Source organism: Afipia sp. Root123D2 (genome assembly GCF_001425835.1).
GTDB lineage: Bacteria > Pseudomonadota > Alphaproteobacteria > Rhizobiales > Xanthobacteraceae > Afipia.
In genome coordinates this window covers 624,132-854,817 of the sequence record NZ_LMDP01000002.1, presented here as the reverse complement: position 1 = coordinate 854,817, position 230,686 = coordinate 624,132, and the positions used below count along the sequence as shown (strand labels likewise).

The following is a 230,686-nucleotide window of genomic DNA, read 5'->3' as shown; positions in this document are numbered from 1 at the left end:
ATCTGGTGTTCGCCGGCGGCATCCTGCTGTGGCTGATCTACGGCATTGCGATCGGCAACTGGCCGCTGATTGCCGCCAACGCCGTCTCGATGGTCCTGACATTGATCATTATCGCGATGAAGCTGCGTTACGGCTGATCGGCTTCGCGTCGTGCGGCCTCAGCGCGCAGGCATGACGGACACAGGCAGTCTTCGCCCTCGACCGGCATCGGCAGCCGTGCGGCTTCATCCATGCACCAGCAACGCCCCGCCAGATCACAAGTGAACGCCGCGCCGCAGCGCGGGCAGGTTATAGCGCGGGGTTGCGCGGGACGATCGGGTGACGGATGTGTCATCGTTCGGTCTGTCGTCGAGGTCATCCTGAGAGTCTGGTTGGAAGCAAGTGACGGCTCCAGTCGAGGTTGTCATGGCCGGACTTGGTCCGGCCATCTCGCTTAGGTGAGCACCGTGCCCGCCTCATCGGGATCGCCGGGACAAGCCCGGCGATGACAATAAATCAGTACTCGGGATGTTTATGCACCCACTATCGCTTCGTAATCTCGTCGATCGCCGCCATGTCCTCGGCCGTCAGCTTCCACGCGATCGCCTTGACGTTCTGCTCGATCTGTTCGGGGCTGGACGCGCCGGCGATGACGCTCGACACCTGCGGCCGGGCCGCGAGCCATGAGAACGCCAGTTCGAGCAGCGTCTTGCCGTGCTGTTGGGCGAATTCGCCGAGCTTCTGCACGATGTCCAGGTTTCTATCGTTCATGTAGCGCTCGCGCAGGTAATCGACCTTGCCGAGGCGCGAATCCGCAGGCGGCTTTTCCCCGCGCTTGTATTTGCCGACGAGAAGGCCGTTCGCCAGCGGGAAGAAGGGCAGCAGGCCGAGATTGTAGGCCTTCGCCGCCGGCAGCAGATCCTTCTCGATGCCGCGCACCAGAAGGCTGTATTCGTCCTGGCACGATACGAAAGCGGAGGAGTTAATGCTGCGCGCGATGAGCTGGGCCTCGGCGACGCGCCATGCCGGAAAATTCGAGCAGCCGATGTAACGCACCTTGCCCTGACGGATCAGGTCGTCCAGCGCGCGCAGGGTTTCGTCGATCGGCGTCAGGTCATCGTAGTCGTGCTGCTGATAGAGGTCGATGTAGTCGGTTTTCAACCGGCGCAGGCTGTCTTCGACCGCCTGCATGATGTAGCGCCGCGATGCGCCCTGCTTGGTGCCGTCGTCGGCCATCGATTTCGAGAATTTCGTCGCGAGCACGATGTCCTTGCGGCGGTCGCCGAGCACCTGCCCGAGCACGTTCTCCGAGCCGCCCCGCCCGGCATAGATATCGGCGGTGTCGAACAGCGTGATGCCGAGATCGATCGCCTTGTGGATGATCTTGCGCGAGGTCTCCAGATCGCTTCGCTGGCCGAAATTGTTGCAGCCGAGGCCGACAGCGGAGACGCGTAGGCCGGAGCCGCCGAGGTTTCTTGTTTCCATTTTTAATTCCTGTCAGGGGCGGGCGGGAAGGGAGAGCGGGTTTGTTTCCTCGGGCGTCATGTTGCCGGAGATCGGCGCGCCACGCAAAGCCCTCGCCGTCATCCGCCGCACCGCGGCTTCGGCATCGCGTGCGATCTGTTTGCGATCGGCATTGATGTCGTAGGCAACCGGCTCGCCCCAGCTCACGGTGACGTCGATAGCGCCGACGGCGATAACCCCGAAGAAATGCGGCAGCAGATCAGCGTCGCCGTACCACGCCACCTTGTCGCGCAGCGCGCGGCCGACCGGCACGCCGCCGATCCCGACATAGGCCAGCGACACCGGCTGCACGGTAACGCGCTCATGATGCGAAGAATCGCCGATGGCGTGATGGACCGCCCCGATCAGCGCGGAGCGAAACGGCAGGATACGGATGCCGTCGCTTGATGTGCCTTCGGGAAACAGGAGCACGGCATCGCCGCCGCTGAGCCGCTCGGCCATTTCGCGCGCCGCCGCGCCGGTCTTGTGGCGGCGTTCGCGCTCGATGAAGATCGTGCGCTGCAGTTTCGCCAGCAGCCCGAACACCGGCCATGCCGCCACTTCGGATTTCGCCACGAACACCACCGGCGCGATCGCGCCGATCACCACGATGTCCAGCCATGAGGCGTGGTTGGACAGGATCAGCGCCGGGGTCTCACGGGTGCGCTCGCCGACCTCGCGGATGCGGACGCCGACCACCTTGCACAGCACGCGATGGAATAGCCGCGGCACCGTGCGTTGCAGGCTAGTGTTGAAGACGATGCCTGCGATCTGGAACGGCAGCAGCACCAGAAACAGCAGCACGAGACATGTCAGGACGAAGGCAACGCGGATCATGAAGCGGTCCGGGCGAGGAGACGGGCGTTTATAGCGTCTGGAGACATCCGGCGGACAAAAAAATGCGGCCCCGGTCTGACGCTGCGCATGAGGGGAGTGCGCGACCGGGGACCGCTTTGGCGTGTGATCTGCGACGGGGGGCCGGATCAGACGCTCGCAAAAACTAGGCATGCTCTGTTACAGGATGGTGACGCTCGGATTTATCCACAGGGAACCAATACCGCCGCCGGGCACTTTTGGAATGCCCCGCGCGGCGAGAGCCGCCAAAGACCGGAAGGATGTTCATGCCCACGTTCATTTCGCCGTATGTGCTGCCGATCCTGATGCTGTTCGCATCCAACGTCTTCATGACCTTCGCCTGGTACGGCCATCTGAAGTTCAAGAGCAGCGCGCTGCCGTTGGTCATCATGGTGAGCTGGGGCATTGCGTTTTTCGAGTACTGGCTGGCGGTTCCGGCCAACCGCTGGGGCAGCGCGATCTATAGCGCCGCGCAACTGAAAACGATCCAGGAGGTCATCACCCTGATCGTGTTCGCCGGATTCTCGATTTTGTATCTGAAGGAGCCGCTGGGCTGGAATCACGCGCTCGGCTTTGCCTTCATTGCACTCGGCGCGTTCTTCATCTTCCACAAATGGTCGTGAACGCTCACCTCGCCGGAGAAGCGTGCGGAATGTGTGCCGGTTCGTAGGTCGCGCTGGCGCCGCGCGTTCCGGTCGCGATCAGCAACGATGCGGTCAGGATGATCGCAACTGTCAGCGACGCGGCGACAATGACCAAAGGTGCTTTCATAATACGTCTCCGTCGGGCACACGCCCGCCAATCAACCCGTGCCCCCGGACGCCCTGAAATGAGTGTGATGCTGCTGCCGGCCAAACGCCGGCCCGGCTCGTTCAGCCGATCGGCATGGCCGACGCGACCCTGATCGACATGGCCGCGATGACGACGACCAGGCAAAGCGACAGCGAGCCGAGCGCAAGTGATGCCGCGACGGCGCCGGTCAAACGTGAAGAAGCAGTGCGTGCGGTCCGGCTTCCAAAGCCGTGTGCCGCAGCGAGCGACCGTATCATGGCCGTAAATCCTTCATGGCGCGGGCGAATCACCCGCGTCCGGTAGATTTGGCAGGAATCGCTGTCAGGATTGCGGCGCAACATGCATAGAAAATGGCCAAACCATGGCCGCGGGGCGGGGTCAATGCAGGTTATGCCCGCTGTTTGCGGGTTATCCGCAGGATCACGCTTCTGCGACCAGATCCTCGTCATTGGCCGGGGCGTCGGGCGTCCAGGCCATCGAGACGAAACGCGGCTGCCGTTCGACCCGCTTGAGCCACGCCCGCACCGAGGGATAGCCGGACAAGTCGAAGTCGCACTGGTTGGCGACATGGGTGTAGCCGTAGAGCGCGATGTCGGCGACGGTGAGATGACCGGCCGCGAAGTAGTCGTGGGTCTTGAGGTGATTTTCCATCACCCGCAGCGCTGCGTAGCCGCGCTCCATCCAGTCTTCCAGCGCGTGGGTCTGCAGGTCGCGGCCGCCGCGCACCAGCGCCAGCCAGAAATACGCGGCTCCGACGCTGGGCTCCAGCGCGTGCTGCTCGAAGAACATCCATTGCAGCGCTTCTGCGCGATCAATGCGATCTTCCGGCGCCAGCGATGTGCCGATCGCGACGTACCACAAGATCGCGTTCGATTCGGCGAGGTAGCGGCCGTCAGCGACTTCGAGCAACGGCACCTGGCCGCTCGGATTCTTGGCAAGGAAGTCCGGCGTGCGGCTTTCGCCGCGCAGAATGTCGACCTCGATGGCCTGATAGGGCGCGCTCAACAGCGCCAGCGCAAGGCGGACCTTGTAGCTGTTGCCGGAGCGCTGCATCGAATAGAGCTTGTACATTCTGTCCTTCGGATTCGGGCGTCGTCATTGTCAGGACAATGATGGCGCGAGGCGCATGCCGCAAGAGCCCGAGGCTGGAAATAGTCGAAACCTGCGCTGCAGTGCGGTTGTAGAGAACAAATTTAACGATCCGACACGATCCGCAGATCACACCTGCGCGAACGTGCCGCAGCTTTCGCTCAAGTTGCAGTGAGTGAATTCGCGAGCGGCGCCCGCTTTTGCTGCGTGTCCTGCAGATCGCGAACCGCGCGGCGGATCGTGATCGCGTACAGCGCCAGCATGGCGATCAGGCCGAGCGGTAAGGTGGTCGCGCCGGCGACGCCGCGTGAGATCAGCGGCACGATCCATGCGGCCGCAAGCAGGGTGATTTCCCAATCGCGAAAACCATGGGCCAGTCCGTATCGGACGAAGAAGGCGATCGCGACCGCCAGCACCACGAGGTCGTAGTCGAGGACGTAAGGCGTCGCCAGCAGACTCGCCGTTGCCAGCGCCGACGCCTTTAATTCAAACGCCGCGCTGCTGCGCCACAGCCACACGATGCTTGCGGCGAGGACGAGCGCCAGAGCGACCTGGATCGTATAGGCGATCGGGACATTCGCGCCCCACGCACTCACGGCGGAGAAGATCGACTGGATTTTCTCCCAACCGGTGCCGCCCTGTTCGAGCACGACGTTCTGCGTGAATGCCGTGGATGCGAGAAACGCCTGCCAGATGCCGGTGCCGAGAACCGCGGTGGTCGCGGCAGCCAGCGCCACCACCGTCGCTGCCGCCGATGCGATGGTGGTCCAGCGCGCCGAGGCCAGCAGCGCCAGCGGAATCAGCACGCCGAATTGCGGCTTGTAGGCGAGCAGCCCGATCAGCACGCCGGCGAGCCACGGCCGGCGATCCATGATCTGCAGCGCGCCGCCGAGCAGCGCGGTAGTGAGGAAGCCGTTCTGGCCGTGGCCGATGTTGACGAATACGGCGGGGAAGGCGAGTGCGGCGAGCCAGGTTTCCCGGCGCGGCAGAATGGCGTGGATGGCCGCCAGGTAGGCGGCGAGTCCGGCCACCATCCACATCAACAGGCCCCACACATAGGGCAAAGCCGCGACCGCGAACGCCACGACGAAGAAGAACGGCGGATAATGCCAGCCGAAAAACGGCGTGTTGTTGCCGAACACTGCCTTTTCGGCGGCGTGCTGGAGTGCGGGCACATACGCATCGGCGGCCTTCCCGACCCAGCCGAGCGTTCCGGCCGCGTAAACGTTGGAGAAGTCGGTGCCGAGCGGCTTGCCGTTGCGGTCGATCAGGCCGTCCGCCAGAGCGATCCAGCCGACGATGGCGACGACGGTGATGCCGAGCATGATCAGGCTGTAGCCGCGGATGCGCGCGGGCGTCAGCCATTCACCGGTCCTGAGGCGCTGCAGAAGGAGGGACATTGCCGCGCAAACTTTATGAATGTTGCGCCGAACCTAGCCGTCCGTTTTTAATGTTTCCTGAAGCACTGCGGCTTTTCGCGTTTGAGGCTGTTTATCATTCGCGACCATCTCTTTTCCCCTCTCCCACGAGGGGAGAGGGAAGAAAGCCATTTCACATGACAGTTTCGCCCATCCGACGGTTGCGATGCAGCGTTGGGCGCTTTAGGGTGCGTACGCCCGCGCAACACTGCGATTCCGGGCTTTTACACACCTCAAGGAGATCATGATGTCGTTCCTGTCCGCCGCGCTCGACCGTGTGAAGCCGTCCGCGACAATTGCGGTCACGGATAAAGCACGTCAGCTCAAAGCGGCCGGCCGTAACGTCATCGGGCTGGGCGCAGGCGAACCCGATTTCGACACCCCGGCCAACATCAAGCTGGCGGCGATCCACGCCATCGAGGCCGGCAAGACCAAGTACACCGCGGTCGACGGCATCCCCGAACTCAAGGACGCGATCATCGCCAAGTTCAAGCGCGAGAACGGCCTGACCTACAAGCCGAGCCAGATCACCGTCGGCACCGGCGGCAAGCAAGTGCTCTACAATGCGCTGATGGCGACCATCAATCCGGGCGACGAGGTCATCATCCCGGCGCCATACTGGGTTAGCTATCCGGAAATGGTGGCGCTGGCCGGTGGTGAATCCGTGCCTGTGATCTGCACCGCGGCGCATGGTTTCAAGCTGCAGGCCGCCGATCTGGAAAAGGCGATCACGCCGAAGACCAAGTGGATCATCCTGAACTCGCCGTCGAACCCCACCGGCGCGGCTTACAGCCAGGCCGAGATGAAGGCGCTGACCGACGTGCTGGTGAAGCATCCGCACGTCTGGGTGATGACCGACGACATGTACGAACATCTTGTCTACGATGACTTCACTTTTGTGACGCCGGCGCAGGTCGAGCCGAAACTGTTCGACCGCACCCTCACCGTGAACGGCGTGTCGAAAGCCTATTGCATGACCGGCTGGCGCATCGGTTACGCCGGGGGCCCCGAGAAGCTCATCAAGGCGATGGCGACGATCCAGTCGCAATCGACCTCGAACCCGTCGTCGATCGCGCAATGGGCCGCGGTCGAGGCGCTGAACGGTCCGCAGGAGTTCATTCCCGCGAACAACAAGGTGTTCAAGGAGCGCCGCGATCTGGTGGTGTCGATGCTCAATCAGGCCAAGGGCATCGACTGTCCGCGGCCGGAGGGAGCGTTCTACGTCTATCCGTCCTGCGCGGGCACCATCGGCAAGACCGCGCCGTCGGGCAAGAAACTGGAAACCGACGAGGATTTCGTCACCGAGTTGCTCGAGACCGAGGGCGTCGCGGTGGTGCAGGGATCGGCGTTCGGCCTCGGCCCCGCCTTCCGCATCTCCTATGCGACGAAGACCAGCGATCTTGAGGACGCGTGCAAGCGAATCCAGCGATTTTGCGGCAACCTGCGATAATTCCACAGAGTGCTTCGCATGGAACTAATCTCGATTTCGTGACTTACAATTGATCGGCGACGTGCTACCTGCACGTCGCTTCCTTCATTTGCCCTACCTTCTGTAAAAAACCCAAGCTGGAGATCGCCTCATGCGACTGTCACACCTGTTCGGCGCAACTGCCGCCATTATCATTGCATCGTTCGCGACCGCGAATGCGCAAGAAGGTCGGACGCAGGTCGGCCTTCTCGAGTGTCATGGCGGCCAGAACGTCGGCATGGTTGTAGCGTCGACGACCCAGCTTGAGTGCGTGTTCACCAGCCAGGGCCGCCGTCCGGAGCCTTACGTGGCGACCGTCACCCGCTTCGGCCTCGATATCGGTGTCACCGAGCGCATGGATCTCGCATGGGCGGTGAACGCGCCGACCCGGCGTCTCGGCCGTGGTGATCTGTCCGGCAACTATGGCGGTGTTGGCGGCAACGCCTCGATCGGCATCGGCGGCGGCGGCAACCTGCTGGTCGGCGGTTCGGACAACTCGATTGCGCTGCAGCCGCTGAGCCTGCAGGGCCAGACCGGCCTCAACGCAGCTGGCGGCCTCGTCGGCCTTGAACTCCGTCCGGCCGGCATCGTGCATCACGGCAAGGCCCGCCATCATCGCCACCACAAGAAGCATCATCGTCATCATCATCACCGCTAAGCGGCTGGCGATCGGTTATCGGGAGGCCCGCGCAAGCGGGCCTCTTTTGTTTTGAGCCCGTTTTTCCGCGCCGCCTTTATTTTTGGGAAAGGCTGACGAGCACCGGTCGTTGAACAATCGCCGGTGCTGTGAATAAATGACGGACTGTATTTTTGGGCGCAGGATCGCGCCGTGTCCGTATGTTCATCACCTGGAGATTTCCATGCGTCGCTTTTCCGCCGTCCTGTGTGTCGCCGCCGCCGCGTTTGCCTCTTCTCTCGTGACCGCCAGTGCGCAGCAAGGGCGCGTGCAGGCCGGCACGCTCGAATGCCGTGGTGGTCCGAATGTCGGCATGATCGTCGGCTCGGTCACCAATCTGGGTTGCGTCTTCCGGGCCCAGGGGCGGCCGGACGATCTGTACGTCGCGACCATCACCAAGCTCGGGCTGGATATCGGCATCACCAATGAGACGGTGCTGTCGTGGGCGGTGTTGGCGCCGACCAACGAGATCGGCCGTGGCGATCTCTCCGGCAACTATGCCGGCGTCAATGCCAGCGCGTCGATCGGCGTCGGCCTCGGCGCCAATGCGATGGTTGGCGGTTCGGCCAATTCGTTCGCACTGCAGCCGCTCAGCGTGCAGGGCCAGACCGGCCTCAGCGCCGCCGGCGGAGTGCAGAGCCTTGAATTGCGTCCCGGCCGCTAAGCGACTGCGATGATCCTGATCACGGCCGCAACGGGACAAGTCGGCCGTGAGGCGATCAACGGGCTGATCGCTGCCGGTGCGCCGGTGCGCGCGCTGGTGCGCGATCCGGTACGCGCCGATATGCCTGTGGGTGTCGAGGTGGCGCAGGGCAGTTTCGAGGATGACGCCTCGCTTGCGCGTGCGTTCGATGGCGTGGAGACGATGCTGCTGGCAGGCCGGGATAGTCCGAACGCCGTGGAGCAGCACCGGCGCGTTCTCGCTCATGCGCGCCGCGTGGGTGTGCGCCACATCGTCAAGCTGTCGGCGATCGGCGCGTCCGCGACATCCCAGGTGGCGCTGATGCGCGAGCATCACGAGGTCGATGAAGACGTTCTTCAAGGACCGGCGGAATGGACGCTGCTCAAACCGCATCTCTATCTGCAAAATTTGCTGCGCGCGGCCGATGCCGTCCGGCACAACGGATTGCTGTCGGCGCCGATGGGACACGGCGGATTTCCTCTCGTCGACACCCGTGATGTCGGTGCGGCGGCCGCGTCAGTCCTGCGCGATCCGGCGGTGCACGCCGGCAAGAGCTACAGGCTCACCGGACCCGCTGCCTATGGCTACGATGATGTCGCGGCTGCGATGGCATCCGTCGCCGGCCGCGACGTGACCTACGAGGCGGTCGTGCCGCGCGACTATGAAGCCCGGCTGCTTGCTGCGGGCGCTCCGGCCTGGCGCGCGTTTGACCTCGCTCACATCGCGTCCGCCTATGCGGCGTCCGACAATACGGTTTCGCCCGATCTTCCGATGCTGCTCGGCCGCAAGGCCAGATCGCTGCCGGAATTTATGGAAGATCACCGCGCGCTTTTCGGACGTTGAGGCGCTGCGAAAAAAAACGCGAGTGCCTCTCGCATTTTAATGCGTCGTCCGCGCAAATATTCTTGATCGGCACTAGGGTGGAACTCGCGGCGCTCTGTTGCACAGCCGCAAGTTTCCCGCTTGCCAATCTCGGCATCCCCTGAGACGATCAGGGCTGCCGACCCGATCACGGGCCGAGCTCCAGACAAGGAGACGGCAATGGGACAGAGCGTCAGAAGTCCCCGCGGTCCCCGGTGCATTGCACTGGTGGGCCCTTTCCAAAGTGGCAAAACCACACTCCTCGAAGCCATCCTGTCCCGCACCGGGGCAATTCCAAAACCAGGTACAGTCGAAGCAGGCACAACCGTGGGCGATACGTCCGCAGAAGCGCGCAGCCATCGCATGAGCGTGGCGCTGACTGCGGCCTCGACGACTTTCATGGGCGACACCTACACGTTTATCGACTGTCCAGGCTCGGTCGAGTTCGTGCATGACATGCGCGCGGTGCTGCCCGCGGTCGATGCCGCGGTCGTCGTGTGTGAGGCGGACGAGCGCAAGCTGCCGCTGTTGCAACTCATCATGCGCGAACTGGAAGACCTGAAAATTCCCCGCTTCCTGTTTCTCAACAAGATCGACAAGGCGAGCCAGCGTGTGCGCGAGACGCTGCAGGTGCTGCAGCAGGCGTCGCGCACGCCGCTGGTGCTGCGCCAGATTCCGATCTGGAAGGACGGCATCGTCGCCGGCTTCGTCGATCTCGCGCTGGAGCGTGCCTTTGTCTATCGCGAGCACATGCCGTCCGAGGTGATCGACCTCAATGGCGGTGATCTCGACCGCGAAAAAGAAGCGCGGTTCTCAATGCTGGAAAAACTCGCTGATCACGACGACCGGCTGATGGAGCAATTGCTTGAGGACATTCCACCGCCGCGCGATGCGGTGTTCGACGATCTCTCTGCCGAATTGCGCGATGGCCAGATTTGTCCCGTGCTGATGGGATCGGCGGCGCGCGAGAACGGCGTGCTGCGGCTGATGAAGGCGCTGCGGCACGAAGCGCCGGATGTCGTGGCGACGGCGGCGCGGCTCGGTGTGCCGGGCGACAACGCGCCGCTCGCTTACGTGATGAAGTCGACTCATCTCCAGCACGGCGGCAAGCTGTCGCTGGCGCGGGTTCTGTCCGGCCAGTTTAACGATGGCGACACAGTGCAGGCGTCGGGCGGCGATAGCGGCCGCATTTCCGGCATCCTGTCGGTCAACGGCGGTCACGACACCAAGCGCCCGTCGGCCGAGGCCGGCGACACTGTGAGTTTCGGCAAGCTCGATGCGGTGAAGACCGGCGAGACGCTGGGCGGCGGCAAGACCGCGCCGGCCGCGCTTGTCAGCGTCGCGGCTGCGCGGCCGGTGCTGGCCACCGCGCTGTCCGCCCCTGATCGCAAGGACGATGTGAAACTCGGTCAGGCGCTGGCGCGGCTGAGCGAGGAAGATCCGTCCTATGTCATCGTCCACAATCCGCGCACCCACGACATCGTGTTGTGGGGGCAGGGCGAGATGCATCTGCGCGTCGCGCTGGAGCGGTTGAAAGATCGCTTCGGCGTTACGGTGAAACAGCATCCGCCGGCGATCGGCTATCAGGAGACGATCCGCAAATCCGCCACCGAACGCGGCCGCCACAAGAAGCAATCCGGCGGTCACGGCCAGTTCGGCGATGTGGTGCTGGAAGTGAAGCCGTTGCCGCGCGGCAGCGGCATCGTGTTCCGCGAAAAGATCGTCGGTGGCGCGGTGCCCAAGAATTACATCGGCGCAGTGGAGGAAGGCGTTCGCGACGGGCTGACGCGCGGGCCGCTCGGCTTCCCCACGATCGACGTCGAAGTAACGATGACCGACGGCTCCTATCACAGTGTCGATTCCTCCGATCAGGCGTTCCGCACCGCGGCGCGGATCGGCGTCAGCGAGGCGCTGCCGAAATGCCAGCCGGTGCTGCTCGAGCCGATCAATCTGGTCGAGATTGTCTGTCCGTCGGAGGCGACGGCGAAGATCAACGCCATCCTGTCGGGACGCCGCGCGCAGATTCTCGGGTTCGACAGCCGCGAGGATTGGTCCGGCTGGGACAGGGTGCGCGCGATGATGCCCGAGGCGGAGATCGGCGACCTGATAGTCGAACTGCGCTCGGCGACCGCGGGCGCCGGCGGCTTCACCCGGCAGTTCGACCGCATGGCCGAGGTGACCGGCCGCGCCGCCGACCAGATCGTCGCCGCGCATCGCGTCGCGGCCTGATCGTACCTGCGACCGGACCCGCCCCGAAGGCGGGTTCGGGTGCATAAATTGATGTTTTATACATCATTGAAGATATGCTACACTTGAGATATAACGTCTCATAGTGGATAGCAGCCATTGATCACCTCAGTACAAATGCGCGCTGCGCGCGCACTTCTCGGAATCGATCAGAAGGCGCTCGCCGAACTCGCCGGTGTTTCGCTGCCGACCATCCAGCGGATGGAAGCTAGCGGCGGCGTGGTGCGTGGCGTCGTCGAATCCCTCACGCGTGTCGTCGAGGCGCTGGACCGGGCCGGCGTCGAATTGATCGGCGACAATGCACGCAGCGAAACAGGCGGTCGCGGCGTACGTCTGAAGAATCCGCCAGCCTAGCTTCACGGTCTATCGGACATCGGCGATGGATATGACGAACCACTCAGCACCTTCTTCCACTGCGCCGACATTCGCCGAACTGTTCACGCCCAAACTTCTCACCGTCCTTCGCGAGGGATACGGCCTCGACGATTTCCGCGCCGATGTTGTGGCGGGGCTCACGGTTGCAATCGTCGCGTTGCCCCTGTCGATGGCGATCGCCATCGCCTCGGGCGTCACGCCCGATCGAGGGCTCTACACCGCCATTGTCGGCGGTTTTTTTGTGTCGCTGCTCGGCGGCAGCCGCTTTCAGGTCGGCGGCCCGGCCGGCGCGTTCATCGTGCTGGTCGCGCAGACCGTGCAAAATCACGGCGTCGACGGCGTCGTTCTCGCCACGCTGATGGCCGGCGTGTTTCTGATCGTGGCCGGCTTCCTGCGGCTCGGCACCTACGTCAAGTTCATTCCTTATCCGGTGACGGTGGGATTCACCGCCGGCATCGCCGTCATCATCTTTGCCAGCCAGCTCAAGGATCTGTTCGGCCTGACACTGCCGGGTCACGAGCCGGCGGCGTTCTTGCCGAAGCTCGCAGCACTTGGCACTGCGATCGGCACCGTCAACGTGTGGGCGATAGTGCTGGCGGTGGGGACCATCGCGATTATCGCGGTGCTGCGTCGCCTGCGGCCGGGCTGGCCGGGCATTTTGATCGGCGTCCTCATCGCGACTGTACTCGCATCGATGCTGAATCTGCCGGTTGAAACAATCGGCTCGCGTTTCGGCGGAATTCCTGAATCGATTCCGCTGCCGACGCTGCCGACGCTGTCATGGCAGAAGGCGCAGGCGGTGTTGCCCGACGCCATTGCCTTCGCGTTGCTGGGCTCGATCGAGTCGCTTTTGTCGGCCGTCGTTGCCGACGGCATGACCGGACGCCGCCATCGCTCGAACTGCGAACTGGTGGCGCAGGGGGTCGGCAACATGGCGTCGGCGCTGTTCGGCGGCATCAGTGTGACCGGTCTGATCGCGCGTACCGCGACCAACATTCGGGCCGGTGCGCGCAGCCCGGTTTCAGGGATCATGCATTCGGTATTCGTGCTGCTGTTCATCCTGATCGCCGCGCCGCTGGCGAGTTACGTTCCGTTGTGCGCGCTGGCATCGGTGCTGGTGGTGGTCGCGTGGACCATGGCGGAAAAGCATGAGTTCGCAACCCTGATCCGCTCATCGTGGGGCGACGCCGCGGTGCTGCTGGCGACATTCCTGCTCACCGTGTTTCGCGATCTCACCGAAGGCATCGTCGTCGGCTTCGCGCTGGGCGCGATGCTGTTCATTCACCGCATGGCGGAAGCGACCGCGATTGAAAGCCGCGTGCCGCTGGCGGAGGACGACAAGGCCGATACCTCCAACGGCGAACGCGTTCCTTACGATGCGGCGCTGTCCACCGATCCCGATGTCATCGTCTATCGCATCTCGGGCGCGTTCTTCTTCGGCGCGGCTTCCACGATCGGCGCGGTGCTCGACCGGATTCCGAGCGGCCACAAGGGACTGGTGATCGACTTCACGGCGGTGCCGCTGCTCGATTCCTCCGCCGCCAACGTCATCGCGCGTGTCGCCGAAAAAGCGCGGCGTCAGGGCGTTCGCGTTTTTCTTACCGGCGCCTCGCCGCAGGTGCGGCGCGAACTGCTGGTTCACGGTGCGCGGCCGCCGCGTGTGCGCTATCGCAGCGATATTTCGAGCGCCGTTGCCGAGATCAAGCGCAAGGCCGCATTGACAGCCTCCGCCGCCGCGTGATTTGACCGCTTGTCCGGTGCGATCGTGCGGGCCGGTCGAATCCAGTGGAGCTGTCGTCAATGAGTGCAAGTCCCGCCGCGTGCCTGATTGGATGGCCGGCCGCGCATTCGCGCTCGCCGATCATCCATAAATACTGGCTCCGGACACTCGGCCTCGACGGCGATTACCGCATCGAGGCGGTGGAGCCGTCTGCATTCGCGGACTTCATCACGCATCTGACGGCGAAAGGCTATCGTGGCGCCAACGTCACCATTCCGCACAAGGAGCAGGCGCTGGCGCTGTCGTCACCCGATGCGCGCGCCCGCGCCGTTGGTGCCGCCAACACCCTCTATTTCGCCGACGGCCGGCTGTGTTCGACCAACACCGATGTCGAAGGCTTTATCGGCAATCTCGATGCTTCGGCGCCGGGCTGGGATCGCGCGCAGGATGCGCTGGTGCTCGGTGCTGGCGGCTCTGCGCGCGCTGTGATTTTCGGACTACTGGAGCGCGGCATCGCGCGCGTTTACCTTGCCAACCGCACCACGGAACGTGCGCAAGCGCTGGCAAAGCAGTTCGGTGACAAGGTGTCGGTGCTCGACTGGAACGAGGTCGGGACGATGTTGCCGCGCGCGGGCCTGCTGGTGAATACCACGTCACTCGGCATGAAAGGCCAGCCGCCGCTCACCATCGACCTCGCGCGTTTGCCCCGCGATGCCGTGGTTGCTGATCTGGTCTATGTGCCGCTCGAGACCGCGTTGCTTCAGGCGGCGAAAGCGCGGGGACTGAAAACCGCGGACGGTCTCGGCATGTTGCTGCATCAGGCGGTGCGCGGCTTCGAACTGTGGTTCGGCAAGCGGCCGCAGGTGACGCCGGACCTGCGCGCGCTGGTCGAGGCCGATCTCGCGAAGTAATTCACACAGGCTGCGCCATTCGCGCGATTGAGATACAACCCTATCCAGGCAACCGGTCTGCGTGTCCGGCTTCGTACGGATAGAGTTCTTACATGGGACAAAATTGATGAATCGAAACGGAAAGCTGGTCGTGATCGCGATTCTCGCGGCGACGGTTTACGCGGGCTACACGACCTGGCAGGGCGCGCGCGGGTTCAACCCGACCATGATCGACAAGATCAAGCAGGAGATCCGCGACGACTTCACCCGCAAGGGCAATACGGTGGTCGATGTCGATATGCGCCGCGGCGGCGAGCCGCGTCGTCTTGCCGGCTCCGTGACCCTCAAGGCGGCAGGCGCCGATCAGCCGCAGCAAAAGGCCTGCACCGCAACGCTGGCGCGGGACGATACCTATCGCTGGAACTGCGAGTAAGGGCGGCGCCGGATCATCCGAGGCATCATAGGGGCGCTGTGCATGTGATTGTCATCACCGGCCTTGTGCCGGTGATCCCGGTTAGGGGCGCACGGTGCCTTCCTCCTGAGACGGCGCCTCAGCTCCGCGGACTGCTGATCGCGTTGGTCTGCAGATAATCGGTCAGCACCCGTCGGTCGATGTCTGCGATGCGGTTGACGCCGCACAGGCCCATGGTGACGCTCAATTCCTTGCCGATGACATCGAGCGCGGTGGCGACGCCTTCCTGGCCGCCGGCGCCGAGGCCGTAGATGTAGGCGCGGCCGATCATGCAGGACTTGGCGCCGAGCGCGAGCGCGCGCATCAGGTCCTGTCCCGAGCGGATGCCGCCGTCGAACAGCACTTCGATCTGCGAACCGACATCCTGGACGATATCCGGCAGCACTGAGATCGACGAAGGCGCGCCGTCGAGCTGGCGGCCGCCATGGTTCGACACCACCAGCGCCTCGGCGCCGGTCTTCACCGCCTCACGCGCATCGGCGACGTCGAGGATGCCCTTGATGACCAGCTTGCCCGGCCAGATGCTGCGGATCCATTCGATATCCTTCCAGTTCAGCGACGGATCGAATTGTGAAGCGACCCAGCCCGACACCGAGGCGAGATCCTGCGCGCCCGGCAGATGGCCTGCGATGTTGCCGAAGTTGCGCCGCTTGGTGCGCGCCATCCCGCTGACCCAGCCGGGCTTGGTGGCGAAGTCGATGATGTTTTTCAGCTTGAGCAGTTGCGGCGGCACCGTCAGGCCGTTCTTGATGTCGGCATGGCGCTGGCCGATCACCTGCAGATCGACCGTCAACACCAGCGCACTGCATTTCGCCGCGATGGCGCGCTCGATCAGCGCCTTCACGAAGCCGCGGTCTTTCATCACGTAAAGCTGGAACCAGAACGGCTTCTCGACATGGGCGGCGACGTCCTCGATCGAGCAGATCGACATGGTCGACAGCGTGTAGGGAATGCCGGCGGCCTGCGCGGCGCGGCAGGCATGGATTTCGCCGTCGGCATACTGCATTCCCGTCGAGCCGACCGGCGCGAGGATCAGCGGCATGCTGGCCTGCTCGCCAAGGATGGTGGTGTCGAGTTCGCGTTTGGCGATATCGACCAGGATGCGCTGGCGGAATTTGAGGCGCTCCATGTCGCTGCGGTTGGCGCGCAGCGTTTCCTCGGCATAGGACCCGCGATCGACATAATCGAAGAACGCCTTCGGCACGCGGCGCTTGTGGATCAGCCGCAGGTCTTCGATGCAGGTGATGTCTTTCATCGTGGTTTCCTCGAGGCGCTTATTGTTTTCCGGATTCCAGCGATCATCTAACATGGTTGGCGCAAGTGCAAACAGCGCCGCATGATGGAGGACGTCGTGAGCCACAACGGGTCTGAAGCGGACGCTGCCAGAAAGCGCGAGAGCGACAAGCGCGCGCTCGATCAGGAGCTTGAGGAAGGCCTCAAGGGCACCTTTCCGGCTTCCGATCCGGTCAGCGTGACCCAGCCCGGCCCGGCGGACCCCGGAGAGGGCGACAAGACTGGCAAGTGAGGGCGCGGCATCGGTCTCTTGAGGCGGAACAGCCGCGGCAGTGGCGCGTTGGTTTCTGCCATAACCGGAGCGCGACATGACAGCCCCCGATACCAATGCCAAAAGCGACAAGACCACGCAGGACCCCGCCAAGGACAAGGGCGACAAAACCCGGAAGGAAAAGCTCGACGACGCTCTGGAGCAAGGTCTGGAGGAGTCGTTTCCTGGTTCGGACCCGGTGAGCGTGACCCAGCCTTCGCCCTCGAAGTACGATCAGGACATCAAGCGAAAGAGGTAGTCTTGGTCTCCTGTGGACAAGGATCTCAATCGAGAGGCTTAAAATACAAGATATTTCAAATAGATAACCCGCGCGCAGGCGCTCGGCCCGCAGTAATGATTCATCATATTTTTTGAAGCCGCGACGGCGGCAGGGGCTTTATAAGTCTGGCCAGAATATAGTGAGGGATGCCCCGCCGAGCTGATGTCCAGCGCTCGGGCGGCGCAGGGGATATTTATTCATGGCGCGCAAATATTTTGGGACCGATGGCATTCGCGGCCGGGCCAACGGCCTGATTACGCCGGAGCTTGCCTTGAAGGTTGGCCAGGCGGCCGGTCTGGTGTTTCAACGCGGCGAACATCGCCATCGCGTCGTCATCGGCAAGGACACGCGACTGTCCGGCTACATGATCGAGACCGCTATGATCGCCGGCTTCACTTCGGTGGGCATGGATGTGCTGCAGCTCGGCCCGATACCGACGCCGGCGGTGGCGATGCTCACCAAGTCGATGCGCGCCGATCTCGGCGTGATGATTTCCGCCTCGCATAACCTGTTCGACGACAACGGCATCAAGCTGTTCGGCCCGCGCGGCTTCAAGCTGTCCGACGAGGTCGAGAAGCAGATCGAACAGCTGATGGACGAGAACCTCGACAAGCGTCTGGCCGAGAGTGCGAGTCTGGGCCGCGCCCGCCGCATCGACGGCGTCCATGACCGCTACATCGAATTCGCAAAACGTACGCTGCCGCGCGACCTCAGCCTGGAGGGCCTGCGCGTGGTGGTCGATTGCGCCAACGGCGCGGCCTACAAGGTGGTGCCCGAAGCGCTTTGGGAGCTGGGCGCCGACGTCATCGCCATCGGCGTTGATCCGGACGGTTTCAACATCAACAAGGATTGCGGATCGACGTCGCCAGAGGCCTTGAGCCGCAAGGTGCGTGAAATGCGCGCCGATGTCGGCATCGCGCTCGACGGTGATGCCGACCGCGTGCTGGTGATCGACGAACGCGGCCATCTGGTCGATGGCGACCAGTTGCTGGCGGTGATCGCGCAGAGCTGGAAGGAAGACGGCCGGCTGGCCAAGCCCGGCATCGTGGCGACCGTGATGTCCAATCTCGGCCTTGAGCGCTTCCTCGCCGGCGAAGGCATCGAGCTGGTGCGTACGCCGGTCGGCGATCGCTACGTGCTCGAGCAGATGCTGAAGCTTGGCTACAATCTGGGCGGCGAGCCGTCCGGCCATATCATCATGTCCGATTTCACCACCACCGGTGACGGCTTCGTGTCCGCGCTGCAGGTGCTCTCGATGGTGCAGAAGCTCGGCCGCCCGGTGTCGGAAGTCTGCCATCGCTTCGAGCCGCTGCCGCAGATCCTGAAGAACGTGCGCTATCGCACGGGCAAGCCGCTCGACAATCCCGAGGTCAAATCGGCGATCACCGCCGCCGAGAAACGGCTCAATGGCAGCGGCCGGCTGCTGGTCCGTTCCAGCGGCACCGAGCCGGTGATCCGGGTGATGGGCGAGGGCGACGACCGCAACGTGGTCGAAGAGGCCGTGGACCTGATCGTCTCGGCCCTGAGTTTCACCGCAGCCGCTTGATATTTTCGCGCCGGCGAAAATCTCTTATGCATTGCAGCCATGGTGAAAACCGGCTGGCACCGCGCGTCGCAAGGCCTTAGGTGAGGGCAGCGGCAGCGTGGTTCCGTCGCCGCGGCCGATTGCCCTGACCCAATTCATTTGCCGGATCGATCCGTGAACAAGCCCGTCGTCGTTACCGAAGAAACCCTCGTTGCGCCCGTGATCGTCGAGGCTGCGCAGGCGTCATCGCCAGCCGGACCGGCCATGACGGTGCTCGCCGGCATCAGCTTCTCGCATCTCCTCAACGACCTGATGCAGTCGCTGATTCCGTCGGTCTATCCGATCCTCAAGGATAACTACGCGCTCGACTTCACCCAGATCGGCTTGATCACGCTGGCGTTCATGTTCACGTCGTCGCTGCTGCAGCCGATCGTGGGTATCTATACCGACCGCTATCCGAAGCCGTTCTCGCTCGCCATCGGCATGAGCTTCACCTTCTGCGGACTGATCCTGCTCAGCGTCGCGCATCATTACTGGGTGATCCTGGTGGCTGCGGCGCTGGTTGGCACCGGCTCGGCGATCTTCCATCCCGAGTCGTCGCGCATCGCGCGCCTTGCCTCCGGCGGCCGGTTCGGATTCGCGCAATCGCTGTTTCAGGTCGGCGGCAATTTCGGCACCGCTATCGGCCCGGTGCTGGCGGCGCTGATCGTGGTGCCGTTCGGACAGGGCAGCATCGCCGCGTTCTCGCTTGTTGCGGCACTCGCGATCTTCATCCTGTTTCAGGTCGGGCGCTGGTACAAGCCGCGCATCGTCCCGCGCAAGTCGGCGAAGCCGGTCGCGCATGGGGATGCATTGTCGAGCCGCGTGACCCAGGTCGCGCTGGTGGTCCTTGTGGTTCTGGTGTTCTCCAAGGCGATCTACATGGCGAGCATCGGTAGCTACTACACGCTCTATCTCATTCACAAGTTCAGCCTGTCGACCCAGGCCGCGCAGCTCTATCTGTTCATCTTCCTCGGTGCCAACGCCGCGGGCGTATTCTTCGGCGGGCCGCTGGGCGATCGCTTCGGCCGCAAATACGTCATCTGGTTCTCGATCCTCGGCGCGCTGCCGTTCACGCTGATGCTGCCGCATGCGGACCTGTTCTGGAGCGCGGTGCTTAGCATCTTCATCGGCTTCATCATCTCGTCGGCATTCCCGGCGATCGTGGTCTACGCGCAGGAACTGATGCCGCATCGCATCGGCATGATCTCGGGCGTGTTCTTCGGCTTCACCTTCGGTATCGGCGGCATCGGCGCCGCAGTGCTCGGTGCGCTCGCCGATTTCAAGGGTATCGACTTCGTCTATCAGGTCTGCGCCTTGCTGCCGGCGATCGGCCTGCTCGCGGTGTTCCTGCCGAACATCAAGAAGAAGCGCTCGTAAGTTCGCGGTGTCATGGCCGGGCCTGTCCCGGCCATTTCGCCTGGGCAGGCACGGTGCTCACCTGATCGCGATCACCGGGACATAGGCGAGCAAAGCGACGCCGTTCTTCGAACGGCTATGCCCCGTGATGCACCTGCACAATGCTGCGCTTTCACGCGCTCTCTTTCATCAACACATCATTAACCGTTGTGGCGTGTGCGTTAGCGAAAACTTAACTGCGTCGCTTAGGGCAGATTAAAAATCGCGGTTAAGAATTAGGGTTAAGTGGCGCTTAAACTTTTGGTGCGATGGTCCGGCCAAGAGTTTTTGAGTGTGAGGCGTTTGTGTGCTTCACCGGCGAAAGGACCGGACTTATGCGTAACTCCCGATTTCTGATGACCGCTGGCGCCGTGGCGCTGATGTCAAGCGCGGCAATGGCCGCTGATCTTCCGATCGCACCGCCGCCGATGTACGTGCCGCCTCCGGTTCAGGATTTCGGTGGCTGGTATCTGCGCGGTGATATCGGCTTCAGCAATCAGAAGGTGAAGGGTCTCGACAACGCGCTGTACTACACACCCGGCACGACAGTTCAGCATCAGGGACTCGGCTTCGACACCGCCGGCATTTACGGCATCGGTGCCGGCTATCAGTTCAACAGCTGGTTCCGCGCCGACGTCACCGGTGAATATCGCGGCAACGCCAATTTCCACGGATCGGACCTCGTCTTCACGAATGGCGTGCAGACCGGCATCGACAACTACGGCGGCAGCAAATCGGAATGGTTGTTCCTCGCCAACGCCTATGCCGATCTCGGCACATGGTGGTGCATCACGCCGTTCGTCGGCGTCGGTGTTGGTGGATCGCGGAATACGATCTCGAGCTTCACGGACAACGGCCTGTCGCTCGGCGTGCCAAGCTCTGCCTATGCCGCCGGCGCATCGAAATGGAATTTCGCCTGGGCGGTGCATGCCGGCCTGGCCTACAGGGTTTCCCCGAACCTGACGATGGAACTGGCGTATCGCTATGTCGATCTCGGCGATGCGGTGAGCGGCGATCTCGTCGATTACCGTGGCGGCAACCTCCTCAACAATCCGATGAAGTTCGATCACATCACCTCGCACGATCTGAAACTCGGCGTGCGCTGGGCGATCGATCCGGAACCGGCTTATCTTCCACCTCCGCCGCCGCTGGTCACCAAGGGCTGAACGGCGCATCGCGAGCACAGCTATTCTCCGGGAACTTTCACGGTGCGGATCATCTCCGCGCCGTTTTCTTTTGCGCCGGGCGCGCTGTGAGAACGATTGGTTAAGGTTAACAGCGCATCATCAAACACAGTTAAGCGTTGATGACGGAGTGGTGTGATGCGTCGGTTGATACTTGCGGTGGCGATGACCGGTCTGGTGCAAGGGGCGCAGGCTGCCGACTTGCCCGATCTCACCGACCTTCCGATCCTGCGCGGAGGCTTGAGCGACGGCCTGAGCCGGAGCACGGCCTACTGGCAGGGCTATTACGTCGGCGGCCAGGCGGGCTACGGCTCAGCCGACATGAATTTCACCGGATCGAACAGTGCGATGACGGCGACGCTGCTGTCGAACACCGTCATCGAAAATCAGATGGGCGTGTCGCAGTGGCCGCTGTTTCTCGGCAAGACGTCGCAGCGTAACTCGGCGTTCGGCGCGTTCGCCGGTTACAATGCGCAATGGGAAGACGTCGTTCTCGGCGTCGAGGTGAGCTACCTGCACGGCAGTTTCTCGGGAGCGTCGACCGCGAGCGCATCGCGCATCTCCGGCACCGCGCTGAGTGACGGCAATTTTCACGCGGTGACGGCATCCTCGACGGGGTCGATGGACATTACTGACATGGGGACCTTCCGCGCCCGCGCCGGCTACGCGTACGGGAATTTCCTGCCCTACATGTTTGGCGGCTTCGCGCTCGCCAATGCGAACATCGTTCGCAGTGTCACGGTCAGCGATCAATGGGGGGGAACGCCAGCGCTGGCGAACGCCGCAACCCCTGTCACGTTGTCCGCAAGTCAAACCGAAGGCAACCATTTGCTCTATGGCTACTCGGCCGGCGTCGGCGTCGACATGATGCTGGTCGGCGGACTGTTCGCCCGTGCGGAGTACGAATACGTCCGTTTCACCGGCGCGATCGACACCAGCGTCAACACCGTGCGCGGCGGTCTCGGCTACAAGTTCTGACATACCCTCCGGCAACTCATTATTGCGGCCGCTGTCGTTGACAGCGGCCGTTTTGCCTGTTGGGCTGGTACCTCGTCAGGAGGCGCAGGTCATGAAGATCTATGGCGACAGGAACTCCGGCAATTGCCAGAAGGTAAAGTGGGTGTGCGATGCGCTGGCGCTGCCCAGCACATGGATCGATGTGGACACGATGGCGGGCGGAAGCCGCACGCCTGAATTTCTGAAACTCAACAGTGCCGGGCAGGTGCCGGTGGTCGTGCTCGACGACGGCCGCACGCTGGCGCAGTCCAACGCGATCATCCGTTATCTCGCGCGCGGCAGCGCATTGATCCCGGACGACGACTATCTCGCCGCGAAAATGGATGAGTGGCTATTCTGGGAGCAGTACAGCCACGAGCCCTATATCGCGGTGTGCCGGATGCAGATGGTCTATCTCGGAAAATCGCAGGGCGATCTCGATCCGGAGAAGGTCAAGCGCGGCTATTTCGCGCTGGCGCGGATGGAGCACCAGCTTCACCAGACGCGGTTTCTGGTCGGCGATGAACTGACCCTCGCGGACGTTTCCCTGCTGGCCTACACCCGCGTCGCGCATGAAGGCAGTTTCCATATCGACGGTTACGCGTCAGTCCGGCGCTGGGTCGGCGACGCGGAGCGGGCGCTGGGGGTGCCGCCGGCGGTGTGAATTTTTTCGCTCCTCCCGTCTATGGGGATTTTTCGAGCAGCGCGTGACGTCTCAAAGTCATCGATGTCATGGCCGGACTTGTTCCGGCCATCCCGCTTGGGACGCGCTATGCCACCTTATCGAGTTCACCGGGACATGGGTGAGCGGAAGCGACGTCGTTCTTCGAACGGCTATGCCCGGTGACGACATCGAGAGGAGATGCTCGCGGCATCCGGGGCACAGCGACCGCGCAGGGTGCATCCCAGCTTTGTGATGGCGGGTGTGGGAAGTTCCTTGACGAAATCCGGAAGCTCCCATATTGACGGCGGCGGGACACCTCCCCCCAACGGGAGGCTAGCTATCTGGAAGGATAGATAATGACTGCAGCGAAGCCCGCTTCGCGGCCCAACGTGCCGCATTTCTCTTCCGGCCCATGCGCCAAGCGCCCCGGCTGGAACCCCCAAAATCTCAAGGACGCAGCCCTCGGCCGCTCGCATCGCGCGAAGGTCGGCAAGGCCAAGCTCAAGCTCGCGATCGATCTGACCCGCGAAGTGCTCGAGGTGCCGGCCGATTACCGCATCGGCATTGTGCCTGCTTCCGATACCGGCGCCGTCGAAATGGCGCTGTGGTCGCTGCTCGGGCCGCGCCCGGTCACCACCATCGCGTGGGAATCGTTCGGCGATGGCTGGGTCACCGACATTGTGAAGCAGCTCAAGCTGAAGGACGTGGTCAAGCTGAATGCCGGTTACGGTGAGCTGCCGGACCTGTCGAAGGTCGACAAGAATTCCGACATCGTCTTCACTTGGAACGGCACCACTTCCGGCGTCCGCGTGCCGAACGCCGACTGGATCGCCGCCGATCGCGAAGGCCTGACCATCTGCGACGCCACCTCGGCGGCGTTCGCTCAGAAGCTCGACTGGGCCAAGCTCGATGTCGTCACCTTCTCCTGGCAGAAGGCGCTGGGCGGCGAGGCTGCGCACGGCATGCTGATCCTGTCGCCGCGCGCCGTGGCCCGTCTTGAGGGCTACACTCCGCCGTGGCCGATGCCGAAGATCTTCCGCATGACCAAGGGCGGCAAGCTGATCGAGGGTATTTTCGTCGGCGAAACCATCAACACGCCGTCGATGCTCTGCGTCGAGGATTATCTCGATGCGCTGAACTGGGCGAAATCCGCCGGCGGCCTCAAGGGGCTGATCGCGCGGGCCGATGCCAACACCAAGGTGCTGGCCGACTGGCAGGCGAAAACGCCGTGGGTCGATTTCCTCGCCAGGGATACGGCGATCCGCTCGAACACGTCGGTGTGCATGAAGGTCGTCGATCCGGCGATCACCGCGCTTCCGGCCGAGGCGCAGGCGGACTTCGCCAAGAAGCTGGTCGCGGCGGTCGAGAAGGAAAGCGCGGGTTACGACCTCGGCGCTTACCGCGATGCGCCTCCGGGCCTTCGTATCTGGTGCGGCGCGACCGTCGAGGCGAAGGACGTCGAGGCGCTCACGCACTGGCTCGACTGGGCCTTCGCCGAGACCAAGGCCTCGCTCGCCAAGGCGGCGTGATGCTTGACCCTCTCCCTTGTGGGGGAGGGCTCACGGCGACTGGCTTCGGAGGCTCTCATGATCTCCCGTATCTGGCACGGCTGGACCACGCCCGCGAACGCGGATGCTTACGAGCGTCTGCTGCGGACGGAAATCTTTCCGGGCATCCTCGCGCGCAAGATCGCGGGCTTTTGCACCATCGACCTTCTGCGGCGTAACGCCGGCGACGAAGTCGAATTCATCACCGTGATGCTGTTCGATTCACTCGACGCCGTGATCGCGTTCGCAGGACCGAACTACGAAGAAGGTGTCGTGCCGCCGAAGGCGCGCGCCGTGCTTTCGCGTTTCGACGCGGCCTCGCAGCACTACGAGGTCATCGACACGCGCCACAACTGATCTCATTCATCGTTCCTGACTGGAGTTATCCATGGCCAAGCCTAAAGTTCTCATTTCCGACGCGCTGTCCCCCGCCGCGGTGCAGATTTTCAAGGATCGCGGCATCGAGGTCGATTTCCAGCCGGATCTCGGCAAGGACAAGGACAAGCTCGCGGAAATCATCGGTAACTACGATGGTCTCGCTATTCGCTCGGCGACCAAGGCGACCGCGAAGATCCTTGCCAAGGCCAAGAAGCTGAAGGTGATCGGCCGCGCCGGTATCGGCGTCGACAACGTCGAGATTCCGGCGGCGACGGCCAAGGGCATCATTGTGATGAACACGCCGTTCGGCAATTCGATCACCACTGCCGAACACGCGATCACGCTCATGTTGGCGCTGGCCCGCGAAATCCCGCAGGCCGACGCCTCGACCCAGGCCGGCAAGTGGGAAAAGAACCGCTTCATGGGCGTCGAGATCACCGGCAAGGTGCTCGGCGTGATCGGCTGCGGCAACATCGGCTCGATCGTCGCCGACCGCGCCCTCGGCCTGAAGATGAAGGTGATCGCGTTCGATCCGTTCCTGTCGCCGGAGCGCGCCAAGGACATCGGCGTCGAGAAGGTCGACCTCGACGATCTGTTCAAGCGCGCCGACTTCATCACGTTGCACACGCCGCTGACCGAGAAGACCAAGAACATCATCGACGCCAACTCGCTCAAGAAGATGAAGAAGGGCGTGCGCATCATCAATTGCGCCCGTGGCGGTCTCGTCGACGAGCAGGCGCTGGTCGATGCGCTCAATTCCAAGCAGGTCGCGGGTGCGGCGTTCGACGTGTTCGTCGAGGAACCGGCCAAGACCAACGTGCTGTTCGGCCATCCCAACGTGATCTGCACCCCGCATCTCGGCGCCTCGACCACTGAGGCGCAGGAGAATGTCGCGCTGCAGGTCGCCGAGCAGATGTCGGACTATCTCCTGACCGGCGCAATCTCCAACGCAGTCAACTTCCCATCGATCACCGCGGAGGAAGCGCCGAAGCTGAAGCCGTTCATCGAACTGGCCGAAAAGCTCGGCTCGTTCGCCGGCCAGCTCACCGAGACCGGCATTTCCAAAGTCGAGATTACCTACGAAGGTCATGTCGCCGAAATGAAGATCAAGGCGCTGACCTCGGCAGCACTGTCCGGCCTGCTGCGGCCGATGCTGGGCGACGTTAACGTCGTCTCCGCGCCGGTCGTCGCCAAGGAGCGTGGCATGGTGGTGGACGAAGTGGTCCGCGCCGCCCAGAGCGACTACGAGAGCCTGATCACGATCACCGTCACCACTGAGCGGCAGTCGCGTTCGGTGTCGGGCACGGTCTATGCCGACGGCAAGCCGCGCCTCGTCGCGGTCAAGGGCATCCGGGTCGATGCCGAGTTCGGCAAGTCGATGATCTACATCACCAACGAGGACAAGCCGGGCTTCATCGGCAAGTTCGCGAGCCTGCTGGGCGATGCCAAGGTCAACATCGCGACCTTCAACCTCGGCCGCCACCAGCAGGGCGGCGACGCCATCGCGCTAGTCGAGGTCGACGGACCGGTACCGGCCGACGTGCTGGCGCAGGTCGCAGCGCTGCCGCAGGTCAAGCAGGCCAAAGCGCTGCAGTTCTGAGGACCTGAATCGAAATGAGCTGCTGATTGAGGTCAGGAGCTCTCGTCTGTCAAAGGCGCGGTCGCTTCAAAGCGGCCGCGCCTTTTGCGTCGCAGGCCGGGCAGCCAAGGTGCTGCGCCGCAGTAAGAAAGACTCAATAGTCCGCCGGTAAACTGATCCGCTAATGTCCCTGGGCGCGTCCGCGCCGATTCCTTCGGAGAAGCCGTCGTGAAGTTTCTGAATAACTGGCCCATCGCCCTGAAGCTGGGTGTTTTGGTGGGTGTGACTCTCGTTGGCCTTGTTGCGGCAGGTCTTTTTGCCGGTCGCATGATGCAGAACGAAATGCTGCAGGCCCGGACCGAGCAAACCCATGCCATCGTCGAGACCGCGCGGACCATGGCGCTGGCCCTGCAGAAGCAGGTCGAAGCCGGCAAGATGACCAAGGAGGCCGCGATCGAGGAATGGGCCCAGCGGGTCCGGACCATGACCTACGACAACGGCGACGGCTACCTGTTCTCCTACACGATGGACGGCATCACGATTTCCGCGCCGAATCCGAAGCAGATCGGCACCAATCGCCTCGACGTTGAAACCGCTGGCCGCAAGCTGGTCCGCGAGTTGAGCGGCGGCGTGGCCGCCAAGGGCGACGTTACGCTCTATTATCAGTACATGAAGCCGGGCGAGGAAAAGGTGATCCGCAAGATGTCCTATGCGGTCGCTGTCCCGGGCTGGAACCTGTTCGTCGGCACCGGCGCCTATCTGGATGACCTCGATGCCAAGCTGATGCCGATCGCACTCGCGCTCGGCATCGCCATCCTCGCGATCGCCGCGATCGCAGGCTTCATCGCCTGGCTGATGGGCCGCAGCATCACCCGTCCGCTCGGCCAGCTCGGCACCCGGATGCAGGCGCTCGCTGAAGGCAAGCTCGACGAGGATATTCCGGGCATCGGCCGTCGTGACGAGATCGGCGTGATGGCCGCGACGGTTCAGGTGTTCAAGGACAATGCGATCCGCATTCGCGACCTCGAACACGCCGAGGGTCAGGTCAAGGAACGCGCCGCCGCCGAACGCGCCGCGATGATGGCGAGCCTCGCCAACGACTTCGAGCGCAACGTCAACGGCATCGTCCGTTCGGTCGCGAGTTCGGCTGCCGGAATGCAGGCCACCGCCGAAACCATGACCTCGACCGCGAGCGATGCCAGCAGCCGCGCGGCCACTGTCGGCGCCGCGTCGGAAAAAGCCTCGGAGAACGTCGAAACCGTCGCCGCCGCGGCGGAGGAACTGTCGTCGTCGGTCGCCGAGATTTCGCGGCAGGTTTCGCAGTCCAACGAGATCGCCACCAAGGCGGTGGCCGATGCCGAGCGCACCAATGCCACTGTGCAGGTGCTGTCGGGCGGCGCCGAGAAGATTGGCGAAGTCGTGCAACTGATCCACACCATCGCGGCGCAGACCAACCTGCTCGCGCTCAATGCCACCATCGAGGCGGCGCGCGCGGGCGAGGCGGGACGTGGCTTTGCGGTGGTCGCCTCTGAAGTGAAGGCGCTGGCCAACCAGACCGCCAAGGCGACCGAGGAAATCTCCGCGCAGGTCGCAGCGATGCAGTCGACCACCAGCGATGCCGTCGTGGCGATCAAGGGCATCACCGAGACAATCGCGCAGATGAGCGAGATCACCATGAACATCTCGAGCGCGGTCGAGGAGCAGGGGGCGGCGACACGCGAGATCGCGCGCAACATCCAGTCGGTCGCGGTGGGATCGGGCGAGATCAACCAGCACATCGGCGGCGTCAGCACGGCGGCCGCGGCCACCGGTTCGGCGGCTTCGGATGTGCTGTCGAATGCCCGTGAACTGGATACTCAAGCCGGCAAGCTGGATACGGCGGTCAACGAGTTCCTGTCCAAGGTTCGTGCCGCATAACGCGCATCACCATTCCAGCAGCAAACGCCGCGGACGATTTTCGTTCGCGGCGTTTTTGTTTTTGGGTGATGCTGGACATTGATTTCGATGTCATGACCGGCATAGCCATTCGAAGAACGGCGTTGCTTCCGCTCGCCTATGTCCCGGTGACCCCGATAAGGTGGGCACCGTGCGTCCCTAAGCGAGATGCCCGGAACAAGTCCGGGCATGACATCGCATGGGGAGAGGCCTCACAACCTCATGCTTGACGCGATGCTCTCTTCTGCTTCCGTGACGCGATCACCACGCCCGCCAGCACCAGCGCGTAGCCGATGAGGTGGAACAGGCGGAGCTGTTCGCCGAGAAACCCGATCGCCATCGCCGAGCCGAACACTGGCACCAGATGGAAAAACGGCGCGGCGCGGTTCGGGCCGATCAGTTCGATGCTGCGGTTGAAGAAGATGTAGGCCAGCGTCGAGGGGAAGATGACCACGAACACCAGCGTCGCGATGGTCAGGGTATCGAACGTCAGTGTGTGGCCCGTCGAGATTTCCCACCCCACCAACGGCAGCAGCATCAGCGCGCCCCAGCCGGTGGTGAAGGCGATCAGCGACAGCGGATGGGTTTTCGGCCGTCGCGGCATCACCGCCGAATAGACACCGAACACCGCCAGCGCCGCCGCGAACATGATGTCGCCTATATTGAACTCGATCGCCGCCAGCGCCGCGAAATCGCCGCGCAGGATGATGACGAGCACGCCGGACAGCGAGATCACGATGCCGATGGTCTGCGCGAAGGTCAGCCGGACCCGGAACAGGATCAGCGACCACAGCGCGACGAACAGCGGCCCCGACGACTGGATTAGAAGCGCGTTGAGCGCCTGGGTATGCTGCAGGCCCCAGTAGGACAGCGCGTTGTTGAGAGCGAATCCGGTGAACGCGAGGAACAGCAGCAGCGGTACGTGCTTGCGCATCAGCGGCCAGTCGCGCTGCAGATGCGGCCATGCGAACGGCAGGATGATCAGAAACGATCCGGCCCAGCGTCCGAAAGTCAGCGCGAACGGCGGCACGTGGTCGGCGACGTAGCGTCCGAGCACAATGTTGGCGGCCCAGAACAGCGCCATCAGGCTCAACAGCAGATAAGGCTGGTTGTAGAAGCGCGCGACGAGGGAGGGTTGGGGCAGATGCTGCTCAGCGGCGGTCATGGGGTCTGCGTTGGGTGCAAACGCGAGTTGTGCCTGATTTGCCGCGCTGGACAAGCGACAATCCCGAATTGAGCCAATGCACTTTCGCTGCCACTGGCGCGCAGCCGGTTATTTGCATGCCGGTCAGGGCGGGGCTGCGCGCAGAATTCGATGTTCGAGATGTCTGCTAAATCCCCACCCGACGCATGGTCGCTTTGCTCCAATGCGCCATCCTCGCCACAGGGGGAGGGAGAAGAGCGCTCCCCTCCGCCGGTGGTGTGGGTGCCATCCGCCTGCGTGGCGATGAGGCGTCTGATCGCCACATTGCAGGCCTAGAAACGGGAATGCCGGCGGTAGCAACCGCGGCCAATTCATCAGCCGTGAGCGAGGAGAGCCGGGCGGCTGCACAGTCTAAGCGGCGCATTGCCCGGGCGAGGGCGGGTTGAAGGGATTTATCTGGGGATATCAATAGTTTGCATGACCTTTCGGTAATGCGTCGACAGCCGCTTTCGCTTGCGTCCCTTGCCGTCATCCTTTATCCGGTGACATGCCTCGCATTGGGACGGCCCGGGCAGCAAGGTGCAGTCCCTGTGGGCTGGTTTGCGGGCGGCATAAGGATCCTTTCGGACATGGCTTACGCGAATCTCGCTCGAATGGCTGATCGAAATGACTAACGTCGTCGTCGTAGGCGCTCAGTGGGGCGACGAAGGTAAAGGCAAGATCGTCGACTGGTTATCGGAGCAGGCCGACATCGTCGTCCGTTTTCAGGGCGGTCATAACGCTGGTCATACGCTCGTCATCAACGGCAACACCTACAAGCTGGCGCTGCTGCCCTCGGGTGTAGTGCGGTCTTCCAAACTGTCGGTGATCGGCAATGGCGTGGTGTTCGATCCGCAGGCTTTCATCGCCGAGGTCGACAAGCTGCGCAGTCAGGGCGTCGCGGTGTCGCCGGACAATCTGCGTGTCGCCGAGAACGTCACACTGATCCTGCCGCTGCATCGCGAACTCGATGCCGTGCGCGAGAACGCCAACAAGGCTACCGCGATCGGCACCACCCAGCGCGGCATCGGCCCCGCTTACGAGGACAAGGTTGGCCGCCGCGCCATTCGCCTGATGGACCTCGCCGATCCGCAAACCTTGCCGCACAAGATCGATCGCCTGCTGACGCATCACAACGCGCTGCGTCGCGGCCTGTCGCTGCCGGAGATTGACGCCAACGCAGTGTTCAAGGAACTGATGGCGCTCGGCCCGCACGTGCTGCCGTTCGCCGATTCGGTGTGGAATCTGCTCGATCACAAACGCCGCGAGGGCAAGCGCATCCTGTTCGAGGGCGCCCAGGGCGCATTGCTCGACATCGATCATGGCACCTATCCTTATGTGACCTCCTCGAACACGGTGGCGGCGCAGGCCGCGACCGGTACCGGCATGGGCCCGAGTTCGCTCGGCTACGTGCTCGGCATCTGCAAGGCCTACACCACGCGCGTCGGGCAGGGACCGTTCCCGACCGAACTCGACAACGAGATCGGCGAAGAGATCGGCCGCCGCGGCAAGGAGTTCGGCGTCAACACCGGGCGCAAGCGCCGCTGCGGCTGGTTCGATGCGGTGCTGGTGCGCCAGACCGTGCGCACCTGCGGTATTCACGGATTGGCGCTGACCAAGCTCGACATTCTCGACGGCTTCGACACCATCGACGTCTGCGTCGGCTACGAGCTCGACGGCAAGGAGATCGATCATTTGCCGGCGGGCGAGGGCGCGCAGGCCCGGGTCAAGCCGATCTACGAGACTATCGAGGGCTGGAAAGAGCCGACCGCCAATGCGCGTTCATGGGCCGATCTGCCGGCGCAGGCGATCAAATATGTTCGCAGGGTGGAGGAATTGGTCGGCTGTCCGATTGCTCTGCTCTCCACAAGTCCGGAACGCGAGGATACTATTCTCGTGCAAAACCCCTTCGAGGCGTGATTGATTAGCGATCGGGCCGGTTACACTACAGGACTCTCTCTGAAAGGCTCCTGACGGGACAATAATGGCAGATTACTACCCGCTCATTGCCCGCGCGATCGCTGGTCTGGACCCCAACGCCTCCGGCGAGAGCCGCCGCGCGCTGTATGAACGCGCCCGCTCGGCGCTGATCGCGCAATTGCGCAGCGTTGAACCAGCTCTGAGCGAAGCCGAAATCACCCGCGAGCGTCTTGCGCTCGAGGAATCCGTTCGCCGGGTCGAGGCCGAGGCCGTGCAGCGTCAGCGCTCAGTGCAGCGTCCGGATTCGCCGCCGCGGGGCGACGCCCGGCCCGATGCGCCGCGTCCGCGCCCGCCCGAAGGTCCGCCGCGTGAAGGGCCGCGTCCGGGCGATGCGCTGCGCGACAGTGCGCGCGCCGCCGCCGCGCGCATGGCTGCTTCCGGCGCTTCAGCCGCTCGCCCGCCGTCCGCGCCGGGCGAGCGGCCGTCGCGCAATCTGCGGCCCGATGGGGCGCATGGTCCCAACGATCAACCGCCGCATCCGCGACAGGATTCGCGGCAAGATTCCTGGGACGACATCGCCCGCGCCCGCGATACCCGCACCACCGCCGGGTCCGTGCGCCGGGCGTTCGACAGCGAACGCCCATCGCTCGGGGGGCCGACACCGTCAGGGCAGGGCACGCGCGGCTTCCGCGATGTCGTCGCCGATGCCAACGATCTCGGTAACGCCGCGGCGCAGGCCAACCGTGCCGCGCGCAAGACCTATTCCAAGGTGCCGTCACCATCGCCGGAGTTCGACCGTCTCGAGCCGGGCATGGAGCAGCGCGGCGCCGAACCGCACGATTACAGTCCGCCGCTCGACACTGACGACGTTCCGGTCCGGACGCGCCGGTTTCCGCTCAGGGCTGCGATCATCGTCGGCATTCTCCTGATGCTGATCGGCGGCGGCTTCTGGGCCGCGCCGAAGATCATGGCGATGCTGAAGTCGAAGCCGCCCGTGCAGGTTACCCAGCCCGCGGCGAACGGTGACGCTGGCGTGCGCCCGAAGATCACCGATCGCGTCGGCCAGCCGGGCTCGTCGCAGCAGATCGCGCCGGTGGCGCAGCGCGCCATCCTCTATGAAGAGGACCCGTCGGACCCGCAGGGCAAGCAGTCGGTCGGCACCGTGGTGTGGCGCACCGATCAGATCGCCGCGTCGCCGAAGCAGAAGCCGGACACCGCGATCCGCGCCGATATCGAGATTCCCGACCGCAAGATGAAGGTCACCGTCACCATCCTGCGCAACACCGATCCGGCGATGCCGGCGACCAGCCACACCATCGAGGTGGTCTATACCGTGCCGCCCGATTTCGGCACCACGATCGCCAACGTGCCGGGTATCTACGCCAAGTCGCCGGACCAGCCGCGCGGCACACCGCTCGCCGCGACCTCGGTCAAGGTGCAGGACGGTTATTTCCTGATCGGACTGTCGAACGTCGAGACCGACCGTGCGCGCAACATTCAGGTGCTGAAGGAGCGCTCATCGCTCGATATTCCGATGGTCTATGGCGACCAGAAGCGGGCAATCCTGTCGATCGAGAAGGGGCCGCCCGGAGAGCGCGTGTTCAACGAAGCCTTCGCAGCCTGGGGGCAATAGCCATATGCGGATTACACTTGCCGGCTCGCGTCATTTCGGCGTGACCACGTTCAACATGCTGCGCGATCACGGCGTCGAGATCGCCCGCGTCGTCGTGGCCGATGCCGGCGATCGCCTCGCCAGCACGGCCAAGACTGCTGGCATCGAGGTTGTGGTGCAGGATCATCCGAAGCGGATCGAGGCCTCCGAGATCGCGCCCGGTACCGACCTGATCATCACCGCGCACAGCCATGCCCGCGTCAGTCACGAGGCGCTCGCGGCGTCGCGGCTCGGCGGCATTGGCTATCATCCGTCGCTGCTGCCGCGCCATCGCGGCATCGCCGCGGTGGAGTGGACCATCAAGGAAGGCGACCCGATCGCCGGCGGCACCATCTATCATCTCGCCGAGCGCATGGATGCCGGCGCGATCGCCGCGCAGGAATGGTGCTTCGTCAAGAAGGGCGAGACTGCGCGCGAATTGTGGGAGCGGGCGCTGGCGCCGCTCGGCCTCAAGCTGTTGGCGCAGGTGATCGATCACGCCAAGGCGTTTGGATCGCTGCCGTCGAAACCGCAGGACGAACAGTTCGCGACACTGGCGCCGAAGCTCAGCTGACGCACCGCCGATCGCGTTTTCGAGCGGACGGATACCGGCTCGCGTGACGAAGACGCGTCAAAAGCCTGGAGCTTCGCTTCTGATTCATCAGAACGAAAAGCCCTAAAGCTCTAGTGAACGCGGTTGGCGCTGCCGCTGTGTGAAAAGCCGCTGGCTTCGGCGGCGTAGAGCGACGACAACTCCGCTTCGAGAAATTCGTTGGCTGCGATCAGCGCCTTCAGCGCGCCGCGCAGATCGCCGCCGCACATCGCGATGGCCTCGTCGACCGCGCTCTCGTAGCTGTCGACCGCGTTCTTGATGGATGCCTGGAACATTTTATCTGACCTTTGTGGTTCTGGTGCAGTTTGATGTCCTGCGACACTGGGGCCCAATCGTGAATCCGTGCTTACCGTTCCGGTCACGACGTGGAATGTCCCCGCAATCCACAGACCCGACATCGCTTTTCTTTCATGAAAAAGCCGGCTCGCGGTAGAGCCGGCCTGGAACAGTCCGGGTGGCTGCGTCACGCCGCCGGGGTTTCGCCCTCGTGCACGGCGATCGACACCAGCATATGCGCATCGGTCACGCCATCGGCAGCGCGGCGCACGATCGACTCGGCCATCTTCGCCTTGGTCGCGGGCGTGCGATTTTCCTCGGCGATCTGTTCGACGGCGATGTCGAGAATTTTTCTCAGCGTGTCGACGACCTCTGCATCGAATCGTTGCGGTGGACGATTGGCCATATGTCTCTCCCTCTCGTGGTGTGCATGCAAGGTAGAGATCAATTTGGGCCGATGTGAGTCAGCGGCTGCGCCGCGCGCGTGTATACGCTGTTGTGATGCTGGAAAGGTTCAAGTCACATTTGTTTCACGGTGAATCCGCGTGCGCGAATCTTGATGAGTCGCGTGTTGAGCGCCCCACATGTTGTGGGCATGTTTGACAATCGCCGCATTGCGGCGCAGCGTTTCACATCGTTGTCAAAAACCGCGGTGCCGCGCGCTTTTCTCATCACGCCGATGTGCGCGCATGACGGAAATTAAGGAGCTCACGATGGCCGATATACCCGCGACGGAATCCGATCCCAGCTTTCTGCCGATCGAAGGCACGATGGATGCGCCAATCATTTTCTTCGAGGTCTGCCCGACCTTCGGCAACAATGGCGGGCTGGTGAATCTCATGCTCGCCACCGGGCTGATCGAAGCTGCGCCGCACGGCAAGGTCGCGAGCCGCGTCAAGGCGGTGGCGCATCTGCGCATGACCGCCGCCGCAGCAGCGAACCTGCGCGACACGCTCGATCGCGCGCTGGCGATGGGCGCGAAGCCGGAAGGGATGGTGAATTGAGAGTGGTGCTGCGGCACAGCCCACGGGACGGCAGTCCGCCGTTTACAGACCTCCGACGGCCGGGCTAGCGTGCTGCGTCACATGACAACGCGGATGTCCGCGTCCAAAGCATGGGTGTCTAATGCGTGCGATGTCCACGATCTCGTCGTTCGGAACGGCGGCACTGTTCCTGATGTTCGCCGATCCGGTGGCCGCGCAGGAGACTTCGCCCGGCAAGCCGTTCCTGGAGAAGAACGCGTTCTATCTCTCCTCGGCCGGTTTTCGCCCGAAGTTCGCCAACGATGCCGCGGGGCAAAAGGCGCTGCGCGCGATGCCGGCACATCGCTTCGTGATCCACACCGTCGACGGCAAGACGCGCTATCTGTATGCCGATCCGAAGGGCTGTGTGTGCATTTTCGTCGGCAGCAAGGACAACTACGAATCCTATCGCTCGATCGTGGCGCAACCGCTGGGGCCGGCACCGGACGATGTTGCCGCCGACTACAAGACCAACGCGCAGACGATGCTCAACGACCCGCTCGGCAGCGGCTCGATCTACGAGCCCGATACGCTCGCGGACTATCTGCAGGACTATTACTGAGCGCACAAAAAAGCCGGCGCGAACGCCGGCTTTCGTTGTCTGTAATGCGCGAGAGGTTACGCCGCGACGCGGGCCGCTTCCTGCCGTGCGACGGTGGACTTCACCGCCGCCTGCACTTTCTCGAACGCGCGGACCTCGATCTGCCGCACGCGCTCGCGCGACACGCCGAATTCGGCGGCGAGGTCTTCCAGCGTCATTGGATCTTCCGCCAGACGCCGCGCCTCGAAGATACGGCGTTCGCGCGGGTTGAGCACGCCCATCGCGCCGTTCAGCGCGGTGCGGCGATGATCGAACTCCTCGCTTTCGGCCATGATGGCTTCCTGGTTGGGCGAGGTATCGACCAGCCAGTCCTGCCATTCGCCGGGCTCGCCGTCGTCGCGGATCGGCGCGTTGAGCGAGGCGTCGCCGCCGAGGCGGCGGTTCATGTCGACCACGTCGCGCTCGGTCACGCCGAGGCGCTTGGCGATCAGCTTGACCTGATCGTCGGTCATGTCGCCTTCTTCCAGCGCCGAGATCTTGCTCTTGGCCTTGCGCAGGTTGAAGAACAGCTTCTTCTGGTTCGCGGTGGTGCCCATTTTCACAAGCGACCACGAACGCAGGATATATTCCTGGATCGAGGCCTTGATCCACCACATCGCGTAGGTCGCAAGGCGGAAGCCCTTCTCCGGTTCGAAGCGTTTGACGGCCTGCATCAGGCCGACATTGCCCTCGGAGACGACTTCGGAAATCGGCAGGCCATAGCCGCGATAGCCCATGGCGATCTTGGCCACGAGACGCAGATGGCTAGTCACGAGCCGGTGGGCCGCATCGCGGTCGTCATGCTCACGCCAACGCTTGGCGAGCATGTACTCCTCCTGCGGCTCCAGCATCGGGAATTTGCGGATTTCGGAAAGGTAATGGGAAAGGCCGGATTCGCCATTCAGAACCGGCAAGGTAGCTGCACGGGCCATGGTTGCGCCCTCCAGTTGTTCAGGCCCCCGATAGCGGCGGGCCAGGCAGGCTGCTGCTTTGTCAAAGCCAGCGGAGCTGCGAAGTTCCACGCGGGGACATCTCCAGCGCAGATGCAGCATACACCCAACGAGAGCGAAAATGGAAGAACAAACCGGGGTCACGAACCCGTGACGCGGGTTAAATGTCTGTAACCATGCGGCTTTTTAGCACACCTCCATTAGTCTGTACTACGGAGGGCACCCTCGAGGAGAAGCAAATCCTCCGGAAGTCCGGTCTGCCACTCCATTATTTCTCCCGTGGTCGGGTGCTCCAGTACCAGCAAATAAGCATGGAGGGCTTGCCTACCAAGAGCGGCCAGCGCGGCCTTCGCTTCGGGTGCGAGATGATTCGCTTTGGTCTTAAAGCCCGAGCCGTAGACCTCGTCACCCATCAGGGGATGACCAGCATGAGCGAGGTGGACGCGGATCTGGTGGGTGCGTCCGGTCTCGAGCTGGCAGGCGAGCAGGGCGGCGACCGGCTTGCCGTCATCGCCGTTGAACGCCTCGATCGTGTCCCAGTGGGTGATGGCCTCGCGGCCTCCCTGGCGCACCGCCATTTTCTCGCGGGCGTGGGGATGGCGGTCGATCGGCTGATCGATGGTGCCGCGCGGGCGATTGGGCACGCCCCAGACGAATGCCATGTAGCCACGCCGCATCTCGCCGGTGCGGCCGTGATCAGCGAACTGCGCCGTCAGCGATTGATGGGCGCGGTCGTTCTTCGCCACCACCATCAGGCCGGTGGTGTCCTTGTCGAGGCGGTGGACGATGCCCGGACGCCTGACCCCGCCGATGCCGGAAAGGCTTGCGCCGCAATGGGCAATCAGCGCGTTGACCAGCGTGCCGGTCTCGTGGCCGGCGGCGGGATGCACCACGAGGCCTTTCGGCTTGTTGAGGACGACGATGTCGTCATCCTCATAAACGATGTCGAGCGGGATGTTCTCGCCTTCGGGTTCGGCGGGCGCGGCCGGCGGAACGTCGATGGTGATCCCATCGCCGGCGGCGACGTGATGGGCGGGATCACGGACGACAGCGGCCTTGGCCGTGACGCGGCCGTCGAGGATCAAGGCCTTGATGCGGGTGCGCGACAGGTCCGGACAATGGGCCGCGAGCACGCGATCGAGCCGCGGCGAACCTTCGTCGCCGGTGGCGGTGACCTTGTGACGCTCGCTTCCCTCTTCGGGCGTCTCTGTGTAAGAGCCTTGCATGACCGAATCCGTGACGCCCGAACCAACCCCCGAGCAGGCCGCGATGATCGCGCGCGTGCGCCGGCTGATGCTGATTGCCGGCCTGACCACGGTGCTGGGGGTGGCCGCGGTGCTGATCGCCGTGGGCTACCGTCTTTTCCACGCCAAGGAAAGCGCCCCGACCGGGGATCTGGCCGCCAGCCTGCCCAAGGGCGCGCGGATCGTGGCCACCGGCGTCGCCTCGGACCGGATCGTGGTGACGGTGGATGTCGGCGGGGTCACCGAAATCCACACCTACGACGCCCGCTCGTTCAAGCCTTTGGGAACCCTGAGATTCACCACGGCGCCCTGAAGGTTTTGCGCGGTTACCAGGTTCCTGCTGCGCGGATGCGGTTTTCGCTGTGTGAGACGCAGGTGCGGGGCGGCTCACCTGACCGGCCCCCCGCGATGACGCCACCGGACCTTCGATACTTGCCCTCGCCGCCGTTCGAGGCTATTGCCTGCGGTGTGCAGCTCCCTTCGTCTAGCGGTTAGGACGCGGCCCTCTCAAGGCTGAAACAGGGGTTCGATTCCCCTAGGGAGCGCCAAAGATTTCTAAGCCATTGAAAAGCTGAAAACTCTAAGTAATCATGAGCTTAGAGGGCCGCCTGCTACACAATCGTAGCCCACAAAGGTGGTCCACAATGGCGGCTTTGAGTTACATGCAGCGGCGTGCGTCCGGCACCTACGAGTTTCGAAAGCGGCTACCCGAAGCGCTGGCCGGGAAGCCCGTGCCTGCTCACATGCGCGAGGCTTTCCCTGATCTCATCAACCCGAAAACGCATTGCTTCAAGCGTGAACTTGTCCGCTCGCTCTCTACGAAGGATGTGAAGGAAGCAAAGCGACGCGACCATCAGGAGGCCTTGAAGGCGTCCGAGTTGTTCGATGCTGCCATGACTGCTCTTGCGCCTCCTTACGTCGCGGCGGAGCCGGTGGTTCTCGACTTCAAGCAACTGGGCGATGAAGTTTTTGCGGAGCTCCTCGCGGACGATGAAGCCGAGCGGACGGAAGGTGATGACCGACGGCATCTTCAAACGCCTGAGGAGCGGGCTCAATGGCCAGACCTCGTGGACGTGCCGCCAAGCTCTCAGATGGGAATGTCTCCCGATCATGCTCACGCCTACGGTGAATTGCTGCCGGTGTTTGAGAATGAATTTCGAGCGGCCTACGCGCGGCGCGATCCGCGAATTGTCTACCCTGAAACCAACATCGCCCTGAAAGCGCGGGGCTTCTTCCTAAGCAAATCCTCACCGGAGTTTCAGAAGGCCGCATTGGTGGTCCTTGAGGCTCATGTGCGGGCCTATGATGCGATGAGGAAGCGCCAGCGTGGCGAGATCATTCCGACACCGGTTGTGGTGGCTGCCCAGTCTAGTGACGAACTGGGGCCTAAGCTCTCCGAGGCACTGGCCTCATGGGCTGCGGGTGGTTCGGCTCACAATGCCAAGAAGCCGAATACCAATACGGTAACTGAAGCCGAGCAAGCCGTCCGTTATTTCAAGGAGCTTCACGGCGATCTCCGGCTCGGAGCGATAACCCGTGAGAAGGCTCGCGAGTTTCGTGATGCCGTTGCCAAGGTGCCTGCTTCATTACCGCGTGATCTGCGCAGGCTCGCCTTGCCGGAGTTGCTGAAACGAGACCTCTCCAAGTTCAAGCCACGGATGGCCACCACCGTGAATAAAATCGTTCAGGTGCTTGGCGGAATTATTTCGCGGGCTGAACGTGAAGGCTTCCTCGATAAGGTGCCGGGCTTTGTGAATCCCTTTGGCAAAGCCATCAGGTTTTCCGTTGATGCACATCAGGCGCGGCGCAAGCACTTCGAGAAGGCGGACCTCAAGGCCATCTTTACGTCGCCAGTGTATGCGGAGAACGAGCGACCAGCCGGTGGCGGTGGTGAGGCGGCCTTCTGGTTTCCGCTCATCGGACTGTTGTCCGGGATGCGCCTCGATGAAATAGCGCAGTTGCGGATATGTGATCTTCGGCAGGACGAGGACACCAAGCGATGGTTCTTCGACATTGACCGGACTGGCGGGCGCTCCACCAAGACCGCCTCATCTATCCGCCATGTGCCGCTCCACCGAGAATTGAAGCGAGTTGGCTTGCTGAAGTACAGGGAGGCGTTGCTTAAGGGCGGTGCTGGCTTGGAGAGCCCGTTGTGGCCGGAGGTAGAGGCCGAGGGCGAGCGGACAAGGTCATCGGCTTGGTCAAAATGGTTTGGCCGCTATCTGCGCTCGACGTGCAGCGTGACGGATAGCACCAAGGTCTTTCACTCCTTTAGACACACCTTCAAGCGGATGACCCGGGATGCGAACATCTCCGAAGAAATGCATGATGCTCTAACAGGTCATAGCGGCGGGGGCGTAGGACGTTCATATGGCAAGGGCTTTTCGCTGAAGCCACTCGCGAAGGCGATGGATGATGTAAAGTCCCCGATAGAGTTGTCGAGAATAACATGGCGGGCAATTTGAGTGGTTACATCTCACTCAATGCCGAGGTGCATTTTCCTTTTTGAATGCCTCCCTTTCGCGCCGAATAGCCAGCATGTCGGATGAAACTCGGTCCGACCAAGGTAGGTATTTGCCAAGGGCTTCTGACATTTTCTCGATAGGCATATCTTTAACGTTCTCAATGGGGGGTGTAATTGGAGTCGATCCTACGCCCTCCTGAAAGAAGGAAAGGGATGACCAGAGAGACTCAACGGCGTCACGATGGTCTTCCGTCTCAGCGTTAACCCACATGGATTTGAATATTTCGATCATCTGTTCCTTGCTCACTGGCAGCCAGGATGAATCGATAATTTCACCAGAATGTTTGATTATGAGGTTTGTATAAGTATCCAATATTTGAGGAATATTTTCGCGGAGCCGATCTACCTCGGATTGCGGAATAATTCTGGCCTCCTGAGCGGGTTGCGACTTGGCGTTCTGGCCGGTACTCAAGCGGTATTGGGCCGCGTTTGCTTCATCAATCTGATACTGCCATCCGTTGATCTTCCTGACCCGCTCGTAAAAGTCGGGATCAATCATCGCTGCATCCAGCACGTTTCCAGCGTTTCCCTTTTGGTTCGCCTTGCTGATGATGAGGGCTCCTATGATGCCAACGATGAACCACCACCAATGTGACGTAAAGGACAGGTAGATACCATAAGCCGCGACACCAAGGGCTGCGAGACGCCAGAACTTATGGGCTTCTGACGCTGTGGTTGTCTTGGAGCCAAGCCGTTCGGCTGAGATTTGTGCCGCTAAGCTGTTATCAATTCCGAGATTGAGGTGACCGGACTTTCGGAGGTTCACCATCTGATCGTGAGAAAGGCTGATAGCTCGACAATCGAGAATAAGTTTAGGCATGGACTGTTCTCGCACCTGCTGAAAATGTCTGCATAGCAGATCGTAAATGAGACTCAAAGTCCGTAGACCGAAAGTCATCATCGCGGCCCTCTCGTCCGCATGGAAGATGAGACAGGCATCATCGGCGTCGTGGCGCAGACCGTGCGGAAGGCCCGCAAAGCGGCTGGTCTGTCTCAAGAAAAATTGGCGTTTGAGGCTGGGTTGGACCGTACCTACGTCAGCCAAGTCGAACGGGGTAAACGGAATGTCACCATCGTCGTGCTTGCCCGCTTGGCGTCCGCTCTGAAGACAACACCTGATCGGCTGCTGGTGCCTCCAAGGCGATCCCGTAGCTGATCCCGCCCGGTGTCGCCGGATAACTTACGCGGATGAGTCGGTTGCTATTAAGGCTCACCCTCTGACCTTTGGGTGAAGATCATCCCGCTCATTCTTTCTAAGCCGGTGCTTCTCCTTAAAGGACTCCTTGGAGAAGCCTTTGAGGGTTACCACTGATCCCTTCTCATCGCGATGCTCTTTAAGGTGTCCGTGATGCTCTCGCTCCTGGGGATTCCTTGAAGGGAGCGATGATGTGATCGCCCCGACCACCATCCTCTCTTGAGGGCGGGGGCTTTAAGCTAGCCCTCCGAGATGTCCCCGCTAAGCCTATATGAGGGTCGTTATTTGTAGAGTGTTTTCAATTTGATAGGCAGCGACTGACCCAATATTTCAGCCGAAGCGGACGCCATTTCCCGAGCCGCAATATCTGCTTTTGATCTCTGAACCATCAGCCCGTCGTGCATGCACATAGCGGGCACATGCAGGTCCATCAGCCGGGATAAGGACCGCACCATGACTTGTGATTCCCGGAACATCAAACGCAGGCCTATCCCGCTTTCGAAGACATGACGAATGGCGGGAAAAGCAGAGAGGATGGCCTCCCGTATTTCCTTGCCGGTGATCCCACGGGGAAGCAGCGGTTTTGCATCGGACGGAATCCGGATAAGCGGCGTATCCCTGAAAAACATAGAGTTGATGATTTTCTTCAGTCCTGCTCGGTATTGCTGTCCGTCGATACCGGGAACGTTCGCATACAAATCACCATCAGAGGCTATCACTCCCGCTTCAATATGAGCGAGACGCAAGAAGGCCGCCGAGAAGTCCAGGTCTGCGACGGGCTCATTTCTGATCCTAATGTGGGAGCGGCGATCACTCGAAAGGCCTTGCCACCATCCGTTGAACAACCGGCCACCAAGATCAAAGTTAGGCTTATCGTCGGCGTGGTTAAGCTTAAAATATCTCACAAGGTCACGATGACTCGTCAGCACGGGAGGCCCATCGTCATCCAAGAAGTTGAATTTAGCGGTGCCAAGAAATTTATTGAGCCGCGTCATCTCCTCCCGAAACCGTCTTGTCTCATCGGTATCTTCATAGTCGATTGGCTCGACCGACCGCGTTTGGGTTGAATAATCCCGCGTGGTGACGCTCAGGTTTATTGTCTCAATTCCGTGCTCCCATGCGAAATGCTCAGATGCGAGGCGGAATCTCTTGAGGTCTGCCAACAGATGGTCGGACGGAACGTAGGAGCTTGTCACGCCCCGTCTATCGGATTTACGCAGTTCGATGAGGCCGCCTTCGGATAAAACTTCGAGGAGCTTTGGCAGAATTGCAAAGCCGGAGCGATCATAGCGGGTCAGCTTTCTTTTCGAGGCCCGCAGACTGACCGCGATAATCGGCAAGTCATCTCCCATCGCAACAGCATAAGCGACATTGGCAAGGATGGCTCTCGTGACAATCTCGACGTTTTTCTTGTCATAAGTTCTCAGCTTTCGCTGCCGCGGCCTGATACTCGAATAGGCGCCTGCGACGTTCTGAGCGATAGTGCGAACATACTTGCGGTCAGTCACCAGCCAAGGATCAAACTTCCGGAAGCTCCCTGATTCCAGCATGTCGGCACGTTCAAAGTCTGACACCCTTGTTTCTCCAACCAGATATGGCGCGAAAGTGCGCCCTCGCGTCGAACTCAAAGGGGCTCCTAGCTGATTTGAGGAGCCCCAAGCGAGTTTACAAAAGATGCTGAGGAATAGGCGCGGCTCCAAAGGCCGCCTGCTTGGCCTCCAGAATTGTGTCTAGATGTATCAGGGCGGAATCGCAGGCATCCTCTACCAACTTCCCTAAACACCGCACGAATAGGCCCGCCGAGCGCGGATAACGGTCATACCGTCCGTGAGGGCCATAGACAGCGTGGTAACCCGAACAGCCTCGCAGACGTAGGCATCGTTTGCCTAACTGCATGAGTCTAAACTCGCCCGGTGTTCCCATCGGTCGGATCGGATCGTCCTTTACGATAGCCGACACGGCCAAAGCCAAGACCAGCAACCGCCGAACGGAAACGCCACCTCGCTTCATCCTGGCGAGCACTGATTTGGCTTTCTGCTCCGGCCGCAGCATAGGATAGTCCGCAACACGATGGACGGGGCCAGCCTCTTCCAACAATACTTCCAGGCCTAGTTCAGCATGAGCAATATAGCGGTCATCAGGGATCGTCTTGAGGTATCGCTCAACGGATAGACGATAGGGACGAAACTGAGTCGCCGTATAGGTTGCTTTGACGAAATCTCCATGTCTATTTTTGTGACGAACACAACGATCACAGTGAATGACTGACGCGCCTTTACCCGCTCTTGCCTGCGATGGACGGCCACAACCGAGAATGGGGCAGATTGCGAAGGCGTAAGGATTCGGCGTTGAGATGCGTTGCAGAAACGCCCGAGTGTTTTTGTTCGGAGACATTGCTGCTTATTCCTTGTCCTTGCGAGCAAGATACTCTTCGAGTGTCTCTTCGTCCTTGCTCCATGGATTTTCATCAGGCTCGCCCGGTGGCGGAACATAGGGCGCCTGTTTTTTCCTGCCTGTGCGTTTCTCTTGAATCTCATTCTTCAGTGCAGTAAGGCCGTCCTTGTCGTTGCGCGTAAAGGCTGGCCGCTCAATCCCCTTTTCATCGAAGAGTTTTTTCAGCGCCTTCCATTCGCTGCTGTACTTCTTTTTGCCTGCGAAGTCCGTGGCGACCCAGTTGTCATACCATCTCTCTTCAAACGGCCTTGTAAGCGTGTTCCTCGGGGACCTGACCTCAACGGATTCGTATTGCTGGCATTTCTGGAGCAGAGTTTGCAGAAGACACACGAGTGTTGGTTCTTCGTTTTCTTTGCTGCTGAAGACCTGAATGGGGCCGCCGTCGAGACGAAACGCAACCACCGTATTCCTGAAGAGCTTCGGTTGAGTGCTGGTAGCCAATTCCAAAAGCATCAAATAATCCCTTTCTTATAACCCCCTATTTTTCACCATATAAAAGAAATAAGGCGCAATATTGGAGGGTCATAAGATACTATTATATAATATTTACAATGACTTAGCTAATTTTATTAAAGAAATAACCTGCGAAGATGACCAGGTTTTGTGCCGGGGCGTCGGTATGCGCCGCTCATTCAGGGCTAAGGCGACCTGCCGGGCGGAAACGATGCCGTTTGCGGCGAGCTCGTTCAACAGTGGGACCAAGTCTTTGGCGCGGATCAATGCTCGGCTTGATTGTGTTGCGCGGCCTTGTGCCTGGGCTTCACGAGTCGCCCTGCCGCCACGGTCCCCACCAAGTTTCTTTCCTCGTGCTTTCGCGGCAGCCAATGCAGCTTTTGTCCGCGCGGAAATCATTCCGGCCTCAAGCTCAGCCACCGCAGCCATTTGCTGAAGCATGAAACGACCAGTCGGGCCGTCCAGCGTGGGCAGGTCTGCGAACCTCACCGTCACGCCTGCATCGAGAAGAGTAGAGAGAAAGCTCACCGATCTTGTAAGCCTATCGACCTTTGCGACAACCAGCGGCATGTGGCGCAAGCGGGCTGTGGCGAGAGCCCGTTGCAGTTGTAGCCTGTCGCATCGTCGTCCGCTTTCGATCTCCGTGTATTCCGCGAAGATGATGCCTTCAGAACCCAGAAATCGTTTGACCGCCTCTCGCTGTGCTGCGAGGCCTAGTCCTGATTTCCCCTGACGATTTGTGGAGACCCTGTAATAGGCAATGTATTCTAGTCTATTCATTGCATTATCCTCCGTGAAGCAACGGTACCATCGAGCGTTGCTACGGATTCTACGGAGCGCGGACTCGCGTGCCAATGCGCCGTCAACGAGTCAAATTGACTCACATCGATAGAATGAAAGCTCAGCGACAGTTTCGCATGGTGTCCTTAATTTGATACGGCCGGGGGGGGAATCTCGCAGCCGCTGCCCCGAGATCACGTCTCGCATGTGTGACCCCTCGTAAAATTTCTCCGGTATCGGCCTAGCGATTTGGCATAGCCCATGGCGCGTGGAAATCAATGATTACGGAAAATCGCCTTGTTCACGCCAAGCGCCCGAAAACATTTTGTTCAGTTCTATGAACTTCGAGAGGGATTTCAGAACACCAACCGGGCTGAACTCATCTCGCCGATGCGGTGACGCAGGATGCTATCACCGCTGAGTTGAACTCCTGATAGGCAAGTGACAGCGCGGGGCGGCGGCCGGTGGCATGCGTGATCGGCGGCGAGTTTGATGCGGCTGAGGGGTATGGGTGCCTAGGTGCTTGCCGACGGGCATCTGCGAGGCGGGGAAGGGGGAAAGGCGCTGCGCAGCCACACGAGCCCATGTCTCGCGGGTATGACCCTGAATTAATCGCTGGTCGATTGTGCCTAGCGAGGAGCGCTGCCTTCGGACCGGAAAGTTCGCCGATTACTCCTCATCGTGGGACCCATCTGCTTCCTAGCTGGCTTCTGCCTCAAGCTGTGGAATGACCGCTGAAGCGCCTGCCAGTTCTCCCTCGGCTTAGCCGAAAGCGGCCCTAGCGTGTCCTGACAGCTACGAACTCCCCTTCACACGGGCCTTTTGGTGTATAAAGCCACCGTTTCAACCGACAGCAATTCGCCTTATCCTTTTTTCCTTCAGTGATTCTCGCGAGTCTTTTTATGTTGTGGACCAACCTCAGAAATCAGGTCCGGCAGACACCGCTCCCGAAGTGGAAGCCGCTCATTCCGCTCTTCGAAGCGGTCATGAACTCGTTTCAGGCCATCCGGGACGCCAAGCGGCCGACCAAGGACAGCTTTATCAGGATCACCATCGAGCGTGATGCCGTCCTCTTGGAGGAAGAGTTCGGCCCTATCCGGTCGTTTACCATTACGGACAACGGCATCGGTTTGAACGACGAGAACTTCGACTCATTCAATACGGCCTTTTCGGACCACAAGCTCACCCGCGGCGGCAAGGGCCTCGGCCGATTCACGTGGCTTAAGGCGTTCGACAGGGTCGAGATCGACAGCACCTTCAAGGAGAATGGTGAAGCCGCCCAGCGCCGGATGTTTACGTTTGACGAGGACTATGAACTTGAAAAGGAAGGCCTGCCCCAACCGGCTCCTGGTCGCGGCACCGGGACAACGATAGGGCTCGTAAACTTGCGCGAGCCGTACAAAAGCACGTGTCCGCGCACGACCGACCAGATAATACAGAAGCTCATCGAGCACTTCCTGCTCATTTTCCTTGAGGACGATTGCCCGCGAGTGACCGTCACCGATCAAGGGCTCGTACATTCGGTCAACGAGGTATTCGACAAGGAGTTTCGCGCGACCGCTGCAGCCCATGAATTCCAAATCAAGGGCATGCCCTTCACGCTGCACGGCTTCCGGCTCACGACCCCGAAGCTGTCCAGGCACAAGCTCGTTTACTCCGCTAATCAGCGTGGCGTGGTCAGCGATAAGCTCGAAGCATTCGTTCCTAATCTCAATACGCGACTCATCGACCGAGACGGCAATTCGTTCGTCTATCTCGGCATCGTGCAGAGTCCATACCTGACCCAGCACGTGAACCCAGCTCGTACCGACTTCGATTTTGCCTCGGGCGAAGATGCCGAAGTGGACCAGACATCTCTCTTCGATGACGAGATCAAGCGTGCAGAGATTCGAAACGAGTCGCTCAAGTATATCGAGGCTGACCTGCGTGAATCAATCGCGAGCATCAACGAGGTGAAAGAAGAGAAGCTGCGTGCCTACGTAAAATCAGACGCACCCCAATACAAGATACTCATGAAGTACACGCCGGAGTTCATCGACAAGATATCTCCCAACGCCACTAAGCCTGACTTGGAAACAGCGCTTCACCGCGAGCTGTATCAGCGGGAAGTGAAGATGAAGGCTGAGGGGTCGCGCATAATTAAAGAGGCTGAGAAGGTCGATGACTACGACGCCTATCATAAGCGCCTCTCCGCATTCATGGAGGACTACAACGAGTTGGGTACATCTGCGCTCGCTCAATATATTATGCACCGTCGCATAATTCTGGAGTTCCTTGAGCGCGCTATTTCACTTGGCGAGGGCGACAAGAAATACCCTCTTGAGAAGGTCGTGCATCAGCTTGTGTTTCCGATGCGCTCAACGTCTGAAGACATCCCCTACCACGAGCAGAATCTGTGGATGGTGGACGAGCGCCTCACCTACCACACGTTCCTCGCTTCCGATAAGCAGCTCCGCTCGCTTGAAAACCCCGAGAACGACTCGCAGAAGCGCCCCGACCTCTTCATTTATGACCAGAAGCTTGTCTATGGCGAAGGCGATCACCCCATCAACTCCATCACGATATTGGAATTCAAGCGCCCCGAACGTGACGACTATTCCCAGGACGACAACCCCGTTATTCAATCTCTTGAACTTGTCGACTCTATCCGCTCAGGGGAGTTCAAAGACGCGAAGGGCCGCCGCATATCTGTGGCAAATGAGAAGATTCCTGCATTCTGCTACGTAATCTCAGACATCACGCCGACACTAAAGCGCGTGCTTAAAACAATCGACGCGACGCCGACGCCCGACAATCAGGGATACTACGGCTTCCATAAGACCTACTCTGCTTACTACGAAGTGATTGACTATAATAAGTTGCTCGGTGACGCAAAGAAGCGGAACCGTATCTTCTTCGACAAGCTGAATGTCCTCAATACGAACACCTGAGACGCATCATCAATGCGATAACTTGAGAAGGTGCCGTAGCCTGTTCCTCTGACAAAAGGGATATCTATGCGGCGTTCTCAATTGGTTATCCTTACATTGCATCATGCTCATATGGTGCCACAGAAAGTGCGACGGGGGGCGCGGACATGGGGAAAACTCGCAACAGGCCCGTAAAACAGCACTATGTGCCGCAATGCTACTTGCGCCAGTTCGCCAACAAAAAGGGCAACGCACATCAGATTTCAGTATTCGACCGGAAGCTTGAGAAGTCTTTTAAGAATAACGTTAAAGACGTTGGCTGCCAGAACTACTTCAATCGCATCTATCTGGACGGTATGGACCCCGACGCGCTTGAAAGCGCAATGGGAGACTTTGAGACCGGTCTTGCTGAAGCGCTCGTTCGTATCAATGAGGCCCGCAATTTGGAGAACGAGGACGACCGCTCATACCTCCTCACTCTTATCGGGCTTACGGCGCTGCGAAACCCTGACATGCGCAAGAATATTCGCGGCATCGCCGACGGGCTCGGTCGAATGCACATTGCCGCTCGGCTTCAAAGTCAGGCGACATACGACGCTAGCGTTGCGGAAGCGAAAGTAGAGGGTGCTCTGCCCGAAAATTACGATGTCACTTTTGAGGAAATGCGAACGGCCTTCGAAGGCGGCAGCTTCAAGATCGCACTCGATAGCAATGCAGTCATCAGCGTTGAATTACAATTGCTCGACCACACCATACCGCTCTTGCACAAACGCGGCTGGCATCTATTGCGTGCACCCGAGGGCTCTGGCGGCTTTATTACATCTGACCGACCATTCTATCTCTACTGGCAAGACCCTGCCATACGGAACGGCCCAATGGCACCTGGCCTCGCCATGATGGGGACCGATATCTACTTTCCGATCTCTCCCACACTCGCCGTCGTCGGCGCATTCAACGTTGGAAATACCGTGGAGGATGCAACCGAGGAGACTGTAGCCGTCTGTAACAGCACAATGCCCGATGGAGCCGACCGGCAAGTCTACTCGGCTGACCATAAATTCAAGTATGTGCGAACACGCGAGGAGACGCCACGCACTGGCGGTCAGCTTATTTCCGACAAGCGGTTCTTGCGAAAGATCTGACTTCGAAAAAATAAACGGCTGCTAACGGCGCGGTCGAATGCTGGTGACTTGCTACGGCATACGAAGGCAATCGTCTGAACGCAGGCTAGTGTCGGACGCAAATGCCTCCGGTAAGCCGGGGCCAACGATTGGCTGACCTTTCTCTTCGAGTGCCGCCAGAGACTGGTTCAAGTCAAACAAGAATTTCAAAGGATCAGCTTTTGCCGCCATGCCATAGGCTTTGCGCGTTGCCGCATCAAGCGCTTCCTGTGCATCGTCGAGCGGATGATCACCGGGTAGTTCTGCGGAGCGATAAAGATCGCGTAACGATAAATTATGCTTTTCACAAAGTTTGCGCCGCGCCTGCCTCAGCTTTCGCGCAGCAGAGGCCACAGCCTTGACTGCTTCTATCTTCGGTGATTGCGGCCAGGGAAAACTATCGAACACGGAATTTGACGTGTAACGATATCTTTCCGTCAGCGTCGAACATCGCTCGGTAAACCAGATCCAGTGAATCGACGATTGAAGAATACCAAAGGTGTAATCGTCGTCACGCGGAAATACGACAAGGGCTGCGTTAGGATGGATGTCGCTGGAAATAAATTCAAAGATAGGTCTTTTAGTAACTTGCCCACAAGCGATGTAGCGATCCACCTTATTGATGGACGCCATCAGATCGGCGCGGCGATATGACATACGCCACCATTGCTTCAGAAAATTTTCATGATGCCGGTTGACCCTTGCTGAGGGATTCGTCTTCAAGGCTTCAGAGTTGCGATGGTTTTCCTCAGCCGCCTTGGCTTTTCTTTGCGGAAGAACCGTTTTCTCAATGCGTTCGTACACCTTCGCATATTTCTGTGCGGACAAGAGGTCCAAGTCGCCAAAATCAATTACATATCGATCAGGCAATCCATCCTTCGACGAGAATAGTGTATTAGCAATCAAGAATGGAAAAACAACATCTCGGTACTTGGGCTCAGATTGAAACAGAGCAGACGCCTCTTCTGGTTTGAGAAGAAACGCAGCGTGCCCATGGGTCTGGCCTTGCGCACAGGCGTCGCTACTTGAATTGGCCTTTATCGACTTCGCTTTAGTGACATCAAAGCCATATGAGAGTGCGGAGGAAATTACATCACGATCTTCGTGATGCCAGCCCGCCGTGGGGTCGGCGCCTTCTTGGAGATAAAGTCGCTTCTTTCCGGCCTGTTCGCCTTTGATCCAGTTCACAATCGAAACATGCACACTAGCCTCACCAGACCACGGCATGCTTGATACTGCTTCAGTGATCGTGCCTTCCTCGGAAATGATGTAGTCGAGGCCGCCCTCTCTGGAATAGTTCTGGCGGATTGTGTTCGTTCCGACGAGGCCCGCGCGTTGTCCACTCTTCAAATGATCGTGCGCAAGTCGGAGCCAATAGACACAATAATCAGCATGTCCGGGTACATCGGGGTGGCGTTCGCGAAGCTTGTGAAGGTAAGAAACGCCAAGCTCCTCTTGCATCTTGTTCTTACTCTGGAATGGTGGATTGCCGATGACCGTTTCAACTTGCGGCCATTCGGTGAAGAGCGCGTCGGCCTGCCTGATATTTGCATCTAAGTTGTCAAGCGGTAGACCATCGTAGAATCCAAATTCCATCTCATCGCGCCCGAGAGTGACCATCGCCTCGTCAAGCGCGAGCTTTTTGGCCAGCATGAGTGTTACTTTAGTCAGCTCGACGCCAAACGAATCCACGTCGAACCCAAAAAATTTCATCGGGCTGATGATGCTGGCAGTTAGTGCCTGTTTAGCGACGTTCTTCGCCGAAAAGTTTTCTTCCATGCGGGCTAGAATGCGAAGATCGAGACGCGCAAGCTCTCGGTACGCAACATAAAGGAAGTTTCCGCTTCCGCAGGCGGGATCAAGAACGCGGAAGTTCATTAGTTCTTTTCGGATTTCGACCAACTCTTGCAGTCGGGTAGCCGCGTCGATTCTTTCTGTCCACGGCTTGATGATTGTCGGTCCGATAATGCGTTGGATGTCTGCCTCAGACGTAAAATGGGCACCGAACGCATGGCGCTCCTCCTTGTCCATACTGTGCTGGAAGAGCGTTCCGAAGATGACTGGATTAACTTTGGACCAATTCTCAGTTACAGCGCCGTTTTCGCCGCCAATAATTTCCAATTCTTCTCGGTTAAGTTCCACCGGCCCGATAGATGAAAACAGGCCTCCATTGAAATAGCGAACGTCCTTGAACCTCCCCGCAGTTGCCCGCGTCGGTGAGTTCATCTGCGAAAAGAGTCCGTTGAACAGGTCATACGACGATTGATTTTTGTTGAGGCAATCGTCGATAAGGGAGCCTACTGTGTCTTTCGGCAATAGGTCGATATCCTCCGCGAACATCGCCACCATCATTTGAAGGATGAAGCGTTGTGCCTGCGGGCGTGGAATAGGTTTTGTTTTTCTTCGCGTAAGCGCCTTGAAGAGTGACGCCATGTCGTCAGCGGTTTTACGAGAGACGTCTTCGCGATCATTATTGAAGACGGGCTTCCGCTCGTTGGGGAACAGGAAGTTGAGCGCGGTATACCGTGTTGGCAGGTCCTTCAAGGCCACCATATCGACGGGATCATTAAGTTGCCGGTCGAAATCATAAATCCAGAACTCGTTGAAATTACACAGTACGACGTAACGGGGCCTGTTCGGCACGGCGTTAAGCCAATATTCAAAGGCCTGCTGGTAATGAAGATGGAGCTTCTCGCCCCCCTTTTTCATTTCAATTAGGAGACGAGGCTTCCAAACCAAATCAGCAAATGACGTGCCTTTGCCGGAGCCCTTCTTGATACGCTCCTCAAGCGTGGCGCCCGCTTCCTTGTATCCCGCGTGGCCGAACGCCTTGAAAAGCCGGTCGCAAAAAACTTGCGCCTCGCCTTTTTCGTCGCCTTTGAGCAAAGCGGAGTATGCAACGAATTCATTCAGGCTTTCGACGATCTGCGACACTCAGCTTCCCCTTTGATCCAGCGTCCTCGCCGCGCGGCAGGGGCACATCTCGCGGGTGCGTACCGAACACAAGCAAGAATCCCCGGTTGTCGTGCATTCTGATGGGCTAAGATTGAAGGAGCAAGAATATCGAAGAAGTTCGATGAAGCCCTCGACCACCATCAGTTAATCTGCTACACAGCAATAAGTTTGGTGGCCTAAAAGACTATGTCTTTCAATGACTTGATGTTCCAATTGGCGATTCCCCTAGGGAGCGCCAAGCGAAACTACCATATTGAACCGCGAGGGTCGCAGCGGCGCCAGATCGGAGCTGACGTTTGCGGTTCAAGCAATGACCGGCGCCGTGGCACAACGTGCGATCGGGTCTCGCGCCTACACGCAGTTCTGCGCGCCCCCCTTCAGCTTCACGGGGATCGTGAGGTAGCGCACCCCGTTGGCTTCGGCCGGCGGAAATTTGCCGGCGCGGATGTTCACCTGGATGGAGGGCAGCAGCAGCCTCGGCGCTGATAGTTTGGTGTCGCGCGCCTGCCGCATGGCCACGAATTCGTCTTCAGAGATACCTTCCTTGACGTGGACGTTGTTCTCGCGTTGCTCGCGCACCGTGGTCTCCCAGGCGAAAGTATCACGGCCGGGGGCCTTGTAGTCGTGACACATGAACAGCCGTGTTTCCTGCGGCAATGCAAGCAGGCGCTTGATCGACCGGTAGAGCTTGTGGGCATCGCCGCCCGGGAAGTCGGCGCGCGCCGTGCCGTAGTCGGGCATGAACAGAGTGTCGCCGACGAATACGGCATCCTCGATCTTGTAAGAAATGTCCGCCGGCGTGTGCCCCGGCGTGTAGAGAACCTCGACGTCGAGCTCCCCGATCTTGAAGCGCTCGCCGTCCCGGAACAGATGATCGAAGTCGCTGCCGTCGGTCTTCAGGTCGGTCGCGTTGAAGATCGGGCGGAAGATGCGTTGCACGTCCTTGATGTGCTCGCCGATGCCGATTTTCGCGCCGGTCTTCGCCTTGATGAAAGGCGCGCCCGACAGATGGTCGGCATGCGCATGAGTCTCCAGCACCCATTCGACAGTGTTGCCCGCCTCTTCGGCGGCTCCCAGCATCGCTTCCACGGAGCGCGTATCCACCTCGCCCGAATTGTGGTCGTAGTCGAACACCGGGTCGATGATCGCGGCCTTTTTCGTCGCCGGATCGGCCACCAGGTAGCTCACCGTGTTGGTTGGCTCGTCGAAGAATGATCGGATGATTGGTCGTGACATCTCTGGAACCTCCTGGCGCCATCGTTAAGTTTGGTCTTGACGAATATATTAGATTATCCTAATTAAGCAATATCTAAAATAAGAGGAATAGGCCGATGGCTTCCCCAACGTTCGATCCGGAAACTTTCGAGAAGCAGGCCGTCGAGGTCGCCGCGATCCTGCGGGCGCTCGCCAATGAACGCCGGTTGATGATCCTGTGCAGGCTCGTCGAATGCGGTGAAGACAACGTGGGTTCCCTCGCCGAAGCCGCGGGGCTGTCGCAATCGGCCCTGTCGCAACATCTCGCCAAAATGCGCGACGAGGGGCTCGTCACGTTCCGGAGGGAAAGCCAGATGCTCTGGTATCGCATCGCCGATTCCCGCATCGAGCAACTCTTCGCCACGCTGCACAAGCTGTTCTGCGCGCCCGCCAAAACGAAGACAAAGATAAGCCAAAGAAGGAGCTAGGAATGTCGCTACTCACTATCAATCCTACGGACGCTCGCCGTCTTCTCGACAAGGGCGCTACCCTCATCGACGTCCGCGAAGCCGACGAGCACGCGCGCGAGAAGATACCGGGTGCGCGAAACCTGCCCTTGTCGAAGCTCGACGAGGCCGATCTCACCGCACATCCGGACAGGCCGATCATCTTCCACTGCAAGAGCGGCGCCCGCACTCAAGCCAACGCGCCGCGGCTGGCGGCGAAACTCGATGGAACCTTCGAGGTTTTCATCGTCGAAGGCGGGCTCGACGCTTGGCGCAAGGCGGGTCTGCCTGTCGCGACCGACCCGCGTCAGCCGCTTGAGCTTCAACGTCAGGTGCAGATCGGTGCCGGAATCCTTGCCTCCTTTGGCACTTTGCTCGGCCTAGTGGTGTCGCCCTGGTTCTTCGCCGTGCCAGCTTTCGTCGGTGCCGGGCTGATTACCGCCGGCGTAACCGGCTTTTGCGGCATGGCACGTGTTCTGATGCGGGCGCCCTGGAACCGCGGCGTCTACGGTGCGCCGACGCGAGCTGCGTGAATTGAGGAGTTTTCGCTATGCTGTCGCTGACCCAAGGTGTGCTCGGTGTCGCCTCCGGCTCGTTGGTCGGCTTCTCACTGGGGCTGGTCGGGGGCGGCGGCTCGATTCTGGCCGTCCCGCTCCTGATCTATCTGGTCGGGGTATCGGACCCGCATGTCGCGATTGGGACTAGCGCCATCGCCGTAGCGGCGAACGCTGCCGTCAATCTGGCGAACCATGTCCGCGCCGGTAACGTGAAGTGGCGCTGTGCTTCGGTGTTCGCGCTCGCTGGCATAGCCGGCGCTTTTCTCGGTTCTACACTCGGCAAGATCATTGATGGTCAGAAGCTACTCGCCCTGTTCGCCATAGTGATGTTGGTGGTAGGCGTCCTGATGTTGAAGGGACGCTCCGGCGAGGGCGAGCCGTCGGTCAGGCTCAACCGAGAGAATCTGCCAAAGCTTCTGGCCTTTGGGGTTGTTACAGGAACCTTGTCCGGTTTCTTCGGGATCGGCGGCGGCTTTTTGATCGTCCCGGCCCTGATCGCCGCCACCGGCATGCCGATCTTGTACGCGGTGGGTTCGTCTCTCCTGGCGGTCACCGCCTTCGGACTGGCCACGGCGACAAATTACGCACTGTCCGGCTTTGTGGATTGGTCTCTCGCCATGTTGTTCATCGTTGGCGGCGTCCTCGGTGGTCTACTCGGCGCCCGCTTCGCAACCTCGCTTGCAGGCCGCAAGGGCGCGTTGAACACCGTGTTTGCGGTGCTGATATTCGCAGTGGCGATCTACGTTCTGATCCGCAGCCTCAATCTGTTGTGACGTTTCGAACCTGGCTTGCGTCATCGGCATCTTCGGCGGCGGGGCCGCAGCGGCCATCGCATTGCTGCACACCACCGGCAACAGCATCCTCACCGTCGCGCGCTGGACCCTTCCGCTCGATCTTCGAGCGGGAGAACTATGCTTGCCGGCTAAGGCTCATCGGGGCACCGCCCCGCATCGCTCAGGTGCCGGTGGTCTTCGGGCTGTCAATCGAGCTTTTCGGCGCGGCATCGTCGTTGTTTCGGCGGGCCTCAGACTCTCGGCGCTGTTTGCGCGCCGCGTGGGTGGAAATGAGATTTCCTGAGCGCGGTGGCGGGGGGAGCCTCTCGCGAGCCTTTGGCTGGCGTGGGGTGGTAGGCGGAGGCCGGTAACGATTTGGAAAGCAATCATGGTTACCAAATCGTGAAACCTCCACGAGGATCACGCCGATGACCGATGCCAGCGCCGACCGTCCGAATGACTCGGACAAACACATCGAGCCGAATTTTTCCGGGGTGAAGGATGGCGCTCAGGGCGCGACCGCGTCCGAGGCATCCGAATCCGCTGCCGCGGCACCGTCCAGGGAGCCGTCGAAAGAAATCGTGCTGCAGCGGCTGACGCCCCATTCGTCGTGGGACGATGCAGCGCTCGGCGGGGCAAAGTCCTCCAGCGGATCGTCCGAGACCTCGTCAAGCTCGCGTCGTTATCTGTCGATGGCCGCTGTCGTTGCGCTGGCGGCAATCGTCGGCGCAGTCGGCGGATCGGCGGCGACTTTCGGTATTGCAAACTATCTGTCGGACGATGACGGCGCATCGCTCGCGCTTGCCAACCAGTATCGCGCGACCCAAAGCGCGATCGTAAAGCTCAATGGCGAGGTCGCCGCGCTGAAGAGCGGAACTGCAACACATGCCGCCAAGGTCGATGACCGTATCGGCAAGATGGACAAACTCGAAGATCGCATCGCCAAGGTCGAGAAAGCCCAGGCCGAACCGGCTGCGAAACTCGCCAGGCTGAGCGAAGCGGTCGAGAAGCTGCGCGCGTCCGAGGCGACGGGGTCCGTTGCGAAGCCCACGACGGCAGCGGCGCCGACAGTCAGCCGGCTGCCGACTGTCAGCGGTTGGACTTTGCTTGGTGTCGGCAATGGCAGCGCCACCGTCGAGGGGCGTCAGGGTGTGTTCGAGGTTTTCTCCGGCGATCCGTTGCCGGGCGTCGGCCGCGTCGATGCCATCCGCCGGCAGGACGGCCAATGGGTTGTCGTCACCAGCCGCGGCCTGATCGTCGCGCGCTGAGTATCTGGATTGGCGAAAAGCGCTTCTGCGGCGCGATCCGTGCCGCAGGGCGGTTCCAGGAAGTGAAACCAAACCACATTTTCAATGCTAAAATTCTAGCATTCGCTTGAACGTAACAGCATGATCTTCCTGCCATGGTGCCGCCTCTGATCAAGAGGAACGAGCATGTCCGGCAAACGAACGATCTCGCGAAGCAATGTGGTTAATTTTTTCGCGGCGGAGGTGAACGACGCTGCGTTCGACTATCCGGTCGCATACGACAACGACAATTGTTGTCCTCATTGCGGTGGATTGCTCGAGCCGGGTGACGATGCAGCCGACTGTTCGGGGTCTGGCGGCGCGTGGCCGTTCATTCCGTTCCCGAAGGGTTGGGGGGCTTCGTGCTAGCGCCCCCATTCCCAGGAATTTCGCCGGTTATCCCGGCTGTTGGATTAATTCCGGAAGTCACACTTGCCGGTATCGGCTTTAAGGCGAGAAGGTTCTTCTCGCCTTTCGTGTATTCGAAGCCTTAAACCTTCAGGTTCTCGGCAGAGGTCTTGCCGCGATTGGCGACCTCTTCGAACTCAACCGTCTGTCCCTCGTTGAGTGTCGAAAGTCCGGCTCTTTCAACCGCCGAAATATGCACGAACACATCCTTGCCGCCCGTTGCGGGCTGGATGAAACCATAGCCCTTGGTCGGGTTGAACCACTTCACAGTCCCTTTAGCCATCAGGTTAGTCTCCACAGAATTAAGAACGATAACAAACGGTCGGCAATCCGCGAACGGCGTTTCCAACGGCGCGCACGATACGCGGTAAGCGGATATGTGGATAGACTTAAACGACAGATAAAAGCGGCGGCGACGGCGCTGCTGCAACTGCGAAATGATCTGCCAGATCGGACAACGACGCGGCTCTGGCGACGGTGCGTATGACCAGTGGCTCCGCGCGTCCCCGGATCACGACCTCCTGGCGCGGCAGGGCATCCGGCGGCAGACCGGCGGCGGTATGGACCTCCTCGGACAGCACCACTTCGCACGCCAGGCTCTTGGTCATGTCCTGCAGGCGCGCGGTGACGTTGACCGCATCGCCGAGCGCGGTGAATACGGTGTGGTCCTCCGAGCCGATGTCGCCGACGATCACCTCGCCGCCGTGGATGCCGATGCCGAAGCGCAGCGGCTCCGGGACATCCTTACCGAGAAACGCATTGAGCTCGTCGATGAGTACCGAGATCCGGGCGGCCGCCTTGATCGCCTGACGGGCAGCGGTCTGCCGCGATGTTGCAAGGCCGAACAGCGCAAGCTGGCCATCACCGACGAACTGGTTGGGCTGGCCGCCGCATTCGACGACGGCGCGCGAGACGGCGGTCAGAAACCGGTTGATGATGAAGACCGTGTCGAACGGCAGAAGCTGCTCGGCGAGTTTGGTCGAGCCGCGCATGTCGACGAACATGCTGACGAGATAGCGTTCCTTGCCGGCATGCGCCGCGCCGATCCGGCCGGGCAGCGCCGCCTCCGCGTTGGCGGGGAAAATCTGGAAAAACGCCAGGTCGCGGAGCGGCCGCAGCTGGCAGGCGAGGCGAATGGTCGGATCGTCGCCGGCGCCGATGCGCGCGAGAACGAAAGCCTCGCGGTTCGATGGCTGCGGCAGCGGGCCGTGATCGCCGACCACACGGATGCGGCAGGTCGAGCAGCGCGCGCGGCCGCCGCAGGCACTCGAGTGCGGAATATTGTGGCGGATGCTTGCTTCGAGCACGCTAAGGCCGACCGGAACGCGCACGGTCTTGCCTTCGCCATAAGACAGCTTGATCAGGCCGCGCCGTCGCTCGCCAATGGCGCGAACCCCGCGTGCTGCAAAGGCAAGGCCGATTAACCCGAGATAACCGTACAGGCTCCAGGTGTAGATCGCATCGAGCGTCGTCTGTTGCGCGCGGGTGCCGAGCGTGGCGGCGGTGAGATTGTCGGCCCGCCACTCCGGTGCCGCGCTGGCGCGTTCCACGGCGCGGCCGCCCTGATAAAGACCGAGCAGGGCCAGGGTCGGGATCAACACCGCGGTTGCCAACAGCCATGGTGCGGCGCGCCGGAAGAACGGTTTGATCCGCAGCCAGAAATAAATCCCGATGCAGCCGTGAACCCACGACACGATCAACGTCGAGTAGAGCAGCCACATGAAGTTGCGTTGCGCGACCCATGCGCCGAAAAAGGCCTGCTCGTAGCCTTTTTTATCGATGTCGAACAGTGCAGCGGACACCCGTATGCCGATGATGTGTCCGATGATGAGGAGAGGAATGCTCAAGCCGAACACGAGCTGGGTGAGTTCGATCGTCTTCCAGCGGAATTGCCGCCGAGCATAAAGCGCCCAGAGGCCGAGGCTCATATGCAGCAACGCAGCCGTATAGAACACGGCCGTGACCGGCCAGCTTTGCCAGAAGGCCATGTGGTACTGCAGCCCGTCAGCCATGGCGCCGAGCGAAATGTTTCCCAGTGCGTGGTTGGTGAAATGGCTGAGCAGGTAGGAGAACAGGATCAGCCCGCAGATGAGGCGGATCTGACGCACGCCGATGCCGCGCGCCGATTTCGGCAGCAACGGAAAGGTGGCTTTCATCATGTCGTCATCTCGTCGAAGACCATTCAGAATCCATCGCGCGGACGATCTCCGGCAAATCAAGATGGTAGAGGACGCGCCCCGCCAGCGCCATGGTTAGCCGCCGTGATACGGACAGCAAAACCCCGGCCGCCTGAGGCGACCGGGGATTTGGTTCTCACCCAAGGGGCGAGCGGATCAGTAGCAGACGTTGAAGGTCCGCAGGCGATAGCCGTACTTGGTCAGCACGCGGCGGGTCACGTAGCAGCCGTTGTTGTAGCCGCCGGCAATGAACACCGGACCGAAACCGCGATGGCCATAGTGATGGCCCCAGCCGTGATGATGATGGCCATGCCAGCCATGGGCGGATGCGCCGCTGGGGGCGAGAGCAGCGGCGGTCAGGGACGCTGCGGCGACAAGTCCAAGAGCAAGTTTGCGATACATGGTCGTTCTCCGGGTTGTTAGCGCGAGGGTCCTGTCGACCCATCGCACATTGGTGGCGCCCGGACGCCGATAGGTTCATCGCCGGTTCGACCGGCCGCAAAATAAACGCAGAAGCGGATGCCGGCGGCCGCACAGACCGCCTGCCGCACGGATAACCGGTTGGGATTGCTTCAGTCCTCGTCGCTGGCGCGGCGCAGCAGGTCTCTGGCAAGGTCCGACAGGACCGGGCGGGGGAGTGCGGCAAAAGGAAGCGGCCGCGTCACGTCGACTGCGGCGAGGCCAAGGCGGGCCGTGAGAAGACCGTTCAGAATGCCTTCGCCGAGGCGCGCGGACAGTTTGGCGGCGACGCCGTGGCCCAGCACCTGCTGGATCAGGCTGTCGCTGGCGGCCATGCCGCCGGTGACGGCGAGGTGAGCGATGACGTGGCGCATCAGGCGAACCATGCCGAGGGTGCCCGGCCGCCCGCCATAGAGCCGCGCCAGCTGCCGCACCAGCCGCAGCGCCGCGGCAAACACGAACAGCATGTCGATGATCGCGCCGGGACTGACGGCGGTGACGATGGACACACGCTGCGCGGCGCTGGAGATCAGACGGCGTGCTTCCTGATCGAGCGGGGCCATCAGTTCGCGTTCGGCGAGACGCAGCATATCGGCGCCGTCGATGATGTCGCCCGCGTGGCTTGCCAGCGTCGCGCGTGCCCGCGCGAGGCGCGGGTTGTCGTGAGCGATTTTCAAAAGGTCGCGGACGATGGTGTCGCTTTCCTTGCGGTTGTCGCTGAGCAGCACCGCATTGGCGCGCTCGTGGAGCTTCTCGATGGTTTCGAGCCGCGCCAGGCCGAGCGCTTCACGCGCGATGACGACGACGAGCGCCAGCACGGCCAGCACCGCGAACACCAGCCCGACGATGCCGAGGCTTTGGCTGCGGGCGAACAGATCCTCGATCAGGTTCGCGGTGCCGAGACCAAGCCCGAGCAGCACCAGCCCGCCGAGAGCGGTCCAGAACAAGGTGCCCCAGCGAAAGCGTTTGCGCGCCGGCGCAAGCGGCTCCTCGATCGGAACCGGCAGCAGTGCGGGATCAGGCTCCGGCGTGATCTGGATCTTGCCGCGCCCCGGATGGGAGTCCTCGTCCGAACCCGTGACCACTACGCGTGGATCGTCGAGCTTGAACGCCGCGGGCTTGCGGTGATGGGGACGATCGCTCATTGCAGTCTGTCTCCGATCAGGAACTGAAGCGCGCGGTCGAGACGAATGTGAGGCAAGGCCGGCTCTTCGGCGCCGCGTTCGAGCAGCGGCGGGCGGAATCGCAGGAACCGGTAGTCCGCCTGATCATGCGGCGCTTCGGTCAGGCCGCGAAACGCACCGCCGTCGGTCAGCAGTGTTGCGAGATCGGTCGGCAGGTCGCCGGGAAAGGTCGCGACCTCGGTGTTGCCGTCGAAGATTTCGCCGCCTGCGCTTTCGCCTGCGATCGGCGTGCCAAAAATCGACGGTAGTTTCTCGCGGCCCTGCTGCACCAGCGCTTCCCGCGTCGCTCGCACCGCGGCGAGAGCGACGACATCGGTAGCCGCGCCTGCGAACTCCGCACGCAATGCTGCGCGCTCCACCATGTGCCGGAGGATGGCTTCGAGCCGGTCGTGGCTGGAGCGATGCAGATGATCGGCCTTGGTTGCCGCGAACAGGATGCGGTCGATGCGCGGCCGGAACAGCGAACTGAAAAACGTGCTGCGGCCGACATTAAAGCAATCGAGAATGCCCGACAGTGCGCCTTCGAGATCGCGCAGCGCATCCGGACCGGCATTGAACGCGGCGAGCGCATCGACCAGCACGATCTGACGGTCGAGCCGGGTGAAATGATCGCGGAAGAACGGCCGCACCACGATATCCTTGTAGGCCTCAAAGCGCCGCCGCATCATCGCCCGCAGCGAACCGTCCGGCGCCGTGCCGTCGTGCGGCACGTCGAGCGGCGCGAATGTCAAAGCGGGCGAACCGGCGAGACTGCCCGGCATCAGGAAGCGGCCCGGCGGGAGCAGGCTCATGGCGAAGCGCTCGTCGCGGCAGGCACGCAAATAACCCGTGAACAGCCGCGCGGCGGTCAGCGTCTGCTGTTCGTTCTCCGGCTGATCCGGTTTCAGCGTCGCAAGATGGGCGTGCCATTCGGCCGCGAGTTCGGCTCGCGGACCCTGCCGCGACAAAGCGAGACTTTCCGCCGACCACTGCTCGTAGCTTTTATTGAGCAGCGGCAGGTCGAGCAGCCACTCGCCGGGATAATCGACGATGTCGAGCGTCAACGTGCGTTCCGCGCCGTTCTCGCGCTGATAGTCGATCGCAAGACGCAGTTCGCTGATGTCGGTGGTCGAGTTCGGCCAGCGCCGTTCGTCGATCAGGGTGCGGACGTGATCCTCATAAGCGAAGCGCGGCACCGCGTCGTCGGGCTGCGGTTCGAGCCGCGCGCGGGCGATGCGCCCGGTCGCCAGCGACTCGAAAACCGGAAAACGCCCGCCGCGCAGCAGGCCATGCACCAGCGCGGTGATGAACACGGTCTTGCCGGCGCGCGACAATCCGGTGACGCCGAGACGGACGGTTGGGCTGAACAGACCTTCGCCGTAATCGATCAAGGATCGCGCCGAAAGACGTAGGTCCTCGATGAGGTCGGAAAAGGTCGATGCCATATTTTGATCGGAATCCGGGGCGGGCTGGTAATGTTGCTAATGTGACGCTTTTGTGAAGCTGTGGCTTTGGCTCTCGAAAATCAAGTTTCAATCCCGATATGATTATTGATCCCGGAGTTTTGAAGGTTCGTTGACGCTTTCTCGCCTATGCTCCAACATTCCCAACACAGCTGTTTCACCGTCTCCTTTGGGTTGAGTTCGATTTTGCCATGACGATTTTCAGGTTGAAGCAATTGGCGGGCGCGCCTCGCAATGTCGGTGGCATCATTCGCTGGGAGTTCGACCGTGCCGAACTGATCGCCGATGGTGTGGTTCATGGGCTCGGCATCGCGTTCGGACTGATCGCCGCCACCACCCTGATCGTGCTGACCGGCATTTACGCCTCGACGGCGCAGATCGTCTCGGTTTCGATCTATGCCGCCGGTCTGGTTGCGATGTTCGGGATTTCCGCGACCTACAATCTGTGGCCGGTGTCGCCGGTCAAATGGCTGCTGCGGCGGTTCGATCATTCCGCGATCTATGTGCTGATCGCCGCGACCTACACTCCGTTTCTGGTCGAGATGAACGACCGCGTCGTCGGGATCGCACTTCTCGTCGGCGTCTGGTCGGTGGCGATCGCCGGCATCGCGCTGAAAGTTTTCTACCCCGGCCGTTTCGACAAACTGTCGGTGGGACTTTATCTCGCGCTCGGCTGGAGCGGCGTGATGGCCTACGACTCCATCGTTGCATCGCTGCCGAGAACAGTGCTGTGGCTGATCGCCGCCGGCGGCGTGCTCTATTCGCTCGGCGTGATCTTCCACGCCTGGGAGCGGTTGCGGTTTCAGAATGCGATCTGGCATTCCTTCGTGCTGCTCGCGGCCGCCTGTCATTACACGGCGGTGCTCGATTTGGTCGTGATCTCGGCTTGAGCAGCGGATTGATCCGCGCGAAATTTCGACCTATGACTTTGACATGAAAGTCAGCGGAAAAGTCGTGGTCGTGACCGGCGGTGCCAATGGCATCGGGCGGGCGTTGTGTGAAATTTTCCATCGCGAGGGCGCGGCGAAAGTGATCGTCGCCGATCTCGATGGCGCCGCCGCCAGGGCGGTGGCGGACAGGATCGGCGGCGAGGCCTTTGCCTGCGACGTCGCCAAGGAAAGCGACATCAAGCATGTGATCGACGAGACCGAACGCCGGTTCGGCCCGATCGAGCTGTTCTGCTCCAATGCCGGGATCGGCGGCGGCTTCGATCCGATGTCGGAAAACGCCGGCGGCACCTCGGATGACCCGTGGATGCGAAGCTGGGGTATCCACGTCATGGCGCACGTCTACGCCGCGCGGCATCTCATTCCGCGCATGAAGGCGCGGGGCGGCGGCTATTTCCTCAATACGATTTCGGCGGCGGGGTTGCTGTCGCAGGTCGGCAGCGCGGCGTACTCAACCACCAAGCACGCGGCGGTGGGCTTCGCGGAAAATCTCGCGATCTCGCACAAGGCGCACAACATCCGCGTCTCGATCCTGTGTCCGCAAGGCGTCGAGACCAACATGTTGCGCGGGCTTCCCAAGGGGCCGCAGTCGGGGGACGGCAATCTCACGCCGGAGGCGGTGGCGCAGTCGGCGCTCGAGGGCATCGACCGCGAGACGTTCGTGATCCTGCCGCATCCGCAGGTGATCGATTACATGCGCAAGAAGACCGAGAACTACGATCGCTGGATCGCCGGCATGGCGAAGATTCAGGCGAAGCTGCGCGAGAGCAACGCGAAGGAATAAAACTTTCCCGACGTATCTCTCGCTTGTCACGCCCGGCCTTGTGCCGGGCATCTCGCTTAGGGACGCACTGTGCCACGTGAATCGGGATGGCCGGGACATAGGCGAGCGGAAGCGACGCCGTTCTTTGAACGGCTAAGCCCGGCCATGACAATTCAGAGGCTCAATGCTTCTGCCCATAGAGCAGTGGCACGGCGAAATCGACCGTCACCTCGATCAGCGACACGCCGGGATGCATCAGTCCGCGCGCCAGCGCGGCTGTGAGATCGGCGGACTTGTCGACGCGCACCGCATCGCAGCCGAGCCCCTGCGCCAGCTTGACGAAATCGATGCCGGGCAGATCCAGGCCCGGCACGCCGCGCACCTGCATCACCTGGCTGAACGAGCGCATTGCGCCGTAGCCTGAATTGTTGATGACGATGACCGTCAACGGCAACTGGCGCTGCGCGGCGCTCCACAGTGCCTGAATCGAATACATCGCCGAGCCATCGCCAATCAGGCAGATGGTGCGGCGGTCCGGGCGGCCAAGCGCCATGCCGACGGAGGCAGGCAGGACCCAGCCGAGTCCGCCGCTCGCCATGGTGTAGAAACTCTCCTGTCCACGCATCGGCAGGAATTTCTGCATCGCCGGGCGATGCGACGGCGCTTCCTCGACGATCGCGGCATCCTTCGGCATCGTTTCCGACAATACGTGCATCAGGAATTCGACCGGGATCGGATCGGCGGCCTGCGGTGCTGGCGGCACAACGCGCGCGGGCGGCCAAGCGCGCTTGGTGTCCGGCAGCAGGTCGAGCAGCATGCGCAGCGCAGGCGCGATGCTGGTCACGATACTGGTGCCGACCGGCGTTACCGCAACGGCGTCGCTGTCGTCGGTGATCTGGAACAGCGTGGTGCCGTTCTCGAAAATCTCGGCGCGGCCTTCGACATGGAAGGTGAACACCGGCGCGCCGATCACCACCACCAGATCGTGGCTGCGCAGCGCGTCCGACAATTGCGCGGGCGAGGCGTGAAGGAATCCGCTGAACTGCGGATGGCGTTCGGGAAAGCTGGCGCGCGGCGAAAACGGGCTGACCCACACGGCCGCCTTGGCGCGCTCGGCCACCTGCACCATCAAATCGACGGCCTGCGCGCGGTCGACGCCGGGGCCGACCACGAGCGCCGGCCGTTCGCTCTTTGCAATGGCGTCTGCCAGATCGCGCATTGCAGATTCATCAGGACGCACGTCGCGGCTGATCTTGCGCGCAGCAATCGGCTGCGCCGGTTGGGTCCAGTCGTCGATCGGCACCGAGACGAAGGTCGGCCCGCAGGGCGGCTGCATCGCGACGTAATAGGCGCGGGCGATGGCGGCGGGCACGTCCTCGGCGCGCGCCGGCTCGACGCTGTACTTCACATAAGGCCGCGGAAACTCCGATGCGCGCTCGGCATACAGAAACGCCTGTAGGGGCAGGATGCTGCGCGCCTGCTGCCCGGCGGTGATGACCATTGGCGTCTGGTTGCGGTGCGCAGTGTAGATGTTGCCGAGCGCATGGCCGACGCCGGCGGCGGAATGAAGATTGACGAAGGACGCATTGCGCGTTGCCTGCGCATAGCCGTCGGCCATGCCGATCACCGAGGCTTCCTGCAGGCCGAGCACGTATTCGATGTCGTCGGGCCAGTCGCTGAGAAACGGCAGTTCGGTCGAGCCGGGATTGCCGAAGACTTTCCTGATGCCGAAGGCGCGTAACAGGTCGAGGGTCGCCTGCTTCACGGTCACGGCAGCAGGTGCGTTTTTTGTTTTGGAAGCCAAATGAAAATCCCCGGACGGCAGGATGCTGGCGGCATCATATCCTCCGGGGCGGATCGGTGAAGCGTTTTCAGCTTCGAGGCGTTACCAGGTCGCGGTGCCCTTCATGGTCGGCGTGCCGTCGGCATTGGCGGTCCACACCGCGAGTCCGGCGCCTTCCTCATTCGCGTTGACGCTAAAGTTGGCGCCGTCGAACAGCGGTTGCACGCCGCGATAGACGAATTTTGCCGGCGGCTCGCCGTTGTGCAGCTTGGCGGCGAATTCGACCTGCAGCGCGGCCTGCAGCGGGCCGTGCACGATCAATCCCGGATAGCCTTCGACCTTGGTGACGTAGTCGCGGTCGTAGTGGATGCGGTGGCCGTTGAAGGTCAGCGCCGAGTAACGAAACAGCAGCACCGGATCGGCGAGGTGGCTTTCGCTGTGCTGCGCTTTAGGCGAGGCCGCTGGTGCGGGCGCTGAAGCCGGCTTGGCGTCGGCCGGAGGGTTGTCGCGATAGACGATGTCCTGCCGCTCGCGGATCGCGACGCCGCGCGGCGTCGTGATGATGTGTTCGACCGAGGCGAAGCAGAGCGTGCCGGTGCTGCCGGTCTTCTGGGTCACGTCGACGATCTTCGACGAACGGGTCACGGTGTCGCCGACGCGCAGCGCGTCGAGGAATTCGAGCTGGCCGCCGGCCCACATCCGGCGCGGCAAAGGCACCGGCGGCAGGAAGCCGCCGCGCGCCGGATGACCGTCCGGCCCCAGTTCGCTCGCGGGCGCGACCGGCTGCGCGAGGCACCAGTGGGTGGTGAACGGCGCGGCGTCGCCGGTTTTCGACTCGCCGATGTCGATGAACAGCGTCGCGCGCAGGCCTTTCACCAGTTGCGGGGTGATGATGTCGGACGCTTCCTGGGTGCGGCCGATCCACTGGCGCAGATGATCGATGTCGAGTGTGGCTGTCATGATGTTTTCCGCGTGTTGGCTGCGGGCTTTTCGCCGACCGCCGGGACAGGCCGGTAAGGCCGATCCTCGCCGATCACAATGGCGGCCGGTGCGGGGTATTGAACAGCGCCGTTCGGAGTCTCGACTTCGATACGGCGCAGGTGCGGATGATGCGACAGGTCATCCATGGTGTTGACCTCGGCGAAGGCGATGTCGGCATCGTCGAGCTTCTTGATCAGATCGTCGCGCGTCATGGTGCCGAACACGTCGCCGACCGTCTTGTCGGTCAGCGCGCGGTTGCGCACGCGCTCGACGCCGTTGGCGAAGCGTGGATCGTTGGGCAGGTCCGGCATCCCCATCACCTCGGCGCAGAGTTTCTTCCACTCGCGTTCGCTCTGGATCGAGATCAGGATATCGCGGCCGTCACTGGAGCGGAACACGCCGTAGGGCGCGATCGATGTGTGGGCGAGGCCCATGCGCTTCGGCGAGTTGCCGGCCTCGGCGTTGAGCAGCGGCACGGTCAGCCAGTCGGCCATCACGTCGAACATCGAAATCCGGATGTCGGCGCCTTCGCCGGTCCGCGAACGCTTGATCAACGCCTCGAGGATTGCCGCGTGCGCGGTGGCGCCGGTGGCGATGTCGACGATGGAGAGGCCGACGCGCGCCGGGGTTTCCGGCCCGCCGGTAATCGAGGCGAGGCCGCTTTCGGCCTGGATCAGGAGATCGTAGGCCTTGCGCTCGGCATAGGGGCCGTCGTCGCCGTAACCCGAGATGGTGCAGATGACGAGTCCCGGGTAGTCCTTGCGCAGGCGTTCGCGGGCGAAGCCGAGCTTGTCCATCGCGCCGGGCTTGAGGTTCTGCACCAGCACGTCGGCGCTCGCGATCAGCGCCTCGAGCGTATTCTTTCCGTCAGCGGTGGTGAGGTCGATCACCTCGGACGACTTGCCGCGATTGAGCCAGACGAAATAGCTGCTCTGGCCTTTCGCTGCGGCATCGTAGCCGCGGGCGAAATCACCCTCCGGCCGTTCGATCTTGATGACGGTGGCGCCGGCATCGGCGAGCCGCGACGAGCAGAACGGCGCGGCGACGGCCTGCTCCACGGCGATGACGGTCATTCCCTCAAGCGGCAGCATGACGCACCTCAGTACGAACGCGGCATACCGAGCACATGCTCGGCGAGGAACGACAGCACGAGGTTGGTCGAGATTGGCGCCACCGAATAGAGCCGCGTTTCGCGGAACTTGCGTTCCACGTCATACTCTTCGGCGAAGCCGAAGCCGCCATGGGTCTGGATGCAGGCGTTGGCGGCCTCGAACGAGGCGTCGGCGGCGAGCATCTTGGCCATGTTGGCCTCGGCGCCGCAATCCATGCCTGCTTCGTACTTGCGCTCGGCCTCGCGCACCATCAGTTCGGCGGCGCGCATGTTGGCGTAGGCCTTGGCGATCGGGAACTGGATGCCTTGATTTTTACCGATAGGGCGGCCGAACACCGAGCGTTCCTTGGCGTAATCGCTGGCCTTCTTGATGAACCACTTGGCGTCGCCGATGCATTCCGACGCGATCAGGATGCGCTCGGCGTTCATGCCCGACAGGATGTAACGGAAGCCCTTGCCTTCCTCGCCGATCAGGTTGGCGGCCGGCACCACGAGGTCGGTGAAGAACACTTCCGTGGTCGAGTGGTTCATCATGGTGCGGATCGGGCGAATGGTCAGGCCCTTGTCGCGCGCCGCTTTCATGTCGACGATGAACACCGACAGGCCGTCGGTGCGCTTGGCCGCTTCTTCCTTCGGCGTGGTGCGCGCCAGCAGGATCATCAGGTCGGAATGTTCAGCACGGCTGGTCCAGATCTTCTGGCCGTTGACGATGTAGTTATCGCCGTCGCGGCGGGCGAAGGTCTTGATCGACGAGGTGTCGGTGCCGCTGGTCGGTTCGGTGACGCCGAAGGCCTGGAGACGAACCTCGCCGCTGGCGATGCGCGGCAGCCACTGCTTCTTCTGGGCGTCGTTGCCATGTCGCAGCAGCGTTCCCATCGTGTACATCTGGGCGTGGCAGGCGCCGGCGTTGCAACCGGCGCGATGGACCTCCTCAAGGATCGCCGCACCGGCCGACAGTTTCAGGCCAGCGCCGCCATATTCCTCGGGGATCAGGACCGACAGATACCCCGACTCGGTCAGCGCGTTCACGAACGCCGTCGGATAGGCCATGTCGCGATCGAGCTTGCGCCAGTATTCGCCGGGAAACTGGGCGCAAAGCTTGGCGACGGCGTCGCGGATGTCGGAATATTCGTCGTGGTCGTGCTGATGGGTCATTTGATCCGTACCGTTGGGGCTGCGGCGCGCATGGTGACGCTGACGGGCGCCGTCAGGCGCCCGGAAAGATCGTTTTTGGGGAAAATTGCGGTCTTGGCAACACCTATGGCACCGCCAGCCGGAATGGCTGTCGCGGGAGCCATGAATTTGCACCATCCCGCCGCGACCGTTGTCGCAGGCGCCGGGGGTTCAAGGCCGGAGGTGCGAGAAAACCGGCCTATCCGGGAATCCGCACCGGCAGGGCCTCGTAGCCTTTGACGAAGCTCGAATAGATTCGCCGGGGTTCCCCGACGACCTCGATATTGTCGAACCGTTTCAGGATTTCTTCCCAGATGATCTTGAGCTGCAATTCGGCGAGCCGCATGCCGACGCAGCGATGGATGCCGAAGCCGAACGACATGTGGGTGCGCGGCCGGGCGCGGTCGACGATGAAGCTGTCGGGATTCTCGATCACCTCGCCGTCGCGGTTGCCGGAAACGTACCACATCACGACGCGGTCGCCCTTCTTGATCAGCTTGCCGCCGAGTTCGGTGTCCTGCAGCGCGGTGCGGCGCATGTGGGCGAGGGGCGTCTGCCAGCGGATCACCTCCGGCACGAAGCTGTCGATCAGCGCATGGTTGGCGCGCAGCTTGTCGTATTCGCGCGGGTTCTCGTTGAGGGCGAGCACCGAGCCGGTCATCGAGTTGCGCGTGGTGTCGTTGCCGCCGACGATCAGCAGGATCAGGTTGCCGAGCAGCTCATCGCGGTTCATGTGGCGCGTCGCGTCGCTGTGCGCCATCATCGAGATCAGGTCGCTGCGCGGATCGGCGTTGACCCGTTCGTTCCACAGCCGGGTGAAGTAATCGGCGCATTCGCCGAGTTCGGCAAGGCGCTGTTCCTCGCTGTCGTAGATGCCGCTCTTGGGCAGCGCGGTGGCAAGATCCGACCATCGGGTGAGTTTGCGGCGATCCTCCCACGGGAAGTCGAACAAGGTCGCCAGCATCTGGGTCGTGAGTTCGATCGACACGCGCTCGACCCAGTTGAAGGTCTCGTTGCGCGGCAGGTTGTCGAGGATTTCGGCCGAGCGCTCGCGGATCAGGACCGCGAGCCGGTCGAGATGCGACGGCGTGAACATCGGTTGCACCGTCTTGCGCTGCGGGCCGTGCTTCGGCTCGTCCATCGCAATGAAGCTCGGCCAGTTATAATTCTCGGTGACGTCGCGCAGGCTGATGCCGCCGAGCCGGACGTCGGACGAAAAGATCGCGGGGTTGGTATCGACATGCATGATGTCGTTGTACTTGGTGACGGACCAGTAGTCGCCGACCGGGCATGTCGTGCAGTAGTGCACCGGCTCTTCGTTGCGCAGCCGCTCGAAATACGGCCACAGCGTATCGGAGCGGAACAGTTCGGGGGCGCCGGGATGAAAGTCGGCCAGCGGCATCGCATAGGCTTTTTCGCGCGCGGCTCGCAGCCGCTCGTTGTGCGCGATGTCGATGGTCCCGTGCATCTGGCTCTCCGTTGGGCCTGAAAGCCCGATTATAGACCATACCCGCTCACGACGCGATGCGAACGGGGAGCGTCTCGTAGCCCTTGACGAAGCTCGAAAAGACCCGGCTGGGCGCGCCGGTCACTTCGATTGTGGCGAACCGCTTGAGAATTTCTTCCCAGACGATCTTGAGTTGCAGTTCCGCCAGCCGCAGGCCGACGCAGCGATGGATGCCGAAGCCGAACGACAGATGCTGGCGCGGCCGGGCGCGGTCGATGATGAACTCGTCGGGCCGCTCGATGACCTCGTCGTCGCGGTTGCCGGAGACGTACCACATCACCACCTTGTCGCCCTTGCGGATCTGCTTGCCGCCGATCTCGATATCGGCGATCGCGGTGCGGCGCATGTGGGCCAGCGGCGTCTGCCAGCGGATGATTTCCGGCACCATGCTGTCGAGCAATGCTGGATTGTCGCGCAGCTTGCGGTACTGGTCCGGGTTCTCGTTCAGCGCGTAGACCCCGCCGGACAGCGAATTGCGGGTGGTGTCGTTGCCGCCGACGATCAGCAGGATGATGTTGCCGAGGAAGGTTTTGGGGTCCATGTCGCGGGTGGCGTCGGCGTGGGCCATCATCGACAGCAGGTCGCTTTTCGGCGGAGCGTTGATGCGCTCGTTCCACAGCCGCGCGAAGTATGCGCCGCATTCTTCCAGCTCGGCCTGGCGTTTGGTCTCGGCGGCCTCATCGGCGGGCAGGGAGGTTGCGACATCGGACCAGCTTGCGGCGTTCTTCCCACGGAAAATCGAACAGCGTCGCCAGCATCTGCGTGGTCAGTTCGATCGAAACGCGGTCCACCCAGTCGAAGGTCTCGTCGCGCGGCAGGGAGTCGAGACATTCGCCGGCGCGCTGGCGGATGATTCCGGCGAGCTGGTCGAGGTGGCTCGGCGTAAACATCGGCGCCACGGTCTTGCGCTGCGCGCCGTGTTTCGGCTGATCCATCGAAATGAAACTTGGCCGCCGGAAATAGGTCCCGGCGTCGCGGATGGTGATGCCGCCGAAGCTCGCGTCGGACGAGAAGACCTGATGGTTGGTCTCCACATTCATGATGTCGCTGTATTTGGTGATCGACCAATAGGGCCCGAACTGGCTGTCCTTGCAGTAGTGAATCGGGTCTTCCCGCCGCAGCCGTTCGAAATAAGGCCAGAAGGTATCTGTGCGAAACAGCTCCGGATCACCGGGGTTGAATTGGTCGAGCGGAATCGAATAGGCCCGGTCCCGTGCCGCCTGGGCGGCGGACTCGCGTGCAGAATCGCGTGTGCCGTGCATGGACGTCTCCCGGAGTGGCGTCGTCTTCGATACGCAGCTTTGTTTGTCCGATTACATCTCGATACCGGCGCGTCGGCAAGCGCGGGATTGTCGCGAGCGCGGAAAAATGCCGAAACGCTTTCGCGGTTGTTCCTCTGCGGAACATGCAGGCGGCGGCCGGCCTTCACCGGCGCGACACGCTGTTGGTAGTCTTACCAATGCGTCCGCAAAACTTTGCTTAATGATTGGCTGCGATCCTGTTGCCGGGCACAGGGGATTCGTTATGCGGCTGTTTCATACAACAAAAGAACTGAGTTCGAAGATCGACGCGATCGACCGGTCGCAGGCAGTGATCGAGTTCGAGATGGACGGAACGATCGTCACAGCCAATGCGAACTTTCTGAATGCACTCGGTTATCGGCTTGAGGAAATCCAGGGCAGGCATCACAGCCTGTTCGTCGATCCGGCCGAGCGCGAGGGTCAGGACTACCGGCAGTTCTGGGAATCGCTGCGCCGTGGCGAATTCCAGGCCGGTGAATTCATGCGGGTTGCCAAGGCAGGGGCGACGGTCTGGATTCAGGCCTCCTATACGCCGCTGCTCAACCGCAACGGCAAGCCGTTCAAGGTGGTCAAATTCGCGACCGATATCACTGCCCAGAAACAGAGAACGTCCGACTACGAAGGTCAGATCAGGGCCATTCACAAGTCGCAGGCGGTGATCGAGTTCAACCTCGACGGCACGATCATCACCGCCAACGACAATTTCCTCGCAACGCTCGGCTATCGGCTCGACGAAATTCAGGGCAAGCACCACGGCATGTTCGTCGATCCGGATCACCGCGACAGCGCCGCCTATCGGGATTTCTGGAATTCGCTGCGCCGGGGCGAGTATCAGGCCGCGGAATACAAGCGGCTCGGCAAGGGCGGCAGGACGGTCTGGATTCAGGCTTCCTATAATCCGATCTACGGGGCCGACGGGAAGATCGCCAAGGTCGTCAAGTTCGCCACCGACATCACGGGACAGGTCGAGGACCGCCTGCGCCGCGAGGACCTGCAGAAAACGATCGACATCGATCTTGGACGGATCACGGAATCGGCGGCGGCGACTTCGGAGCGCGTGACGTCCGCGGCCGGCGCGTCGATGCAGACATCGTCCAACATGCAGGCGGTGGCATCGGGGGCGGAGGAGCTTGCCGCGTCGGTCAGCGAAATCAGCCGTCAGGCCTCCGATGCGCTCAACATTTCGTTGCAGGCCGTCGATCAGGCGAACGAAACCAATACGATCGTGTCGGGCCTAGCAGCGGCGGCCCAGAAGATCGGCGACGTCGTCAAGCTGATCAACAGCATTGCCGATCAGACCAATCTTCTGGCGTTGAACGCGACCATCGAAGCGGCGCGTGCCGGCGATGCCGGACGGGGCTTTGCCGTGGTGGCGTCGGAGGTCAAAAGCCTCGCGACCCAGACCGCGAAGGCGACCGACGAGATCAGCGCGCAGATCGCTGAAGTTCAGGCCACGACCGCGACGGCGGTGAATGTCATCGAGGCGATCACCCAGACGATCTCCCGCGTCAACGAAATCTCGGCGGCGATCGCGGCCTCGGTCGAGGAACAGGCCTCGGTGACCCAGAGCATTTCGTCCAACATGCAGGTCGCGGCCAAGGGCGTCGCCGACATCAACGTCAATATGACCGAGATCGCGTCCGCAACCCGCTCGGTCGACGAGGCGACGCGGAAGGTGAAGGAAGCCTCGCGCGCATTGGCCTGATGCAACCCCTGCGGGATTGAACGCCGGCAGCCGCCGGTCATTCTTCGTTCAGCTTGTTCGCCGCGCCCCTTCACCGCATCCCCGGCCCGTGGCATGGTCGCCTTGAAAGAGGCTGCCGCCCATTCTCGGGCGGCCCGGAGGCGGACCGATCATGATTCCCAATGCCAGCACTTCGTTCAATTTCGACCTCGGCGAAACCGCCGACGCGATCCGCGAGACGGTTCGCGATTTCGCCAGCCATGAAATCGCGCCGCGCGCCGACGAGATCGACAAGAGCAACCAGTTTCCCCGCGACCTGTGGCCGAAGCTTGGTGCGCTCGGGCTGCACGGAATTACCGTCGAGGAAGAATACGGCGGCTCCGGGCTGGGTTATCTCGAGCACTGCATCGCGATGGAGGAAATTTCCCGCGCATCGGCGTCGGTCGGCCTGTCCTACGGCGCGCACTCCAATCTTTGCGTCAACCAGTTGCGCCGCAACGGCAACGACGAGCAGAAGCGCAAGTATCTGCCGAAGCTGATTTCAGGCGAGCACGTCGGCGCGCTGGCGATGTCCGAACCGGGCTCGGGCTCCGACGTGGTGTCGATGATGACGCGCGCCGACAAGAAGGGCGACCGCTACATCATCAATGGCGGCAAGATGTGGATCACCAACGGCCCGATCGCCGAGACGCTGGTGGTTTACGCCAAGACCGATCCAACCGCCGGGCCGCGCGGCATGACCGCTTTCATCATCGAAAAAGGCATGAAGGGTTTCTCCACCGCGCAAAAACTCGACAAGCTCGGGATGCGCGGCTCCGACACCGCTGAACTGGTGTTCCAGGATTGCGAGGTGCCGGAGGAGAACGTGCTCGGCTCGGTGGGCAAAGGCGTCAACGTGCTGATGTCCGGCCTCGACTACGAGCGCACCGTCCTGTCCGCCGGGCCGCTCGGCATCATGCAGGCCTGTCTGGACGTGGTGATGCCTTACGTTCACGAGCGCAAGCAGTTCGGTCAGCCGATCGGCAGCTTCCAGCTCGTGCAGGGCAAGGTCGCCGACATGTATGTGACGATGAACGCCTCGCGCGCTTACGTCTATGCGGTGGCCAAGGCCTGCGATCGCGGCGAAACCACCCGCGAAGACGCAGCCGGCGCGATCCTCTATGCGGCGGAACGGGCGACGCAATGCGCGCTCGACGCGATCCAGCTGCTCGGCGGCAACGGCTACATCAATGATTATCCGACCGGACGCCTGCTGCGCGACGCCAAGCTGTACGAAATCGGCGCCGGCACCAGCGAAATCCGCCGGATGCTGATCGGCCGCGAGCTGTTCGAGAAGTCGGCATGACATATGCCTTATCGCTGTCATGGCCGGGCTTGTCCCGGCCATCTCGATTCATGGGCACAGTGCCATCCTGGGCGGGATGCCCGGCACAAGGCCGGGCATGACAACGTGTGACTCACGTTGCACAAGAAAGAAACCTGACCTACGGCTTCAGGTCATTGACCTTCGCGATCCACTCGCGGACATCCCGCAAGACGCCGGGCAGAACATCCTGTGCTTCCTGCACCGTCATTCCCGCCTTGATGCGCGGGTGATACAGGATGTTCATGATGTACTGGTCGTAGATGTCGAAGAACCCCATCGACACATCGTCGTTGAACATGGTCCACGGCACCGAGTCGGTGTCGTTGATCGGCCCCAGCGACTGCAGCACTTCCTCATAGGCGCAATCGAGAAAGACGAAATCGCCGTTGTCGACCGTCAGGATGACATCGGAATGCTGGATCTGGTATTTCTCGTTCTTGCGAAAGCCCGACAGGCATTGCGGATCGAGCGAGCGCCGAATCTCCTTCGCGCGCTCCGCGCCATAGAGTTTATGGATCGTCTTGTAGAGATTGCGGTCGCGGACCAGCGTGATGACCGCGTGGGCGTCGTTGCGATCGGGGGTGGTCGCGATGTTGATGTGCTGAACGCGCCGGGCGATATCGGCAATCACGCCGGCAAGCTGAGCGCGGCGGTTGGCGCGTTTGGAGCCGGCGATGAAAACCCTGACCGGCCCGTCATATTTCCGGATCCGGTCGATCCGGCCGGCGAGATGATATTCGGCGCCGAACGCCGTTTTCATGAAGCCGTCGATAATCTCGGCGTCGGTGAACGTCGTCTTTTCGCTGTGCCGCCGGGCGGCGATGGCCGGATTTTCCGCAGCCATTGCCGGCGGGAGACACAGCGACGCGCCCATCGGAACGATGATCGCGGCAATGAGGAGATATCGGATCGCGGACGGGCGCATGACGCAGGAGCTAGCCGCAAGTGCCGCCAGTCCGCAAGCGCGGCGCGGTATCCAGCCAAACAAAAAGGCCGGCGCATGGCCGGCCTTTTCACGAAACTCTCAGTCTTGCGATCTCAGTTCTTGACGTAGACCGTCGCGCCGACCGAGACGCGGTTGTAGAGATCGATCACGTCGTCATTGACCATGCGGAAGCAGCCGGACGAGACCGCCTGTCCGATGGTTTCGGGTTCGTTGGAACCATGGATGCGATAGAGCGTCGAGCCGAGATACATGGCGCGCGCGCCAAGCGGATTGTCCGGGCCGCCTTCCATGTGACGCGGCAGATCCGGGCGCCGCCGCAGCATCTGGGACGGCGGCGTCCAGGCCGGCCATTCCTTCTTCGCGGTCACCTTGTGAACGCCGCCCCAGCGGAAGCCGTCGCGGCCGACGCCGATGCCGTAGCGGATCGCCTCACCGGGAGCGGTCACGAAATAAAGCCGACGTTCCGACGTGCTGATGATGATCGAGCCGGGTTTGTAGTTGCCCTGGATATTGACGTAGGAGCGCTGGACGGGGCCGGAGCTCGCTCCCAGGCCGAAGCCTCTGAACAAGCCGCCGAACGGGGCTTCCTGCACTGCGAAATCCTGCTGCGGGTGGCGCTCTCTGGCCGCTGCGGGTTGCGATATTGCGCCCCAGGAAATGGCGGCTAACACGACGGCAAGCAGGCGTTTCATCGAGACCTCTCGGTATTTCATTAGGGAATATCCAAATAACCCAATCAGACAGGCCACAATTCGCCTTTTTTCGCAAGATGCGGTCGCGTGAGGCGGCGATTTGCCGGCTCTGCGTGACCTCAAAGCATCGGTTCGCGGGTTCCTGCCGCCGTCGGCCTGCCTGCAGCGCATCGGTTCTATCTGTCATCGGCCTTTGACGGATGCGCCAAAGGATGGTTGATCTTTGTGACCAATAAAAAACAATGGGAGTGAAGCGATGAACGGTGCGGAAAGTCTGGTGCGAACGCTGGTTGCGGGCGAAGTCAACGTCTGCTTCACCAATCCGGGCACATCGGAGATGCATTTCGTCGCGGCGCTCGATCGCGTGGAAGGGATGCGTTGTGTTCTCGGCCTGTTCGAGGGCGTCGTGACCGGCGCCGCCGATGGCTATTACCGGATGCTGGAAAAGCCCGCATCGACGCTGCTGCATCTCGGCCCCGGCCTCGCCAACGGTCTCGCCAATCTGCACAACGCCAAGAAGGCGCGCTCCGGCATCGTCAATATCGTCGGGCAGCACGCCACCTACCACATCGAATACAACGCGCCGCTGACATCGGACATCGAGGGGATCGCGCGCCCGATGTCGGCCTGGGTTCGCACGTCGCCGGACGCGAAGTCGGTCGCGCGCGACGGCGCCGCCGCCATTGCTGCTGCCAACGGCCATCCCGGCCAGATCGCCACCCTGATCCTGCCGGCCGACACGGCCTGGAAGGAAGCGGACGGTATCGCGCAGGTGCCGGCCAGTTCGCAACAGCCGAGCTATTCACCGAAGGCAGTTGAGGAAGCCGCGCGGGTTTTGCGCACCGGCGAGCAGACGCTGCTGCTTCTCACCGGTCACGCCCTGACCGAGAAGGGCCTGAAACTCGCGTCCCGCATCGCCGGCAAGACCGGCTGCAAGGTGATGGGCCAGACCTACAATCCGCGCATGGCGCGCGGGCAGGGGCGCTATTCGATCGATCGCATTCCGTATGTCATCGAACAGGCGCTGCCGATCCTCAAGGATTTCCGGCACATCATTCTGGTCGAAACCGCCGATCCCGTCGCGTTCTTCGCTTATCCGAACAAGCCGAGCCTGCTGAAGCCGGAAGGGTGCGAAGTCCATCGCATGTGCGAGGCCGGCGAAAACTCGGTCGGCGCGCTGCATGCGCTGGCCGACGCGCTGGGTGCGAAAGCGCAGGACGAGCAACCGCAGAAGCTCGTCGAACTGGTGAAGCCGACCGGCGCACTGAATCATGCGTCGATCGCGCAGGCGATCGCGATGGCGATTCCGGAGAACGCGATCGTGGTCGATGAATCGATCACCACCGGACGTGGTTTCTTTCCGCCGACGGCGGGTGCCAAGCCGCATGACTGGCTGCAGAACATGGGCGGCTCGATCGGCTTTTCGACGCCGGTTGCGACCGGTGCCGCGGTCGCGTGTCCCGACCGCAAGGTGATCTGCATGGTGGGCGACGGCAGCGCGATGTACACGCTGCAATCGTTGTGGACGCAGGCGCGTGAAGGCCTCGACGTCACCACGGTGGTGTTCGCGAACCGCACCTATCAGATTCTGAAAGGCGAATTCGCGGGCGTCGATGCCGGTGAACCCGGTGAAAAAGCGCTCCACATGCTGAACCTCGATAACCCGACGCTCGACTGGGTTTCGCTCGCCAAGGGCATGGGCGTGCCGGGTCGCTCTGTGACCACGGCCGAGGATTTCCACAAGGCGTTGACCGACTCCGTTGCCCAGAAAGGCCCGCGGCTGATCGAAGTCGTGATGTAACGGAACCTGCCTTCTTTCGTGCGGTTATCCTGCTGAACAGGCAGGATAGTCCCACGGAGGAGGGGTGATGACGGTCTTCCAGGGGACATCATTCAGTCCCGATACCATCGCGATGATGACCAGGGCGCTGAACGAGGCGGTGGAAACATTGCCCGAGCCGGTGTCGTCGGGACACGTTCAGACCCTCGCCAAAAACATCGTCGACCTGACATCGCAGGGCGAGCGCGATCCCGAACGGCTCAAGCTGCTCGCGTTGCTGGCGCTGCGGTCCCGGACCTGACAGGCCTTAAACGACGGTATCACTGTCAGGTTGAGTTAAATTTTCGGCAGGTTCTTTTCGATAGGTTATCCGCGATCGCGCGAAACCCTCGCGCCACAATGTTGCCATGTGCGAAAATCGCGCAGCGAGGACAGCCGATGCCGACGATCCGACGTTTCCTGCAAAACGAGTCTGGAGCCACAGCGATCGAGTACGGCCTGATTGCGGCTGGACTGGCGCTGGGCATCATTGCCGCGGTCAATGGCCTCGGCACGACGATGAGTTCGACCTTCACCACCGTCGGCACGTATCTGAAATAGCGCCGCCGTATTTGTTTCGTGCGTCCACGGCACGGCGCTGGTGTGCGGCAGGGTTTATTCCGCGCCTGCATTGCGGGCCATGAACGTTTCCGGCGAGCCATCCTTCGGATCGACAAAGATGATGTCCGTCGGCTCCCGGCGCGGCGTGTCGATCGATAAAAACACCACAGGATGATCGAACAGCTCGGGCATCGCATGCACGGTGCCCCGCTTGAAGAACAGCAACTGACCGGGACTGAACTCGGCTTTGGTCGAGGCGTCGCCCATCCAGAACGTTCCCCGCCCGGAAAAGACGTAGAGATATTCGTCGCAGGTCGCGTGATAGTGCGGCGGCGTCGGGCGATAGACCCGGAACACCCGCGCACTCGCCTCGGGCCGGTTGGTCAGATAGGTGTCGACGAGCAGTGTCGTCGCGGTTTCCGGCAAGGCATTGGCAATGGCTTCGATGTCGAAGCGGCCGGTCGCGGTCGAATTGTCGGTCATGTCGGTCATGGATGATCCCGGCGGAGACACGCGGCCGATCGGCCGCTGAAACTAATGGTGGGCGCACAAGGGATCGAACCTTGGACCTCTCCCGTGTGAAGGGAACGCTCTCCCGCTGAGCTATGCGCCCGGGACTTCCGCTGGGGTCAGTCCGGTTTTGAAGCCGCGATTTACGAAGCCGGGAGGCAGGGTGTCAAGCGCGGCCTCGGCGGGGCGATATAAATGGCGTCAAATGGGCTTTTTAGCTGGCCTGACGGGTTCGGGCCTTGTCCTGCAGGGCGCGGATGCGCTGTGCCAGGGTGCCGTGCGCCTCGGCGGACGCGCCGCTCGTGGCCGAACCTTTGACGATGGCGCTGATCGCCGGTTTGGCGGGTTCGGAAGCCAGAATCGCCTCGATCTGCGAATCCGGTCCTTCCAGCGTCGCGCCCAGCCGCGCGACCTCGGCCGCGATGTCATTGATGCGTTCGCGCAGCAGGGCGTTCTCAGCGGGGTCTCCCTGTTGCTGCGTCGCGCCGACTTCGCGCTGCAGCCGGGTTCTCTCATCGCGCACCGCGATCAGTTGATCCTCGATGGCAGCCTTCTCGGCCTGAAGCCGGTCCATCATCGCGGATTTCGCCAGCGCAGCCGCGATCTCGCCGCGGAGCGTCTGCTCGGTCTGTTTTGCGGTTTCCGCCTGTTGCCGCAGCAAGCCGATTTCATGCTCACGCTCGGTCAGCATCTTGCCCTGCGCGGCCAGCTTGCTTTCAAGATCGCCGATCCGGCTCGCCAGCGTTTCCGCCTCCTTCGATCGTGTCGTCAGTTCGTGATCGAGATCGGCAACGCGGACGGTCAGATTTTCCACGCGCGAGCGGGCCTCGCCGAGATCGCGGCTCGTTGAATCGAACTGGCCGCGCTGTTCGGCGAGACGTTGTTCGGTTTCGGTGAATTCCTTTTCGGCGTCATGCACGCGGGCCTGAAGCTCGTCGACTTGCGTGCGCACGGCGATCAGTTCGACCTGGCGGCTTTCGGCGGTGCTCGAGCGATCGCTCAGTTCGTGCGTCAGCCGCGCCAGTTCGTGCTGCTTGCTGGTCAACGCCTGTTCCGCGCTTTGCAGCGCTTCGGCCTTGGCGCTGAAGTCCTGTTCGGTCCCGCGCAACTGATCGCGAAGCGCCTTCTCGCGCGCCTCAAGCGAAAAGATCGCGGCGTTCTTCTCGCCGAGTTCGATCTTGAGCCGGTTGATGGCGTCGGATTTCTTGCCGAGTTCGGCGGACTGGCTGATTGTCTTGTTCTTGAGCTGCTCGACGCTCATTTCGAGCCGGCGCGCGGACATCGCGAATTCGGCGCGCAACTGGTCCTTGTCGGCCTGGATTTCCGCCATCGACAACGGCGTCGCGGCCTCGAGGCGTTTGGTCGTCAGGCGCACCGCGCGGTTGTGAACGAGCGGCATGATCATGAGCCCGAACAGCATCGAGATCATAAAGCCGATGGCCAGATACATGATCGTTTCGACCATGGACGTACTCCCCGCGGAAACTGCCTCTTATTACCTTGGCGGTGGGGGAAAAAGCCAGTGGAACGCCGGAATAACGCAAACCATGCGGGTGACGCCGCCTTGCGTCAGAAGGGATTCCAGGTCGCGTTCGGCGTGAACTTGAGATAGCCGATATTGGCGCCCAACCGCAGGCCGACGCCGGCGCGGATCGGCACCAGCACGATGTTGTTCGCGGTCAGCGCGGTCATGCCGAAGCCGCCGATGAAATACGCCGAGCCGTCGATGCCGGCGAAGCGCTGATAGATCGCCTCGGTGGCCGGCAGATTATAGACCAGCACCATCGTCCGCGCGCCGTCACCGCCCCAGTCGAAGCCGACCGAGGGGCCCTGCCAGTAGACTTTGAGATCGCCCGCATTCTTGGTGTAGAGCGTGCCTTCGCCGTAGCGCAGGCCCGCAACGAACGCACCGCTGCCTTCCTCGCCCAGCACATAGCCGTTCGGCAGGCCCCACTGGCTCACCGCGCGCTCGATCACCGACGCAAGTCCTCGCGACACGTTACCGAAAAACCGGTGGCCGGCGCCGACCAGTTCATCCGGGCCATAGGTGTGCGGAGCGCTTCCGCGCTGCTGCGCCGAGGCGGGCGCTGCGAAGGACAGAGCAATCACGAAAACAAGGGCTGCAAGGCGCGAAAGAAAGGTCATGTAGAGCCTCTTGAACCAATTGAACGGCTTTGAGGCCCGCGCTTAACGCCTTGCTGAGAAGCCTGGCCTAGATTGCGGTCCCATCCCCGACTCAAATGTTTATCGGCATCAACTATGACGGCACGGCGGCAAAAAAACCAAGGGTATCGCCTCAGAATAGCCGCCCTGGCGGCCGCGATTCCAGCAACCATGGCGGTCTGGCCGGGGTCGGCCGGGCAGGCATTCGCCGCGGCCACCGAGCGGGTGGTGATCGACCGCCATACCGGACTTGCGATCGGCGGTCATGATCCGGTGGCCTATTTCACCGATGGTAAGCCGGTCCTGGGAAAGCCGGGCGTGGAGACCTCGGAAGCGGGCGCGATCTGGCGGTTCTGCAACGAAGGCAATCGCACCTTTTTTCTGGCGCATCCCGACGTCTACGCCCCGCGATTTGGCGGCTACGATCCGGTCGATGCGGCGGAAGGCCGGATCGTTGCCGGCCGGTTCAATGTCTGGCTGATTTCCGGCGACCGGCTCTATCTGTTCAGCCGGGAGGAGCATCGTGACGCCTTCGCGGCCAACCCGTCGCACTTCAAGGATGAGGCTGCGGCCAACTGGCCCGAGCTCCGTGCCACGCTCTCCGACTACTGACCGGCCGCTGCCGGATCGCCCCAGGCGATGAATTCGGGGACCAGAAAGCCCTCATGGGCCTCGCCGAAGCGCAGTGGCGCGCCCTTGCTGTCGGTGATCTTGCCGCCGGCGGCGCAGACCACCGCATGCCCCGCCGCGACATCCCATTCCGAGGTCGGAGACAGCCGCGGGTAAATATCGGCTCCGCCCTCGGCGATGCGGCAGAACTTGATGGCCGAGCCGAGGATCTGCCGGATCGCGCCCGGCCGTTCGGCAATGAAGGCCTCGGTCCGCTCGTCGCGGTGCGACCGGCTGACCGCGACGATCCAGGGCGCTCCGGGGCCGGGGTGAGTGCGGGTGTGGATCGCCCGCGCCGACCGCGCGTGGATATCGCGCGTGACCAGCAATCGCTCCGCGCCGTGACCGACCACTCCGCGCCAGACGGCGCCGAGCGCCGGGGCGCCGACAATGCCGAGCACAGGCGTGCCGTTGGTCACCAGCGCAATATTCACGGTGAATTCGTTCCGGCCGGCGACGAACTCCCGTGTTCCGTCGAGCGGATCGATCAGGAAGAAGCTGCCGGTATAGGGCCGCGCCGCGAGATGCGTCCGCTCTTCGGAAAGGGTCGGAATCTCCGGTGCCAGTTTCTCCAGACCCGCGGCGATGATGCGATCAGCGGCCAGGTCGGCTTCGGTGACCGGCGAGCCGTCGGTCTTGCCCTCGACCGACATGGCGCGCCGGTTGACGGCGAGAATTGCTGTCCCCGCCTGAATTGCGAGGTCGGTGAGGGGTTCGATCAGTGCCAGCGCCGCTTGCGCGTCGATCGCTGGTGCAGCGGCTTCATTCATCGCCAAATGTCCATCGGGACAATGACATTTTGGGGGGAATTCCTTCGTGCTGACTGCCTCATTGTTCCTCAACCGGCTGTGGTTCACGTCCCGCTCCGGTGGCAGCGGCTACGTTCGCAGTGTATCAAACTACAGCACATCCATGATTCGCGGCGTCGATGTCGCGGACCTTTCCGGTCATCCTCCCCGTCCTCATGATGGCATGAACTGATAACAGGAAAATCGTATGTCTGGCACGTCCGGTTCAGCTCTCGACGCTCTCGATCTCGCCGCGCTGCTGTGCTCGCGGGTCTGTCACGATCTCATCAATCCGGTGGGCGCGATCGTCAATGGTCTCGAGGTGATGGACAGCAGCAACAAGGCGGAAGACCGCGAATTCGCCCTCGACCTGATCCGCAAAAGCGCGAGCAGCACCTCCGCCCGGCTGCAGTTTTGCCGGATCGCCTACGGGGCTGCGGGTTCGGCCGGTACCCAGATCGACTTGGGTGAGGCACAGAAGGTTGCCCGCGGCCATCTTCAGGACGACCGGACCGCATTGACGTGGAATATGCCGCACATGCTGATGGCGAAGAACCGGGTCAAGCTGCTGCTGAACATGCTGGTGATCGCGCAGCAGTCGATCCCGCGCGGCGGCGAGCTGATTGCCGATCCGGTCGGCGAGGGTGACACGATGGGCTTCCGCGTTCGCGCCGCCGGCCAGTATGCGCGCGAGCCGCAGCATCTCGTCGAACAGCTCAGCGTCGAGAATGCCGCCTCGGTCACGGCTCACGCCGTGCAGCCGCATTACACGGCGCTGCTGGCGCAGGCCTGCGGGCTGTCGGTCGCGGTGGCGTCAGAACCTGGCGCAGTGACTATTACCGCATCCTGAACGCCTTCATCGTTTCTTAACGGGTCGTTCCGGGCTTTGCGGAAGCCCATTATCCCTTTGTTCAGAGCCTTCTTTTGGAATTACTCAACCAATATTAAACGCTTTGCGCCGAGACTGGCCTGATTCCGAAAAGCGTGCGCTGCACGTTCTTGGCAGAAGGCTGGGTTCATGGACGATCTGTTGCGAGAATTCCTGACGGAGACCAATGAGAGTCTCGACACCGTCGACAATCAATTGGTGCGCTTCGAACAGGATCCGAATAACGCGAAAATTCTGGATAACATTTTCCGCCTCGTTCACACGATCAAGGGGACCTGCGGGTTTCTCGGTCTGCCCCGGCTGGAAGCACTGGCTCACGCCGCTGAGACGCTGATGGGTAAATTCCGTGACGGCATGCCGGTCACGGGTGAAGCCGTTTCGCTGATCCTGACCACCATCGACAGGATCAAGGATATCCTTGCCCAACTCGAAGCCACCGAAGCAGAGCCGGAAGGATCCGATCCGGATCTGATCGGCGCGCTCGAACAACTGGTCGAGGCAGGGATGAAAACCCCGGCGCCGGCCAAGGCAGCCGCGACGGAAGGGACACTGGTTCCGCAAGCTCTGGAGCGCGAACTGCGCCCGGGTGAAGTGTCGCTGGACGAACTGGAGCGCGCGTTCCGGGAAACCGCAATCGAGATTGCCGCGCCGCCGCTGGCGCCGGTCGCCGCAAAGGAAGAACCGCCAAAGCCCGCGAAGAAGCCGGCCGCGCGCAAGACGGCGATCGAGATGGACGCAGGCGACGCCGACAAGGTCACGACCCAGTCGATCCGCGTCAATGTCGATACCCTCGAGCACCTGATGACGATGGTGTCGGAACTGGTGCTGACCCGAAACCAGCTTCTCGAGATCAGCCGCCGCAACGAGGATACCGAATTCAAGGTGCCGCTGCAGCGGCTGTCGAACGTGACCGCCGAGCTGCAGGAAGGCGTCATGAAGACGCGGATGCAGCCGATCGGCAATGCCTGGCAGAAGTTGCCGCGCATCGTGCGCGACCTGTCGAGCGAACTCGGCAAGCAGATCGAACTCGAAATGCACGGCGCCGACACCGAACTCGACCGCCAGGTGCTCGACCTGATCAAGGATCCGCTCACCCATATGGTGCGCAACTCCGCCGACCACGGCCTGGAGTCCGGTGCCGAACGGCTTGCCGCGGGCAAACCGGAGCAGGGCACCATTCGCGTCTCCGCCTATCATGAAGGCGGCCACATCATCATCTGCATCGCCGACAACGGTCGCGGTTTGAACACCGACCGGATCAAGGCCAAGGCAATCTCGAACGGACTCGCGACCGAGGCCGACCTCGAGAAGATGACCGAGGCGCAGATTCACAAGTTCATCTTCGCGCCGGGATTCTCCACGGCTGCCGCGATCACCAGCGTGTCCGGCCGCGGCGTCGGCATGGATGTGGTGCGGACCAATATCGATCAGATCGGCGGCACCATCGACGTCAAATCGGTGCCGGGTGAAGGATCGAGTTTCACGATCAAGATTCCGCTGACGCTTGCGATCGTTTCCGCGTTGATCGTCGAAGCGGCCGGCGAGCGGTTCGCGATTCCGCAGATCGCCGTGGTCGAACTGGTCCGCGCGCGCGCCAACTCGGAACATCGCATCGAGCGAATCAAGGACACGCCGGTGCTGCGGTTGCGCAACAAGCTGCTGCCGCTGCTCCATTTGAAGAAGCTTCTCAAGATCGACGACGGCACGTCGAGCGATCCGGAGAACGGCTTCATCGTGGTGATGCAGGTCGGCAGCCAGACCTTCGGCATCGTGGTCGATGGCGTGTTCCATACCGAGGAAATCGTCGTCAAGCCGATGTCCACCAAGCTCCGCCACATCGGAATGTTCTCCGGCAATACCATTCTGGGTGACGGCGCGGTGATCATGATCATCGATCCGAACGGTATCGCCCAGTCGATCGGAACGTCGATCGCGGCGCACACCGATATCGCTGACGACAACGCAGCGGCGCGGGCCGGCTCCGTCGATCAACTGACGTCGCTGCTGGTTTTCAGCGCCGGCTCGTCACGGCCGAAGGCGGTGCCGCTGGCGCTGGTCACGCGTCTCGAGGAGATCGCGGTCGACAAGATCGAACTCTCCAACGGTCGCTACATGGTCCAGTACCGCGAACAGTTGATGCCGCTGGTTCAGATCGAAGGCGTGACTATCCGCGATACCGGCGTGCAGCCGATCCTGGTGTTTGTCGACGACGGCCGTTCGATGGGTCTCGTGGTCGACGAGATCATCGATATCGTCGAGGAAAACCTCAACATCGAAGTCGCGAGCCATCAGGAGGGCATTCTCGGATCCGCCGTCGTCAAGGGGCAGGCGACCGAGGTCATCGACGTCGGCCATTTCCTGCCGATGGCGTTTGCCGACTGGTTCACCCGCAAGGAGATGAGTTCGTCGGCGGCGTCGCAATCGGTTCTGCTGGTCGACGATTCGGCTTTCTTCCGCAACATGCTGGCGCCGGTGCTGAAGGCGGCGGGTTACAGCGTGTCCACCGCCACCAGCGCGAACGAAGGGCTCGGCGTGTTGCGCTCCGGCCGCCAGTTCGACGTGATCCTGACCGACATCGAAATGCCGGAGATGAACGGGTTCGAATTCGCCGAGGCGATCCGCGCCGATCAGCGCATGAACACAATGCCGATCATCGCGCTGTCGTCGCTGGTGTCCCCGGCGGCGATCGAGCGCGGCCGCCAGGTCGGCTTCCACGATTACGTCGCGAAGTTCGATCGGCCTGGACTGATTGCTGCGCTCAAGGAGCAGACCTCCCAAATGAACCAGGCGGCATGAAGGATATGACGATGAATTCCGAAGTGGAAAATGCCGACGCCGGGACCACCGAATACGTCACCGCGACGATCGGCGGCCAGTTGTTCGGTCTGCCGATCTCCCGTGTGCAGGATGTATTCATGCCGGAGCGGCTGACGCGGGTGCCCCTGGCGCCGGATCATGTGGCGGGCGTTCTCAATCTGCGCGGCCGCATCGTCACCGCGATCGATATGCGCGCGCGGCTCGGTCTGTCGAAAAACGAGGATGGCAAGCCGCCGATGGCGATCGGCGTCGATCTTCGCGGCGAATCCTACGGTCTACTGATCGACAAGATCGGCGAAGTTCTGAAGTTGCCGGACACCGGGCGTGAACTCAATCCCGTCAACCTCGACCCGCGGATGGAAAAGGTTGCCGGCGGCATTCATCGCCTTGATGGGCAGTTGATGGTCGTGCTGGACGTGGATCGCATTCTCGAGATCCCATTGGATGCAATGGCGGCGTAACCGGTCTGGCGAAAGCAATCCGGAAGCGCTCAAGGAAAAGCAGAGGCTAAAATGAAAACATGTCTGGTTGTGGACGACTCCAGCGTGATCCGTAAGGTCGCGCGGCGGATCCTTGAAGGACTCGATTTCAGCATCGTCGAAGCCGAGGACGGCGAAAAGGCGATGGAAGCCTGCAAACGCGAGTTGCCGGACGCGGTGCTGCTCGACTGGAACATGCCGGTCATGGACGGCCTCGAATTCCTGCGCAACATGCGCATGATGCCGGGCGGCGACAAGCCGAAGGTCGTGTTCTGCACCACCGAGAACGACGTCGCGCATATCGCGCGCGCCCTTCATGCCGGTGCGAACGAATACATCATGAAGCCGTTCGACAAGGAAATCGTGACTGCGAAGTTTCACGAAGTCGGGCTGATCTGAAGTCGGCGGCGTCGCGCTCGAAGCGCCGCCGCTCGCGGTATTGTTCGGTTCGCGCGGTTCGCGGCTGTTGAGTTGGTAGGCGTAATGAGTGTTGTTGTTGCCGCGTCCCCGAATACGATCTCGCCGAGTACCGAACCTTTGCGTGTCATGGTCGTGGATGACTCTGCCGTCATCCGGGGTCTGATTTCGCGCTGGATCGAATCCGAACCGGATATGGCGGTTGCCGCCTCGGTGCGCACCGGCCTCGATGCCATCAATCAGGTTGTGCGGGTCGATCCCGACGTGATGGTGCTCGATATCGAGATGCCCGATATGGACGGCATTTCGGCGCTGCCGTTGCTGCTCGAGAAGAAGCGTAATCTCATCATCATCATGGCCTCGACCCTGACCCGCCGCAACGCGGAGATCAGCTTCAGGGCGCTGGCGCTCGGCGCCTCCGACTACATTCCGAAGCCGGAAAGCAAGCTCGCCAGTGCGGACGAATTCCGTCGCGATCTTGTTCTCAAGATCCGTCATCTCGGCGCCCGTGTGCGGCGGCCGGCTGCGGTGGCCAGTCCTTCGCTGGCGCCGACGACGCCCGCGCCCGTGCCTGCACGCACGGCGGTGTCGCGCGCCGCGCCCGCCGTGGCGCCGCAGAAGGTCACGGTTCGGCCGTTCAGCGCGATCATGCCGCAGGTGCTTGTCATCGGCTCGTCGACCGGTGGTCCCCAGGCGCTGATGACCCTGGTGGCTGAACTCGGTCCGGTGATCGACCGCGTTCCCGTGCTCATCACCCAGCATATGCCGCCGACCTTCACGACGATTCTGGCCGAACATCTCGCGCGCGCCAGCGGGCGGCCGGCGCTCGAGGCCGTCGATGGCGAGCCGGTCAAGCCAGGGCGCATCTATCTCGCACCCGGCGGGCTTCACATGCGCGTCGTTCGTCACGGGACGAGCCCCGTCATCGCACTGGATGCCGGTCCGCAGATCAACTTCTGCCGCCCCGCCGTCGACCCGTTGTTCCGGTCGGCCGTCGATGTCTGGCAGGGCGGTGTCCTCGCTGTGGTGCTGACCGGGATGGGCTCGGACGGAATGCAGGCCGGCAAGGATATCGTCGCCGCCGGCGGCAACATCATCGCTCAGGACGAAGCCACCAGCGTTGTGTGGGGGATGCCGGGGGCAGCGGCGCACGCGGGTATCTGTGCCGCGATCCTGCCGCTGAACCAGATCGCATCCCGGGTTGCCCGCGTGTTTTCGGGAGATCGCTCGTGACGCCCTTCGATTACGATTATCTGCGGAAGCTGCTGAAGGATCGCTCCGGCCTCGTCCTGTCGGACGACAAGCAATATCTGATCGAGAGCAGATTGCTGCCGCTTGCCCGCAAGGCGGGCATCGGCGGAATCGGCGAACTCGTTCAGAAAATGAAGAGCGGCCCTGACAGTCTGATCGTCGACGTGGTCGAGGCCATGACCACGAACGAGACGTTCTTTTTCCGCGACAAGATTCCGTTCGAGCATTTCAAGACCACCATCATGCCGGAGCTGCTGCGCGAGCGCGCATCGCGGCGCAGTCTGCGGATCTGGTGTGCCGCGTCCTCGACCGGTCAGGAGCCTTATTCGCTGGCGATGATGCTCAAGGAGATGTCCGCGGAGATCGCGGGCTGGCGGATCGAAATCGTCGCCACCGATCTGTCGCAGGAGGTTCTCGAGAAATCAAAAGCGGGAATCTACAGCCAGTTCGAGGTGCAGCGCGGTTTGCCGATTCAGCTGCTGGTGCGCTATTTCAAGCAGATCGGCGATATGTGGCAGGTCAATCCGGACGTCCGCGCCATGGTGCAGTTCAGGCAGCTGAACCTGCTCAATGACTTTTCTCACCTTGGGATGTTCGATGTCATTTTCTGCCGGAACGTTCTGATCTATTTCGATCAGGAGACCAAGATCGCGATCTTCAACCGTCTTCTGCGGGTTCATGAAGCAAGCGGCTATCTGCTGCTGGGCGCCGCCGAAACGGTGGTCGGGCTGACCGATGCCTATCGTCCGTGCCCGGATCGCCGTGGTCTGTACGTCCCGAATGCCACCCGCGCATCGCCGTCGCTGGTTCCGGGAATGGGCAGCGTCAAGGCAGCGGCTTCGCTGGTGCGCTGACGTCGCATCCTTGCGCAATCACACCCCCCACAAACAAAAACCCCGCCATTTGCGGCGGGGCTCAAGTCGGGAGGAGGGAGCCGTACAGGCTCCAACGCGATCAAGCAGGAATGCGGATCTCGTCCTCAACTGGTTCGCGCAGCACGTAGCCGCGGCCCCAGACGGTCTCGATGAAGTTGCGCCCTTCGGAAGCATTGGCGAGCTTCTTGCGCAGCTTGCAGATGAAAACGTCGATGATCTTGAGTTCAGGCTCGTCCATGCCGCCATAGAGATGATTGAGGAACATCTCCTTGGTGAGGGTGGTGCCCTTGCGGAGCGAGAGCAGCTCCAGCATCTGGTATTCCTTGCCCGTCAGGTGAACGCGCTGGCCACCGACTTCGACGGTCTTGGTGTCGAGATTGACGACCAGATCGCCGGTCTGGATGACCGACTGGGCGTGTCCCTTGGAACGGCGGACGATCGCATGGATGCGCGCGACCAGTTCGTCCTTGTGGAAGGGCTTGGTCATGTAGTCGTCGGCGCCGACGCCGAGACCCTTGACCTTGTCCTCGATGCCGGCGAGGCCGGAGAGGATCAGGATGGGTGTCTTGACCTTGGAAACCCGAAGCGACTTCAGCACTTCATAGCCGGACATGTCCGGCAGGTTCAGGTCGAGCAGAATGATGTCGTAATCATACAGCTTGCCGAGATCGACGCCTTCTTCCCCGAGATCCGTCGTGTAGACGTTAAAGCTCTCGGATTTGAGCATCAGCTCGATCGACTGCGCGGTGGCGCTGTCATCTTCAATCAGCAATACGCGCATGCCAGTCCCCTAATAGTCGCCGCTCCGGGCGTCAGGTCGGCCGCACAACCGCGGCACTGGAAACGCCTTTGAACAACTGATTCGAATCCTGACGACATATGGTTAACAAATGCTGATTCCTGCCTGCAAGCTCTATTCGTGCAATTTTTATCGAATCGCCTTAAGATGTTGCAGCCAAGCAGCTTTTTGTATCCACTTCCGTTCAGTATCCACATTAAGAGTCGGAACTAACCGATTCCTGCGACTCGCACCTTCCTTCTGAAGGTCGAGCGCTCTCAGTCACCAAAGACAGTGACGTAATGATTAACGATGCGGGTAAACACGGAGTTAAGGGTTCGGCGGCAAATCGCCGAAACTTAAGGTTTTCGCAATGAAGGCAGCTTTTTAGTGAAAGCGAATTTTCAGTGAAAGCGCTGGCCGAGCAGATCCAGGATATCGACGGCGTCAATATTTATGGCCGGGTGGTCGGCGTGCGCGGCCTGATGGTGGAGATCGCCGGTCCGATCCACGCCATGTCGGTCGGTGCGCGCATCGTGATCGAGACCGGCACCAACCGTTTCATTCCATGTGAGGTGGTCGGTTTCACCGGTGACAACGCCATGGTCATGCCGTTCGCCGGGCTGGAGGGCGTTCGCCGTGGCTGCCGCGCAGTGATCGCCAACGCCGCAGGCCAGGTCCGGCCGTCGGCGTCCTGGCTCGGCCGCGTCGTCAACGCGATGGGCGAGCCGATCGACGGCAAGGGACCTCTGACGCAAGGCGCGTCGCCGATGCCCTACCGGAATTCTCCGCCGCCGGCCCACTTCAGAAAGAGAGTCGGGCAACCGCTTGATCTCGGCGTACGCGCGCTCAATACGTTTCTCACCTGCTGCCGCGGCCAGCGCATGGGCATCTTCGCCGGCTCCGGTGTCGGCAAATCGGTGCTGCTGTCGATGCTGGCGCGCAATGTCGATGCCGACGTCTCGGTGATCGGTCTGATCGGAGAGCGCGGCCGCGAGGTGCAGGAGTTTTTGCAGGACGACCTCGGAGAGGAAGGGCTTGCGCGCTCGGTGGTGGTGGTCGCGACCTCCGACGAGCCCGCCTTGATGCGGCGGCAGGCGGCCTATCTGACGCTCGCGATCGCCGAGTACTTTCGCGATGAAGACAAGGACGTCATGTGCATGATGGACTCGGTGACGCGCTTTGCCATGGCTCAGCGCGAGATCGGGCTGTCGGCTGGCGAACCGCCCACCGCCAAGGGCTATACGCCGACCGTCTTCACCGAACTGCCGAAGCTCTTGGAACGTGCGGGGCCGGGGCTGGGTGAAGGAACGATCACCGGCATCTTCACGGTGCTGGTCGATGGTGACGATCACAATGAACCAGTCGCCGACGCGGTGCGCGGCATTCTCGACGGCCATATCGTGATGCAGCGCTCGATCGCCGAGCGCGGCCGCTACCCCGCCATCAACGTGCTCAGGTCCGTTTCCCGAACCATGCCGAAATCGGCCGATCCGGCATTCCTGCCGGTCATCACCCGAGGGCGGCAGTTGATGGCGACTTATGCCGACATGGAGGAACTGATCCGGCTTGGCGCCTACCGCGCCGGTTCGAGCCCCGAGGTCGACGAGGCAATCCGCCTGCATGAGCCGCTGGAGGATTTTCTGCGTCAGGCCAAGGATGAAGCGACCGGCCTTGCGGCAGGGTACCGCCAGCTCGAAGAAATCGTCCGAACCTTGGAAACGGAACGCTAACTTTGTCGAGCCATGATCCGGCAGTGAGTTTTCGACCGGTGAGCTCGTTTTCGGGAGGCCGGTTCTGTCCCGCTGCCATTTCGGGACTTCTGGGGAGTAAGAGTCGATGAAGTCACGTGAAACGCTGATCCGCCTGAAGAAATTTCAGGTCGACGAAAAGCGCCGCAGGGTTGCCCAGATCGAGGGCATGATCGCGGATTTTCAGCGGATGTCGGTCGATCTGGAGCGTGAAATCCAGACCGAGCAGGAGCGCGCCGGGATCGATGATCCATCGCATTTCGCTTATCCGACTTACGCCAAGGCTGCGATCCAGCGTCGCGAAAATCTTACCCGCTCGGCCGATGAACTGCGCGTCCAGCTCGAGGATGCCAAGGCGGTGCTCGGTGAAGCGTTCGAGGAATTGAAGAAGGTTGAACTGCTCGACGAGCGCGATCAGGCGCGGGAGCGGGCCGAAGAGAATGCCCGCGAACAGGCCGATCTCGACAGCATTGGATTGATGCGCGCGCGCCTCGGCGCGATGGCGTAATGGCCCGGTCGCCTTCGCCCTGGTGAAGGTGCGGCAATTTGAAACGTCAAAGCCCGGGCTTAACGGCCCGGGCTTTGTGTTTTTGTCGGCGGCTGGACCGATTTGGTACAAGATGCGATAGAAAACAAACAGGCTCCGTTGGGAGCGAATGCGGCGAACGGTAATTTTTTATGAGTTGCAGGAACGCTTCATGTTGACGCCGGCCGAACTCGTCTGGCTGCTTGCCTCGGTTGCGAAGGGCGATGAGGCCGCATTTGAGCGCCTTTACGAGGCCACGCGAGCGAAACTCTTTGGCGTGGTGTTCCGTATCTTGCGGCGTCAGGACCTCGCGGAGGATGTGATCCAGGAGGCTTACGTCAAGATCTGGAACAACGCCGGTCAGTTTGACCCGGCGATGGCGTCTCCGATCACCTGGATGGTCTCGATCGCAAGGAACCGGGCCATCGATATCGTCCGCAAGCGCAGCGAGACGTCGATCGAGGAGGAGCCGAAGGCGATGGAGGTCGCCTCCGACATGCCGGATCCACTTGCGCGCCGGGAGATGACGGAGGAGTTGAAACGGGTTCTGGATTGTGTCGGCCGTCTCGATCAGCAGCGGCAAAAATTGGTTCTGCTCGCCTACTACAACGGCTGGAGCCGCGAGCAATTGGCAGAAAAATTCGATACGCCGCTCAATACGGTGAAAACCTGGCTGCGGCGAAGTATGATTGAGATCCGGGAATGCCTGGGATTGGCGTGATGACCTATAGCGAAGACCATATCGCTCTGGCCGCCGAATACGCGCTCGGAACGCTTGATGCCGACGAGCGCGCGCTCGTCGAAACGATGATGATCGTCGATAACGGCTTCAAGGAATTGGTCGACGCGTGGGAGCGGAAGCTGGCGCCGCTGCATCAGATGGTCGGGCCGATCGAACCGCCGGATCATGTCTGGGATAAAATCAAGCTCGCCGCCGGACTGGGTGCCTCGGTGCGGGATGCGCCGGTATCTGCCGAGGCTGCGCCGTCCGAGAGCGGTACCGTGTCGTCCGCTGACGTTGCGACGACCGCGACCGATGCGCGCGAACGCGTGGCCGATGCTGCAGGTGATACTGCGGAAACAGGTGTGGCCGATGCCGATCGCGGCCGCGAAGCTGTCGCTGTGCCGCAGCCGTCGAACGTCACGCCATTGCCGGTTCGCAAGCCTGGCATGAGTGCGTACAGCGTCGTCATGACGGCTCTTGCCGCGTCGCTCGCCGGCGTGGTGGCGCTGCAGGCTTACCGGCCGGAGTTGCTTCCCGAGCCGTTGCGCATCAAGCCGAAGGTTCAGGTTGTCGAAGTCCGCACGCCGGCACCGCCGACACCGGCGCAGCTTGTCGCCGTGCTTCAGCAGGGCGCGGCCGAGCCGGCCTTCATCCTGACGGTTGATACCGCGACCCGGAATTTCACGGTTCGCAAGGTTGGCGCCGCCGCCGAGCCCGGCAAGAGCTTCGAGTTGTGGCTCGTCTCCGACAAGCTGCCGGGGCCGCGTTCGCTCGGGGTTATCGGCGGGAGCGAGTTCACATCCCGGCCGGCGCTGTCGTCCTACGACGCCGAGACCATCAGCAACGCGACTTATGCCGTGACGCTCGAGCCGCAAGGCGGGTCGCCATCGGGAAGGCCGACGACCAATCCGATCTTTGCCGGAAAGCTAATCGAAAGCGTGCCCGCGGGGACAGCACCCGCGCGCTGATCCTTCTTGGTTGCTTCAACGTCCGGACAACAAAAAACGCCCGTTGGGGGGCGGGCGTTTTCTGTCGACAGAGTCCACTTGGGGTTGTGGGGCCGTCTAATATTCATAAGGCGACTTCGGGGGGCTGGGGAAGAACCTCATGAATTCGTGAAAGAGTAATCGCTCTGCTAGCGAATGACCTGTTGCTCCGAGCTTGTGATCACAACAGTCTTGGTGGCCTTGATGACCGGCCCGCTCGCGCGTGCGGTCTGAGTGAAACCATCGTTGGTCAGATGGGCGGAGATGCTGAAACCTGCCACGCCAATAGCGGCGACGAGCGCAACCACCACGATCTTCAGGTGGGTCATACGATCCGCGCTATAGAACGAGTGGTTCATGTCAGCCTCCCACGGCCCTTGCTCTGTGTGTCTGAACCGTTGGTGTCTTGCTCTGGTTGCCCGGTTCAAATTCACGAAACAAACGTAGTACACATCGATTTTGTTTCGTAGGGGCGTTCACAAAGCAGTGATAAGTCTTGATCGGCCGCGAGCCTGGCGTGATCGGCAATAAAAATACCAAACAATATCAAATGATTGGCTCGTGATCAGACCTGCCGCAAAAATCGGCCGGACGGGCGCTGAGGCAGAAAATGCTTGTCTGTGACGGAAAAACCCGTGCGGAAATCGCCGCAAATCACTTGCGGTCAGATGCTCCCGACCGTTTTCAGCCGGGCTCGCGGATGGATTTCCGCCTGTGACAGCACCGTGGTCTGGGCGCGGAACCGTTCCACCAGCGACTGGACGAACGGCCGGATGGCGGCGGATGTCACCAGCACCGGCGCTTCGCCTTCGCGTGCGGCCTGTTCGAACCGGTCGCGAACCGCGGTCATGAATTCCGACAATCGCGACGGCTGCATCGCGAGGCTGCGGTCTTCGCCGGTGCCGACCAGCGACTCCGCGAATGCCTGCTCCCATTTCGCCGACAGCGCGATCAGCGGCAGGTAGCCGTTGATCGACGTATTCTGCGCGCAGATCTGGCGCGCCAGCCGGGCGCGGACGTGTTCGACCAGGGTCGACGGATTGCGCGAGAATGCCAATGCATCGGCGATGCCTTCGAGGATGGTCGACAGGTCGCGGATCGAGATGCGTTCGGCGAGCAGCAATTGCAGAACGCGCTGGATGCCGGACACGGTGATCTGGCTCGGCACGATGTCCTTGACCAGCTCGCCTTGCTCCTTCGGCAGATCCTTGAGAAGTTTCTGAACCTCGCCGTAGGACAGCAGCTCCGACATGTTGCTCTTGAGGAGTTCTGTCAGGTGGGTTGAAAGCACCGTGGCGGAATCGACGACGGTGTAGCCTTTGAGTGAGGCCTCTTCCTTGAGCGAGGCTTCCACCCAGGTTGCGGGAAGTCCGAACGTCGGCTCGGTGGTGTGGGTGCCCGGCACGCTCACCTGATTGCCGGCAGGGTCCATGACCATGAACTGGTTGGCCCAGATGCGACCGGTCCCGGCGTCGACTTCCTTGATCTTGATAATGTAGGTGTTCGCCTCGAGTTGCACGTTGTCGAGGATGCGCACCGCCGGCATCACGAAACCCATCTCGATGGCGAGCGAACGGCGCAGCGCCTTGATCTGCTCGGTGAGACGGTCGGTGCCGTCCGGGCCGTTGACCAGCGGCAGCAGCGCGTAGCCCAGTTCGATCTTGAGATCGTCGATCTTCAGCGCGGATGCGATCGGTTCATCGGCCGCGGCCGCGGCGGCGGCAGCTTCAGCGGGCGCCGCCGCAATCTGGGCTTCCTCGGCCTTGGCCACGCCGTTCCGTTTCCGCGCCCTCAATGCCAGAACGCCGGCGCCGGTGCCGAGCAGCAGGAACGGCAGCATCGGAATGCCTGGCAGCATCGCCAGCACCAGCATCACGCCCGACGACATGCCGAGCGCCTGCGGATAGCCGGAGAACTGCTTCATCATCGCCTTGTCGGCCGCGCCGGTGACGCCGGCTTTCGATACCAGCAGGCCGGCCGCGGTCGAGACGATCAGCGCCGGAACCTGCGTCACCAGACCGTCGCCGACGGTAAGCAGGGTGTAGGTGCGTGCGGCGTCGCCGAAGCTCATGCTCTGCTGCGCGACGCCGATGATGATGCCGCCGATGACATTGATGAACACGACCAGCAGGCCGGCGACGGCGTCGCCGCGAACGAACTTCGAGGCACCGTCCATCGCGCCGAAAAATCCGCTTTCGTCCTCCAGCGCCTTGCGGCGTTCCTTGGCGGCCTTTTCGTCGATCAGTCCGGCGCCGAGATCGGCGTCGATCGCCATCTGCTTGCCGGGCATGGAGTCGAGGTGGAAGCGCGCCGCGACTTCCGCGATACGGCCCGAACCCTTGGTGATGACGACGAAGTTCACGATCACCAGGATCGTGAACACGATGATGCCGATGACGAAATTGCCACCCATCACGAAGTTGCCGAACGCCTCGATGACGTGGCCGGCGGCGGCGGAGCCCTCGTGGCCGTGCGACAGGATCAGGCGGGTCGAGGCCAGGTTCAGCGACAGCCGCAGCATGGTCGAGATCAGCAGCACGGTCGGGAAGGCCGAGAACTCGAGCGGAGCCTGAATAAAGAGAGCCGTCATCAGGATCAGGATCGACAGCGTAATCGAGATCGCCAGAAACAGGTCGAGGACCATCGCCGGCAACGGCAGAATGAGGACCACGAGAATGGTCAGGACGCCGAATGCGAGCGTGAGATCGCCGCGCTTGAGAATTCCCTTGATGTCGCTGAAGCTCGGAATTCCCGAAACCGGCGCCCCGCCGGCTTGTCCCGCTGTCACATCCACCATCGTCGCCGCTTCCCCGCGCGCATGCCGTTCCCGGGCGCCAAACGTTTTCGCGGCGGCCGAAGGGCCGCCGACCGAGAAGTGATTCACCGCGCTTGCGTCCACGGGATCTCCCCCGTTCTGCACGACCGACGACACTCGACTTCACCCGGCAAAATTTGCCCAGTTTATGGTTAGCAAATGGTTAATGCCGGACAGCGGGGGTCGGCTTTCCGGGCTGGAGAGGAGGATTATTCTCGCATAGCGCACATTCGGAGAATGACTTGACCGCGCAGTCCAAGCCGACGAAGTTGAGTCCCGTGACGATACCCGCCGATTCAGCACCCCATCCCTCCCATTTTCACCCCGATTCCCGCGCGGCATGGGCACGGCTGGGCACTGCCTTGATCATCGGATCGCTGGGCAGCGTCGGGATGTGGTCGGTGGTCGTTGTTATTACGGCCGTCCAGGCCGAGTTCGGCGCGACACGCGCGGCAGCCTCACTGGCATTTACCTGCGCCATGCTCGGCTTCGGCGCCGGAGGCGTCGGGATGGGCAAGGTTTCGGATCGGTTCGGCATCGTGCCGGCGATCGGGATCGGGACCGTCGCGCTTGCCGTCGGCTATATCGGAGCGGGGTATTCGACTGCGCTGTGGCAGTTCAATGCGATGCATTTTGCGGTCGGACTCGGAGCGGCGGCGACGTTCGGTCCGCTGATGGCCGAGGCATCGCACTGGTTCGAGAAATATCGCGGCCTCGCTGTGACCATCGCCGCCAGCGGAAACTACGTCGCCGGCACGTTCTGGCCGACCATTGTCGAACGGGGCACGGCCTATGCCGGCTGGCGGACGACCCATATTGTGATCGGCATCGGATGCTCGCTGCTCATGGTGGTCGTCGTCGCCATTCTGCGCTGGCAGATCGGCGATGAGAAAATCCGGTCACACGAGAATGCACCGCCGCCGCAGGTCGATTTGCGCCTGAGCACCAACTCGCTCACGGCTCTTCTTGGAATCGCATCGATCGGGTGCTGCGTGGCGATGGCGATGCCGCAGGTGCACATCGTCGCCTATTGCGGCGACCTCGGTTACGGCGTGGCGCGCGGCGCCGAAATGCTGTCGCTGATGCTGGCGTTCGGGATCATCAGCCGGATCGGATCCGGCTTTCTGGCGGATCGGATCGGCGGGCTGCGGACCCTGCTGGTCGGTTCGCTCGCGCAGGGCGTGGCGCTGTTGTTCTATGTGTTTTTCGACAGCCTGACGTCGCTCTACATTATCTCCGCGATGTTCGGCCTGTTTCAGGGCGGGATCGTTCCGAGTTACGCCATCATTGTGCGCGAATCGATGCCGGCGCGCGAGGCGGGCACCCGCGTCGGCATTGTGATCTTCGCCTCCGTGATCGGCATGTCGTTCGGCGGCTGGGTGTCGGGATTGATTTTCGACAGCACCGGATCGTACGCGGCCGCGTTCATCAACGGGCTGGCCTGGAACGCGGTGAACCTGACGATCGTCATCTCGCTGCTGCTGCGCGCGCGCCGCCGGATGGTGCTGACGCCGCAGACCTGATCGCCGCCGATGGCGCGGTGCAGGCCTAGACGCTGACAATCATCGGCATCAGCGCGGAATGGTCGATTGCCGACCCGACCAGATACGCGAAGCCGAGCAGCGCGAGGAAGCCGAGGAAAAACAGCGCGAACAGGACCATCGACAGCCGTTTGGCGAATGTCGAAATGTTGGTCAGGCCGAGGCCGCCCGCGATCAGTGAAATAATCAGTAAAATGACGGCCCAGCGAAACACGTGTCTCTCCTCAAGATGGGTTCTTGAGAACCGCCCGAGACGGAAATTGTTCCGGATCGTCCGGCATAGATTGCCCGGGGCAACGGGTCATTGTATGGGGTGAGAGCATTTCCGCCGCGCAACCGACGGCGGGGCCTGTAGCTCAATGGTTAGAGCCGACCGCTCATAACGGTCTGGTTGCAGGTTCGAGTCCTGCCGGGCCCACCATTTCTCGAAAGATCAAAGCCTTAGTTCCGGGATGCCCACTGGTGGGACATTTTGGTGAGGCATTTGATCGTGTTCATCCCCTCGTATCTAGCTTGCTCGCGGCACGGCGTGTTCTATTTTCGATGGCCGCTTCCCCTCGCGCTTCATCCTAAACTTAGGCCTTCAACGCTGAAGGTTTCGCTACGTACCCGAGAGCCAAAGGAAGCATTGCGTTTGTCGCTCATACTGAGCAACGTCGGGCAAATACTGGTGTCCTACGGAACTGATTGCGGAATGACATACGAGGAAGTCAGAAGGTTGCTCAACGCACATTTCAGTCAGCTGCTGGCCGAGCGCAAGGCGCAGATCAGAAAGGATGGCCGCCTCTGTAGTTTGGACACCTCAGTACTAGAAAACGGATTGGCTTTTGCTCAGGATTCCATACAGAACAACGGGTCGTTGCAACTAGGCGAAAATGACGAAGAGCTGACACTTCGTTTCTTGAAAATGTACGGAGTGAATCTGCAGCCGGGCACCAGCGCATATGCTACTCTCGGCACGGAATTGAAGCGAGCCTATCGTGACTATTGTTCGTCTGTGCTCGATTACGACCGATCTCTCGATACCTACCAATTTGAAAATCAGACAGATGCCGCGTTCAGCATGCAGAACGTTGCTGCTCAACAATCATATGTCTCGCTACGGGAGCTTGCCGACCGTTATACGAAAGATAGTAACCTCGGCGGTCAGTGGGTATTCAAGACTCAATATGAGAAGGCGGACCATCTATCGCTATTGAACGAACTGCTAGATGAAAATACAGACGTGACAACGATCTCTGCTGCGGATGCTCAGAAAGTCAAGGACACGCTTATTCGCTATCCGAAAAATCGTAAGAAGAGTCCAAGAACCCGTGGTCTCTCCCTGCAAGATGCTCTGAACGTTGCAGACGTACAGACTATCAATGTGCAGACGATCAACAAATACCTACAGACCTACGGCACGATGTTCGGTTGGGCCAAGCGTAACAGTTATGTTAGCAAAAACGTGTTTGAGGGACTGACTGTTCGATTAGGTAAGAAGCAGCAATCCAAAACGACACGTACTGCGTTCACCGAGGTCCAAGCGCAGATCATTTTGCAGGAGCTGGTGCGTAACTCCAAAGGGCTAGTTCGCAAGCATTATCAGAAGTGGGGGCCACTGATTGCTCTATACAGTGGCGCACGTCTAAATGAGATTGCGCAGATACATCTTACGGACATCCGTCAGCAAGATGGCGTTTGGTGTTTCGATCTGAATGATGATGGCGACACTAAAAACCTAAAAACAGATGCCTCTCGCCGTCTCGTGCCAATTCATTCGCGTTTGATCGAGTATGGTCTACTAGATCAAGTGCAGGCGTTGCGTGAGAGTGGGGCGCAGAAATTATTCCAAGACTTTCAGTATTGTCCGAAAAATGGATGGGGCCGGAGCCTTGGACGATGGTTCAATGATCAGTTCCTCGTCAAACTTGGACTTAAGGACAAAGGCGTTTCGTTTCATGTATTCCGGCATACGGTGGTATCGCGACTGCTGCAAACTGGAGTTGAGCTCACATTGGTGCAGACACTCGTCGGACATGAGCGTCAGGGCGTAACGCACCAGCATTACTTTAGTTCGGGATTTAAGATCGCTCAGCTTCGTGATGCATTGGAGAAACTCGATTACAGCCGCTCCGCTACCGACTGAGCATGGCGTGAGCGGGCAGGGAAGGGCGTAGAGACGTTTCCTTGTTGCCAGCATCATCCCCTCTTCGAAAGCTCGCGGGCCTTTGCGCGCCTGTGACGCGATTTCATATTTTAATTTGGAGGCTGTCGATGGAAACGCTCATTTTTCTGTTGCTGCTTGGTGTGGTTGCCTATGTCATCTTTAAACGCACTGGTCGTTCACATACAGAGAGTCCGACCATACGGAATGATATTCGCGTTGAACCTGATTGGGTACAGCCATTCATTCTATTCTATGTTGGATCAGAAATGCAGTTCGCAGAGCATGGTACTTTACCGGACACAGTACGGGCTTTAGCAACCGGACGCACAAATGAAGCAAGCCAATCAATCTTGGCGTCGCTGCAGAACTATCTAACGTTTGCGTATGGACGAGACAGGCGGCCTGACGACTGGCCTGTAGCGGCGCGGGCAGGACAAGATTTTCTACAAGCCGAATTGCGGACTCTCAACTCAGGTGTAGCAATTAAGCGATTTGTTCGTAGGAGTTGCGAGCCAGGTACATCAGAAGCGTCGATGGAAACTCAGTTCGCGGAGCTTGTCACTGCAATCAAAGCTGATGGTGACTTTGGGCTTCGCATACGGAACATGATGCTGAAGGATAGTGTGGAGGAATTGTTTGTCGGCAAAGTCGGTACGACACTAGCTTCCTATAGGGAAAAGTACACGGCGTTTCTTACAGATCGATATGATCGATAACTCAAACAGGAACAGTCGCAACTATGCTCGACTGCATTACAGTTACTGCAGTCTTCCTTCTTCAGGTCAGTTTAGTGCACGAGCTTGTCATAAGGCCGTAAGCTAGACCGTAAGCTAACTATAATGGTTGTACAGATAGCTATATATAAACTGGTAGTAAGCTATGCGCAGATAGTAGCTACATCAGCTCTCTAATCATTACCTAGAGAAACATGAGTTGGTATTGTATCCCCCTGATAACTTGACAGACCGATACACCAAATTTGGTGGACTGTCTTCAGTTATCAGAACGATACAACACCATTCAAATCGCGACATTACCTGTCGAAACATTGAGCGGTATTTGCAGTGCCCCCTAGAGAAGTTTCTATCTCCTAATAGGGAGGGACAGGCCCGGACCTCGGTTCTAACTGTTCTGCTGAGCTGACCCTGAGAGGCGAGTTTTTGGGTTGCCGCTCATGACGTAGCGCAGTTCGTGTGTTCGTTTAATTTGAATAGCTCGGCCCGGAGTGGGCGTCAGGCGAAACGCTTTCCACGGGCTTCTAGCTAGCTTTTACGATTGCTATTATTCCGGCGGCTTAGCCTGCTCCGCATTTTGAACGTGACCCTTATTCCGTAGTCGCTCCTGTTCTTCAGCTAAGTCCATCATCATCGCGTCGATTGTGTCAGTCACTATTAGCGGATCGCTCAGCACATCGTAGCTCGGGTCTAGTGCTTTCTGTTGGGCAATATGTAGCTTCTGATCGAACCGTGGCTCTGCCAAGCCTGCTAGTGAATCATTGTCGCACTGTTCGAGCTTGGCTGTCTCCGTACTCAAGATCCAAACGATCGAGCAGCCGGTAGCTGCCCTCGGACTCGTCCTGTCGATCTCAGAGGTTATGTCGTACACCGTGTTCAACATCGTCGCCGCAGGCCCAGACGATAAGAAGGCGGAGAGAACGCTCTTTCACTACTTCAGTCGCGAATGGTGGCAAAACCTGAGCTTTTTTACCTTCATGGCAATGTACGGCGCATCGGCGTGGTTCTTCTTCTCCGGCGTCTACAAAATTGTCAAACTTGTCGGTTAGCTGGCGAGGTGTCGCTCTAGGCTGCAAGCGGTACATTTCGCACTTCACAACTGAGCATCCTGCTTTGAGCAAGCCCTCCACTTGTAGTCGCGGCCTAAGTTGAATAGGCGGCTTTGGATGGCGCCCTTATGACTGTACCTTATATCCGGCCGCCAAGCGCCCAGATAAACAATCCAGCGGATTTGAGGCGCTGGGGCTCTGAATTTGCACGCCAATGGTTCTGAATCGCGCGACATTGGCGGCGGCAACAAATGGATGTTCCGGTTCAAGGCAGGTGTCGGGGCAAAAAAGAGCCCCTATGACTTCTGTCCCTAGTACGTCGGCTTGCGGTGCGTGCGGCAATCATACGGGCCGTCAGGCCCGGAGCCCTTGATGTTCGCGTTGTAGTATTTGCCCATCGAGGGCGCGTTGAGGAATGCCTGATAGGTTCCAGCGGGCATTTCGCAGTACGGGTAATAGGTCGAGCGAAGCTGCACCACCATGAACTGTTGTGCCTTGTCGTAGCAAGTGCGGTTGATAAAGCTGCTGCGGGTTATGTCCGTGCAGACAAAGGGCTTAAGGTCGAGCGTGCCGTAATACTTGACGTTGATGGTCTCCGCCGAAGCAGCGTTCGATAAAAGCACAATGGCGATCGTGAATATCCTCAGCATGTCGGTCCCCCAGTTGCTCCGCGCATAGGCTATCAGCTTGACGGCTTCACACAATTGGCATCAGCATTTTGCGATGCAAGAAATCCAACCATTCAAGCGGGGCGGTCGATATATCGGCGCCAAGCGCTCCGACCTCGTTGTATTGGTAGTCAAATAGGCTCTTGCCCGTGCGTAACCCTGCAAACAAAAGCCATAAGAAAAGGCCTCCAGAGGATTACAAGGCCTCAGAGGATTACATGGATTTCGATAAACCCATGGGTGAGTCGCGTAGTAGCCTTGTTTGAGAAAGAAAGAACGACGAGAGAAGCATCGGCAGACGGAGGAGGCCGCCGCGAAGGCACGAGCGCGAAAGGTGCGCGTGTACGAGTCGTTGCGGAACACCACGCCGCAACCCCAGCAGATGATCGATGCTGCGCTTATCAATAAACGAAGGATGCTTCGGACATCAGCCACCCTGACCGATGGACATGGCGAATGCCACACTAGCATTGGAGGGGTTGGCTTTTAATTTGGTCGATTTCCTCCCAGACGCGTGATCGCCTGCAACTTGATTCATTGCCTGTCTTTGATTTTTTGATGAGATGAGGATTTGATCGTGCCTTCGAAAGCATGTTCTCCGTTTTAAGGCGGTCACTATCCTCGTTCCGCTTGGCTATTTGGGCTCTCATGTCCGTCATCCCTACCGTGAGGGGCGAAATTCGATTGAGCAGCGAGGCGGCGTCCTGTAGACGACCCGTCTCATACAGGATCTGTTCAATCTCCATCGAGATGGTGATCGCTTCGTCCAGGCTTCCGGCATTTGCGCAGGCTTCGGCGGCCCTCGCAATGCGCGCCGCCTCCTGCGTACGTGATTGCGGCGGAAAAGACGGGCCGGAAGGCGCGAACGATCGAACTTGATCCCAGGTATGTCGATGGCGCGATCCGTCGCTGGGAACAGTATACCGGAAGGACTGCCGTACTGGCCCCGCTCGATGAGCCATTTGACGAGGTATGCGAGGCACGATTGCAGGAGTCTGCCGTCTGAGCAAACAGAACCATGTGCGGCTTCCACGACAGCATGCGCAAGGTCTCTGCGATCATGCTTTATACGGCGATTTATCATGAGTGAGACAGCATTTCAGACGTGTCATCCCTGAGCCGAGCCGCCGCAGGGATTTGACACATATGGCATCGTCTCCAGATTTTCAGCCCAATCCTCTGGCTGAAAATGACTGCCTCTCGTCATCGGCCGGGAGCGCCGTCGGATACAAGAAGCCGCCCAGACATACGCAATTCAAAAAGGGACAATCCGGGAATCCGAAAGGACGGCCAAAGAGACCCATCGGAACCAGCATCAAGTCATTTCTGGATGGTTCGGAAACAGGAAAGAACGGAGAAGTCGTTTCCCGTCGCGAGGCTATGGCAATTGCGCTTGTGAACAGTGAAAAAGTGCCTTGAATGCAGGAAAGATCAGAACGTTGGAGGCGTGCACGCGCTGATGATTTCACATGGTGCGCGTCCGACGCAGCGAAATCGATGTGGCCGATGACTCTCGAAATAGTAAGCGTCGCCTGGGCCCAGGATATGTCGCTCATCACCGACCGTGACTTCAAGCCGGCCAGAGAGCACGATTCCTCCTTCTTCGCCTTTATGTGTCAGTAAGATCTGACCGGTGTCGGCTCCAGGTTGGTATGTTTCGAACAGGATCTGCAAAGACCGCCCGAAAAGATTGTCACCGACCTGGCGAAAGGAAATTGCACCTCTGCCAATCTCGGTGAGTTCTTTTGCTTGATAAAAAACCTTCTTAGAGATGGTGGGCTCGATCGCAAAAAATTCCGCGAGCCCGATGGGAATGCCGTCCAGGATGCGCTTCAGAGCTCCAACGGAAGGATTTGTGTGATTGGACTCGATCAGCGAAATCGTCGAGTTGGTCACACCCGCGCGTTTTGCTAAAGCGCGTTGCGAGAGCTTATGACGGATTCTGACATAGCGTAGTCGGTTTCCGAGATCGATTTCCAAACCGAGCCCTCCTGCGGCGATGTTTCATTGTTCAATATACGACAAAACAGAAAATCACACTCAGTAATATCAATGGTTTGTGTGAAGAAAGAAAAGGACTTGTTCGGTCTGTGATTTCCATGCGACGGGCGGCTCTCAATGGAGAGTCCCATGAACATCCGGCACCAAACCAACCACCCCGATCTCGCAAGCTACTGGATGCCCTTTACGGCCAATCGGCAGTTTAAGGCTGGCCCCCGGTTGCTGATCTCTGCCAAGGGCATGCATTACACCGGCAATGATGGGCGCCAGGTGTTGGACGGCACTGCGGGGTTATGGTGCGTCAACGCGGGTCATGGTCGCACCGAGATCGCACAGGCCGTCGAGCGGCAACTGTCCACGCTGGATTACGCGCCAAGTTTCCAACTTGGGCATCCGATCGCATTCGACTTCGCGACACGGTTGGCCCGCGTGGCGCCGGGCAGCGCCGAGGGCAAGCTCGATCGAATCTTCTTTACCGGGTCAGGATCGGAATCGGTCGACACCGCCTTGAAGATCGCGATTGCCTATCAGCGCGCCATTGGCCAAGGTACGCGAACCCGCTTGATTGGAAGAGAGCGCGGCTACCATGGCGTCGGCTTCGGCGGCCTGTCGGTGGGTGGTATCCTCAGCAATCGGCGGGTTTTCCCGCAGCTTCCGGCCGTCGATCACCTGCGGCATACGCATGATCTCGACAAGAACCGCTTCACTAAGGGGTTGCCCAGGCACGGTGCGGAATTGGCGGACGATCTCGAGCGGCTGGTGGCGCTCCATGGTGCTGAAACGATTGCCGCTGTGATAGTCGAACCCGTTGCGGGCTCGACGGGAGTACTGCTTCCGCCGGAGGGCTATCTGCAGAGGCTTCGGGATATCTGCACGCGCCATGGAATACTTTTGATTTTCGACGAGGTGATCACCGGCTTCGGGCGTTTGGGCGCGCCGTTTGCCGCCGATTACTTTGGAGTTCTGCCCGATCTCATGACGACAGCCAAAGGCCTTACCAACGGCTCTATCCCGATGGGAGCTGTTTTTGCGAGCCGCAAGGTCCATGACGGTCTGATGCAGGGAGATTCCCGTCAGATCGAGCTCTTTCATGGCTATACTTATTCGGGACATCCCGTGGCGTGCGCGGCCGGCCTAGCCACTCTCGATATCTTTGAGGAGGAGCAGCTCGTGACGCGCGCGTCGAAGATCGCGTCGCACTGGCAGGACGCGATCCACAGCCTGCGCGAACTCCCGCATGTCGAGGATATCCGGACGATCGGCCTTGTCGCGGGTATCGAGCTCGCGTCCAGGGCGGACAACCCCGGCAGTCGTGCCTATGATCTGTTTGTCGACTGTTTCGAGAAGGGCTTGTTGATTCGTATTACGGGCGACATCGTTGCGCTGTCGCCGCCTTTGATTATTGAGCCGAGCCAGATCGACGAGATCGTCTCACTGCTGGGTGATGCGCTGCGAAGGCTTCACTAGTCATAGGCCGTGTGTTGAGGCCATGCGCGGCTTCGCGGCGCTTAAGCGGGCTTCGAACTTGTCCCTGGTGCCCGGATAGCAGGGCGAGAGAACTTTATCTCGCCCGCGCTGTCGCCGGCAGCTTGCGGCTGCTTTTCTCTCGCTTCCCGGAGGGGGGGCCCCGGAACCCCGCTGCAACAAAGTTGACGAGCTGGCTCAGTCCCTCGTCACTTTCTGTCAGGTCATAGGAGCCGCCGCTGAGTGCTTTGGCGCGTTTGGGCCCCGACATCGTGTAAGTCATCACGCCAAGCAGGTAGTGCATCCTGAAGAACAGGTCTTTTCTCGGGAGGTTGGGCAGGCATTCGCCAATGGCCTCGACGAAGCGCCGCGTCGATTCGTCGAACAATTCGGAAAGCATTCGATCGATCAACTTGTTATTCTCGAAAACAAGACGGGCGCGCAACTCACCAAACAAGATCTGCTTGGCACCGGGCTCTCCGAAAACAGGCCCCACGAATGCTCGGATGATATCTTCCAGCACATAAGGTCTTGGGAGGCGGTGGAGCGCGCTGTCTCTTTTCTCAACCAATGGACCGGCTCCCCGTCGAAGCACTTCGAGCAGGAGGTGCTCCTTGGATCCGAGATGGTAGTGAATCGAGGCGACGTTCACCTTCGCACGCGTAGTGATTTGCCGCAAGCTGACGCCGTTGTAGCCATGCCGCGCGAACAACTCCTGAGCAACGTCAAGAATGCGTTGTCGGGTTTCCTCTCCATTGATCCGTCGAAGATCGACGTGAGGAGTTTGGAGCGCCTCGGCCTGTGATCGCTTTTTAGTCATCCGCGAGCCCGATGATCCGTGTTGCGGTATTCGCCATTTATTCTTTCTTCTTTCACGGGGCCGGTGCCTCAGTCGAGAGCTATTGCGCCGCAAAAATAGTTTCTATCGACTGAGCCTCATAGTCGCTCTGTCCCTTGCGCGGATCAACAAACAAAAAAAACGCTTGATTAAATTGTTTGACGACCCCACTCTCCGAGGGTGCCGTAGTCCGCAGGACTTGGTCAGAGGATCCGAGATGCGCGTATTGCATCTGCCAAGACGCTCGATAAGAGGCTAAGCGGATGTCGAATGTAACGGTGGATGGCGATCGGCTCTGGCAGTCGTTGATGACGACGGCCGAGATCGGCGGTACGCCGAAGGGTGGGATCAATCGCCAGACCCTGACCGACGAAGATCGGAAAGTTCGCGACTGGTTCGCTGCTGCATGCACCGATGCCGGGTGCGCGGTGTCAGTTGACTCTCTCGGTAATATGTTCGCGCGCCGCCCTGGCCGCGACAACTCGTTGCCGCCGATCTGCATCGGCTCGCATCTCGATACCCAACCGACTGGTGGTAAGTTCGATGGCGTGTTGGGCGTTCTGGCGGGCCTCGAGGTACTTCGAAGTCTGAATGATGCAGGCTACGAAACGACGGCGCCCATAGAAGTTGTGAACTGGACCAACGAAGAGGGCGCGCGATTTTCGCCGGCGATGCTGGCTTCGGGTGTCTTCGCGGGCGTTTTTAGCGCGGAATATGCACAGTCTCGCGTGGATCAGGATGGCGTCAAGTTTGGTGATGCGCTTGACCGTATTGGATATCGCGGGAACGCGCCTGTCGGCGATCATCCCATGTCCGCGATGTTCGAGCTTCATATCGAGCAGGGGCCGGTCCTTGAATTGGAAGACACGGCGATTGGCGTAGTCTCCGGCGTTCAGGGTGTGCGATGGTATGAGTTGACGATCGCAGGTCGCGACTCCCATTCGGGCTCGACGCCGATGACGACACGGCAGGACGCGCTTGTGGCTGCGTCCAAAGTGATCCAGCTTGTTCGTTCGATTGGGCTAGCGCACGAGCCTCATGCGCGATCGACTGTCGGGCGAGTGGAGGTGCGGCCAAACTCACCCAATGTTGTTCCCGGGGAAGTGTTTCTCACCGTTGATCTGCGTCATCCGGACGGCGCCGTCCTAAAGGCCATGGGAAAAGAGTTGGAGCACAGATTGCGCCGCGAGGTCGAGGCGGATGGTCTCGCGCTTAATCTTAAGTGCATCTGGAACTCGCCCCCGGTGGAGTTTGACAAGGAACTTCGCCGCCATATCCGCAGGGCGGCGGATCGCCTCAACCTGAGCTCGCTCGATATCGTTTCGGGGGCGGGGCATGATGCCGCGTACGTCGCGCGCGTTGCGCCGACGGCAATGGTGTTTGTTCCCTGCCGCGATGGCATCAGTCACAACGAGGAAGAGTATACGACCCAGGACCAGTGCACGGCGGGAGCCGCCGTTCTGCTCGAGTCCGTGCTGTCATTTGACCGGTCGCTTCAGCGTCAACTGGAGTCGGTATGACGCTTTCGCGCGACGAGACGTTGGGGATTGTTGCGCTTCGGCGGGCTTTTCGCGAGCGTCGGCTGTCGCCGGTCGAGATGGTCGGGGATGCGCTCGATCGGGCAGAGAAGAGTCAGGCCTCGATCAATGCCTTTACAGCGATATGTCGTGACAGGGCTCTCGAAGAGGCAAAGTCATGTGAAGCAGCGTTCGCGCGTGGCGAGGTCATGGGCGAGCTTGCCGGCATACCGGTCACGGTGAAGGACATCATTGCAACCAAAGGGGTTCGGACGACGATGGGGTCGCTGGATCTTGCCAATAATGTGCCCGGCGCCGACGCCGTCAGCGTCGACCGGATTCGCAAATCCGGCGCGATCGTTATTGGCAAGACGACGACTCCGGAGTTCGCTTGCAAGCAGACGACGAATGGATCGCTATCGGGGGTTACGCGTAATCCGTGGAATCTCGACCTGTCGCCCGGAGGCTCGAGCGGCGGTTCTTCCGCTTCGATCGCGGCTGGGATTGGGAGCCTATCATTGGTCACGGATGGCGGAGGGTCGGCGCGTCTTCCTGCGGCCTGCACTGGCGTGGTTGGATTCAAGCCGACCTTCGGCCTTGTTCCCTTTGACAGCGCTCGTGATGCGTTCTCGGGTCTCGGTCATATCGGGTTGATGGCGAGACATATCGAGGACATCGCCAGCGCCCTGCCAGTGATGTCCGGCCCGCATCCCGGTGATGCCGCGTCGCTCTCGCGTGTTCTGTCTGAACGTCGTCTTCCAAATCAATCCCGAAAGCCGCTTGATGGTCTTCGAATCGGCTGGCGCGAGCGCCTGAACGGCGAGGCTATCAGCAAAGCCGTGCTTCCCGTAATCCAGGCCGCCCTTGATGACCTTGAGGAACTGGGCGGCAACGTCGAGCCGATCTCGGATTCGGTCGAGCCGCCGTTGCCGGTCTGGCAGACATTGCAGCATGCGATCTGGGCAGAACGGCATGCGCACAGGCTGTCACCGGCATCGAAGATCGATCCCGTCATCGTCGACGGCATTCGGCATGCCGAGATGCTTTCCGCCCGGGCTCTTCAGGGCGCGCTGCACGGAAGAACCCGTCTATTCAGGCAAGTGCAGTCGTGGTTCGACAGGTTCGATGCGGTGGTCACTCCGGCGCTGGCGCGTACGCCGTTGTCGGCCGAGCATCCCGGATCTGGCAATATCGATATCGACGGCAATGACGCGGGCGATATTCGTGCAGCCTGGGCGCCGATGCTTGGCATGTTCACCATGACCGGACATCCGGCGGTGAGCCTGAATTGCGGTTGGACCGAGGAGGGTCTTCCAGTTGGCCTGCAATTCGTCGGGCGCTGGTATGAGGACACGTTCCTATTGGATGTCGCTCGCGAATTTCAGAACAGCAACGCAAATGCGGCTTGGCGGATGCCTGATTATCTGCCCGGCCTCTATAAATCATCAAGGGAGAAGAGTCATGCGAATTAATCGTCGTGATGTTGTGAAAGCTGCTGCAGCCGGCTCTGCGTTCGGCATTCTGGGCGCGCGCGGAGCTCTTGCGCAAACACAAAACGTCATCGCTTTCGGCGGCTCGATTCCCATGAGTGGGAAAGAGGCTGACGCCGGCCTGAACGTGCTCCAGGGCTACAAGGTCGCGATCAAATACATCAACGAGCAGATGGGCGGGGTAGAGATCGGCGGCAAGAAGTATACGCTTGATCTTCAGATGTTCGATGATGCGAGTGATCCGCAACGTGCGACGACCCTGATCCAGAAGCAGGTCGACGCCGGGGTAAGCTTCTTTCTCGGCTCGTTCTCAAGCGCGATCGTGCTCCCAACAGCTGCGATCACTGAGCGTGCCAAGAGGCCGATGGTTCAGGCAGGTGGTGGGTCCGACCAGATATTCACCAGAAAGTTCCGTTACGTATTCGGCATGTTTCCACGCGCCTCGAGGCAACTTGCGTCGCTGAGCGAAATGCTCAAGTCGGAAAAGGACAAGATCAAGAAGTGTTCGCTGATTACCACCAACGATCCGTACTCCAAGACTCAGGCCGATGGCGCTGTGGTCTTTCTCAAGGAGGCCGGCTTCGAAGTGATGGACGTTTATCGTCTTCCCCCGAAAGCAACTGACGTTTCCGGCGTGGTCAACGAGTTGCGGGCAAGAACGCCTGATGTGCTGATCTGCAACACCCACGAACACGAATCGTCCCTGATCGTGCAGCAGCTTGTTTCCACGGGAACAAAGATCAAGCTCATATTCACGGCATTGGGGCCGCAGTTCGCGCCGTTCCGTGCCAACCTCGGAAAGTATGCGGATGGCCTGACATTTCTTCAGTACTGGGAGCCGCGCTTCGAGTACTCTGATCCGATTTTCAAATCCAGCAAGGATTACTACAAGTACTACACGTCGGTGACGGACCGTAAGGAGTCCTATCAGACGGTCGCGGCGTCGGCCTGCATCGTGTCTTACGTCAAGGCCATGCAGGATGTGGGAGGGCTAGATCCGGAGAAGGTTCGCGATGCTCTGGCAGCGCTGGATTATGAATCTCTCTATGGCAGGATCAAGTTTACGTCGGACGGCGATGGCGATCCGGTGTTGATGGGGCCCGGTATCGGCCAGATTCAAGGCGGAAATCTTCAGGTCGTTTTCCCCGAGCGCGTTGCTTCGGCGAAGCTGATCATCTCCTGACACCCTTACCTTTCCCGTTGATGGGTTCTTCTGACTGAGGTTTGACTATGATTGTGAAGTGGCCAAACGGCGCCAAGATCGCCGTGCTGTGGACTTTTGATTTCGACGCGGAGTCGGTCTGGCTGGCACGCGATCCAGAGAATGCAGGACGGTTAGGCGTGCTTTCCCAGGGGCTGTATGACGTCAAACGGGCCGTTCCTCAGATCCTTCAGCTTCTGAAGAAAACGAAGATGCCGGCGACGTTCTTTATCCCGGGATGGGTCGTCGATCATCACACCGACCGTTGCAAAGAGATTCTCCAGGCGGGGCACGAGATCGGCCATCATGGCTATACGCATGAATGGGCGGATCCCAAATTCCCGGAGATGGAATGTGCGGATTTCGACCGCGGCAGCGAGGCTTTCGACAGGCATCTGAACTACAAGCCGAAAGGCTATCGGCCCCCGGCGGGAGAAATCACCAGCAATACGATCAAGATGCTGGCTGATCGCGGCTTCCTCTACAATTCGAACATGCTCGATGATGTTTATCCTTATCGCCATGTCCTGCCGGATGGCCGGCAGGGGCCGGTCGAGTTGCCGACGCACTGGTCGCTCGGCGACGCGAACTATGGAATGACGTCGATCCGTCATCCGCGAACAATTCAAACCAACGAGCACATTTTCACTATCTGGAAGGATGAGTTCGACGAACTGTATAAGTGGGGCGGACTGTACAATCTGGTTCTGCATCCGCAGGTCATCGGGCGGCCATCCCGGATGGCGTTGCTTGAGAGGTTCATCGCCTACACCTGCACGTTTGAGGGCGTGTGGCACACGACATGCGCGGAAGCGGCGGAAGCTTTTGCCGCGCAGGAATCGCCGGCCAAGACCGCGCGGACCTGACCTGTCATGGATCGCTTGGCCCAAGCCGTCGTGGACGGAATTCTCCAGGGATCGGTCCTGTCGTTGGCGGCAGTCGGATTTTCGCTGGTGTTCGGCGTCCTGGGGATCGTGAACCTCAGTCACGGTCTCCTGGTGATTGTCGGTGCATACCTCGCTCTTGTTGCGCGGCAGGCTTTTGGTCTCGATCCATTGATTGCCATGCCGTTCGTGGCGGCGATCGGGTTCGGGCTGGGCTACATCTATCAGCGATATGTCGTATCGCCGGCAATTAATCGGTCGACCATCGTCTCCTCGCTTCTGGTCACCTATGCGATGGCGTTGATCGCCCAGAATCTGATCGCGCTGCTGTTCTCTCCAGATGTGATGAGTATTCGACCGAATTACGCCAACCTGCATACGCAGATCGCCGGCATCACCCTGAACCTGCTGCAGGTCATCGCTTGTGTTGCGGGCCTGTTGCTGATCACTGCACTGTCGATCCTGCTGTACCGCCTGCCGATTGGCCGGACGATCCGGGCGACGGCAGAGGAGGTTCTTGCAGCACGTGTGTGTGGCGTGGATGTCGAGCAGGTTTACGCTCTGACATTTGGTATCGCATCTGCATTCGCCGCAGCGGCCGGCGTTCTGATCGGCATGCTCTTTCCATTCTCGCCTTCGAGCCATGAGCACTGGACGATCTATGGTTTCGTGGTCGTGGTTCTGGGAGGCGTTGGCAGCGCGTCCGGTGCTCTCGTCGGCGGGCTGTTGCTAGGATTGATCAGCACATTGACGACGCAGTTCATTGGGCCTGCTTATCCGAACGTATTTGTTTTCCTCACGCTTGTTTTCATGCTGCTGGTTCGTCCGAACGGGCTGCTCGGGAACGCTTTTGGTGGTTCGCGATGATCCGGCTGTTGAGACAAAACTGGATAGCTGCCCTTGGTACGCTTGCTATTATCCTGCTGCTGGCCGCGATGCCTGCTGTGGCAACGCCGTTTCTGCTACGGGTCGGCCAGACCATCCTGTTTGGAGCCGCGCTGGCAATTGCGTGGAATATTCTCGGTGGATTCGCAGGCTATTGGAGCTTCGGAAACGCTGCGTTTCTTGGGCTTGGTGCATTTGCTGCAGGCATCTTCCAGGAGCACGGGGGGATTGCCGACCCGCAGCTTCGCTTCCTAATGAGCATATTTGCCGGCGGTCTGGCGTCGGCGTTGCTCGGCGCTCTTATCGGCTATCCAATCCTGCGTTTGCGGGGAACTTATTTTGCAATCGCGATGCTCGGTGTCGCGCTGGTTCTGTCGGAATTGTCGAGCAGCGTTGATCTGTTTGAAGGCGCGCTCGGCATTACAATCGATACGGTCACCGATATCGCACCGGACGTGTACTTCTTTTATGCATTTCTCGTGCTCGCGGTCGTAGCTCTTGGCGTTGCGGCGGTGGTGAGATATTCACGACTTGGCTACGGCCTCATCGCGATCCGCGAGGACGAGGACACGGCGAGAATGCTCGGCATTCCCACTGAACGCTACAAGATGCTCGCCTTCGTCCTTTCAGCCATCCTGACCGGGTTGGCCGGTGCGGTTTACGCCTTCAGCCTTGGTTACATCACGACGAGTTCGGTTTTCCGGACAGATTTGTCACTCAATATGATCGTCTATTCGCTGTTGGGTGGAATGGGCACGCTGCTCGGCCCGGTTCTGGGCGCGGCCTTGATGGCGTTCCTGACCCAGGTGGTTCTGGGCGATTTTCTCCAGATACACATGATGCTGACTGGAGCGATCATCGTTCTGTTCGTTTTCGTTTTACCGAAAGGAATCATGGGAGCGCTACCGGTTGGTCCGCGCTATGCAGGAGAGGATGTCGAGGCGGGAAATCTGGCGTTAGTTAGTTCGGAGATATCGCCGGTAGAACGCGGGGAAAGTTCTGCCGGCTTCCTTTCTGTTCGCAGCCTTAGCAAGCATTTCCGCGGGCTGAAGGCGATCGACGGGGTCGATATCGGAATCTCCAAGGGGAGCATTTCGACAATCATTGGACCGAACGGTGCGGGCAAGTCGACCATCTTTAATATGGTGACCGGCTATCTTCAGCCGACCGCCGGCGAGATTTGGTACAAGGGCAGCCGCATTGATGGCATGGCAACCCATCGGCTGAGCGAGCGTGGCATCGCGCGGGTTTTCCAGATTGCCAAGCCGTTTCATGGCTTAAGCGTCTACGAGAATGTTCTGGTGGGCGCCTTGTTTGGTCGATCTGGTGCATACAACCCCACAGAGGTTGCGGTTGCGGCGCTCAAGCTGGCGGGGCTGATGCCGCTGGCCGGCGAACTGGCATCCTCGCTTCCGGTGGGACACCTGCGACGACTGGAAATTGCGCGCGCGATGGCTACGCGCCCCCAGATTCTTCTCGCCGATGAACCTTGTGCGGGACTGAACCCGACCGAGACCCGGGAGATGATGGACATCCTCAGCAAGATCCGAAATCAGGGAACGACTGTGGTGCTTGTCGAGCACGATATGGAAACGGTGATGAGGATATCGGACCAGGTTTTCGTCATATCAGCCGGAAAATTGATTGCGGAAGGAGAGCCTCGTCAGGTCGCATCGAATCCTGCGGTCGTTGAGGCCTATCTCGGAAAGCCTCTTGAGACGTCTGGAGCGATGGATGATTTGGATCAGAAAGGAACTTTGTCGTGACGGAAACAGGATCGACCGTCGGCGAAGCTCCATTGCTGGAAGTAGACAAGCTCTGTTTCGGCTATCAGGGCGCGATCGCCGTTAACAATCTCTCCTTGAGGGTGGCGCGCTGCGAAGCCATCGCGCTTCTCGGGGCCAACGGCGCGGGCAAATCGACGACTGGAAAGCTGCTGGCGGGAATTCTTCAACCGCAGCAGGGGGCAATTCGCTTCGCCGGTGAAGATGTGACAGCTTTTGCGTCGAGCCGTATGGTCGATCGTGGCGTCACTTTGGTACCCGAAGGACGTCATGTGTTCCCAAGACTGAGCGTACTCGAGAATTTGCAGATGGGCGCCTATGCCGCGCGCGGCAAAGCGCGGTACGCTGAGAATCTTGCGCGCGTGTTCGAGTTGTTTCCACGTGTGGCTGAACGACAGAGGCAGCTTGCCGGTTCGATGAGCGGCGGAGAGCAGCAGATGGTTGCCATCGCGCGAGGGCTTATGAGCGATCCGCAGCTTCTTATTCTCGATGAGCCTTCTCTCGGGTTGATGCCGAAGATGGTCGATCATTTGTTCGAATTGATCGGCAAGGTCCTCGAGACTGGGGTCAGTCTGATTTTGGTGGAGCAAAATGCTTATCGAGCGCTCGAAGTCGTCCAGCGCGCTTATGTTCTCGAAAAGGGGCAGGTGACGATCGAGGGAGCCGGACGCGAACTCCTTTCCAACGAAACCGTCCGCAAGTCATTTCTCGGGCTTTAACATCTGCGGGAAGGAATTAGCGCTTGGTGTGCCGGGTATAAATCCTCCGCGCCCTGAGGTTAGCTGCTGAGTACGGCCGGCGATACGCTACGGCGGACCACGGCGCGCATCGCGAAGCTGGAATGCAGGCGCGAGACGCCCGGCATGCGCGACAGATGTTGCTTATGGATGCGCTCATAGTCGGCCATGTCGCGGGCCTGCACCTGGACGAGATAATCGTCGCTGCCCGACATCAGATGGCATGACACCACGTCGGGGCACTTCTTGATTTCCTTCTCGAACTGGGCGAGTGCGTCCTCGTTTTGGCGGTCGAGGGTGATGTGAACCCATATGGTCATCATGAAGCCCAGACCCGTGGCGTCGATTTCCGCGGAGTAACCGCGGATCACGCCCGATTGTTCGAGCTGCTGCAGCCGCCGCGCGCAGGCGGTCGGAGACAGGCCGACGCGTTCGGACAGCAGGACGTGGCTGATCCGGGCGTCCTTGACCAATTCGCGCATGATTTTCCGATCCAGTTCGTCGGGCTCGATGGTCATGTGGCTTCCAGTCTAAAAAATATGCTCGATTGGGTCGTTCGGCGGGCAGAATACGCATTTATCCTGCGTAAGATATCTCTTCTTAGACGAATTCGCCGGTTTCCGTTTCGGAAGCGCTGATACCTTGCCCAAAAATGTCAGGCGAGCTGCGACGAGGCGCGGAGTGACGAACAACGGTCAGTTCAGGGGGGCGACGCTGACGGTCGATCTGCGGGCCGTGCGCGCGAATTACCGTCTTCTCCGTTCGAGGCTTGGCGCTGCCGCGCTGTGTGCGGGGGTGGTCAAGGCCGATGCCTACGGGCTGGGGGCGTCCTATGTCGCGCTGGCGCTGTTCGCCGAAGGATGCCGGCATTTCTTCGTTGCGCATCTCGACGAAGGATTGGCGCTGCGGCCCTATCTTCCGCGCTCCGCCGATATTTTCATTCTGAACGGATTGCCGCGCGGTGCTGAGCAAGAGTGCGTGATGGCGGGCCTCGTGCCGGTGCTCAACTCGCTTGAGCAGGCCGAGGCGTGGTTCGATTGCGCGCAGAGACTGGCGCGGACATTGCCCACCGTGGTCCAGGTCGATTCCGGGATGAACCGGCTTGGTCTGATGCCGGACGATACTGCGACTTGCGCGAAAAACTATTCGCGCGCCGGTGTGTTCGATCTGCGCTTTGTGATGAGCCATCTTGCGTGTGCCGACACACCGGCACATGAGGCCAATGCGATGCAGCTTGCCGCATTCAGGCAGCTTGCCGCGCTCTTTCCCGATGTGCCGCGATCGCTGGCGAATTCTTCGGGCATTTTCCTCGGCCGCGATTATCACTTCAATCTCGCGCGGCCCGGCGCGGCACTGTATGGCGTCAATCCAGGTCCTGCCGCCGTCAATCCGATGCGGCCTGTCGTGCGGCTTACCGCAAGGGTGATTCAGCTTCGCGAAGTATCGCCGGGCGATCGCGTCGGCTACGGCTTGGATTACAGCGCGCCGACAGCGTCGCGGCTCGCCACGCTCTCCATCGGATATGCCGATGGTCTTCACCGCCTGTGGGGCACGCATGGCGCGGTGTTCTTCGAGAGCAAGCGCCTGCCTGTCGCCGGGCGCGTTTCGATGGACAGCATCGTGGTCGATGCGAGCAGTGTCGCGCCCGGATGTATTGGCCCGGATTCGGAAGTCGAAGTGATAGGCGAGCACCAGCCGGTCGATGACCTTGCCTGTGCCGCCGGGACCATCGGCTACGAAGTGCTGACCGCGCTCGGCCATCGCTATCGGCGTATTTATCTGGGGGCCGACGAGAGCGTGCCGTCGGTTGTGCTTGAGGACACGTTGTCATGAGAATTATGGTGATGGGGGCCGGCGTGATCGGGGTCACGACGGCCTATTATCTCGCCAAGGCGGGCCATGAGGTGACGATTCTGGACCGTCAGCCCGGGTCGGGGCTTGAAACCAGCTTCAGCAACGCCGGCGAGATTTCGCCCGGCTATGCATCGCCGTGGGCCGGGCCGGGCGTTCCGCTCAAGGCCGTGCGCTGGATGATGGATAAATACGGCCCGCTGGTTGTTCGCCCGCAATGGGATCCGGCGATGTGGCGCTGGATGCTTCAGATGCTGCGCAACTGCACCTCCGCGCGCTATGCCCTCAACAAGTCCCGCATGGTCGGCATTGCCGAATACAGCCGCGATTGCCTGCGCGCACTGCGGCAGGAAGAAGGACTTGCTTATGACGAGCGCAGCCAGGGCACGCTGCAGCTGTTCCGCAAGCAGTCGCAGCTCGATGCGATCGGCGGCGATATCGAGATCCTGCGGCAGTACGGCGTGCCGTACGAGGTGTTGGATCGCAACGGCTGCGTCCGTGCCGAGCCGGGCCTTGCGCGTGCGAGGGAGCCCTTCGTTGGCGGCCTGCGTCTGCCTGACGACGAAACCGGCGATTGCTACATGTTCACCGAGCGGCTGGAGAAGATCGCAGCCGGTCTCGGCGTCAAGACGATCTATGGCGCTACCATCACGTCGATCGACGTGACCGGTGGGCGCGTCGCTCAGGTTTCGACCAACAAGGGTGTTTTCGTTGCCGATAAGTACGTGGTGGCGCTCGGCAGCTTCTCGCCGCTGCTGCTGCGGCCGCTCGGCATTGATATTCCGGTCTATCCGGTCAAGGGCTACTCGCTCACGGTGCCGATCGTGGACGAGAGCGGCGCGCCGCAATCGACCGTGATGGATGAAACCTACAAGGTCGCGATCACCCGGCTCGGCGAACGCATCCGCGTCGGCGGCACCGCCGAGGTTGGCGGCTATCACATCACGCTGCGGCCAGATCGCCGTGCGCCACTCGATCGCTCGCTTGGCGATCTGTTCCCTCATGGCGGCGATGCATCGCGCGCGAAATTGTGGAGCGGATTGCGCCCGATGACACCTGACGGTCCGCCGGTGATCGGTCCAACGCACCTCGACAATCTGGTGCTCAACACCGGTCACGGCACGCTGGGCTGGACCATGGCCTGCGGCGCGGGACGAGTGGTTGCCGATCTAATCGGAGGCATCAAGCCGGAAATTGCAGTCGATGGACTTTCGATCGAGCGCTACGCGCACAGCTAGACGCCCGCTTCATAAAGGGAAAGATCGCAAGGCGCGCGCCGCGATCCTTCACTTGGCGGAGCGGTATGCTCATTGCGATCAGGCCGCCCTTAAACACCGGATCAAGAACATCTGCGAGACGCGCGTGCGCTACGGCTACCGGCACGTTCACGTCTTGTTGGTTCGTGATGGCTGGGGGATCAATGCCAAGTGGGTCTACCGTCTCTATCGCGAGTTAAGCCTGCAATTGCGCAACAAAACACCGAAGCGTCGGGTCAAGGCCAAGCTGCGCGAAGGCCGAACCGAAGCGCGACAGGTCAACGAGACCTGGGCGATGGATTTCGTTCATGACCAGCTCGCAACAGGTCGTAAGATTCGCGTGCTGACGATCATCGACACCTTCTCACGGTTCTCGCTAGCGATCGATGCGCGGTTCGGCTATCGAGGCGAGGATGTCGTGCAAACGTTGGAGCAAGTCTGCAAGGGCGTTGGCTGAGTGACGACACCAATCTTTTTGATGCCGAAGAAAATGCTCAAATAGAGCGTCGCCGACAGCCTTTTCTTTTCCTTCACAAGCAAGCGCAAGGATTTGTGTGCCATCCTTCCAATCGATGGGAGAACGAGTGCGATTTATTTTTCGGAATTGAGAAGCTAAAGCGCGTCAGTACTAAATTTGCCTGAAGTCCAGAGTTCAAAGCGTCTATTGGATTCGCGCAATGTTTGTTGATTTTGAATATACGAATACGCTTAAGACAATCAGCTACTCCATCCACCGTTCTGTGTTGCGGTAATCCGAAGGAGCAGTCGCTTCGCAATTCGACCAGTCTGATTGTAGCCACTCAGGTCAAATGGGCGCAAGCCAACCCGCCGGAATATTCCTACTCGGCGTTCTGCAAGAACGTGAAAGGGTTCGGATGCGCGGGTTATATCGTCTCTTTCTCGGGACGCCGCATCCTTTATTACGGCCGAACGGCCGAAACGCACGTCGAGCACTCCCGCGATAACCAGCGCGCCGTTGCTTGGAGGCGCTATTCCGCTCTCGGCTGCAACCTCGATCGTTGCGCTTTTGAGACCTTATGTCGAGGTTGCTCTCTCTATAAGAGAGCCCAGGAGGCGTTTCAGTTCACTGGTTGATTTGTAACCGTAACTCTGAATGATCCGCGCCTCATGGCTTTGCGCCAACGGCTTTAGCCGTTTGGCCAAGGTTTTTCCCCGATCGGACAAAAAGAGCAAAACCTTGCGTCGGTCTTTGGGATCGTGCGCGCGATAAACCAGTGCGTTGGAAACCATCCGGTCTATGATTTTTGTCAGGGTTGGATGGTTGAGAAGAACGGTTTCGGCAAGTTCGCCCATTGAGCGACCCTTGCCATTCGAGAGGATCGTCAAGATCCGCCATTGCTCGACAGGGACGCCCTCCTGCTGAAGGCGTTCGTCCAATTGACGCGAAATCTCGCGATTTGCCCGCGCGAGAAGATAGGCGAGTTGCTCAGTAATGGGCAGGTCGCTTGGGGCTGATTTGGCCACGGCGGGGTCTCAAAATTCCAGACGGAGTTAGAGTATCGCTATCGTATGTATGATGCATGTGAAAAGTTGAAGATTCAATATTTTGTCCTAAAATATCTGACTTGGGACAGATCGGCGGCGGCCGGAGCGGCGCTGAACCAGAAAACGATGGGGAAGAGCATTGTCCTCGATAGTTGAATGCATGCCTGCCGCATTTCTGCCGATGCCGTGGCAGTCCTTGAACGGCTTTGCCCCTCAAGCATCGGTCTCTGCGTTGGGCACCGAGGCAGGCAATCGGCCAAAACGCAGCGGCGACCGTAACAAGTTGCGGGTCGCGAACTTTGTCGCGCTTTCGGGTTCGCCCGGCATCTGGGCTCCCTCGGCCATGAACAGCACGTTGCTTGCGGCATGCGAGATCAACGCGCGCGGCGGTGTTCTGGGCCGCGAGGTCGAAGTGCTTTTTCTCGACGCGAGCGGAACAGCGAAGGAAATCGCACGCCGAGTGAAGGACGTCATTTCGTTTGACGAGGTGGATGTCATTGTAGGGTCCCACACCAGCGCAGTTCGCGTCGCTTTGCGCGAGCACATCGCGGGGCGGATACCTTACATCTACACCACGGTTTACGAGGGCGGCGAGCGTACGCCGGGTGTCATCGCGATTGGCGAGACGCCGCGCAATCAATCCCGACCTGCCATCCATTGGCTGGGTGATGTGAAAAAGGCGTCGCGCTGGTACCTGATAGGGTCTGATTATGTGTGGCCCTGGCTCTCACATCAGGCGATGAAGCAGTATATCGCCGAGAGCGGAGGGCAGGTGGTCGGCGAAGAGTTCGTCCCTGTCGGAGAGGACGACTATGAATCGCACTTGGCGCGCATTCGTGCTGCGGCTCCCGATGTGGTTCTCGTTTCCTTGATCGGCGCTGACAGTATCACGTTCAACCGATCGTTTGCCGAACAGGGCCTGGCCTCGAAGATGCTGAGGCTGGCAAGCGCTTTCGACGAAACGGTGTTGCTGGGGATCGGGCCGGACAGCACCGAGAATTTGTTTTGTGCGTCGGGCTATTTCAATTGCGTGCGTTCGTCGGAAACCGAGGCTTTCGTTTCACGCTATGAAGCGGCGTTCGGCCGCAGTGCCGCGCCGGCCGGCTCGGTGGGCCAATCGAACTACGAAGGATTGATGTTTCTGGAGGAGGCCGCGCGGTGCGCGGGCTCGCTCGCGCCGAAGCCTCTGTTGTCGGCGGCAGACCACATCGTTTATCGCGGTGGGCGAGGCCCCATCACCCTCAGTCGGGGACATGCCGATATGCCGATCTATCTCTCACAGGCCGACGGCATAGATTTTCGCGTGGTCAGGACGTTTTGACGCGACCAAGAAATATACTTGAAAACGAAAATATTTCCGCTTCTAATAGATTGAGTGGCTGGCGCTTGCGGCGACGTGCCTGACTTACGGGCGCGTGCGCAAGTTTGATGTCGTCATCGTGGCATGGCCCAGGGAGCGGCAAACGCTCCTGGCTATTTGGCGAGGGGAAGTATCATTGTCTAACGATCTCATTGAGTTGACCGTCGAGCAGGTTCAGGACGCCCTTGCAAAGGGCGCCGTGACATCGGAGGCGCTGACGCAGGCGTTTCTCGATCGGATCAAGCAGATTGATCCGCGCTACAATTCAATTGTCTTTCTCAATCCAGATGCCTTGGCCGATGCGCGCGCCAGCGATCAGCGCCACTCCGCAGGCAAGGCGATCGGACCACTCGACGGCGTCCCGGTTGTTGTCAAGGAAACGCTGGATATGGTGGGATTTCCTACCACCGCGGGATGGACGCTTCTTCACTCGAAGACCGGTGGCATCGACCTGATGCCGGCCACCGACTCGCCGGTGGTTGCGCGGATGAAGGCAGCGGGCGCGGTGATTCTGGGCAAGACCAACGTGCCGAGCCTCAGCCACACCGGCAGCCACGCCAATGATAGCTGGGCCGGTCCGACCTTTAACTCTGTAAACCGCGAGCTTCTTCCCGGTGGCAGCAGCGCCGGTACCGCCACCGCTGTCGGCGCCAGCCTGGCTGTGCTGGGCCTGGCCGAGGAAACCGGCGGATCGATTCAAAATCCCGCGTCTGCTCAAGGTCTCCCTAGCGTCAAGCCCACATTCGCGCTGGTGCCGAATGTGGGCGTCGTACCGCTGTCGAGTAACCGCGACGTTGTCGGGCCGATCGCTCACTGCGTGCGGGATGTCGCGCTCGCGCTTGATGTGCTGGCAGGCTATACGGCGGAAGATCCGAAGACGATCGCGAGCGTCGGCCATCGCCCGAAGGGTGGCTATACATCTCGGTTGAGCAGGGATGCACTCAGCGGCAAGCGGATCGGACTTTACGGACTTGGCTGGCGCAGCCTGCCGCTCTCTGATGAAGCCACGCAACTCTATCGCCGTGCGCAAGACGAACTTAAGCAGCTCGGCGCCGTCCTTGTGGAAGATCCCTTCAAAGATTCCGGCTTTGCTGCTCTGCGCCAGCCGACCCCGCCGCTGCCAGAATTCGATGCGCGCGGGATGGAGTCGGTTCCCTACGACCTCGATCAGTATCTGCGCCGTTTGGGACCTGATGCCGCGCTCAAGAGCTTTCCTGAGCTCGCCGAGGCGACCAAGGCGCAGAACCCTTTCGCGAAGGGCGGTGTGCTGGAATACATGCCGAGCCTGCCGGACTTCAATGCATGTCTGGCAGATCCTACCCGGCCGCCGCGTTTGACCGATTTCGTCGCAGCGCGGGAAGCCTACCTTGAAATCTTCAACGAGGTGATGGACCGCGAGAAGCTTGATGCGTTGATTTTCCCGCAGATGCGCAGTGAGCTTGCACCCATATTTGGGTCGGAGCCAATCCGTGAGACGACCGTTTGTGAGATCAACATCGCAGGTCTGCCGGGCGCGACGGTCCCTGCCGGGTACTACGCATCTGGTTCGCCCTTTTGTCTGATCGTGGTCGGGCGGCTATGGAGCGAGGCTGACCTCCTCGCATACGCCTACGCTTACGAGCAGGCGACCCGCCATCGGCGGGCACCTGTGCTTGACTGAAGTACAAATAATAGCAGCGGCGATCAGGATGTCCCGTCGTCGCTTCCATATAGGTAAGCCAAGTGAGGCAATCATGAACAGCATCGACAAGAACACCGGTAGCAACGATCCGTCGCGGCGCACGTTTCTGAAGGTGGTAGGGGCCGGCTCCGCCGCGCTGGCGTCGCCCGCGTTCATTCGTTCGGCGTCCGCTGCGGCACCGATCCGCGTCGGCATTATTTCCCCGCTGACAGGGGCCTGGACAGTGTACGGCAAGGCGCACATTTCCGGCTTCCAGCTCGCGGTTGACGAGATCAATGCCGGGGGCGGTGTTCTCGGCCGAAAGATGGAGCTTGTCATCGCGGATTCCAAGACCGAACCACGTATCGTTGTCGAGCAGGCCAACAGGCTAATTCGCCAGGAGCGTGTCGATTTCCTCGCCGGAACCTTCTCTAGCGCCGAACGGAATGCTGCGGGTCCCGTTGTGAAGGCCGCGGACAAAATTCTGCTATATCCGACCTTTTATGAGGGGCAAGAGAAGAAGTATGCGCCGGGCGTGTGCAACTCCAACATTTTCATGTTCGGTCCGGAACCAACCCAGCAGGTCTGGCCGCACCTCGAATACATGACCAAGAAATACGGTAAAAAACTATTCATGATCGGATCCGACTATGCTTGGCCGCGCGTCACGAACGAGGTCACCAAGCAGAAGCTCAAGGAGCTCGGTGGTGAGGTCGTCGGCGAAGTCTATATTCCGTTCAATACGCCGCAGTATGAATCGGTGCTGCGCGATATTCGCGGCTCCGGCGCCAATATTATTTTCCATTCGCTGACCGGCAGCGACACCGTCAACTTCCGCCAGCAGTTCGCGGCGGCGGGAATGCAAAAAGACTTTGTGATCTGGACGGTGGACGACGAGGAGGTCGTCACTTCGGGTCTTGGGCCGAAGGTCTCGGCTAACGCCTATGTCAGTTTCGACTATTTCATGTCGATCGACACACCCAACAACAGGGCATTTCTTCAGAAATTCAAGGCGAAGTTTGGCCAGGATGCGCTGATGAATACCGTTGGTGTCGGGATGTACAATGCCGCCCACATGGCGGCACTGGCGATCGCCAAGGCGGGCGACGTGAGCACCAAATCATTGCGCGCCAACCTGAAGGGCTTGACCTTCGACAAGGCACCGCAGGGTACGATCACGATGCGCGAGCAGGACAATCAAGCGATCGTTCCATCGTATCTGATGAAAGTGCGCGACAACTGGACCGGGGTAAACGATATGTTTGAGAAGGTTCAGTCGCTGGATCGCGCCGTCCCCCTGGACGCCCGGTGCGATCTTCCCTTGTAAGTGATGCGGTCCGCATTCAAGGCGCGGACCACCTTCCTTCCCCTGAGTGAGTGCAGCTCATGCAGATAGCCATAAGCGTGGGTATTGACGCCGCGCTTATTACTTTTTCGCTTGCGCTCGCCGCGTTCGGGCTGGCGATCATCTACGGCCTGGTTGGCGTTATCAACCTTGGCCACGGTGCCATGCTGACGCTGGGAGCGTATCTGTCGTGGTACGCAGTCGATAGCGGCGCGCCATTTTTCGCCGCCGTACTTTTTGCTGCGGTCGGTGTAGGATTGATCGGCGTGGTCTTCGAACACCTGGTCATCCGGCATTTCTATCATCGGCCGTTCGACACGTTGTTGCTCACGTGGGGCTTTTTTTTGGTCTCCACAGAGGCGATCAAGATCGTGTTCGGGACATCGTTCCGGAACGTGCCGAGTCCGTTTCCCTCGGCAATCCATACGAGTTTTTATGATTTTCCGGCATACAAGACGTTTGTTGCGGGCGTGACGATAGTGCTGCTGCTGGCAACGGCATTCGTGCTGTTGAAGACCTCGATCGGCATCAAAATCCGCGCACTGATCCAAAACCGCGAGATGGCAAGCCTGCTGGGCCTGAATATCGCCGCGACCTACAAAATGGTGTTCGGCTTTGGTTGCGCCATGGCGGGGCTTGCCGGGGCACTTCTTGCACCGATGCTGAGCATCGATCCCTATATCGGCAACGTATTCCTCATTCGCTCCTTCTTCGTTGTCATCGTGGGCGGCATCGGGCAGATTCTTGGAGGGACGCTGCTTGGCAGCTTCTTTATCGGCGGAAGTGAAACGATCCTCGCTCTCGTCTCCTCACAGGTCGTAGCCCAGGTGGCGGTGTTCTTCATCGCGATATTGATTTTGCGATTCCGTCCGCAAGGTCTGTTGGGCGAGAAGTGAGGCAATCGTGAAAGCTCTGTTCGCCTTCAGACTTCGCGGCGAGAAAGCTGTGGCGCTGGCGCTGTTTGCTTTGCTTGCCGTTGTCCCCGGGGCCATCGACGGATACCCGATCTATATTCTGCCGCAGTATCTGCTGTTCGGCGTGCTGGCGATGTCGCTCGGCCTGCTATGGGGGTGGGCAAGCATTGTCAGCTTCGGCCAAGCGGCCTTTTTTGCTATCGGCGCTTATGGCATGGGCCTTGCCATGCAGGCCGGATTGGCTGGGTGGGGCGGCTATGTGGGCATCATTTGCGGCGCGGTTGCTGGCGGCTTATTGGCAGCGATCGCCGGATACTTCCTGTTTAGCGCAGGTGTGAAGTCGACTTACTTCGTGCTGATCACGCTGGCCTTGTCGATCATTGTCGAGCAGTTGGCCGTCAGCCAGTCCGAGATCACCGGCGGCTACAACGGTTTATTCGTCGATCGGATGGCGCTCGCTCTCGGTCCATTTGGTGAAGTACCGCTAACCGGCGACCTTGCCAGCTATTATGCGGTTCTCCTGGTGGTTCCGCTTCTCTATTTTGGGCTACAGGCGCTGACACAATCGTCGTTCGGCAAGGTGCTTGTCGGAATCCGTGAAAATGAAGATCGGATGACGGCGCTCGGCTACAATGTTTCCTTCTACAAGACGGTTGCTTTTTCACTTTCGGGCGCCCTGGCGGGTTTTGCTGGCTCTCTTTACGCCACGCATGCGGGTTTCGTCTCGCCATCGCTTGCCGGCGTCAATTTCTCAACCGAGGTGGTGGTCTGGGTTGCTATCGGCGGTCGGTTGTCGCTGCTCGGCGCACTGATCGGCGGTGTGGCGGTGTCGGCGCTGTCCAACTATCTGAGTTCGATTTCTCCGCAATACTGGCAGCTAGTGCTGGGGTTTGTGTTCATTTTTGTGATCATGTTCTCGAGGGACGGCCTTGCAGGCGCGTTCGCGTCTGTCGCAGATCGTTTTTGGCGGCGGAGCGACACTAAACGCTCGCCCCCGGAAACGCGCGGGGAGGCGTTCAATGGTTGAACTGCTAAGAACCGAAGGGCTGACCAAACGATTTCGCGGGCTAACCGCCAATTCGAACATTGACTTCCGGATCGAAGTGGGCGCGGTGAGATGCGTGATCGGGCCGAATGGCGCCGGCAAAACCACGTTTCTCAGCATGCTGTCGGGGCATCAAGCACCGACCACAGGCCGTGTCAGTTACGACGGTCGCGATATCACTGGGCTTTCTGTCGTCGAGCGAGCGAGGATCGGGATCGGCCGTAAATTTCAGACGCCAACGGTGTTCGACAATCTCACAGTATGTGAAAACATTGAGCTGTCGATCCTGCGTATCGAGTCGGACAACGTCGCGCGCGGGCGGAAGCTGGACGCGGTGCTCGACGCTGTGCGCTTGAACGATCAGCGATCCACACTGGCGCGGGAGTTGTCGCACGGACAGAGGCAGTGGCTCGAAATCGGGCTGCTGCTCGGCAATGAGTCGCGCCTTCTGCTGCTGGACGAGCCAACGGCAGGGATGACGAACGAGGAGACTGCCGCTACGGGGCGGTTGATCCGCAAGCTTGCCGACGAGCATGGCTTGACTATCATCATCATCGAGCACGACATCCACTTCATTCGCGATTTGCGCTCACCGGTCACCGTGCTGCACTTGGGGAAAATCCTCATGGAGGGATCGTTCGACGAAGTGGCATCGAACCCCACGGTCCGGTCGGTCTATCTCGGGACCGACACATGATCAGGGTTGATGGACTAGACGCCGGTTACAACGGCATCGAAGTATTGCGGAACGTATCTCTTTCCGTTGCGAGCGGAGAAATTCTTGGTGTGCTCGGCCGCAACGGTATGGGCAAGACCACACTGATCCGCGCAATCTCAGGCACCATTCCTGTGACCAAGGGGTCTATTTGGATCGGAAGCGCTGATGTCACGGCTTGGCCTGTCCACGCCCGGGCGCGCGCCGGCCTTACCACCATCGTGCAGGGGCGTGGCATGTTTCCCAAAATGACGGTGCGCGAAAGTCTCGAAATGGGTCGGATCGCATCGGGGCGCGGCACTCGTAATCGTCTTGATGAGGTGTTGTCTTATTTCCCTCGTCTCGCCGAGCGGCTCGATCAAGCCAGCGGCTCGATGAGTGGTGGCGAACAACAGATGTTGGCCGTCGGTCGTGGCCTGATGACGGATCCGAAAATCATGCTGCTCGACGAACCGTCGGATGGCATCATGCCGCTGTTGGTTCAACAGATTGCGGTGACTTTGGCGGAAATCAACCGACGTGAGGGGATGACGATCGTCATCGTGGAGCAGAACGTGCCAATGGTGATGAGCATGGCTCAGCGTTGCATCATTCTGGAGAAGGGCAGGATCGTCGCAAGCGGACTGCCCGATGAAATTTCGCAGGATGAGATTATGCAGAAATATCTCGCGATTTAAGTTTGGGAATCAACGCCGCGTTCATGGCGCTGCCGCCGGCGCGCTGGGAACAGGTCTTCCTGAGGTCTGACGTGATGTCGCAGGCTGGGCGCTGGAATGGCCGCCTTCGTCTCCTCATGAATCGGATAGCCAAGGATCCCAAAGTGGCAGGCCCTGATCGGAGGGCCCGAGGCTAGCTGTTCGATAGTCGTTTCAGCAGAGACGCCGCATCCTGCAAACGTCCTGCTTCGTAGAAAATCTGCTCTAGATCCATCGAAACCGAGACTCCTTCATCAATGCTGCCGGCCTGAGCACAGGCATCGGCCGCCTTGGCGATGCGGGTAGCCTCGATCATGCGTTGATGGATTTTCGCGAGAATGCTCTTGATGGCTGGTTCAATTTGGCTGCGATCCATGTTCAACTCCGTGCTTCGTGCACGCAGTGACGCTCTCTTCGAAGGAGAAGTCGAGCGGAAGTCCGAGCAACTTTATGGCGATGTCCGCCCGATCCGGATCACAAGATACTCAGATTCAGGGACAGTTGGCTGCTCAGCCGCGTTTTCGGCTCGCGGGCGGGGCTTTTCCGGCCAGAAAGTCCCGCAACAGCTTGAGAGGATCCGCACCAAGCGCCCTTGCGATGGCAATAAACTCGATCACATCGAGCCGTCGCTCGCCACCTTCATATTTGGCGACAAAGGATTGCGGGACATCAAGCGCCTCGGCTAGCGCGTGCTGGCGGATTCCGGCTTTCTCCCGCGCCGCAATCAGAAATCCGATGAGACGCGCATAGTCCGCGGATGTAAGGGTCTTTTTCATTTGCCGCCAAGGCCGTGAATCGGCGGCACGTAATCTGATCCTGAAAATACATTATCCCAAAATAGGATTTTATTAACCGGCCCTGCTGATAATGGCACCGACAGCCGAGGGTGCTGTGGACTTCGATCCAGTGGGAAGCGATGTGCTGATCCACCCCACGCCGAGCGTTTCACGATGCGGCGGGAGGGCCCACCGAAACGAAGTTGGGAGTGGACCATGAATATTGCGATCAAGGCGGCTCTGGGTTTTGGATTGGGAGCCATTGTTGTCGGAACCCTTGTCGGCGGAGGCCGCAGTGCGGTCCCACCAGTCCCGAGCGTGCCTCCGCCCTCCGATCAAGCCCGGTTCATGGCGGCCGTTGCGCAGGCACGAACCCAATTCACATCGGCGGCGAATGAACTGGCCGCAGGTGGAATTCGGAATGTCAGGCAGCGGACGATCTGCAGCGCCCTTCAGGGACATAATGCAGATGGATGGGTAGCGAAGATCTCCTATCTGTCCACCAATGGCGATGGCCGCGGTGTGATAACGCTCGAACTTGCGCCAGGCCTGCGGGTCTCAACCTGGAATAATGCTCTGTCCGATTATTCGGACAAAACTCTGATCGCCCCCGATACGCAGCTTTTCAAATCGCTGGCTGGGATGAAAAACGGCGACACCGTGCGCTTCTCTGGAAGGTTTTTTTCATCGGACGTCGATTGTGTGCGAGAGCAGAGCATGACTTTGGCAGGATCGATGAAGAGCCCGGTCTTTACCATGCGCTTCTCATCGATCCGTAAGCTGGCACCGCCAAGCTAAATGGATTGTGCTTTCATCACACCCACGACATTGTCGTATCGTAGCCTCCTTTGTAGGAGAGTGCCTGACTGAGGCTGTCGACCTGATCGTCGTGCTTGCCTTGCGGGAATGTCAAAAGCTCGGCTTCGAGCTCAGCCAGGAAAGGTGCCTTCCGCGGAAACCGCACTTGGCCAGCTTCAAATTTGGCTTGATGGACATACAAGCGTCCCTTTTTGTCGCGTTCGATCGGAACGAGTTTGACCGCATAGATGCCGCTCTGGCGCAGCTCTTGGGCTAGAGCGACACCCGTCGAGGCGTCCTCTATTAGAATTTTATGAGGCTTAAATCGCTCAGCCAGAGCGATGGCTGTGGCGCGCAGGCGAGGGTACTCGTAGCGGCCGCGCGTGACATCGATCAAATAGAAACATTTATCCACCAGAAGCCAGGTGGTGCAGACTGACCAATCATTTTGAGCGCCATCCTTTGCCGCGGTATCCCATGACTGAATCACCTTGGTGCGATATGTTTGCTCGGGCAATTGACCGTAATATTGCAACCAACTCCGATGGATCATCACGCCGCCATCCGGTACGGGAGATTGTTGATACTGTGCGCTGAAGATGGCGGATCCCATTTCGGTGCGAAGCTTCTCCAACGTTGAGATGGTCTCATATCGAGGATGAAGAGCTTCGCCAGCGCAGCGCGCATAGTATTCACCGTTACCGATCTCGATCTTCTCGTCGGATTCGGCGATGGCCGGCAGGCTCAAAACGGTCCAGCCGCTGGAGTTTTCGACCAGAAAACCTGTGAGATCATGAAGGTGAACCCGTTGCATGACCAGAATGATCACACCCGTGGCCTTGTTATCCAGTCGTGAGAGCAAAGTGTTCGTGAACCACTGATTGAGGGAGTTCCTCAAAGTATCGGACTGGGCATCGACAGGCTTCTGCGGATCGTCGAGAATAATCATGTCGCCACCTAAGCCCGTCAGTGTTGCGGAAACCGAGGTCGACCGGCGGAAGCCGCGTTTTGTGGTGAAGACATCAGAGTCCGCGATCCGCTCGACCCTCATGCTCGGAAACGCCTTTCGATACCAATCCGACTGCACGATCGCGCGAAAATCGGCGGCATGTTTGGCTGAAAGATCGTTGCTGTAACTCACGCCAAAGATTTTCAAACGGGGATTATGCCCTAGCAAGAAGGCGGGCAGGATTACCGACACCGTCAGCGACTTCAAATAGCGCGGCGGCATATTAATGATAAGTCGGTTAGTCTCTCCATCGCGAATGCGTTGGAGCTGATGGGCAATTGCCGTTATGTGCCAATTCGAGAGGTACTCCGCCCCCGGATTGAGCATCCGAAAGCAGCGATGGAGAAAGGCTTCAAAATCGTTGCGCAACAAGGCATGAAACAGTTCTTGGTCGTTCATTTCGGGCTCTTCTTGTCATCGAGCTTGGACTGGAAGGTCTGCAGGTATGCGTCGAGCACCGCCTTGTCGTCAGGATTCATTTCCGGTTCTGGGCCGGTCGGCGACGCAATCGCCGCCAGTTGGCTTAATAGAAGTGTCGCGCTCCTAGTGTCGCCCTTAAGCGATTTCTCCACGATTTTGTAGATAACTCCCTCCAAGCACGTGATTTTGCGAATCGTGCCATCCTGATGGAAGGAAATTTTGCGATTGGAAACTTCGCGCAAAATAGTTTCTCGGCTTTTCACTCCTTTAGGGCGCCCCTTCGGATTGCCGCTTTGACCAGCCTTGAATTGATGCGCACGGGGAGGCTTTCCGTAGCCGACATCGTCCTCGCTTGGCGTTGAACGACGCGTTCTAAGAACTCGTCTGGGTTTGTCATTCTCGCTCGTGGGTTTGTCTTTCGAACTCATCGTGTCCTCCTCACGCGCTTGAGATGAATGGATCGCATGGCAGCGACCTCATCAAACGTCTGGCCCGTGGCTTCGAGAATCGCGTCGCGCTTGGTGAAATCCTGCCAGCGCCGGATCTCGACATCGACGTAAAGAGGGTCAATTTCGACCCCGTAGCCACGTCGGCCGACTTTTTCGGCGGCAAGAATGGTGGTGCCCGAACCCATAAAGGGATCCAACACAATGTCGCCGCGGCGCGAACAGTCGCGCATCGCGTCGGCGACAAGAGCGACCGGTTTCACCGTTGGATGAACGGCGAGTTCGGCAAGGCGATCTTTGCGGAAGGAATTGACACCAGCATAGGTCCAGACATTTGATCGTGACCGGCCGTGCTTGCCGAGCTCGATATTGTTCTGATGGGAGCCTTCGCCATTCTTGAACACGAATATGAGCTCGTGCTGAGAGCGATAGAAGCTTCCTTGCCCGGCGTTAGTTTTTGCCCAAACGACCAGGTTCTTAAGATCGTGGTAGACATCGCGACCCGCGGCCATGGTCTCGAATATATGCCGCCAGTCCATGCAATAAAAATGGATTGATCCATCCTCCGAGAACCGGGCCGCTATAGTCATCGAGACTCGAAGGAATTCTGTGAACTGTGCTGGCGATTTGTCGCCCGACGCCTCGACAAATTCGCGGTGCTTGATTTTACCGCGGCCTTGAATTGAGCTCACGCGTACGTTGTAAGGTGGATCAACGAACACCATCGCCGCCACTTTGCCGTCCATCAGGGCCGCTAGATGATCCTCATTTCTGGAATCGCCGCAATACAGGCGATGATGACCCAGCTGCCAACAATCGCCCCGTTGGCTGACTGCAACCGCTTCTATTTGAGGGATTTGGTCGGTCGGATCTTGCTCGGAATCCACAAGATCTGCCATGAAGCCGTCAATTTCGCCTGCCTCAAAACCCGTGATCTGCAGGTCAAGATTGCATTCCGGGAGAAGGGTTGCCAACTCGCCTAGCTCCGCTGCCAACTGGGCACGGTCCCAATCAGCATTCGAGGCGATCTTGTTGTCGGCAATAGCTAGGGCTCTTTTTTGCGTATCAGAGAGCCCGGTTTTGACGATGATCGGAACCTTCCTTTGATCCAACCTTGTGGCAGCCAGATAGCGGCCATGACCCGCGAGGATCATGTTGTTTTCGTCGACAACAATCGGAGCGGTCCAGCCGAAGGCATCAATGCTATCGGCAATCTGTTTGACCTGCTTCTTTTGGTGTGTGCGCATTGCGCGCATTCATTTTGAGCGTGCCTACGGCACCCATTGGACATTGAGCATACCCGTCTCCATAGGTCAGCGCGCGCCCGCGACTAGTCGCAGGCAACCGCCAGCCAATTGCTGGTTAAAGCTATGAGAGATAGGCTCTCTGTTGGAGCCCGGGCAGGCTATGGCCTCGACCGCCTTCCAATGTGCGGCTCTCAGCGTCCGACTGCACAATCTGTGCAGGAGCGAGTCACTCACCTACTTCAAGTGCTCACTTAAGGACGAAACCGAATTATCGCGAAAAAACTCCAGGATCAAGCCCCCGCTGAAAGTTGCTCACGCATTTGCGGATTCGAGCATGCCGGAAGTTCTTGTCTTCCAGGGCCTTCAGGCGCTTACGTCGGAGGCGTCCATTCCGCCATACTTCGCCTTCCAGTTATACAGCGTCGCCTCGGAAACACCGTGCTTGCGGGCCAAGCCGCCCGCCTTCGCACCTGCTTCATGTTCGCGCAGAACCGCGATGATCTGATCTTCCGTGAACCGCTTCCGCTTCATCTGTCCGTCCTTCAATCGAGGCCGGATTCTAAGGGAGGAAAAACTCAGTGGCAGATCATTTTGCCTCAAATTCGGTGTGTGGTCTCACATTTCCATTCTCAGATTGGCGAAGAAAAGGGTGGATATTGAGAGTAGTCGCAGCGGTTGTGAAACGCACTCAGCTATACTGGATCAAATATGCGGGGAGGTTCAGACGCTACGTCTCCGCTAGTCAGAGTCCCTAAACGTCGTCTTTCCTCCGACGGGTTATAGCCGAATGCAGCTTTGAACGCTTTGCTCAAGTGAGAGCCGTCCACGAAGCCGGTTTCGACAGCAATGGCAACAAGCGACAGGTTCGTTTTCAACATCCAGCGGGCATGCTTAAGACGCAAGCTCAGATAAGCTGCCTGCGGACTTTGTCGTATCTGCTCTTTGAACAATCGCTCCAATTGCCTTGTGCTCAGGTGCACCTTCGCGGCTAATTTGGCGACTGAAAGCGGCGATGATAGATTTTGCTCCATGATCAATAGTGCGCGTGAAATGCGGCTATCTTCGCCAACGAGTTCTGTTGGCGGAGCGGACTGTGCTGCAGTGCCTGGCCTCATTCGATCGATCTGCATGATATGCAGAGCCTTCTGCGCGCTGGACAGGCCGATCCTTAGTTCGACAATGTGCGCAGCAAGATATGCAACACCGATTCCACCGGAGCATGTGATGCGATTGCCATCGATCACGTAGAGTTGGTCGGCGACCGGAAGCGTATCGCCAAACTCCTCCAGGAAGTCTCGATAATGGTACCAACTGATGCAGCATTTGCGCTGTCGAAGAAGGCCAAGGCGCCAAAGAACAAAACTTCCGGTGCAGACGCCGACCATATCAACATTGGTTTTGGCAGCCGTGAGAAGATATTTTCGTATATTCTCACGGATCTGAGGTCCGCGATGTAGCAACCCTCCCACCACGACGACATAGTCCAGCTCGTCGGCATTGATGAAGCGCGAGGTTGGATAGATCAGGATGCCACTGCTCGAGCGGATCGGCTCGTCCGTCTCCGACATGATGTGCCATTGGCAGCGGATAGGACGGCTGTTGTCGCCGTCGTCTGCCGCCAGCCGCAACACGTCGACGAAATTCGAAAGTGCCGTCAGCGTAAAATTATTCGTCAGGATGAAGCCAACACGAAGCGGCCGGGTTATCTGATCCATACGCGTCGCCTCACCAAATCCGACATTGGTTTCCGCTGGACAGCGGTCTCATTCGAACAGTGTATTTCAAGCGGCGAATTTTACATGCCATCGTAATAGGCAGTTGTGCGACATAAGGATGCGGAACCATTCCAACAACTACCGCCGCAATGTCGCATCCTTACATGCTGTTGAAAATAGTTAACTTATAATACCTCTGCCCGGCTGATAAAAAAACAATATGGCCGGACGGCACTACGGGACGGCCCGCCGACGACGGTGGTCGCCCAATTGGTCAAACGGGGGGAAGCCGATGAGCAAATTCGTCAACCAGGCGTTCAATCGCAGGCAGATTCTCGCCAGCGCGGCAGCCGGTACCGCGGCGCTGTCATTTGGACGTCAGGCCAACGCGGCGAGCGGCCAGATCGTCATCGCCAATTGGGGCGGCGACTGGAGCGACCGGACGATCGAGTTCTTTGAAGCGCCCATCGTCGAAAAGGCCGGCTACACTGTTTTGCGCGACCTCGGCGCGCTGGACCAGCGCCGGACCAAACTTCTCGCCACAAGGCGGCTGCCGCGCGGAACCCTCGACGTCGCTCATCTGGACGATGCCGGCGCATTCGATATGGAATCGCAGGGCGTGCTTGAAACCATCAACGAAGACAAAATTCCGAATCTGAAAGATGTCTCGCCGCAGTTGAAGTTGGCGACCTTCATACCCTGGCAGTACAGCGGCTGGGTGATCGGCTACAATCCGGACAAGCTGAAAGATCCTCCAAAAAGTTTCGCCGATCTCTGGGATCCGAAATATGCGGGCATGATCGGCCTGAGCGATGTTCATTGGTTCCACCACGTCGAGGTGGCGGCCCTGAAGGTGGGAAAATCGCTGGACAACATCAATGTCGAGCAGGTCAAAGCCGCCATGATGGACATGAAGAAGACCAGCAAGCCTCGCATCTATCCGGGGCACCTTCAGCAGGAACAGGCGCTGAAGAACGAAGAAGTCCTGATCGGCACCAACTACAAATCCCGCCTCCTGCAATTCGCGGCGGAAGGCGTGCGTGTCGTTCCGATCTATCCGACCGAAGGTGCGATCAGCATCGTCTATGGGCTGGTCATTCCGAAAAAGGCGCCGAATCTCGAGGGCGCACACTTCTACTGCAACGCGCTGCTCGATCCAGCCGGGCAGGCGTCGCTGGTCCAGAAATCCTTTTACTCTCCGTCGAACGCCAAGACGGTGCTGCCGGAAGCCGCCCAGAAACAGATTGCGTTTACTGCGGAGGAGCAAAAGACCCTGCACAAGCGGCCCCACGCATGGTGGCTGAAGAACCGGAGCGAGCTGCTTGATTTCTACAACAAAGAATTCAAGAGCTGATTGCTCACATGCGGGCCCTGACAAGACAGCGATCACGCTCTCCGAAGTTCAGGCGAGCGGGCGTACCTTATCAGCTGGCAGCTCCAGCACTCGTGTTCGTCACGGTGCTGTTGTTGTTGCCCTTAGTTCTGATGCTGCGGCTCAGTCTGTTCCGGTACGACCCGGCGCAGATGTATCTAGAGGTCTTCACGCTTGAGAACTACGTCCGGTTTTTCAAGGACGAATTCTACCAGCAGGTGTTGTGGACCACGCTCTGGATCTCGACGGTCACGACCCTTTTCTGTCTGATCGGGGGATTGGCCGTCGCGTATTTCGTCGCGCGTACCGAGTCGGAATTCCTGAAACGATATCTGATCGTCGCCATTGTGCTTCCCTTGTTCATGGGAAACGTGGCGCGAACGGCGGGCTGGATCATCGTCCTCGACAATGGCGGACTGCTGAACTTCCTCATCCAGGAAGTGGGCGTCGCCACCAGTTCGTTTCGCCTTCTGTATACGTCCGGCGCGGTCATCACCGGCCTGACCTCGGTGCTGCTGCCGTTCATGATTGTGACCCTGAACAGCGTGATGCAGGGAATCGATGTTTCGCTTGAGGAAGCGTCGTCAAATCTCGGAGCCTCTCCGCTGACGACCTTCCGGCGCGTCGTGCTGCCGCTGCTGATGCCCGGAATCTTCGCCGGGTCAGTGCTTTGCTTTATCCTGTCGATGAATGCCTATGCGACGCCGATACTTGTCGGCGGTCCGCAATTCCACATGATGGCGCCGACGATCTATTCGCAGTTCTCCGCGACCATGAACTGGCCGTTCGGCGCGGCGCTGGCATTCATCTTGATCACCATGACGATGGTGCTGACGCTGGCATCGAGTCTGGCCTTTAACAGGGCCGCCCGGGAAGGCGCCAACTCATGAGGGATAATTTCGGACAAACCTTGCTGCGGGCCATTTATCTCTGCAGCGTCTGGCTGATCCTGTTCTTCATATTCCTGCCGCTGGGAATCACGATCTGGGTGGCGTTCTTCAGCAACAAGATCATGTCGTTCCCGCCCGAGGGATACACCGCCACATGGTTCGTCGAAGCATGGAACATGGCGGCGTTCCGCGACGGTTTTCTGCTGAGCTTGAAAGTCGCCGTGTCGGCTTCGATGCTGGCGCTGCTGGTCGGCATTCCCGCGGCTCTGGCCATCGCCCGCTATCGCTTTCCGGGCCGTGAGGCCATCAACACCGTCCTGATGTCGCCGCTGATGATTCCTGCGATCGTGTCCGGCAGCGCCATCTATCTGTTCTATATCGAGGTGCAGATCCGGACCGAATTTCAACTGGCGTCGACCTTCTACGGGCTGGTGCTGGCTCACACTCTGATCGCAATTCCGTGGGTGTTGCGCCTGCTGATCGCATCGCTAGCCGGGCTGAATCCTTCGATTGAGGAGGCCTCGCTCAGTCTCGGCGCGAGCCGCCTGACCACATTCTTCCGCATCACTGTTCCGATGATCCGGCCCGGCATGACGGCAGGTGCGCTGTTCGGTTTCATCGCGTCGTTTGGCGACCTGGAAAAATCGCTTCTGCTGGTCGGGCCGGGCCGGATCACATTGCCGATCGCGATGCTGAATTACCTGCAATACCGCACCGATCCTGTCATCATGGCGGTCGCCACCATCCAGATCCTGATCATCGGGGCGGCGCTCATCATCTCGGACCGTTACGTTCGTCTCGGCCGTACTTTTTAACCGTCAAAGGAAGCTCTCCACGTGTCGAAGATACTTCTTGAGAAGGTTGCCAAACGATACGAAGCACTTTCGGTCGTGAGCGAGATTTCGCTCGAGATCAACGATGGTGAATTCGTTGCGCTGCTCGGTCCGAGCGGTTGCGGAAAGACCACCACGCTGCGGATGATTGCGGGATTTGTCGAGGCCAGCGAAGGACGGATCCTTTTTGGCGATCGCGACGTAACCAACGTTCCGGCGAACAAGCGCAACACCGGAATGGTGTTCCAGGGGTTCGCTCTGTTTCCCCACATGACGGTGGCGCAGAACGTCGCTTACGGTCTGGAGATGCGTCAGATTCCGAAACCGGACATCAAGCGCCGCGTGACCGAGGTTCTGGACCTGGTTCAGCTCGGCCAGTTCGCGGAGCGGATGCCGAGGCAATTGTCCGGCGGCCAGCAGCAACGCGTCGCCTTGGCCCGAGCGCTGGTCATCAATCCGCATGTGCTGCTGCTTGACGAACCGCTGTCCGCGCTAGATGCGAAACTGCGCCACGACGTGCGCATTCAAATTCGGCAGCTTCAACAGTCGCTCGGCTTGACGACCGTGTTCGTGACTCACGATCAGGAGGAGGCGCTCAGTCTCGCTGATCGTCTGGTTGTGATGAACGCCGGAAAGATCGAACAGATCGGCTCGCCGTCCGACCTGTACGAACGGCCGGCAACTCCCTTCGTCGCGGATTTTATAGGCAAGACCAATTTCTTTTCCGGCAAACTGTCGCAGGGCATCTTTGCGACCGACGACGGTCTTTCGCTGAAAGTGCCGCCCTCATCGTCACCGGCATCGCTGTTGGGAATCCGGCCTGAAAAGATACGGCTCCTGCGTGCGGGATCGGGCGAGGCGACCGGGTCCGGCGATGTCAATACACTCACCGGCACCGTCGAACTGGTCAGCTACCTCGGGCCCTCGACCGAATATCAGGTGCGGATCGCAGAGAACCGAACCATCCTCGTTCAGCAGTCGAACCGGAACGAGGCCGATACGTTTGGCGTCGGGCGGGAGGTGTCCATGGTCATATCGCCGGACAGCTGCCTGTTGTTTCAATCCGACTCGCGCCCGGACCTTGGAAAGTAAAGGCTCCTGTCCGGGAGCGGGCAGCGCCGCGACAGAATCTCTTGGCTAGGTTTCAGGCCCGCCATCGCTCGACGATGAGAAATAATGCAGTGCATGTCCCGTCGCCGTCAGAAATGCCAAAATGTCGTCCTTCGAGAGCGATGTCGTTCTTGTGTTGGTGAGAGGGTGGCAATTGATCGGGTTTTCGGCCAGCAGGGCTTCGTCGATCACCACCGTCGCTCGCTTATCCGCATCGTTGATCGCCGCCAGTAGCGAGACGCTGCCCGGCTGAATTCCCAGCACGTCGTTCAAGGCGTCGGGCGCGGCGAACGACAGTTTGCCGTTCGCGCCGATTTTTGGGCCGAGAGATTTGAGATTGATCTTGGTGCTTTCGCCGGTCACGACCAGATAGAAATTCCGCTTGGCGTCGCGAAGAAAAAGATTCTTGGTGTGGACGCCCGGAATGTCGCCGCGCAGCTCGCGGGATTCTTCGACGGTGTGCACCGGCGGATGTTCATACGTTTTTGCAAGAATGCCGTGATCTTTCAAAAACGCTAGGAGTTCATTGCTCGTAAAAATCATGTGCTAGTCTCTGGCTGAGGTGAGTTCAACTATTGCGCGTGTCTGGGCGAAACCGTGTAGTATCGGAATGTAAGCGCTTAAGTTTATCGGCGTCCCAGGAACTCGTAATGGTGTCTGAGAAAAAACAGAATGAACAATCAGCGCAATATGCCAATAATCCTCTCCGCGATTAGTTTCTTCTTATTTCCAATTGGCTTTCAGTTTATCTCTACTAGCGGGTCGATCCACAAGCTGCCAATCATCGTCTTTGCATTTATACCTTGGGTCATTTCGATGGTGCTGGGTATTCGTCAGATATCAAGGAGCGCGACCAGTTCTTCAATGCATAACAACGTTGGAGTCGTAGCTCAGATGACACTATTGCTGATTGGAATGATCGTCGCAGCTAGCGCGCGACTAGTGTAGCCTCATGCTACTAACCAGGTGCGTTGAGAAATCCGTAATACCCGATGGACGAAGTGGCAGTGAGATGGAGGAAGCCATGCTCGCCCCCATCTGAAGTTTGACGTTCGGGGTTTGATCGTCTGGTATGCGTTTGCAATGATCCGCGTCCGTACCTGAGATCGAAAGTCTGATTCGGCTGCCGGCGGGAAATTCCCACGAGATCGGGAGCAACGCGAATTGAACGAGTTGTGGTTGCCCCACCGGCATTGGTCGAGCGTTTTCCCGCGTGCAGGAGTGGAAGGACCACGATGTTTGATAGTTGGCCGGCGCTTGCTGTTCCTGTCGATGGATCGCGCGCAGTAGCCCCTCTGTGACATATCTCGCATTTCCGTCGTTATCGACCTCTGAAAGATATGCATGGATTGCAAGGTCGGGCGTGTCGCTAGCGATCCAGAGCGAAACAGTGCAGTGGCCGGCTAATTCTGCCTTCCTCGCAAGAGGAGTGGATGTATAGTTTAGCATCCGCTGATCGCGTCCATTCCAGTCCGTATAATACTCTCGGCTGTCTATCGCGGCGATGCGCTCATAACGCGTTCGTTGTCCGGTTGCCGACGCGAAATCGACGCGATAGGAGTCTTCAGCTGCTGCCTCAGGAGCTTCCGACAAGCGGCCAGCGGTGGAAATGAACAGGCATGTTTCAGGCTTAACCGGTGGCCAGGAACTGGCGCCCCGCCAGACCTCTTCGTGTAGAGTGAAATAGTGAATGGGCTTTTCACTTCGAAGTCCGGTTTCAAGTCCCAGCAAATGCTCGTCAAAGAATCGTAGAATCTCGGCGAACAGGTCAAATTCAGGCGTCTCACTGGCTCGCCAAAGTGAAACATTGATACGTGCGCCGTGATCCCATGGGCCGAGCAACAGATATTTGTTTTTGCTGGGGAGCGTCAGAAATCTGCTGATTGCGCCGTTCATATAGCCCGCGCCATCCATCCACCCGGAGACCGAGTACACGGCGACGTCGTCCCTGATTCCGGATGCGTAGTGAGAAGGGCTGATGCTTGCCGACGACAGGGCTGGCCTATGCGGCACAGGTTCGTTGCGGTACTCAAGCTGGCCAATAAATTCAGGCATCCGGAAATTGCCGGCGTGTTGGGCAACCGCTTCTCTGCAAAGGGAGCCGTCCGCGTCTTCGTCCACCGGCTGAGGCCCGCGGAAGTGAGGATCGGCATAATAAGCGAATTTTTTCAGAAGCGTCCGGTTGTCGTGGTCGAGTGCCACCATTAACTCATCGTACACGCTGGCCAGATTGGTCAGCAAAACACCGCCCGGATAATAGTTGTCCAAATAGGTGTCCCAAACCGCGAATAGCGGCGCGATAGCTTTGACCGCGGGATGCGCAGTGCTGGCCAGAAAATCGCTGGCAGCCCCGAGATAGGAAATCCCGGTCGCCCCGACCGATCCGTTGGACCAAGGCTGCGCCACGATCCAATCGGTGATCTCGACAGCGTCGTCTCGTTCTTTAGGAGAGCGGAAGCTATCCCGGGTGCCGAAGCTTGCGCCGGTTCCGCGAATATCCACGATAACAACCGCGTAGCCGCGCGATACGAAGACATCGCGATATTTTGCGACGTTCGGCGAAACCTCAACGCCTTGCACCCCGGGCTCGACGGCGAAGCGTCGATAGTAGGGGGTTTGAATGAAAATTGTCGGACGTTTGTGCTCGCCGCCCTCGGGCAGATAGATATCAGCCGCGATCTTGCAGCCATCCCTCATCTGCAGATACCTGGAGCTTGGTATTGGAATGTCGCAGATGGCGGGACGGCTCTTGATGTACTGACTGGGCGGAACGATCCAGCCTTGTCCTCTCAAGTCATTGTCCGCCATGTCAGCTCCTGCACCCCAAGCACGCACCAGACCACGGGCGTTTTCATCACTGGAAAAGGTCGGTGGGCGGTGTGTTGATCATTCTCGGGGCTGTTCTGATAAGCAAGCTGTGGACGACTCATTGTCGCTTTCTTACGTCTATAATGTCGCAATCGTTCAATGTCGCTCGAGGCATGTGGTGCATGGCTTGAATCGACGCTCAAAACTGCGAGCGCGGTCGGGCCCGGACAGGTTCGGGCAGCGTGATTCAAAGCAGATGAATGTTTGGAAATTTTACAACATTTCTGTCGCCTCAATAACAGCCTGCTTCGACACGAGGATGATCAACTACCGAAACAGCCGGTGAGGAGAAGTAAATGGGCGATATTACTGTCTATCGGGCTCGTAAAGTCATTACCATGGACACCGGAAGGCCGTTCGCCGAAGCGGTGGCGGTGATGGACGGCCGGGTGTTGTCGACCGGCACGTTGGAAACCATGAAGCCGTGGCTCGACCGAAATCCCCATCGCATCGATGACACGTTCCGGGACAAGATCATCATGCCCGGTTTCATCGATCCGCACACCCACTTCGCCTTCTCGGCGGGATATCTCGCGCTGCATTATATCGGCCCGATCGACTCGCCTGGCCCGAACGGAATCAATCCGGGCTTGCCGACCCGCGCGGATGTCATGAACAAGCTACGTGAGGTGGACCGCGCGGATAGCGATCCGACGGCGCCGCTGATCGCGTGGGGACTGGATCCCGCCGCGCAGGGCGGACATTTGGATCGCGACGAACTCGATCAGATCTCAACCACGCGGCCGATCTGGGTGATCTCCTACGCCCCTCACTTCGTTTACCTGAACAGCCCGGCGCTGGATCACGCCGCCGTTCCGAACAACACCAACGTCCACGGCGTGCAGCGTTACCCCGATGGCCGCTTGAACGGCGTGTTCGTCGAGCTTGAAGCCGGACGCATTGCGCTGGGCGCGCTGCGTGCCGAGATCGCGGCACGCGGTGGCGAAGACGGAATGCGCCGGATGGGCGATATCGCCCACAAGGCGGGCGTCACCACCACGGCGGAAATGATTTTCGGCAAGGGTGATTTCGAGGCCGAGTGGAAGCTCTATTCGAAGGTCGTGTCCGAACAAACCTATCCGCTTCGCATGGGCCTGGTTTCGCTCGAAATGTCGCTCCATGCGAGCCACGGCAGCAAGGCGGCGGATTTTCTTGTCGATGCGATGAAGCGCAGCAGCGACAAGCTGTTTTTCCACGGCGTCAAATTCCTGTCCGACGGCTCGTTCCCGGCGATGTCGCTGCGGCTGAATTTCCCGGGCTATCTGGACGGCAGCAACGGCCTTCGCAACGATGTGCCCTGGGATGAACTGCACGAACGGATGCTTCCATTCTGGAAAAAGGGAATCGCGGTCCATTGCCATGCCAACGGCGACGAGGCGGTCGATGCGTCGTTGAACGCGCTCGCCAAGCTGCAGGAGATCCAGCCCCGGTTCGATCACCGCTTCACGCTGGAGCATTATTGCATCAGCACGCCGGATCAGGCGCGCCGGCTCAAGGCGCTGGGTGGCCTCGCCAGCGTCAACAACTACTTCGTCCATTACCGCAGTCAGCTTCATAGCGAGCAGGGATTCGGCCCCGATCGTTCCGAGGCGGTCGCGCGGCTGGGTTCACTGGAGCGGGAAGGCGTCGTGTTCGCGTTACACTCCGATTATTCGCTGGTGCTGGTGCCGCTCCATCCGCTCACCGCGGCGTGGATCGCGGTCAACCGCATCGCGCTGGACGGAAAGACCGTATTGGCTCCCGGCGAGCGGATCGGCGTCGAGCGCGCGCTGCGGGCGATCACCATCGATGCCGCCTATGTGCTCGGCATGGAGCAGAAAATCGGCAGCCTTGAGCCGGGCAAGATGGCGGACTTCGTGATTCTGGATCAGGATCCGTACGAGGTGAATCCGGCGAACCTGAAAGACATAGGAATCTGGGGAACCGTTCTCGGCGGGCAGGTGCAGCCCGCATGAGGACAAGGCGCGCGACAGTCAGCGCTGGCCGGTGAGGCGACAAACATGAGCGTGCTCCAGAGCGAAACTCTCAGCATGTTGACCGGCATCTTTGAGGCGGCGCGTCTGATTCCCGCGCGGACCGCCGCTCAAAGCAACGTGCTGCCGCTGACGGTCATCAGCGGGTTTCTCGGTGCGGGAAAGACCACGCTGCTGAACCGGCTTTTGTCCGAGCCGCAGGGGCGGCGGCTGGCCGTACTCGTCAATGACTTCGGCAACATCAACATCGATGCCGCGCTGATCAAGTCCCGCAGCGAGGATGCGATCAGCCTCGCCAATGGTTGCGCCTGCTGCACCGTTGCGGGAGATCTGACCCGTGCGCTGATTAAGTTGTCCGACAGTCCGGAGCCGCCGGACGCGATCATTCTCGAGGCCAGCGGGCTTGCGGACCCGCGCGGCATCGCCCAGGTCGCGCTGGCGAATCCGGCGCTTTATCTGGACGGCATCCTGACGCTGGTGGATGGCGAAACCTTCGAGGAGAGACATAACGATCCCGACCTCGCATCGATATTCTCGGCCCAGCTTTCGGCCGCGGATATTATCGTGCTGAACAAGGTCGACCTGCTGGGCACGCGCGGTCGCGCGGTTCGCGACCACTTGCAGGAACTCGCAGGCACGCGTCCGGTTCTTGAAGTGGCCCATGCGGATGTGCCCGCAGATGTGGTGCTCGGCGTCCGGACCCAGCAATCGGTGGCGATGGCGTGTCTGCCGGATGAAGATCATAGCTCGGTGTTCCGAAGCTGGAGCCGGGTTTGGAGTAATCCTCTGGGCAAGGAGAGGCTGACGAACGCGCTGGAGCAATTGCCCGCCGACATCATCCGAGCCAAGGGCATCTTCCATTTCTCGGATAATCCATCCCAGCGGTTCATCTATCAGCGCGTCGGGTCGCGATGGAAGCTCACGCCTGACGATGCTCCAAGAGTCGCGGCGCCCGGCGTCTCGCAGGAATCCAGCCTTGTCGTCATCGGTCCGTCATCGAAATTCGATGTCGATTTTGTGTCGGAACGCTTCACCGACGGTGCGCTGGCCTGAACGAGTAAAGGCGTTGTTGCAGTGCAGGATTTTCGATTGCAAGAGCCGTGTTGTGGCCAAGCCGAAGTCACTGTTTTTCCAGCGTAACTTAATGGGAAATGTCGCGTTGATCCCATCCTTTTGACGGTCCGATGCTGGTAGCTGCAAAGCGCGCGACTGTATCGTGATGCGTCAGCAAGGCGAGCCCCGATGCAAAGATACTCCGCTCTCTCATTGTTCCGAGCCGGTCTCAGCGGTCATTCAGGTTGGCGGAGGCAATGGCGTTCGCCGGATCCGAAGCCGGCTTACGACGCCGTTATCGTGGGCGGCGGCGGGCATGGGCTTGCGGCTGCCTTCTATCTTGCCAAGGAGCACGGCATCACCAACGTGGCAGTGGTCGAGCGCGGCTGGCTTGGCGGCGGCAACACCGGCCGCAACACCACCATCATCCGGTCGAACTATCTGTTCGATGAGAGCGCAAAACTCTACGAGCACGCGCTGAAGCTGTGGGAAGGCCTGTCGCAGTCGATAAACTACAACGTCATGTATTCGCCGCGCGGCGTTCTGATGCTGGCGCACAACATTCATGACGTCCAAAGTTTCAAGCGGCACGTCCACGCCAACCGCCTCAACGGCATCGACAATGAGTGGCTCGATCCGCAGGAGTGCAAGGAGTTCTGTCCGCCGCTGAATATCGGAGGCGCGATGCGTTATCCAATCCTCGGCGGCGCGCTGCAGCGCAGAGGCGGAACCGCGCGGCACGACGCCGTCGCATGGGGATACGCGCGCGCGGCCGATGCCCTCGGTGTCGACATCATCGAGAATTGCGAGGTCACCGGAATCCGGCGCGGCGCGAACGGCGCGGTGGAAGGCGTCGAAACCTCGCGCGGGTTCATCGCAACCAAGAAGGTGGGCGTGTCCGCCGCAGGCAACACTAGCATCATCATGAATATGGCGGGCATCAGGCTGCCGCTGGAGAGCTATCCGCTGCAGGCGCTGGTGTCGGAGCCGGTCAAGCCGGTTTTCCCCTGCGTCGTCATGTCCAACACGATTCACGCCTACATCTCCCAGTCGGACAAGGGCGAGATGGTGATCGGCGCCGGCACCGACGCCTATACCTCGTATTCGCAGCGTGGCGGACTTCACATCGTGAACCACACGCTCGATGCGATCTGCGAACTGGTTCCGATGTTCCGCCGCTTGCGGATGTTGAGAAACTGGGGCGGTACGGTCGACGTCACGCCCGATCGCTCGCCGATCATCGCCAAGACGCCGGTCAAGGGCCTGTATGTCAATTGCGGGTGGGGTACCGGCGGGTTCAAGGCGACGCCTGGCTCCGGAAATGTTTTCGCATGGACCATCGCGAAAGACGAGCCGCATGAATTCAACGCACCGTTCACGATCGAACGGTTCCGCGACGGCGTTCTGATCGATGAGGCTGCCGCCGCGGCCGTTGCCCATTGAACCGTAGGATAGGTTGATGCTCGTTATCTGTTGTCCTTACTGCGGCCCGCGACCGGAGCTTGAATTTTCCTACGGTCACGAGGCGCATATCGCGCGGCCGGCCGATCCGTCGCTGTTGAATGATCAGGAATGGGCGGAGTTTCTCTATATCCGGACCAATCCCAGAGGAGTTCATGCCGAACGTTGGCGTCACATTCACGGGTGCGGCCGGTTCTTGAACGTGCTCAGGGACACAGCCAGCGATCAGATCCTTCAGACCTATGAAACAGGCACCACGCGGCCGGCGACGCAGCGCGGGGAGGCCGCTCGATGAGTCAGGCCTTTCGTATTCCCGCCGGCGGTCGCATCCGCCGCGCTAAGCCTCTCAACTTCAGCTTCGATGGTAAAAGCTACCAGGGTTTCGAGGGCGACACGATGGCGTCGGCGCTGATCGCGAACGGCGTGCATCTGGTTGGGCGATCGTTCAAGTATCATCGTCCGCGCGGCATTGTGACGGCCGGCTCCGACGAGCCGAACGCTTTGATCGGCGTCGGCCGCGATCAGTCGCGCTATTCGCCGAACCTGCGCGCCACCCAGGTTGAAATCTACGACGGGCTGACCACAGAAAGTCAAAATCGCTGGCCGTCGCTGGGATTCGATTTCGGCGCAGCCAATGAATCGCTCTCGGCATTCCTGCCGGCGGGCTTTTACTACAAGACCTTCATGTGGCCGAAGGCGGCCTGGAAGAAATTGTACGAGCCGATCATCCGCCGTGCGGCGGGACTGGGCCGCGCGCCGACCCAGTCCGATGCCGACCGTTATACGCAGGTGTATGCTCATTGCGACGTGCTGGTCGTCGGCGGGGGGCCTGCGGGCCTTACTGCTGCGCTGGCCGCCGCGGACACCGGCGCAAAAGTTATTCTCTGCGACGAACAGGCCGAGATGGGCGGGTCGCTGCTCGCGGAGTTGTCGGCAACGATTGACGGAAAGAGCGCGTCGGACTGGGTTGTTGCCGCGCTTGATGATTTGCGCGCGCGGCCCAATGTCGTGCTGATGGCGCGGACCACGGCCTTCGGGTGGTATCCGCACAATCTGATCGGACTTTGCGAGCGCGTCACCGACCATGTCGGTGCGGCCGCCGCTGGCCTTCCGCGCGAACGGCTTTGGCAGTTGCGAGCTAGCGAAGTGGTGCTGGCGACCGGATCGATCGAGCGCCCGCTGGTGTTTCCGGAGAATGACCGGCCGGGTGTGATGCTGGCCGAAGCCGCCCGTATCTATGTCAATCGATATGGCGCAAAGCCGGGCCGTCGCGCCGTTGTCTTCACCGCCTGCGACAGCGCCTATCGGGCTGCGATCGATCTGAAGGCCGCAGGCGTCGAGATCGCCGCGATCGCCGATCTGCGAACCAATCCCACCGGGCATTGGCCGGAGCTTGCCCGCGCGAGCGGCATCGAAGTGCGAACCGGGACGACGATCAACGCGACCGGCGGACATCTGCGGGTGAATTCCGTCGATCTCGCCAGGCTCGATGCGCGGGGGCAGGTCGGTTCGGCGGAACGGGTGGCCTGCGATCTGGTGCTGATGTCTGGCGGCTGGACGCCGAATGTGAGCCTGTTTTCCCAATCGCGCGGCAAGCTGATTTACAACGACGACCTCAAGAGTTTTCTGCCGGGAGAATCGATCGAGCGCGCCCGCTCGGTCGGTGCGTGCCGCGGCATGTCCGGTCTTGCCGAAGCATTGAACGACGGCGCCGCCGGAGGCGCGGGTGCGGCAAGCGGACCGGACAGGGCGCCGGCCAGCTTGCGGACTTATGTGGCAGAGGCCGAGAATTTCGGTGCGGATGGTTTCATCGGCGCGACGCCTCATAATCGCAATCCGCTGAAGACCCGCGCATGGGTCGATTTCCAGAACGACGTGACCAGCAAGGATGTGCGTCTCGCGACTCGCGAAGGGTTCCGGTCGATCGAGCACGTCAAGCGATACACCACGACCGGCATGGCGACCGATCAAGGCAAGACCTCGAACATGAATGCGCTGGGCATTGTCGCGGGCGAGCTCAACGTGGCGGTTCCGAAGGTCGGGCTGACGACTTTCAGGCCGCCTTATACGCCGACGACGTTCGGCACCTTTGCCGGTCAGTCGCGCGGCCAGTTATTCGATCCGGTGCGCCAGACCTCGATCCATCATTGGGCCGAAGAACAGGGCGCGGTTTTCGAAGACGTCAGCCTCTGGAAGCGGGCATTTTATTTTCCCCGCAACGGCGAGGACATCCATGCGGCGGTGGCGCGCGAGTGCCTTGCCACGCGCAAGTCGGTCGGGCTGTTCGATGCATCGACACTCGGCAAGATCGAAGTCGTCGGCAAGGATGCCGCCGAATTCATGAACCGGATGTACACCAACCCCTGGGCCAAGCTCGAGCCGGGCCGGTTGCGCTACGGCCTGATGTTGCGCGAAGACGGTTTCATCATGGACGACGGCGTCGTCGGGCGCATGGCGGCGGACCGTTTCCATGTCACGACCACGAGCGGCGGCGCGGCCCGCGTTCTCTCGATGATGGAGGATTTCCTTCAGACCGAATGGCCGGGTCTCGACGTCTGGCTGACCTCTACCACCGAACAATGGGCTGTGATTGCGGTGCAGGGGCCGCTAGCGCGCAAGGTGTTGGAGCCGCTGGTGTCCGGTATTGATCTTTCGCGCGAAGCGATGCCGCACATGAGCGTGCGCGAGGGTAAGATTTGCGGCGTGCCGACCCGGTTGTTCCGGGTGTCGTTCACGGGCGAGCTTGGTTTCGAAGTCAACGTTCCGGCTGGATATGGCCGCGCGGCGTGGGAAGCGATCCTGGCTGCAGGCGCACCCCACGGCATCACGCCTTACGGCACCGAGACCATGCATGTGTTGCGTGCCGAGAAGGGATACATCGTCGTCGGTCAGGAGACGGACGGCACCGTCACGCCGGACGATGCGGGTCTAAACTGGGCGGTCGGCAAGGCGAAGAAGGATTTCGTCGGGAAAAGATCGCTGATCCGTCCGGCGATCGCCGCGCCGGGACGCAAGCAACTTGTGGGGCTGCGCACCATTAATCCGAAAATCGTTCTGGAAGAAGGCGCGCAGGTGGTCGCGAATCCGCAGTCGGCGCCGCCAATCCCGACACTCGGACATGTGACGTCGTCGTACTGGAGCGCGGTGCTCGATGGCTCGATTGCACTGGCGCTGATTCATGGCGGGCGCGCCAAAATGGGATCGCGCCTGTTTGTCCCGATGCCGAGCGGTGCGATCGAGGTCGAAGTCGTCGAGCCGGTCTTCTATGACAAAAAAGGAGAGCGACTTGACGGTTGATCTGTCCACCCGGCGCGCAAACTCGTTGGCCACGCTGGCAGGTTCGGTTCGCTCGGTGTCCGATGCGAACCTGTCTGTTCTGCCGGATGCCGCCAAGCTGATATTTCGCGGGCGTCCTGCGGCAATTCAGGCCGTCGGTGACCTGTTCGGAATCGCGTTGCCTCGCGATGCCTGCCGTTTCGTGGAAAAACTGCACCGCAGCGTGTTCTGGCTCGGCCCCGACGAATGGATGTTTCAGGCCGTCGGCGAGGATGCAACCGAGTTGATGGACAGTCTTGAACGCGGACTTACCGAGCATCCTCATTCACTGGTCGATGTCAGCCATCGCTCCGATGCGTTCGCCGTCGCGGGGCCTCGGAGTTCGTATCTGCTGAATCACGGATGTCCGCTCGATCTGTCGCTCGAGGCTTTTCCGGTCGGCATGTGTACGCGCACGATTTACGCGAAGGCGACAATTCTGTTGTCGCGGCCGCAGCAGGACACGTTTCATATCGACGTCTGGCGTTCGTTCGCGCCCTATGTGTGGGAATTGCTGGATGAAGTGCGCGGCGAGTTCGCCTGACGGAGACGCTGCAACCGGACATTTCCAATGATCGGAATATTCGAGCTGTTCAAGGTCGGCATCGGGCCGTCGTCGTCGCATACGGTGGGACCGATGCGGGCGGCCGCGACCTTCGCGACCGGGGTCGCGAAGGCTGGATTGATCGATCGGGTTACCAGGCTGCGTGTTGATCTGTACGGGTCACTGGCCTGGACCGGCAAAGGCCACGGAACGGATAAGGCGATCATTCTCGGGCTGGCCGGTGAATTTCCGGACACGGTCGATCCCGATCAAGCCGACGCGATCGCGGCCAGCGTGCGGGGTCGGCGGCAGTTGCGGTTCGCTGGCCGTCACGCGGTGGCGTTCGCTCCCGAGAGCGACATTGTGTTCGACCATGCGACGTTGCCGCCGCGCCACCCGAACACGCTTTCCCTGATGGCTTTCAGCGGCGACGATATTCTTCACGCCGAACGCTGGTGCTCCATCGGCGGCGGCTTCGTCGTTCCCGAAGCGGATTTGGGCCTGCCGCAAAGCGTGGAACCCAGCACGCTTCCGTTTCCATTCCGCTCCGGCAACGATCTTTTGAGGATGGGGGTCGATGCAGGCCTGTCCATCGCTGAACTGGTGATGGCGAATGAAGTGAGCCAGCGTCCGGTCGCGGAGGTAGAGGCTTATCTCGATCACATCATCGCAGTGATGATGGACTGCATCGAACGCGGCATGGTCACTGAGGGTGAACTGCCTGGCGGTCTGCATGTCAAACGCAGGGCGCCCAGTCTGAGCCGGCGGCTGAACGGCGCGTTCGGTTCCAACAGTCGCATGTCGCACGAGGTGATGGATTGGGTCAGCCTCTATGCCATCGCTGTTAACGAAGAGAACGCGGCCGGAAGCCGTGTAGTGACCGCGCCGACCAATGGCGCGGCGGGAATCGTTCCGGCGACGCTGCGCTATTATCGGGACCATTGCCGGGATTCGACTCAGGACGGAATGCGGCAGATTCTTCTGACGGCGTCGGCCATCGGCGCGCTGTTTAAGATGAATGCGTCTATTTCCGGCGCCGAAGTCGGATGTCAGGGCGAAGTTGGCGTGGCCTGTTCGATGGCTGCTGCCGGGCTTGCCGCGGTGCTTGGGGGATCGAACGAGCAGATCGAGAACGCGGCGGAGATCGGGATGGAGCATCATCTCGGCATGACGTGCGATCCGATCGGCGGGCTGGTTCAGGTGCCGTGTATCGAGCGCAATGCGTTCGGCACCATCAAGGCCATCAGCGCCGCGTCACTGGCACTGCAGGGCGATGGCACTCATATCGTCTCGCTCGACAAGGTGATCGCGACCATGCGCGAAACCGGAAGGGACATGCAGTCCAAATACAAGGAGACCTCCCTCGGAGGGCTCGCCGTCAATCTCGCTGAATGCTGAAGGATTTTAGTATCATGTCGTCCATGCTCGACCAGTTCTTTACCGCGGATATCAAGGATCAGGATACCGCAATCGCGAGCGCGATTGCCAGCGAACTCGGCCGCCAGCGCAATGAGATCGAACTGATTGCCTCCGAGAACATCGTGTCTCACGCGGTGCTGCAGGCTCAGGGGTCGGTGCTGACCAACAAATATGCCGAGGGCTATCCGGGCCGCCGATATTACGGCGGCTGCCAGTATGTCGATGTCGCCGAAGACATCGCCATCGCGCGGGCGAAAGAACTGTTCGATTGCGGTTTCGCCAACGTGCAGCCGAATTCCGGCAGTCAGGCCAATCAGGCCGTGTTCATGGCGCTGATGAAGCCGGGCGATACCTTCATGGGGCTGGATCTGGCGGCCGGCGGGCATCTGACCCATGGCGCCAAGCCGAATATGTCGGGCAAGTGGTTCAATGTCGTTAGTTACGGCGTGCGCCGCGACGACAATTTGATCGACATGGAGGCGTTGGAAAAACTCGCGCTAGAGCACAAGCCGAAAGTGATCGTGGCCGGCGGCTCGGCCTATTCGCGTTTCTGGGATTTCGGGAAGTTTCGCCGCATAGCCGATTCCGTCGGTGCGTATCTGTTCGTGGACATGGCGCACTTCGCCGGGCTGGTGGCGGGCAAGGTTCATCCGTCGCCGTTTCCACATGCGCATGTAGTGAGTTCGACAACGCACAAGACGTTGCGGGGGCCGCGCGGCGGATTGATACTCACCAACGACGAGGACATCGCCAAGAAAATCAACTCGGCGATTTTCCCCGGCCTGCAGGGCGGCCCGCTGATGCATGTCATCGCGGCGAAGGCCGTCGCGTTTGGTGAAGCGCTGACGCCGATCTTCCGGGACTATGCCAAGAACGTTGCCGACAATGCGAAGGTGCTGGCCGGAACACTGTCGGCGGCGGGGTACGCCATCGTCTCGGGCGGCACCGACAATCACCTTATGCTGGTCGATCTGAGGAAAAAGAATCTGACCGGAAAAGCAGCGGAAGCCGCGCTGGAACGGGCGCACATCACCTGCAACAAGAACGGCATTCCGTTCGATCCCGAAAAGCCGACGATCACGTCCGGCATCAGGCTCGGGACCGCCGCCGCCACGTCGCGCGGGTTCGGCTCGGCCGAGTTCAAAACTGTCGGGCTGCTGATCGCGGAGGTGCTGGATGCGGTGTCCGCGGCGAACGACGGCGATACGTCGGCGGTCGAACAGCGGGTCAAGGTGAAGGTAGCGAATTTGACGGACGCATTTCCGATCTACCGCTATTGATCATCGATGACGGGCGGCGGGCTGAATACAACGTGAAACTGCAAGGGGATGACGCGTATGCCGAGCAATCTGGAACTGGGTAATTTCCGATTGAGCTATGGCCCCGATGCCGGGGAATCGGCCTTCACTACCCGGCCGGAAATCGCGGGGACGTTCGGGGTCGTTGCATCGACCCATTGGCTCGGCACCGCCGCAGGAATGCGGATTCTGGAGAAGGGCGGCAACGCCTTCGATGCGGCCATCGCCGTGGGCTTCGCTCTTCAGGTGGTAGAGCCTCATCTCAATGGATTTGGCGGCGAAGTCCCCGTCATATTCTACGACTCGAAAACGAGGCGCTCGCAGGTTCTGTGCGGACAGGGACCGGCACCGGCGAACGCAACGATCGAGCGATTTTCGGAACTCGGGCTCGACATCATTCCCGGTAGTGGATTTCTGTCGGCCTGCGTCCCGGGTTCGTTCGGTGCGTGGATGACGCTGTTGCGGGATTACGGAACGATGGACGTGGCCGACGTCCTCGAAACCGCCATCACGTATGCCCGCGATGGATACATCATGTTGCCGCGAATTTCGGCGGCCATCGAAACTATCGCGCCGCTGTTTCGCGACGAATGGAGAACGTCAGCGGAGATCTATCTGCGCGACGGTGTTCCACCGGCCGGATCGTTGTTCACCAATTCCGATCTGGCCAGAACCTATGCGCGCATTGTCAGCGCCTCGAAAGACGCGCCGGGCAATCGCGAGCAGCGGATCGAAGCGGCGCGCCGCGCATTCTACGAAGGCTTCGTCGCGGAAGCGATCGACAAGTTCGTGCGCACCCCGGCGATGGATACGTCGGGCCGCCGCCATGCGGGCTTGTTAACCGGACAGGATCTGGCGACCTGGCAACCGACCTATGAAGAACCGTTGTCACTCGATTACCACGGCTTTCAGGTCATGAAGCCCGGCCCGTGGACGCAGGGCCCGGTTTTCCTGCAGCAGCTTGCGCTGCTCAAGGGCTTCGATCTTTCCGGCATGGACCCGTTCGGCGCCGAATTCATTCACACCGTGACGGAATGTTCGAAGCTGGCGTATGCCGATCGCGAGAAATATTACGGCGATCCGGATTTTGTCGACGTGCCGATCAAGACGCTGCTGAGTGACGTCTATGCAGACGCGCGTCGGGCGCTTGTGACCGACAGGGCATCGCACGAATTCCGCCCCGGACGCATCGACGGCTACGACCACGAGGTGCCTTACAATGTGAGCCGGCCCGGTGATGCCGCGGCGGCGCTAGGCGCCGGCGAGCCGACCGTGGCGCGGCTGAGTTCGGCGGCCTTCGGCGCGGGCGAGCCGACCATCGGTCCGCGCGGCTCCGTGAAGGGCGATACCGTTCATATCGATGTGATCGACCGTCACGGCAATATCGTGTCGGCGACCCCGAGCGGCGGCTGGCTGCAAAGCTCGCCGACGATTCCCGGACTCGGCTTTGCGCTCGGCACCCGCGCCCAGATGTTCTGGCTGAAGCCCGGTCTGCCGTCGTCGCTCGCGCCCGGAAAGCGGCCGCGCACGACGCTCTCGGTCACGCTGTTGTTTCGTGACGGACAGCCCTATGGGAGTTTCGGCACGCCCGGCGGCGATCAGCAGGATCAGTGGAGTTCGGTGTTCTTTCTGCGCCACGCGCATCACGCGATGAACCTGCAAAGCGCGATCGACGCTCCGATGTTTCACAACGACCACATGCCGAGTTCGTTTTTCCCTCGTCAGGCCAAGCCGGGATCGCTGACGATGGAGGAGCGGTTCAGCCCGGAGGTCAAGGCTGAACTGGCGCGCCGCGGTCACCTTATCGAGATGGTGGACGGCTGGTCGCTGGGGCGGATCTCGGCTGCCTCGCGCACCGGCTCGATTCTGCGCGCGGCTGCGAACCCGCGTTACATGCAGGGCTACGCGTTCGGGCGCTAAGGGAAACGGTCACGCCGTCAACAATGAGCCGTGTTCTCTCACGGAGTGAGGGGCCGGCGGCGTGACGGCGCGCGCGCGCCAGATCTCGATGCCGACCGAGCTGGCATTTTTATAAACATCCAGCTTTTCCAGCATGACGCGAATGCGCGCAATTCGCACATCATTGAGGCACAACTCGGCGATTTTGTCTCCAACCGTCTCGAGCAGGCGAAAGCGCTTCTCCGTCACCAGCCGGGTTATTTTCCGGATGACGTCATCGTAGCAGACCACATCCCGAAGCTCGTGAACGCTGGTTTTTTCTTCCGGGATATACATGTCCAGATTGATTCGGAGGCGCTGCGTGGCGTGGTGTTCGCTGTCGTGAACGCCGATGATGCAGTCAATCATGAGGTCGCGGATGAAGACATGCCGGACCGACATCTCCCCCGTCGCCAAATTGTTTTGCTCGATAAGCGGCATGAGCCTTCCCAGCCTGATGTGGTCGGGACCTGTGCGCAGTCCTGATCCGACGGCATCCGTTCACCTTTATTGTTGAGTTGCCTTGTCCGGGAAGGATAGGAGCTTTGCGCCAAGCTGCTGGTATCCGAGCGCCGCAGGCGCCCAATCGGCGCACCTGTCGCGGGCCAACAAATACTGCCCGCATGTCGCATATTTACATCCTGCCTCGATACCGGACTTCTAAGATCGATCCTTGTTCCGCGGTGAAAACGACGGTGCCGGGAGTTTTCTATCGATCGCAATTTAGCGCCAACAATCTGGAGAATTCGATGAGCGAGCTTTTGGACCGCACGGTTAATCGTAGACAGATTCTCGCGAGTGCAGCCGCCGGCACGGTTGCGATTTCGTTTGGCGGCAAAGCGAATGCATCGAGCGGACAGATTGTCGTTGCCAACTGGGGCGGCGACTGGAACGACCGGACGGTCCAGTTCTTTGAAGCTCCCATCGTCGAGAAGGGCGGATACACGGTCGTGCGCGATCTGGGTCTCCTCGATCAGCGGCGAACGAAACTTCTGGCGTCACGCCGGTTGCCGCGCGGCACCATCGATGTTGCTCATCTGGACGACGCCAGCGCCTTCGAAATGGAAGCGCAGGGTGTGCTCGAGACCGTCAGCGCAGACAAGATTCCAAACCTGAAAAATATTCTGCCGCAACTGAAGTCCGCGACCTTCGTGCCGTGGCAGTACAGCGGCTGGGTCATCGGTCACAATCCGGACAAGCTGAAAGATGCTCCGAAAAGTTTCGCCGATCTGTGGAATCCAAAATATTCGGGTATGATCGGATTGAGCGACACGCACTGGTATCATCACATCGAAGTGGCGGCCCTGAAAGTCGGAAAGTCTCTCGAAAACATCGACGTCGAGAAAGTCAAAGCCGCCATGATGGATATGAAGAAGGCAACCAAGCCTCGCATCTATCCGGGGCACCTTCAGCAGGAACAGGGTCTGAAGAATGAGGAGATCCTGATCGGCACCAACTATAAATCGAGACTGCTGCAATTCGCGGCGGAAGGCGTTCGCGTCGTTCCGACCTATCCGACGGAAGGTGCCATCAGTATAATTTTCGGCCTGGGTATTCCGAAGAAGGCGCCTAATCCGGAAGGCGCCAACTTCTATTGCAACGCTCTGCTCGACCCTGCCGGGCTGGCGTCGCTGGTCCAGAAGTCGTTCTACTCCCCGGCCAATAGCAAGACGGTGCTGCCAGAAGCCGCCCAGAAGGAAATTGCCTTCTCTGCGGACGAGCAGAAGGCATTGCACAAGCGGCCCCATGCATGGTGGCTCAAGAACCGCAGCGAGCTGCTTGATTTCTATAACAAAGAATTTAAGGGCTGATTGTCCGGCAACTCCAAAACGTATGCCGGAACGGCCGCATTGCGTTACGCTTGGTAGACTGACGCGCGTGCCGGCGTTCAGAAAACCCGACTTTTACATGTTGCTGAAGCCTTGCTTCAGCAACATTAACTATCGACGACCGTACGGAGCCGAGTGTTCTCGGCCTCGAACTCCTTCAGCCGCTTCACCTGGTCGCCTTTCAGGCCGCCATACTCGTTTTGCCATCGGTAGTACGTGACTTCCGTCACGCTTATCGCACGAACCGCGTCCGCTACCTGCCGGCCCTGTGCCATCAGCACATCAACCTGTCGAAGCTTCGCAACGATCTCTTCAGCCGTATGCCTTTTCCTCACCATCGATCTTATCCTCCATCCGAAAATCATACTTCAGGGAGGACAACTTCAAAGGGGCAGATCACTGTAACGAGCTACAAAACAAAAGCTCTCCCTGACCATGCCGTGGGCCAAGCATCGTCAGACGCGGCTGCTATGATCCGTAAGATATTTTCCCTGTTAAGTCGCGTAGGGAATTCGCTGAGATAGCGCTGCGGCGCAGCCATTTTACGATCACAATCTCCAAATCGTGGCCCGAAATCGCGGATTTCCCTGTAAAATTCCCTGTTACAGGGAAAATTTCGCGGAGACTGGTTCGCATATGACTGCGTCAGCCACCACGCATTCTCTGGGATGTGCTGACACTTTGAGAACGACTCGATTTCGTTTTGAGAACGACTCGATCCTACATCCCTCTGACACGGCTGACGAATTTCGCCTCGATTTTTTCGCGCGTTTTTGAGCCCGAAAAACCGAGGGGGCAGCTGGGACATTTTCATATGCATCGCTCCAGTCGGCGCGGCACCACCGCGGGTGATCCAGGGTGGTCAAATTGCGTCTTCTGCGGCACAGCGGTGGGAAAGTCTGCGCGTTCTCGCGAGCACATCGTCCCGATGTGGCTGCTGCGCGCTACCCGACAGTCTTGCAGCGACTTGATATGCATCAAACAGAATGAAGGCGGGCATGATCAGTTGTTATCAAGCACCAAGAGGCGGGTGTTCCTTTGAAACGAAATCTCGTTGGCTCAAGGTTACCCGCTTCGATATCCGAGATATCGGATCGAATGATCGCCTACGTTCTGCACCTTGCGTTTCGTGCGTTCGTTCATACTGGTGATTTCAGCGTATCGACTGCCGACGGCGGGAGTTTTCGCGTAGGCGATGGGACTGGAGAGCCGCTGGCGATCCGGTTTATGACGGTATCCGCAGAGTTGGCTGTCCTCCTTGATCCGGACCTCAGGTTCGCCGAGCTATACGTGGACGGCGAAATCGTCCTCGAACGGGGATCGCTTGCTGGCCTGCTGGCAATGCTGCTCTCACAGGATCGCACCGCAAATCCCACGCTATGGGCAAGGCCTCAGTGGCTATTGAGGTATATCGGGCGCAGGCTGAAGCAGTTCAATTCCCGCAACAGGGCGAAAGCCAATATTGCTCATCACTACGACCTGGATGGAAGGCTCTACTCGATCTTCCTCGATGCCAGCCGTCAATATAGTTGCGCCTACTTTGAAAAGCCTGATCAAACGCTCGATGATGCGCAGCGCGCCAAGATGCGGCACGTGGCTGGCAAATTGTTGCTGGGTCCGGATCGGCGCGTTCTCGATATCGGTTCGGGATGGGGTGGGCTTGGTTGCTACCTCGCCGAGAATTGCGGTGCGCAGGTTGATGGGGTAACTTTGTCCGATGAGCAGTTAGAGTATTCGCGCGCTCGCGCTGGCGATGCTGGATGTGACGGCAAGATCCAGTTTCTCCTCAAGGATTATCGCGACCTTCATCGAGTCTACGACCGCATTGTGTCGGTCGGAATGTTCGAGCATGTCGGTCGGGGCTTTTACAGCGCATTCTTTAAAAAATGCTATGAGCTGCTCTCTGACGACGGCGTCTTTTTGCTACATTCGTGCGGCCGTTCTGACGGGCCTGGGATCACCAATCCGTGGCTCGCCAAATACATCTTTCCGGGCGGCTATATTCCCGCTCTCTCGGAGGTGCTGCCAGCTATTGAACGCGCAGGGTTCCCGGTAACCGATATCGAGATCTTGCGCCTGCATTACGCCGATACGCTCAAGACGTGGCGCGAGCGGTTCTTGGCACGGCGCGGCGAAGTAGTGAATCTCTATGACGAGCGATTCTGTCGCATGTGGGAATTATATCTCGCTTCATCAGAGATGGCGTTTCGCGAAGAGGGGATGATGGTTTTCCAGATTCAAATGACAAAGAGACAAGGCGTGGTGCCAAACACGCGCGACTACATCGCAGAGAACGAGACATATCTGAGAAGCAAAGAAGCGAATCCCGTTCGAACCTGTGGGGGCGAAACGACGGGTTATCCGCTATGGCACGACAATGACAGCACAGGGCGCGAGGCTGGTCAGCTTCTGGGACACGCTGCCGAGGAGCAGCCTTGAAAGGCGTCCGCTGCCTCGCCGTCCAATCACGATGGCATCCTCCATAATCGTATCATCGTATCTAAGATTGCTTCGGCGGGATCGCCCCACCGCTGAAGAGTTTTGACCGGTTTCACACCAGTCCAGCCGGCTCGTTGTTGCGCTTCCTGTAGAAGTCGCTCGGAGAGATCCGAAGTATGTGTCTTGGTGAGCCTAAAATCCGTTTGCTCTGGCGCAGCCGGGCTTTCGCCAACGGTCACGATCTTCAAGGTGCCGTGGGCGGCTTTGGCCATTGCGGCTGCCACATCCAGTGCTCGCCCGGCACTTTCAGACCATCGGTAGCGACCAGAAAATTCCTGAATATCGGCAGGTATTTGCTCTCCCTCCTGTTGAATCTTTGACTACTGAACTCATGGCTGACCGCGCCGATCCCGATCGACTCTTATGAAAGTTCGGCCTGAAACGTTCGACCTGCCTTGACCTGCATCAACAATCCTGCCGGCGAGGTTGGGCAATCTTTGGTTGGTAATTATCCGGCGCTCAGGAGGCAGATCATGAACGAACTGAAACTGCGCGACGATATCCTGGACGAGCTTGCTTACGAACCCATCGTCGACCCGGTTCATATTGGCGTGGCCGTGGATCAGGACGTTGTAACCCTTACAGGACATGTCGGCAGCTATGCGCAGAAGCTGGCGGCACTATCTGCGGTGCGTCGGGTTAGGGGCGTACATGGAATCGCGGATGAGATCGAAGTACGCAATTCTTCGGATAAAAAAATGGCCGACGATGAGGTCGCTAAGCGCGCTATCAATGTGCTGTCGTGGGACAGTGTCATTCCGAGCAATGCAATCCAGGTGACGGTTCGGGACGGCCTCGTGACTTTGACCGGGAAGGTCAACTGGTTCTATCAAAAAAGCAGCGCCGAGCGCGACATTCGACGGCTATCGGGGGTGCGCAGCGTCGTCAACAACATCGAAATTGAGCCGCATGCGAAGCCCGACAACGTGAAGAGGAAGATCGAAGCGGCCCTGAAACGGCAAGCCGAAATCGAAGCCAAGGACATACGGGTCACCGTTCGGGACGGCGATGAAGTCTTGCTTGAAGGCAAGGTTCGAAACTGGGACGAGAAGTTTTCAGTGAGCAACGCAGCCTGGTCGGCACCCGGTGTGAAGAACGTCAAGGATAAGTTGACGGTAGAGTCGTAGCAGTATCGGTAGATCCGATGGTCACGTGTGCGCCTCGATTGATTGAGGAGTGAACAATGCAAACGCCAGTTCGAACGGAATTCCAGGAGATGGCTGCCAGTCCCGCGGTTGAGGCCATGATCGCGGATCATGTGAAGAAGCTTGAACAGCTCTATGGTCGCATTACAGCGTGCCGGATCGTCGTCAAGGGACCGGGGAATCGACAAAAAACCGGCGGCCAGTACGATATCCATATTCGATTGGCGCTACCGGATGGTCGAGAAGTCGATATCGGGCGGACGCCGAAGGAAGATGAGCGACATTCGGATTTGCTATTTGCCATTAACGATGCGTTCAAGCGGGCAGGCAGGCGGCTTCAGGATAAGGCGCGGCGTATGGCAGGGATGGTCAAGAGCCACGAGGGGCAGCCCGTCGGAACCGTGGCGCGGCTGGACCCCGCCGGCGAATTCGGATTCCTTCGATCAAGCGATGGGGATGAGATTTATTTCCACCGCAACAGCGTTCTTGACGGAGCGTTTTCCGAACTGGCTGTCGGCTCCCGGGTCGTGTTTACCGATGAACTCGGCGAAAAGGGCGTGCAGGCAACCACGGTGAAACTGCTCGAAAAACACGGGTTGCGGGCCTGATGCCTCGTTCACCAGTTGCCGGTTCCCCGAGTAACTTTCGGCAGTTTGTGCAGAGCCGAGTTCACTGCCATCCGCCGGCGGGACGGATGATCAGATTGTCGTTGACCGCGCATACATCAGGGACCGATTCAGCGGCAACCTTGATGGCCTTCCGTTCCGTTGTGGATCCGGCAACGCCCCAGAGGTCCACGACGCCCGCATTGACAGTGACGTTTAGCAGCGCCGTATGCGCCCACGGCTGTTTCTTCAGGTGAGATAGTATCTGTTTCCGGATGGTCGTATCGGAAAGCGGATTTTTTGAGGCGCTGCCGTCGTTGATACAAATCAACAGTTACGCGAAGTCGCCGGCTGTGATGGATTGAATGCCGAGGCCTTGGTAAGCGGATCGCGCTGTGTCCGCCGACCCGCCAACATCGATGCTGCGGCAAGCATCCTCGATCACGAGGACGACGATCGTTCTCACGAAAGCCAAATATGAATTGACCGTGCGACGATGTCGTCCGGCCGTTTTCCCGGACGCATCGAGGCGAATGAAAATGATCGCGCAGGTGTGCACCCCCGGCAGATGCTGATTTGAATCAATCCGGGCGTTGTGAGCGATGCGATATTTTACAAGCGCGAATTGCGACCTTCCTGGACCATTCGAATATGCCCGTGCAGAACGCGGAAATCGCCGCCATGTTCGACCAGGCTGCCGAACTCCTTGAGATTGGCGGAGAGAACCAGTTTCGCGTGCGCGCCTACCGCCGTGCTACGCGCGAGATCGAAGGCCTGCCAAAGGCGGTCACGAGCCTGCTGGAGTCCGGAAGCGATTTGTCGGAGTTGCCGGGGATCGGCAAGGATCTCGCTGGCAAGATCGCCGATATCGTCAAGACCGGGCATTTCGATCTGCTCGATATGCTGAAACGGAAATTGCCCGGCGAACTCGGTGATATCGCTGCGCTTCCCGGGCTCGGACCGAAGCGCATCAAGCTGCTCTACGACAAACTCAAGGCGCGTACCCTGAAAGATCTTCGCCAGGTCATCAAGGCCGGCCGATTGCGCGAGCTCCGCGGCTTCGGCCCTGGGATCGAGAAGAAACTGCTCGGTGCGCTGGAAAGGCCCCAGGCCCCCAAGCGGTTCAAGCTCTCGGTGGCCGAAGCCGAGGCCGAAGCGTTGGTGGCCTTTCTACGCGGCAGCGGGCGCGCCGTGGTCGCCGGCAGCTATCGCCGGCGCCGCGACACGGTCGGTGATCTTGATGTGCTGGTAACCGCGAAGAACGGCGCGGCGGTCGGAAACAGGCTGGTCGAGTACGAAAATGTCGCACAGGTTGTCGCTCACGGGCCAACGCGCACCACCGTGATGCTGCGTTCCGGTCTACAGGTCGATGTTCGCGCGGTGCCGGAAGAAAGCTACGGCGCGGCGCTGCTGTATTTCACGGGCTCGAAAGCTCACAACATTGCGCTGCGCGGTCTCGCCAACCAGCACGGTTGGAAGCTGAACGAATACGGATTGTTCTCCGGCAAACGACGGATCGCCGGCGCCACGGAGAAAGATGTCTATGAAAAGCTCGGGCTGGCATTCATCCCGCCGGAGTTGCGTGAGGATCGCGGGGAGGTCGCGGCGTCGCGGGCCGGCAGGCTGCCCACACTTGTAAAACTTTCCGATGTACGAGGCGACCTTCACGTGCACTCCGATTGGACCGACGGCACGGTCCCCATCGCAGGGATGGCAGAAGCGGCGCAGGCGCAGGGCTACGAATACATCGCCCTGACCGATCACAGCCGGCGTGTCGCCATGGCGCATGGTCTCGATCCGGCGCGTTTGGCCCGCCAAATCCACGAAATCGACCGGCTTAACGAGAAGTTCAAGAACTTCACGATCCTCAAGGGTATCGAGGTCGATATCCTCCGGGATGGCAGTCTCGACCTGCCGGATTCAAGCCTGGCGAAGCTGGATGTTGTGGTGGCCGCTGTGCATTCGCATTTTGACCTGCCGCGCCAGGCACAGACCGATCGCGTCGTCCGTGCCCTGGAGAACCGCCATGTGACTATCCTTGCGCATCCGACCGGGCGCCTGATCGGCGAGCGCGACCCCTACGCTATCGATATGGATGCCGTGATCTCGGCGGCGCTTAAGACCGGCTGCTACCTCGAGCTCAATTCGGAGCCGGATCGTCTCGATCTGAACGATTTTCATGCTCACGCCGCTAAGCTCGCCGGGGTAAAGCTCGCGGTCTCGACCGATTCGCATTCGATCGATGCTTTCCAGTACATGCGGTTCGGAATCGATCAGGCGCGGCGCGCCTGGCTCACGGCAGACGACGTGCTGAATACAAGGCCGCTGGAGAAATTGCGCAAGCTGCTGAAGCGGTGAGCCTCCTCAACGGTCGATGTTTTGAAAGTGCCGGGGTGGTGTTGAGCCAGGTCAAGAAATCATTCGACCCAACGGTTTAGGTTTTCTCAAATCAGGGAGGCCCGTCGCGATGCCAAGTCAGATTTGGTCGCCTTCCGCCGTTGGGCCGGTTGCAAGTCGCCATCTACGATTATTCGCTTTGAACGGAACCGCTGATCTCGGGCGCGATATTAGCAGACTGCTGGCGCACCCCCTCAGCGCACATGAGGAGCGGGATTTCGAAGACGGCGAACACAAGGTGAGACCACTCGATCCCGTTGCCGATGCTGACATCTACGTGATCCATAGCCTTCACGGTGGCCCCGACCAAAGCGCCAACGACAAGCTCTGCCGGCTGCTGTTCTTCATTGGAGCGCTGAAAGACGCCGGTGCCAGGCGCGTGACCGCGATCGCGCCTTACCTCTGCTATGCGCGAAAAGATCGTCGCACCAAGGCCAACGATCCGGTGACGACGCGCTATGTGGCGGTACTTTTCGAGGCGATCGGCTGCGATGCCGTGGTGACGCTCGAAGTACACAACGAGGCCGCCTTTGAGAATGCATTTCGCTGCCGCGCAGTGGCGTTGACGGCGGCGCCGCTGCTGATCGATGCGATCAAGACAGCCGTTGGCAACGAGCCTCTTTGCGTCGTCTCGCCGGATTTGGGTGGCGGTAAGCGCGCGGACCTGCTGCGCGAAGCGCTGGAAACCGTGCTGGGCCGGCCGGTCGGCAAGGCGTTTGCGGAAAAACATCGCAGCGCGGGGGTTGTCTCTGGCGACCTGTTCGTCGGCGACGTCGCCGACGCCACCTGCATCATCGTCGACGACCTCATCAGTACCGGTGGCACACTGGTGCGGGCGGCGCGCGCCGCGCGAGCCCATGGCGCCCGGCGAATCCTGGCATGCGTTGCTTATGGACTTTTCATGGAGGGGGCCGAAACGGCACTTGCCGATCCAGCCATCGATCGCATCATTGCCACCGACGCCGTCCCGCCATTCCGTCTTCCGGCTGGCCCGGTGCGCGACAAACTCGACATTGTGCCAGCCGCGCCATTGCTGGCCGAGGCGATCCGTCGGCTCCACGAGGACAAGCCGCTCACCGATCTTCTGGTATTTTGAAATTGCGTGAGACTTAGCGCTGCTGCACCTTGCGTCGGCTGCCGAGAATACGCTCGAGGCGCGCGGCATCGGCTGCGGCAAGTTTTAGATAGATTCGGGCGAGGCGGGGCCATTTCTCCGGCGTGCGAGGATTTACGTCGAGCAGATGGGCGATCGACAGGCGCGCGCGCAGCATCGCCCGATGACTTCGATAGAAAAGAAAAAGTCCGCTGCCGGCGTCGTCATCCAGGGCGCGCGCGAGCCGTCGCCTGATCCGCTCGGCAGCCCATAGACCGCCGAGACGTTCGCATTCAAGATGCAGGAAAGCGATTTCGTCAAGCGGATCGAGCGCCCGCAGTTTTGCGTCGAATTCCAGACAGTCGATGATCGTTACGGGCTCGCGCAGCCAGATGTGCTCGGGGCGAAGATCGCCGTGGGCATCAACGAACCGCCGCCGGTGAATTCTCTCAAACAGCACGGCGGAACGTTTTGCGGCAAAGCAACGCTGGACTTGAGCGATCCTCTCCACCGCGCCTTGAGGAAGGTCGAGGCCGGCATCGAGCAGCACCCGGCAATTATCGCCGAGCGCCTTCTGCCATGAGACAAGATACTGCTCGGGTTCGAGCTGGACCCGACGCGCATGCAGGTAAAATGCCCCGAGCGTTGCCGCGAGTCGATCAAGCTGCAAAGGCTTCAGCCAGCCCCCGCGCAACGCCGCTTCGAGAGTTTCGTTCTCCTCCAGCCGTCGCATGACCACCAGCCAATCCACGGCAGGCCCGTCGCCGGCGATCGTGAGACCTGATGGTGATAGCGTCAGCGGAACGACATCCAGATAGATGTCGGGAGCGAGCCGCCGGTTCAGCAGATATTCTGCGCGGCACGCCGCCGCGCGCCGATCCACAGTTGAAAAATCGAGATAGGGGAAGCGAACCGGCTTTTTGAGCTTGTATACGCGTTCGCCGGCCATGAAGACCCAGGACATGTGGGTCTCGCGTGCCACCACTTGCCCGGGGGCGAATGAATACGTCGCCGGGCAGCTGAGAAACCGGACTTTGTCGCCGAGAGTAGGCGCATTCTTGTCAGAAAAGGATCTGCCAGCCTCCGGCAGTGTCTGCAAAGGCTCCATCAAGCAAAATTAGCCGGATTCGTTCAGCCTTGTTTGAGGCTGATCAAGATCGGTTCCCTGCGCGGAGGTAACCTGTAAAAAAATCGGATGATCGGACCATTGTCACATAGTTCCACGTTCAGCCGTGACAGCAAGCGCAAGGACCATCCGTCGGTGGTTTCGCGAGAGATGTGGATACCGCCACTCGGTCTGGCCGGTACCTTGAACCGCCCGGACGAAGCCCGGGCCTTGGTCATCTTCGCGCATGGCAGCGGGTCGAGCCAATTCAGCCCGCGCAATATCCAGGTTGCGGAGGCGCTCAATCGCAGGGGGATCGCGACGCTGTTGTTCGACCTTCTGCTGCCCCAGGAAGAGGAGGACCGGCAGAATGTGTTCGACATCGCCCTGCTCTCCCAGCGGCTGAAGCAAGCGGTACACCGGGTGGCCGAGGAGCCAGACGTTAATTTCCTGCCGATCGGATTGTTCGGGGCGAGTACGGGCGCGGCGGCGGCTCTGGTGGCGGCCAGCGGACTCAGCGATCGCATCGGTGCGGTTGTTTCCCGTGGCGGGCGACCGGATCTTGCGGGCGACGTATTGCCACTTGTCAAAATCCCGACGCTGCTGATCGTCGGCGGCGCGGATTACGGTGTGATCGAACTCAACCAACAGGCCCTGGAGCGCCTCGGCGGCGAAAAGAGCATTCAAATCGTTCCGGGTGCCACCCATCTCTTTGAAGAAGCCGGCGCATTGGACGCCGTCATTGAACTTGCCGCCGGATGGTTCGAAAGCCATCTGGTGGCTGGAAATCTCCGCGCCACGAAAGCGGACAAGCCGGATGCAGGTCAATGATGGATTTCCAGGATAGATCGGATGCCGGCCGCAAATTGGCCAACGCACTGTCAGACTATAAGGGCCGCAGTGCTGTCGTTCTCGCGCTGCCGCGCGGCGGTGTTCCCGTGGCCGCGGAGGTCGCCGCCGCGCTCGATGCCCCGCTCGACTTGATCCTTGTCCGCAAGATAGGCGTGCCGACCCAGCCGGAACTCGCGATGGGAGCGGTCGTGGATGGCACCGCGCCGATCGTAGTTCGTAATGAGGAAGTGATCGAACTTTCAGGCACAACGCCTGACGAGTTCGATGCGGCGTGTGCAAGGGAACTCGCGGAGATCGAACGCCGACGCCAACTCTATATCGGAGAGCGCCCGCGGGCGGAGCTCACAGGGCAGGTGGTGATCGTGGTTGACGACGGCATTGCAACCGGCGCGACGACGCGAGCAGCACTTCAAGCGATCCGCAACCGGAAGCCGAAAGAACTGGTGCTCGCGGTGCCCGTTGCCCCGTCCGACACGATCACGCAGTTGCGCAAGGAGGTCGATGCCTTGATTTGCCTGGAGACGCCGGAATTATTCGGAGCGATCGGCTATTTCTACCACGACTTCCGGCAGGTCAGCGATCAGGAAGTCGTGGCCGTTCTGAAGCGCTTTCCGGCCAGGCGACCGGCTGCGATCCCCTGAATCGAGGTGGCAGCTGCGACCCACTCTATTCGATCGGCACCCAGTGATCGCCATCCTTGACGTAGGATCGCTTGACGGCCGCCCAAGCGGTACGGTGGGCGATCTCTTCCTGCCGAACGTCACCGGCGTGAGCGGCGAAGGCATGGTTGAACGCGGCCCGATAGATGTCCTGCGCATGCGGCGGAAGGTGATCGCGGACCGACGCGGGAAGATCGGCATTGCTGCGGTACGGCATGGCTTTTCCGACGAAGGATTGCCTCTCAGAACAAATCGGCCTCAACTTCTTCTGATGAATGGCCGAACTTCGACAGCGCTTCTTCCAGATGATCGGCCAGCATCGGCTTTGCCAACAGATAGGCGGCTGTCCGCTTGTTGTGCGCACGGGCGGCTTCGGCGCGAAGTTCATCCCAATTTTCGATATCGCCGTCACCGCGTCCGAGCCAGGTGAGGGCAACCAGATCAATCTGCTCGTCGTCGTTCAAGTCGTGGATAAAACTCGTTAGTTCAGCGAGTACCGGATCGTCGGTTCGATCCTCCAAAACTGAACGCATGCCGTCATCGCTCCCATTGGAGCCTGATTCCGGATCGGTGAGGCCGTCCTTGGCATCGAATTGGCGAGCTTTGGCAACGATGAAGTACGCCTTTTGCGGCGAAATCGACAGGGTTGGGAGTTCGGCCATGGCACGCCTCACAAAATTTCAAGAGATGGAGTTTTAGGGCGCTCGCAAGGAGCCGGGGTTGAGCGAGATCAAGTGATCGGAAATTCGGGGATGCGGTAATGCATTCCCGGTGCTCGTGGTTCGACGACCGCACCAAGGAGTGTTCACGGCGCTGGCATCGTTGACGTGACAGATATCTGGAGGGTCTTGGCTATCCGCGTAGTAGTAAATCGTGAAGCTATAAAGTGCGGACGGACCAATGGCATCCATGTGGAGCTGGGCAGAAACACACTTCTGTCCAGCCCCCCTGCATGTCGATGAGTTGCGTACTACGTCTTCGCGCCAGCTGGCCTGAAGCTTGCCGCAACGGCACCCGCCTTGGCGAACGCTGACTTGCGCTTCGCGACGCGCTCCGGGTTTCGATGCCGACTTATTCCATCGCTAACTTCGCACCCGGCGGTCAAGGCGGCCTATGCCGTTCGCGGTCTTGCGCTGGGGCGCTCAGTCTCTACTGCAACGGTACCGGAGACATAGTTGCGCACTTTGGCGGAGGCTGTCTCTGGGAGTAAAAAATTCTGTTCCTGGCAGCTGAGCGGGTGCGTTCGACAAGACCCTTTGTCGCAGCCGGTATGTCGTGAGATTTTGTTCGATATCAACGGACATAACAGTCAATGTCAAAACCAATATGGCAAAAACAATCTACCTGCTTGAGGTGGCGAGAGCGCGCTCGAGCTTGAGCGCGGTTGCCAACAAGAGATGCTCGCTGTTGGGTCGCCCAACGAGTTGCACTCCGATAGGGAGTGGCGAAGCACCAGCTATCGGCAGACATATGATTGGAAACCCCACAGACGAAATCGGCTGAGTAAAACGTCCAATCGTCGGGCGCACCGGATAGGAGCTGCCGTCAAGCTCTATGACTTCCTCGCCAAAGCGCGGAGCAACAAAAGGACTCGCTGGCAACAGCAGCAGATCGACCTCGTCAAACAGCTTTTCGAGTTGTGTACGGAACCACGCTTGAAATTGTTTAGCCTTGATGTACCAGGCAGCCGGGAGCAGGGCACCGGCGAGGAAGCGGTAGCGGGTCGAAGGATCAAATAACTCCGGATGACGCCGCAGGTCTTCCAGCCGGAGCGCCGAGGCTTCGCTGCTTGTGATCGCATATGCAGCTGCACGCGCGGTATCCGGGACTGGAATCTTGACCATCCGATGCTCCCGGAATTGATCGCAGGCAATCTTGAGCGCCAACCGTACATCATCGGACATGCGTTCAGCGAAGTATCCATCCGCCAAGCCCACGACTGGAGTACGATTGTCGTCGATCGAGGGATCTTCTCCGCTGAGTGCGCGCCATGCGAGTGCGACGTCACTGACGCAGCTTCCGATCCAGCCGACATGATCCTGGCTGGGTGCCAGCGGGATCATTCCTGCACGACTGACCCGACCGAAGGTGGGCTTCATACCCACCGCGCCACAAAACGATGCCGGAATACGGATCGACCCGTTGGTATCGGTGCCAAGTGCCAGTGGGACCATTCCTGCGGCTACAGCTGCGCCTGTTCCGCCGGAAGATCCGCCCGCGGTCCGTTCCAGATTGTGCGGATTGCGGGTTCGCCCGTAGTGAGCATTGTCAGTGAGGAAGCCGTAGGCGAATTCCTCCATGTTGAGTGCGCCGACAAGAATGGCGCCAGCCTGTTCCAGCGCTTGAACGGCACTTGCGTCTTTGGTAGCCGGTGATTTCGATGCCAGCACGCGCGATCCAGCGAGTGTGACGATGCCTTCAATGTCAAAGAGGTCTTTTGCCGCGAACGGAACGCCAGCAAGGATACCTGGGTTTCCACCTGAGCCAACGACAGCATCGATCTCTTTAGCGCGCTGACGTGCGCGCTCCGCCGTAACCGTCGTAAATGCATTGATTGCGCGATCCTTGGCGGCAATAACTCCCAGTGCGCGGTCTATAATCTCCGTTGCGCGGAGATGACCGCCGCGAACCTGTTCAGCGATTTCGGAAACACTCGGAAGCATGGTTCGACCGTCCAGAATCATTTGTCGGTATCGGTTGTCGGAAGGTCAAATTGGAGAAGAGGTTTGATAAGAGATTCGTTTAGCTCCAGCTGTGCGACAACATGCTCGCGATAGGTGTCGGAAATGGTGATTCCGACGCATGCTGCCGCTCCATCGAGCCACTTTTCAGTTCGCTTACGATCCTCGCTTATCATTCTCTCTCCTTCTTTCTTTTATAGGAACGCCAAGCTTGCCGAGTCGTTCTGCGAATGACGTGGGGTACCGAGAGAGGTGCGTTGGTCGCTAGCCATAATGAATATGACTTATCAAACGCATCTCCCATGGAAGCAGACGGCAACACCGGCCACCAGCGTGCGTCAAAGTGCTTCGTGCGCGTGTTCTATATAATAGAAACAGCTTTTTGCATGTTGACATAAATCGATCCTTTGTAAAGATGGGAAATAGCCGTAGGGCCAATGCGGCGATTTGGGAGAACGATCAGATGCGCTGCTTAGGGATGGAATACCTGTCCCGAGGCCTGTGGCATGGTGCCGCTCAGTTGTGAGGAAGGGTAACCAAAATGGATTTCTCTTATAGAGACCGGTTGAAGCTGCTGGGTGGCTTAGCCGCCGCCACCGGCCTGCATAGCAGCGGAGTTTTACCCGCACTTGATATCGTCGGTGGAGCGTTTGCGCAGGATGTCGCGAAGAAAGCCTTGCGCGTGACCATTATCCCTGAACCGCCGATTCTCAATTCGGCGTTCAACACAGCCATCATGGTTCAGCAGATTTCGACCAAGATGCTGGACGGCCTTTTGACCTATGATAAAAAATTCGATCCGATGCCGTCTCTTGCGATCGAATGGAAGGTCGCGGACGACGGCTTGTCGATTGCCTTCAAACTCAGGCCTAACGTGAAATGGCACGACGGTGCGCCGTTCTCCTCGGCTGACGTGAAGTATACGTTCGAGGAAGTCTTAAAGAAGCATCATCCGCGAGGACGTGCGACATTTGCTAATGTCGATTCCGTCGAGACCCCGGACTCATTGACGGCGATCATCAAGCTGAGCAAGCCGTCGCCCTACGTGATGGCGGCGCTCTCTGCCTCGGAGTCTCCGATCCTGCCGAAGCACCTATATGAAGGAGGCGATCCTCCGACAAACAAGCTGGGTATGGCTCCTGTAGGCACAGGCCCTTACAAGTTCGTTGAGTGGCAGCGGGGTAGCTATATCAGCCTTGCCCGTAACCCCGACTATTGGGTGAAGGGTAAGCCGGAGATTGAATCGCTGGTCGTGCGATTTATTCCCGATTCCGGTGCCCGCGCCGTGGCTTTTGAAACCGGAGAGCTCGATATCGGTGGTACCGATCCCGTTGCGCTCGCCGATCTCGAACGCATCAAGAGCATACCTCACCTTGCGGTGACGACTGAAGGCTACGCCATGTGCGGCGCCATGTATTATTTCGAATTCAACATGCGGGATCCTCAGTTCAAGGATCTGAGGGTGCGTCAGGCAATCGCACATGCGATCAACCGCGATTTTGTGGCGAAGAATGTCTGGTTCGGTTACGGTTCCGCAGCAACGGGACCGGTATCCCAGAAGCTGGTGAAGTTCTACAATCCGGACGTTCCAAAGTATCCCTTCGATCCCAAGAAGGCGGAAGCGCTACTTGATGCGGCCGGTTTCCCGCGAAAGGCCGGCGGCGTTCGCTTTCGGATCACGCATGATCCTTCGACTTACTCGGATCAGTATCGCCGCTTCGCAGAGTACTTCAAGCAAGCAATGCGGGCGATCGGCATCGATGTCGACATTCAGAATGCCGACGCTGCGACGTTTCAGCGGCGCATTTGGACCGACAATGTTTACCAGACCGCATCCTACGGCATCTTCAACATGTCAGATCCCACGATCGGCGTTCAACGGATGTACTGGTCCAAGAATATCCGTAAGGGCGTGCCGTATTCGAACGGGTCGGGCTACTCGAATCCGGAAATGGATAAGTTGCTCGAAGTCGCCCAAAATGAGATCGACCCGGTCAAGCGACGGGAGTTCTTCAACAAGATGCAAGTTCTGGCGATGACTGACTTGTCCATCATTCCGATCATTAACGTCGACTATACAACCGTCTACAATAAACGGGTGGAAGGTCTTACAGACGATCTGGAGGGTGTGTTCGGCACCTACGCGAACATTTCCCTGGCGTAACGGGTCACTCTGAGATGCTTATCAGTTTCTCTCTGAGTGATTTCGATCTTCACATTTCCCGGCATTTTCGCTGAGGCACGTCTAGATTTTTCATGGCGTTACTCGATGAACGCGGGGCCGGCTCTCGTTCGCCATCCTGTTCTCTTCTCTTCTGCAAATCGGAGGCGAGAACAGGTCGCGTCCGCAAGCCCTGTTCGCAGGGAATTGCGTTGGAGACCGGTTCGCGGGTGACTGCTTTCACCGCCATGGATCACAGTTGCGAGCGCTCCGATGCGCCCAATGCCAGGCTTTGCGTTCGCCGTATCTAGCGATCACTGCTGCACCGCATACGGGGCACTCGGCTGAGCGGCCCGGCTGCGCTTCCAAGTACTAGTCGTCTGGCATCAGGGCTGACCGAGATCAATCGTAAGCCTATTGGCTTTGAAGTTGCGCTGCACAAATCTCCTAAATGAGCTTCTGCCTTGCACGAGCGCGGCTTTTTCCTGTTGCGTACTGTATACAGTGTCCAGTACATTGTAGCCGAAATGAGTTTTGTGAGGCACCGGATGGACTTTGATCTGACTAAGGAGCAGCGGGATTTAATCGGATTGACTCGCGAGGTGAGCAAATCCTTTGCCGGTCGCAGTCTGGCTTACGACAAAGCTTCGGCTTTCCCGGAAGAGAACTTCAAGGAACTCAAGGCCGCCGGTTTGCACAAGCTGACTGTGCCAAAGCGCTATGGCGGACTCGGACTGTGGGGTGAGGAGGGCTATCTCTCCTACTATCTGGTGCTCATCGAAATGGCGCGTCACTGCAGTTCGACAGCGCAACTTCTGCAGGTGCACAACCATGGCGTTGGCATTGTTGCTGGAAACGGTAATCAAGATCAGCTTGATCGCTACATGCCAGGGATTGTGGAAGAGGGGCATTTGTATGCTTCGTGCGGCAGCGAGGCGTCGGTGCGAGTGTCCGGTCCTGAAAAATTCGACAGTATCCTCCGGCCAAGCGGCTCTAACTTTGTGCTGAGCGGGTTCAAGGGGTTTGCTTCCGTCGCGCCCGCTGCGGACTATTACGTTATCTGGACGCTGGTCGAGGGCGCCACGCGCATGGACGAGGGCATGGTCTTTGCCGTGGTTCCGAAGGGCCGCGATGGCGTTAAGCTTGAGGACAATTGGGATGTTCTCGGTATGCGTCCGACCGTGAGCTGGAACATCCATCTCAAGGACGTCGCGGTTGATGCATCGGAAGTCGTTGGCGGTCCGGGCGATTGGGTCCAAAAGGATCCGCGAACGTTCACGCTGGGCTTTGCGTCCAACCACCTCGGGCAGGCCAAGGCCGTATTCGATTTTGTGGCGGAATACTTGAATCGTCGGCCGGACCTCAAGGCAGGCCAGGTTGCTCTCAACGACCTGGGTGAAGCTGAAGTGCGCATTTCGGCGGCCGAAGCGGTGCTGATGCGCGCCGCGCGGAGTTGGGAAGCCGGAAACTACGATCAGGCCGAGCGGCTATCCATGCATGCTTTGTTTCTTGCGAAGCAGGCCGGCATGGATTTCGTTGTGAAAGCCTTCGATATCTGCGGTGCCCGTGCAACTTTCAACGACTCGTTGCTTAACCTCTATCTGCGGGACCTGCGGACCTTCACGCTTCATTTCCGTGAAGACCGCCTCTTGCAAATGCTGGCGTCCGCTTCGCTAGGTGAAGAATTTCACTCGAAAGCTCGTTATGGACGTCGGCTGAACGTTTCGAGCGAGGCGGCCGAATAGAATGGACGTTGCGACTGCAAACACGATAAAGGCATTCGATCGGCACAGGCTTGTCGATACGGCAGCCCAATCGGTTCGCATTAAAAGTTACAGTGGAGACGAAGTAGAGATCGCGCAGTGGACTGCGGATCGCATGTCTGAACTTGGTCTCGATGTCTCGCTCGTCGAGGTGGCTCCGCGCAGATACAATGCCATCGGTGTTTGGCGTGGCCGCGGGGGCGGCTCATCGCTGATGTACAATGGGCATATGGATACCAACCCGGTCGGCGAGGGATGGAGCCGCTCTCCGTTGGGTGGTGAGATTGACGAAGAGTTCGTTTACGGCATCGGCATTTGTAACATGAAGGCCGGCAACGCGAGTTTTCTGGAAGCTGTTGCAATGTTGAAGAATGCCGGATTCAGACCGAAGGGGGATGTGGTCCTTGCCTTCGTGCATGGCGAACTCCAGGGCGGCGTTGGCACCGTTCGTATGATCGAAAGCGGCGTTCGTGCTGACTATTTTATTGTTGGTGAACCCACGGAACTGACGCTGCTGACTCAGCACTCCGCCAGTTTCGTGTTTGAAATTACTATTCTGGGGAAGACCCGGCACCTGTCGAAGCGGGAGGACGGTGTCGATGCTATCGCCGGAATGGAAAAACTGTTGCCGCAGTTGCGGTCACTGACTTTCTCCGGTGCCGCGACCGATAGCGACCGTCTGCTTAATCGAATTAACATCGGCGTTATTCGTGCGGGAGTCTCGCGGCAGCTGCTCGATTGGCGGCCTCAACAGCTTGCCGATGTCTGTGTTGTCAAATGCGCAGGCCGTTTCGGCCCTTCGCAGACGCTCGATCAGGCGATGCGTGACATCCAGGATGTTTTAGATCGGCTCAGTGCGGAGGATCCGGCTTTCGTGGCAGAGCTGAAACTGGTTGAAGAGAACCGGATTTTCATGCCGCCCTTCAAGGTTGAGCACGATGCGCTGCCTGTTGTTGCGCTGGGTGATGTTCATAAGGAGATCTCGGGCAGTCCCGCAAAAATAGGCATGCATACACCAGCCAAGTTCTTCGGATCGGACGCGGCTCACCTGGCGAAGGCCGGCATGACCGGTGTGCTCTACGGTCCCGGTGGAAGATTCAATACGATGCCCGACGAGCGTGTTGCCATCAGCGAGATGGAAATCGCCAGTAAGGTTTATGCCGCTGCTGTTATTAATGTGACGGAGACACCTTGTCCATGAGCCTCATTGTTCGAGATCGCGTGTCCGATCAGGTCCATCGCTATCTGCGAGAGAGAATTATTGATGGTGAACTGACTGAGGGAAAGCGCCTTGTCGAAGTAGACATCGCCTCCGAGCTCGGCGTCAGTCGCACGCCCGTGCGCGAAGCCCTGTGGCAACTGCGGAGTATGAATCTGATCCGTCAAGTTGGCACCGGCTACGAAGTCACGAACGTCAAGCGTGAGCTGCTTGAGATTCTTGATGTCCGTGCCGCGCTCGAATCTTATGCGGTGCGTCGTGCTGCTGATGTCATCACCAAGGAGCAACTCGCATCGATCGCGGAGATTTGCGACGCGATGGAAAAATTGTCATTCACCGCGACCGAAAAACGAGCCAAGTGCAATCGTCGATTTCATGAAGAGTTGATCCGGTCTGCTGGAAACGACCGGTTGTTGCGCCTCGTTAGCGACTACCAGGACTATTTCACGGTCGTTCAGCCACTGTTTGACGAGAAATTCATTATCCGAACCCAGCGCGAGCACCGCGCCATTCTTGCCGCTCTCCAGAAAAGGGATGGCGAGGCTGCAGCGGCGTGCGTAACGCAGCACGTTCTCGGAGCAGCAAAGTTCATTGAATCCGATTCGGCGCGCACCGCGTCCGGTCGGTAAAAGGAGAAGGGATTGGCGATGTTGAACAGACGGCAGGCTATCGCGCTTGGTGTTTCGTCAGGCGTACTTCCATTCGTTTCCAAAATGAGCCGCGCGCAAACCCCCGCAAAGGTCATTCGTTTGATGACATGGGGTGGAAGCTGGCAGGATATCTTTCGGCCGGTAGCCGAGGCTTTCGAGAAGGACACCGGCACGAAGGTTGAGTTCATTGTCCAGTCAGGCGCAGCGGACGGTCTCAACAAGCTAACCGCTCAAAAGGCTAATCCGCAGGTGGATGTGTGGACATCCATCAGCAGCACGATGCAGGTTGCGACTAAGGCGGGTTTGCTGGCCAATCTCGATGCCGGCAAAATTCCTCAACTTGCCGAGATGCCAAAGCAGTTCGTAGGTCCCACCGGCGCTTCGATCTGGCTCTCCCCAAGGGGCATCTTTTACCGCACCGACCTTTCGCCGTTCGAGTTGAAGGATTGGAAAGATCTCTGGGATCCGCGCCTGAAAGATAAGGTGGGCGTAACGATGGCGCTCGATCGTGGAAGTTTTTTGATTGTTTCTGCCCTCCTGAATGGTGGAGACGAGCACAAGATCGACAAGGGTTTCGAAAATCTGCAGAAGCTCAAGCCAAACATCCACACCGTGTACTCAACGGATCCGGAATCGATCAAGTTGCTTGAGACGGGTGAAGTTGCCGTTATTGCCTGGGGAGCCTTGCCAAACGTCTACCGGCACCTTGGTCCGGATTCAAAATACCGATTTGTGATGCCGGCCCCTCACTTCTTGGCAGACATTCCGGTTTCCATCGTCAAGGGGCGTGGCGACGCTCAGCAAGCGGCGGCCGAGAAGTTCGTCGATTATATGCTGCAGCCCAAGTATCAAACCATTATGGCGTCCATCGCAGGGACCGTGCCGGCCAATCCCGAGGCTGCGGTGCCGGAGAAACTTCGGGGCATTATCCCGAAGCTTCCAATTCCTGACGTCTATTCGGTCGATTGGACTACGGTCAACACCCAGTACTCGATGTGGGAAGACCGCTGGGCCCGTGAAGTCCAGGTTCGATAGCGCTCATGCCGATAGAGGCGCAATGAGAAAAAGGTGGGCTGAGATAGCGGCGCTGCTTCTGCCGGGCGGCATCATCATCGCGGTTTTTGCCGCGATGATGGTATCGATGTTTCGATACAGCCTTGCTCCGGGCGGTACGAACGAGATCGGTCAGGGATTTACGCTCGAGCACTATATCCGATTTCTCAGCTCATCGTTCTATTGGGGCTATCTGTCGGATTCGCTGCGCATTTCGTTGTACTGCACTTTCATTACAGCCGTGGTGGGCTATGTAATCGCATACGCGATGTATCGGTCCGGTCCGACAGTACGGCTCGTGGCCGGAGCCATTCTGATCATTCAGTTCTTCACGGCATATGTGATCCGCACCTATGCCGTCATGCTGATCATCGGAAAGACCGGCCTCATCAATACGGTTCTGCTGTCGATCAAGGTGATCGATCAGCCGATCCGTATTCTCTTCACGGAAACGGGCATTGCGATCGGTCTCGTGATGGTGTCGGTGCCCTTTATGGTGTTTCCGATTTTGGCAAGCCTGCAGCGGATATCGCCAAACGTGGAAATGGCGGCGTCGTCACTCGGAGCAACGCCATTTCGGACATTTTGGACAGTTATATTCCCGCTTAGCCTGCCCGGCGTCGCCGCAGGCATTGTGATCGTCTATCTGTTCGAACTCACGTCGTACATTGTTCCGGGTCTACTCGGTGGCGGTTACTCCGACATGATCGCGAACTTTATCTACAACAAGGCCATGCGGTCCTTCGAATACAGTTTTGCGTCAGCGGCTGCGGTCATTACGCTGATCCTTTCAGCATTCATCGTCTATGCCCTGAATAGCGTTTTTGACCGTCTCACCCGATATGAGCGTGCGAGATGACGGTCTACACATCGCGCCACCTCGCCGTGCGTCTGCTGGGAGGAGGGCTGATATTTCTCCTGGTTATGCCGATTGTCATTCTGATCGGCGTTTCGCTCAATGCGGGGGTCGAACAGGCATTTCCTCCGCATGGACTGTCGCTGCGCTGGTATCAAAACCTGGCGAACCGTAACGGATTCCTTGACGCGGCGAAGCTGACGCTGGCGCTCGCAATCGGATCGGCGGCAGTTAGCGTGATGGCGAGCGTTGCTGCCTCGGTTGCCCTTAGCCGCTATTCATTCCCTGGGCGTCAGGCGGTCGTAACGCTTCTTCTTTCTCCACTTATTGTTCCGCAGGTAGTGGTCGGCATGGGATTCCTTGTCACGCTTGCGGCACTTGGGATATTCAGTTCGGTCATCTCGCTGTCGATCCTCCATTGCGTGATTACCCTTCCGTTCACCGTCCGTGTGGTGCTTGCTGCAATGGATGGCGTAGCGCCGTCGCTGGAGCAGGCGGCTCAGTCGTTGGGTGCGCGTCCGGTTCGGGCTTTCTTCGAGATAACGATACCGCAGATCGCTCCGAGTCTGGTGGCGGCCGGGATATTCGCATTCGTAACATCGTTCGAGAATTTCACTGCGTCCCAGTTCCTTGTCTGGGACAGGACGACGCTGCCGGTCGCAATCTACACCAGCATCCAGACAGAAAACGATCCGACCGCCGCGGCTCTTTCCTCGCTCATCGTTCTGATCGTCGTGGTTTTCATAACGGTATTCAACCGATTTGTTCTCAAGCATATGTTCGCAGGTAAGTAACGATGGCGGTGGTTGAACTCGAGAACATTCGTCTGAGCTACGGTGACCAGGAGGTTTTGAAGGGCGTTTCGCTGCGTCTTGCGTCGTCGGAGTTCGCAGCTGTTCTAGGTCCGAGCGGATGCGGAAAGACATCCTTGCTGCGCATCATAGGTGGCTTCAGCGATTATACCGGATCGCTCCGAATCGACGGCAAGGACGTCGCGGGTGAACCGTCGTACCGCAGAAACATCGGCATCGTATTTCAAGACTACGCCCTGTTTCCTCACAAGACGGTTGCTGAGAACATCGGCTATGGCCTTCGTATGCGATCTGTACCGAAGCCGGAGATCCTGGAACGGGTCAACGAACTTGTTGATCTCTTGAAACTTCAGGGGCTGGAAGGCCGCTATCCCGCGCATCTTTCGGGCGGACAGCGTCAGCGTGTTGCCATCGCCCGCGCCATTGCGATCCGACCCAAGATGCTTCTGCTGGATGAGCCGCTGAGTGCGCTGGACAAGAAGCTTCGCGAGGAGATGCAGGTCGAGCTGCGTCAGATCCAGAGAAAAGTCGGAATCACGACGCTTTTTGTCACCCACGATCAGGAAGAAGCACTGGCTCTCGCGGATACCATCATTGTTATGACCGATGGAAAGATCCGGCAGATCGGCACGCCCTCGGAGATATATCTGCGCCCCGCTGACGAGTTTGTCGCAAATTTTATCGGTCAGTCCAACCTCTTCGATGCGGAAGTTGTGGGCGTAAGCGGCGACCGGATATCGGCACGGCTCGATAGCGGCGAAGTTGTCGGGATTCGATCGGACAGGGCCATCCCCGCGGGGACGCGCATTGTCTTCTGCGTGCGCCCGGAGCGTTTCAGCCTTGATCGTTCATCTCTGCAGTCAGGCGATACGAACACGTTCGAGGGCGTGATCGAGCACGCAATATTTCTTGGCTCCAATTGGCAACTGGGAGTCAGAACCGCCCAAGGTAGAAAGATCAAAGTTCAGGCAAACGAGGGCAGGACAGAGGGGCAGAAGGCCAGTCTGTTCTGGCAGCCGGGCAGCGCTGTCGTTCTTCTGAAGTAGTTTCTGAAGTTTCTAACACAGGAGAGAATCGAATGACGTTTTCGCTTGCAGCACGCTGCTCAAAGACCGGGGCGTTCGGCGTTGCAATTACGACTGCCAGTCTGGCGGTCGGTGCGCGTTGCCCGTTCGTGCGCGGCGGTGTAGGTGCGGTTCTCACTCAGAATCGCACCGATCCGCGTCTTGGTCCGCAAGGCCTAGATCTGCTTGAAAAAGGCGCGAGCGCGCAAAGTACGATCGACGCATTGGTTGAAAATGGCCACGTCATCGGCTGGCGCCAGCTGGCTGCCGTCGACAAGCATGGCCGTACAGCACACTACTCGGGCAAGAGCATCGTTTCCAAGCATTGCGGCTTCGAAGGGCCGCAATGTGTTTCGATCGGTAATTTGCTCGTATCGGACAAGCTGCCGCAGCGGATGGTGGAGGGCTACATGGACAAGCCCGAGGCTCCGTTCGCAGACAGGCTTATCGATTCCCTACAGGCAGGGCTTGATGCCGGAGGGGAGATCAATCCCGTTCGATCTGCCACCGTACTGGTCGCCGACCAGTTTGATTTTCCTCATATCAATCTTCGTGTCGATGATCACGACGATCCCGTTAAGGAGATTCGACGCATTTGGCGGAAATACGAGCTCGAGGTCGATAACTTTATCGTTCGCGTGCTTGATCCAAACAACGCCGTGTAATTCGCCACTTTAGCACTGGAGACAGGAATGGCCTCATTCGAGCCCGCGGTCCCTATTCGCGTCGATCCGGAAACGGGAATATGGACGACGGATGGCTTGCCAATGATATACTTGCCGCGTCATTTCTATCTCAATCATATTGCCGCATTCACTAAGGCGTTGGGCGAAGGCCCAGCGCTTCGGGTGCTGTACGAAGCCGGCTATGAGTCTGCGTGGCAGTGGTGTGAGAAGGAAGCGGCACAGCACAATCTCCACGGTGCAGACGTTTTCCTCCACTACATGAAGCGCATCTCTCAACGTGGGTGGGGACAGTTCACCGTCCTTGAACTCAATCGCAGCACCGGCGAGACTCGAGTGCAGCTAGACCACTCGGTGTTTGTGGCGGGGCATTCAGGCCTGGAAAAGCAGAGCGTTTGCTCGGGATTTGCCGGCTGGTTCGCTGGTGCCCTGGAATGGGTAGGGCACAGCATGGGTTTCAACTGGAAGCTCAAGGCAACGGAAGATGAGTGTGCTGGCGACGGACAGCACGGGCATTGTATTTTTTGGATAAGGCCGAGCAACGAAATTGGTATCTACCATCGGGTTGCCATCAAATGAGCAGCCCATTGCGGCAGCGTTTTCTTGATGCGATGAGCCGGGTAGCCGCAACCGTTAACGTTGTGACCACCGATGGATCCTCCGGACTGTTTGGCGTAACTGTCTCGGCTATGGCATCGGTGTCGGCGGATGCTGAACATCCAATTCTGCTTGTATGCGTCAACAAGAGCAGTGTGAGTGCCGAACCTATCCGAAACAACGGCGTATTCTGCGTTAATATACTTCGCGATGATCAGTCCTACATTTCGGACCGTTTTGCGGGGCGTGACGGCGCCAGTGGAGCCGGAAAATTTAACAACATAAAATGGACGGCGGGTAAAACCGGCGCGCCCCGTGTGGACGATTGTCTGGTCGCCTTTGACTGTCGCGTTCTATCGATCGAGATCATGGAATCCCACTACGTCATTTTCGGGACTGTCGTGGATGTGTCTATGGATCGAGTTGGTGCTCCTCTTATCTATTCCAATCGGTCATATGGCACGCCGCTTTATCTAAGATCCTTGCCGGAGAGGGATGTTTCCTTGGAGACTCTCAAGCTAGGTGTTTTTCATACGCTGGGGCCATATGTTTTGCCGCGCGTATTGGAGCGCCTTGTTGGAGATGGTCGATCCATCGATTTGCGAATTATTGAAGGCGATCAACGTCTGATTAGCGAAAACTTCAAATCTGGTGGCATCGAAGCTGCACTGATTTATGATTGGGATTTGGGGGCAGACATCGAAAAAGTCCGGTTGAGTGCATTCAATCCTTATGCTCTTGTTTCGGAACGTCATGCCCTTGCATCCGCTGGTGCGGCTCGACTTGCGGAGCTTGCAGCAGAACCCTTGATTCTGTTGGACGCACCGCCCAGCGGTGAATTCTTTCTCTCGCTATTCCGCGAGCGCGGCCTCGAGCCAACCGTTCGATATCGAACAAGTTCGATGGAGATGGTCCGGGGGATGGTGGGTCATGGACTTGGCTATAGTATCTTGGTGACACAGCCGGCGACCGATCGCACTTACGATGGTCAACCAATCAAGGTGGTGCGCCTAACCGATGATATACCGCCGCGCCATCTAGTGCTTGCTTGGCGTCGAGATCGGCCGAAGAACAGGATTGTCGAAAATTTATTGGCTTCCTGCCGTGCGGTTTTTCGTTAGGTGTAAGATGAAGCACGTCTGTTCCGGTTGATACCCTACGTCTGCTTGTGGCGCACAGCGAACCTTCATCTCATCCGCCTCATGCTCCCGGAGGAAAAATAGCGCGGGCCATAGAAGCTTACTGCTACGACGTGATTGTTTCCATTCAGCCAACTTCAGCGCTTTTTGCGTCGGCGCCGAGTTGGTGGAAGCTGCGGCAACGTCCTATTTCGGAGAGCACGCAGTAATCTCGAAAGCAACAGAAGCCGCTTTTCAATCGCCCGGATGTCGTACAGCAACATTGCTTCACTCACAAAAAATAATCGTAAAAAATCAACCTAATGGCGTCGACGCGGTCTCGTCGGTCCGATTTCGGACTCTTGAACCTGGTTTCGGCCCCAAATTTGTGCCGAGAGGCAAGTCTCGCTTTAGTCTGCGTGATGGATATGAGCATTGGTGTCGCGGGCACGGAAGTGCTCGTTCTGCGACGTGCTAGTTCCTCCGGAGAATCTGCCAGCGTTCGGGCAAAAATCTTACTCGTGCGCCGGGTCGTCCCTTGCCTTCCGTCGCGCCTCGATTGGGACGATGACTGTTTCGCTGGAATGGCAATTCCGGCAAACAAAGGTGAGGCGCTCAAAGCCGGTCTGGCCGGGTTGGATGTGCGACAGAACCATCTGTAAGCCGCACGTGGGGCAGCTCAGCAGACTAAGCAAGTTCTTCGCGCCGGTCAGAGATGCTCCCTGGTCTGTCATTGTCAACCGTAGTGGTACTGCCGCGCGTCAATTCAAAGCTGTGCAAAAGGTTCCTGTTTTCACTCGGTTGATACTTGCATCTGCAAGCGACCTGAATCTAGCTTTTTGCGGCGGGGGTAGGGAACCGAACTTTGAGTCGGCACGATATCCGCCAGGCCGTCCGGCTTTGATCCCGGACGGCCTTTCGTTTCAGCAGGCGGACTTGGTTTTACCGCTGGCTTCCTGATTTTCTGGCCGGCAGAACGGCCGCCGGCACGTGCGGAAAGATTGTTGCCAGCGAAAGCGCGCTGCTCATTTTTTCGCCGGACGGCATTTGAATCTCAAAGCCCGACGCATCCAACGCGCCGTCGAAGACATTCAATGGCCAATGCTGTCCCCGGTCCGTCAAACGAGCAAACCGCCTGCCGACAGCAACGATCGCCGCTTCGCCCCTGTATTCTCGTGCATACGCTAGTACGTGCTCACGGGCTGGGCCTTGAACTTCGATGGGGCGATAGCTTCCAAAGCGGAAAACTCCGTCGAGGTTGCGTCGCGTATCGAGCAGCTTGGCGGTCCATGCCAGTTTGAGCCTGCCGTTAGCCCAGTTGTCGGTCAAATCTTGCCAGTCGGGTGCGCTGAGCGCCTCGAGCGCCTCACGCCTTTCGGCAAAGTCGAGGGCACGGCGGTTGTCGGGATCGACCAACGAGAAATCCCAGAACTCGGTTCCCTGATAGAAATCAGGAACGCCGGGCATTGTTGCCTTCAGCGTGATCTGGCTCAGCGCGTTCAGCGCGCCTAGCAGGGAGAGCTGGCGCACGAGGACGCTGATCGATTGGAGAAAGTCGGAATTGGACGGATCGAGGATGCGATCGATAAAATCCGTCAGGCCTTTTTCGTAAGGTTCATTGGGGTTGAGCCAGCTCGTCTCGCGCTTGGCTTCGCGAGCGGCCTTGATAGCGTAGGCCTTCATGCGATCGCCGAACGTCGGATCGGGGGCGAGCGGCCATGCGCCCACCAGGCTCTGGTAGAGCAGATATTCGAACGCCGGCGACGGGCTGCGCATGTCGTTGCGGGTCTCGATGTGTTTCGCGTTGATCGCCTTCCACCGTCCGACACAGGCGGTCCATTCGCCGGCCAGTTCGGAAAGCGCCAGCAGCCGTGCGCGGGCGTCCTCGCCGCGCTTGGTATCGTGGGTCGCGGTAGCCGTCAGCCCGTGCGGCGACGAAACGACACGCTGGCGCATCAGCGCGTGGAAAGCGTCGGGTTGCAGGGCGTCGGCCGCCGGATCGCCGCCGACCTCGTTCAGCGCGAGCACTCTGGGATAGCGATAGAACGCGGTGTCCTCCAGCGACTTCGCCATCAGCGGTCCGGTGAACTGCTGCACCTTGAGTGCGAAACGCCGGATCCGCGGCTTGCCGGTGGCGGAGCCCTTCGCGTTGGCCAAATCCATGGTCAGTACGCTGCGCAGGAAATCGAAAATGCCTTCATCGGCGCCGAACCATTCGGCGCGGGCGCGGTCAATCGTCGCTGCAATCAGATCGCGGTCGGTCGGTGATGGTCCGGCCGCCGCGATGTAGGTGCGGTAAACCGGAAAGTGCAGGACGTAGAGCTCAAACACCTGCCGCAGGCTGTCGGCGGAAAAATCGCGCGTGGAATAATGTCCGTTCGCGATCCGCGCGAGCAGCCGCGTCAAGACCGTGAACTCGCTTGCGAGCAGCGTGTCGAGCACGCGGCGTTTTGATGCCAGCAGAACCGGCGTGAAGTCCGGCGCGATGTTGCTGGCCTGACGAAACGTCTCGTCGAGGGCGTCGAGCCCGCTGCCGTCGAGCAGCACGCGGCTGATGACGTTAAGCCACTCATAGCCGGTGGTGCCGTGGACGCCGGGCAGTTTCGGCAATTTCTCGCCTTCGCCGAGGATTTTCTCGATCAGCAGATAGAACGGCTCGCGCGACGGCCCGCGTGCGTCGCGAATGAGCCGCTGCAGGCGCCGGCAGTACTGCGCGGGATCGCGGAGACCGTCAATGTGATCGAGGCGGAGGCCTTGAATCTTGTTGTCGGCGATCAGCTGACGGACCAGCCGGTGGATACGTTCGAACGTCGGAGCATCCTCGACGCGAAGCCCGGCGAGGCTGTTGACGTCGAAGAACCGGCGATAGTTGATCTCGCTGGTCGCCAGCCGCCAGTGCGCCAGCCTGTAGTGCTGGCGTTCAAGCAGATGGTGCAGCGTCGACGTCTGCGCCGGCCGGTCCGCGCCGGCGCGATAGGCCTCAAGACCGCGCGAGATGATGTCCGGCGCGCCGGGCAGTTGCGCCAGCGCCGCCTTGAAGGCCGGCGCTTCCGTGCGGTTGGGATGCCTGAGCCCCTTGTACCGCGAAGCCAGATCGAGAATCTGTTTTCCGGACGGAGTGTCCTGCGCGCCGGCCTCGCCGACGATGACGCGTAGCATCTCGCTATAGCGTTCCGGCGCGATCGGCAGCCGATGCTCGAAATACCAAGCGGCGAAGCTGCCTTGCGCGGCGTCGTAGCGAATTTCGATGTTGCCGCGCTCCAGCGCGTCGCCGTAGGAAGCGCCGAGGATCGGCAGCAGGATTCCGCCGCGGGTGCGGAAGGGCAGCAAGTCCCAGTCGATATCAAACGAGGCAGAGCAGGGTGAAGACGGGCCCCATTCGAGCACATCGAGCCACCACGGATTGTCGGCGAAATGCACGCCCATGTGGTTCGGCACGAAATCGAGAATGAGACCGAGATCCTCCCGTTTCAGCGCCGCGCTGAGTTGTTCGAACCCCTCGTCGCCGCCGAGTTCGGGATTGAGGACATTGTGATCGACGATGTCGTAGCCGTGGGTGCTGCCGTGCCGGGCCTTGAGAAACGGCGAGGCGTAGACATGAGTGATGCCGAGCTTCTTGAGATAAGGCGCGATCGCCGCCGCCTGTGCGAAATTGAAATCGGCCGTCAGCTGCAGGCGATAGGTCGCCAATGGAATGGCCGGGGGCATTACGGCCCTCCCAACGTCCACACCACCGACCACGGCGGCATCGTGCCGTTCGGCGTCTGGCCCCAGACCGGTTGATCGGACGGCGCGGATGCGGGCGCGGGCAGCGCGCGCGCTGACAAATTCGCGGCGAGCTTGAGTGAGCGGCCGTCGCTGATGATCCAGCGCGCAGCCAGACCGCCGTCGCCGGTCGCATGCGCTTCGCCGAAACGGATCGCGGCAAGGCACGGCACGATCCGCTCCCTGCGGATTGTGAGCAGATCGCGCACCAGCTTCAGGCGTTTGCGCCCGGGCGCGGACTCGGCCTCGTTCCAGTCGAGATGGGCCAACTGGAACGTCGAGTCATTCAGCGGATCGGGAATCTCGTTGCCGTATTTTTCGTAAGCCGACTGGAATTCGCGGCGGCGGCCCTGACGGACCGCATTCGCGAGATCGCCCTTGAAGTCGCAGAAGAACGGGAACGGTGTTTGCGATCCCCATTCCTCGCCCATGAACAGCATCGGCGGCATCGGCGCGAGCAATGTGATCGCGAGCGCTGCCTCGATCGCGGCCGGCTTCGCTATCGCCTCAAGCCGGTCGCCCAGCGCGCGGTTGCCGATCTGGTCGTGATTTTGCAGGAAGCTGACGAACGCCGTGGGGGGCAGATTGCCGCTCGCCTCGCCGCGCAGCTTGCCACCGCGATGGGCGGAGGCCTCGCCCTGATAGGCGAAGCCTGATCCCAGTGCGCGGGCAATATCGCGTTGCGGCTCGGGATAGTCGCGATAATAGTCGCCGGTCTCGCCGGTCAGGAGGACGTGCCAGGCGTGATGATAGTCGTCGTTCCACTGCGCGCGATAGCGGCCGTGCGGCGGGTCGGTTTCCGGATCGAGCAGGCCGGCGCGATTGTCATCGTTCTCGACGACCAGATGAATCGTGCGCCCGGTCGCTTCGGCCAGCAGGCCGGCCTGACGGCTGAGTTCATTCAGCAAGGGCGGCTCGCCGACCTCGACGATGGCCTGCACGGCGTCGAGGCGCAGGCCGTCGAAGCGGTAGTCTCGCAGCCAGTACAGCGCGTTGTCGATGGCGAACTGGCGCACCTGCGGTACGCGATAGTCGATCGCGTTGCCCCACGGCGTGTGCGACGGAGAAAAGAATGCCGGCGCGTAGCGGCCGAGATAGTTTCCTTCCGGCCCGAAGTGATTGTAGACGACATCCAAGAAAACCATCATGCCGCGCAGATGGGCCTCGTCGATCAGGGCCTTCAACTCGTCGGGACGGCCATAGGAACTGTCGGGCGCATACCACAGCACGCCGTCATACCCCCAGTTGCGACGCCCCGGAAAATCCGCCAACGGCATCAGCTCCAGCGCGGTGATGCCGGTCGCGGCGAGATGGTCGAGCCGGTCGATCATCGCCCGATAGGTGCCGGTTGCGGTGAACGTTCCGACATGGGCTTCGAGGAAGATAGCTTCTTCCCACGGCCGTCCGCGCCAGTCGTTCGCGCGCCAGCGGTAGGCGTGGTGATCGAGCACTTCGCTGGGCCCGGAAATGTCTTCCGGCTGAAACTGTGAGGCCGGATCCGGCACTTGCAGATCGCCGTCGATCCGGAATCGATAGCGCGAACCGGCGCCCGCGCCGGGAACATGGATCGAAAACCATCCATCGCCGGTGGCGCGCATCGCGTGCGGCATGTCGAGCATCACGTCGACGCGCGCGGCACCGGGCGCCCACAGCCGAAAGGTGACGCCGTTCTTTTCCGGCGTCGCGCCAAACCGGTCATCGCTCATGCCACCCCCGCAAATGCAAGAACCGACTGCGGCGGAGCTTCCGCCGGCTTGCCGGATTCAACGATCATCTTTGTCGGGACATCTTTCGTCGTGTCGAGTTCGCAGGTCCAGTGTCTGCACTCCGGGAATGTCGGAAGCGTGAACGCGATGGTTTCGGGAGAGGCGTTGAGAACGATCAGCAGCGGCGCCTCGCCGTGCGCAAGCGGCCCCAGCGCAAAAGACAGGAATCGTCCTTCGTGAAAATTCCAGTCCTCTTCCGTCATCTCTTCGGCTTCCGGCGTCAGCCATAGCACGCCGTATGAGCCGTCGGCGCGTTTGCCGTCGACCCAGCGGCGCGATTTGATCTGGGGAAAGCGGTTGCGCAGTGAGACCAGCCCGCCAATGAAGTCTGTCATGTCGTCCGGCTGCTTACCCAGATTGTCCCAGCCGATCCACCCGATCTCGTTATCCTGGCAGTAGGCGTTGTTGTTGCCGTTCTGCGTGTTGCCGACTTCATCGCCGGCAAGGATCAGCGGGATGCCTTGGGCCAGAAGTAAGCAGGCAAGCTGGTTCTTGCGAAGCAGCCTCCGCAGTGTGTTGATGCCTTCGTCGTCGGTGGGGCCTTCTTCGCCGCAATTGTTGCTGTGGTTTTCGGACGAGCCGTCGCGATTGTCCTCGCCGTTCGCCTCGTTGTGTTTTTCGTTGTAGCTGAACAGGTCCATCAGCGTGAAGCCGTCATGGACCGTGATGTGGTTGATGCTGGCGCGCGGCGTCCTGCCGTCGTGATTGAAGAGGTCGGACGATCCCGTCATGCGCGCGCCGACGTCGCCGATCAGGTTGCCTTCGCCCGACCAGTAGCGGCGCAGCGTGCTTCGATAGCGGTCGTTCCACTCCGACCATTGCGACGGAAATCCGCCGACCTGATAACCGCCGAGCCCGACATCCCACGGTTCTGCGACCATCTTTGTCGACGCCAGAACCGGATCCTGCCGCACCGCCGTGAAGAAGGAGCTGCCGCGGTCGAAGCCGTTGGGCCCGCGCGCGAGCGTGCTGGCGAGATCGAACCGGAAGCCGTCGACGTGACAGACCTCGACCCAGTAGCGCAGCGAGTCCATCACCATCTGGAGAACGCGCGGATGTGTGAGGTTCAGCGAATTTCCGCAACCGGTGAAGTCGTCGTAATAGCGCGGCTCGTCGGGCATCAGCCAGTAGTAGGATTTGTTGTCGATGCCGCGGAACGACAGCGTCGGCCCCAGATGATTGCCTTCGGCAGTGTGATTGAACACGACATCGAGCAGAACCTCGATCCCGGCGTCATGAAGGCGTGCGACAGTCATGCGAAACGAATCGAGCGCGCCTTCCGGAGCGTAGCGGTTTTCGGGAGCGAAGAACGCGATCGAATTGTAACCCCAGTAGTTCGACAGCTTGCGCTCGACGAGATGACGGTCGTCGATGAAGCCGTGGATCGGCAACAACTCTAACGTCGTTACGCCGAGTTTCTGGAGGTGATCGATCATCGCCGGCGAAGACAGCCCCCGGAACGTTCCACGCAAGGCCGGTGAAACGTCCTGCCGTGTCTGGGTCAGTCCTTTGACATGAGCCTCATAGATAATCGTGTCTTCCCAGGCCACGTTGGGGCGCGTCTCGCGGCGTCCCCAATTGAAAGTCTCGTCGACCACCACAGCCTTGATCATGCCGCGTGCGTTGTCGCGTCGGTCGAACGACAGGTCTTCCCGCACGCTTCCCGTCCGATAGCCGAAATGCGCGTCGCTCCAGACCAGGCGACCGGCCAGACGCTTGGCATAGGGATCGAGCAGCAGCTTGTGCGAATTGAAGCGATGACCCTGCTCCGGATCGTAGGGGCCATGGACGCGATAGCCGTAGATCTGGCCGGGGGAGACGTCGTTGAGATAGCCGTGCCAGACATCCTCCGTTCGCTCCGGCAATTGGACACGTTCGACCTCGCGGCGCCCCTGACTGTCGAACAGGCACAACTCGACCTTTTCCGCATTCGCGGAAAACAGCGCAAAGTTGGTTCCCCGACCGTCCCAGACCGAGCCGAGGCGATGGTTTGTCCCAGCTGAAAGTCGCATGCGTTATTCCGGAACCAGAAATATGACTGCAAGAGGAGGAATCGTCAGGTTCAAATGCGGTATCAATCCTTCCAGTGTCTCTACTGCCCCGGCGTTTCCGACATTGCTTCCGCCGTAATGCGCGGAGTCCGAATTGAACACCTCACGCCATTTGCCGGGAAACGGCACCTTGACGCGGTACTCATGATAGATGTTCGGGGCGAAGTTGGCGAGCACAAGGCAACGGTCGCGCGGCGCGTTTCCCTTGCGGATCCAGATGTAGACGTTCGCACCTGCATCATTGGCGACGATCCATTCGAACCCGGCGGGGTCACAGTCGAGTTCGTGCAACGCGGGCAGCGTCCGGTACATCGCGTTGAGATCACGGACAAGGTTCTGAATGCCGAGATGTTTCGGTTGTTCGAGCAGATGCCAGTCGAGGGAGTGGTCGTGGCTCCATTCGCGCTCCTGGCCGAATTCGCAGCCCATGAACATCAGCTTCTTGCCGGGATGGCTGAACATGAATGAATAATACGCGCGTAAATTCGCAAACCGTTGCCATTCGTCGCCCGGCATCCGGCCGAGGATTGACCGCTTGCCGTGAACGACTTCGTCGTGGGAAAGCGGCAGGATAAAGTTTTCGGAAAATGCGTAGTGAAGGCCGAACAGGATCTGGTCGTGGTGATATTTGCGATGGATCGGGTCCTTGCTGATGTAGTTCAGCGTATCGTGCATCCAGCCCATGTTCCATTTGTAGCCGAAACCAAGCCCGCCAAACTCGATCGGGCGCGAGACCTGGGGCCAGGAGGTGGACTCTTCCGCGGCCGTGGTCGCATTCGGAAACTTGCCGAATACCTCGCTGTTGAAGCGTCGGATAAACCCAATGGCCTCGAGGTTCTCGCGGCCGCCATACTTGTTCGGAATCCATTCGCCCGGCGGGCGGCTGTAGTCCAGATAGAGCATCGAGGCAACGGCATCGACGCGCAAGCCGTCAACACCGTAGCGTTCGAGCCAGAACAGCGCGTTCGAGACTAGAAAGTTGGCGACCTCGGTGCGTCCGAAATTGTAGATCAGCGTGCCCCAGTCGAGATGCCGGCCCTGAAGCGGATTGGCATGCTCGTAAAAGGCGGTGCCGTCGAACGATGCGAGCCCATGGGGATCGTCGGGAAAATGCCCCGGCACCCAGTCGAGCAGCACCGCGAGACCTTCGCGATGGCAGGCATCGACCAGCGAGGCGAAATCCTCCGGCGTCCCGAACCGGCTGGTGGGCGCGTACAACCCTGTCGGCTGATAGCCCCATGAGCCGTCGAACGGGTGTTCGCTGACCGGCAGGAATTCGACATGGGTGAAGCCGAGGTCCTTCGCGTAAGCCGGCAACGTCTCCGCCAGTTCGCGATAGGTCAGCCATTGATTGTCGCCCTTGCGCCGCCACGATCCCAGATGGACTTCGTAGATCGACATCGGCGCGGACACGGCGTTGACCGGTTCGGACAGCGCGACCGGCCGGGGAATCCTGGTTTCATCGAGCACGATCGACGCCGTCTTCGGCCGGACTTCGGCGGCGAACGCCAGCGGGTCCGACTTGAGCGGCAGGCTTTCACCGTGGGGGCCGGTCACGTCGAACTTGTAATGGTCTCCCGGGCCGACGTGGGGAATGAAGATTTCCCAATAGCCGTTCGGTCGCACGCGCATCGCGTGACGCCGCGCGTCCCAGCCGTTGAAATCACCGACCACGCTGACGCGGCGCGCATTCGGTGCAAGAACGACGAACGCGCAGCCCGGCACACCCTCGATCGTCATCGGATGCGCGCCAAGCTTGTCGTAGAGGCGCTGATGGGTGCCTTCGCCGAGCAGATAGAGATCGAAGTCGCTCAGGATCGGAGGGAAAGCATAAGGATCATAGAGTTCGACCACGTTGTCTCCAAAGCTGGCGCGCAGGCGATAGGCGGTTGCCAGGCGGGGAAGGGGACCGACGAACAGGCCAGCCTCATGAATCTGCTCGAGTTCGGCGGATTGCCCGTTTTCGCCTATCGCTTCGACCCGCGTTGCCTGCGGCATGAAAGCGCGCACGATGGCACGATCGCCCTCGAAGTGCGGGCCGAGATAATGGAACGGGTCCGAATGACGGGCCTCGATGATGGCATAGGCTTCCGCGGACAATGTCATTCGACTTCCTCATCGTGAGACGAGAGAACGCGCAACGCGCCGCTCAAGGGGACCCGCAGCCAGTCGGGCCGGTGCGCGAGTTCGTATTCGATCTCGTAGAAGACTTTCTCGAGCAGGAAGAAATGAAGAATCCGCTCGCGCGCCTTGGGATCCTCGGGCCAAAAGCGGGAGCCGGCCATCGCCTCGTCGTACGACGCGAGCAGGGCGGTCACCGCGCTGTTGCCCCAGGTTTCGAGGTAGGGCGTCAGTTGGCCGGTCTCGTCCGGCGAAACCTCCCGGGCACGTTCGGCCGCGGCACTGGTCGAATAATCGATCGAGCGGAGCAGGCCGGCGATGTCGCGCGCCGCCGGCGCCTTCTGCCGGCGCTCGGCGAGACTGCGGCGCGGTTCGCCTTCGAAGTCGATGATGAAAATGTCATCTTTGGCGATCAGCAACTGGCCGAGATGCAGGTCGCCGTGATGGCGGATGTTGTAGCCGGAGATATCGTTCAACAGCAGCGACTCCAAGAGCGGCCTGATCGCATCGCGATGTTGCAGCAGCTTCGCTATCAGCGCCTGATCGGCCTCCCGCGCAGTCCGGCTGTGCTGCTGCAGCCTGTTGAACACTCGATCGGCGCGATCGACGATGTTCGCGATCCAGACCCGGATATCGTCGGCGGTAGTTTTTTCGGGACGAAAATCGTCGATGTCGTCGCTGGACGCCAGCGCAAGCTGCATCTCTGCGACACGTTTTCCGGTCTGGATCATGTAGCGAAGATAAGCGTCGAGTTCCTCGCTTTCCGCTGTGGCCTCGTTGCCGCTGAGAAGACGGCGGTTCTCCACATAGCGATCGAGATAGTTGCCTGAAACGGTCCAGGCGTCGCCCTGGTTGGAAACGAAGCGGTGAACGATCGCGACCGCGCTGCGTCCCTCATCCTCGACCAGCTCGATGCTGCCGAGAAATGCCGGTGTATGGGCGAAGCCCGCGGTCTCGGTCAGAAACCGTCCCATCTCGACCTCCGGGTTGATGCCGGGTTCGAGCTTGCGGTACAGCTTCACGACGTAGCTCTCGTCGACCAGTGCGGTGCTGTTTGATTGTTCGGTCTCAACCGCCTTCACGATCTCGACCGGATTTTCCGGCATCTCACTGAGCGCGCGGCTGCAGCGGAACTCGAGAGTCTTGCCCTGCTCCTCAATGGTTCGCGAGCGACGGATGTTGTCGAGCATCAGGGCGATCAGCGCCTTGTCGGAGGTAACGTCGAACAAGGTGCCTTCGCGCGCGCTTTGCCGCACAGCCGCCAGCGCCTTCGGGTTGTATCGTTCGCGATCGAACCGCACCCAGTCGATCCTGACCGGCATGGCATAGCGGACGATCCTGTCATCCTGCTGAGCCTCCAGCAAAGCGAGCCAGGCCCGCGACGATCCTTCTTCCGAAAACGGGACGGCCGCCGCGACCTTGACCGATATTGCTTTCGGCGTGTGCTGCGGAAACCATCGGCTCCGCGCCAGATGGGCGGGTAGCACATCGCGTTCGAAGATCGCTCGGGTGCGCGCCAGGCTCATCCATGTCGCCCCTTGCGGGACCACCAGCGTTTCAAATTCCGGAACCAGGGGAACTTGATCCGCGGGATGAACGGCTTTCTCGTGAAGCCGGAACCAGTAGAAGCCGTATGGCGCCAGCGTGATCAGATAAGGGAGTTCGCCGATCGCGGGGAAGCTGGTCCGCCCCAGCATCTCCTGCGGGACGTGATCCTTCCATTGCGCCAGATCCAGCTCGGTCGCCTGCGCGGACCGCGACAGGTTGGCGACGCAAAGCACGGTCTCGTCGTTGTATTGGCGCACATACGCCAGCACCGATCGGTTCGACGGGCGAATGAATGTGATGCTGCCGCGGCCGAAAGCGAGGCTGGTCTTGCGCACCGAGATCAGCCGCTTGGTCCAGCTCAGAAGCGATGCAAGGCTGCGCGACTGCGCCTCGACGTTCACCGACTCATATCCGTAGACAGCATCCATGATCGGCGGCGCATACAGCCGTGCCGGATCGGCACGGGAGAAGCCGCCGTTGCGGTCCGGCGTCCATTGCATCGGGGTGCGGACGCCGTTCCTGTCGCCGAGATAGATATTGTCGCCCATGCCGATCTCATCGCCGTAGTAGATGATCGGCGTACCCGGGAACGACAGCAGCAGTGAATTCATCAGTTCGATTTTTCGCCGGTCATTGTCCATCAGCGGCGCCAGGCGACGCCGGATTCCGACATTGATGCGCGCGCGCAGATCGTTGGCGTAGGTCGACCATAAATAGTCGCGCTCGACGTCGGTCACCATTTCGAGTGTCAACTCGTCGTGGTTGCGCAGGAACAGCGCCCACTGGCAGTTCGCCGGAATGTCGGGCGTCTGCCGCAGGATGTCGGTAACCGGGAAACGATCTTCCTGCGCGATCGCCATGTAGAACCGGGGCATCAGGGGGAAGTGATAGGCCATGTGGCATTCGTCGCCCTGGCCGAAATATTCCTGCACGTCCTCGGGCCACTGGTTCGCTTCCGCCAGCAACACTTTGCCGCTGGCATAGGCATCCAGCTCGGCGCGCAGATGCCTGATGATCTTGTGCGTCTCGGGAAGGTTCTCGTTGTTAGTGCCTTCGCGCTCGCAAAGATAGGGAATCGCGTCGAGACGGAATCCGTCGACGCCGGCATCGATCCATCGCTTCATTACCTGGACCACGGCGCTGACCACGCGCGGGTTGTCGAAGTTCAAATCCGGTTGGTGGGCGAAGAAGCGGTGCCAGTAGAACGCGCCGGCTTCCGGATCCCATGTCCAGTTCGATTTCTCCGTATCGGTGAAGATGATCCGCGTGCCCTGATATTTCTGATCGTTGTCGCTCCAGACATACCAGTTGCGCGCGCTGGATCCCGCTGGGCTGCGCCGTGCGCGCATGAACCATTTGTGCTGGTCGGAGGTGTGGTTGATGACGAGCTCGGTGATGACACGCAGGCCGCGGCGCTTGGCTTCTGCGATGAAGCGGCGGAATTCCTTCATCGTGCCGAAATCGGGATTGATCGCACCGTAGTCGCCGATGTCGTAGCCGTCGTCACGGCCCGGCGACGGATAGAACGGCAGCAGCCACAGCACCGTGACGCCGAGTTCCTGCAAATAATCGAGCTTTTCCGTCAGGCCGGCAAAATCACCGATGCCATCATTGTTGCTGTCGGAAAATGCCTTGACGTGCAGCTGATAGATGACGGCGTCTTTGTACCAGAGCCCATCACTCTCGGTGGAAGCCGTTTCCTTGATCGGTGCCATCACATTCATCGATGCACCTATGCCAGACAACGAAACAGCAGGGCGGGATCGCGCGCCGGGTCAATCCGCAGATGGACGCCTCCCCACTCGACTGCGACCCGCTCTCCGGTAAGAAGATTTTCAAGCGCCTCGACCCGTTTCCGCTCCGGCCCGACATCGGCGCCATCGAGCGGCAGCCAGAATTCATGCGGCTCGCGCGAAAGCGCAATGGCGACTGCGACGGTGTTGGTGCGGTCCGGGGACGTCTTGGTGAAGCCGATAACATTGGGATCGCTGATCGGGACGAACTGCAACTGACTTGTCTGCAGAAGTGCGGGATTGGCCCGCCGCGCAATGTTGACTAGCCGGATATAGGGCTTGATGTGCCCGGGCTTATCCCAGTCGCGGACCCTGATCTCGTATTTCTCGGAGTTCAGATATTCTTCCTTGCCGGGGATCGGATCGTGCTCCAGTAGTTCGAATCCGTTATAGATCCCGTATGTGCCCGAGAGCGTCGCCGCCAGAGCGAAGCGGGATTTGAACATCCAGCTCTCGCCGCTCTGCAGATGAAACGGCAGGATGTCTGGCGTATTGACGAAGAAGTTCGGCCGGAAATATTCGCGTTCGGGATAGCCGGTGATTTCGCTGAGATATTCCTCGATCTCCGCCTTGTGCGTCCGCCAGGTGAAATAGGTGTAGGACTGGGTGAAGCCCAGCTTGGCGAGTCCCTTCATCAGCTTCGGTCGGGTGAAGGCTTCGGCGAGGAAAATGACGTCAGGGTGGCGCGACTGGATGTCCCGGATCAGCCATTCCCAGAACGGGAACGGTTTGGTGTGCGGATTGTCGACCCGAAAGATTCGCACGCCCTGGTCCACCCAGAACGCGATGACGTCGCGCAACGCGTTCCACAGCCCACGTGCGTCCTCGGAGCCGAAATCCGGATTGTGGATGTCTTCATATTTCTTCGGCGGGTTTTCGGCGTACCGCATGCTGCCGTCCGGACGCCGCTTGAACCAGTTGGGATGCTGGGTCAGCCACGGATGATCCGGCGAACATTGAACGGCGATATCAAGCGCGATTTCGAGGCCGACGGCCTCGCAAGCCACCATCAGTTCGCGGAAATCGTCGAAGGTTCCGAGTTCGGGATGGATGCTGTCATGTCCGCCCTCGCGGGAGCCGATCGCATAGGGACTTCCCGGATCGCCAAGCGCGGCGGTCAGTGCATTGTTGCGACCCTTTCGATTTGTCTGCCCAATCGGATGGATCGGCGTGAAATAAAGAACGTCGAAGCCCATCGCCGCTATGTCGGGTAAACGCGCGATACAATCCCGGAACGTGCCGTGCTGTCCTGGAACGGTGCCCTGGCTGCGCGGGACCATTTCATACCATGCGCCCGCCCGGGCCCTAGCTCGATCGATGGTCAGTGGAAAGGATGCCGATCGCGTTGCATCCGGATGCGCCTGACTGCGCGCCATCGCTTTTTCCATCTCGTCGGTGAGCAGCGGAGCAATATCCCCGGTTTGCAGGAATGCCTCGCACGCTGCCGTCAGGATCGAAGCGACATCGCGCTCCATCGGCTGCGCGCGGGTGACGATCGCTGCGCCTTCAAGCGCGTCGAGCGAAATGTCCTGTCCGGCCGATTGTTTCAGCTCTGTTCCGTGGCGCCATGACGCGAACTCGTCCGTCCAGGCTTCGATGGCGTAGACATACTGTCCCGGGGAGGCCGGTTGAAACGATCCCGTCCAGCGGTCGTTGCTGTAATGGATCATGGCGGCGCGCGCCCATTGTTTGTCGCTTTCCTTGCGCCACAGCAAATCCGCCCGGACAATATCGTGCCCGTCACGGAAAATATCGGCCCACACCTCGATAGCTTCGCCGGCGATCCGCTTCACCGGGAAGCGACCGCCGTCGACCAGAGGAAAAATATTTTCAATATGGAAAGTGCCGCCGACGGCGCCCCACCCATCTTGTTGCGACGAAGCTTTCAAGAACGGCAAAACCGACATTCATCTCCCCAAGGCTGGGATGGACCGCGATGGCACTCCGATTAGGATTGCTGTCCCTTAGCCAACCGCCGGTTAGAGGGATGGTTCCAGAAGGAACAAACACGGGATGCCGGAATTGCTGGTTGAACTTGAGTTATGTGCCGATTGCGATTGGACCCCGATGGATTTGTTTGAACAGGCGAAATCGCGTGGTGTAGAGACGAGCCTTGTCGATGGACATGGACAGCAACACACTGCGGACGAAGAGCTGCTTCGAGCTGTTTTTCAAGCTCTGCCACAACCTCCGGCAACGGCATTGCGGCTCCCGCCGATCATCGCGGATGCTGGGCATGGCGTCTCGCTCTCCCGGAATGATCTTGCCGGAAAAGAATGGACCATCATCGACGCGCACGGAATCGCGATCGGATCAGGTGTGTTTCAGCAGGATCACATCAAGCTTCCTCCCGCGCCGGCAGGCGTGTTCCGGTTGGAGATCGGCGATGGGGAGGCGAGCAATACCACGCTGATTTCGGCGCCGGCACAGGCGTTCGCGGGCGATTTCGACCGGGTGTGGCTGCTTGCCGTGCAGCTCTATTCTGTCAGGTCCGAACGAAACTGGGGTATTGGCGATTTCAGCGATCTCGCGACGCTGATCGAATGGGCGAAGCATACCGGCGCCGCCGGCATCGGGCTCAATCCCCTGCATGTGCTGTGCGACGACCGTCCGGACGATTGCAGCCCGTACTCGCCGAACAGCCGGCTGTTTCTCAATCCGCTTTATATTGACGTGACGAAAGCGCCGGGTTTTTTCGAGGGTTTCTACGCGGACAACGAAGGCGCGATCGCCGCGGCGCGGAAATCAGAACTGATCGATTATGCCGCGGTGGCCGGACTCAAGATGACGGCCTTGCGCGCGGCCTATCAGGCCTTCAGCTTACGCGGCCCGGCCGAAGAGAAGGCGCGCTTCGACGATTTCCGAGAGCGGCGACCGCTGATTGCGCGGTTTGCGAGTTTTGAAGTTTTGCGCCGAAAATATCAGGGGCCATGGTGGGAATGGCCTGATGGCTGGAATCATCCGGACGATGTGGCGCTGGCAGCGCTGCGACAGGGCGAGGATGCTGCCGAAATCGAATATTACGAATTCATGCAATGGTGCGCCCACGAGCAACTTACCCGCTGCGCTGCGCTTGCCGACAGCCTGAAACTGCCGATCGGGCTTTATCTGGATATCGCGGTCGGCGTCAAAGCGGACGGTTTCGATGCATGGAATGAGCCGCACGCGATTTCGCGCCATCTGTCGGTCGGAGCGCCGCCCGATCTGCTTAACACCGCCGGCCAGAACTGGGGGCTGGCGGGGTTCAACTCGGCGGGTCTCGAACTCACCATGTTCGCGCCATTCCGCGACATGCTGCGCGCGTCGATGCAATATGCCGGCGCGATCCGGCTCGATCATGTGCTCGGCCTCAACCGGCTTTATCTCGTTCCGGCCGGGTATCCGGCGGACCGCGGCGTCTATGTGCGGATGCCGCTGGAGGAATTGCTTGCGGTGACGGCGATCGAGAGCGAAGCGAACCGCTGTATTGTCATCGGCGAAGATCTTGGCACCGTGCCGGCCGGCTTTCGCGAAAAGCTCGCGAAGCGGGCGATCTGGTCATATCGCGTCATGATGTTCGAGCGAGACGAGGCGGGGTTTCATCCGCTCGACAGCTATCCGCGGAATTCGCTGGTGACGTTCAACACGCACGATCTGCCGACCTATCTGGGGTGGATGAATGCGCATGACATCGAGCTGAAATTGGGCCTCGGACTCGATCCCGGCGAAACGACCGAGGTGAGGGCGTTGGCTGTCGGGATGCTGCGTCACACCCTCGGCGAGATGGCGATGAGCGACCAGACGATTTATCCGGTGCTGGATTGCCTGTCGTGTGCCGGTTCCCGTCTGCTGGCGGTGTCGATCGAGGATCTTCTGAGTGTTCTCGATCAGCCGAATATTCCCGGCACCATCAATCAACATCCCAACTGGCGGCGGCGCCTTCCTTACAACATCGAGGAACTGCAATCTTCCGTCGACAATAAGCGACTGCGCGATGTCCTGAAGGACCGTGTAGAGTAACACTTTATGATGCCGATGGTCCGCAGTTGGCACTTCGAAGACTGTTCCACCGTTCGAAAGGAAACATTGTACTCCAAATGGCCATTGGCAGCGCATCTTATGCACCGTTCAGCTTAAAGGCCTGAGCGATCAAGTGCGACATCGTCGAACCACTCGCGCCGGCGACCGTTGGTGATGTCTGCTAGAATGTGGGAAGCCATATAGCTGAATGTGATGCCGTTCCCGCCATATCCATAGGCTGCATGGGTTCTTCGCCGGCCCGGAACCGTCCCGATCAAGGGTAAGCCGTCAACGGATCTGCCGAATGCTCCGGCCCAGGCGTAGTGTGCTGATGGATTAGTCCGGGGCCATAATGCATTCAGTTTAGCGAGTAGGTGGGCAGCTTTTTCAGGAATCAGGCCGTCTCGTTTTTCCGGTGCGGTGTTTGTGGTGTCGTCTTCACCGCCAATAATGATGCGGCCGTCCCATGTGGTGCGAAGATAGGAATACTGTTCCGAGGCTTCCCAGATTAAAACACCATCGCGCCAAAGCCGATCCGGTTGCGGGCCGGTTGCTATTGCCCAAGTCGACGCTACCTCGTGCAGGTCGGAAGGGACAAAATCAGGCATGACATAGCCGGTCGCGAGCACAAGATGTTTGCCTGCGACGATTTTGCCGTTCTCCATTTCAGCGATCGCTTCCTTACCGGTTTCGTAGTGAAACGGTGCCCTCGAAGATGCGGGCTCCGCGCTCCACGGCTCTATCGAGAAAGCCCCGGTTTAGCATCACGGGATCAGCCTCGGATGAGCCTGGCGAGAGAATGGCGGCTTCTCGGGCGATGCCGAATTCAGACATTAAGGTGCGATGATCAAGATAGACTCCCGGCAACCCTGCTCGTTCGCGGATACGATGTTCAGCCAACAGATCGGAGGCGGATATTTCGTTCGCGGCAAGATACAAGCTCGATCGTGGACGGAATTGACACGAGATGCCGAGGCCACGGATCTGTGCCTGTAGTCCATTTGCTGCCGCAAGACTGCGATGAAAGATGGAAGCGGCGCGCTCAAAGCCGTAAAGGTCAGTGAGATCGGTCAGGGACTTGTCGAGCTCCCATTGCAACATCGCCGTGCTTGCGGCGGTGCTTCCCATTGAAGGTTTTTGTCTGTCCACCACACAGACGTTGAGATTCATTCGTGTTAGTCGCTCGGCGACAATCGCACCGGTGATGCCTGCCCCTACAATAACGATGTCACACGAAAGATCGCGATCAAGACGCATCCAGGCAGGCTGAGTTGCTTGGAAATTCCATGGCGCGGAGCCCCCGCGAAGATCGTCATGCTCGGTTGTTTCGAAATCCAGCTTGTTCGGCAAATATCACCAGAGGGGAAGAGTGAGATAAGTTCATGTGCTTTAGCTTAATAGTTCGCGATCAAGCGCGGATAGAAACGGCTTACTTCCAAATTAATCGCGTGCCGACGTGACGGAACTTCCAACCTCATCTTCGCTCATGTTGATCCAGCTGCGATCTGGGGCGCCTTTGTTCGTTAGATCATCTGCCTTTGCGCCAAGGTATTGGTCTCCAATGGACTAGATAGCTTGCTCACCAGCTAGCTCAGCTTTTTTTGTCGCCCTTTTAACCGAGCGGGCACCCGCTTCTTCAGCCTTAGCGCGCATCTCACACCGGGTTCGAATGTCGGCCAGCTCTTCATCGGTAAGGTGTTCGATACCTACGAATGAATTTTGCACCGAACTGACACGTATCAGCTCATCCAACTTAACCTGGATCGCGGCGCTGTCGCGATTCTGAGAGTTTTGAATCAAGAACACCATCAAGAAGGTGACGATGGTGGTGCCTGTATTGATCACGAGCCGCCACGTATCAGAATAGTGGAAAATTGGCCCTGAGATTGCCCAGACGATCACCACCGCCGCAGCCATCATGAAGGTGGATGCCCGTCCGGCTTCTTGAGAAGTCCAGTTCGCCACCTCACCAAACAGGGTTGCGAGCCGACCCTTGTCTTGAGTTGTGCTGTGATGCCTTTTCATATGACTTCCCAAATGGACTACTCGGATAAGCCGGAGACAAGCTCAGTAAGATATCTTTGTTCCATTCGGCGCGACCTGCCTGGTAAAAATCGAAACGACCGGGACTTAGCAACTGAAGTGTTCTCGCTCGTCTTACACTTGAGCGACTATCCAGAATCTCATCAGCATTGAATGGTAAAGTGTACATCATTGACGTTCGCGAGAATATTCAAGGCGCGGAACAATAGACCAATCATCTGGTTGTCAGGTTTCATTCCAACCGGAGATCCTCATGCGCCTTTTCACTGTAATGACCGTGGCTGCCTCTCTTGCCGCTCCAATGGCTATGGCCCAAGTTCCTGCAAACACGCCGTCCGCTGCGGCGGCCCCAATCAAGGCCGCTGGCAAATGGCGCGCCTCGAAGGTTATTGGTGTCAACGTCTACAATGAGAATAACGACAAGATTGGAGATATCAGTGAGCTGATCGTCGATTCTGCTGGTCGCGTCGAAGGTGCAGTTGTCAGCGTCGGAGGATTTCTCGGCATGGGAGAACACCTAGTTATCGTGCCGATGGACAAGTTGAAGTTCTCGAATGAGGCCGGAAAGACTACGACTGGAACAACATCCACCAGCACCCGGGAATGGTATCCGGACCGCGCTGTCCTGAATGCAACGAAGGATCAGCTGAAGTCCATGCCAGAGTTCAAGTACTAAAAAAGGGCCCCGAAAGGGGCCTTTTTCTTGAAGCCGTTGTATTCCGGCTCCTAATTTATTTGCATCACGATGGCGTCTCTTACCCGCCGCTGTAACCAATGGCCGTGACATAGCGTTCCAATATGGATCAGCGCGCGGGCGTCTTCTTCGCCTGACGGAATCACGTCCGAGATTTATTTGGTTGGTGGAACGTCAAGCGTCATTCGCAGTTCAATCGTCATCTTCCCCTTAAACTCGGAGACGTGTCATGGGTTTGTTTACTAAGGACATCAAGACAATGGACGACCTGTTCGTGCATCAGCTGCAGGACATCTATTACGCTGAGAAGCAACTCGTGAAGGCGTTGCCAACAATGGCCGACAGGGCGACCAATCCCGAACTCAAACAAGGATTTCTCGACCATCTCGACCAGACAAAAACTCATGTCTCGCGCCTTGAGCAGGTGTTCAAGCTTCACGGTGCAACTGTTAAGGCTGTTGATTGCCCGGCTATAGATGGAATCATCAATGAAGCAAATGAGACCGCGGGTGAGGTTGAGGATAAGGCCGTTCTGGATGCTGCCCTCATTAACGCTGCTCAGGCCGCTGAGCATTATGAAATAACGCGATATGGTTCGTTAGTCGCCTGGGCCAAACAGCTCGGCCGTAACGATTGTGCCAGTATTCTTCAAGAGACTCTGGACGAAGAAAAGGCCACAGATCAAAAATTGACTGCGCTTGCGGAAAAGAAGATCAACGCACGCGCAGTAGCCTGAGACCTAACTCTGTAGCTGAAACGAAAGGTTCCGGGACGCGACGGACGCTTTTAAATTTCGAGGCTTAGCGCAATCGGCGAATAGTGGTCAGCCCGGCCGGTCACAGAGCGGGTTGGCATCCCTGCCGGCCGGGCCTTAGCCGCCCGCTGCGTCCCAGACGGCTCGAGCTAATCGCCTCAGTGCCCATCGAGTTGCATCACCAAAAGGATTATCGCTTCAACTAGGGATCAGCTTTTGTCCGAATCGCACCAGGTCCTCAAAAAGCTCGGCAGCTGTACGGCCTGTTTCCTTCCGGCATTTCCGGCAGACCAAGGGGCGAGGCGAAGCACGCAACGGGAATCGGACTTCCGGCACGCCACAGTGTTGGCATGTGTATTTTTCGAGAAGTCGATTGCCCTCAGCGTCCCGCTCTTCGTTACTGATCATTTCGTCAGGATACACAGTCAGCGTTTAGGGTGCGTTACTCGGATGACGGCCCCGGACGCGCGATCAGAAGCCCACAGCGGTGGGCAATTCTTCAAAATGGATTGGTCGCTGACCGGCTCCGCCACGGTCGGGTGGCGGCTCCTCATCGAGTAGCCGAAGCGCCCTCATAATTTCGGATAACGCCACCGGGCGGTCGTTGCCGGGCAGTTGTCGCAACCAAGGCTTGGCCTCGACGGCAAATGCATCTGAAGCCCAGGCGGCTAAGACACACCGCTTCTCTGCAACGGTAAGGATTTCGTTGGCGATGACTTCGTCAGGGTGGCCGAAGGTCGAGGCCAAGAGTGAACGAGCATGGATGTCTGGGTCGATCCGGGAAGGAAAGTCTCGAACGATCGCATTCATGGTCAGCCTCCATATCTCCTTTCGTTTAAGGGGGCGGGAGCGATTTAGGTCGACCGGATAGCGGCTTCAAGATCCCTCCATAAGATTTTTTCCCAGCAATCCCGAGGTACCCATGACCCGTCTGGTTTTGGCGGCAGCAATGCTGTGCGCGCCATTTGCCATGGCTGCCGAGGCCCGCACGAAACACCGGACGAAAACCCCGGCTGTGGAGTGTTTCGTTTTCTGTCCGGTGGCACCGGCAACTAGTGCGAAAATGCACATGTTCGATCCGGCCGATTGGCGCGGCTTTTTATTTCAATGGCTCTTCGGGTGATCGGCCTGGGTGATCTCTCCCGGCGCATTACCTTGTAGGACTTGCAGTATTCCGGAACGCGTGTGGAGCGATGGACCGCGACCTTCGGCAGCCATGATCAGCGCTTCTCCGGCCGCCGGCCAGAATTGATGCTGATCACGAGCAAGCGCATGCAGGCTGAAATCAGAGAACCGGGCAAGGTTCGCTGAGAAGATTTACAGCCTCGATAAGGGGGTGACTGTGCACGTCGGGGAAATTTACAAGTTGCGGCACGGGGGGGCTTCGTTCAGGAGTTGGTCGATCTCGTGACCACTTATGACGCAAAGGGCCAGCCGGATTTGCGCTCGGCGTGCCGGGGCCTATTACCAGCCTGGTTGCTCGGGAGGAAATAGTTGGCCGCCGCCCCGGCGTGTATTTCTCGGTTGGGGGCCTGGATTACGCTGGAGAAAGAATCCGAAGCCGTCATCGTCCCGCCAGTTGCCGTTGCCCCAGTCGTTGTCGTCAACCATTAGAACCTCGCTCGGCTTGCGCGTGATGAAGCCGCCCTGGGGCTGGTCGCTCAGCACCGCAACAAACTCGGTGCGATAGTTGGTCTCCTCGCTCAGCGGCTCGTCGGAGACGACGATTGAGGATCGCGGCAATGCAGTCGGCGCGATGCGATCAAGGACTTCCTTCGGGATGGTGATGCGGTCGAGCGCGCTTTTGGCGTCCTCCCTATTCTCGACTGTGACGGCGGTCCAGCGCAGGCCGGCGTCGTTCCGCGCCACCGCCGTGAACACATGCGTGCCGAGTGGCTTGCCGGGGTCGCGGATCGTGACCGGGACCTCGATGGTCGCATCGAATACCTCGCCGCCCCCGTCCGGCGCCGGCTTATGCGTGTTCCGCCGGACATACAGCGTCCGCGTCGCGCGGCTGATATAGATCGAGACCGGCTCGAGCGCGAGCTTCGCGTCAAGCGCCGCCTTGGCGGCGTCGGCCTTTTTTGTCTGGGCCGTCTTGGCCGCTTCTTTGGCGGCGCTGGCTGCATCGAGCTTTGATGACGCGTTCGTCTTGGCGGTATCGAACTGGATCCCCAGCTCCGCTGCCTTGGCAGCGGCCTTTTGCCTACGATCCTCTGCCTTCGCCCTGGCTTGGTCGGTTCTGGCGGCGGCCACAGCCTTGTCAGCGGATACGAGTTTGGCGTCGGCGCGGGCCTTGAGCCGCTCCAGCTTGCGCAGAGACGCTGCGAGCGGGGCCGACTCGCGGGCCGCTGTTACGGCAGTCTTCTTGGCCTCGGCGGCGCTTGTTGCAGCGTCGGCGGCTTCGCGTGAGAGCATCTCGGCTTTTGCTGGCGCAGCTGCGACGACCTCCGTATTCGGCACAAAGAGCGATAGCGCCGGGTGAGAAAAGTCGACCGGGGCTGCATCGTCCGGCGAGATGATCACGCGCATTCCGATCCGCGTCTTGTCGAACAGCTTCTCCGCAAAGCCGTAAGGCATTCGCACGCAGCCGTGTGAGGCCGCATACCCGGGCAACGGCCCGCCATGCAATGCGAGACCATTCCAGGTGATGCGCAGCATGTTCGGCATCCAGGCGTCGTCATACATGGTCGAGTGATGATCCTTGTCTTTCTCGACGATGGCGAAGACGCCGGCTGGCGTCTCGCGCCCGTTGACGCCGGTCGACACCGGCGCGCGCAGGATCCAGCCCTCGGCGTCATAGAACGTGACCTGCTGGCTCTTGATCGACACGATTGCCATGATCGGCTCGCCTGCCTCGCGAGGCGCCGCCGTCTCGGCGGGTTGCGCGCGGCGCGCCTGTTTCGCCGCGGCGTCGGCGGTCGGTGCCATCAGCGCAACCATCGCCGCGAACATTACAACAGCTGAAAATCCCCAATGGCGCATCGCCACAGTGGATTTTGCTGACGTCAATCGATCCACCATTCCATTCCCCGTTGCAGCGTGTGCCTGCTGCCGTGACCAAACCTCACATATCCGACTCGTGAGGAACAAGCATGCTTGCAGCTGAAATTGGCACAAAACGGACAGCGAGCGTTAACAGGCTTGCCATCCGCCGTTGCGCACAGGCAACACTCCGGTGGAAAAGGCACGGCCTGCCGGGTTACGCCATTGCGTAGCCATGACGTTGCCCGAACAATCAGTGGTGTCCGCATGCTTGGCTGTGCAATCCGGTTCCGATGAGGCTGGAATGATGAACCTGCAGCGACTCTCAACAGTGCCAACTCCCGTGTTGCGATCCGTCGTTTTTGCGACGGGGATTGTCGGCCTGCTCGCGGTGGGGTCGGAAGGACACCAGACAACCGGCGAGTCACCGCGCACAGACCTCAGCGCTGCTTCTTTCTCCACCACACAGGAGTTCGCCACTGCGCTTCCGCCGAGCTCAATGTCCGATGACGATTTGAGTCAAACCCATCTGCAAACCCGTTTGAAATTGGCGACGACCGACCCGTCGCTTACGGGAGATGTCGGTGATGCGATGATGGCTCTGCATATGCCGAAGGCGGTTGTTGAAGCGGCCGAGGCTCATGTGCTGTCAGCCGAACCAGCACCTGTGCAAGTCGCAAGCGCGGATCCGTCAGATATGGAAATTGGTGACGCAAACAGGGCCGTCAATTCCATCGACGTTGTCGACGAATGCCTGGTCATGGGCATCTGCGTCGATCGATATCTGTGGGCGCTTTATCAACGGACGCCCAAGGAGGACACAATCAAGGTGCCTGTACGGAGGCACGTCTCCGTCAAGCGGAAAGGCAAGATGGTGACTGTCGCCAGAACCTTTACCAAGCTTGTCGATCAAGACTTTGGGTGGAAGGATCCGAAGGCGGCGGAACGAGTCCGCCTGTCGATGATGGACTATGTGATCGGAGGCATGGATCGGAGCTTCAAGCTGAAATTGTTTTATATGCTTCATGCGGCGGAGGCGGCGGGCCTTTCGCCCGGCATCACCAGCGGATTCCGTGACGACTACCGCCAATCGATCGCAAGCGGCCTCAAGGCGGCGAGCAACAGGTCCTATCATGGCGGCAGCTTGCGCGGTGGCTATGGACATGGGTTGGCGGCCGATGTGGTGAGTGTCGAAGGCGGGACGCGCGATCAGCGATGGGCTTCCTCGGCAAAGCTCTGGAAATGGATTGATGCGCACGGCAAGGAGTTCGGAATCGGACGTCCATATCTGGGTAAAGACCCGCCGCATGTCGCACCGATCGACGGCCAGGAATATGCGAAGCACAACCGCGGCACCGAACAGGCGGCATCGGACGTGAAGAAGGTGCACATAAAGAAGGCAGAGGTGAAGAAGGTCGACGTGAGGAAGATGAAGCGCGTGGCCACTCGCGATCATTCACGCCCCGCGAAGCGCTCGAGGACTGCAGCTGTCTCAACGGCGCTGAAGCGGGCTGAGTAGCCAAGTCCGACATCTGACTCGCAAAAATAAATCCAAAAATCCGTGACGTCCGTTGCCGGCGCAAAGCGGCCTAACCGCTGGTTAGCTGGCAAGTTTTCGAGCAAAATGGAGCCAACTGGGAAATCCTCTGCGTGAAGACCCTCAACTTGTCTCAAGGTCCTCACAGCGTCACAGATTGGGTTCATCTACATATTTGGTGTCGGTTGCAAAATTCACGAAAACTATACCAGATATGCGGAAGTATCCCGGATTGTCATTGCTCTCTCTCCCAGATTGTCGCGCTATATGCTAATTGGTTGTATCGAACGTTAGCCTTTTGGCTGGGGACCGATGGCAACTCACAGATTGTCGCAAAGGCAGGCCCCCACGCGAGTAGCGCGCCGCCGCTGGCATGAGGAACGGCTGCTGCGGCGCGCCATCAGGATGGCCCGGATGGGTTATTGGGAGTCGGACAGTGCCGACGCCACCGATTTCTGGATTTCGCCTGAGCTCGCCGCATTCTACGAACTCGAGACGGCCGCCGGCTTGATCCCCATCGCTGCGGTGCGCGAGCGCTACCTGCCCGAAAGCCGGGAAATTTTAGAGGCGCATTACGCGGCTTGCTGGGCCTGGGGACAGTCCTATTCGGTGCAAACGAAGCTTCGCAAGACCGACGGTAGCTTAGTCGACTGCGTGGTTCACGGTCAGCCGGAATTCGACACACACGGCCGGGTGCAGCGTGTGACCGGTATTGTCCGTGACGTCACGGAGGAGACCTCCGCGCTGCGGCGTCTGGCGGAAAGCGAGCAGCGGCTGGCAGATTTCGTCAGTACTGCCTCGGACTGGTGCTGGGAGAGCGATGCCGTACATCGGCTGCTGCGCTATCCCCGATCGCTCGCCGGCAATGCTGCCCTCCAGACTGTCGCCGCCGGCGGGCGTGCGCGCTGGGAACTTGACTATGCGCCCGAGGATAAGGAGGCCATGGCGCGGCACCGGGCCGACATGGAGGCTCACCGGCCCTTCCGCGACTTCACCTATACGCTGATCGGCCAAGACGGGTCGCGTATCAGTATCCGCACCAGCGGCAAGCCCATCTTCGCCGATGACGGCACTTTTCTCGGCTATCGCGGCACGTCTAGCGACATCACTGAACTGAAGGCGGCGGAGACCAAGCTCGACGAGCGTACGCGGGCACTGCAGGAGGCGCACCGGCGCGGTAAAACCGGCACCTGGAGCTACCGGCTGGACATTGATGGCACCGTGTGGGCGCCCGAGCTTTATCACCTTCTCGGCCTCGATCCCGTGACGTTCCAGCCCAGCTATGAGAACATTAAGCCTTATTTCCTGGGCGACGATGCGGAGCGCTTCCGGGAATTACAGAAACGCGTCCTCCGCTCTCGCAAGACCGAGGCTATCGACCTGCGCATCCGGCATCCGGATGGTACGACCCACGATCTGGCGGTGATATGCAAGGCGGACATTGCCCATGACAAGGTCATCGGCATTGTGGGCACGTTGCAGGACGTTACTGATCGCAAGGAGGCCGAGCGCCAGCTCGAACTGCTCGCCTATGGCGATCCCCTGACCGGTCTTGCCAACCGTGCGCTTTTCAAGCGCCAGCTCGCTGCGCTGATCGAGAGCTGCGCCGGTCACGGGCAAAGCGGTGCCCTGCTGCTGATTGATCTCGACCGGTTCAAGGAGGTCAACGATTCCCTTGGTCATGCCGCCGGCGACGAGGTTCTCATTCGGGTCGCGGCGCTGCTCAGGCGGGAGCTGGGCGCGGAAGTGTTTATCGCCCGGCTCGGCGGTGACGAATTCGCGGTGCTGAACGAAGGGCCCGCCGTGACTGAAACAGAGATGACTCGGCTTGCGGAGCGGATTATTGCCAGCCTGTCAGGTCGCGTTGATCTTGCCGAGGGCGAAGCTTTCATCGGCGCCACCATTGGTATCGCGCTTCTGCCTGAGCACGGAGCGACGGTCGAGATCGCCATGCGCCATGCAGACCAGGCGCTTTATATGGCCAAGGAGGCTGGCCGCGGCCGAGCCAAGCTGTTCGAGCCGGTCCATGCCGAGATAGTTGAGCAGAAGCTCGATCTCCGCCGGCACCTGCGCTATGCGGTGGAAACCGGTGCGCTACACACCCACTACCAACCGCAGGTGGACTTGAAGACCGGTCGCGTTGCCGGCTTCGAGGCACTGTTGCGCTGGGCTCACCCCGAGCGCGGGCCGATCTCGCCGGCGGAGTTCATTCCCATCGCCGAAAGTTCGGGTCTGATTGTCGATCTCGGCCGGTGGGTCCTGGGCGAGGCCTGCCGTCAGGGGCGCATTTGGCTGGATGCCGGACTACCTTCGCGCACAGTGTCGGTGAACGTCTCGCCAGCCCAACTGTGGAACCAGGATTGCGAGAAGGTTGTCTCGGCCGTGCTGGCGGACACGGGCTTTCCGCCAGAGCTGCTTTGTCTGGAACTGACCGAAAGCCTGTTCGTGGACCATGCCGAACAACGAATTGGCCGCACGCTGACGGCGCTCTCCGGTCTCGGCGTTCGGCTGGCACTGGACGATTTCGGCTCGGGCTATTCCTCGCTCGGCTATCTTACGCGTCTGCCCTTTGACCTGCTGAAGGTGGACCGGGTTTTCGTGGACGGCATTGCCAGCGCTCCGGAGAAACGCAAACTGTTGGGCGGCATCATTGCCCTGTCGCGCGGGCTCGGCATGACGGTGGTAGCGGAGGGGGCCGAATTGCCGGCCGAGGTGGACCTGCTCGGCCAGCTCGATTGCGACTTGATGCAAGGCTTCATTTTTTCCCCGCCCGTCGCGCCCGATGAGGCGCCGCTGATAGCCGCCCGCATCGAGCGCGGGTGCGCTGGATACGGCTTATCCGCCGTCAGATAGTTTGAGAGTCTGCTTATAGACGGTGAACTGGGGAGCAGGCCAGCGTTCGCCTGCTGACCGTGCGAAGTAAGGCTTTCGATCAGATCTACGTCCGGTGCACGACGGTTCGTCACACTATATCCCCCGATCTCGGCAACGTTCGTTTCTAAGTGCTCCGTCGCTCAGTGCTCGGGCAATCCGCTGCGGCCGGCAGGGTGGTGATGCGGTCGCATTCAGCTAGATAGCGGGGACTTTGGTTTTTCGTCGGCAATCCGAGAAACATGGCCGCCATCTTGGGTCAGCGTGATCGTGAGCCGATTGAGCTCGGCGCTGAGCTTCCGCATCTCGTCGTTGCATTGCGATCCGTAATTTGTCGGCGGATGCGACACCGGCATTCTGTTGTTGTCAGATGGTTTCGCGCGCTTCGCGGCCCCCACGTATCAAGTTCACATGCGATCCGGGCCGGGTTGCGTCAAACGCAGGCGAGTGGTCGTGCTGTTCCATATACCGGTCCATTCATTTTATATATTGACATGACGTTCAAGCCTGCGATGGTTATGATGGCTTTCGATGCTGGAGAGGACAACTCAAATGGAGATTTCCTACCGTGACCGGTTGAAGTTGCTGGGTGCAGTTGCAACCGTGACGGGTCTTCATGCCAGCGGGGTTATGCCAGTGATGGATGTCATCGGCAGTGCGCTCGCGGAAGACGCGAAGAAGACGCTTCGCGTGACGATCGTGCCGGAACCGCCGATCCTCAACGCAGCCTTCAATACCGCGATCATGGTCCAGCAGATCTCCACCAAGATGCTGGACGGCTTGCTCGCCTATGACAAGAATTTAGAACCGATGCCCGCGCTGGCGACCGAGTGGAAGGTCGCCGACGATGGTCTGTCCATCTCATTCAAGCTTCGCCCGGACGTGAAGTGGCACGACGGCGCGCCGTTCACGTCGGCTGACGTGAAGTATAGCTTCGAGGAGGTTCTCAAGAAGCACCACCCGCGCGGACGGGCGACGTTCGCCAACGTCACGGTGGTCGAGACGCCCGACCCGCTGACGGCGATCATCAAATTCAGCAAGGCCTCGCCCTATGCGATGGCAGCGCTTTCGGCATCGGAGTCGCCGATGTTGCCGAAGCATCTCTACGAGGGAAGCGATCCGCCAACCAACAAACTCGGCAATGCGCCGATCGGCACCGGCCCGTACAAATTCGTTGAATGGCGGCGGGGCAGCTACATGACGCTGGCCCGCAATCCCGATTATTGGGTCAAGGGCAAGCCGGAAGTTGAATCGCTGATCGTTCGCTTCGTCCCTGATGCCGGCGCCCGGGCGGTCGCGTTCGAAACCGGCGAGTTGGACATTGGTGGCACGACTCCGATCACACTCGCCGATATGGATCGCATCAAGAGTATCCCGCATCTGGCGGTCACGATTGACGGCTACGCCATGTGCGGCGCCATGTACTATTTCGAGTTCAACATGCGCGATCCGCAGTTCAAGGATCTGAGGGTGCGCCAAGCGGTCGCGCATGCGATCAACCGTGACTTCGTCGCGAAGAACATCTGGTTTGGCTATGGCTCCGCGGCCACCGGGCCGATCTCGCAGAAACTCGCGAAGTTCTACTATCCGAATGTACCGAAATATCCGTTCGATCCCAAAAAGGCCGAAGCGCTGCTCGATGCGGCCGGCTACCCGCGCAAGGCTGGCGGCTTCCGGTTCCGCATCACACACGATCCGTCGCCCTATTCGGAGCAGTACCGGCGCTTTGCTGAGTACTTCAAGCAGGCCATGCGTGTGATCGGCGTCGACGTCGACATCCAGAGTAGTGATGGTGCCACCTTCCAGCGCCGGATCTGGACCGAGAATGTTCATCAGACAGGGTCTTATGGGCTGTTCACCATGTCGGATCCGACGATCGGTGTGCAGCGCATGTACTGGTCCAAGAATATCACCAAGGGTGTTCCGTACTCGAACGGGTCGGGCTATGCGAGCCCGGAGATGGATGCGCTGCTGGAGGCCGGCCAGAACGAAGTCGATGTCGCCAAGCGTCGGGAGATATTCAACAAGATGCAGGTCCTCGCGATGACTGACCTTTCCATCATCCCGATCATCAATGTCGATCACGTGACGGTCTATAACAAGCGTGTAAAGGGTCTAACAGACGACATCGAAGGCGTGTTCGGCACCTATGCCAATATTTCGCTGACGTAGCGAATAATCTCCATGGATGGTTACTGGTCGAGCGACAGCCTCTCGGGGCGAAAGAAAGAGAGATGATGAAGCGATACCTCGTTCGTCGCGCAGGTCAGGCTGTCGTCGTTCTGATCTTGATAGCCTGTATCAACTTTCTCATCTTGAAGCTCGCTCCGGGAGACCTGGTCGATGTTTTGGCCGGCGAAAGCGGGGTCGGAGATCCGCAATACCTGCAGTCACTGCGAGAGCAGTATGGGCTTGACCAGCCGCTATACGCACAGCTTCTCCAGTATCTCGCGAATCTTGTGCAATTTAATCTGGGCTATTCGTTCCGCTTCAATCTGCCCGTCCGCGACCTGATATTCATGAGGCTGCCTGCAACTCTGCTCCTCATGTTTACAAGTCTCACAATCGCGTTTCTCGGCGGAATAGCGTTTGGTGTTGCGGCTGCGCGCGCACCTCGGTCGATACGCGACTCGCTGATCTCAACGGCCGCGATGCTTGCCTACTCGACGCCGCTCTTCTGGGCAGGCCTGATGCTGATCGTCCTCTTTTCGGTCAAGCTCGGAATATTGCCAAGCGGCGGAATGCAAACGGTCGGCGGCCCGAAAGATCTATTCAGCATAGTCATCGACGTCGCCCGGCATCTCGTTCTGCCTTCGATCACTTTGGCCCTCTTTTATATGGCGACATATACCCGCCTGATGAGAGCCTCGATGCTCGATATCTACAGCATGGACTTCGTGCGGACCGCCAAGGCCAAGGGGCTGAGTTCTCTCAGTGTCGCCTATCGGCACGTCGTCCCAAATTCGATTTTACCGCTGATCAGCCTTTTCGGCGTGCAGCTCGGGTCGGTGTTCGGCGGTTCGGTCGTCGTTGAAGTCGTATTCGGGTGGCCCGGACTGGGCACGCTAGCGTTCGACGCCTTGTTTCAGCGTGACATCAATCTACTCATGGGCATTCTGTTTCTGTCGTCCGTGATGGTCATAGTCGTCAACCTAGCGATTGACCTGCTCTATAGCTGGCTCGATCCTCGCATTGAGGTAGAAGCGTGATCGCGCGTGCTTCCTTTATCGAACGATATTACCGAAGCCGAACCGGCGTTATCGGTCTGATCATTCTGTTGTTCGTTATCCTGATGGCCATCTTCGGGCCGATTCTGTACCCGGTCGACCCTTGGGATATGGTCGCGCGGCCGCTCCAGTGGCCATCGTTTGGTCCCGAAGCCCCCTTTGGCTCGGACGTCCTTGGACGCGACGTCCTCAGCGGGCTGGTAAACGGCGCTCGCGTGTCGCTGATCATCGGCGTATCGGCGACCGCAGCAGCAGTAACGATCGGGGTGACCATTGGTGCTCTGGCCGGGTACTTCCGCGGCATCGTCGACGACGTGTTGATGCGGATCACCGAAGTATTTCAGACGATACCGAATTTCCTCTTCGTGATCGTGCTGGTTGCGGTGTTTCGACCCTCGGTATTCACGATCAGTGCGGCCATTGCCGTTGTGTCGTGGCCGGCTGTCGCGCGCCTGGTTCGCGGCCAGTTCCTCTCACTGCGACAGCGCGCCTTCGTGGAGTCGTGCGTTGTCATCGGGATGAGCACGCCCAGGATCATCTTCACGCAGATCTTGCCGAACTGCATGGCGCCAGTGATTGTGACTGCATCGATCATGGTTGCTACCGCCATTCTGATCGAAGCTGGTCTGTCGTTTCTCGGGCTCGGCGATCCCAACGTTATGAGCTGGGGCGCGATGATTGGCTTCGGCCGCCAATCCCTGCGCACGGCATGGTACCTCACTCTCATCCCCGGTGTGGCCATTCAATTGACGGTCCTTTCCATCAGTTTTGTCGGTGAGGCTCTCAACGACACTCTCAACCCGCGACTGTAATCATGAGACCAATTCTCGAGATTCGCGATCTTTCGATTCATGCCGGCTCCGAGGCGCACCCGATTCCGCTCGTCGAGCAGGTGAGCTTCTCGGTCGCGGAGGGGTCTACCCTGGCGATCGTGGGAGAGTCCGGTTGCGGCAAGTCGATGACCGCGATGTCATTGATGCGCATACTTCCCGAACCGGGTGTCAGAATCAGCGGAGGAGAGATACGCTTTAACGGCGAGGATCTCGTAACCGCGTCCGAGCGGAGAATGCAGGAGCTGCGCGGTAATATCATATCGATGATATTCCAGGATCCGATCGCCTCGCTCAATCCCATCCAGACGATCGGGGACCAGATCATCGAAGTGATCCGGACTCACCAGGATATTTCGAAGCGCGAAGCGAGGGCTCGTGCCACCGAGCTATTACGAAGTGTTCGGTTTCCGGATGCTGAACGGCGCATAAACTACTATCCCCATCGTCTTTCCGGCGGCATGTGTCAGCGCGTCATGATCGCGATGGCCATGGCCGGCGCTCCAAAGATCCTTATCGCCGACGAACCCACCACGGCGCTCGATACCACCGTTCAAGCGCAGGTGATGGCTCTGCTCCGCAAGGCCCAGACCGAAACAGGCACTGCGATTATTTTGATCACGCACAACCTGGCCGCTGCCGCGGAGGCCGCCGAGCACGTGGCAGTGATGTATGCCGGACGGATCATCGAGCACGGCCCGGTAAGGGACATATTTCTCTCCCCCGCGCATCCCTACACCGAGGGGCTGCTTGGAGCGATTCCCGACAAAGCAGAGGACAGCGAAGAGATCGAGCGGTTGACGGAAATTCCTGGGAACGTGCCTCGCCCAGGAACTTTGCCGGATGGGTGTGCTTTTGCCCCGCGATGCAAGAATGCGCAGGATCGTTGCCGGCAGGAGCGCCCAAACCTGTCTCCCGACGGCAATCGTCTCGTTGCCTGCTTCTTTCCCTGCAACCGATCGATCGTGCAATGACCAAGACACTGCTTTCCTGCCGCGATCTTGTTGTCGAGTATCCCACCGCCGATGGGACGTTGCGTGCCGTCGATAGGGTGAGCCTCGACATTGAACACGGGCAGACACTCGCCCTTGTCGGTGAATCCGGCTGCGGAAAATCCACATTGGCGCGCGCTATCATGGGACTTGCGCGCGTCACGAGCGGCTCGATCAAGCTTGAGGGCGAGGAGCTCGTGGGTCTTAGCCAGCGGGAGCTCAGGAAGTATCGGCCAGCCATTCAGATGGTTTTTCAGAACCCCTACGGCTCGCTGAATCCAAGGCTTCCCGTCGGCCGCATTATCGAAGAGCCGATGATGGTTCAGAACGTCGGGACGGAGGCGATGCGGCGCAAGCGCGTTCTCGATCTTCTCGACCGGGTCGGCCTTACGGCTGCTGCGGCTGCGCAATATCCTCATCAGTTCTCTGGCGGCCAACGACAGCGAATCGCTATCGCACGAGCTCTTGCGCTCAGTCCCAAGCTCATCGTCTGCGACGAGCCGGTTTCTGCACTGGACGTCTCAGTCCAGGCGCAGGTATTGAACCTTCTGGTCGAGCTGCAAAGGGATCTTGGAGTTTCCTATCTGTTCATATCCCATGATCTCGCGGTGGTCAGACACATCGCGCACGCGACGACGGTGATGTACCTTGGTCAGATCGCCGCCAGATCGAGCAGCCGGGAGTTCTGGAAGGTGCCGGCACACCCTTATGTTCAGGCGTTGCGTGACGCCACCCCATCAATGGAGGCGATACGATCAGGCGTCTCGAGCCATCCGGTACTGGAAGGTGAGATCCCGAGCGCTTTGAATCCACCGGCTGGTTGCCGCTTTTCTTCTCGCTGCAGCTATGCGATCGACGTTTGCCGTGAAACGGAGCCTCCTCTTCGTCAAGTGACGGAGCAGAGCTGGGTCGCGTGCCATCGGGTGTCTGTAGCCGCCGATGGCACCGTGATGTCGCCTGCTATCCAGCAAACGGCGAATTGAAACTTCCTTCTCGGGCAGGGGAGTCAGGCGATGGCCCCGACCATTTCTGTCGCGGATACTATCTCATCAAGAACGCGCGCTCCGCCAAGTCTGTTTGAGATTATCTCTCTTCGTTAAAATTGCGCCGGTGCCTCAGGCTTGGAGCACCATTTCCGCGGCGATTGCAGAAGAAAGCTGTCAACGGCGACTGCCTCACCACCACCGGCATCGTTGCGGATCGCGACAAAGCGCAACCGGCCTCGATCAACGCAAAGCGGGAAGGGGACAGTGAACGGGTTGCGTGACCGGTCGAGTGGCGCCGGGGCTATCCAAGTTTTGGTGGGCCGAGGCGAATCGGCGGCGCGGCCCCGTCGAACCGGAGCGGAAAGCCGATCGTCTTCGTCTCAACGCCGTTCGGAAGCGTCAAGGGCTCGACCCAGCCCATGAACTCGACCTGCTTGTCCTTCACTGCGGCGGAATAGGTATTGATCGGAACACACGGCACACCAGCATCAGCAAACAAATCGATTAAATCACGCGCGTCATGTTGAGCGAAGCTCTCCTCGAGAGTGGCCTTGAGTGCAATCTGATGTTTTGCGCGCAGAACCGTCGACGCGAACCGCTGGTCCTCCAGAAGATCATTTCGGTTGAGAAGCTGACAGACTTTTTGCCAGAGAGAGTTGGTTCCTGCAGCCATGACAAAGTACCCGTCCCGTGCCTTGAAGGCCTGGTACGGGGCATTGCGCGGGTGAGCAGAGCCTAGTTTGACCGGATCCTTGCCTGATCCAAAATACTCGCTGGTCTGAAGCGCAGCGAAAGCCAGAGACGTTCCGACCATCGGGACGTCGATGTGAACGCCAACGCCGGTTTCGGTAACGCGGCGCAGTTGAGCGCTGATTGCATAGCTGGCGTAAAGACCCGCGGAGAAATCCGAAATCGGAATTCCGGCTTTAACGGGAGCGCCTCCCTCTTCGCCGGTAACACTCATGATTCCGCTGATTGCCTGGACGCTAACGTCAAATCCCCCCTCCGCCGCTCTCGGCCCCCGCTGACCATAGGCTGAGATCGAGCAATAGATGATGCGAGGATTGATGGCGCGAACATCCTGAAATCCAAGGCCAAGCCGATTCAGGACTCCCGGCCGATTATTCTCGATGAGAACGTCGGCCTGGGAGGCAAGTGCCAGCGCCGCATCCTTGCCCTCGGGTGATTTCAGATCGAGTGAGATCGATTGCTTGTTCCGATTCAGTGACGCGAAGTTCTCGCTGAACTTGTCGGCATCCGGTCCAGTGTGCGGCGGCCAGGCGCGCATCGTGTCTCCCCCGACGGGGTTCTCGATCTTAATGACTTCAGCGCCAAGATCAGCGAGGAGCATTCCGCAGAACGGGCCAGCAGCAACGTTGCAGATTTCGACAACCTTCACGCCGGCCAGCGGCTGAGTCACGTCTTTCATACTTCCACCAGTTTAGAGAGGGCCTGCGCGCCGGATCGGCGTTGGCGCCAAAAGCTAGAGCCAGATGTTGGGAAGGACAGTATTTGAGTACGACGAAATGAACTCTTTTCTTGTCCCGTCATCGATATTGTATGTGTGCCGCTTGATTTTGCCGATATTCCCCCCGTAGGCGTGAATGCTGATAGCCTTCGCGCTGGAGCTTGGATTGCTGACATAGTGCACGTCGATTTCTTTGGGAGAGACGACGGCAATCTCGCCGCGTCGGAGGAGGTCTGGCGGCCCGACAGGCACCAACTTTCCTGTCTCATCCTTGAGGAATGACTGGGACGCTTCCTCACCGATCATCTGACCGATCACGCCCCAGACGGTATGGTCGTGAACAGGCGTACGCTGCTCCGGGCCCCAAACAAAACTGACAACGCTGAAGCGCTCCAGCGGATCACAGTACAGCAAGTACTGCCTATAGCCTTCGGAAGCGCACAGCGAGAATGGATCTGGAAGCCAACTGCTGTCCGTTACCAGCGCCTTCATTTCCTTCTTCACGATGGGAACGATGAACTCTTCCTCGAGCGATTGGTTCAAGGCCAGAGTTACTTCTCGAACAAACGTCGCCAAAGCTTTGCTCATTTGCTTCCTCACCTGAGCTGGAACACCGTCGCCCAATTTAACGCCTATCGATGCAACGAACCCAGTGTTGTCGCATAGCGGGAGAGGTGTCAATATATGGTATAAGAATTCCATATATTGGAACATATGGCATGAGTCTCGTGTGAGCCTCGGGTCTCGGAGCCCCGGCCATTCCGCCGTATGAGAGGCGTGAGTATCACCAGGAGATCGAACGGATTGGCCTTAAAACTGAGGACGCCCGAACAGCAATCTATGGCACCACCTCGGCGACCAATGCGCCGCTCGAACGACGTGGTGCAAGAACGGCTTTCATCACGACTGACGTTTTCCGAATGTCGGGAGAAGCCTGTCCGAAGGAAGGTCCGGAAGGCAGGACACGGCCTGTCGTTCGGTGAGATGAGGCCGGTTCCTATCTCACTCGAATCTGTTCCACTCGAAGACGCCGTGCTTGACGACGAGCTTCTTGAGGGACCCCGTGCGGCGTTCGATGTCGATGAACAGGTTGACCCAATCCCTGAAGACGAATTCGCCTTGACGTACGGCCATGGCCATTGGCGCGGAACCGACGGTATCGACGGACATCGTGATCAACTCGGGATGTTCCCGTTCCAACGTCCCCGACGCATCCGCGGGGTTGGCCCAGGCGTCAACCTTGCCGGCCAGCAGCTGCGCCAGGCTGTCCGTCCCTTGCTTAACTCGCACGAGCCTAGCTTTTGTAAACTTATGCGTTGCGAAAAGATCGCTGGCTGAGCCAAGAGAAACGGCTACTTTCTTATCGGGGTGGTCAAGGTCCTCTAACGTTTTGTACTTGGCCTCGTCCTTCTTCTGTACGACCAGGCCGACCGGCAATCGACACACCGGGTCCGTGAACGTGACGACTTCAGCGCGGGGAAGGGTCACGCCCATTGCGGGCAATGTGATGTCAAACCTCCTGGATTGGAGGCCTGCGACCATGGTCGCCCAACTGTCTTCGACCCAAACCGGTTTTACCCCCAACGCTTCGGCCATCGCACCCATGAAGTCGACCGCGAAGCCAACAAGCTGGTTTGTCTTGGGATCTCTATAAATATACGGATAGATCGTCGCCCATCCAATCCTTAGCTCTTTACGATTTTTGATCGTCGAAAGAGCAGAAGCGTCCTGCGAACTCGCAGGCGCACTCGCCAGGACCATGCAGATCAATCCCAAGGCGAAAAGACCAACAATGCTTAGGCTTCGTCGAGCGACCAACATTAGAACCATCCTCTGTCTGACGACCCGCAGCGCCGATAGCGTTGCTGCTTGTTTGAGCAGTTCTTCCAAGCACAACAAACATGATCATTTCACAGAGCCGGGATATGTCAATATTCAAGATAGATGTTCTAATATAAAGAACATATCGCTTCTTGTCAGACGTTTAGGCTTCGGCCTCTTTGAGCCTCCAGATTGATGGTTGCGGCGAGTGCGATTGCGCTCACGTAGTTTCGGGATTGCGATTCAGGGCAGGTTGCGATGCAGTGCGAGTGATGTCCGCAGGCTGTTAGCCTCGGCAAAGGCGAGAAGATCCTCTCGCTGGATCGCTGATTTGAGAACCATCGTTGTAATAGCCGCGATGTCATCAAGATTCTCAACCGGGAGAGCGGTCGATACGATTGTGTCTGTGACGATTCCGACGATGCTCGGGTCATTTTGAAACAAGCCTAGCTTGCCGTTCGCCGCGCGGTATATCTCGATCTTGGGATAGGCTTCCGATTTGAAGCCTTCGATCAGCACCAGATCCGCATGCGAAAGCTTATCGAGCAGTTCCGGCAAACTGGGCTCAGATTCGCCGCGTAGTTCATGCATCAGCGCCCAGCGCCGTTCTGACGCAATCAACACTTCGCTCGCACCGAACTGACGATGAACCCAGGAATCTTTTCCAGGTTTATCGAGATCGAACCCATGGTGAGCGTGCTTTATGGTCGAAACCCGCAGACCCTGCGCGATCAGCGCAGGCAACAGCTTGGCTATCAGCGTCGTCTTGCCTGCGCCGCTCCATCCCACTAAGCCGATAACCTTCATGTAAGACTCTTGCGTTCGACTTTTCGGATATCGCCGCCAGACTTGCCATTGCGATGCACGCCAGGGGAGCACGCTCCTTGCCGCAGGGTGACGGCCGCTTGCGTGCCGCTCATTAATCGTAGGATTTGCGCTAGAAGAAGCGGGTTACGCCAAGGCTGACCACGATCAGGAGAACGAGCGACAGCAAGACTGCAGCGGTGATCCGCACCCCGGCCCGTCCGACCAGCGAGAGATCGACACCAAGGCCGAGAGCTGCCATCGAAACAACCGTCAAAAAGCTGGCAACCTTGGCTATCGGCCCGATCGCGAAATCGGGAACCAGACCGAGCGAACGCAATGCCGCAAAGGCAAGAAAGGCCGGAATGAACCACGGCACCCATGTTAGCGGACTGCGCGCAGAGGCGACTGCCGGCGATCTGCCTTCTTTGCCCCGCATCATCAGCGTCAAGCCGATGAGAACGGGACCTAGCATCAAAACGCGGATAAGCTTCACCAGTGTGCCGACCTGCGCACTCACGAAACTCACAGGCACGGTGGTCGCGAGAACCTGCGGCACGGCATAGACGGTTAATCCTGCCAGAATGCCATATTGTCTGAATGACAGGTCGAACAGCGGAACCAGCAGCGGCAAGCCAAGCACCGTGATCACACCGAGAATGGCTGTGAACGAAATTGACGCGCCAACATCGTCACTGCTCGCACTGATCACTGGAGCTGCAGCTGCGATGGCGGAGTTCCCGCAAATCGAGTTTCCACAAGCAATCAGGATTGAAATTTTCTGCGGCAAACCCAGCGCGCGGCTAATGCCGTAACTGAAGACCAGCGACACGATGACGATCGCGACCACAATGGCGAGCAACAAGGGCCCGGATGCCGCGATCGCGGCCAGACTCAGCGAGGCGCCCATCAGCATCACCGCAACTTCGAGAAGCTGTTTGGCACTGAAGGAAATTCCGGACATCCACCGGTGGCCTGGAGTCCAGAACGCGCGGATTGCCATTCCCAGCAGAATGGCAATGACCAGCGCTTCGACATAGGGAACGCCCAGAAGCCAGACCTCAAGCTTCTGTGCTGCGATCGATACCAAAGTGATCGCAAGACATAGGGCGACGCCCCACGTGCGGCCTGCGACGTCATCCCAAAGTGTTTTTCGTTCTTCTGCGGTCGACGTCGTCACGGAATGCAATTTTCTTCTTTGGCCAGGAGAAAATTTATGCTCCAAACGATGCAACAAAGATAATATCTTTTTGCTCTAGGCCAATAGAAAGAAGTTATGCCGCTCAATCTCCATCTCCTGCGCTTGTTCACCACCGTGGCGCAGTCGGGCAGCTTCTCGAAAGCCGCGGAGATTCTGCTGCTCAGTCAGCCATCGATCTCCAAAGGCGTGCGTGATTTTGAACTCCAGCTTGGATGCCGGCTGCTTGACCGCTCGCCACGCGGTGTGAAGCCGACGCGCGAGGGTCAGGCGCTGATGCGGCACGCCGAAGCACTCTTCGCAGCGGAACGGTCGGCGGAGGAAGAGTTGCGCGCGCTACGCGGTCTGGACAGCGGCCTTCTACGGATTGGTGCCAGCACGACCATCGCGACCTATCTGATCCCCGATGTTCTTGGCGCATTTCATGCGGCGCACCCTGGAATCGACCTACATCTTGTCAGCGCCAACACCCGCGATATTGCCGACCTCATGCTCCGGCACGAGATCGAGATCGCATTGGTGGAGGGACCGGTTGATGACGACAACCTCGCATCCGAACCCTGGCAAACCGACGTGATGGAATTGATCGTCAGCCCTCATCATCCGTTCGCATCGGCAGAAAGCCCGATCGATCCGAAGCTCATTAACAACGAAATTCTTGTCATTCGCGAACCAGGTTCAGGGTCGCGGGAAGTGGTCGCACAGGCGTTGGCCGCGCATGGGATCGAACCTTCGCGGACGCTCGAGATCGGGAGTACCGAAGCGATCAAGAACACGGTTGCCGCTACACTCGGCGTCTCAATCGTGTCGCGCTCTGCCACGCAGGATCAACTGGCTCTCGGCCGCCTGAAAACCGTTCCGATGAAAGACCTGCACATCGAACGCACATTGTGGAAGCTAAAGGCCGTCGGCCAGATTACGATGCCGGCGGCCATCGCCTTTGAACGGCTTTTGCAAAAGTAAGGTAACGCCTAAGAACGTCACGCTAACTCTGATAGAATGCGCGTCCTACGACCAAAGCGACGACGACAAGCCAGAACAGCACAACGCCTACGCGTGATGCAGACACTTTGTCTGACCGCCGAGTGGCATTGACAGACGTTTCTCCAAATGGATCTGACAGGCGATCGTTCGGCATCCGGCTCTCGAAATGAGATAGCGCCTATTCTGACCGAAAGCACCAAGAGAACAATGGCTTAGCTTTTCGTTTTGAACGGCAGAGCCGGTATTTATGCTACGCAGCAAACCTAAAAGAGAATGATCGTCCGCGCGTTCCTAATGTTCAGAATGTGAAAAAAATGTGAACTCGTCCACGGCCTGAGCACTCCTGATTGAAGGCTACCACTTCGGCCTGATCGAAATGAATATATCTCTCCGCCAGCCTCGTTATCGCGGAGTGCGCCTCGCGATCCTTCATCTGCGTCAAACAGGTGAGGAGCGCGAGACATTTGTTGGCGGAGATATCCGGTAGCGCGCCGCTAACGCGGCGACCGGGTTATCGATCAATCGCTTTCGACCTCGAAAATCGCCTCAACCTCGACGGCGGCGCCGAGCGGCAATGCACTGCATCCGACTGCCGCGCGAGCGTGCCGCCCCTTCTCTCCGAACGCGAAGACGATCAGTTCGGACGCTCCGTTGACCACCGCTGCGTGATCCTTAAACCCGGCCTGGCTTTGCACGAATCCGCCGAGGCGGACACAGCGCACGCGATCGAGCGACGGTACGGCAGCCTTGAGCTGGCCGAGAATATTGAGCGCACACAGAACCGCGGCCTGCTTCGCGGTTTCTACATCGAGATCCTTTCCGACAATGCCCTCGAACGCCAGCTTGCCATCCCGCACCGGCAACTGCCCGGAGACGAAGATGAGATTGCCGGCACGATTCACCGGCACGTAGTCCGCAAGACTTTTCGCAGCCACCGGTACGCTCAACCCGCGCTCCTGAAGTTTGCGTTCAACGTCAGTCATCACATTACTCCCCTTGAATTATCGAATCCGCGTCGAGACGCGAAGCCGCTCGGTGCGATCTTACGCGAGGCCTTCGTCTCGCCTGTTCATGAACCTCGGTCAAGACCCGAAACCAGTGATAGCTCTCGATCTCGATCACCTTCCAGTCGCGATGATCGGCTCGGCCACACCCTGATGCTGTGACTGCAACGATCTCGCCGTAAATTCGTTTTAAGAAATCCGGCAACGCCGGATTGCTGTTCGATGTGGCGAGCGTTCGCCAAGCGAATATAGTGTCGCCAAGCCAACAGCTTTCATGTATAGTCGAACACACGTTCCATATATAAGAATAAGATACGAGGTCGGTCACCATGACCAAGCCTGCCAGCCAATCTTCCCGATCGCATCTCTCACACTACGGTGCGTTCTCCGGGCAATGGATCGACGACGAACTCGTCATAACTCCGCACCCCAGCGATCCCCACCCCAACCGAGTCATCCAGAATTTCGCCGGTGCCCTGCGCCACAAGGCGCGTGTCGCCCGTCCCATGATCCGGCGTGGCTGGTTGGAGAATGGGCCTGGGCGAGATGAGCGGCGTGGGCGCGACGAGTTCGTAGAGGTCGAATGGGATCATGCGCTCGATTTCATTGCGGCCGAACTTAAGCGTGTCGGGGATGCGCATGGCCCGCAGGCGATTTACGGCGGCTCGTACGGTTGGAGCAGCGCGGGCCGTTTCCACCACGCGCAAAGCCAGGTCCATCGTTTTCTCAACTTTGCGATGGATGGCTACGTACGTTCGGTCAACACCTACTCATCCGGTGCGGCTTCGGTCATACTGCCGTACGTCATCGGGGGGTACGAGGAAGTCTCCCGCGAGAATGTGTTGTGGGAAGATATCGTCGCACATACGGATATCGTTCTCGCTTTCGGCGGAATGGCACTGAAGAACTCCTTCGTCGCTCCCGGTGGTGTCGGTCGCCATTCGGAGCGCGACCACATGCGTGCCTGCCACGCGCGCGGCGGCCGTTTTGTGCTGATCAGCCCTATCCGCGATGATCTGCCCCCGGAAATCAACGCCGAGTGGCTGACAGCGCACCCGGGAACCGATACGGCGCTTATGCTCGGTATTGCTCACACTCTGGTGGTGAACGGCTGGCATGACCGTGCCTTTCTCGCGAGTCATTGCGTCGGGTGGCCTCAGTTCGAGGACTACCTGATGGGCCGAAGCGATGGCGTTCCCAAGGACGCCGCGTGGGCCTCGAAAATTAGCGGCATCACCGCTGACGAGATCGCGCGACAGGCAAGCCGGCTGCCGGGCAAGCGCGTTCTCATCGTCGTCTCGCATTCACTGCAGCGCGCCGAGCATGGCGAGCAACCCGTGTGGATGGCCGCTGTGCTCGCCGCGATGCTGGGGCAATTCGGACTACCCGGCGGCGGCTTCAACTACGCACTCGGAGCGATGGCCAATTTCGGCCGTCGCGCCAACGCTGCTCCGATTGCGTCCCTGCCGCAGGGCGCGAATCCGATCAAAGAGGTCTTTATTCCCGTCGCCCGGATCGCGGACATGCTGCTCAATCCCGGTGCACCGTTCGACTATAACGGCCGGAAGATGAGCTATCCCGATATCCGGCTCGTGTATTGGGCAGGCGGCAATCCCTTCCACCACCACCAGGATATCAATCGCCTGCGCAAGGCGGTTGCGCAGGTCGAAACTTTCATCGTGCACGAAATCGGCTGGACGGCGACGGCGCGCCACGCCGACATTGTACTGCCCGCCACCATGACGCTGGAACGCAACGACATCGGCGGAAACCCGTACGATCCGCTGCTCATCGCGATGCAGAAGATGGCCGAACCCTATGGAGAGGCGCGCGACGATTACGACATCTTCACCGAGCTCGCCGACCGGCTTGGCCGCCGCGAGGCCTTCACCGAAGGCCGTACCTCCGACGAGTGGTTGCGTCATCTATACAAGAGAACCCAAAACACGCTCGTATCACTTGGCCTGGAGGCGCCGGACTTCGAAGCGTTTTGGGAGCGCGGTGAGCTGCTGCTGCCCCAGCGGCCGCACGAAGGCGGCTTGCTGCGAGCCTTTCGTAACGATCCGCAAGGCAATCCGTTGACGACGCCCAGCGGCAAGATCGAGATTTTTTCCGAGCGTATCGCAAGCTACGGCTATGCCGACTGTCCCGGTCATCCGGCCTGGATTTCGCCGGTTGATGTCGTCAGCGAGCGTCACCCCCTCCAGCTCGTCGCCAACCAGCCTGCATCACGCCTGCACAGCCAATTCGATTTCGGAGGCCATAGCGCCGAAATGAAGCACCGCAGCCGCGAGGTCATGTGCATCAATCCGCAGGACGCGTCAGCTCGCGGCATCGCCGATGGCGACATCGTCAAGTTGTTCAACGATCGTGGCGCTTGCCTCGCGGCGGCACGGCTGACCGATGGCGTGCGGCCCGGTGTGGTGCAGCTTCCGACCGGAGCTTGGTACGATCCGGAAGATCCCGACGAAGACAAGCCGTTGTGCGTTCACGGCAATCCCAATGTCCTGACACGCGACATCGGCACTTCGAGTCTCGCGCAGGGCTGTTGCGGGCAGCTTACCACCGTTCAGGTCGAACGCTTCACCGGCAATCTACCCGCGATCCAGGCCTTCGAGCCGCCGCCGGCGTTGAGTCTGAGCACTGTACGCCGGCCCGAAAACGCGTGACAGCGATCTTGCTCGTTTCGCGGCGCTGAAGAGAAGTGCCGACGCATCACTGGCGCCGGCATGATCTTCGTGTGTGTGGAGCCGCGATTGCCGCCCACCACGCAGCGCTTGGTGGTTGGCGGAGCGGTCATAAGTTCGTTCGCAGAAATTGACGGTTCTTTCGAAGGCGAAGAATCGCAAGGCGTTGCGCATTGGTGCGAGCCGAAGTGTTTGTGGCAGGTCCACTTAGCGCAGGATCCGGAACGATCCACGTCCGGTGATCCTGTCTTCGGTCTCAGGCAGTGCGGTACAAAGAGAAAATCGATCCCGTCGTGAAATTGACGCGCGGGATCGATTGGTTCAATTCGCGGTGTCAGAGCGCCGCAGTGACCTGGATCGCAACGCGCTTCCGCGGACCCGCGAGCCTTCCGACCAGAAACGTGCAAGCCGGCGGATCATGCCAAGGCACCCAGGCGTCCCAGCGTGCGTTGACCTCTTCGAAGAGCCGCGAGTCGGCACAGTAAATAGTAACGCTCAACATCCTTCGTTTGCTCGTACCATTCGCTTCCAGATGATGGTCGATCGATCTGAGGATTGATGAGGTCTGATCTCCCGCTGTCGAGGAATCTTCATCGGACACGATCGCTGGTAGATAAATCACGCCGCCATAAATGACTGCCTGGGCTGAGTGCGCCTCAGACCCAATATGCTTTGCCTGCATTCTTTCCTCCAGAATATCCATTGAGGCGGCTAGTCAGACCGCGGCGGTGACCTGCATAGCGACAAGGTGGCGCGGAGTGAGGAGCTTTGCTTCGATCGGAGTGCGCGTTGGCAGGTGGCCGGGAACAACCCATGCGTCCCAAGCCTCGTTAACGGCGTCGAAATCCCGCATGTCCGTGAAGACGATCGTGGCCGTTAGAAGCTTCGATTTATCGGTGCCGCAAAGCGCCAAGGTCTCATCGATCTGAGAGAGGATCATTCGTGCCTGTTCACCAGCGGTTGGCCCAGGTTCTTTGGCGACGTTGCCCGCCAGATAGGCGACATGATTGTAAATCACTGCGCGGCTGTAACGGGTGCCCGAGCCGACGTACTTGATGTCCATTTCTTTGTTCTCCGTTGAGTACACGCATGCATTGCGAGCTTCAACGCTCATGCACGTCCCCTGTATTTAACCCCGAGAACGTCCGGATCAAAAGCGATATTTGACGGTATTCCATATATTGGAACAATTATCTTGTATGTTGACATCCTTGAGTCCTGTGAAATGATGAAACGATCGGGCCTTGCTATGTTCAGAAGCATATTCAAATAGCGGCGCCATCGGCGCTGCGGGCACGAATGAGAGGAGGGGCTCCAATGGTAATTGCTCGGCGAAACCTGGGTATCGAGAGTCTTTTTGCCTTAGCGGCGGCATGTATTTTCTTGACGAGTGCGCCTGCGCGGTCGCAGGAACCTTCCGCTCTTTCCGCGATCAAAAGTCGCAAAGAGCTGAAAATTGGATGGGCGCCAATTTACCCGTACATCTACCGCGATCCTAAAACCAACGAGCTGATCGGCTTCGCCGTCGACTTCATGAACGACATGGCCCAGTCGCTCGGAGTGAAGCCGGTTTGGGTGGAGGACGGTTGGGCGACGATGATTGCCGGTTTGCAGTCCAAGAAATTCGATATCACGGTGCCGGCGATGGGGGTCACGTTGCCGCGGGCCGAAGTTGTCACGTTTACAGATCCCGTTTGTCGGCTTCCGATGGGGCTCGTCATCCAGAAAAAGGATAGCGACAAGTATTCGAAGCTGGCGGATCTCGACAAGCCGGATAAGAAAATCACACTCACACTGGGGTCGGCGACGGATCTTTTTGCAACTCGTAAATTTAGCAAAGCGCAATTGGTTCGCGTGAAACAAGTTCCCGACAGCCTCGCGCAGCTTCTTGCGGGAAAAGTAGACGCATGGGCAAATCCAGCCGACGCATCAGGAAATCTTGAGAAGGAGCATCCTGAGCTTGTTACCTTGTCGGTCGACGCCGTGGGATCGGCTCCGATGGCGATGGCGATCCGTCAAGGTGACTATATCTTTCGCGACTGGGTTAACCTGTTCATCGACTACTCGCGCCGCCTGGGGACGTTGAAGAAGCTTGTCGACAAGCATGGACTGTATGAATGGAAGGTGGCGGGAGACTAGTCTTGTTCTAGCCCGGCACGGTGTTTGGGAGGCGATCGTTCGGGAATATTTTGTACCGAGCGATCGTCTCGCTGATCTCATCCACAAGCGTACTTAGTTTTAAGTGCATCAGGCTGTCGGCTGGCTGTTCTCCATTTCTGAATCACGCGAGGCAGCAGGATTCCAGGAGATACAATCAGGGGACCTCGAACCGCTGATCGATTATCCGTACTATCGAGATTCTGTCTGTCGATCGCGCTGTGAGGTTTTGCTGAGTAGAGTAGCTGCTCCAATTCTCGCTCCAGGAATCGCGGCCCTTTCTCCCTCGACCCCTCATTCCGGCATTGGTTCCTGGCCGGGAGCTTTTCGAGGTTAGAGCAGTCTGGAACATAAGAAGCAGGTCAATCCTATCTCTCCATCGCGGCGGCATCCGCTCGACCTCGTTGTTTAAGTAAATACGGGGCGCAGATAGCGAACGTTGACGCGCGTTCAATCCTCAAGATATGCTTTCAGAAAATGGAACGCACGTACTAATATATAGAACGTGCGGATAAGGCGCGTCAAATGGTCGAAGAAAAAGAAAAACCAAACTTATAGAGGGCTCACTGTGGGGGAATTCAGGTTTGGGGTCATCTTCGACAATTGGCACATCCTGGTCGCAGGACTAGGGGTGACTCTGCAGGTTACGTTCGTCTCGCTCCTCTGCGGCATGGTTCTCGGCATCATTCTTGGCATGATGCGCCTCTCCAGCAATCGCATCTTGGCTACGATTGCGCTTGCCTACGTCGCGGTCCTGCGAAACACGCCAGCCCTGATCCAACTCATCTGGGTTTATTACTGTCTGCCGTTGCTCATCGGATTTGATCTTGAAGCGACGACCAGCTGTATTGTTGCGCTCTCCTTGCACGCCGGTGGATACGTAGGCGAGATCGTGCGAGGGGGCATCCAAAGCATTGACCAGGGACAAGTCGAAGCCGCACGCACGATCGGTCTGTCGAGATGGCAGACAATGTACAAGGTGATCCTGCCGCAAGCCTTGCGGCGCATGATTCCACCTTTGGTGAATGAGGGGATCAGCCTTCTAAAATATTCTTCGCTTGTTTCGGTGCTCGGCGTGGCCGATCTCACATATCAAGCTCAGGTCCTGTCCACCACCACGTTTCGTCCTCTCGAGGTATTCACATTCCTTGGTATCGAGTATTTCGTGCTTTGTTCGGTCGCGTCGTACGGAGCTCACATCCTCGAACTTCGCCTGGCAAGAAGGAGTTGATCGATGATGGATCAATTGACGTGCGCTTCAACGTCTCCCCCGGTCGAGAAGGCGGTTTCAATCGAGGGGCTAAGCCATAGCTTTGGAACTCACCTGATTCTCGATAACGTCAGCTTGACGGTGAATCTTGGCGAAGTTGTTGTGCTGATCGGAGCCAGCGGTTCCGGCAAGACGACGCTTCTACGCTGCATCAACTCGCTCGAAGTTCCTCAAAGAGGAAAAATATTCGTGAATGGTGAAGCCATGGGCGTTCACGCCGCCGATGGCTCGTTCGCGAAGCTGCCTGACAGGCTGCTGAATCAGCGGCGCGCGCAAATTGGAATGGTGTTCCAGCGCTTCAATCTGTTTCCGCACATGACGGCCCTCCAAAACGTAATGCTCGGCCCGACTCTCGTGCGCAAGATGGCGCACGCGGAAGCAGAAGAACTCGCTGCGGCGCAGCTGAGAAGAGTGAATTTGGCGGACAAGCTGGACGCATATCCGTCGAAGCTTTCCGGAGGTCAACAGCAACGCGTAGCCATAGCTCGAACTCTGGCGATGGAGCCGAAGCTCGTCCTGTTCGATGAGCCGACGTCCGCCCTCGACCCAGAGCTTGTCGGTGAAGTGCTCGAAACGATGCGGTCATTGGCCAGCGAGGGGATGACGATGATCGTGGTCACCCATGAGATGGGGTTTGCCGAAGAGGTGGCAAATCGGGTTCACTTTCTGGACAAAGGAACGATTCTCGAGCAAGGGCCACCCGCAAAGATTTTCAGCGAACCTGAACACGAGCGTACCCGGATGTTCCTGAAGCGCGTGCTTCGGACGCGGTGAGTAGTATGGACGGACGATGACGCGCCCTCGGCCAATCCAGTCTGAATTCGCTCTGGCCGAAGGCAAAGGGTGTTATCTGCTTTGAAAGGTAGAATGTCGTGAACGCTCGTTTCGAAAGCTCGCAAGTCGACCTGGTGGTGGAGAACTCTTGTGCTCGCATATCGCTCAACAGGCCGCAGGTTGGGAATGCGCTGAGTCCATCGATGGTCGACGACCTCGACCGCGCATTCGACAGTGCGGTCAAGGGTAGTCCGCGACTGATCGTTTTCGCGGGCGTCGGCAAGCATCTGTGCACCGGATTCGATCTTAGCGACATAGATAGCTGCTCGGACGGCGATCTATTGTTGCGCTTCGTCCGGATTGAGCATCTTCTTCAGAAAATCTATCACAGTCCATTCGTAACCGCGGCGATTGGATCAGGCCGAGTCTATGGTGCCGGAGCGGATCTGTTTGCAGCCTGTGATCGACGCGTCGGCCTCTCAAACGCAAGTTTTGCATTCCCGGGCTCTGGATTTGGCTTGATACTCGGAACGCGGCGACTTGCCGCGCGCATCGGCAACGACGCCGCACGGCGAATTCTCCTTGAAGGCGGGGAGTTGTCGGTCGAGAAGGCGGCCACAGTCGGCTTGGTTACAGATCGTTGCGACAGCGCTGATCTTCCTGAACTGCTTGCACGCATTTCCGTTGCAGCCGCGCGACTGGAGGCGACCACCGTCAAGGCGCTCCACGCAAGGACCATTTCACGGGACGATGACGCAGATCTCGCAGCACTCGTTAACTCGGCGAGTGATCCCGGACTGAAAGAGCGAATCATCGCGTATCGTCAGAAGGCGATCTCGGCGAGAGCGAGCAAGTAGTCGGTTGAAGGCAGATTTCCCGGCGATATGAAGCGTAAGATCGCGCGAGAATTGGCCAGCAGC

Annotated in this window: 205 protein-coding genes, 3 tRNA genes and 7 pseudogenes (1 of these 215 running past the window's edge); 131 read left to right on the top strand and 84 right to left on the bottom strand. The window is 59.7% G+C overall.

The genetic code is table 11. The annotated features are described in order from the left end of the window. Positions 1-137: the 3' portion of a SemiSWEET family sugar transporter gene (locus tag ASC80_RS13180; RefSeq protein WP_056297718.1), read on the top strand. It extends 133 nt beyond the left edge of the window; the window shows 137 of its 270 coding nt (coding positions 134-270); its start codon lies beyond the left edge, outside the window; the stop codon is at positions 135-137. On the opposite strand, the gene ASC80_RS13175 is transcribed toward ASC80_RS13180, so the two are convergent. From ASC80_RS13175 to olsA, 3 genes are all read right to left on the bottom strand, one after another. After that, complete coding sequence (locus ASC80_RS13175; RefSeq protein ID WP_056297715.1) at positions 128-334, bottom strand: cysteine-rich CWC family protein; 207 nt, start codon at positions 332-334, stop codon at positions 128-130. The genes ASC80_RS13180 and ASC80_RS13175 overlap by 10 nt on opposite strands. Positions 335-522: 188 nt before the next feature. Then, on the bottom strand, positions 523-1,464 hold the full coding sequence (locus ASC80_RS13170) for an aldo/keto reductase (protein ID WP_056297712.1): 942 nt from the start codon (positions 1,462-1,464) through the stop codon (positions 523-525). A gap of 12 nt (positions 1,465-1,476) precedes the next feature. Beyond that, positions 1,477-2,319, bottom strand: a complete 843-nt coding sequence (gene olsA, locus ASC80_RS13165; protein WP_056297709.1) for a lyso-ornithine lipid O-acyltransferase — start codon at positions 2,317-2,319, stop codon at positions 1,477-1,479. 284 nt (positions 2,320-2,603) lie between these two features. Here olsA and ASC80_RS13160 point away from each other — a divergent pair, with 284 nt between their 5' ends. Then, positions 2,604-2,960, top strand: coding sequence for a DMT family protein (locus ASC80_RS13160; RefSeq protein WP_056298905.1), 357 nt, complete (start codon positions 2,604-2,606; stop codon positions 2,958-2,960). 4 nt (positions 2,961-2,964) lie between these two features. Here ASC80_RS13160 and ASC80_RS23755 read toward each other — a convergent pair whose 3' ends face one another. The 4 genes from ASC80_RS23755 to ASC80_RS13145 all read right to left on the bottom strand — a co-directional run bounded on the left by ASC80_RS23755 (position 2,965) and on the right by ASC80_RS13145 (position 5,618). Beyond that, a complete protein-coding gene (locus ASC80_RS23755; protein ID WP_156464388.1) occupies positions 2,965-3,108 on the bottom strand; it encodes a hypothetical protein in 144 nt (47 codons plus the stop codon). 101 nt (positions 3,109-3,209) lie between these two features. Next, positions 3,210-3,386, bottom strand: coding sequence for a hypothetical protein (locus ASC80_RS24180; RefSeq protein ID WP_200941192.1), 177 nt, complete (start codon positions 3,384-3,386; stop codon positions 3,210-3,212). A gap of 163 nt (positions 3,387-3,549) precedes the next feature. Further along, positions 3,550-4,200, bottom strand: coding sequence for a glutathione S-transferase family protein (locus ASC80_RS13150; protein WP_056297703.1), 651 nt, complete (start codon positions 4,198-4,200; stop codon positions 3,550-3,552). A gap of 179 nt (positions 4,201-4,379) precedes the next feature. Next, complete coding sequence (locus ASC80_RS13145; RefSeq protein WP_056297700.1) at positions 4,380-5,618, bottom strand: glycosyltransferase family 87 protein; 1,239 nt, start codon at positions 5,616-5,618, stop codon at positions 4,380-4,382. Positions 5,619-5,883: 265 nt separating this feature from the next. Between ASC80_RS13145 and ASC80_RS13140 the strand changes: the two genes are divergently transcribed. From ASC80_RS13140 to ASC80_RS13100, 9 genes are all read left to right on the top strand, one after another. After that, complete coding sequence (locus ASC80_RS13140) at positions 5,884-7,086, top strand: pyridoxal phosphate-dependent aminotransferase (RefSeq protein WP_056298902.1); 1,203 nt, start codon at positions 5,884-5,886, stop codon at positions 7,084-7,086. A gap of 130 nt (positions 7,087-7,216) precedes the next feature. Then, entirely contained in the window at positions 7,217-7,762 is a 546-nt protein-coding gene (locus ASC80_RS13135) for a DUF992 domain-containing protein (protein ID WP_056297697.1), read from the top strand. Positions 7,763-7,964: 202 nt separating this feature from the next. Further along, positions 7,965-8,444: a DUF992 domain-containing protein gene (locus ASC80_RS13130; protein ID WP_056297694.1), complete on the top strand. Its 480-nt coding sequence runs from the start codon at positions 7,965-7,967 to the stop codon at positions 8,442-8,444. 9 nt (positions 8,445-8,453) lie between these two features. After that, a complete protein-coding gene (locus tag ASC80_RS13125; protein WP_056297691.1) occupies positions 8,454-9,305 on the top strand; it encodes an NmrA family NAD(P)-binding protein in 852 nt (283 codons plus the stop codon). A gap of 198 nt (positions 9,306-9,503) precedes the next feature. Then, on the top strand, positions 9,504-11,552 hold the full coding sequence (locus ASC80_RS13120; RefSeq protein ID WP_056297688.1) for an elongation factor G: 2,049 nt from the start codon (positions 9,504-9,506) through the stop codon (positions 11,550-11,552). Positions 11,553-11,669: 117 nt separating this feature from the next. After that, on the top strand, positions 11,670-11,924 hold the full coding sequence (locus ASC80_RS13115; protein ID WP_056297684.1) for a helix-turn-helix domain-containing protein: 255 nt from the start codon (positions 11,670-11,672) through the stop codon (positions 11,922-11,924). A gap of 25 nt (positions 11,925-11,949) precedes the next feature. After that, positions 11,950-13,686, top strand: a complete 1,737-nt coding sequence (locus ASC80_RS13110; RefSeq protein WP_056297682.1) for a SulP family inorganic anion transporter — start codon at positions 11,950-11,952, stop codon at positions 13,684-13,686. 59 nt (positions 13,687-13,745) lie between these two features. Beyond that, entirely contained in the window at positions 13,746-14,576 is an 831-nt protein-coding gene (locus ASC80_RS13105) for a shikimate dehydrogenase (RefSeq protein WP_056297680.1), read from the top strand. A gap of 106 nt (positions 14,577-14,682) precedes the next feature. Beyond that, positions 14,683-14,988 (top strand): RNA-binding protein, encoded by a 306-nt coding sequence (locus ASC80_RS13100; RefSeq protein WP_056297677.1) that lies wholly within the window; start codon positions 14,683-14,685, stop codon positions 14,986-14,988. A 118-nt stretch (positions 14,989-15,106) separates the two neighbouring features. Here ASC80_RS13100 and ASC80_RS13095 read toward each other — a convergent pair whose 3' ends face one another. Beyond that, positions 15,107-16,282, bottom strand: a complete 1,176-nt coding sequence (locus tag ASC80_RS13095) for an alpha-hydroxy acid oxidase (RefSeq protein WP_056298899.1) — start codon at positions 16,280-16,282, stop codon at positions 15,107-15,109. 96 nt (positions 16,283-16,378) lie between these two features. On the opposite strand from ASC80_RS13095, the gene ASC80_RS24175 reads away from it, so the two are divergent. The 11 genes from ASC80_RS24175 (at position 16,379) to ASC80_RS13040 (ending at position 28,077) form a co-directional block, all read left to right on the top strand. Next, complete coding sequence (locus ASC80_RS24175; protein ID WP_244487266.1) at positions 16,379-16,552, top strand: hypothetical protein; 174 nt, start codon at positions 16,379-16,381, stop codon at positions 16,550-16,552. A 76-nt stretch (positions 16,553-16,628) separates the two neighbouring features. Beyond that, positions 16,629-16,829, top strand: coding sequence for a hypothetical protein (locus tag ASC80_RS13085; protein WP_056297672.1), 201 nt, complete (start codon positions 16,629-16,631; stop codon positions 16,827-16,829). A 220-nt stretch (positions 16,830-17,049) separates the two neighbouring features. Beyond that, positions 17,050-18,396 (top strand): phosphoglucosamine mutase, encoded by a 1,347-nt coding sequence (gene glmM / locus ASC80_RS13080; protein WP_056297670.1) that lies wholly within the window; start codon positions 17,050-17,052, stop codon positions 18,394-18,396. A gap of 153 nt (positions 18,397-18,549) precedes the next feature. Next, positions 18,550-19,794 (top strand): MFS transporter, encoded by a 1,245-nt coding sequence (locus ASC80_RS13075; RefSeq protein WP_056297665.1) that lies wholly within the window; start codon positions 18,550-18,552, stop codon positions 19,792-19,794. A 353-nt stretch (positions 19,795-20,147) separates the two neighbouring features. Next, positions 20,148-20,978 (top strand): outer membrane protein, encoded by an 831-nt coding sequence (locus tag ASC80_RS13070; RefSeq protein ID WP_056297663.1) that lies wholly within the window; start codon positions 20,148-20,150, stop codon positions 20,976-20,978. 156 nt (positions 20,979-21,134) lie between these two features. Next, on the top strand, positions 21,135-21,974 hold the full coding sequence (locus tag ASC80_RS13065; protein WP_200941191.1) for an outer membrane protein: 840 nt from the start codon (positions 21,135-21,137) through the stop codon (positions 21,972-21,974). A gap of 91 nt (positions 21,975-22,065) precedes the next feature. Then, the gene (locus tag ASC80_RS13060) at positions 22,066-22,656 is read left to right on the top strand and encodes a glutathione S-transferase family protein (protein ID WP_056298893.1); all 591 of its coding nucleotides are present in this window, start codon (positions 22,066-22,068) and stop codon (positions 22,654-22,656) included. A 356-nt stretch (positions 22,657-23,012) separates the two neighbouring features. Next, entirely contained in the window at positions 23,013-24,185 is a 1,173-nt protein-coding gene (locus ASC80_RS13055) for a phosphoserine transaminase (RefSeq protein WP_056297660.1), read from the top strand. A gap of 57 nt (positions 24,186-24,242) precedes the next feature. Next, entirely contained in the window at positions 24,243-24,560 is a 318-nt protein-coding gene (locus ASC80_RS13050) for a hypothetical protein (protein ID WP_056297659.1), read from the top strand. Positions 24,561-24,591: 31 nt separating this feature from the next. Then, on the top strand, positions 24,592-26,181 hold the full coding sequence (serA, locus tag ASC80_RS13045) for a phosphoglycerate dehydrogenase (RefSeq protein ID WP_056297656.1): 1,590 nt from the start codon (positions 24,592-24,594) through the stop codon (positions 26,179-26,181). A 207-nt stretch (positions 26,182-26,388) separates the two neighbouring features. Further along, complete coding sequence (locus tag ASC80_RS13040; protein ID WP_056297653.1) at positions 26,389-28,077, top strand: methyl-accepting chemotaxis protein; 1,689 nt, start codon at positions 26,389-26,391, stop codon at positions 28,075-28,077. Positions 28,078-28,315: 238 nt separating this feature from the next. On the opposite strand, the gene ASC80_RS13035 is transcribed toward ASC80_RS13040, so the two are convergent. Next, the gene (locus ASC80_RS13035; protein ID WP_056297649.1) at positions 28,316-29,260 is read right to left on the bottom strand and encodes a DMT family transporter; all 945 of its coding nucleotides are present in this window, start codon (positions 29,258-29,260) and stop codon (positions 28,316-28,318) included. A gap of 645 nt (positions 29,261-29,905) precedes the next feature. Here ASC80_RS13035 and ASC80_RS13030 point away from each other — a divergent pair. From ASC80_RS13030 to ASC80_RS13020, 3 genes are all read left to right on the top strand, one after another. Then, positions 29,906-31,198: an adenylosuccinate synthase gene (locus ASC80_RS13030; RefSeq protein WP_056297646.1), complete on the top strand. Its 1,293-nt coding sequence runs from the start codon at positions 29,906-29,908 to the stop codon at positions 31,196-31,198. Between the two features lie 64 nt (positions 31,199-31,262). After that, positions 31,263-32,831: a hypothetical protein gene (locus ASC80_RS13025; RefSeq protein ID WP_056297643.1), complete on the top strand. Its 1,569-nt coding sequence runs from the start codon at positions 31,263-31,265 to the stop codon at positions 32,829-32,831. Positions 32,832-32,835: 4 nt separating this feature from the next. Further along, positions 32,836-33,423 carry a formyltransferase family protein gene (locus tag ASC80_RS13020; protein WP_056297640.1) on the top strand — a complete coding sequence of 196 codons (588 nt, stop codon included), beginning with the start codon at positions 32,836-32,838 and terminating at the stop codon, positions 33,421-33,423. 110 nt (positions 33,424-33,533) lie between these two features. On the opposite strand, the gene ASC80_RS13015 is transcribed toward ASC80_RS13020, so the two are convergent. Next, positions 33,534-33,737 carry a hypothetical protein gene (locus ASC80_RS13015; protein WP_056297637.1) on the bottom strand — a complete coding sequence of 68 codons (204 nt, stop codon included), beginning with the start codon at positions 33,735-33,737 and terminating at the stop codon, positions 33,534-33,536. A gap of 188 nt (positions 33,738-33,925) precedes the next feature. Further along, the gene (locus ASC80_RS13010) at positions 33,926-34,144 is read right to left on the bottom strand and encodes a hypothetical protein (protein WP_056297634.1); all 219 of its coding nucleotides are present in this window, start codon (positions 34,142-34,144) and stop codon (positions 33,926-33,928) included. A gap of 307 nt (positions 34,145-34,451) precedes the next feature. On the opposite strand from ASC80_RS13010, the gene ASC80_RS13005 reads away from it, so the two are divergent. After that, complete coding sequence (locus tag ASC80_RS13005; protein WP_056297631.1) at positions 34,452-34,742, top strand: hypothetical protein; 291 nt, start codon at positions 34,452-34,454, stop codon at positions 34,740-34,742. Positions 34,743-34,863: 121 nt separating this feature from the next. Further along, positions 34,864-35,322 carry a hypothetical protein gene (locus ASC80_RS13000; RefSeq protein ID WP_056297628.1) on the top strand — a complete coding sequence of 153 codons (459 nt, stop codon included), beginning with the start codon at positions 34,864-34,866 and terminating at the stop codon, positions 35,320-35,322. 56 nt (positions 35,323-35,378) lie between these two features. Here the strand turns inward: ASC80_RS13000 and rpoH are convergent, their stop codons facing one another. Then, positions 35,379-36,272, bottom strand: a complete 894-nt coding sequence (gene rpoH, locus ASC80_RS12995; RefSeq protein ID WP_056297626.1) for an RNA polymerase sigma factor RpoH — start codon at positions 36,270-36,272, stop codon at positions 35,379-35,381. A gap of 218 nt (positions 36,273-36,490) precedes the next feature. After that, positions 36,491-37,516, bottom strand: a complete 1,026-nt coding sequence (locus tag ASC80_RS12990; RefSeq protein WP_056297623.1) for an RluA family pseudouridine synthase — start codon at positions 37,514-37,516, stop codon at positions 36,491-36,493. Here ASC80_RS12990 and ASC80_RS12985 point away from each other — a divergent pair. From ASC80_RS12985 to ASC80_RS12975, 3 genes are all read left to right on the top strand, one after another. Then, positions 37,515-37,847 carry a hypothetical protein gene (locus tag ASC80_RS12985; protein ID WP_056297620.1) on the top strand — a complete coding sequence of 111 codons (333 nt, stop codon included), beginning with the start codon at positions 37,515-37,517 and terminating at the stop codon, positions 37,845-37,847. The genes ASC80_RS12990 and ASC80_RS12985 overlap by 2 nt on opposite strands. 160 nt (positions 37,848-38,007) lie before the next feature. Beyond that, a tRNA-Glu gene (locus ASC80_RS12980) sits at positions 38,008-38,082 on the top strand. Between the two features lie 96 nt (positions 38,083-38,178). After that, the gene (locus ASC80_RS12975) at positions 38,179-39,999 is read left to right on the top strand and encodes a site-specific integrase (RefSeq protein ID WP_156464387.1); all 1,821 of its coding nucleotides are present in this window, start codon (positions 38,179-38,181) and stop codon (positions 39,997-39,999) included. A gap of 15 nt (positions 40,000-40,014) precedes the next feature. Here ASC80_RS12975 and ASC80_RS12970 read toward each other — a convergent pair whose 3' ends face one another. After that, positions 40,015-41,055, bottom strand: a complete 1,041-nt coding sequence (locus ASC80_RS12970) for a hypothetical protein (RefSeq protein ID WP_162244589.1) — start codon at positions 41,053-41,055, stop codon at positions 40,015-40,017. Between ASC80_RS12970 and ASC80_RS23155 the strand changes: the two genes are divergently transcribed. Continuing rightward, positions 40,978-41,214, top strand: coding sequence for a helix-turn-helix domain-containing protein (locus tag ASC80_RS23155; protein ID WP_082512566.1), 237 nt, complete (start codon positions 40,978-40,980; stop codon positions 41,212-41,214). The genes ASC80_RS12970 and ASC80_RS23155 overlap by 78 nt on opposite strands. A gap of 320 nt (positions 41,215-41,534) precedes the next feature. Here the strand turns inward: ASC80_RS23155 and ASC80_RS12965 are convergent, their stop codons facing one another. The 3 genes from ASC80_RS12965 to ASC80_RS12950 form a co-directional block, all read right to left on the bottom strand. Further along, the gene (locus ASC80_RS12965; protein ID WP_156464385.1) at positions 41,535-42,827 is read right to left on the bottom strand and encodes a hypothetical protein; all 1,293 of its coding nucleotides are present in this window, start codon (positions 42,825-42,827) and stop codon (positions 41,535-41,537) included. Between the two features lie 826 nt (positions 42,828-43,653). Next, the gene (locus tag ASC80_RS12955; protein ID WP_056297611.1) at positions 43,654-44,160 is read right to left on the bottom strand and encodes a hypothetical protein; all 507 of its coding nucleotides are present in this window, start codon (positions 44,158-44,160) and stop codon (positions 43,654-43,656) included. A gap of 93 nt (positions 44,161-44,253) precedes the next feature. Then, entirely contained in the window at positions 44,254-44,940 is a 687-nt protein-coding gene (locus ASC80_RS12950) for a recombinase family protein (RefSeq protein WP_056297606.1), read from the bottom strand. A 902-nt stretch (positions 44,941-45,842) separates the two neighbouring features. On the opposite strand from ASC80_RS12950, the gene ASC80_RS12945 reads away from it, so the two are divergent. Then, positions 45,843-47,870, top strand: a complete 2,028-nt coding sequence (locus ASC80_RS12945) for an ATP-binding protein (RefSeq protein ID WP_156464384.1) — start codon at positions 45,843-45,845, stop codon at positions 47,868-47,870. Positions 47,871-48,016: 146 nt separating this feature from the next. After that, positions 48,017-48,991, top strand: coding sequence for a DUF4238 domain-containing protein (locus tag ASC80_RS12940; RefSeq protein ID WP_056297602.1), 975 nt, complete (start codon positions 48,017-48,019; stop codon positions 48,989-48,991). Between the two features lie 51 nt (positions 48,992-49,042). Here the strand turns inward: ASC80_RS12940 and ASC80_RS12935 are convergent, their stop codons facing one another. Beyond that, the gene (locus tag ASC80_RS12935; protein WP_056297601.1) at positions 49,043-51,943 is read right to left on the bottom strand and encodes a DNA methyltransferase; all 2,901 of its coding nucleotides are present in this window, start codon (positions 51,941-51,943) and stop codon (positions 49,043-49,045) included. A gap of 372 nt (positions 51,944-52,315) precedes the next feature. Next, on the bottom strand, positions 52,316-53,200 hold the full coding sequence (locus ASC80_RS12930; RefSeq protein WP_056297598.1) for an MBL fold metallo-hydrolase: 885 nt from the start codon (positions 53,198-53,200) through the stop codon (positions 52,316-52,318). 95 nt (positions 53,201-53,295) lie between these two features. Here ASC80_RS12930 and ASC80_RS12925 point away from each other — a divergent pair, with 95 nt between their 5' ends. From ASC80_RS12925 to ASC80_RS12910, 4 genes are all read left to right on the top strand, one after another. Further along, on the top strand, positions 53,296-53,646 hold the full coding sequence (locus tag ASC80_RS12925; protein ID WP_056297597.1) for an ArsR/SmtB family transcription factor: 351 nt from the start codon (positions 53,296-53,298) through the stop codon (positions 53,644-53,646). 2 nt (positions 53,647-53,648) lie between these two features. Beyond that, positions 53,649-54,197, top strand: a complete 549-nt coding sequence (locus tag ASC80_RS12920) for a rhodanese family protein (protein ID WP_056297594.1) — start codon at positions 53,649-53,651, stop codon at positions 54,195-54,197. Between the two features lie 17 nt (positions 54,198-54,214). Beyond that, on the top strand, positions 54,215-54,994 hold the full coding sequence (locus ASC80_RS12915; protein ID WP_056297592.1) for a sulfite exporter TauE/SafE family protein: 780 nt from the start codon (positions 54,215-54,217) through the stop codon (positions 54,992-54,994). A 428-nt stretch (positions 54,995-55,422) separates the two neighbouring features. Next, on the top strand, positions 55,423-56,262 hold the full coding sequence (locus ASC80_RS12910; protein WP_056297589.1) for a hypothetical protein: 840 nt from the start codon (positions 55,423-55,425) through the stop codon (positions 56,260-56,262). Positions 56,263-56,770: 508 nt separating this feature from the next. Here the strand turns inward: ASC80_RS12910 and ASC80_RS12900 are convergent. The 5 genes from ASC80_RS12900 to ASC80_RS12880 all read right to left on the bottom strand — a co-directional run bounded on the left by ASC80_RS12900 (position 56,771) and on the right by ASC80_RS12880 (position 61,932). Further along, positions 56,771-56,971 carry a cold-shock protein gene (locus ASC80_RS12900; RefSeq protein WP_056297584.1) on the bottom strand — a complete coding sequence of 67 codons (201 nt, stop codon included), beginning with the start codon at positions 56,969-56,971 and terminating at the stop codon, positions 56,771-56,773. Between the two features lie 106 nt (positions 56,972-57,077). Continuing rightward, the gene (locus tag ASC80_RS12895; RefSeq protein WP_056297581.1) at positions 57,078-58,847 is read right to left on the bottom strand and encodes an adenylate/guanylate cyclase domain-containing protein; all 1,770 of its coding nucleotides are present in this window, start codon (positions 58,845-58,847) and stop codon (positions 57,078-57,080) included. A gap of 174 nt (positions 58,848-59,021) precedes the next feature. Continuing rightward, positions 59,022-59,267: a hypothetical protein gene (locus tag ASC80_RS12890; RefSeq protein ID WP_056297580.1), complete on the bottom strand. Its 246-nt coding sequence runs from the start codon at positions 59,265-59,267 to the stop codon at positions 59,022-59,024. A 170-nt stretch (positions 59,268-59,437) separates the two neighbouring features. Then, positions 59,438-60,469, bottom strand: coding sequence for a YcjF family protein (locus ASC80_RS12885; RefSeq protein WP_056297578.1), 1,032 nt, complete (start codon positions 60,467-60,469; stop codon positions 59,438-59,440). Beyond that, a complete protein-coding gene (locus tag ASC80_RS12880) occupies positions 60,466-61,932 on the bottom strand; it encodes a YcjX family GTP-binding protein (RefSeq protein ID WP_056297576.1) in 1,467 nt (488 codons plus the stop codon). Before ASC80_RS12880 ends, ASC80_RS12885 begins: the two co-directional genes overlap by 4 nt. Positions 61,933-62,141: 209 nt before the next feature. On the opposite strand from ASC80_RS12880, the gene trhA reads away from it, so the two are divergent. Further along, the gene (gene trhA / locus ASC80_RS12875) at positions 62,142-62,840 is read left to right on the top strand and encodes a PAQR family membrane homeostasis protein TrhA (RefSeq protein ID WP_056297574.1); all 699 of its coding nucleotides are present in this window, start codon (positions 62,142-62,144) and stop codon (positions 62,838-62,840) included. Positions 62,841-62,883: 43 nt separating this feature from the next. After that, the gene (locus tag ASC80_RS12870; RefSeq protein WP_056297572.1) at positions 62,884-63,681 is read left to right on the top strand and encodes an SDR family oxidoreductase; all 798 of its coding nucleotides are present in this window, start codon (positions 62,884-62,886) and stop codon (positions 63,679-63,681) included. Positions 63,682-63,841: 160 nt separating this feature from the next. Here ASC80_RS12870 and mdlC read toward each other — a convergent pair whose 3' ends face one another. The 6 genes and pseudogenes from mdlC to ASC80_RS12840 form a co-directional block, all read right to left on the bottom strand. Next, entirely contained in the window at positions 63,842-65,464 is a 1,623-nt protein-coding gene (gene mdlC, locus ASC80_RS12865; protein ID WP_056297569.1) for a benzoylformate decarboxylase, read from the bottom strand. An 81-nt stretch (positions 65,465-65,545) separates the two neighbouring features. Beyond that, on the bottom strand, positions 65,546-66,403 hold the full coding sequence (locus ASC80_RS12860) for an HTD2 family dehydratase (RefSeq protein ID WP_056297567.1): 858 nt from the start codon (positions 66,401-66,403) through the stop codon (positions 65,546-65,548). Continuing rightward, entirely contained in the window at positions 66,400-67,515 is a 1,116-nt protein-coding gene (locus ASC80_RS12855) for a CaiB/BaiF CoA transferase family protein (protein WP_056297564.1), read from the bottom strand. Before ASC80_RS12855 ends, ASC80_RS12860 begins: the two co-directional genes overlap by 4 nt. Before the next feature lie 8 nt (positions 67,516-67,523). Next, entirely contained in the window at positions 67,524-68,690 is a 1,167-nt protein-coding gene (locus ASC80_RS12850; protein ID WP_056297561.1) for an acyl-CoA dehydrogenase family protein, read from the bottom strand. A gap of 217 nt (positions 68,691-68,907) precedes the next feature. Next, on the bottom strand, positions 68,908-70,176 hold the full coding sequence (locus ASC80_RS12845) for a cytochrome P450 (RefSeq protein ID WP_056297558.1): 1,269 nt from the start codon (positions 70,174-70,176) through the stop codon (positions 68,908-68,910). 46 nt (positions 70,177-70,222) lie between these two features. Next, positions 70,223-71,477 (bottom strand): annotated as a pseudogene (locus tag ASC80_RS12840) (cytochrome P450). Positions 71,478-71,739: 262 nt separating this feature from the next. On the opposite strand from ASC80_RS12840, the gene ASC80_RS12835 reads away from it, so the two are divergent. Further along, positions 71,740-73,221: a methyl-accepting chemotaxis protein gene (locus tag ASC80_RS12835; protein ID WP_056297557.1), complete on the top strand. Its 1,482-nt coding sequence runs from the start codon at positions 71,740-71,742 to the stop codon at positions 73,219-73,221. Between the two features lie 151 nt (positions 73,222-73,372). Further along, positions 73,373-74,545, top strand: a complete 1,173-nt coding sequence (locus tag ASC80_RS12830) for an isovaleryl-CoA dehydrogenase (protein WP_056297554.1) — start codon at positions 73,373-73,375, stop codon at positions 74,543-74,545. 139 nt (positions 74,546-74,684) lie between these two features. On the opposite strand, the gene ASC80_RS12825 is transcribed toward ASC80_RS12830, so the two are convergent. Together ASC80_RS12825 and ASC80_RS12820 are read right to left on the bottom strand one after the other, a co-directional pair. Beyond that, positions 74,685-75,491 (bottom strand): DUF2927 domain-containing protein, encoded by an 807-nt coding sequence (locus ASC80_RS12825; protein WP_056297551.1) that lies wholly within the window; start codon positions 75,489-75,491, stop codon positions 74,685-74,687. 113 nt (positions 75,492-75,604) lie between these two features. After that, positions 75,605-76,204 (bottom strand): L,D-transpeptidase, encoded by a 600-nt coding sequence (locus ASC80_RS12820; RefSeq protein WP_082512616.1) that lies wholly within the window; start codon positions 76,202-76,204, stop codon positions 75,605-75,607. Positions 76,205-76,460: 256 nt separating this feature from the next. Between ASC80_RS12820 and ASC80_RS12815 the strand changes: the two genes are divergently transcribed. The 3 genes from ASC80_RS12815 (at position 76,461) to ASC80_RS12805 (ending at position 78,584) form a co-directional block, all read left to right on the top strand. Beyond that, complete coding sequence (locus ASC80_RS12815; RefSeq protein WP_056297545.1) at positions 76,461-78,005, top strand: acetolactate synthase large subunit; 1,545 nt, start codon at positions 76,461-76,463, stop codon at positions 78,003-78,005. A gap of 67 nt (positions 78,006-78,072) precedes the next feature. Continuing rightward, entirely contained in the window at positions 78,073-78,285 is a 213-nt protein-coding gene (locus tag ASC80_RS12810; RefSeq protein WP_056297541.1) for a hypothetical protein, read from the top strand. A 137-nt stretch (positions 78,286-78,422) separates the two neighbouring features. Beyond that, a complete protein-coding gene (locus ASC80_RS12805) occupies positions 78,423-78,584 on the top strand; it encodes a Flp family type IVb pilin (protein WP_056298888.1) in 162 nt (53 codons plus the stop codon). Positions 78,585-78,638: 54 nt separating this feature from the next. Here the strand turns inward: ASC80_RS12805 and ASC80_RS12800 are convergent, their stop codons facing one another. The 4 genes from ASC80_RS12800 to ASC80_RS12785 all read right to left on the bottom strand — a co-directional run bounded on the left by ASC80_RS12800 (position 78,639) and on the right by ASC80_RS12785 (position 81,239). Further along, complete coding sequence (locus tag ASC80_RS12800) at positions 78,639-79,076, bottom strand: cupin domain-containing protein (protein WP_502690961.1); 438 nt, start codon at positions 79,074-79,076, stop codon at positions 78,639-78,641. Between the two features lie 46 nt (positions 79,077-79,122). Then, positions 79,123-79,197, bottom strand: a tRNA-Val gene (locus tag ASC80_RS12795). A gap of 111 nt (positions 79,198-79,308) precedes the next feature. Beyond that, positions 79,309-80,559 (bottom strand): coiled-coil domain-containing protein, encoded by a 1,251-nt coding sequence (locus ASC80_RS12790; RefSeq protein WP_056297538.1) that lies wholly within the window; start codon positions 80,557-80,559, stop codon positions 79,309-79,311. Positions 80,560-80,663: 104 nt separating this feature from the next. Beyond that, a complete protein-coding gene (locus ASC80_RS12785; RefSeq protein WP_056297536.1) occupies positions 80,664-81,239 on the bottom strand; it encodes a DUF1134 domain-containing protein in 576 nt (191 codons plus the stop codon). 114 nt (positions 81,240-81,353) lie between these two features. Between ASC80_RS12785 and ASC80_RS12780 the strand changes: the two genes are divergently transcribed. Further along, the gene (locus ASC80_RS12780; protein WP_056297533.1) at positions 81,354-81,869 is read left to right on the top strand and encodes a YHS domain-containing (seleno)protein; all 516 of its coding nucleotides are present in this window, start codon (positions 81,354-81,356) and stop codon (positions 81,867-81,869) included. Here ASC80_RS12780 and cysQ read toward each other — a convergent pair. Then, positions 81,863-82,696 carry a 3'(2'),5'-bisphosphate nucleotidase CysQ gene (gene cysQ / locus ASC80_RS12775; RefSeq protein WP_056297529.1) on the bottom strand — a complete coding sequence of 278 codons (834 nt, stop codon included), beginning with the start codon at positions 82,694-82,696 and terminating at the stop codon, positions 81,863-81,865. The two genes, ASC80_RS12780 and cysQ, sit on opposite strands and share 7 nt — an antisense overlap. 226 nt (positions 82,697-82,922) lie before the next feature. Here cysQ and chpT point away from each other — a divergent pair, with 226 nt between their 5' ends. The 6 genes from chpT to ASC80_RS12745 all read left to right on the top strand — a co-directional run bounded on the left by chpT (position 82,923) and on the right by ASC80_RS12745 (position 89,421). After that, positions 82,923-83,564, top strand: coding sequence for a histidine phosphotransferase ChpT (chpT, locus tag ASC80_RS12770; RefSeq protein WP_056297526.1), 642 nt, complete (start codon positions 82,923-82,925; stop codon positions 83,562-83,564). Between the two features lie 168 nt (positions 83,565-83,732). Then, the gene (locus ASC80_RS12765; RefSeq protein WP_056297523.1) at positions 83,733-86,399 is read left to right on the top strand and encodes a hybrid sensor histidine kinase/response regulator; all 2,667 of its coding nucleotides are present in this window, start codon (positions 83,733-83,735) and stop codon (positions 86,397-86,399) included. An 11-nt stretch (positions 86,400-86,410) separates the two neighbouring features. After that, the gene (locus ASC80_RS12760) at positions 86,411-86,881 is read left to right on the top strand and encodes a chemotaxis protein CheW (protein ID WP_056298883.1); all 471 of its coding nucleotides are present in this window, start codon (positions 86,411-86,413) and stop codon (positions 86,879-86,881) included. A gap of 51 nt (positions 86,882-86,932) precedes the next feature. Beyond that, entirely contained in the window at positions 86,933-87,298 is a 366-nt protein-coding gene (locus ASC80_RS12755) for a response regulator (RefSeq protein ID WP_056297520.1), read from the top strand. An 84-nt stretch (positions 87,299-87,382) separates the two neighbouring features. Then, a complete protein-coding gene (locus ASC80_RS12750) occupies positions 87,383-88,549 on the top strand; it encodes a protein-glutamate methylesterase/protein-glutamine glutaminase (protein ID WP_056297518.1) in 1,167 nt (388 codons plus the stop codon). After that, positions 88,546-89,421, top strand: coding sequence for a CheR family methyltransferase (locus ASC80_RS12745; RefSeq protein ID WP_056297515.1), 876 nt, complete (start codon positions 88,546-88,548; stop codon positions 89,419-89,421). Before ASC80_RS12750 ends, ASC80_RS12745 begins: the two co-directional genes overlap by 4 nt. A gap of 100 nt (positions 89,422-89,521) precedes the next feature. Here the strand turns inward: ASC80_RS12745 and ctrA are convergent, their stop codons facing one another. Beyond that, a complete protein-coding gene (gene ctrA / locus ASC80_RS12740; protein ID WP_056297513.1) occupies positions 89,522-90,223 on the bottom strand; it encodes a response regulator transcription factor CtrA in 702 nt (233 codons plus the stop codon). Positions 90,224-90,627: 404 nt separating this feature from the next. On the opposite strand from ctrA, the gene fliI reads away from it, so the two are divergent. The 4 genes from fliI (at position 90,628) to ASC80_RS12720 (ending at position 94,189) form a co-directional block, all read left to right on the top strand. Then, the gene (gene fliI, locus ASC80_RS12735) at positions 90,628-91,953 is read left to right on the top strand and encodes a flagellar protein export ATPase FliI (RefSeq protein WP_056297511.1); all 1,326 of its coding nucleotides are present in this window, start codon (positions 90,628-90,630) and stop codon (positions 91,951-91,953) included. 106 nt (positions 91,954-92,059) lie between these two features. Then, positions 92,060-92,479: a flagellar export protein FliJ gene (fliJ, locus tag ASC80_RS12730; protein ID WP_056297509.1), complete on the top strand. Its 420-nt coding sequence runs from the start codon at positions 92,060-92,062 to the stop codon at positions 92,477-92,479. Positions 92,480-92,669: 190 nt separating this feature from the next. After that, complete coding sequence (locus ASC80_RS12725) at positions 92,670-93,218, top strand: sigma-70 family RNA polymerase sigma factor (protein ID WP_056298880.1); 549 nt, start codon at positions 92,670-92,672, stop codon at positions 93,216-93,218. After that, complete coding sequence (locus ASC80_RS12720; RefSeq protein ID WP_056297507.1) at positions 93,218-94,189, top strand: anti-sigma factor; 972 nt, start codon at positions 93,218-93,220, stop codon at positions 94,187-94,189. The genes ASC80_RS12725 and ASC80_RS12720 overlap by 1 nt, the downstream gene beginning before the upstream one ends. A gap of 167 nt (positions 94,190-94,356) precedes the next feature. Here ASC80_RS12720 and ASC80_RS12715 read toward each other — a convergent pair whose 3' ends face one another. Beyond that, positions 94,357-94,566, bottom strand: a complete 210-nt coding sequence (locus tag ASC80_RS12715) for a hypothetical protein (RefSeq protein WP_056297504.1) — start codon at positions 94,564-94,566, stop codon at positions 94,357-94,359. 305 nt (positions 94,567-94,871) lie between these two features. After that, entirely contained in the window at positions 94,872-97,004 is a 2,133-nt protein-coding gene (gene flhA / locus ASC80_RS12710) for a flagellar biosynthesis protein FlhA (RefSeq protein WP_056298878.1), read from the bottom strand. A 296-nt stretch (positions 97,005-97,300) separates the two neighbouring features. Between flhA and ASC80_RS12705 the strand changes: the two genes are divergently transcribed. Then, positions 97,301-98,545, top strand: coding sequence for an MFS transporter (locus ASC80_RS12705; protein ID WP_156464415.1), 1,245 nt, complete (start codon positions 97,301-97,303; stop codon positions 98,543-98,545). A 25-nt stretch (positions 98,546-98,570) separates the two neighbouring features. Here ASC80_RS12705 and ASC80_RS12700 read toward each other — a convergent pair whose 3' ends face one another. Beyond that, entirely contained in the window at positions 98,571-98,777 is a 207-nt protein-coding gene (locus ASC80_RS12700; protein WP_056297502.1) for a DUF1328 family protein, read from the bottom strand. Between the two features lie 131 nt (positions 98,778-98,908). Here ASC80_RS12700 and ASC80_RS12695 point away from each other — a divergent pair. The 5 genes and pseudogenes from ASC80_RS12695 (at position 98,909) to ASC80_RS12675 (ending at position 102,495) form a co-directional block, all read left to right on the top strand. Continuing rightward, positions 98,909-98,984: transfer RNA gene (locus tag ASC80_RS12695), tRNA-Ile, on the top strand. A gap of 54 nt (positions 98,985-99,038) precedes the next feature. Further along, positions 99,039-99,203: pseudogene (locus tag ASC80_RS24780) on the top strand (DUF6538 domain-containing protein); the annotation flags it as partial. Between the two features lie 54 nt (positions 99,204-99,257). Then, on the top strand, positions 99,258-100,691 hold the full coding sequence (locus tag ASC80_RS12690) for a site-specific integrase (protein WP_056297499.1): 1,434 nt from the start codon (positions 99,258-99,260) through the stop codon (positions 100,689-100,691). Positions 100,692-100,819: 128 nt separating this feature from the next. Further along, a complete protein-coding gene (locus tag ASC80_RS23750; RefSeq protein ID WP_156464383.1) occupies positions 100,820-101,428 on the top strand; it encodes a hypothetical protein in 609 nt (202 codons plus the stop codon). 878 nt (positions 101,429-102,306) lie between these two features. After that, positions 102,307-102,495 carry a hypothetical protein gene (locus ASC80_RS12675; protein WP_156464382.1) on the top strand — a complete coding sequence of 63 codons (189 nt, stop codon included), beginning with the start codon at positions 102,307-102,309 and terminating at the stop codon, positions 102,493-102,495. A gap of 311 nt (positions 102,496-102,806) precedes the next feature. Here ASC80_RS12675 and ASC80_RS12670 read toward each other — a convergent pair whose 3' ends face one another. Next, positions 102,807-103,145, bottom strand: coding sequence for a KTSC domain-containing protein (locus ASC80_RS12670; RefSeq protein ID WP_056298874.1), 339 nt, complete (start codon positions 103,143-103,145; stop codon positions 102,807-102,809). A 1,164-nt stretch (positions 103,146-104,309) separates the two neighbouring features. Between ASC80_RS12670 and ASC80_RS24565 the strand changes: the two genes are divergently transcribed. Continuing rightward, positions 104,310-104,582 carry a DUF5681 domain-containing protein gene (locus ASC80_RS24565; protein WP_082512564.1) on the top strand — a complete coding sequence of 91 codons (273 nt, stop codon included), beginning with the start codon at positions 104,310-104,312 and terminating at the stop codon, positions 104,580-104,582. A 12-nt stretch (positions 104,583-104,594) separates the two neighbouring features. Here the strand turns inward: ASC80_RS24565 and ASC80_RS12660 are convergent, their stop codons facing one another. Next, positions 104,595-105,143, bottom strand: coding sequence for a cupin domain-containing protein (locus ASC80_RS12660; RefSeq protein WP_056297482.1), 549 nt, complete (start codon positions 105,141-105,143; stop codon positions 104,595-104,597). 150 nt (positions 105,144-105,293) lie between these two features. Between ASC80_RS12660 and aptA the strand changes: the two genes are divergently transcribed. Next, complete coding sequence (gene aptA / locus ASC80_RS12655) at positions 105,294-106,631, top strand: omega-aminotransferase AptA (protein WP_056297480.1); 1,338 nt, start codon at positions 105,294-105,296, stop codon at positions 106,629-106,631. Between the two features lie 94 nt (positions 106,632-106,725). Here the strand turns inward: aptA and ASC80_RS12650 are convergent, their stop codons facing one another. After that, entirely contained in the window at positions 106,726-107,448 is a 723-nt protein-coding gene (locus tag ASC80_RS12650) for a TetR/AcrR family transcriptional regulator (protein WP_056297478.1), read from the bottom strand. 281 nt (positions 107,449-107,729) lie between these two features. Between ASC80_RS12650 and ASC80_RS12645 the strand changes: the two genes are divergently transcribed. The 7 genes from ASC80_RS12645 to ASC80_RS12615 are packed head-to-tail and all read left to right on the top strand — an operon-like array spanning position 107,730 to position 115,946. Then, positions 107,730-108,986, top strand: coding sequence for a Zn-dependent hydrolase (locus ASC80_RS12645; protein WP_056297475.1), 1,257 nt, complete (start codon positions 107,730-107,732; stop codon positions 108,984-108,986). Further along, a complete protein-coding gene (locus ASC80_RS12640) occupies positions 108,983-110,455 on the top strand; it encodes an amidase (RefSeq protein ID WP_056297472.1) in 1,473 nt (490 codons plus the stop codon). Before ASC80_RS12645 ends, ASC80_RS12640 begins: the two co-directional genes overlap by 4 nt. Beyond that, a complete protein-coding gene (locus ASC80_RS12635; RefSeq protein ID WP_210168413.1) occupies positions 110,445-111,656 on the top strand; it encodes an amino acid ABC transporter substrate-binding protein in 1,212 nt (403 codons plus the stop codon). Before ASC80_RS12640 ends, ASC80_RS12635 begins: the two co-directional genes overlap by 11 nt. Positions 111,657-111,703: 47 nt before the next feature. Further along, complete coding sequence (locus ASC80_RS12630; protein ID WP_056297466.1) at positions 111,704-112,540, top strand: polysaccharide deacetylase family protein; 837 nt, start codon at positions 111,704-111,706, stop codon at positions 112,538-112,540. Positions 112,541-112,546: 6 nt separating this feature from the next. Next, positions 112,547-113,425, top strand: coding sequence for a branched-chain amino acid ABC transporter permease (locus ASC80_RS12625; protein ID WP_056297464.1), 879 nt, complete (start codon positions 112,547-112,549; stop codon positions 113,423-113,425). After that, a complete protein-coding gene (locus ASC80_RS12620) occupies positions 113,422-115,209 on the top strand; it encodes a branched-chain amino acid ABC transporter ATP-binding protein/permease (RefSeq protein ID WP_082512562.1) in 1,788 nt (595 codons plus the stop codon). Before ASC80_RS12625 ends, ASC80_RS12620 begins: the two co-directional genes overlap by 4 nt. Beyond that, positions 115,206-115,946: an ABC transporter ATP-binding protein gene (locus ASC80_RS12615; RefSeq protein WP_244487265.1), complete on the top strand. Its 741-nt coding sequence runs from the start codon at positions 115,206-115,208 to the stop codon at positions 115,944-115,946. The genes ASC80_RS12620 and ASC80_RS12615 overlap by 4 nt, the downstream gene beginning before the upstream one ends. A gap of 59 nt (positions 115,947-116,005) precedes the next feature. On the opposite strand, the gene ASC80_RS12610 is transcribed toward ASC80_RS12615, so the two are convergent. Beyond that, positions 116,006-116,482 (bottom strand): Lrp/AsnC family transcriptional regulator, encoded by a 477-nt coding sequence (locus tag ASC80_RS12610; RefSeq protein ID WP_056297458.1) that lies wholly within the window; start codon positions 116,480-116,482, stop codon positions 116,006-116,008. Positions 116,483-116,645: 163 nt separating this feature from the next. Between ASC80_RS12610 and alr the strand changes: the two genes are divergently transcribed. The 3 genes and pseudogenes from alr to ASC80_RS12595 form a co-directional block, all read left to right on the top strand. Beyond that, a complete protein-coding gene (alr, locus tag ASC80_RS12605; protein WP_056297455.1) occupies positions 116,646-117,797 on the top strand; it encodes an alanine racemase in 1,152 nt (383 codons plus the stop codon). Next, positions 117,794-119,053, top strand: coding sequence for a D-amino acid dehydrogenase (locus ASC80_RS12600; protein WP_056297452.1), 1,260 nt, complete (start codon positions 117,794-117,796; stop codon positions 119,051-119,053). The genes alr and ASC80_RS12600 overlap by 4 nt, the downstream gene beginning before the upstream one ends. Positions 119,054-119,132: 79 nt before the next feature. After that, positions 119,133-119,525, top strand: a pseudogene (locus ASC80_RS12595) (DDE-type integrase/transposase/recombinase); the annotation flags it as partial. 581 nt (positions 119,526-120,106) lie between these two features. Here the strand turns inward: ASC80_RS12595 and ASC80_RS12590 are convergent. Beyond that, positions 120,107-120,556 carry a MarR family winged helix-turn-helix transcriptional regulator gene (locus tag ASC80_RS12590; RefSeq protein WP_056297448.1) on the bottom strand — a complete coding sequence of 150 codons (450 nt, stop codon included), beginning with the start codon at positions 120,554-120,556 and terminating at the stop codon, positions 120,107-120,109. A gap of 181 nt (positions 120,557-120,737) precedes the next feature. Here ASC80_RS12590 and ASC80_RS12585 point away from each other — a divergent pair, with 181 nt between their 5' ends. From ASC80_RS12585 to ASC80_RS12555, 7 genes are all read left to right on the top strand, one after another. Further along, the gene (locus ASC80_RS12585) at positions 120,738-121,898 is read left to right on the top strand and encodes a substrate-binding domain-containing protein (protein ID WP_056297445.1); all 1,161 of its coding nucleotides are present in this window, start codon (positions 120,738-120,740) and stop codon (positions 121,896-121,898) included. A gap of 196 nt (positions 121,899-122,094) precedes the next feature. Next, on the top strand, positions 122,095-123,597 hold the full coding sequence (locus tag ASC80_RS12580; RefSeq protein ID WP_244487264.1) for an amidase: 1,503 nt from the start codon (positions 122,095-122,097) through the stop codon (positions 123,595-123,597). A 73-nt stretch (positions 123,598-123,670) separates the two neighbouring features. Continuing rightward, on the top strand, positions 123,671-124,924 hold the full coding sequence (locus ASC80_RS12575; RefSeq protein ID WP_056297442.1) for a substrate-binding protein: 1,254 nt from the start codon (positions 123,671-123,673) through the stop codon (positions 124,922-124,924). A gap of 59 nt (positions 124,925-124,983) precedes the next feature. Continuing rightward, a complete protein-coding gene (locus tag ASC80_RS12570; protein WP_156464381.1) occupies positions 124,984-125,838 on the top strand; it encodes a branched-chain amino acid ABC transporter permease in 855 nt (284 codons plus the stop codon). A gap of 7 nt (positions 125,839-125,845) precedes the next feature. Next, a complete protein-coding gene (locus tag ASC80_RS12565) occupies positions 125,846-126,883 on the top strand; it encodes a branched-chain amino acid ABC transporter permease (RefSeq protein WP_056297436.1) in 1,038 nt (345 codons plus the stop codon). After that, positions 126,786-127,598 carry an ATP-binding cassette domain-containing protein gene (locus tag ASC80_RS12560; protein ID WP_244487263.1) on the top strand — a complete coding sequence of 271 codons (813 nt, stop codon included), beginning with the start codon at positions 126,786-126,788 and terminating at the stop codon, positions 127,596-127,598. Before ASC80_RS12565 ends, ASC80_RS12560 begins: the two co-directional genes overlap by 98 nt. Further along, positions 127,595-128,293 (top strand): ABC transporter ATP-binding protein, encoded by a 699-nt coding sequence (locus tag ASC80_RS12555; protein ID WP_082512560.1) that lies wholly within the window; start codon positions 127,595-127,597, stop codon positions 128,291-128,293. The genes ASC80_RS12560 and ASC80_RS12555 overlap by 4 nt, the downstream gene beginning before the upstream one ends. Positions 128,294-128,465: 172 nt before the next feature. Here the strand turns inward: ASC80_RS12555 and ASC80_RS12550 are convergent, their stop codons facing one another. Further along, the gene (locus ASC80_RS12550; protein ID WP_056297429.1) at positions 128,466-128,687 is read right to left on the bottom strand and encodes a hypothetical protein; all 222 of its coding nucleotides are present in this window, start codon (positions 128,685-128,687) and stop codon (positions 128,466-128,468) included. 133 nt (positions 128,688-128,820) lie between these two features. Then, positions 128,821-129,087 (bottom strand): helix-turn-helix domain-containing protein, encoded by a 267-nt coding sequence (locus ASC80_RS12545; RefSeq protein WP_056297425.1) that lies wholly within the window; start codon positions 129,085-129,087, stop codon positions 128,821-128,823. A gap of 216 nt (positions 129,088-129,303) precedes the next feature. On the opposite strand from ASC80_RS12545, the gene ASC80_RS12540 reads away from it, so the two are divergent. Further along, complete coding sequence (locus tag ASC80_RS12540; protein ID WP_056297424.1) at positions 129,304-129,885, top strand: hypothetical protein; 582 nt, start codon at positions 129,304-129,306, stop codon at positions 129,883-129,885. 16 nt (positions 129,886-129,901) lie between these two features. On the opposite strand, the gene terL is transcribed toward ASC80_RS12540, so the two are convergent. From terL to ASC80_RS12515, 5 genes and pseudogenes are all read right to left on the bottom strand, one after another. Next, positions 129,902-131,293 carry a phage terminase large subunit gene (gene terL / locus ASC80_RS12535; protein WP_056297421.1) on the bottom strand — a complete coding sequence of 464 codons (1,392 nt, stop codon included), beginning with the start codon at positions 131,291-131,293 and terminating at the stop codon, positions 129,902-129,904. Beyond that, on the bottom strand, positions 131,290-131,742 hold the full coding sequence (locus tag ASC80_RS12530; protein ID WP_056297417.1) for a DUF5681 domain-containing protein: 453 nt from the start codon (positions 131,740-131,742) through the stop codon (positions 131,290-131,292). Before ASC80_RS12530 ends, terL begins: the two co-directional genes overlap by 4 nt. Next, positions 131,739-133,007 (bottom strand): site-specific DNA-methyltransferase, encoded by a 1,269-nt coding sequence (locus ASC80_RS12525; RefSeq protein ID WP_244487262.1) that lies wholly within the window; start codon positions 133,005-133,007, stop codon positions 131,739-131,741. The genes ASC80_RS12530 and ASC80_RS12525 overlap by 4 nt, the downstream gene beginning before the upstream one ends. 325 nt (positions 133,008-133,332) lie before the next feature. Further along, positions 133,333-133,538 (bottom strand): annotated as a pseudogene (locus ASC80_RS23745) (transposase); the annotation flags it as partial. A 161-nt stretch (positions 133,539-133,699) separates the two neighbouring features. Beyond that, positions 133,700-134,722, bottom strand: coding sequence for a GlxA family transcriptional regulator (locus ASC80_RS12515; RefSeq protein WP_082512559.1), 1,023 nt, complete (start codon positions 134,720-134,722; stop codon positions 133,700-133,702). A gap of 292 nt (positions 134,723-135,014) precedes the next feature. Between ASC80_RS12515 and ASC80_RS12510 the strand changes: the two genes are divergently transcribed. From ASC80_RS12510 to ASC80_RS12495, 4 genes are all read left to right on the top strand, one after another. Continuing rightward, on the top strand, positions 135,015-136,076 hold the full coding sequence (locus ASC80_RS12510) for an ABC transporter substrate-binding protein (RefSeq protein WP_056297410.1): 1,062 nt from the start codon (positions 135,015-135,017) through the stop codon (positions 136,074-136,076). A 131-nt stretch (positions 136,077-136,207) separates the two neighbouring features. Then, positions 136,208-136,984 carry an ABC transporter permease gene (locus tag ASC80_RS12505; RefSeq protein ID WP_210168412.1) on the top strand — a complete coding sequence of 259 codons (777 nt, stop codon included), beginning with the start codon at positions 136,208-136,210 and terminating at the stop codon, positions 136,982-136,984. Further along, positions 136,981-137,799 (top strand): ABC transporter permease, encoded by an 819-nt coding sequence (locus ASC80_RS12500; protein ID WP_082512556.1) that lies wholly within the window; start codon positions 136,981-136,983, stop codon positions 137,797-137,799. Before ASC80_RS12505 ends, ASC80_RS12500 begins: the two co-directional genes overlap by 4 nt. A gap of 21 nt (positions 137,800-137,820) precedes the next feature. Then, on the top strand, positions 137,821-138,909 hold the full coding sequence (locus ASC80_RS12495; RefSeq protein ID WP_056297405.1) for an ABC transporter ATP-binding protein: 1,089 nt from the start codon (positions 137,821-137,823) through the stop codon (positions 138,907-138,909). Positions 138,910-138,954: 45 nt separating this feature from the next. Here the strand turns inward: ASC80_RS12495 and ASC80_RS12490 are convergent, their stop codons facing one another. Both ASC80_RS12490 and ASC80_RS12480 read right to left on the bottom strand, forming a co-directional pair. Continuing rightward, entirely contained in the window at positions 138,955-139,470 is a 516-nt protein-coding gene (locus tag ASC80_RS12490; protein WP_056297401.1) for a prolyl-tRNA synthetase associated domain-containing protein, read from the bottom strand. A gap of 396 nt (positions 139,471-139,866) precedes the next feature. Continuing rightward, positions 139,867-141,735, bottom strand: coding sequence for a CocE/NonD family hydrolase (locus ASC80_RS12480; RefSeq protein ID WP_056297390.1), 1,869 nt, complete (start codon positions 141,733-141,735; stop codon positions 139,867-139,869). A gap of 356 nt (positions 141,736-142,091) precedes the next feature. On the opposite strand from ASC80_RS12480, the gene ASC80_RS12475 reads away from it, so the two are divergent. From ASC80_RS12475 to ASC80_RS12435, 9 genes are all read left to right on the top strand, one after another. Beyond that, positions 142,092-143,750, top strand: coding sequence for an amidohydrolase (locus ASC80_RS12475; RefSeq protein WP_056297388.1), 1,659 nt, complete (start codon positions 142,092-142,094; stop codon positions 143,748-143,750). 45 nt (positions 143,751-143,795) lie between these two features. Continuing rightward, the gene (locus ASC80_RS12470) at positions 143,796-144,821 is read left to right on the top strand and encodes a CobW family GTP-binding protein (RefSeq protein ID WP_082512555.1); all 1,026 of its coding nucleotides are present in this window, start codon (positions 143,796-143,798) and stop codon (positions 144,819-144,821) included. A gap of 189 nt (positions 144,822-145,010) precedes the next feature. After that, entirely contained in the window at positions 145,011-146,264 is a 1,254-nt protein-coding gene (locus ASC80_RS12465) for a sarcosine oxidase subunit beta family protein (RefSeq protein ID WP_056297383.1), read from the top strand. A 16-nt stretch (positions 146,265-146,280) separates the two neighbouring features. Beyond that, the gene (locus ASC80_RS12460; RefSeq protein WP_056297380.1) at positions 146,281-146,577 is read left to right on the top strand and encodes a sarcosine oxidase subunit delta; all 297 of its coding nucleotides are present in this window, start codon (positions 146,281-146,283) and stop codon (positions 146,575-146,577) included. Further along, positions 146,574-149,579, top strand: a complete 3,006-nt coding sequence (locus ASC80_RS12455; RefSeq protein WP_056297377.1) for a sarcosine oxidase subunit alpha family protein — start codon at positions 146,574-146,576, stop codon at positions 149,577-149,579. Before ASC80_RS12460 ends, ASC80_RS12455 begins: the two co-directional genes overlap by 4 nt. Beyond that, a complete protein-coding gene (locus tag ASC80_RS12450; RefSeq protein ID WP_244487261.1) occupies positions 149,569-150,141 on the top strand; it encodes a sarcosine oxidase subunit gamma in 573 nt (190 codons plus the stop codon). Before ASC80_RS12455 ends, ASC80_RS12450 begins: the two co-directional genes overlap by 11 nt. A 27-nt stretch (positions 150,142-150,168) precedes the next feature. Further along, complete coding sequence (locus ASC80_RS12445; RefSeq protein WP_056297367.1) at positions 150,169-151,539, top strand: L-serine ammonia-lyase; 1,371 nt, start codon at positions 150,169-150,171, stop codon at positions 151,537-151,539. 14 nt (positions 151,540-151,553) lie between these two features. Continuing rightward, complete coding sequence (gene glyA, locus ASC80_RS12440) at positions 151,554-152,840, top strand: serine hydroxymethyltransferase (protein ID WP_244487260.1); 1,287 nt, start codon at positions 151,554-151,556, stop codon at positions 152,838-152,840. A 57-nt stretch (positions 152,841-152,897) separates the two neighbouring features. Next, entirely contained in the window at positions 152,898-154,778 is a 1,881-nt protein-coding gene (locus ASC80_RS12435) for a gamma-glutamyltransferase family protein (RefSeq protein ID WP_156464380.1), read from the top strand. A 9-nt stretch (positions 154,779-154,787) separates the two neighbouring features. On the opposite strand, the gene ASC80_RS12430 is transcribed toward ASC80_RS12435, so the two are convergent. Then, positions 154,788-155,237: a dihydroneopterin aldolase gene (locus tag ASC80_RS12430; protein WP_056297363.1), complete on the bottom strand. Its 450-nt coding sequence runs from the start codon at positions 155,235-155,237 to the stop codon at positions 154,788-154,790. A 77-nt stretch (positions 155,238-155,314) separates the two neighbouring features. Here ASC80_RS12430 and ASC80_RS12425 point away from each other — a divergent pair, with 77 nt between their 5' ends. After that, positions 155,315-156,607, top strand: coding sequence for an ABC transporter substrate-binding protein (locus ASC80_RS12425; RefSeq protein ID WP_156464379.1), 1,293 nt, complete (start codon positions 155,315-155,317; stop codon positions 156,605-156,607). Between the two features lie 134 nt (positions 156,608-156,741). Here the strand turns inward: ASC80_RS12425 and ASC80_RS12420 are convergent. Beyond that, a pseudogene (locus ASC80_RS12420) lies at positions 156,742-156,963 on the bottom strand (transposase); the annotation flags it as partial. A gap of 760 nt (positions 156,964-157,723) precedes the next feature. Between ASC80_RS12420 and ASC80_RS12415 the strand changes: the two are divergent. Beyond that, positions 157,724-159,064 (top strand): cyclopropane fatty acid synthase, encoded by a 1,341-nt coding sequence (locus tag ASC80_RS12415; RefSeq protein WP_082512552.1) that lies wholly within the window; start codon positions 157,724-157,726, stop codon positions 159,062-159,064. Here ASC80_RS12415 and ASC80_RS23125 read toward each other — a convergent pair. Next, positions 158,990-159,336, bottom strand: a pseudogene (locus ASC80_RS23125) (universal stress protein). The gene ASC80_RS12415 and the pseudogene ASC80_RS23125 overlap by 75 nt on opposite strands. Before the next feature lie 261 nt (positions 159,337-159,597). Between ASC80_RS23125 and ASC80_RS12410 the strand changes: the two are divergent. Both ASC80_RS12410 and ASC80_RS12405 read left to right on the top strand, forming a co-directional pair. Then, positions 159,598-160,251: a BON domain-containing protein gene (locus ASC80_RS12410; protein ID WP_056297357.1), complete on the top strand. Its 654-nt coding sequence runs from the start codon at positions 159,598-159,600 to the stop codon at positions 160,249-160,251. A gap of 56 nt (positions 160,252-160,307) precedes the next feature. Then, complete coding sequence (locus tag ASC80_RS12405) at positions 160,308-160,877, top strand: HPF/RaiA family ribosome-associated protein (RefSeq protein ID WP_056297355.1); 570 nt, start codon at positions 160,308-160,310, stop codon at positions 160,875-160,877. A gap of 61 nt (positions 160,878-160,938) precedes the next feature. Here ASC80_RS12405 and ASC80_RS12400 read toward each other — a convergent pair whose 3' ends face one another. After that, complete coding sequence (locus tag ASC80_RS12400; protein WP_056297354.1) at positions 160,939-161,205, bottom strand: BON domain-containing protein; 267 nt, start codon at positions 161,203-161,205, stop codon at positions 160,939-160,941. A gap of 320 nt (positions 161,206-161,525) precedes the next feature. On the opposite strand from ASC80_RS12400, the gene polX reads away from it, so the two are divergent. Next, entirely contained in the window at positions 161,526-163,232 is a 1,707-nt protein-coding gene (polX, locus tag ASC80_RS12390) for a DNA polymerase/3'-5' exonuclease PolX (RefSeq protein ID WP_056297352.1), read from the top strand. A 109-nt stretch (positions 163,233-163,341) separates the two neighbouring features. Continuing rightward, positions 163,342-164,367 (top strand): ribose-phosphate diphosphokinase, encoded by a 1,026-nt coding sequence (locus ASC80_RS12385; protein WP_056297351.1) that lies wholly within the window; start codon positions 163,342-163,344, stop codon positions 164,365-164,367. Between the two features lie 13 nt (positions 164,368-164,380). Here the strand turns inward: ASC80_RS12385 and ASC80_RS12380 are convergent, their stop codons facing one another. Then, positions 164,381-165,328, bottom strand: coding sequence for a hypothetical protein (locus ASC80_RS12380; RefSeq protein WP_156464378.1), 948 nt, complete (start codon positions 165,326-165,328; stop codon positions 164,381-164,383). A 231-nt stretch (positions 165,329-165,559) separates the two neighbouring features. On the opposite strand from ASC80_RS12380, the gene ASC80_RS12375 reads away from it, so the two are divergent. Together ASC80_RS12375 and ASC80_RS12370 are read left to right on the top strand one after the other, a co-directional pair. After that, entirely contained in the window at positions 165,560-166,300 is a 741-nt protein-coding gene (locus ASC80_RS12375) for a dienelactone hydrolase family protein (protein ID WP_156464377.1), read from the top strand. Next, complete coding sequence (locus tag ASC80_RS12370) at positions 166,300-166,962, top strand: phosphoribosyltransferase (protein WP_056297350.1); 663 nt, start codon at positions 166,300-166,302, stop codon at positions 166,960-166,962. The genes ASC80_RS12375 and ASC80_RS12370 overlap by 1 nt, the downstream gene beginning before the upstream one ends. A gap of 25 nt (positions 166,963-166,987) precedes the next feature. Here the strand turns inward: ASC80_RS12370 and ASC80_RS12365 are convergent, their stop codons facing one another. The 4 genes from ASC80_RS12365 to ASC80_RS23120 all read right to left on the bottom strand — a co-directional run bounded on the left by ASC80_RS12365 (position 166,988) and on the right by ASC80_RS23120 (position 169,837). Further along, complete coding sequence (locus ASC80_RS12365; protein WP_056297349.1) at positions 166,988-167,197, bottom strand: ChaB family protein; 210 nt, start codon at positions 167,195-167,197, stop codon at positions 166,988-166,990. Positions 167,198-167,222: 25 nt separating this feature from the next. Continuing rightward, positions 167,223-167,642 (bottom strand): DUF3775 domain-containing protein, encoded by a 420-nt coding sequence (locus ASC80_RS12360; protein ID WP_056297348.1) that lies wholly within the window; start codon positions 167,640-167,642, stop codon positions 167,223-167,225. Between the two features lie 678 nt (positions 167,643-168,320). Then, positions 168,321-169,664, bottom strand: coding sequence for an AtzE family amidohydrolase (locus ASC80_RS12355; RefSeq protein WP_056297347.1), 1,344 nt, complete (start codon positions 169,662-169,664; stop codon positions 168,321-168,323). Further along, positions 169,661-169,837: a DUF4089 domain-containing protein gene (locus ASC80_RS23120; RefSeq protein ID WP_082512548.1), complete on the bottom strand. Its 177-nt coding sequence runs from the start codon at positions 169,835-169,837 to the stop codon at positions 169,661-169,663. The genes ASC80_RS12355 and ASC80_RS23120 overlap by 4 nt, the downstream gene beginning before the upstream one ends. A gap of 365 nt (positions 169,838-170,202) precedes the next feature. Here ASC80_RS23120 and ASC80_RS12350 point away from each other — a divergent pair, with 365 nt between their 5' ends. Continuing rightward, positions 170,203-171,825: an ABC transporter substrate-binding protein gene (locus ASC80_RS12350; RefSeq protein WP_082512547.1), complete on the top strand. Its 1,623-nt coding sequence runs from the start codon at positions 170,203-170,205 to the stop codon at positions 171,823-171,825. Between the two features lie 237 nt (positions 171,826-172,062). Here ASC80_RS12350 and ASC80_RS24775 read toward each other — a convergent pair whose 3' ends face one another. Continuing rightward, on the bottom strand, positions 172,063-172,191 hold the full coding sequence (locus tag ASC80_RS24775) for a competence protein CoiA family protein (RefSeq protein ID WP_156464376.1): 129 nt from the start codon (positions 172,189-172,191) through the stop codon (positions 172,063-172,065). 179 nt (positions 172,192-172,370) lie between these two features. On the opposite strand from ASC80_RS24775, the gene ASC80_RS12345 reads away from it, so the two are divergent. From ASC80_RS12345 to ASC80_RS23115, 10 genes are read left to right on the top strand one after another with little or no spacing between them, the layout of a single operon-like run. Then, positions 172,371-173,567, top strand: coding sequence for an acyl-CoA dehydrogenase family protein (locus ASC80_RS12345; protein WP_056297342.1), 1,197 nt, complete (start codon positions 172,371-172,373; stop codon positions 173,565-173,567). Between the two features lies 1 nt (position 173,568). Further along, positions 173,569-174,786, top strand: a complete 1,218-nt coding sequence (locus tag ASC80_RS12340) for a M20 family metallopeptidase (protein WP_056297337.1) — start codon at positions 173,569-173,571, stop codon at positions 174,784-174,786. Then, a complete protein-coding gene (locus tag ASC80_RS12335) occupies positions 174,783-175,433 on the top strand; it encodes a GntR family transcriptional regulator (RefSeq protein WP_056297334.1) in 651 nt (216 codons plus the stop codon). Before ASC80_RS12340 ends, ASC80_RS12335 begins: the two co-directional genes overlap by 4 nt. Positions 175,434-175,451: 18 nt before the next feature. Continuing rightward, positions 175,452-176,489: an ABC transporter substrate-binding protein gene (locus tag ASC80_RS12330; protein WP_056297331.1), complete on the top strand. Its 1,038-nt coding sequence runs from the start codon at positions 175,452-175,454 to the stop codon at positions 176,487-176,489. Positions 176,490-176,511: 22 nt separating this feature from the next. Beyond that, the gene (locus tag ASC80_RS12325; RefSeq protein WP_056297329.1) at positions 176,512-177,366 is read left to right on the top strand and encodes an ABC transporter permease; all 855 of its coding nucleotides are present in this window, start codon (positions 176,512-176,514) and stop codon (positions 177,364-177,366) included. Between the two features lie 26 nt (positions 177,367-177,392). Continuing rightward, complete coding sequence (locus tag ASC80_RS12320) at positions 177,393-178,157, top strand: ABC transporter permease (RefSeq protein WP_162244599.1); 765 nt, start codon at positions 177,393-177,395, stop codon at positions 178,155-178,157. A 2-nt stretch (positions 178,158-178,159) separates the two neighbouring features. Beyond that, the gene (locus tag ASC80_RS12315) at positions 178,160-179,221 is read left to right on the top strand and encodes an ABC transporter ATP-binding protein (RefSeq protein WP_056297322.1); all 1,062 of its coding nucleotides are present in this window, start codon (positions 178,160-178,162) and stop codon (positions 179,219-179,221) included. 32 nt (positions 179,222-179,253) lie between these two features. After that, positions 179,254-179,904, top strand: coding sequence for a DUF1028 domain-containing protein (locus ASC80_RS12310; protein ID WP_056297319.1), 651 nt, complete (start codon positions 179,254-179,256; stop codon positions 179,902-179,904). A gap of 27 nt (positions 179,905-179,931) precedes the next feature. After that, on the top strand, positions 179,932-180,501 hold the full coding sequence (locus ASC80_RS12305) for a DUF5943 domain-containing protein (RefSeq protein WP_056297316.1): 570 nt from the start codon (positions 179,932-179,934) through the stop codon (positions 180,499-180,501). After that, entirely contained in the window at positions 180,498-181,640 is a 1,143-nt protein-coding gene (locus ASC80_RS23115) for a flavin reductase (protein ID WP_082512545.1), read from the top strand. The genes ASC80_RS12305 and ASC80_RS23115 overlap by 4 nt, the downstream gene beginning before the upstream one ends. Before the next feature lie 939 nt (positions 181,641-182,579). On the opposite strand, the gene treY is transcribed toward ASC80_RS23115, so the two are convergent. From treY to ASC80_RS12265, 6 genes are read right to left on the bottom strand one after another with little or no spacing between them, the layout of a single operon-like run. Continuing rightward, complete coding sequence (gene treY, locus ASC80_RS12290; protein ID WP_056297310.1) at positions 182,580-185,345, bottom strand: malto-oligosyltrehalose synthase; 2,766 nt, start codon at positions 185,343-185,345, stop codon at positions 182,580-182,582. Continuing rightward, the gene (gene treZ / locus ASC80_RS12285; protein WP_056297306.1) at positions 185,345-187,108 is read right to left on the bottom strand and encodes a malto-oligosyltrehalose trehalohydrolase; all 1,764 of its coding nucleotides are present in this window, start codon (positions 187,106-187,108) and stop codon (positions 185,345-185,347) included. Before treZ ends, treY begins: the two co-directional genes overlap by 1 nt. Further along, entirely contained in the window at positions 187,105-189,180 is a 2,076-nt protein-coding gene (glgX, locus tag ASC80_RS12280) for a glycogen debranching protein GlgX (protein ID WP_056297303.1), read from the bottom strand. Before glgX ends, treZ begins: the two co-directional genes overlap by 4 nt. Positions 189,181-189,183: 3 nt before the next feature. After that, a complete protein-coding gene (gene glgB / locus ASC80_RS12275; RefSeq protein WP_056297302.1) occupies positions 189,184-191,325 on the bottom strand; it encodes a 1,4-alpha-glucan branching protein GlgB in 2,142 nt (713 codons plus the stop codon). Next, positions 191,322-194,612: a maltose alpha-D-glucosyltransferase gene (gene treS, locus ASC80_RS12270; RefSeq protein WP_056297299.1), complete on the bottom strand. Its 3,291-nt coding sequence runs from the start codon at positions 194,610-194,612 to the stop codon at positions 191,322-191,324. The genes glgB and treS overlap by 4 nt, the downstream gene beginning before the upstream one ends. 8 nt (positions 194,613-194,620) lie before the next feature. After that, positions 194,621-196,588, bottom strand: a complete 1,968-nt coding sequence (locus tag ASC80_RS12265; RefSeq protein WP_056297297.1) for an alpha-1,4-glucan--maltose-1-phosphate maltosyltransferase — start codon at positions 196,586-196,588, stop codon at positions 194,621-194,623. A 295-nt stretch (positions 196,589-196,883) separates the two neighbouring features. On the opposite strand from ASC80_RS12265, the gene malQ reads away from it, so the two are divergent. Then, entirely contained in the window at positions 196,884-198,680 is a 1,797-nt protein-coding gene (malQ, locus tag ASC80_RS12260; RefSeq protein WP_349509659.1) for a 4-alpha-glucanotransferase, read from the top strand. 113 nt (positions 198,681-198,793) lie between these two features. Here malQ and ASC80_RS24635 read toward each other — a convergent pair whose 3' ends face one another. The 3 genes from ASC80_RS24635 to ASC80_RS12250 form a co-directional block, all read right to left on the bottom strand. Then, positions 198,794-199,345, bottom strand: a complete 552-nt coding sequence (locus tag ASC80_RS24635) for an NAD(P)/FAD-dependent oxidoreductase (protein ID WP_349509658.1) — start codon at positions 199,343-199,345, stop codon at positions 198,794-198,796. A gap of 16 nt (positions 199,346-199,361) precedes the next feature. After that, a complete protein-coding gene (locus ASC80_RS24630) occupies positions 199,362-200,030 on the bottom strand; it encodes an NAD(P)/FAD-dependent oxidoreductase (RefSeq protein ID WP_349509657.1) in 669 nt (222 codons plus the stop codon). A 216-nt stretch (positions 200,031-200,246) separates the two neighbouring features. Then, positions 200,247-200,705 (bottom strand): low affinity iron permease family protein, encoded by a 459-nt coding sequence (locus ASC80_RS12250; protein WP_056297290.1) that lies wholly within the window; start codon positions 200,703-200,705, stop codon positions 200,247-200,249. 271 nt (positions 200,706-200,976) lie between these two features. Here ASC80_RS12250 and ASC80_RS12245 point away from each other — a divergent pair, with 271 nt between their 5' ends. Both ASC80_RS12245 and ASC80_RS12240 read left to right on the top strand, forming a co-directional pair. Next, positions 200,977-201,399, top strand: coding sequence for a PRC-barrel domain-containing protein (locus tag ASC80_RS12245; protein WP_056297287.1), 423 nt, complete (start codon positions 200,977-200,979; stop codon positions 201,397-201,399). A 247-nt stretch (positions 201,400-201,646) separates the two neighbouring features. After that, positions 201,647-202,153, top strand: coding sequence for a YciE/YciF ferroxidase family protein (locus tag ASC80_RS12240; protein ID WP_056297284.1), 507 nt, complete (start codon positions 201,647-201,649; stop codon positions 202,151-202,153). Between the two features lie 489 nt (positions 202,154-202,642). Here ASC80_RS12240 and ASC80_RS23110 read toward each other — a convergent pair whose 3' ends face one another. After that, positions 202,643-202,981 carry a hypothetical protein gene (locus ASC80_RS23110; RefSeq protein ID WP_082512544.1) on the bottom strand — a complete coding sequence of 113 codons (339 nt, stop codon included), beginning with the start codon at positions 202,979-202,981 and terminating at the stop codon, positions 202,643-202,645. A gap of 112 nt (positions 202,982-203,093) precedes the next feature. Between ASC80_RS23110 and ASC80_RS12230 the strand changes: the two genes are divergently transcribed. Then, positions 203,094-203,294, top strand: a complete 201-nt coding sequence (locus ASC80_RS12230) for a hypothetical protein (RefSeq protein WP_056297275.1) — start codon at positions 203,094-203,096, stop codon at positions 203,292-203,294. Between the two features lie 341 nt (positions 203,295-203,635). Here ASC80_RS12230 and ASC80_RS12225 read toward each other — a convergent pair whose 3' ends face one another. After that, the gene (locus ASC80_RS12225; protein WP_056297273.1) at positions 203,636-205,195 is read right to left on the bottom strand and encodes a L,D-transpeptidase; all 1,560 of its coding nucleotides are present in this window, start codon (positions 205,193-205,195) and stop codon (positions 203,636-203,638) included. A 265-nt stretch (positions 205,196-205,460) separates the two neighbouring features. Here ASC80_RS12225 and ASC80_RS12220 point away from each other — a divergent pair, with 265 nt between their 5' ends. The 7 genes from ASC80_RS12220 to ASC80_RS12190 all read left to right on the top strand — a co-directional run bounded on the left by ASC80_RS12220 (position 205,461) and on the right by ASC80_RS12190 (position 215,596). Then, the gene (locus tag ASC80_RS12220) at positions 205,461-206,675 is read left to right on the top strand and encodes a M15 family metallopeptidase domain-containing protein (RefSeq protein ID WP_056297270.1); all 1,215 of its coding nucleotides are present in this window, start codon (positions 205,461-205,463) and stop codon (positions 206,673-206,675) included. 432 nt (positions 206,676-207,107) lie between these two features. Continuing rightward, positions 207,108-209,546, top strand: coding sequence for an EAL domain-containing protein (locus ASC80_RS12215; protein WP_244487259.1), 2,439 nt, complete (start codon positions 207,108-207,110; stop codon positions 209,544-209,546). 570 nt (positions 209,547-210,116) lie between these two features. After that, positions 210,117-211,736, top strand: coding sequence for an ABC transporter substrate-binding protein (locus ASC80_RS12210; protein ID WP_162244598.1), 1,620 nt, complete (start codon positions 210,117-210,119; stop codon positions 211,734-211,736). 65 nt (positions 211,737-211,801) lie between these two features. Then, entirely contained in the window at positions 211,802-212,773 is a 972-nt protein-coding gene (locus tag ASC80_RS12205; protein ID WP_056297263.1) for an ABC transporter permease, read from the top strand. Continuing rightward, positions 212,770-213,603: an ABC transporter permease gene (locus ASC80_RS12200; protein ID WP_244487258.1), complete on the top strand. Its 834-nt coding sequence runs from the start codon at positions 212,770-212,772 to the stop codon at positions 213,601-213,603. The genes ASC80_RS12205 and ASC80_RS12200 overlap by 4 nt, the downstream gene beginning before the upstream one ends. A 2-nt stretch (positions 213,604-213,605) precedes the next feature. Beyond that, the gene (locus tag ASC80_RS12195; RefSeq protein WP_056297260.1) at positions 213,606-214,595 is read left to right on the top strand and encodes an ABC transporter ATP-binding protein; all 990 of its coding nucleotides are present in this window, start codon (positions 213,606-213,608) and stop codon (positions 214,593-214,595) included. After that, positions 214,592-215,596: an ABC transporter ATP-binding protein gene (locus ASC80_RS12190; RefSeq protein ID WP_056297259.1), complete on the top strand. Its 1,005-nt coding sequence runs from the start codon at positions 214,592-214,594 to the stop codon at positions 215,594-215,596. Before ASC80_RS12195 ends, ASC80_RS12190 begins: the two co-directional genes overlap by 4 nt. Before the next feature lie 304 nt (positions 215,597-215,900). Here ASC80_RS12190 and ASC80_RS12185 read toward each other — a convergent pair whose 3' ends face one another. Together ASC80_RS12185 and ASC80_RS12180 are read right to left on the bottom strand one after the other, a co-directional pair. Beyond that, positions 215,901-217,028 (bottom strand): CaiB/BaiF CoA transferase family protein, encoded by a 1,128-nt coding sequence (locus ASC80_RS12185; RefSeq protein WP_056297256.1) that lies wholly within the window; start codon positions 217,026-217,028, stop codon positions 215,901-215,903. 54 nt (positions 217,029-217,082) lie between these two features. After that, positions 217,083-217,655 (bottom strand): cysteine dioxygenase family protein, encoded by a 573-nt coding sequence (locus ASC80_RS12180; protein ID WP_056298851.1) that lies wholly within the window; start codon positions 217,653-217,655, stop codon positions 217,083-217,085. A 206-nt stretch (positions 217,656-217,861) separates the two neighbouring features. On the opposite strand from ASC80_RS12180, the pseudogene ASC80_RS24770 reads away from it, so the two are divergent. Further along, positions 217,862-217,987, top strand: a pseudogene (locus ASC80_RS24770) (hydantoinase/oxoprolinase N-terminal domain-containing protein); the annotation flags it as partial. A gap of 82 nt (positions 217,988-218,069) precedes the next feature. Here the strand turns inward: ASC80_RS24770 and ASC80_RS12175 are convergent. The 3 genes from ASC80_RS12175 to ASC80_RS12165 form a co-directional block, all read right to left on the bottom strand. Next, positions 218,070-218,957, bottom strand: a complete 888-nt coding sequence (locus tag ASC80_RS12175; protein WP_156464371.1) for a substrate-binding periplasmic protein — start codon at positions 218,955-218,957, stop codon at positions 218,070-218,072. A gap of 174 nt (positions 218,958-219,131) precedes the next feature. Continuing rightward, positions 219,132-219,695 carry a molybdopterin-guanine dinucleotide biosynthesis protein B gene (gene mobB, locus ASC80_RS12170; RefSeq protein ID WP_056297250.1) on the bottom strand — a complete coding sequence of 188 codons (564 nt, stop codon included), beginning with the start codon at positions 219,693-219,695 and terminating at the stop codon, positions 219,132-219,134. A gap of 130 nt (positions 219,696-219,825) precedes the next feature. Then, complete coding sequence (locus ASC80_RS12165; RefSeq protein WP_156464370.1) at positions 219,826-220,872, bottom strand: YeiH family protein; 1,047 nt, start codon at positions 220,870-220,872, stop codon at positions 219,826-219,828. 96 nt (positions 220,873-220,968) lie between these two features. Here ASC80_RS12165 and ASC80_RS12160 point away from each other — a divergent pair, with 96 nt between their 5' ends. Next, positions 220,969-221,853: a LysR substrate-binding domain-containing protein gene (locus ASC80_RS12160; RefSeq protein ID WP_056297246.1), complete on the top strand. Its 885-nt coding sequence runs from the start codon at positions 220,969-220,971 to the stop codon at positions 221,851-221,853. 539 nt (positions 221,854-222,392) lie between these two features. Here ASC80_RS12160 and ASC80_RS12155 read toward each other — a convergent pair. Continuing rightward, complete coding sequence (locus ASC80_RS12155; RefSeq protein ID WP_056297243.1) at positions 222,393-222,857, bottom strand: RidA family protein; 465 nt, start codon at positions 222,855-222,857, stop codon at positions 222,393-222,395. A 350-nt stretch (positions 222,858-223,207) separates the two neighbouring features. Here ASC80_RS12155 and ASC80_RS12150 point away from each other — a divergent pair, with 350 nt between their 5' ends. After that, positions 223,208-225,547: a molybdopterin guanine dinucleotide-containing S/N-oxide reductase gene (locus ASC80_RS12150; RefSeq protein WP_056297239.1), complete on the top strand. Its 2,340-nt coding sequence runs from the start codon at positions 223,208-223,210 to the stop codon at positions 225,545-225,547. 352 nt (positions 225,548-225,899) lie between these two features. Here ASC80_RS12150 and ASC80_RS12145 read toward each other — a convergent pair whose 3' ends face one another. Beyond that, positions 225,900-226,268 carry a Rid family hydrolase gene (locus ASC80_RS12145; RefSeq protein ID WP_056297236.1) on the bottom strand — a complete coding sequence of 123 codons (369 nt, stop codon included), beginning with the start codon at positions 226,266-226,268 and terminating at the stop codon, positions 225,900-225,902. A gap of 12 nt (positions 226,269-226,280) precedes the next feature. After that, positions 226,281-226,679: a RidA family protein gene (locus ASC80_RS12140; RefSeq protein WP_200941190.1), complete on the bottom strand. Its 399-nt coding sequence runs from the start codon at positions 226,677-226,679 to the stop codon at positions 226,281-226,283. Between the two features lie 203 nt (positions 226,680-226,882). On the opposite strand from ASC80_RS12140, the gene ASC80_RS12135 reads away from it, so the two are divergent. The 4 genes from ASC80_RS12135 (at position 226,883) to ASC80_RS12120 (ending at position 230,623) form a co-directional block, all read left to right on the top strand. Then, positions 226,883-227,704: a substrate-binding periplasmic protein gene (locus ASC80_RS12135; protein WP_056297230.1), complete on the top strand. Its 822-nt coding sequence runs from the start codon at positions 226,883-226,885 to the stop codon at positions 227,702-227,704. A gap of 523 nt (positions 227,705-228,227) precedes the next feature. After that, positions 228,228-228,953, top strand: coding sequence for an amino acid ABC transporter permease (locus ASC80_RS12130; RefSeq protein ID WP_056297229.1), 726 nt, complete (start codon positions 228,228-228,230; stop codon positions 228,951-228,953). Positions 228,954-228,956: 3 nt separating this feature from the next. Then, entirely contained in the window at positions 228,957-229,766 is an 810-nt protein-coding gene (locus tag ASC80_RS12125; protein WP_283805047.1) for an amino acid ABC transporter ATP-binding protein, read from the top strand. 98 nt (positions 229,767-229,864) lie between these two features. Beyond that, positions 229,865-230,623 (top strand): enoyl-CoA hydratase/isomerase family protein, encoded by a 759-nt coding sequence (locus ASC80_RS12120; RefSeq protein WP_200941189.1) that lies wholly within the window; start codon positions 229,865-229,867, stop codon positions 230,621-230,623. Positions 230,624-230,686: the final 63 nt, after the last annotated feature.

Coding starts and splice junctions, on each gene's coding strand:
- mobB (WP_056297250.1), bottom strand. CDS start 219,695: ATGAAGGTTATCGGCTTAGTGGGATGGAGCGGCGCAGGCAAGACGACG.
- ASC80_RS12815 (WP_056297545.1), top strand. CDS start 76,461: ATGAACGGTGCGGAAAGTCTGGTGCGAACGCTGGTTGCGGGCGAAGTC.
- ASC80_RS12140 (WP_200941190.1), bottom strand. CDS start 226,679: ATGAGCGTTGAAGCTCGCAATGCATGCGTGTACTCAACGGAGAACAAA.
- ASC80_RS23755 (WP_156464388.1), bottom strand. CDS start 3,108: ATGAAAGCACCTTTGGTCATTGTCGCCGCGTCGCTGACAGTTGCGATC.
- ASC80_RS12990 (WP_056297623.1), bottom strand. CDS start 37,516: ATGCAAGGCTCTTACACAGAGACGCCCGAAGAGGGAAGCGAGCGTCAC.
- ASC80_RS13120 (WP_056297688.1), top strand. CDS start 9,504: ATGGGACAGAGCGTCAGAAGTCCCCGCGGTCCCCGGTGCATTGCACTG.
- ASC80_RS12610 (WP_056297458.1), bottom strand. CDS start 116,482: ATGACCATCGAGCCCGACGAACTGGATCGGAAAATCATGCGCGAATTG.
- ASC80_RS12545 (WP_056297425.1), bottom strand. CDS start 129,087: ATGAAAAAGACCCTTACATCCGCGGACTATGCGCGTCTCATCGGATTT.
- ASC80_RS13015 (WP_056297637.1), bottom strand. CDS start 33,737: ATGTTCCAGGCATCCATCAAGAACGCGGTCGACAGCTACGAGAGCGCG.
- ASC80_RS12855 (WP_056297564.1), bottom strand. CDS start 67,515: ATGCTGCCGCTTGAGGGAATGACCGTCATCGCCGTGGAGCAGGCCGTC.
- polX (WP_056297352.1), top strand. CDS start 161,526: ATGCCCGTGCAGAACGCGGAAATCGCCGCCATGTTCGACCAGGCTGCC.
- ASC80_RS13050 (WP_056297659.1), top strand. CDS start 24,243: ATGATCTCCCGTATCTGGCACGGCTGGACCACGCCCGCGAACGCGGAT.
- ASC80_RS13145 (WP_056297700.1), bottom strand. CDS start 5,618: ATGTCCCTCCTTCTGCAGCGCCTCAGGACCGGTGAATGGCTGACGCCC.
- ASC80_RS12805 (WP_056298888.1), top strand. CDS start 78,423: ATGCCGACGATCCGACGTTTCCTGCAAAACGAGTCTGGAGCCACAGCG.
- glmM (WP_056297670.1), top strand. CDS start 17,050: ATGGCGCGCAAATATTTTGGGACCGATGGCATTCGCGGCCGGGCCAAC.
- ASC80_RS12915 (WP_056297592.1), top strand. CDS start 54,215: ATGCTGTCGCTGACCCAAGGTGTGCTCGGTGTCGCCTCCGGCTCGTTG.
- ASC80_RS13140 (WP_056298902.1), top strand. CDS start 5,884: ATGTCGTTCCTGTCCGCCGCGCTCGACCGTGTGAAGCCGTCCGCGACA.
- ASC80_RS12265 (WP_056297297.1), bottom strand. CDS start 196,588: ATGTCGGTTTTGCCGTTCTTGAAAGCTTCGTCGCAACAAGATGGGTGG.
- ASC80_RS12380 (WP_156464378.1), bottom strand. CDS start 165,328: ATGTCCTGGGTCTTCATGGCCGGCGAACGCGTATACAAGCTCAAAAAG.
- ASC80_RS13060 (WP_056298893.1), top strand. CDS start 22,066: ATGAAGATCTATGGCGACAGGAACTCCGGCAATTGCCAGAAGGTAAAG.
- ASC80_RS12345 (WP_056297342.1), top strand. CDS start 172,371: ATGGACTTTGATCTGACTAAGGAGCAGCGGGATTTAATCGGATTGACT.
- ASC80_RS13065 (WP_200941191.1), top strand. CDS start 21,135: ATGCGTCGGTTGATACTTGCGGTGGCGATGACCGGTCTGGTGCAAGGG.
- ASC80_RS12830 (WP_056297554.1), top strand. CDS start 73,373: ATGATTCCCAATGCCAGCACTTCGTTCAATTTCGACCTCGGCGAAACC.
- ASC80_RS13070 (WP_056297663.1), top strand. CDS start 20,148: ATGCGTAACTCCCGATTTCTGATGACCGCTGGCGCCGTGGCGCTGATG.
- ASC80_RS12555 (WP_082512560.1), top strand. CDS start 127,595: ATGATCAGGGTTGATGGACTAGACGCCGGTTACAACGGCATCGAAGTA.
- ASC80_RS12125 (WP_283805047.1), top strand. CDS start 228,957: ATGATGGATCAATTGACGTGCGCTTCAACGTCTCCCCCGGTCGAGAAG.
- serA (WP_056297656.1), top strand. CDS start 24,592: ATGGCCAAGCCTAAAGTTCTCATTTCCGACGCGCTGTCCCCCGCCGCG.
- ASC80_RS12845 (WP_056297558.1), bottom strand. CDS start 70,176: ATGCACGGGACCATCGACATCGCGCACAACGAGCGGCTGCGAGCCGCG.
- ASC80_RS12205 (WP_056297263.1), top strand. CDS start 211,802: ATGAAGCGATACCTCGTTCGTCGCGCAGGTCAGGCTGTCGTCGTTCTG.
- ASC80_RS12630 (WP_056297466.1), top strand. CDS start 111,704: ATGATTGTGAAGTGGCCAAACGGCGCCAAGATCGCCGTGCTGTGGACT.
- ASC80_RS12820 (WP_082512616.1), bottom strand. CDS start 76,204: ATGAAACGCCTGCTTGCCGTCGTGTTAGCCGCCATTTCCTGGGGCGCA.
- ASC80_RS13135 (WP_056297697.1), top strand. CDS start 7,217: ATGCGACTGTCACACCTGTTCGGCGCAACTGCCGCCATTATCATTGCA.
- ASC80_RS12150 (WP_056297239.1), top strand. CDS start 223,208: ATGACCAAGCCTGCCAGCCAATCTTCCCGATCGCATCTCTCACACTAC.
- ASC80_RS13005 (WP_056297631.1), top strand. CDS start 34,452: ATGGCCGATATACCCGCGACGGAATCCGATCCCAGCTTTCTGCCGATC.
- ASC80_RS12340 (WP_056297337.1), top strand. CDS start 173,569: ATGGACGTTGCGACTGCAAACACGATAAAGGCATTCGATCGGCACAGG.
- ASC80_RS12370 (WP_056297350.1), top strand. CDS start 166,300: ATGGATTTCCAGGATAGATCGGATGCCGGCCGCAAATTGGCCAACGCA.
- ASC80_RS12145 (WP_056297236.1), bottom strand. CDS start 226,268: ATGGATATTCTGGAGGAAAGAATGCAGGCAAAGCATATTGGGTCTGAG.
- treS (WP_056297299.1), bottom strand. CDS start 194,612: ATGAATGTGATGGCACCGATCAAGGAAACGGCTTCCACCGAGAGTGAT.
- ASC80_RS12600 (WP_056297452.1), top strand. CDS start 117,794: ATGAGAATTATGGTGATGGGGGCCGGCGTGATCGGGGTCACGACGGCC.
- aptA (WP_056297480.1), top strand. CDS start 105,294: ATGAACATCCGGCACCAAACCAACCACCCCGATCTCGCAAGCTACTGG.
- ASC80_RS12350 (WP_082512547.1), top strand. CDS start 170,203: ATGGATTTCTCTTATAGAGACCGGTTGAAGCTGCTGGGTGGCTTAGCC.
- ASC80_RS12690 (WP_056297499.1), top strand. CDS start 99,258: ATGACATACGAGGAAGTCAGAAGGTTGCTCAACGCACATTTCAGTCAG.
- ASC80_RS12885 (WP_056297578.1), bottom strand. CDS start 60,469: ATGAGCGATCGTCCCCATCACCGCAAGCCCGCGGCGTTCAAGCTCGAC.
- ASC80_RS12800 (WP_502690961.1), bottom strand. CDS start 79,076: ATGACCGACATGACCGACAATTCGACCGCGACCGGCCGCTTCGACATC.
- ASC80_RS12460 (WP_056297380.1), top strand. CDS start 146,281: ATGCTCGTTATCTGTTGTCCTTACTGCGGCCCGCGACCGGAGCTTGAA.
- ASC80_RS12160 (WP_056297246.1), top strand. CDS start 220,969: ATGCCGCTCAATCTCCATCTCCTGCGCTTGTTCACCACCGTGGCGCAG.
- ASC80_RS13000 (WP_056297628.1), top strand. CDS start 34,864: ATGCGTGCGATGTCCACGATCTCGTCGTTCGGAACGGCGGCACTGTTC.
- ASC80_RS12515 (WP_082512559.1), bottom strand. CDS start 134,722: ATGGATCAGATAACCCGGCCGCTTCGTGTTGGCTTCATCCTGACGAAT.
- ASC80_RS12880 (WP_056297576.1), bottom strand. CDS start 61,932: ATGGCATCGACCTTTTCCGACCTCATCGAGGACCTACGTCTTTCGGCG.
- ASC80_RS13020 (WP_056297640.1), top strand. CDS start 32,836: ATGCGGATTACACTTGCCGGCTCGCGTCATTTCGGCGTGACCACGTTC.
- ASC80_RS13095 (WP_056298899.1), bottom strand. CDS start 16,282: ATGAAAGACATCACCTGCATCGAAGACCTGCGGCTGATCCACAAGCGC.
- ASC80_RS12760 (WP_056298883.1), top strand. CDS start 86,411: ATGAATTCCGAAGTGGAAAATGCCGACGCCGGGACCACCGAATACGTC.
- ASC80_RS13125 (WP_056297691.1), top strand. CDS start 8,454: ATGATCCTGATCACGGCCGCAACGGGACAAGTCGGCCGTGAGGCGATC.
- ASC80_RS12430 (WP_056297363.1), bottom strand. CDS start 155,237: ATGCCGCTTATCGAGCAAAACAATTTGGCGACGGGGGAGATGTCGGTC.
- ASC80_RS13010 (WP_056297634.1), bottom strand. CDS start 34,144: ATGGCCAATCGTCCACCGCAACGATTCGATGCAGAGGTCGTCGACACG.
- ASC80_RS12180 (WP_056298851.1), bottom strand. CDS start 217,655: ATGAGCAAAGCTTTGGCGACGTTTGTTCGAGAAGTAACTCTGGCCTTG.
- ASC80_RS24635 (WP_349509658.1), bottom strand. CDS start 199,345: ATGGAGAACGGCAAAATCGTCGCAGGCAAACATCTTGTGCTCGCGACC.
- ASC80_RS12945 (WP_156464384.1), top strand. CDS start 45,843: ATGTTGTGGACCAACCTCAGAAATCAGGTCCGGCAGACACCGCTCCCG.
- chpT (WP_056297526.1), top strand. CDS start 82,923: ATGTCTGGCACGTCCGGTTCAGCTCTCGACGCTCTCGATCTCGCCGCG.
- ASC80_RS12405 (WP_056297355.1), top strand. CDS start 160,308: ATGCAAACGCCAGTTCGAACGGAATTCCAGGAGATGGCTGCCAGTCCC.
- ASC80_RS12910 (WP_056297589.1), top strand. CDS start 55,423: ATGACCGATGCCAGCGCCGACCGTCCGAATGACTCGGACAAACACATC.
- terL (WP_056297421.1), bottom strand. CDS start 131,293: ATGAACGACCAAGAACTGTTTCATGCCTTGTTGCGCAACGATTTTGAA.
- ASC80_RS12185 (WP_056297256.1), bottom strand. CDS start 217,028: ATGAAAGACGTGACTCAGCCGCTGGCCGGCGTGAAGGTTGTCGAAATC.
- ASC80_RS12510 (WP_056297410.1), top strand. CDS start 135,015: ATGAGCAAATTCGTCAACCAGGCGTTCAATCGCAGGCAGATTCTCGCC.
- ASC80_RS12645 (WP_056297475.1), top strand. CDS start 107,730: ATGTCGAATGTAACGGTGGATGGCGATCGGCTCTGGCAGTCGTTGATG.
- ASC80_RS12895 (WP_056297581.1), bottom strand. CDS start 58,847: ATGATGAAAGCCACCTTTCCGTTGCTGCCGAAATCGGCGCGCGGCATC.
- ASC80_RS12850 (WP_056297561.1), bottom strand. CDS start 68,690: ATGACCCATCAGCACGACCACGACGAATATTCCGACATCCGCGACGCC.
- ASC80_RS12465 (WP_056297383.1), top strand. CDS start 145,011: ATGCAAAGATACTCCGCTCTCTCATTGTTCCGAGCCGGTCTCAGCGGT.
- ASC80_RS12640 (WP_056297472.1), top strand. CDS start 108,983: ATGACGCTTTCGCGCGACGAGACGTTGGGGATTGTTGCGCTTCGGCGG.
- glgX (WP_056297303.1), bottom strand. CDS start 189,180: ATGCGACTTTCAGCTGGGACAAACCATCGCCTCGGCTCGGTCTGGGAC.
- ASC80_RS12310 (WP_056297319.1), top strand. CDS start 179,254: ATGACGTTTTCGCTTGCAGCACGCTGCTCAAAGACCGGGGCGTTCGGC.
- ASC80_RS12525 (WP_244487262.1), bottom strand. CDS start 133,007: ATGCGCACACACCAAAAGAAGCAGGTCAAACAGATTGCCGATAGCATT.
- ASC80_RS12470 (WP_082512555.1), top strand. CDS start 143,796: ATGAGCGTGCTCCAGAGCGAAACTCTCAGCATGTTGACCGGCATCTTT.
- ASC80_RS12785 (WP_056297536.1), bottom strand. CDS start 81,239: ATGACCTTTCTTTCGCGCCTTGCAGCCCTTGTTTTCGTGATTGCTCTG.
- ASC80_RS12155 (WP_056297243.1), bottom strand. CDS start 222,857: ATGACTGACGTTGAACGCAAACTTCAGGAGCGCGGGTTGAGCGTACCG.
- ASC80_RS12330 (WP_056297331.1), top strand. CDS start 175,452: ATGTTGAACAGACGGCAGGCTATCGCGCTTGGTGTTTCGTCAGGCGTA.
- ASC80_RS12920 (WP_056297594.1), top strand. CDS start 53,649: ATGTCGCTACTCACTATCAATCCTACGGACGCTCGCCGTCTTCTCGAC.
- ASC80_RS12790 (WP_056297538.1), bottom strand. CDS start 80,559: ATGGTCGAAACGATCATGTATCTGGCCATCGGCTTTATGATCTCGATG.
- ASC80_RS13035 (WP_056297649.1), bottom strand. CDS start 29,260: ATGACCGCCGCTGAGCAGCATCTGCCCCAACCCTCCCTCGTCGCGCGC.
- ASC80_RS12375 (WP_156464377.1), top strand. CDS start 165,560: ATGATCGGACCATTGTCACATAGTTCCACGTTCAGCCGTGACAGCAAG.
- ASC80_RS24565 (WP_082512564.1), top strand. CDS start 104,310: ATGGCATCGTCTCCAGATTTTCAGCCCAATCCTCTGGCTGAAAATGAC.
- ASC80_RS12955 (WP_056297611.1), bottom strand. CDS start 44,160: ATGCTTTTGGAATTGGCTACCAGCACTCAACCGAAGCTCTTCAGGAAT.
- ASC80_RS12925 (WP_056297597.1), top strand. CDS start 53,296: ATGGCTTCCCCAACGTTCGATCCGGAAACTTTCGAGAAGCAGGCCGTC.
- ASC80_RS12215 (WP_244487259.1), top strand. CDS start 207,108: ATGGGTTATTGGGAGTCGGACAGTGCCGACGCCACCGATTTCTGGATT.
- ASC80_RS12765 (WP_056297523.1), top strand. CDS start 83,733: ATGGACGATCTGTTGCGAGAATTCCTGACGGAGACCAATGAGAGTCTC.
- glgB (WP_056297302.1), bottom strand. CDS start 191,325: ATGACATTGTCCGCGGAAGCCTATGCCATCATCGAGGCCCGTCATTCG.
- ASC80_RS12835 (WP_056297557.1), top strand. CDS start 71,740: ATGCGGCTGTTTCATACAACAAAAGAACTGAGTTCGAAGATCGACGCG.
- ASC80_RS12250 (WP_056297290.1), bottom strand. CDS start 200,705: ATGAAAAGGCATCACAGCACAACTCAAGACAAGGGTCGGCTCGCAACC.
- rpoH (WP_056297626.1), bottom strand. CDS start 36,272: ATGGCCCGTGCAGCTACCTTGCCGGTTCTGAATGGCGAATCCGGCCTT.
- ASC80_RS12570 (WP_156464381.1), top strand. CDS start 124,984: ATGCAGATAGCCATAAGCGTGGGTATTGACGCCGCGCTTATTACTTTT.
- ASC80_RS13085 (WP_056297672.1), top strand. CDS start 16,629: ATGACAGCCCCCGATACCAATGCCAAAAGCGACAAGACCACGCAGGAC.
- ASC80_RS13170 (WP_056297712.1), bottom strand. CDS start 1,464: ATGGAAACAAGAAACCTCGGCGGCTCCGGCCTACGCGTCTCCGCTGTC.
- ASC80_RS13055 (WP_056297660.1), top strand. CDS start 23,013: ATGACTGCAGCGAAGCCCGCTTCGCGGCCCAACGTGCCGCATTTCTCT.
- ASC80_RS12475 (WP_056297388.1), top strand. CDS start 142,092: ATGGGCGATATTACTGTCTATCGGGCTCGTAAAGTCATTACCATGGAC.
- ASC80_RS12810 (WP_056297541.1), top strand. CDS start 78,073: ATGACGGTCTTCCAGGGGACATCATTCAGTCCCGATACCATCGCGATG.
- ASC80_RS12500 (WP_082512556.1), top strand. CDS start 136,981: ATGAGGGATAATTTCGGACAAACCTTGCTGCGGGCCATTTATCTCTGC.
- ASC80_RS12825 (WP_056297551.1), bottom strand. CDS start 75,491: ATGCGCCCGTCCGCGATCCGATATCTCCTCATTGCCGCGATCATCGTT.
- ASC80_RS13150 (WP_056297703.1), bottom strand. CDS start 4,200: ATGTACAAGCTCTATTCGATGCAGCGCTCCGGCAACAGCTACAAGGTC.
- ASC80_RS12625 (WP_056297464.1), top strand. CDS start 112,547: ATGGATCGCTTGGCCCAAGCCGTCGTGGACGGAATTCTCCAGGGATCG.
- ASC80_RS12585 (WP_056297445.1), top strand. CDS start 120,738: ATGCCTGCCGCATTTCTGCCGATGCCGTGGCAGTCCTTGAACGGCTTT.
- ASC80_RS12870 (WP_056297572.1), top strand. CDS start 62,884: ATGAAAGTCAGCGGAAAAGTCGTGGTCGTGACCGGCGGTGCCAATGGC.
- ASC80_RS12755 (WP_056297520.1), top strand. CDS start 86,933: ATGAAAACATGTCTGGTTGTGGACGACTCCAGCGTGATCCGTAAGGTC.
- ASC80_RS13175 (WP_056297715.1), bottom strand. CDS start 334: ATGACACATCCGTCACCCGATCGTCCCGCGCAACCCCGCGCTATAACC.
- ASC80_RS12210 (WP_162244598.1), top strand. CDS start 210,117: ATGGAGATTTCCTACCGTGACCGGTTGAAGTTGCTGGGTGCAGTTGCA.
- ASC80_RS12325 (WP_056297329.1), top strand. CDS start 176,512: ATGAGAAAAAGGTGGGCTGAGATAGCGGCGCTGCTTCTGCCGGGCGGC.
- ASC80_RS12245 (WP_056297287.1), top strand. CDS start 200,977: ATGCGCCTTTTCACTGTAATGACCGTGGCTGCCTCTCTTGCCGCTCCA.
- ASC80_RS13030 (WP_056297646.1), top strand. CDS start 29,906: ATGACTAACGTCGTCGTCGTAGGCGCTCAGTGGGGCGACGAAGGTAAA.
- ASC80_RS12455 (WP_056297377.1), top strand. CDS start 146,574: ATGAGTCAGGCCTTTCGTATTCCCGCCGGCGGTCGCATCCGCCGCGCT.
- ASC80_RS23115 (WP_082512545.1), top strand. CDS start 180,498: ATGAGCAGCCCATTGCGGCAGCGTTTTCTTGATGCGATGAGCCGGGTA.
- treZ (WP_056297306.1), bottom strand. CDS start 187,108: ATGAGCGATGACCGGTTTGGCGCGACGCCGGAAAAGAACGGCGTCACC.
- ASC80_RS12505 (WP_210168412.1), top strand. CDS start 136,208: ATGCTGCGGCTCAGTCTGTTCCGGTACGACCCGGCGCAGATGTATCTA.
- ASC80_RS12355 (WP_056297347.1), bottom strand. CDS start 169,664: ATGATTCTGGACGGTCGAACCATGCTTCCGAGTGTTTCCGAAATCGCT.
- ASC80_RS12365 (WP_056297349.1), bottom strand. CDS start 167,197: ATGCCGTACCGCAGCAATGCCGATCTTCCCGCGTCGGTCCGCGATCAC.
- glyA (WP_244487260.1), top strand. CDS start 151,554: ATGTCGTCCATGCTCGACCAGTTCTTTACCGCGGATATCAAGGATCAG.
- ASC80_RS12530 (WP_056297417.1), bottom strand. CDS start 131,742: ATGAGTTCGAAAGACAAACCCACGAGCGAGAATGACAAACCCAGACGA.
- ASC80_RS12240 (WP_056297284.1), top strand. CDS start 201,647: ATGGGTTTGTTTACTAAGGACATCAAGACAATGGACGACCTGTTCGTG.
- ASC80_RS12620 (WP_082512562.1), top strand. CDS start 113,422: ATGATCCGGCTGTTGAGACAAAACTGGATAGCTGCCCTTGGTACGCTT.
- ASC80_RS12195 (WP_056297260.1), top strand. CDS start 213,606: ATGAGACCAATTCTCGAGATTCGCGATCTTTCGATTCATGCCGGCTCC.
- ASC80_RS12860 (WP_056297567.1), bottom strand. CDS start 66,403: ATGACAGCCACACTCGACATCGATCATCTGCGCCAGTGGATCGGCCGC.
- ASC80_RS23110 (WP_082512544.1), bottom strand. CDS start 202,981: ATGAATGCGATCGTTCGAGACTTTCCTTCCCGGATCGACCCAGACATC.
- ASC80_RS12550 (WP_056297429.1), bottom strand. CDS start 128,687: ATGGATCGCAGCCAAATTGAACCAGCCATCAAGAGCATTCTCGCGAAA.
- ASC80_RS12410 (WP_056297357.1), top strand. CDS start 159,598: ATGAACGAACTGAAACTGCGCGACGATATCCTGGACGAGCTTGCTTAC.
- ASC80_RS12670 (WP_056298874.1), bottom strand. CDS start 103,145: ATGCTGAGGATATTCACGATCGCCATTGTGCTTTTATCGAACGCTGCT.
- ASC80_RS12635 (WP_210168413.1), top strand. CDS start 110,445: ATGCGAATTAATCGTCGTGATGTTGTGAAAGCTGCTGCAGCCGGCTCT.
- ASC80_RS13130 (WP_056297694.1), top strand. CDS start 7,965: ATGCGTCGCTTTTCCGCCGTCCTGTGTGTCGCCGCCGCCGCGTTTGCC.
- ASC80_RS12725 (WP_056298880.1), top strand. CDS start 92,670: ATGTTGACGCCGGCCGAACTCGTCTGGCTGCTTGCCTCGGTTGCGAAG.
- ASC80_RS12715 (WP_056297504.1), bottom strand. CDS start 94,566: ATGAACCACTCGTTCTATAGCGCGGATCGTATGACCCACCTGAAGATC.
- ASC80_RS12575 (WP_056297442.1), top strand. CDS start 123,671: ATGAACAGCATCGACAAGAACACCGGTAGCAACGATCCGTCGCGGCGC.
- ASC80_RS23155 (WP_082512566.1), top strand. CDS start 40,978: ATGGAAGATGAGACAGGCATCATCGGCGTCGTGGCGCAGACCGTGCGG.
- olsA (WP_056297709.1), bottom strand. CDS start 2,319: ATGATCCGCGTTGCCTTCGTCCTGACATGTCTCGTGCTGCTGTTTCTG.
- ASC80_RS12435 (WP_156464380.1), top strand. CDS start 152,898: ATGCCGAGCAATCTGGAACTGGGTAATTTCCGATTGAGCTATGGCCCC.
- ASC80_RS12480 (WP_056297390.1), bottom strand. CDS start 141,735: ATGGCGGACAATGACTTGAGAGGACAAGGCTGGATCGTTCCGCCCAGT.
- ASC80_RS23120 (WP_082512548.1), bottom strand. CDS start 169,837: ATGATAAGCGAGGATCGTAAGCGAACTGAAAAGTGGCTCGATGGAGCG.
- ASC80_RS12780 (WP_056297533.1), top strand. CDS start 81,354: ATGACGGCACGGCGGCAAAAAAACCAAGGGTATCGCCTCAGAATAGCC.
- ASC80_RS12220 (WP_056297270.1), top strand. CDS start 205,461: ATGATGAACCTGCAGCGACTCTCAACAGTGCCAACTCCCGTGTTGCGA.
- ASC80_RS12930 (WP_056297598.1), bottom strand. CDS start 53,200: ATGTCACGACCAATCATCCGATCATTCTTCGACGAGCCAACCAACACG.
- ASC80_RS12750 (WP_056297518.1), top strand. CDS start 87,383: ATGAGTGTTGTTGTTGCCGCGTCCCCGAATACGATCTCGCCGAGTACC.
- ASC80_RS12900 (WP_056297584.1), bottom strand. CDS start 56,971: ATGGCTAAAGGGACTGTGAAGTGGTTCAACCCGACCAAGGGCTATGGT.
- ASC80_RS12540 (WP_056297424.1), top strand. CDS start 129,304: ATGAATATTGCGATCAAGGCGGCTCTGGGTTTTGGATTGGGAGCCATT.
- ASC80_RS12445 (WP_056297367.1), top strand. CDS start 150,169: ATGATCGGAATATTCGAGCTGTTCAAGGTCGGCATCGGGCCGTCGTCG.
- ctrA (WP_056297513.1), bottom strand. CDS start 90,223: ATGCGCGTATTGCTGATTGAAGATGACAGCGCCACCGCGCAGTCGATC.
- cysQ (WP_056297529.1), bottom strand. CDS start 82,696: ATGAATGAAGCCGCTGCACCAGCGATCGACGCGCAAGCGGCGCTGGCA.
- ASC80_RS12385 (WP_056297351.1), top strand. CDS start 163,342: ATGCCAAGTCAGATTTGGTCGCCTTCCGCCGTTGGGCCGGTTGCAAGT.
- ASC80_RS12650 (WP_056297478.1), bottom strand. CDS start 107,448: ATGACTAAAAAGCGATCACAGGCCGAGGCGCTCCAAACTCCTCACGTC.
- ASC80_RS13110 (WP_056297682.1), top strand. CDS start 11,950: ATGGATATGACGAACCACTCAGCACCTTCTTCCACTGCGCCGACATTC.
- ASC80_RS12315 (WP_056297322.1), top strand. CDS start 178,160: ATGGCGGTGGTTGAACTCGAGAACATTCGTCTGAGCTACGGTGACCAG.
- ASC80_RS12490 (WP_056297401.1), bottom strand. CDS start 139,470: ATGATTTTTACGAGCAATGAACTCCTAGCGTTTTTGAAAGATCACGGC.
- ASC80_RS12720 (WP_056297507.1), top strand. CDS start 93,218: ATGACCTATAGCGAAGACCATATCGCTCTGGCCGCCGAATACGCGCTC.
- ASC80_RS12305 (WP_056297316.1), top strand. CDS start 179,932: ATGGCCTCATTCGAGCCCGCGGTCCCTATTCGCGTCGATCCGGAAACG.
- ASC80_RS12950 (WP_056297606.1), bottom strand. CDS start 44,940: ATGAATAGACTAGAATACATTGCCTATTACAGGGTCTCCACAAATCGT.
- ASC80_RS12975 (WP_156464387.1), top strand. CDS start 38,179: ATGGCGGCTTTGAGTTACATGCAGCGGCGTGCGTCCGGCACCTACGAG.
- ASC80_RS13105 (WP_056297680.1), top strand. CDS start 13,746: ATGAGTGCAAGTCCCGCCGCGTGCCTGATTGGATGGCCGGCCGCGCAT.
- ASC80_RS12675 (WP_156464382.1), top strand. CDS start 102,307: ATGTCGTACACCGTGTTCAACATCGTCGCCGCAGGCCCAGACGATAAG.
- ASC80_RS12360 (WP_056297348.1), bottom strand. CDS start 167,642: ATGGCCGAACTCCCAACCCTGTCGATTTCGCCGCAAAAGGCGTACTTC.
- trhA (WP_056297574.1), top strand. CDS start 62,142: ATGACGATTTTCAGGTTGAAGCAATTGGCGGGCGCGCCTCGCAATGTC.
- ASC80_RS13160 (WP_056298905.1), top strand. CDS start 2,604: ATGCCCACGTTCATTTCGCCGTATGTGCTGCCGATCCTGATGCTGTTC.
- ASC80_RS23750 (WP_156464383.1), top strand. CDS start 100,820: ATGGAAACGCTCATTTTTCTGTTGCTGCTTGGTGTGGTTGCCTATGTC.
- ASC80_RS13025 (WP_056297643.1), top strand. CDS start 31,263: ATGGCAGATTACTACCCGCTCATTGCCCGCGCGATCGCTGGTCTGGAC.
- ASC80_RS12940 (WP_056297602.1), top strand. CDS start 48,017: ATGGGGAAAACTCGCAACAGGCCCGTAAAACAGCACTATGTGCCGCAA.
- ASC80_RS13100 (WP_056297677.1), top strand. CDS start 14,683: ATGAATCGAAACGGAAAGCTGGTCGTGATCGCGATTCTCGCGGCGACG.
- ASC80_RS12415 (WP_082512552.1), top strand. CDS start 157,724: ATGATCGCCTACGTTCTGCACCTTGCGTTTCGTGCGTTCGTTCATACT.
- fliJ (WP_056297509.1), top strand. CDS start 92,060: ATGAAGTCACGTGAAACGCTGATCCGCCTGAAGAAATTTCAGGTCGAC.
- ASC80_RS12135 (WP_056297230.1), top strand. CDS start 226,883: ATGGTAATTGCTCGGCGAAACCTGGGTATCGAGAGTCTTTTTGCCTTA.
- ASC80_RS24180 (WP_200941192.1), bottom strand. CDS start 3,386: ATGATACGGTCGCTCGCTGCGGCACACGGCTTTGGAAGCCGGACCGCA.
- ASC80_RS12230 (WP_056297275.1), top strand. CDS start 203,094: ATGACCCGTCTGGTTTTGGCGGCAGCAATGCTGTGCGCGCCATTTGCC.
- ASC80_RS12335 (WP_056297334.1), top strand. CDS start 174,783: ATGAGCCTCATTGTTCGAGATCGCGTGTCCGATCAGGTCCATCGCTAT.
- ASC80_RS12985 (WP_056297620.1), top strand. CDS start 37,515: ATGACCGAATCCGTGACGCCCGAACCAACCCCCGAGCAGGCCGCGATG.
- flhA (WP_056298878.1), bottom strand. CDS start 97,004: ATGGTGGATGTGACAGCGGGACAAGCCGGCGGGGCGCCGGTTTCGGGA.
- ASC80_RS12190 (WP_056297259.1), top strand. CDS start 214,592: ATGACCAAGACACTGCTTTCCTGCCGCGATCTTGTTGTCGAGTATCCC.
- ASC80_RS12890 (WP_056297580.1), bottom strand. CDS start 59,267: ATGTATCGCAAACTTGCTCTTGGACTTGTCGCCGCAGCGTCCCTGACC.
- treY (WP_056297310.1), bottom strand. CDS start 185,345: ATGCCCCCGGCCATTCCATTGGCGACCTATCGCCTGCAGCTGACGGCC.
- ASC80_RS12225 (WP_056297273.1), bottom strand. CDS start 205,195: ATGGTGGATCGATTGACGTCAGCAAAATCCACTGTGGCGATGCGCCAT.